General features: G+C 49.4%; 179 protein-coding genes, 9 tRNA genes, 7 pseudogenes, 1 riboswitch and 1 other annotated feature (1 of these 197 running past the window's edge). Of the genes and pseudogenes, 95 read left to right on the plus strand and 100 right to left on the minus strand.

All coding sequences use genetic code 11. The annotated features are described in order from the left end of the window. The 4 genes from ptrB to yebG all read right to left on the minus strand — a co-directional run. Positions 1-1,890 carry the 5' portion of an oligopeptidase B gene (ptrB, locus tag FEM44_RS24130; protein WP_135522182.1) on the minus strand. 171 nt of this gene lie to the left of the window's left edge, so the window shows 1,890 of its 2,061 coding nt (coding positions 1-1,890); its start codon is at positions 1,888-1,890; its stop codon lies off the left edge, out of view. 208 nt (positions 1,891-2,098) lie between these two features. Next, the gene (locus FEM44_RS24135) at positions 2,099-2,755 is read right to left on the minus strand and encodes a tellurite resistance TerB family protein (RefSeq protein WP_135522181.1); all 657 of its coding nucleotides are present in this window, start codon (positions 2,753-2,755) and stop codon (positions 2,099-2,101) included. A 294-nt stretch (positions 2,756-3,049) separates the two neighbouring features. After that, positions 3,050-3,406: a protein YebF gene (yebF, locus tag FEM44_RS24140; RefSeq protein ID WP_130223535.1), complete on the minus strand. Its 357-nt coding sequence runs from the start codon at positions 3,404-3,406 to the stop codon at positions 3,050-3,052. A gap of 66 nt (positions 3,407-3,472) precedes the next feature. Further along, positions 3,473-3,763 carry a DNA damage-inducible protein YebG gene (yebG, locus tag FEM44_RS24145; protein ID WP_130208483.1) on the minus strand — a complete coding sequence of 97 codons (291 nt, stop codon included), beginning with the start codon at positions 3,761-3,763 and terminating at the stop codon, positions 3,473-3,475. Positions 3,764-3,904: 141 nt separating this feature from the next. Here yebG and purT point away from each other — a divergent pair, with 141 nt between their 5' ends. After that, on the plus strand, positions 3,905-5,083 hold the full coding sequence (gene purT, locus FEM44_RS24150; RefSeq protein ID WP_135522180.1) for a formate-dependent phosphoribosylglycinamide formyltransferase: 1,179 nt from the start codon (positions 3,905-3,907) through the stop codon (positions 5,081-5,083). Between the two features lie 53 nt (positions 5,084-5,136). Here the strand turns inward: purT and kdgA are convergent, their stop codons facing one another. The 3 genes from kdgA to zwf form a co-directional block, all read right to left on the minus strand. After that, positions 5,137-5,778: a bifunctional 4-hydroxy-2-oxoglutarate aldolase/2-dehydro-3-deoxy-phosphogluconate aldolase gene (gene kdgA / locus FEM44_RS24155; protein ID WP_064529269.1), complete on the minus strand. Its 642-nt coding sequence runs from the start codon at positions 5,776-5,778 to the stop codon at positions 5,137-5,139. Between the two features lie 37 nt (positions 5,779-5,815). Continuing rightward, positions 5,816-7,627, minus strand: a complete 1,812-nt coding sequence (gene edd, locus FEM44_RS24160) for a phosphogluconate dehydratase (protein ID WP_130208487.1) — start codon at positions 7,625-7,627, stop codon at positions 5,816-5,818. Positions 7,628-7,861: 234 nt separating this feature from the next. Continuing rightward, positions 7,862-9,337 carry a glucose-6-phosphate dehydrogenase gene (zwf, locus tag FEM44_RS24165; RefSeq protein WP_130208489.1) on the minus strand — a complete coding sequence of 492 codons (1,476 nt, stop codon included), beginning with the start codon at positions 9,335-9,337 and terminating at the stop codon, positions 7,862-7,864. A 336-nt stretch (positions 9,338-9,673) separates the two neighbouring features. Between zwf and hexR the strand changes: the two genes are divergently transcribed. Together hexR and pyk are read left to right on the plus strand one after the other, a co-directional pair. After that, the gene (gene hexR / locus FEM44_RS24170; RefSeq protein WP_105289041.1) at positions 9,674-10,543 is read left to right on the plus strand and encodes a DNA-binding transcriptional regulator HexR; all 870 of its coding nucleotides are present in this window, start codon (positions 9,674-9,676) and stop codon (positions 10,541-10,543) included. A 125-nt stretch (positions 10,544-10,668) separates the two neighbouring features. Continuing rightward, positions 10,669-12,111, plus strand: coding sequence for a pyruvate kinase (pyk, locus tag FEM44_RS24175; RefSeq protein WP_135522178.1), 1,443 nt, complete (start codon positions 10,669-10,671; stop codon positions 12,109-12,111). 131 nt (positions 12,112-12,242) lie between these two features. Here the strand turns inward: pyk and lpxM are convergent, their stop codons facing one another. The 3 genes from lpxM to znuA form a co-directional block, all read right to left on the minus strand. Further along, positions 12,243-13,214 carry a lauroyl-Kdo(2)-lipid IV(A) myristoyltransferase gene (lpxM, locus tag FEM44_RS24180; protein WP_130208491.1) on the minus strand — a complete coding sequence of 324 codons (972 nt, stop codon included), beginning with the start codon at positions 13,212-13,214 and terminating at the stop codon, positions 12,243-12,245. 118 nt (positions 13,215-13,332) lie between these two features. Next, on the minus strand, positions 13,333-14,655 hold the full coding sequence (gene mepM, locus FEM44_RS24185; RefSeq protein WP_135522177.1) for a murein DD-endopeptidase MepM: 1,323 nt from the start codon (positions 14,653-14,655) through the stop codon (positions 13,333-13,335). Between the two features lie 15 nt (positions 14,656-14,670). After that, positions 14,671-15,603, minus strand: coding sequence for a zinc ABC transporter substrate-binding protein ZnuA (gene znuA / locus FEM44_RS24190; protein ID WP_074399578.1), 933 nt, complete (start codon positions 15,601-15,603; stop codon positions 14,671-14,673). A gap of 78 nt (positions 15,604-15,681) precedes the next feature. On the opposite strand from znuA, the gene znuC reads away from it, so the two are divergent. Together znuC and znuB are read left to right on the plus strand one after the other, a co-directional pair. Then, positions 15,682-16,437 (plus strand): zinc ABC transporter ATP-binding protein ZnuC, encoded by a 756-nt coding sequence (gene znuC, locus FEM44_RS24195; protein ID WP_130208493.1) that lies wholly within the window; start codon positions 15,682-15,684, stop codon positions 16,435-16,437. Further along, positions 16,434-17,219, plus strand: a complete 786-nt coding sequence (gene znuB, locus FEM44_RS24200; protein WP_130208494.1) for a zinc ABC transporter permease subunit ZnuB — start codon at positions 16,434-16,436, stop codon at positions 17,217-17,219. Before znuC ends, znuB begins: the two co-directional genes overlap by 4 nt. Before the next feature lie 340 nt (positions 17,220-17,559). Here the strand turns inward: znuB and ruvB are convergent, their stop codons facing one another. Further along, positions 17,560-18,570, minus strand: coding sequence for a Holliday junction branch migration DNA helicase RuvB (gene ruvB / locus FEM44_RS24205; protein WP_000568522.1), 1,011 nt, complete (start codon positions 18,568-18,570; stop codon positions 17,560-17,562). Positions 18,571-18,578: 8 nt separating this feature from the next. Next, on the minus strand, positions 18,579-19,190 hold the full coding sequence (gene ruvA / locus FEM44_RS24210) for a Holliday junction branch migration protein RuvA (protein WP_000580323.1): 612 nt from the start codon (positions 19,188-19,190) through the stop codon (positions 18,579-18,581). Positions 19,191-19,463: 273 nt separating this feature from the next. Here ruvA and FEM44_RS24215 point away from each other — a divergent pair, with 273 nt between their 5' ends. Then, positions 19,464-20,066: a YebB family permuted papain-like enzyme gene (locus tag FEM44_RS24215; protein ID WP_135522176.1), complete on the plus strand. Its 603-nt coding sequence runs from the start codon at positions 19,464-19,466 to the stop codon at positions 20,064-20,066. Between the two features lies 1 nt (position 20,067). Here the strand turns inward: FEM44_RS24215 and ruvC are convergent, their stop codons facing one another. The 4 genes from ruvC to aspS form a co-directional block, all read right to left on the minus strand. Next, positions 20,068-20,589: a crossover junction endodeoxyribonuclease RuvC gene (gene ruvC / locus FEM44_RS24220; RefSeq protein WP_010350951.1), complete on the minus strand. Its 522-nt coding sequence runs from the start codon at positions 20,587-20,589 to the stop codon at positions 20,068-20,070. A 34-nt stretch (positions 20,590-20,623) separates the two neighbouring features. Further along, entirely contained in the window at positions 20,624-21,364 is a 741-nt protein-coding gene (locus FEM44_RS24225; RefSeq protein WP_000907234.1) for a YebC/PmpR family DNA-binding transcriptional regulator, read from the minus strand. Positions 21,365-21,392: 28 nt separating this feature from the next. Beyond that, entirely contained in the window at positions 21,393-21,845 is a 453-nt protein-coding gene (gene nudB, locus FEM44_RS24230; protein WP_135522201.1) for a dihydroneopterin triphosphate diphosphatase, read from the minus strand. Positions 21,846-21,962: 117 nt separating this feature from the next. Beyond that, positions 21,963-23,735, minus strand: coding sequence for an aspartate--tRNA ligase (gene aspS / locus FEM44_RS24235; RefSeq protein ID WP_130208496.1), 1,773 nt, complete (start codon positions 23,733-23,735; stop codon positions 21,963-21,965). A gap of 310 nt (positions 23,736-24,045) precedes the next feature. Here aspS and FEM44_RS24245 point away from each other — a divergent pair, with 310 nt between their 5' ends. From FEM44_RS24245 to cmoB, 5 genes are read left to right on the plus strand one after another with little or no spacing between them, the layout of a single operon-like run. Next, complete coding sequence (locus tag FEM44_RS24245; protein ID WP_135522175.1) at positions 24,046-24,612, plus strand: hydrolase; 567 nt, start codon at positions 24,046-24,048, stop codon at positions 24,610-24,612. Beyond that, positions 24,609-25,427, plus strand: coding sequence for a DUF72 domain-containing protein (locus FEM44_RS24250; RefSeq protein WP_135522174.1), 819 nt, complete (start codon positions 24,609-24,611; stop codon positions 25,425-25,427). Before FEM44_RS24245 ends, FEM44_RS24250 begins: the two co-directional genes overlap by 4 nt. A 52-nt stretch (positions 25,428-25,479) precedes the next feature. Continuing rightward, positions 25,480-25,875 carry an MAPEG family protein gene (locus FEM44_RS24255; protein ID WP_130218694.1) on the plus strand — a complete coding sequence of 132 codons (396 nt, stop codon included), beginning with the start codon at positions 25,480-25,482 and terminating at the stop codon, positions 25,873-25,875. A 40-nt stretch (positions 25,876-25,915) separates the two neighbouring features. Continuing rightward, a complete protein-coding gene (gene cmoA, locus FEM44_RS24260) occupies positions 25,916-26,659 on the plus strand; it encodes a carboxy-S-adenosyl-L-methionine synthase CmoA (protein ID WP_135522173.1) in 744 nt (247 codons plus the stop codon). Further along, entirely contained in the window at positions 26,656-27,627 is a 972-nt protein-coding gene (gene cmoB, locus FEM44_RS24265) for a tRNA 5-methoxyuridine(34)/uridine 5-oxyacetic acid(34) synthase CmoB (protein WP_000564725.1), read from the plus strand. The genes cmoA and cmoB overlap by 4 nt, the downstream gene beginning before the upstream one ends. 207 nt (positions 27,628-27,834) lie before the next feature. On the opposite strand, the gene torZ is transcribed toward cmoB, so the two are convergent. The 4 genes from torZ to FEM44_RS24285 form a co-directional block, all read right to left on the minus strand. Then, entirely contained in the window at positions 27,835-30,264 is a 2,430-nt protein-coding gene (torZ, locus tag FEM44_RS24270; protein WP_135522172.1) for a trimethylamine N-oxide reductase TorZ, read from the minus strand. A gap of 24 nt (positions 30,265-30,288) precedes the next feature. Next, a complete protein-coding gene (locus FEM44_RS24275) occupies positions 30,289-31,389 on the minus strand; it encodes a NapC/NirT family cytochrome c (RefSeq protein WP_138159225.1) in 1,101 nt (366 codons plus the stop codon). A gap of 387 nt (positions 31,390-31,776) precedes the next feature. Next, positions 31,777-32,523: a copper homeostasis protein CutC gene (cutC, locus tag FEM44_RS24280; RefSeq protein WP_135522170.1), complete on the minus strand. Its 747-nt coding sequence runs from the start codon at positions 32,521-32,523 to the stop codon at positions 31,777-31,779. Positions 32,524-32,536: 13 nt separating this feature from the next. Next, positions 32,537-33,103, minus strand: a complete 567-nt coding sequence (locus FEM44_RS24285) for a VOC family protein (protein WP_135522169.1) — start codon at positions 33,101-33,103, stop codon at positions 32,537-32,539. A gap of 215 nt (positions 33,104-33,318) precedes the next feature. On the opposite strand from FEM44_RS24285, the gene argS reads away from it, so the two are divergent. Continuing rightward, positions 33,319-35,052, plus strand: coding sequence for an arginine--tRNA ligase (argS, locus tag FEM44_RS24290; RefSeq protein WP_135522168.1), 1,734 nt, complete (start codon positions 33,319-33,321; stop codon positions 35,050-35,052). A 41-nt stretch (positions 35,053-35,093) separates the two neighbouring features. Here argS and FEM44_RS25350 read toward each other — a convergent pair whose 3' ends face one another. After that, on the minus strand, positions 35,094-35,138 hold the full coding sequence (locus FEM44_RS25350; protein WP_214676922.1) for a hypothetical protein: 45 nt from the start codon (positions 35,136-35,138) through the stop codon (positions 35,094-35,096). Positions 35,139-35,228: 90 nt separating this feature from the next. Between FEM44_RS25350 and FEM44_RS24295 the strand changes: the two genes are divergently transcribed. After that, positions 35,229-35,717, plus strand: a complete 489-nt coding sequence (locus tag FEM44_RS24295; RefSeq protein ID WP_135522167.1) for a lysozyme inhibitor LprI family protein — start codon at positions 35,229-35,231, stop codon at positions 35,715-35,717. 106 nt (positions 35,718-35,823) lie between these two features. Here FEM44_RS24295 and flhE read toward each other — a convergent pair whose 3' ends face one another. The 14 genes from flhE to flhD form a co-directional block, all read right to left on the minus strand. After that, the gene (gene flhE, locus FEM44_RS24300; protein ID WP_135522200.1) at positions 35,824-36,216 is read right to left on the minus strand and encodes a flagellar protein FlhE; all 393 of its coding nucleotides are present in this window, start codon (positions 36,214-36,216) and stop codon (positions 35,824-35,826) included. Beyond that, on the minus strand, positions 36,216-38,294 hold the full coding sequence (gene flhA / locus FEM44_RS24305) for a flagellar biosynthesis protein FlhA (protein ID WP_135522166.1): 2,079 nt from the start codon (positions 38,292-38,294) through the stop codon (positions 36,216-36,218). Before flhA ends, flhE begins: the two co-directional genes overlap by 1 nt. Then, positions 38,287-39,435, minus strand: coding sequence for a flagellar biosynthesis protein FlhB (gene flhB / locus FEM44_RS24310; RefSeq protein ID WP_135522165.1), 1,149 nt, complete (start codon positions 39,433-39,435; stop codon positions 38,287-38,289). The genes flhA and flhB overlap by 8 nt, the downstream gene beginning before the upstream one ends. 201 nt (positions 39,436-39,636) lie before the next feature. Beyond that, complete coding sequence (gene cheZ, locus FEM44_RS24315; RefSeq protein WP_064529292.1) at positions 39,637-40,281, minus strand: protein phosphatase CheZ; 645 nt, start codon at positions 40,279-40,281, stop codon at positions 39,637-39,639. A 10-nt stretch (positions 40,282-40,291) separates the two neighbouring features. Next, on the minus strand, positions 40,292-40,681 hold the full coding sequence (cheY, locus tag FEM44_RS24320) for a chemotaxis response regulator CheY (RefSeq protein WP_000763855.1): 390 nt from the start codon (positions 40,679-40,681) through the stop codon (positions 40,292-40,294). 14 nt (positions 40,682-40,695) lie between these two features. Continuing rightward, entirely contained in the window at positions 40,696-41,745 is a 1,050-nt protein-coding gene (gene cheB / locus FEM44_RS24325; protein ID WP_064529294.1) for a protein-glutamate methylesterase/protein glutamine deamidase, read from the minus strand. Positions 41,746-41,747: 2 nt separating this feature from the next. Then, positions 41,748-42,608 (minus strand): protein-glutamate O-methyltransferase CheR, encoded by an 861-nt coding sequence (cheR, locus tag FEM44_RS24330; RefSeq protein ID WP_135522164.1) that lies wholly within the window; start codon positions 42,606-42,608, stop codon positions 41,748-41,750. 147 nt (positions 42,609-42,755) lie between these two features. Continuing rightward, on the minus strand, positions 42,756-44,417 hold the full coding sequence (tar, locus tag FEM44_RS24335; protein WP_135522163.1) for a methyl-accepting chemotaxis protein II: 1,662 nt from the start codon (positions 44,415-44,417) through the stop codon (positions 42,756-42,758). A 145-nt stretch (positions 44,418-44,562) separates the two neighbouring features. Continuing rightward, a complete protein-coding gene (cheW, locus tag FEM44_RS24340) occupies positions 44,563-45,066 on the minus strand; it encodes a chemotaxis protein CheW (RefSeq protein ID WP_135522162.1) in 504 nt (167 codons plus the stop codon). Positions 45,067-45,087: 21 nt separating this feature from the next. Continuing rightward, positions 45,088-47,052, minus strand: coding sequence for a chemotaxis protein CheA (gene cheA / locus FEM44_RS24345; RefSeq protein WP_135522161.1), 1,965 nt, complete (start codon positions 47,050-47,052; stop codon positions 45,088-45,090). 4 nt (positions 47,053-47,056) lie between these two features. Continuing rightward, positions 47,057-47,983 (minus strand): flagellar motor protein MotB, encoded by a 927-nt coding sequence (gene motB, locus FEM44_RS24350; protein WP_135522160.1) that lies wholly within the window; start codon positions 47,981-47,983, stop codon positions 47,057-47,059. Beyond that, a complete protein-coding gene (gene motA, locus FEM44_RS24355) occupies positions 47,980-48,867 on the minus strand; it encodes a flagellar motor stator protein MotA (RefSeq protein ID WP_130208527.1) in 888 nt (295 codons plus the stop codon). Before motA ends, motB begins: the two co-directional genes overlap by 4 nt. A 125-nt stretch (positions 48,868-48,992) precedes the next feature. Beyond that, positions 48,993-49,571, minus strand: coding sequence for a flagellar transcriptional regulator FlhC (gene flhC / locus FEM44_RS24360; protein WP_064529301.1), 579 nt, complete (start codon positions 49,569-49,571; stop codon positions 48,993-48,995). A gap of 2 nt (positions 49,572-49,573) precedes the next feature. Further along, a complete protein-coding gene (gene flhD, locus FEM44_RS24365) occupies positions 49,574-49,924 on the minus strand; it encodes a flagellar transcriptional regulator FlhD (protein ID WP_130218670.1) in 351 nt (116 codons plus the stop codon). Between the two features lie 780 nt (positions 49,925-50,704). Between flhD and uspC the strand changes: the two genes are divergently transcribed. Then, positions 50,705-51,133 carry a universal stress protein UspC gene (gene uspC / locus FEM44_RS24370; RefSeq protein WP_130208531.1) on the plus strand — a complete coding sequence of 143 codons (429 nt, stop codon included), beginning with the start codon at positions 50,705-50,707 and terminating at the stop codon, positions 51,131-51,133. Positions 51,134-51,139: 6 nt separating this feature from the next. Here uspC and otsA read toward each other — a convergent pair whose 3' ends face one another. The 5 genes from otsA to araF all read right to left on the minus strand — a co-directional run bounded on the left by otsA (position 51,140) and on the right by araF (position 57,080). Beyond that, positions 51,140-52,564, minus strand: a complete 1,425-nt coding sequence (gene otsA / locus FEM44_RS24375) for an alpha,alpha-trehalose-phosphate synthase (RefSeq protein WP_135522159.1) — start codon at positions 52,562-52,564, stop codon at positions 51,140-51,142. Beyond that, the gene (gene otsB, locus FEM44_RS24380; protein ID WP_135522158.1) at positions 52,539-53,342 is read right to left on the minus strand and encodes a trehalose-phosphatase; all 804 of its coding nucleotides are present in this window, start codon (positions 53,340-53,342) and stop codon (positions 52,539-52,541) included. Before otsB ends, otsA begins: the two co-directional genes overlap by 26 nt. A 162-nt stretch (positions 53,343-53,504) precedes the next feature. Further along, positions 53,505-54,491, minus strand: a complete 987-nt coding sequence (gene araH, locus FEM44_RS24385) for an arabinose ABC transporter permease AraH (protein WP_135522157.1) — start codon at positions 54,489-54,491, stop codon at positions 53,505-53,507. A gap of 14 nt (positions 54,492-54,505) precedes the next feature. Beyond that, positions 54,506-56,020, minus strand: coding sequence for an arabinose ABC transporter ATP-binding protein AraG (gene araG, locus FEM44_RS24390; protein WP_135522156.1), 1,515 nt, complete (start codon positions 56,018-56,020; stop codon positions 54,506-54,508). Between the two features lie 70 nt (positions 56,021-56,090). Further along, entirely contained in the window at positions 56,091-57,080 is a 990-nt protein-coding gene (gene araF, locus FEM44_RS24395) for an arabinose ABC transporter substrate-binding protein AraF (protein ID WP_130208541.1), read from the minus strand. 792 nt (positions 57,081-57,872) lie between these two features. Between araF and FEM44_RS24400 the strand changes: the two genes are divergently transcribed. Further along, positions 57,873-58,376, plus strand: a complete 504-nt coding sequence (locus FEM44_RS24400; protein WP_130208543.1) for a non-heme ferritin-like protein — start codon at positions 57,873-57,875, stop codon at positions 58,374-58,376. Positions 58,377-58,458: 82 nt separating this feature from the next. Here FEM44_RS24400 and yecJ read toward each other — a convergent pair whose 3' ends face one another. Continuing rightward, positions 58,459-58,710 carry a DUF2766 family protein YecJ gene (gene yecJ, locus FEM44_RS24405; RefSeq protein WP_064529310.1) on the minus strand — a complete coding sequence of 84 codons (252 nt, stop codon included), beginning with the start codon at positions 58,708-58,710 and terminating at the stop codon, positions 58,459-58,461. A gap of 114 nt (positions 58,711-58,824) precedes the next feature. Further along, on the minus strand, positions 58,825-58,911 hold the full coding sequence (gene azuC, locus FEM44_RS24410) for a stress response protein AzuC (protein WP_010723106.1): 87 nt from the start codon (positions 58,909-58,911) through the stop codon (positions 58,825-58,827). Between the two features lie 252 nt (positions 58,912-59,163). On the opposite strand from azuC, the gene yecR reads away from it, so the two are divergent. Both yecR and ftnA read left to right on the plus strand, forming a co-directional pair. After that, positions 59,164-59,487: a YecR family lipoprotein gene (gene yecR, locus FEM44_RS24415; RefSeq protein WP_135522155.1), complete on the plus strand. Its 324-nt coding sequence runs from the start codon at positions 59,164-59,166 to the stop codon at positions 59,485-59,487. A 178-nt stretch (positions 59,488-59,665) separates the two neighbouring features. Continuing rightward, positions 59,666-60,163 carry a non-heme ferritin gene (gene ftnA, locus FEM44_RS24420; protein ID WP_000917207.1) on the plus strand — a complete coding sequence of 166 codons (498 nt, stop codon included), beginning with the start codon at positions 59,666-59,668 and terminating at the stop codon, positions 60,161-60,163. Positions 60,164-60,200: 37 nt separating this feature from the next. Here the strand turns inward: ftnA and FEM44_RS24425 are convergent, their stop codons facing one another. Continuing rightward, complete coding sequence (locus tag FEM44_RS24425) at positions 60,201-60,440, minus strand: YecH family metal-binding protein (protein ID WP_130208547.1); 240 nt, start codon at positions 60,438-60,440, stop codon at positions 60,201-60,203. 189 nt (positions 60,441-60,629) lie between these two features. Between FEM44_RS24425 and tyrP the strand changes: the two genes are divergently transcribed. Beyond that, entirely contained in the window at positions 60,630-61,841 is a 1,212-nt protein-coding gene (gene tyrP / locus FEM44_RS24430; RefSeq protein ID WP_135522154.1) for a tyrosine transporter TyrP, read from the plus strand. A gap of 104 nt (positions 61,842-61,945) precedes the next feature. Here tyrP and yecA read toward each other — a convergent pair whose 3' ends face one another. The 5 genes from yecA to FEM44_RS25360 all read right to left on the minus strand — a co-directional run bounded on the left by yecA (position 61,946) and on the right by FEM44_RS25360 (position 65,834). Continuing rightward, positions 61,946-62,611, minus strand: a complete 666-nt coding sequence (gene yecA, locus FEM44_RS24435; RefSeq protein WP_135522153.1) for a UPF0149 family protein YecA — start codon at positions 62,609-62,611, stop codon at positions 61,946-61,948. 195 nt (positions 62,612-62,806) lie between these two features. Then, positions 62,807-62,911 (minus strand) — tRNA-OTHER (locus tag FEM44_RS25240). A 352-nt stretch (positions 62,912-63,263) separates the two neighbouring features. Then, positions 63,264-64,358 carry an alginate O-acetyltransferase AlgX-related protein gene (locus tag FEM44_RS24440; RefSeq protein ID WP_167850653.1) on the minus strand — a complete coding sequence of 365 codons (1,095 nt, stop codon included), beginning with the start codon at positions 64,356-64,358 and terminating at the stop codon, positions 63,264-63,266. Positions 64,359-64,369: 11 nt separating this feature from the next. Then, positions 64,370-65,245 (minus strand): MBOAT family O-acyltransferase, encoded by an 876-nt coding sequence (locus FEM44_RS25355; protein WP_205713474.1) that lies wholly within the window; start codon positions 65,243-65,245, stop codon positions 64,370-64,372. Further along, the gene (locus FEM44_RS25360) at positions 65,163-65,834 is read right to left on the minus strand and encodes an MBOAT family O-acyltransferase (protein WP_205714100.1); all 672 of its coding nucleotides are present in this window, start codon (positions 65,832-65,834) and stop codon (positions 65,163-65,165) included. Before FEM44_RS25360 ends, FEM44_RS25355 begins: the two co-directional genes overlap by 83 nt. 529 nt (positions 65,835-66,363) lie before the next feature. Between FEM44_RS25360 and FEM44_RS24450 the strand changes: the two genes are divergently transcribed. Further along, positions 66,364-67,535 (plus strand): IS3 family transposase gene (locus FEM44_RS24450; RefSeq protein ID WP_138159227.1). Its coding sequence is split into 2 segments (ribosomal slippage): positions 66,364-66,619 and positions 66,619-67,535, totalling 1,173 coding nucleotides; the frame shifts between segments, so codons are not numbered across the junction. 5 nt (positions 67,536-67,540) lie between these two features. Further along, positions 67,541-68,074: pseudogene (locus FEM44_RS24455) on the plus strand (tyrosine-type recombinase/integrase); the annotation flags it as partial. A gap of 130 nt (positions 68,075-68,204) precedes the next feature. On the opposite strand, the gene FEM44_RS24460 reads toward FEM44_RS24455, so the two are convergent. From FEM44_RS24460 to uvrY, 6 genes are all read right to left on the minus strand, one after another. Next, positions 68,205-68,291 (minus strand) — tRNA-Leu (locus tag FEM44_RS24460). Positions 68,292-68,302: 11 nt separating this feature from the next. After that, positions 68,303-68,376, minus strand: a tRNA-Cys gene (locus FEM44_RS24465). A gap of 54 nt (positions 68,377-68,430) precedes the next feature. Next, positions 68,431-68,506: transfer RNA gene (locus FEM44_RS24470), tRNA-Gly, on the minus strand. A gap of 151 nt (positions 68,507-68,657) precedes the next feature. Continuing rightward, on the minus strand, positions 68,658-69,206 hold the full coding sequence (pgsA, locus tag FEM44_RS24475) for a CDP-diacylglycerol--glycerol-3-phosphate 3-phosphatidyltransferase (RefSeq protein WP_001160187.1): 549 nt from the start codon (positions 69,204-69,206) through the stop codon (positions 68,658-68,660). Between the two features lie 56 nt (positions 69,207-69,262). Then, entirely contained in the window at positions 69,263-71,095 is a 1,833-nt protein-coding gene (uvrC, locus tag FEM44_RS24480; RefSeq protein WP_135522149.1) for an excinuclease ABC subunit UvrC, read from the minus strand. After that, complete coding sequence (uvrY, locus tag FEM44_RS24485) at positions 71,092-71,748, minus strand: UvrY/SirA/GacA family response regulator transcription factor (protein ID WP_135522146.1); 657 nt, start codon at positions 71,746-71,748, stop codon at positions 71,092-71,094. Before uvrY ends, uvrC begins: the two co-directional genes overlap by 4 nt. Before the next feature lie 305 nt (positions 71,749-72,053). Between uvrY and FEM44_RS24490 the strand changes: the two genes are divergently transcribed. Continuing rightward, a complete protein-coding gene (locus tag FEM44_RS24490; protein ID WP_225567257.1) occupies positions 72,054-72,221 on the plus strand; it encodes a hypothetical protein in 168 nt (55 codons plus the stop codon). Further along, positions 72,208-72,432 (plus strand): DUF2594 family protein YecF, encoded by a 225-nt coding sequence (gene yecF / locus FEM44_RS24495; RefSeq protein ID WP_000106474.1) that lies wholly within the window; start codon positions 72,208-72,210, stop codon positions 72,430-72,432. The genes FEM44_RS24490 and yecF overlap by 14 nt, the downstream gene beginning before the upstream one ends. Positions 72,433-72,498: 66 nt before the next feature. Here yecF and sdiA read toward each other — a convergent pair whose 3' ends face one another. The 4 genes from sdiA to dcyD all read right to left on the minus strand — a co-directional run bounded on the left by sdiA (position 72,499) and on the right by dcyD (position 75,869). Next, on the minus strand, positions 72,499-73,221 hold the full coding sequence (gene sdiA, locus FEM44_RS24500; RefSeq protein WP_130208555.1) for a transcriptional regulator SdiA: 723 nt from the start codon (positions 73,219-73,221) through the stop codon (positions 72,499-72,501). Between the two features lie 229 nt (positions 73,222-73,450). Then, positions 73,451-74,203, minus strand: coding sequence for an L-cystine ABC transporter ATP-binding protein TcyN (gene tcyN / locus FEM44_RS24505; protein WP_130218658.1), 753 nt, complete (start codon positions 74,201-74,203; stop codon positions 73,451-73,453). Further along, a complete protein-coding gene (gene tcyL, locus FEM44_RS24510; RefSeq protein WP_130223595.1) occupies positions 74,200-74,868 on the minus strand; it encodes a cystine ABC transporter permease in 669 nt (222 codons plus the stop codon). Before tcyL ends, tcyN begins: the two co-directional genes overlap by 4 nt. Positions 74,869-74,882: 14 nt before the next feature. After that, on the minus strand, positions 74,883-75,869 hold the full coding sequence (gene dcyD / locus FEM44_RS24515) for a D-cysteine desulfhydrase (protein ID WP_135522144.1): 987 nt from the start codon (positions 75,867-75,869) through the stop codon (positions 74,883-74,885). A gap of 244 nt (positions 75,870-76,113) precedes the next feature. On the opposite strand from dcyD, the pseudogene FEM44_RS25690 reads away from it, so the two are divergent. Continuing rightward, positions 76,114-76,245 (plus strand): annotated as a pseudogene (locus FEM44_RS25690) (tyrosine-type recombinase/integrase); the annotation flags it as partial. A 438-nt stretch (positions 76,246-76,683) separates the two neighbouring features. Then, positions 76,684-77,310, plus strand: coding sequence for a hypothetical protein (locus FEM44_RS25695; protein WP_240731799.1), 627 nt, complete (start codon positions 76,684-76,686; stop codon positions 77,308-77,310). A gap of 422 nt (positions 77,311-77,732) precedes the next feature. On the opposite strand, the gene FEM44_RS25700 is transcribed toward FEM44_RS25695, so the two are convergent. Continuing rightward, positions 77,733-77,975, minus strand: a complete 243-nt coding sequence (locus FEM44_RS25700) for a hypothetical protein (protein ID WP_240731800.1) — start codon at positions 77,973-77,975, stop codon at positions 77,733-77,735. A gap of 423 nt (positions 77,976-78,398) precedes the next feature. Here FEM44_RS25700 and FEM44_RS25705 point away from each other — a divergent pair, with 423 nt between their 5' ends. Beyond that, positions 78,399-80,654, plus strand: coding sequence for an autotransporter outer membrane beta-barrel domain-containing protein (locus tag FEM44_RS25705; RefSeq protein ID WP_441316624.1), 2,256 nt, complete (start codon positions 78,399-78,401; stop codon positions 80,652-80,654). 23 nt (positions 80,655-80,677) lie between these two features. After that, a pseudogene (locus FEM44_RS24530) lies at positions 80,678-80,923 on the plus strand (integrase core domain-containing protein); the annotation flags it as partial. A 21-nt stretch (positions 80,924-80,944) separates the two neighbouring features. Here FEM44_RS24530 and tcyJ read toward each other — a convergent pair. The 4 genes from tcyJ to FEM44_RS24550 form a co-directional block, all read right to left on the minus strand. Then, a complete protein-coding gene (gene tcyJ / locus FEM44_RS24535) occupies positions 80,945-81,745 on the minus strand; it encodes a cystine ABC transporter substrate-binding protein (RefSeq protein ID WP_130218652.1) in 801 nt (266 codons plus the stop codon). An 87-nt stretch (positions 81,746-81,832) separates the two neighbouring features. After that, a complete protein-coding gene (fliZ, locus tag FEM44_RS24540; protein ID WP_135522198.1) occupies positions 81,833-82,384 on the minus strand; it encodes a flagella biosynthesis regulatory protein FliZ in 552 nt (183 codons plus the stop codon). Between the two features lie 45 nt (positions 82,385-82,429). After that, entirely contained in the window at positions 82,430-83,149 is a 720-nt protein-coding gene (fliA, locus tag FEM44_RS24545) for an RNA polymerase sigma factor FliA (protein WP_064529323.1), read from the minus strand. A gap of 317 nt (positions 83,150-83,466) precedes the next feature. Next, positions 83,467-84,777, minus strand: a complete 1,311-nt coding sequence (locus FEM44_RS24550) for a FliC/FljB family flagellin (RefSeq protein ID WP_135487637.1) — start codon at positions 84,775-84,777, stop codon at positions 83,467-83,469. Positions 84,778-85,023: 246 nt separating this feature from the next. Here FEM44_RS24550 and fliD point away from each other — a divergent pair, with 246 nt between their 5' ends. From fliD to amyA, 4 genes are all read left to right on the plus strand, one after another. After that, positions 85,024-86,439: a flagellar filament capping protein FliD gene (gene fliD / locus FEM44_RS24555; RefSeq protein WP_135522140.1), complete on the plus strand. Its 1,416-nt coding sequence runs from the start codon at positions 85,024-85,026 to the stop codon at positions 86,437-86,439. Between the two features lie 15 nt (positions 86,440-86,454). Continuing rightward, positions 86,455-86,865 carry a flagellar export chaperone FliS gene (fliS, locus tag FEM44_RS24560; RefSeq protein WP_135522138.1) on the plus strand — a complete coding sequence of 137 codons (411 nt, stop codon included), beginning with the start codon at positions 86,455-86,457 and terminating at the stop codon, positions 86,863-86,865. Further along, complete coding sequence (gene fliT, locus FEM44_RS24565; protein ID WP_135522136.1) at positions 86,865-87,263, plus strand: flagella biosynthesis regulatory protein FliT; 399 nt, start codon at positions 86,865-86,867, stop codon at positions 87,261-87,263. Before fliS ends, fliT begins: the two co-directional genes overlap by 1 nt. Before the next feature lie 70 nt (positions 87,264-87,333). Further along, positions 87,334-88,821 (plus strand): alpha-amylase, encoded by a 1,488-nt coding sequence (amyA, locus tag FEM44_RS24570; protein WP_135522134.1) that lies wholly within the window; start codon positions 87,334-87,336, stop codon positions 88,819-88,821. A gap of 119 nt (positions 88,822-88,940) precedes the next feature. On the opposite strand, the gene yedD is transcribed toward amyA, so the two are convergent. Next, positions 88,941-89,354 (minus strand): lipoprotein YedD, encoded by a 414-nt coding sequence (gene yedD / locus FEM44_RS24575; protein WP_135522197.1) that lies wholly within the window; start codon positions 89,352-89,354, stop codon positions 88,941-88,943. Between the two features lie 185 nt (positions 89,355-89,539). Between yedD and yedE the strand changes: the two genes are divergently transcribed. The 5 genes from yedE to FEM44_RS24600 all read left to right on the plus strand — a co-directional run bounded on the left by yedE (position 89,540) and on the right by FEM44_RS24600 (position 93,762). Further along, positions 89,540-90,745 carry a selenium metabolism membrane protein YedE/FdhT gene (gene yedE / locus FEM44_RS24580; RefSeq protein WP_130208577.1) on the plus strand — a complete coding sequence of 402 codons (1,206 nt, stop codon included), beginning with the start codon at positions 89,540-89,542 and terminating at the stop codon, positions 90,743-90,745. Further along, positions 90,742-90,975, plus strand: coding sequence for a sulfurtransferase-like selenium metabolism protein YedF (gene yedF / locus FEM44_RS24585; protein ID WP_000790504.1), 234 nt, complete (start codon positions 90,742-90,744; stop codon positions 90,973-90,975). Before yedE ends, yedF begins: the two co-directional genes overlap by 4 nt. A gap of 189 nt (positions 90,976-91,164) precedes the next feature. Further along, the gene (locus tag FEM44_RS24590) at positions 91,165-91,569 is read left to right on the plus strand and encodes a DUF1398 domain-containing protein (RefSeq protein WP_135522132.1); all 405 of its coding nucleotides are present in this window, start codon (positions 91,165-91,167) and stop codon (positions 91,567-91,569) included. Between the two features lie 403 nt (positions 91,570-91,972). Continuing rightward, positions 91,973-92,452 (plus strand): GNAT family N-acetyltransferase, encoded by a 480-nt coding sequence (locus FEM44_RS24595; RefSeq protein WP_135522130.1) that lies wholly within the window; start codon positions 91,973-91,975, stop codon positions 92,450-92,452. Positions 92,453-92,988: 536 nt separating this feature from the next. After that, a complete protein-coding gene (locus FEM44_RS24600) occupies positions 92,989-93,762 on the plus strand; it encodes an LEM-3-like GIY-YIG domain-containing protein (RefSeq protein WP_135522128.1) in 774 nt (257 codons plus the stop codon). 209 nt (positions 93,763-93,971) lie between these two features. On the opposite strand, the gene FEM44_RS24605 is transcribed toward FEM44_RS24600, so the two are convergent. Beyond that, the gene (locus tag FEM44_RS24605) at positions 93,972-94,265 is read right to left on the minus strand and encodes a hypothetical protein (RefSeq protein ID WP_135522126.1); all 294 of its coding nucleotides are present in this window, start codon (positions 94,263-94,265) and stop codon (positions 93,972-93,974) included. A gap of 10 nt (positions 94,266-94,275) precedes the next feature. Beyond that, positions 94,276-94,629: pseudogene (locus FEM44_RS24610) on the minus strand (tail fiber domain-containing protein); the annotation flags it as partial. Positions 94,630-94,642: 13 nt separating this feature from the next. Between FEM44_RS24610 and FEM44_RS24615 the strand changes: the two are divergent. Further along, entirely contained in the window at positions 94,643-94,777 is a 135-nt protein-coding gene (locus FEM44_RS24615; RefSeq protein ID WP_071990834.1) for a DNA polymerase III subunit theta, read from the plus strand. A gap of 191 nt (positions 94,778-94,968) precedes the next feature. On the opposite strand, the gene FEM44_RS24620 is transcribed toward FEM44_RS24615, so the two are convergent. Then, the gene (locus FEM44_RS24620; protein WP_135522124.1) at positions 94,969-95,670 is read right to left on the minus strand and encodes a hypothetical protein; all 702 of its coding nucleotides are present in this window, start codon (positions 95,668-95,670) and stop codon (positions 94,969-94,971) included. 220 nt (positions 95,671-95,890) lie between these two features. Here FEM44_RS24620 and FEM44_RS25710 point away from each other — a divergent pair. From FEM44_RS25710 to FEM44_RS24645, 5 genes and pseudogenes are all read left to right on the plus strand, one after another. Next, positions 95,891-96,034 (plus strand): annotated as a pseudogene (locus FEM44_RS25710) (DNA repair protein); the annotation flags it as partial. A gap of 32 nt (positions 96,035-96,066) precedes the next feature. After that, complete coding sequence (locus tag FEM44_RS24630; RefSeq protein ID WP_016248830.1) at positions 96,067-96,381, plus strand: hypothetical protein; 315 nt, start codon at positions 96,067-96,069, stop codon at positions 96,379-96,381. Between the two features lie 64 nt (positions 96,382-96,445). Then, positions 96,446-96,790 carry a hypothetical protein gene (locus FEM44_RS24635; RefSeq protein ID WP_105224399.1) on the plus strand — a complete coding sequence of 115 codons (345 nt, stop codon included), beginning with the start codon at positions 96,446-96,448 and terminating at the stop codon, positions 96,788-96,790. A gap of 75 nt (positions 96,791-96,865) precedes the next feature. Next, positions 96,866-97,111 carry an excisionase family protein gene (locus tag FEM44_RS24640; RefSeq protein ID WP_000005726.1) on the plus strand — a complete coding sequence of 82 codons (246 nt, stop codon included), beginning with the start codon at positions 96,866-96,868 and terminating at the stop codon, positions 97,109-97,111. 45 nt (positions 97,112-97,156) lie between these two features. After that, entirely contained in the window at positions 97,157-98,461 is a 1,305-nt protein-coding gene (locus tag FEM44_RS24645; RefSeq protein ID WP_135522122.1) for a tyrosine-type recombinase/integrase, read from the plus strand. Between the two features lie 17 nt (positions 98,462-98,478). Here the strand turns inward: FEM44_RS24645 and fliE are convergent, their stop codons facing one another. Beyond that, complete coding sequence (gene fliE / locus FEM44_RS24650; protein ID WP_135494097.1) at positions 98,479-98,793, minus strand: flagellar hook-basal body complex protein FliE; 315 nt, start codon at positions 98,791-98,793, stop codon at positions 98,479-98,481. Between the two features lie 214 nt (positions 98,794-99,007). Here fliE and fliF point away from each other — a divergent pair, with 214 nt between their 5' ends. The 14 genes from fliF to rcsA all read left to right on the plus strand — a co-directional run bounded on the left by fliF (position 99,008) and on the right by rcsA (position 110,371). Further along, a complete protein-coding gene (gene fliF / locus FEM44_RS24655) occupies positions 99,008-100,666 on the plus strand; it encodes a flagellar basal-body MS-ring/collar protein FliF (RefSeq protein WP_135522120.1) in 1,659 nt (552 codons plus the stop codon). After that, entirely contained in the window at positions 100,659-101,654 is a 996-nt protein-coding gene (gene fliG / locus FEM44_RS24660; RefSeq protein WP_032184453.1) for a flagellar motor switch protein FliG, read from the plus strand. The genes fliF and fliG overlap by 8 nt, the downstream gene beginning before the upstream one ends. Next, entirely contained in the window at positions 101,647-102,333 is a 687-nt protein-coding gene (gene fliH / locus FEM44_RS24665) for a flagellar assembly protein FliH (RefSeq protein WP_135522118.1), read from the plus strand. Before fliG ends, fliH begins: the two co-directional genes overlap by 8 nt. After that, positions 102,333-103,703 (plus strand): flagellar protein export ATPase FliI, encoded by a 1,371-nt coding sequence (gene fliI, locus FEM44_RS24670; protein ID WP_135522116.1) that lies wholly within the window; start codon positions 102,333-102,335, stop codon positions 103,701-103,703. Before fliH ends, fliI begins: the two co-directional genes overlap by 1 nt. A 21-nt stretch (positions 103,704-103,724) precedes the next feature. Beyond that, on the plus strand, positions 103,725-104,168 hold the full coding sequence (gene fliJ, locus FEM44_RS24675) for a flagellar export protein FliJ (RefSeq protein WP_135522114.1): 444 nt from the start codon (positions 103,725-103,727) through the stop codon (positions 104,166-104,168). Further along, positions 104,165-105,292, plus strand: coding sequence for a flagellar hook-length control protein FliK (locus FEM44_RS24680; RefSeq protein WP_135522112.1), 1,128 nt, complete (start codon positions 104,165-104,167; stop codon positions 105,290-105,292). The genes fliJ and FEM44_RS24680 overlap by 4 nt, the downstream gene beginning before the upstream one ends. Positions 105,293-105,396: 104 nt before the next feature. Then, positions 105,397-105,861: a flagellar basal body-associated protein FliL gene (gene fliL, locus FEM44_RS24685; protein WP_135522110.1), complete on the plus strand. Its 465-nt coding sequence runs from the start codon at positions 105,397-105,399 to the stop codon at positions 105,859-105,861. A gap of 4 nt (positions 105,862-105,865) precedes the next feature. Further along, the gene (gene fliM / locus FEM44_RS24690) at positions 105,866-106,870 is read left to right on the plus strand and encodes a flagellar motor switch protein FliM (protein WP_010346990.1); all 1,005 of its coding nucleotides are present in this window, start codon (positions 105,866-105,868) and stop codon (positions 106,868-106,870) included. Then, the gene (fliN, locus tag FEM44_RS24695; protein WP_135522108.1) at positions 106,867-107,280 is read left to right on the plus strand and encodes a flagellar motor switch protein FliN; all 414 of its coding nucleotides are present in this window, start codon (positions 106,867-106,869) and stop codon (positions 107,278-107,280) included. The genes fliM and fliN overlap by 4 nt, the downstream gene beginning before the upstream one ends. Positions 107,281-107,282: 2 nt before the next feature. Next, entirely contained in the window at positions 107,283-107,648 is a 366-nt protein-coding gene (gene fliO / locus FEM44_RS24700; RefSeq protein ID WP_135522106.1) for a flagellar biosynthetic protein FliO, read from the plus strand. Then, entirely contained in the window at positions 107,648-108,385 is a 738-nt protein-coding gene (fliP, locus tag FEM44_RS24705) for a flagellar type III secretion system pore protein FliP (protein WP_130208599.1), read from the plus strand. The genes fliO and fliP overlap by 1 nt, the downstream gene beginning before the upstream one ends. Before the next feature lie 9 nt (positions 108,386-108,394). Further along, positions 108,395-108,664: a flagellar biosynthesis protein FliQ gene (fliQ, locus tag FEM44_RS24710; RefSeq protein ID WP_000187358.1), complete on the plus strand. Its 270-nt coding sequence runs from the start codon at positions 108,395-108,397 to the stop codon at positions 108,662-108,664. Positions 108,665-108,672: 8 nt separating this feature from the next. Next, positions 108,673-109,458 carry a flagellar biosynthetic protein FliR gene (gene fliR / locus FEM44_RS24715; RefSeq protein WP_135522104.1) on the plus strand — a complete coding sequence of 262 codons (786 nt, stop codon included), beginning with the start codon at positions 108,673-108,675 and terminating at the stop codon, positions 109,456-109,458. 289 nt (positions 109,459-109,747) lie between these two features. Then, positions 109,748-110,371 (plus strand): transcriptional regulator RcsA, encoded by a 624-nt coding sequence (rcsA, locus tag FEM44_RS24720; protein WP_130216461.1) that lies wholly within the window; start codon positions 109,748-109,750, stop codon positions 110,369-110,371. A gap of 43 nt (positions 110,372-110,414) precedes the next feature. Here rcsA and dsrB read toward each other — a convergent pair whose 3' ends face one another. Continuing rightward, on the minus strand, positions 110,415-110,603 hold the full coding sequence (gene dsrB, locus FEM44_RS24725) for a protein DsrB (RefSeq protein ID WP_000867217.1): 189 nt from the start codon (positions 110,601-110,603) through the stop codon (positions 110,415-110,417). A gap of 163 nt (positions 110,604-110,766) precedes the next feature. Between dsrB and yodD the strand changes: the two genes are divergently transcribed. Then, positions 110,767-110,994 (plus strand): peroxide/acid resistance protein YodD, encoded by a 228-nt coding sequence (gene yodD / locus FEM44_RS24730; RefSeq protein ID WP_000844800.1) that lies wholly within the window; start codon positions 110,767-110,769, stop codon positions 110,992-110,994. A 297-nt stretch (positions 110,995-111,291) separates the two neighbouring features. After that, the gene (locus FEM44_RS24735; protein WP_135522102.1) at positions 111,292-112,107 is read left to right on the plus strand and encodes a mannosyl-3-phosphoglycerate phosphatase-related protein; all 816 of its coding nucleotides are present in this window, start codon (positions 111,292-111,294) and stop codon (positions 112,105-112,107) included. Here the strand turns inward: FEM44_RS24735 and dgcQ are convergent. From dgcQ to FEM44_RS24750, 3 genes are all read right to left on the minus strand, one after another. Beyond that, positions 112,104-113,798 carry a cellulose biosynthesis regulator diguanylate cyclase DgcQ gene (dgcQ, locus tag FEM44_RS24740; protein ID WP_135522100.1) on the minus strand — a complete coding sequence of 565 codons (1,695 nt, stop codon included), beginning with the start codon at positions 113,796-113,798 and terminating at the stop codon, positions 112,104-112,106. The genes FEM44_RS24735 and dgcQ overlap by 4 nt on opposite strands. A gap of 182 nt (positions 113,799-113,980) precedes the next feature. After that, a complete protein-coding gene (locus FEM44_RS24745) occupies positions 113,981-114,163 on the minus strand; it encodes a YodC family protein (protein WP_130208609.1) in 183 nt (60 codons plus the stop codon). A 78-nt stretch (positions 114,164-114,241) separates the two neighbouring features. Continuing rightward, the gene (locus FEM44_RS24750) at positions 114,242-115,159 is read right to left on the minus strand and encodes a DUF808 domain-containing protein (RefSeq protein WP_135522098.1); all 918 of its coding nucleotides are present in this window, start codon (positions 115,157-115,159) and stop codon (positions 114,242-114,244) included. A 171-nt stretch (positions 115,160-115,330) separates the two neighbouring features. Here FEM44_RS24750 and yedA point away from each other — a divergent pair, with 171 nt between their 5' ends. Then, on the plus strand, positions 115,331-116,251 hold the full coding sequence (gene yedA, locus FEM44_RS24755; protein WP_130216451.1) for a drug/metabolite exporter YedA: 921 nt from the start codon (positions 115,331-115,333) through the stop codon (positions 116,249-116,251). Here yedA and FEM44_RS24760 read toward each other — a convergent pair. The 4 genes and pseudogenes from FEM44_RS24760 to drpB all read right to left on the minus strand — a co-directional run bounded on the left by FEM44_RS24760 (position 116,240) and on the right by drpB (position 119,193). After that, on the minus strand, positions 116,240-116,710 hold the full coding sequence (locus FEM44_RS24760; RefSeq protein WP_138159229.1) for a very short patch repair endonuclease: 471 nt from the start codon (positions 116,708-116,710) through the stop codon (positions 116,240-116,242). The two genes, yedA and FEM44_RS24760, sit on opposite strands and share 12 nt — an antisense overlap. Continuing rightward, entirely contained in the window at positions 116,691-118,109 is a 1,419-nt protein-coding gene (gene dcm, locus FEM44_RS24765; RefSeq protein WP_135522096.1) for a DNA-cytosine methyltransferase, read from the minus strand. Before dcm ends, FEM44_RS24760 begins: the two co-directional genes overlap by 20 nt. Before the next feature lie 42 nt (positions 118,110-118,151). Then, on the minus strand, positions 118,152-118,871 hold the full coding sequence (locus FEM44_RS24770; protein WP_135522094.1) for a phosphohydrolase: 720 nt from the start codon (positions 118,869-118,871) through the stop codon (positions 118,152-118,154). Between the two features lie 39 nt (positions 118,872-118,910). Beyond that, positions 118,911-119,193, minus strand: a pseudogene (gene drpB, locus FEM44_RS24775) (cell division protein DrpB). 647 nt (positions 119,194-119,840) lie between these two features. Between drpB and FEM44_RS24780 the strand changes: the two are divergent. Then, positions 119,841-120,914, plus strand: a complete 1,074-nt coding sequence (locus tag FEM44_RS24780) for a porin (RefSeq protein WP_135522092.1) — start codon at positions 119,841-119,843, stop codon at positions 120,912-120,914. A gap of 89 nt (positions 120,915-121,003) precedes the next feature. Here FEM44_RS24780 and FEM44_RS24785 read toward each other — a convergent pair whose 3' ends face one another. After that, on the minus strand, positions 121,004-121,408 hold the full coding sequence (locus FEM44_RS24785) for a universal stress protein (protein ID WP_135522090.1): 405 nt from the start codon (positions 121,406-121,408) through the stop codon (positions 121,004-121,006). 694 nt (positions 121,409-122,102) lie between these two features. On the opposite strand from FEM44_RS24785, the gene hchA reads away from it, so the two are divergent. Continuing rightward, positions 122,103-122,954 carry a glyoxalase III HchA gene (hchA, locus tag FEM44_RS24790; protein ID WP_130216437.1) on the plus strand — a complete coding sequence of 284 codons (852 nt, stop codon included), beginning with the start codon at positions 122,103-122,105 and terminating at the stop codon, positions 122,952-122,954. Between the two features lie 291 nt (positions 122,955-123,245). Beyond that, positions 123,246-124,310: a glycosyltransferase family 9 protein gene (locus FEM44_RS24795; RefSeq protein WP_135522196.1), complete on the plus strand. Its 1,065-nt coding sequence runs from the start codon at positions 123,246-123,248 to the stop codon at positions 124,308-124,310. Between the two features lie 83 nt (positions 124,311-124,393). Here the strand turns inward: FEM44_RS24795 and FEM44_RS24800 are convergent. Both FEM44_RS24800 and mtfA read right to left on the minus strand, forming a co-directional pair. Next, positions 124,394-124,469, minus strand: a tRNA-Asn gene (locus FEM44_RS24800). Positions 124,470-124,569: 100 nt separating this feature from the next. Further along, a complete protein-coding gene (gene mtfA, locus FEM44_RS24805; protein WP_135522088.1) occupies positions 124,570-125,367 on the minus strand; it encodes a DgsA anti-repressor MtfA in 798 nt (265 codons plus the stop codon). Between the two features lie 93 nt (positions 125,368-125,460). Here mtfA and FEM44_RS24810 point away from each other — a divergent pair. The 3 genes from FEM44_RS24810 to amn all read left to right on the plus strand — a co-directional run bounded on the left by FEM44_RS24810 (position 125,461) and on the right by amn (position 128,771). Then, positions 125,461-125,550: transfer RNA gene (locus FEM44_RS24810), tRNA-Ser, on the plus strand. Positions 125,551-125,898: 348 nt separating this feature from the next. After that, a complete protein-coding gene (gene shiA / locus FEM44_RS24815; RefSeq protein WP_135487617.1) occupies positions 125,899-127,215 on the plus strand; it encodes a shikimate transporter in 1,317 nt (438 codons plus the stop codon). A 101-nt stretch (positions 127,216-127,316) separates the two neighbouring features. Continuing rightward, positions 127,317-128,771 (plus strand): AMP nucleosidase, encoded by a 1,455-nt coding sequence (gene amn, locus FEM44_RS24820; protein WP_130208633.1) that lies wholly within the window; start codon positions 127,317-127,319, stop codon positions 128,769-128,771. Positions 128,772-128,865: 94 nt separating this feature from the next. Here the strand turns inward: amn and FEM44_RS24825 are convergent. Both FEM44_RS24825 and yeeO read right to left on the minus strand, forming a co-directional pair. After that, positions 128,866-128,941, minus strand: a tRNA-Asn gene (locus FEM44_RS24825). A 100-nt stretch (positions 128,942-129,041) separates the two neighbouring features. Beyond that, positions 129,042-130,530, minus strand: a pseudogene (yeeO, locus tag FEM44_RS24830) (toxic metabolite efflux MATE transporter YeeO). A 160-nt stretch (positions 130,531-130,690) separates the two neighbouring features. Between yeeO and FEM44_RS24835 the strand changes: the two are divergent. After that, positions 130,691-130,766 (plus strand) — tRNA-Asn (locus FEM44_RS24835). Between the two features lie 36 nt (positions 130,767-130,802). Here FEM44_RS24835 and cbl read toward each other — a convergent pair. Continuing rightward, the gene (gene cbl / locus FEM44_RS24840) at positions 130,803-131,753 is read right to left on the minus strand and encodes an HTH-type transcriptional regulator Cbl (protein ID WP_135522084.1); all 951 of its coding nucleotides are present in this window, start codon (positions 131,751-131,753) and stop codon (positions 130,803-130,805) included. Between the two features lie 101 nt (positions 131,754-131,854). Next, entirely contained in the window at positions 131,855-132,772 is a 918-nt protein-coding gene (gene nac / locus FEM44_RS24845; protein WP_135494115.1) for a nitrogen assimilation transcriptional regulator NAC, read from the minus strand. A gap of 324 nt (positions 132,773-133,096) precedes the next feature. Here nac and FEM44_RS24850 point away from each other — a divergent pair. Continuing rightward, positions 133,097-133,172: transfer RNA gene (locus tag FEM44_RS24850), tRNA-Asn, on the plus strand. 56 nt (positions 133,173-133,228) lie between these two features. Here FEM44_RS24850 and ldtA read toward each other — a convergent pair. The 8 genes from ldtA to pduF form a co-directional block, all read right to left on the minus strand. After that, positions 133,229-134,164, minus strand: a complete 936-nt coding sequence (ldtA, locus tag FEM44_RS24855) for a L,D-transpeptidase (RefSeq protein ID WP_135522082.1) — start codon at positions 134,162-134,164, stop codon at positions 133,229-133,231. A gap of 61 nt (positions 134,165-134,225) precedes the next feature. Continuing rightward, positions 134,226-135,305, minus strand: a complete 1,080-nt coding sequence (gene cobT / locus FEM44_RS24860; protein WP_135522079.1) for a nicotinate-nucleotide--dimethylbenzimidazole phosphoribosyltransferase — start codon at positions 135,303-135,305, stop codon at positions 134,226-134,228. Between the two features lie 24 nt (positions 135,306-135,329). Further along, complete coding sequence (gene cobS, locus FEM44_RS24865; RefSeq protein WP_130208645.1) at positions 135,330-136,073, minus strand: adenosylcobinamide-GDP ribazoletransferase; 744 nt, start codon at positions 136,071-136,073, stop codon at positions 135,330-135,332. After that, complete coding sequence (cobU, locus tag FEM44_RS24870; protein WP_135522077.1) at positions 136,070-136,615, minus strand: bifunctional adenosylcobinamide kinase/adenosylcobinamide-phosphate guanylyltransferase; 546 nt, start codon at positions 136,613-136,615, stop codon at positions 136,070-136,072. Before cobU ends, cobS begins: the two co-directional genes overlap by 4 nt. A 134-nt stretch (positions 136,616-136,749) precedes the next feature. Next, positions 136,750-137,184: a cobalamin biosynthesis protein gene (locus FEM44_RS24875; RefSeq protein ID WP_135522075.1), complete on the minus strand. Its 435-nt coding sequence runs from the start codon at positions 137,182-137,184 to the stop codon at positions 136,750-136,752. Between the two features lie 36 nt (positions 137,185-137,220). Then, positions 137,221-137,445 (minus strand): hypothetical protein, encoded by a 225-nt coding sequence (locus tag FEM44_RS25245; RefSeq protein ID WP_167850652.1) that lies wholly within the window; start codon positions 137,443-137,445, stop codon positions 137,221-137,223. Beyond that, positions 137,404-137,578, minus strand: a riboswitch (cobalamin riboswitch). (Overlaps the previous gene by 42 nt.) Positions 137,579-137,661: 83 nt before the next feature. After that, positions 137,662-138,576 carry a transcriptional regulator PocR gene (gene pocR / locus FEM44_RS24880; protein WP_135522073.1) on the minus strand — a complete coding sequence of 305 codons (915 nt, stop codon included), beginning with the start codon at positions 138,574-138,576 and terminating at the stop codon, positions 137,662-137,664. 205 nt (positions 138,577-138,781) lie between these two features. Then, complete coding sequence (gene pduF, locus FEM44_RS24885; protein WP_135487609.1) at positions 138,782-139,591, minus strand: propanediol diffusion facilitator PduF; 810 nt, start codon at positions 139,589-139,591, stop codon at positions 138,782-138,784. A 513-nt stretch (positions 139,592-140,104) separates the two neighbouring features. On the opposite strand from pduF, the gene pduA reads away from it, so the two are divergent. The 19 genes from pduA to FEM44_RS24980 are packed head-to-tail and all read left to right on the plus strand — an operon-like array spanning position 140,105 to position 154,636. Then, a complete protein-coding gene (gene pduA / locus FEM44_RS24890; RefSeq protein ID WP_001183614.1) occupies positions 140,105-140,389 on the plus strand; it encodes a propanediol utilization microcompartment protein PduA in 285 nt (94 codons plus the stop codon). Next, positions 140,386-141,198, plus strand: coding sequence for a propanediol utilization microcompartment protein PduB (pduB, locus tag FEM44_RS24895; protein ID WP_064529394.1), 813 nt, complete (start codon positions 140,386-140,388; stop codon positions 141,196-141,198). The genes pduA and pduB overlap by 4 nt, the downstream gene beginning before the upstream one ends. Positions 141,199-141,216: 18 nt before the next feature. Beyond that, a complete protein-coding gene (gene pduC, locus FEM44_RS24900) occupies positions 141,217-142,881 on the plus strand; it encodes a propanediol dehydratase large subunit PduC (protein ID WP_135522071.1) in 1,665 nt (554 codons plus the stop codon). A gap of 9 nt (positions 142,882-142,890) precedes the next feature. After that, complete coding sequence (locus FEM44_RS24905; RefSeq protein ID WP_135522069.1) at positions 142,891-143,559, plus strand: propanediol/glycerol family dehydratase medium subunit; 669 nt, start codon at positions 142,891-142,893, stop codon at positions 143,557-143,559. Positions 143,560-143,573: 14 nt separating this feature from the next. Beyond that, the gene (gene pduE / locus FEM44_RS24910; RefSeq protein ID WP_135385803.1) at positions 143,574-144,092 is read left to right on the plus strand and encodes a propanediol dehydratase small subunit PduE; all 519 of its coding nucleotides are present in this window, start codon (positions 143,574-143,576) and stop codon (positions 144,090-144,092) included. Positions 144,093-144,101: 9 nt separating this feature from the next. Then, positions 144,102-145,934, plus strand: a complete 1,833-nt coding sequence (locus FEM44_RS24915) for a diol dehydratase reactivase subunit alpha (RefSeq protein ID WP_135522067.1) — start codon at positions 144,102-144,104, stop codon at positions 145,932-145,934. Next, entirely contained in the window at positions 145,924-146,274 is a 351-nt protein-coding gene (locus FEM44_RS24920) for a glycerol dehydratase reactivase beta/small subunit family protein (protein WP_000444000.1), read from the plus strand. The genes FEM44_RS24915 and FEM44_RS24920 overlap by 11 nt, the downstream gene beginning before the upstream one ends. Positions 146,275-146,293: 19 nt before the next feature. Continuing rightward, positions 146,294-146,569, plus strand: coding sequence for a propanediol utilization microcompartment protein PduJ (gene pduJ, locus FEM44_RS24925; protein ID WP_001057752.1), 276 nt, complete (start codon positions 146,294-146,296; stop codon positions 146,567-146,569). Beyond that, positions 146,566-147,015 (plus strand): BMC domain-containing protein, encoded by a 450-nt coding sequence (locus FEM44_RS24930; protein WP_135522065.1) that lies wholly within the window; start codon positions 146,566-146,568, stop codon positions 147,013-147,015. The genes pduJ and FEM44_RS24930 overlap by 4 nt, the downstream gene beginning before the upstream one ends. 2 nt (positions 147,016-147,017) lie before the next feature. Continuing rightward, positions 147,018-147,650, plus strand: a complete 633-nt coding sequence (locus FEM44_RS24935; RefSeq protein ID WP_135522063.1) for a phosphate propanoyltransferase — start codon at positions 147,018-147,020, stop codon at positions 147,648-147,650. Next, complete coding sequence (pduM, locus tag FEM44_RS24940; RefSeq protein ID WP_138159231.1) at positions 147,647-148,138, plus strand: microcompartment protein PduM; 492 nt, start codon at positions 147,647-147,649, stop codon at positions 148,136-148,138. The genes FEM44_RS24935 and pduM overlap by 4 nt, the downstream gene beginning before the upstream one ends. A 3-nt stretch (positions 148,139-148,141) precedes the next feature. Beyond that, positions 148,142-148,417, plus strand: coding sequence for a EutN/CcmL family microcompartment protein (locus tag FEM44_RS24945; RefSeq protein WP_130208669.1), 276 nt, complete (start codon positions 148,142-148,144; stop codon positions 148,415-148,417). 11 nt (positions 148,418-148,428) lie between these two features. Then, the gene (gene pduO, locus FEM44_RS24950; protein WP_135522061.1) at positions 148,429-149,436 is read left to right on the plus strand and encodes a two-domain cob(I)yrinic acid a,c-diamide adenosyltransferase PduO; all 1,008 of its coding nucleotides are present in this window, start codon (positions 148,429-148,431) and stop codon (positions 149,434-149,436) included. After that, positions 149,433-150,818: a CoA-acylating propionaldehyde dehydrogenase PduP gene (gene pduP, locus FEM44_RS24955; RefSeq protein ID WP_135522059.1), complete on the plus strand. Its 1,386-nt coding sequence runs from the start codon at positions 149,433-149,435 to the stop codon at positions 150,816-150,818. The genes pduO and pduP overlap by 4 nt, the downstream gene beginning before the upstream one ends. A 10-nt stretch (positions 150,819-150,828) precedes the next feature. Continuing rightward, a complete protein-coding gene (locus FEM44_RS24960) occupies positions 150,829-151,941 on the plus strand; it encodes a 1-propanol dehydrogenase PduQ (protein WP_135522057.1) in 1,113 nt (370 codons plus the stop codon). Next, entirely contained in the window at positions 151,938-153,281 is a 1,344-nt protein-coding gene (locus FEM44_RS24965; protein ID WP_135522055.1) for a 4Fe-4S dicluster domain-containing protein, read from the plus strand. Before FEM44_RS24960 ends, FEM44_RS24965 begins: the two co-directional genes overlap by 4 nt. Before the next feature lie 2 nt (positions 153,282-153,283). Next, a complete protein-coding gene (gene pduT, locus FEM44_RS24970) occupies positions 153,284-153,838 on the plus strand; it encodes a propanediol utilization microcompartment protein PduT (RefSeq protein ID WP_135522053.1) in 555 nt (184 codons plus the stop codon). Continuing rightward, positions 153,838-154,188: a propanediol utilization microcompartment protein PduU gene (gene pduU, locus FEM44_RS24975; RefSeq protein WP_130208681.1), complete on the plus strand. Its 351-nt coding sequence runs from the start codon at positions 153,838-153,840 to the stop codon at positions 154,186-154,188. The genes pduT and pduU overlap by 1 nt, the downstream gene beginning before the upstream one ends. A gap of 4 nt (positions 154,189-154,192) precedes the next feature. Next, on the plus strand, positions 154,193-154,636 hold the full coding sequence (locus FEM44_RS24980; protein WP_135522051.1) for a EutP/PduV family microcompartment system protein: 444 nt from the start codon (positions 154,193-154,195) through the stop codon (positions 154,634-154,636). A 109-nt stretch (positions 154,637-154,745) separates the two neighbouring features. Here FEM44_RS24980 and FEM44_RS24985 read toward each other — a convergent pair whose 3' ends face one another. The 4 genes from FEM44_RS24985 to dacD all read right to left on the minus strand — a co-directional run bounded on the left by FEM44_RS24985 (position 154,746) and on the right by dacD (position 158,266). Further along, complete coding sequence (locus FEM44_RS24985; protein ID WP_000450409.1) at positions 154,746-155,075, minus strand: DUF496 family protein; 330 nt, start codon at positions 155,073-155,075, stop codon at positions 154,746-154,748. 171 nt (positions 155,076-155,246) lie between these two features. After that, positions 155,247-156,305 (minus strand): FUSC family protein, encoded by a 1,059-nt coding sequence (locus FEM44_RS24990; protein ID WP_135522049.1) that lies wholly within the window; start codon positions 156,303-156,305, stop codon positions 155,247-155,249. A gap of 202 nt (positions 156,306-156,507) precedes the next feature. Then, the gene (sbmC, locus tag FEM44_RS24995) at positions 156,508-156,981 is read right to left on the minus strand and encodes a DNA gyrase inhibitor SbmC (RefSeq protein WP_130216383.1); all 474 of its coding nucleotides are present in this window, start codon (positions 156,979-156,981) and stop codon (positions 156,508-156,510) included. A 118-nt stretch (positions 156,982-157,099) separates the two neighbouring features. Continuing rightward, positions 157,100-158,266, minus strand: a complete 1,167-nt coding sequence (gene dacD / locus FEM44_RS25000) for a serine-type D-Ala-D-Ala carboxypeptidase DacD (protein ID WP_135522047.1) — start codon at positions 158,264-158,266, stop codon at positions 157,100-157,102. A 211-nt stretch (positions 158,267-158,477) separates the two neighbouring features. Here dacD and sbcB point away from each other — a divergent pair, with 211 nt between their 5' ends. Continuing rightward, complete coding sequence (gene sbcB / locus FEM44_RS25005) at positions 158,478-159,902, plus strand: exodeoxyribonuclease I (RefSeq protein ID WP_135522045.1); 1,425 nt, start codon at positions 158,478-158,480, stop codon at positions 159,900-159,902. 75 nt (positions 159,903-159,977) lie between these two features. Here the strand turns inward: sbcB and plaP are convergent, their stop codons facing one another. From plaP to FEM44_RS25025, 4 genes are all read right to left on the minus strand, one after another. Further along, positions 159,978-161,336, minus strand: a complete 1,359-nt coding sequence (gene plaP / locus FEM44_RS25010) for a putrescine/proton symporter PlaP (protein ID WP_000019197.1) — start codon at positions 161,334-161,336, stop codon at positions 159,978-159,980. Then, on the minus strand, positions 161,326-161,388 hold the full coding sequence (gene yoeI, locus FEM44_RS25015) for a membrane protein YoeI (protein ID WP_010723108.1): 63 nt from the start codon (positions 161,386-161,388) through the stop codon (positions 161,326-161,328). The genes plaP and yoeI overlap by 11 nt, the downstream gene beginning before the upstream one ends. 214 nt (positions 161,389-161,602) lie before the next feature. Then, positions 161,603-162,532, minus strand: a complete 930-nt coding sequence (locus tag FEM44_RS25020) for a LysR substrate-binding domain-containing protein (protein WP_130222301.1) — start codon at positions 162,530-162,532, stop codon at positions 161,603-161,605. Positions 162,533-162,577: 45 nt separating this feature from the next. Then, positions 162,578-163,402: an SDR family oxidoreductase gene (locus FEM44_RS25025; protein ID WP_130216375.1), complete on the minus strand. Its 825-nt coding sequence runs from the start codon at positions 163,400-163,402 to the stop codon at positions 162,578-162,580. A 426-nt stretch (positions 163,403-163,828) separates the two neighbouring features. On the opposite strand from FEM44_RS25025, the gene hisL reads away from it, so the two are divergent. The 9 genes from hisL to hisIE all read left to right on the plus strand — a co-directional run bounded on the left by hisL (position 163,829) and on the right by hisIE (position 171,067). Continuing rightward, on the plus strand, positions 163,829-163,879 hold the full coding sequence (hisL, locus tag FEM44_RS25030; protein ID WP_001364200.1) for a his operon leader peptide: 51 nt from the start codon (positions 163,829-163,831) through the stop codon (positions 163,877-163,879). Next, positions 163,855-163,978 (plus strand) — a sequence feature (His leader region). It overlaps the preceding gene by 25 nt. Positions 163,979-164,024: 46 nt before the next feature. Next, positions 164,025-164,924: an ATP phosphoribosyltransferase gene (gene hisG / locus FEM44_RS25035; protein ID WP_000131782.1), complete on the plus strand. Its 900-nt coding sequence runs from the start codon at positions 164,025-164,027 to the stop codon at positions 164,922-164,924. Positions 164,925-164,929: 5 nt separating this feature from the next. Beyond that, entirely contained in the window at positions 164,930-166,234 is a 1,305-nt protein-coding gene (gene hisD, locus FEM44_RS25040; protein ID WP_135522044.1) for a histidinol dehydrogenase, read from the plus strand. Beyond that, on the plus strand, positions 166,231-167,301 hold the full coding sequence (hisC, locus tag FEM44_RS25045) for a histidinol-phosphate transaminase (protein WP_000108941.1): 1,071 nt from the start codon (positions 166,231-166,233) through the stop codon (positions 167,299-167,301). The genes hisD and hisC overlap by 4 nt, the downstream gene beginning before the upstream one ends. Further along, positions 167,301-168,368 carry a bifunctional histidinol-phosphatase/imidazoleglycerol-phosphate dehydratase HisB gene (gene hisB, locus FEM44_RS25050; protein ID WP_135522042.1) on the plus strand — a complete coding sequence of 356 codons (1,068 nt, stop codon included), beginning with the start codon at positions 167,301-167,303 and terminating at the stop codon, positions 168,366-168,368. Before hisC ends, hisB begins: the two co-directional genes overlap by 1 nt. Continuing rightward, the gene (hisH, locus tag FEM44_RS25055; RefSeq protein ID WP_001103560.1) at positions 168,368-168,958 is read left to right on the plus strand and encodes an imidazole glycerol phosphate synthase subunit HisH; all 591 of its coding nucleotides are present in this window, start codon (positions 168,368-168,370) and stop codon (positions 168,956-168,958) included. The genes hisB and hisH overlap by 1 nt, the downstream gene beginning before the upstream one ends. Next, the gene (hisA, locus tag FEM44_RS25060; protein ID WP_138159233.1) at positions 168,958-169,698 is read left to right on the plus strand and encodes a 1-(5-phosphoribosyl)-5-[(5-phosphoribosylamino)methylideneamino]imidazole-4-carboxamide isomerase; all 741 of its coding nucleotides are present in this window, start codon (positions 168,958-168,960) and stop codon (positions 169,696-169,698) included. Before hisH ends, hisA begins: the two co-directional genes overlap by 1 nt. Next, positions 169,680-170,456, plus strand: a complete 777-nt coding sequence (gene hisF, locus FEM44_RS25065; RefSeq protein ID WP_042093324.1) for an imidazole glycerol phosphate synthase subunit HisF — start codon at positions 169,680-169,682, stop codon at positions 170,454-170,456. The genes hisA and hisF overlap by 19 nt, the downstream gene beginning before the upstream one ends. After that, positions 170,450-171,067: a bifunctional phosphoribosyl-AMP cyclohydrolase/phosphoribosyl-ATP diphosphatase HisIE gene (gene hisIE, locus FEM44_RS25070; RefSeq protein ID WP_138159235.1), complete on the plus strand. Its 618-nt coding sequence runs from the start codon at positions 170,450-170,452 to the stop codon at positions 171,065-171,067. The genes hisF and hisIE overlap by 7 nt, the downstream gene beginning before the upstream one ends. Positions 171,068-171,164: 97 nt before the next feature. Here hisIE and wzzB read toward each other — a convergent pair whose 3' ends face one another. After that, positions 171,165-172,145 (minus strand): LPS O-antigen chain length determinant protein WzzB, encoded by a 981-nt coding sequence (gene wzzB / locus FEM44_RS25075; protein WP_135522195.1) that lies wholly within the window; start codon positions 172,143-172,145, stop codon positions 171,165-171,167. Between the last annotated feature and the right edge of the window lie 24 nt (positions 172,146-172,169).

Consider the following 172,169-nt stretch of genomic DNA (forward strand, 5'->3'; position numbering starts at 1 on the left):
AGCCACCCATTTTGCCGGTTCCCAGTATTGCACCTGTGAATCGTGTAATCCGGTCGTTACCAGCAGATGCGGATAAGCCTGAGCCGTGACATTGTCATACGGGCTGTAGCTTTTCATATACTCATAATATTGCGGATCCTGCGGATTTCCCCACTCTTCAAATTCGCCGGTCGTAAGAGGAATCGACTCATCAAGCATCGTTGTTACAACATCAACAAACGGTACCTGGGCGATAACGCCATGGAATAATTCAGGGCGTTGATTAATCGCAACGCCCATCAACATGCCCCCCGCACTCCCGCCCATCGCATAACAGAGTGAAGGTGAGCCGTAGCCCAGTTTTAACAATGCGTCGCAAGCATCGAGATAGTCATTAAAGGTATTTTTCTTTTTCAGGAATTTACCATCTTCGTACCATTGCTGCCCCAGCTCGCCGCCGCCACGAACATGGACAATGGCATAGACAAAACCACGATCCAACAAACTCAGGCGGCTAGAACTGAAATCAGCATCAATGCTTGCGCCGTAAGAACCATATCCGTATACCAGCAGCGGATTGTGGCCTTTCTGGAAATGCTTGCGATGATAGACCAGCGAAACAGGCACTTCGACGCCATCACGGGCGGTGATCCACAAATGTTCGCTGCGATAATTCGCCGCATCGAAACCAGGGACTTCCGTTTGTTTTAGTACCCGACGCTCGCCAGTATCCATATCCAGCTCAAACAAAGTATCTGGCGTAGTCATGGAGGAATAGCCATAACGCAATCGTGAAGTTTCAGGTTCCGGGTTATAGGCAATCCAGGTAACGTAAGCAGGATCATCAAAGGCAATGCCGATAACCTCCCGCGTTTTGCGGTTGATTTGCCGCAGACTGGTTAATCCACGCTGACGCTCTTCAACCACCAACCAGTCAGTAAACAGCGTAAAGCCTTCGAGCATGATGTTATCGCGCGGGGGGATTAACTCTTCCCACTGTTGCTCATCACGCATACGGGTACGGTATAAGCCAAAATTTTTGCCGTTGCGGTTGGAGCGCAGATAAAACCGATGCTGGTAGTGATCAAGACTGTATTCGTGATCTTTGCGACGCGGTAAAAAGACAAACGGCTCGGCATCGGCCAGCTCTGCATCCAGCAAACGAACTTCACTGGTAGTGGCACTGGCAAGATGAATAACCACATAGTGTTTCGATGTCGTTTTATGCAGGCTGACGTAAAACGTATCGTCTATTTCTTCGTAAATCAGTTTGTCTTCAGATGCTGAAGTGCCAATGGCATGCCGCCAGACCTGATACGGCAACAACGTCACCGGATGCTTGCGAACATAATAAAAAGTCCAGGAGTCATTCGCCCAGACAAAGCTGGGTTCCACGTTATCCAGCAGTTCAGGATACCAGTTGCCCGTTTCCAGATTGCGAAAACGGATACCGTACTGGCGTCGGGAAAGAAAATCTTCTGCAAGTGCCATAATCGTGTTATCGGGCGTAATCGCCATTCCGCCCATTGAATAAAATTCACTGTGCGCCGCCCGTTTGTTCGCATCGAGCAGAGTCTCCCATTCGTCCCACTCTTCACTGAACGCCGACTGACGCTGGTAGATTGCATATTCACAACCAGGTTCATAAATTTGCCGGTAGCGATAGCCATTTTTGACATAAGGTGCAGAGACTTCTCTTTGCGGTATGCGGTCAATGATTTCTTTTAATATCCGATCCTGCAAAGCTTGTTGCGACGCCATGACCTGATGACCGTAGCTATTTTCTTGTTGCAGGTAATCCAGCACTTCCGGCTGCGAGCGTGTGTCGTCCCGCAGCCAGTAGTAATTATCGATGCGCGTGTCGCCATGAAGCGTCATGGCATGGGGGATGCGGGCGGCTTTTGGTAGCATGTTATTGTTCTTTCTGGTTGAAACATCTTATAAGGGTGGCAAAACTCACCCGGGATGCAAGCGAAACAGGGCGGTCATTGTATAGATGATGACAGGTAATGGCGTGAAAATCGAAGGGATGTAGCCAGCGAAAATTAATTCGCTCAAATAGCTGTGCGGTTTTGTATAGCCCGATAAACAGGCATATCAGGCTATACGGAGTGAGATATTATTCAGACAAAGTGCGTTTTTGCTGTTCGAGATCGCGTTCAATTCCTTCACGGACTTCCTGGGGAATTTTCAGCGCATCCCCCAGTGCATTCAGGTAACTGCGCTCCATAAAATGGTCAATATCAATAGCCGCACAGCTCAGGAAATAGATCTCCAGTGCCTCTTCTTCGTTGCGAATCCCCTGGGCCAGGCGCTGCGGATCCAATGGTTGCTCGATTGCCTGTTCGATAAATACACGCCCCTGCTCTTCAACACCAGCTTCACGCAATTGCTGGTCGATAGCCGCGCGTTCTTTACTGTCGATATGACCATCGCTTTTGGCAGCAAAAACCAGGGCGAGGATTAAACGTTCTGTACGTTCATCCAGCGGCGTACTTTGGGTGCCGAATTGCGGTTCGTTCTGATGCGCCGCACGAATTTTATCTTTGTATTTGTTCCACAGTACTGTACCGGCGACCGCTCCGCCGCCAACCAGCAACGCGTTTGTACCGTATTTCGTTAATAGTTTACGTGCTGACTTATTCGCAACCAGCAGTCCTGCCAACCCGCCTAATGCGCCAGGTACTAAAAGTTTGCCCAATCCCTGATCTGTAGACGAAGAGGAAGAACTGCTTTGCCCAAGAAGGGATTGCAGTTGATTTAACCAGTTAGCCATTTTTGCTCCTCAATTCACCATTTTAATGGCAATAGCATAGCGAATGAGGATGTCAGAAAGTGTATATAGAGACAAAAGATGCGCAAATAAGCGGGACGGGAGGCAGTTCTCACAGGAAATTCACGTCAGGTAAGGTGCTGGATGATGTGATTAATTTGAGGCTTGTAGATTTGATTGTAATTGCCTGATGCGAACCTGGCGATTCTTATCAGGCCTGTGGGGGCTGGTACGTTGTTGGGTGGACAAGGCGCTCGCGCCGCATCCGCCAACGGTCAATCGAATTACCAGAAGCCATTAGCGCCGCTGATATTCCGCCATTCCCGCTTTACAATCCACATTAACCAGATAATGAATATCGGCACTTTTACCACGCACGGTCAGCGGTACCGACCATTTATCATCTTTCCCCTGAATGTCCTGCAAACTAACCCACGCCACCGGATCGGCCTGACCGACGATTTTTTGATCGTCGGCCCAACGCGCCACGCGGTTTTGCTGATAATCACGTTTTACACTCGCAGCAATTCCTGCTGCATCCAAACCTTCACATTTAGGGAAAGTTACCGACTTGCTGGTTTCGTTATTGGCAGCGAAAACTGATGCACAGGCGGAAACCAACAACAGCCCCAACAACGCTCCTCTTTTTTTCATGTTTTTCTCCATAGCACAATGATTCAGGAGAAAGCATGGTACAAATTATCAGGAGCGCAAGTTGCTTCAGGCGGCGTGGGTTTCACCTTCCCCATCCGTGTCAGTATCGACCACCTGAGGAGAAGGTAATTTACCGGTTTTCAGAATGGTACTAAGCACATCTTTCTGTTCCGCCAACCACAAAGAAAGCGCCTCACGCTGCTCGTCTTCCATTGTCACCGGAGAATTCGCCAACCATGTGTCGAGTAGATCCGCTGTATCGAGCATTTTGTCATAAGCATCGGCTTCCTTTTTGCTGGTAAACGACATCTTCTCTTCGCCCTCACGAATGACCACGTATTTAATTTCAACCGCCATTTGCAGCCTCTCACCATAACTGTAATTTTATACAGTGTATTTCTTTTCAGTCGAGAAATCAACGCAAGCAATCAAGCAATAAAGACACGCGCAAACGTTTTCGTTTATACTTCACGCGGAATTAATCAGGGGATATTCGTTATGACGTTATTAGGCACTGCGCTGCGTCCGGCAGCAACTCGCGTGATGTTATTGGGCTCCGGTGAACTGGGTAAAGAAGTGGCTATCGAATGCCAACGCCTCGGCGTAGAGGTGATTGCGGTCGATCGCTATGCCGACGCGCCAGCCATGCATGTCGCTCATCGCGCCCATGTCATTAATATGCTGGATGGCGACGCATTGCGCCGTGTTGTTGAACTGGAAAAACCACATTATATCGTGCCGGAGATCGAAGCTATTGCTACCGATATGCTGATCCAGCTTGAAGAGGAAGGGCTAAATGTTGTCCCCTGCGCGCGTGCAACACAATTGACGATGAACCGCGAAGGTATTCGTCGTCTGGCTGCGGAAGAGCTTCAGCTTCCCACTTCAACTTATCGTTTTGCTGATAGCGAAGACCTTTTCCGCGAGGCGGTCGCCGCCATTGGCTACCCCTGCATTGTTAAACCGGTGATGAGCTCTTCCGGCAAGGGGCAGACGTTTATTCGCTCTGCCGAACAACTGACTCAGGCATGGGAGTACGCCCAGCAAGGTGGTCGCGCCGGAGCGGGTCGCGTGATTGTTGAAGGCGTCGTTAAGTTTGATTTCGAAATTACCCTGCTGACCGTCAGCGCGGTAGATGGTGTTCATTTCTGTGCGCCTGTAGGTCATCGCCAGGAAGACGGTGACTATCGTGAATCCTGGCAACCGCAGCAAATGAGTCCACTGGCCCTCGAACGTGCGCAGGAGATTGCCCGCAAGGTGGTGCTTGCACTGGGTGGTTATGGGCTGTTTGGTGTCGAGTTGTTTGTCTGTGGAGATGAGGTGATTTTTAGTGAAGTCTCCCCTCGCCCGCATGACACCGGGATGGTGACGTTAATTTCTCAGGATCTTTCTGAGTTTGCCCTGCATGTGCGTGCTTTCCTGGGACTGCCGGTGGGCGGGATTCGCCAGTATGGTCCTGCCGCTTCAGCCGTTATCCTGCCGCAACTGACCAGCCAGAATGTCACGTTTGATAACGTGCAGAATGCCGTTGGCGCAGGTTTGCAGATTCGTTTATTTGGTAAGCCGGAAATTGATGGTAGCCGTCGTCTTGGGGTTGCGCTGGCTACAGCAGAAAGTGTTGATGAAGCGATTGAACGCGCGAAGCACGCCGCAGCACAGGTAAAAGTACAAGGTTAAATCTGGCAAAAACGCGACAAAAATGCCCGATCCACGATCGGGCATTTTGACTGTTACAGCTTCGCGCCTTCTACTGCTTCACGCGCCAGCTTAGTAATGCGGTCGTAATCGCCCGCTTCCAGCGCATCTGCCGGAACCAGCCAGGAACCACCAATGCACAGTACGCTTTTCAGCGCCAGGTAATCACGGTAGTTAGCCGGAGAAATACCGCCTGTCGGGCAGAAACGAACCTGGGAGAACGGACCCGCAATTGCCTGCAGTGCTTTCACGCCGCCATTAGCTTCTGCCGGGAAGAATTTGAACTCTTTCAGGCCGTAGTCCATACCCAGCATCAGTTCAGAAACAGTGCTGATACCTGGAATCAGAGGAATAGTTCCTTCTGTCGCCGCTTTCAGCAGTGGTTCAGTCAGACCTGGGCTGATTGCGAACTGTGCTCCCGCTTCAGTCACTTCTGCCAGTTGCTGCGGATTCAGCACCGTACCGGCACCCACAATCGCTTCCGGCACTTCTTTGGCGATAGCGCGGATAGCATCAACTGCACACGCCGTACGCAGAGTCACTTCCAGAACGCGCACCCCACCAGCAACCAACGCTTTTGCCATTGGCACCGCGTGTTCCAGTTTATTTACCACGATAACCGGTACAACCGGGCCGGTGGTCAGGATTGATTCTGCACTTGTTTTCCAGTTTTTCATCAGAGTTTTCTCTCGCCTGATTACAAATTTTGTCGTCTTAAAAAGTGATACAGGTTGCGCCCTGTTCGGCACCGGACAGTTTTTCGCGCAAGGCGCTGAATAATTCACGTCCTGTTCCCACGCGTGACGCGCTCAGGTCAGGAATGTGCGGTTCGCGAGCAGCCAGTTCAGCTTCGTCTACCAGCAGCGTCAGTTCGCCTGTCTGTCCATTCACACGAATGATGTCCCCATCGCGCACTTTTGCCAGCAGCCCACCATCATAGGCTTCTGGTGTTACGTGGATAGCTGACGGCACTTTACCTGAAGCACCAGAGAGTCGTCCATCGGTAACTAACGCAATTTTGAAACGCCGGTCCAATAATACACCAAGTGGCGGCATGAGTTTATGTAATTCTGGCATTCCGTTCGCTTTTGGCCCCTGATGGCGGACAACAACCACACAATCACGGTCCAGCATACCCGCTTCAAAAGCAGGCATAACGTCATGCTGGCTCTCAAAAACAACAGCAGGCGCTTCAATCACCTGGTTTTCAACCGGCACTGCAGAGGTTTTCATGACGGCACGGCCCAGGTTGCCGCTTAACACTTTTGTCCCGCCATGATGCGAGAAAGGTTGTTCAAAGGAAGCAATCACATTGCTGTCGAGCGATTTGTCTGCACCTTCGCGCCAGTCCAGCTCGCCGTTATTCAGCCATGGTTCGAGGGTATAGCGCGAAAGACCAAAGCCCGCCACCGTATTGACATCTTCATGCAACAGGCCCGCCTTGAGCAGCTCACGCACCAGAACCGGTACACCACCCGCCGCCTGGAAGTGGTTAATATCGGCCGGACCGTTTGGATACAAACGCGCCATCAGAGGTACGACATCAGAAAGGTCAGAGAAGTCATCCCAGTTGATCTGAATGCCGGCCGCACGCGCCATCGCCACCAGGTGCATCGTGTGGTTAGTGGAGCCACCGGTCGCCAGCAGCGCAACAATACCGTTCACCACCACTTTCTCGTCGATCATCTTACCGATCGGCATCCATTCATTACCGTTGCCAGTCATGCGTGTAACCTGGCGCGCAGCGGCTGCGGTTAATGCATCACGTAACGGGGAGTCTGGATGAACAAAAGAAGAGCCCGGCAACTGCATCCCCATAAACTCCACCACCATCTGGTTGGTGTTGGCAGTACCGTAGAAAGTACATGTACCAGGGGCATGATAAGACGCAGCCTCTGACTCCAGCAGTGCCATTCGATCCACCTTCCCTTCGGCATAAAGCTGGCGAATACGCACTTTTTCTTTATTTGGCAACCCGCTTGCCATCGGACCTGAAGGCACAAATACCGCAGGCAGATGACCGAACGACAGCGCTGCCATCGTCAGCCCTGGGACAATCTTGTCGCACACGCCGAGGAACAGCGCGCCATCAAACATGTTATGGGACAGCCCCACAGCCGCAGACATCGCAATGACTTCGCGGCTTAACAGCGACAGTTCCATACCATCCTGCCCCTGGGTGACACCATCACACATCGCCGGAACACCACCCGCAACCTGCCCAACCGCATTAGCTTCATGCAGTGCTTTACGAATTATCTCAGGATAATGTTCATAAGGCTGGTGGGCGGAGAGCATGTCGTTGTAGGAGGTGATGATAGCGATATTGTTACGCAACATGCTTTTCAGGGAGGCTTTGTCTTCTGGCTGGCAAGCGGCGAAACCGTGAGCCAGGTTACCGCATGCCAACTGCGAACGATGAACGGTCGAAGTTTTCGCTTGTTCGATCCGGGCGAGGTAAGCAGAGCGAGTCTCGCGCGAACGTTCAATGATTCGATTTGTTACGCGTAACAATTGTGGATTCATAAAGGCTCCTGAAATTGAGTTGTCAGAGCAGGATGATTCACAACGCGTTTCATACATGGAAGTTATGAATGAAACGCCTGTAACCGGAGCTCATAGGGCAAAAACGTTTCAGTCAGTGTAATAAAAAAAGCCTCGTGGGTGAATCCGCACGAGGCCTGAAAGTGTAAAAATTGTTCTACAATCTGTGCAAGATCATGTTACCGGTAAAATAACCATAAAGGATGAGTGCAGATATTACTCAAATTCATTCCAGGAACGGCCATCACGGGTAATCATCGCCACCGAAGCAACCGGTCCCCAGGTTCCGGCCTGATACGGTTTCGGTGCATCGTTGTCCATCGCCCATGCTTCAGTAATGGAGTCCACCCATTTCCAGGCTTCTTCCACTTCATCACGACGTACAAACAGCGCCTGAATACCGCGCATGGTCTCCAGCAGCAGACGTTCATAGGCATCTGCCAGATGCGTCTGATTAAAGGTTTCTGAATAGCTCAGATCCAGCTTGGTGATTTGCAGGTTATGTTTGTGATCAAGACCCGGGACCTTGTTCAACACTTGAATATCCACGCCTTCATCAGGTTGCAGACGGATAGTCAGTTTGTTCTGCGGCAGGTCCTGCCACGACTCTTTAAACAGATTGAGCTCTGGCGTTTTGAAATAGACCACCACTTCAGAGCATTTGGTCGGCAAACGTTTACCGGTACGCAGGTAGAACGGTACGCCAGCCCAGCGCCAGTTGTCGATATCGACACGGATAGCTACGAAGGTTTCCGTGTTACTGCTTTTGTTCGCGCCCTCTTCTTCCAGGTAGCCCGGAACTTTTTTGCCCTGGGCGAAGCCCGCAGTGTATTGCCCGCGTACGGTTTTTTCGCGTACGTTTGAGCGGTCAATGCGGCGCAGAGACTTCAGTACTTTCACTTTTTCATCGCGGATGCTGTCTGCGCTCAGATCAGACGGCGGAGACATCGCAATCATGCAGAGAATTTGTAGCAGGTGGTTCTGGATCATGTCGCGCATCTGACCGGCTTTATCAAAATAGCCCCAGCGCCCTTCGATCCCCACTTCTTCTGCCACGGTAATCTCAACATGATCAATAGTGCGGTTGTCCCAGTTGTTCACAAACAGGGAGTTAGCAAAACGCAGCGCCAACAGGTTCAGCACCGTTTCTTTACCAAGGTAATGGTCGATACGGTATACCTGGCACTCCTCGAAATATTCACCGACCTGATCGTTGATTTCCTGCGAGGTCGCCAGCGACGTACCCAGCGGTTTTTCCATCACCACGCGCGCCGGTTTGCCGTTCAGTTTCGCCTCACCAAGCCCTTTGCAGATTGCGCCAAAAGTGCCTGGCGGCATGGCAAAGTAGTTAATGGTGATACGATTTTTTTGATCCAACATCGCACCAAGACGGCTGAATGCAGCTGTGTCATTGACATCGAGATTACAAAAATCCAGACGTGCACTCAGGGTGTCCCATAAACCTTCATCAATAGTTTCTTTCATGAAGGTTTCCAGCGCTTCACGGACGACTTTGGTATATGCCGCTTTATCCCAGTCAGCACGCCCTACGCCGATGATACGGGTATCCGGGTTGAGCTGACCGGCTTTTTCCAGTTGATACAGGGAAGGCAGCAATTTACGACGCGCAAGGTCGCCTTTCGCGCCGAAAATGACCAGGTCACAAGCCTGGGCTGTTTGCGTTACCGCCATGTCATTCTCCTTAAGTTAACTAACCCGGTACTTAAGCCTGGGTATACTTGTAATTTTCTTACGGTGCACTGTACTGCTTTTACGAGCTTGCGAAAACTGTAAACGCTTATCCACCCGTGCGATTACGGCAAAAGCGCGCAAAGTGCGGCAAAACTGATAAAAAAATCATCGTTTTCCATTGGGTAAAAATCTGACACTGATCATGTTATGAAAAAAAATGACAACTTTTTTATCCGCTTTTGTCATTAATACGACACACAGGCGTAATATCAGACCAAACTGCATTTCGATTTCTTTCAGTGTGGAAATCGGCATTACCGTGAGTCTCTTTACATCATGAATATGCTGGAAAAAATCCAGTCTCAACTGGAACATTTGAGCAAATCAGAACGAAAAGTCGCCGAGGTCATTCTTGCTTCGCCTGACAACGCGATCCATTCGAGTATTGCTGCTCTGGCGCTTGAGGCCAATGTTAGCGAACCAACGGTGAATCGTTTCTGTCGCAGCATGGACACCCGCGGTTTTCCTGATTTTAAACTCCATCTGGCACAAAGCCTGGCAAATGGCACGCCCTATGTTAATCGCAACGTTAATGAAGATGACAGCGTTGAATCATACACGGGGAAAATATTTGAGTCGGCAATGGCCACGCTCGATCACGTCCGTCACTCGCTGGACAAATCTGCCGTCAACCGTGCCGTCGATCTCCTGACTCAGGCCAAAAAAATCGCCTTTTTCGGTCTGGGCTCTTCTGCCGCCGTCGCCCACGATGCGATGAATAAGTTTTTTCGCTTTAATGTTCCAGTGGTTTACTCCGACGATATTGTGTTGCAACGCATGAGTTGTATGAATTGTAGCGACGGAGACGTGGTTGTGCTGATTTCTCACACCGGAAGAACCAAAAATCTGGTTGAACTGGCGCAGTTAGCACGGGAAAACGACGCGATGGTAATTGCCCTCACCTCCGCCGGTACGCCACTGGCCCGGGAAGCAACGCTGGCAATTACCCTCGACGTACCTGAAGATACTGACATTTATATGCCCATGGTGTCTCGACTTGCGCAGTTGACCGTGATAGATGTGCTGGCAACAGGATTTACTTTGCGACGCGGCACAAAATTCAGAGATAACTTGAAGCGGGTCAAGGAAGCGCTCAAGGAATCGCGCTTTGATAAGCAGTTACTTAAATTGAGTGACGATCGCTAAATCGATTATCACTGTTCTATCCTTATACGACATTCGCATGTGTTTAAATTACAACCATAATGGTTTTAGTTTATGCGAATTCATGTTCAAGCAACACCTGGTTGTTTCAGTCAACGGAGTATTACATGTCCAGAAGGCTTCGCAGAACCAAAATCGTTACCACGTTAGGCCCGGCTACCGATCGCGATAATAACCTTGAAAAGGTCATCGCAGCGGGTGCAAACGTCGTACGAATGAACTTTTCTCATGGCTCGCCTGAAGACCATAAAATGCGCGCGGATAAAGTTCGTGAAATTGCCGCAAAACTGGGGCGTCATGTGGCTATTCTCGGTGACCTTCAGGGGCCAAAGATTCGCGTATCAACTTTTAAAGAAGGTAAGGTTTTCCTCAATATTGGGGATAAATTCCTGCTGGATGCCAACCTGGGCAAAGGTGAAGGCGATAAAGAAAAAGTCGGTATCGACTATAAAGGTCTGCCTGCAGACGTCGTGCCTGGCGACATTCTGCTGCTGGACGACGGTCGCGTACAGTTAAAAGTACTGGAAGTTCAGGGCATGAAAGTGTTCACCGAAGTGACCGTCGGCGGCCCTCTTTCCAATAATAAAGGTATCAACAAACTCGGTGGTGGTCTGTCTGCTGAAGCGCTGACAGAGAAAGACAAAGCAGACATTAAAACTGCGGCATCGATTGGCGTAGATTATTTGGCTGTCTCTTTCCCACGCTGCGGCGAAGATCTGAATTATGCTCGTCGTCTGGCGCGCGATGCAGGTTGTGATGCGAAAATTGTCGCCAAAGTTGAACGTGCAGAAGCCGTTTGCAGCCAGGATGCAATGGACGACATTATCCTCGCTTCTGACGTGGTGATGGTCGCACGTGGCGACCTTGGCGTAGAGATTGGCGATCCGGAACTGGTTGGGATTCAGAAAGCGCTGATTCGTCGCGCGCGTCAGCTGAACCGCGCAGTCATTACTGCTACCCAGATGATGGAATCGATGATTACCAACCCAATGCCGACGCGTGCAGAAGTCATGGACGTGGCGAACGCCGTTCTGGATGGTACTGACGCCGTAATGTTGTCTGCGGAAACCGCCGCTGGTCAGTATCCATCTGAAACCGTTGCTGCAATGGCGCGTGTTTGCCTGGGTGCCGAAAAAATCCCGAGCATCAATGTGTCTAAACACCGCCTGGACGTTCAGTTCGACAATGTGGAAGAAGCTATCGCGATGTCCGCAATGTACGCAGCTAACCACCTGAAAGGCGTTACCGCGATCATCACCATGACCGAATCCGGTCGTACCGCGCTGATGACTTCTCGTATCAGCTCCGGCCTGCCGATTTTCGCCATGTCTCGTCATGAACGCACTCTGAACCTGACTGCGCTTTATCGTGGTGTTACGCCGGTCTATTTTGACAGTGCAAATGAAGGCGTGGTTGCTGCCAGCGAAGCAGTAAATCTGCTGCGCGATAAAGGCTACCTGATGTCTGGGGATCTGGTGATTGTCACCCAGGGCGACGTGATGAGTACCGTGGGTTCGACTAATACCACGCGTATTTTAACGGTAGAGTAAGTACGTTGCCGGATGTGGCGAAAACGCCTCATCCGGCCTACAGTTCAATGATAATTCAACAGATTTCTAATCTTCTGAAGCAAACTTGAACTTATCATCAGGCGAAAGCCTCTCCTCACGAGAGGCTTTTTTTATTTGATGGGATAAAGATCTTTACGCTTATATGGCTGGATTTCGCCCGGTTTGCGCGTTTTCAGCAATTTTAAAATCCAGGTGTACTGCTCTGGTCGCGGACCAACAAAAATCTCGACTTCTTCATTCATACGCCGCGCAATGGTAGCGTCATCCGCCTCTAACAGGTCATCCATCGGTGGACGAACCTGAATCGTCAGACGATGGGTCTTGCCATCATAGATTGGGAACAGCGGAACGACACGCGCGCGACATACTTTCATCAGGCGACCAATTGCTGGCAGCGTTGCTTTATACGTTGCGAAGAAATCAACAAATTCGCTGTGTTCAGGTCCATGATCCTGATCCGGTAAATAATAGCCCCAGTAGCCCTGACGAACCGACTGGATGAAAGGTTTAATACCATCATTTCTCGCGTGCAGACGACCGCCAAAACGACGACGCACCGTGTTCCAGACATAATCAAAAACCGGGTTGCCCTGATTATGGAACATCGCTGCCATTTTCTGTCCTTGTGAGGCCATCAGCATAGCGGGGATATCAACTGCCCAGCCGTGCGGTACCAGAAAGATCACTTTCTCGTTGTTACGCCGCATCTCTTCGATGATCTCCAGCCCCTGCCAGTCGACGCGAGGCTGGATTTTCTCCGGCCCACGTATCGCCAGTTCAGCCATCATTGCCATCGCTTGCGGCGCGGTGGCAAACATCTCATCCACAATCGCTTCGCGTTCGGCTTCGCTACGTTCTGGAAAACAGAGAGAAAGATTGATCAACGCCCGACGACGTGAGCTTTTACCCAGTCTTCCGGCAAAACGCCCCAACCGCGCAAGAATGGGATCACGGAATTTCGCTGGTGTTAAGGCAATACCGGCCATTGCCGCCACGCCCAACCAGGCTCCCCAGTAACGAGGGTGACGAAAGGATTTATCAAACTCAGGAATATATTCGCTATTATTTTTTTTCGTTTCCATGCTTTTCCAGTTTCGGATAAGGCAATAATCAATCTGGTGGTAGTGTAACGGCGCAACTTGCCCCGCACCAAATAAAAAAGCCGGCACTGACTGCGTACCGGCTGCCAATGGGTATTAATTAATCAAACTGTAGCTGCGGTACAATCTCCTTGGCCTTCGCCAGGAAATCGGTACGATCTGAACCGGTCAGCCCTTCAGTACGCGGCAGTTTCGCTGTCAACGGGTTCACCGCCTGCTGGTTAATCCATACCTCATAATGCAGATGTGGCCCAGTTGAACGCCCGGTATTACCGGAAAGCGCGATACGATCGCCACGCTTCACTTTCTGCCCCGGTTTAACCAGAATCTTACGCAGGTGCATATAACGCGTGGTGTAGCTGCGACCATGACGAATCGCGACATAATAACCCGCTGCGCCACTGCGTTTAGCAACTACCACTTCACCGTCTCCCACCGAAAGCACCGGCGTACCCTGCGGCATCGCAAAATCAACGCCTCTGTGCGGCGCAACGCGAGCGGTTACCGGGTTCAGACGACGCGGGTTAAAGTTAGACGAAATGCGGAACTGTTTTGCCGTCGGGAATCGTAAGAACCCTTTCGCCAGGCCCGTGCCGTTGCGGTCGTAGAATTTGCCATCTTCAGCGCGAATAGCATAGTAATCTTTGCCTTCTGAACGCAAACGCACGCCCAGCAGTTGGCTTTGTTCACGTTTGCCATCAAGCATCTCACGTGACATTAATACCGCAAATTCGTCACCTTTTTTCACTTTACGGAAGTCCATCTGCCACTGCATCGCTTTAATCACCGCGCTCACTTCAGCACTGGTTAAACCTGCATTTTTGGCGCTGGCAACAAAACTTGTCCCAACGGTTCCTTTCAACAGATTGTTAACCCACTCCCCTTGCTGCATTTCGCTGGTCATTTTAAAACCATTAGCGGCGGTGCGGTCATAGGTACGGGTTTCGCGGCGAGACACTTCCCAGGTCAGACGCTGTAACTCGCCATCAGCGGTTAATGTCCAGGAGAGTTGTTGACCAATTTTCAGGTTACGCAGATCTTTATCAGCAGCAGCAAGTTGGGTGATATCACCCATCTCAATACCATATTGATTAAGGATGCTACTTAACGTGTCGCCCGTAGAAACGACATATTCATGAACGCCGGCTTCACCAGCGATTTTGTCGTCGAGTTCGTCCTGGGGAATGGCTTCATCTTCTTGCGCGGCTTGATCAATCGGCTCACTGGCCTCAGGTAAGAGAGAACGAATTTCGTTCTGTTCAAGCTCAATGGTTTTGACAATAGGCGAGGCGTCTCGGTGGTAAACATAAGGCCGCCAGACAGCGACGGCCAGAGTAAGAACGGTAAGCGACCCCAACATAACGCGGTGTGGTCGCGGTAAATTATTAAACGCCAGGGCGACAGAGCGGGCTATCTGTTGCACGTAATCACTTCCTCATTAATCTCCTTTCAGGCAGCTCGCGTACTGGTTAGCTAATTGATTCAGGAATTCTGAATAGCTTGTTTTGCCCAGTTTGATATTCGTCCCAAGGGGATCCAACGTTCCCATACGAACGGATGTCCCTCGTGCGACGCTTTCAACGACCGCAGGCCTGAACTGTGGCTCAGCAAAAACGCAGGTTGCTTTTTGCTCAACCAACTGTGTTCTTATTTGATGTAAACGCTGCGCGCCAGGTTGAATCTCAGGGTTTACGGTAAAGTGACCAAGCGGTGTCAGTCCGAATTGTTTTTCGAAGTAGCCGTAAGCATCATGAAAAACGAAATAACCTTTTCCCTTGAGCGGCGCGAGCTCGTTACCAACCTGTTTCCTACTTGAAGCTAATTGTGCCTCAAATTCCATCAGGTTGGCGTCAAGTTTGGCTCGACTTTGCGGCATAAGTTCCACTAATTTTCCATGGATTGCAACCGCTGTAGCCCGCGCTATCTCTGGGGAAAGCCAAACGTGCATGTTGAAATCGCCGTGATGGTGATCTTCGTCACTTTTTTCCGCGTGGTCATGATCATCATCAGCGTCGTGAATGCTTTTCATCAGCAGCGGTTTTACACTCTCAAGCTGCGCAATGGTTACCTGCTTCGCCTCGGGTAATTTACTCACGGGCTTTTGCATAAACGCTTCCATTTCCGGTCCAACCCAGACAACTAAGTCCGCGTTCTGTAAGCGTTTTACATCAGATGGACGCAGTGAATAATCATGTTCAGAGGCCCCATCAGGAAGTAACACCTCCGTCTCTGTTACTCCATCAGCAATAGCGGAAGCAATGAATCCAACAGGTTTAAGCGAAGCGACAACGGCAGCTTCTGCTACCTGAGTTGCACTGCCCCAGAGAGCAGCAGATAATGCTGCGAAAAGAAGCGTTTTTTTATGTAACATAATGCGACCAATCATCGTAATGAATATAAGAAGTGTGATATTATAACATTTCATGACTACTGCAAGACTAAAATTAACATGACAAGTCTGGTTTCCCTGGAAAATGTCTCGGTTTCATTTGGCCAACGCCGCGTCCTCTCTGATGTGTCGCTGGAACTCAAGCCTGGTAAAATTTTGACCTTACTTGGGCCGAACGGCGCAGGTAAGTCGACATTGGTTCGGGTTGTACTCGGGCTGGTAACACCAGATGAAGGAGTTATCAAGCGCCACGGAAAACTGCGCATTGGTTATGTGCCGCAGAAGCTTTATCTCGACACCACGTTGCCACTGACCGTAAACCGTTTTTTACGCTTACGCCCCAGAACACATAAGGAAGATATTCTGCCTGCACTAAAACGCGTTCAAGCTGGGCATCTTATTGACGCGCCAATGCAAAAGCTCTCTGGCGGTGAAACGCAGCGTGTACTACTAGCGCGCGCATTGTTAAATCAACCCCAGTTATTAGTTCTGGACGAACCCACCCAGGGCGTGGATGTGAATGGTCAAGTGGCGTTATATGACCTTATTGACCAGTTACGTCGCGAACTGGACTGTGGCGTTTTAATGGTGTCTCACGATCTGCATCTGGTAATGGCAAAAACCGATGAAGTACTTTGCCTTAACCATCACATCTGTTGTTCTGGCACACCAGAAGTCGTTTCCCTGCATCCGGAATTTATTTCGATGTTCGGGCCTCGCGGAGCTGAACAGCTGGGTATTTATCGCCATCATCATAATCACCGCCACGATTTACAGGGGCGAATTGTTCTGCGTCGGGGAAGTGATCGCTCATGATTGAATTATTATTTCCCGGTTGGTTAGCCGGGATTATGCTGGCCTGTGCCGCAGGTCCTTTGGGTTCTTTTGTTGTCTGGCGTCGTATGTCTTATTTCGGCGATACGCTGGCCCATGCGTCTTTACTTGGAGTGGCGTTTGGTCTGTTGCTGGACGTGAATCCCTTCTATGCAGTGATTGCCGTTACGCTGCTGCTGGCGGGCGGTCTGGTATGGCTGGAGAAGCGTCCACAGCTGGCGATCGACACGTTATTGGGAATTATGGCGCACAGTGCCTTGTCGCTGGGCCTGGTCGTTGTCAGTCTGATGTCTAACATTCGCGTTGACTTGATGGCATACCTGTTCGGTGATTTGCTGGCAGTGACGCCGGAAGATCTCATCTCCATCGCCATTGGCGTGGTCATTGTGGTGGCAATTCTGTTCTGGCAATGGCGTAATTTACTGTCGATGACCATTAGCCCGGATCTGGCATTTGTCGATGGTGTGAAATTACAGCGAGTGAAATTGCTGTTGATGCTGGTAACAGCATTGACGATTGGTGTGGCAATGAAATTTGTCGGGGCGTTGATTATTACCTCGCTGCTGATCATTCCGGCTGCTACCGCACGTCGTTTCGCCCGTACGCCGGAACAGATGGCAGGTGTCGCCGTTTTGGTGGGGATGATTGCTGTAACCGGTGGTTTAACTTTTTCAGCGTTTTACGATACGCCTGCGGGTCCGTCAGTGGTGCTGTGCGCTGCGCTGTTGTTTATTTTGAGTATGATGAAAAAACAGGCCAGCTAATTTGTACCTAAACACAATTGTCGGATGCGGTGCGAGCGCCTTATCCGACCTACGGTTCGCTATACCGGATAGGCCTGATAAGACGCGAACAACGTCGCATCAGGCACACTGCCAGTGTCGGATGCGGCGCGAGCGCCTTATCTGAACTACGGTTCACTATACCGGGTAGGCCTGATAAGACGCGAACGACGTCGCATCAGGCACATTGCCAGTGTCGGATGCGACGCGAGCACCTTATCCGACCTACGGTTCGCTATACCGGGTAGGCCTGATAAGACGCGAACAACGTCGCATCAGGCACACTACCAATGTCGGATGCGGCACGAGCGACCGAACCGACCTACGGCATTTCTGGCGGTGTGATGCCGAAGTGGTTCCACGCCCGCACTGTCGCCATACGCCCGCGCGGTGTACGCTGCAAAAAGCCTTGCTGAATCAAATAAGGCTCCAGCACATCCTCAATGGTTTCACGTTCTTCGCCAATAGCCGCCGCCAGGTTATCCAGACCTACCGGCCCACCAAAGAATTTATCGATTACCGCCAGCAACAATTTGCGGTCCATATAATCAAAACCTTCAGCATCGACATTCAGCATATCCAGCGCCTGAGCAGCAATATCTGCTGAGATGGTGCCATCGTGCTTCACTTCGGCGAAATCACGCACTCGACGCAGCAGACGGTTGGCAATGCGTGGCGTACCGCGAGCACGACGAGCAACTTCCAGCGCGCCATCGTCACTCATTTCGAGGCCCATAAAGCGCGCGCTACGACTGACAATATATTGCAGATCAGGCACTTGATAAAACTCCAGACGCTGCACAATACCGAAACGATCACGCAGTGGTGACGTCAGTGAGCCAGCACGCGTGGTCGCGCCAATAAGGGTGAACGGCGGCAGATCGATTTTAATTGAACGCGCCGCCGGACCTTCACCGATCATAATATCCAGCTGGTAGTCTTCCATTGCCGGATACAACACCTCTTCCACCACTGGTGAAAGACGGTGAATTTCATCGATAAACAGCACGTCATGTGGTTCAAGGTTAGTGAGCATTGCTGCCAGATCGCCGGCCTTTTCCAGCACCGGACCGGAAGTCGTGCGTAAATTAACGCCCATTTCATTGGCGACAATATTAGCAAGCGTGGTTTTACCTAAACCCGGAGGGCCAAAAATCAACAGATGATCGAGGGCGTCGCCGCGCAGTTTCGCTGCTTTGATGAAAATCTCCATCTGTGAACGAACCTGCGGCTGACCAACATACTCTTCCAGTAATTTGGGGCGAATGGCGCGATCTGCTACATCTTCCGGCAAAGTCGTACCGGCAGAAATCAGACGGTCTGCTTCAATCATCCTTTACCTCATAACGCGGCGCGTAGGGCTTCGCGAATTAATGTTTCACTGCTGGCGTCAGGGCGAGCGATTTTGCTCACCATGCGGCTGGCTTCTTGTGGTTTATAGCCCAGCGCCACCAGCGCAGCAACCGCTTCCTGTTCAGCATCATCGGTTGCCGGGCTGGCAGGCGACGTGAGCACCAGATCGGCGGCTGGCGTAAAGAGATCGCCGTGCAAACCTTTAAATCGGTCTTTCATTTCGACAATTAAACGCTCGGCGGTTTTTTTACCAATGCCCGGCAGTTTCACCAGTGCTCCCACTTCTTCACGTTCAACGGCATTAACGAACTGCTGCGCTGACATTCCGGAGAGGATCGCCAGCGCCAACTTCGGGCCGACTCCGTTGGTTTTGATTAACTCTTTAAACAACGTGCGCTCTTGCTTATTGTTAAAGCCGTACAGCAGCTGCGCGTCTTCACGCACCACAAAGTGGGTGAAAACGATCGCTTCCTGTCCCGCTTCAGGGAGTTCATAAAAACAGGTCATCGGCATATGCACTTCATAGCCTACGCCGCCCACTTCGATTAACACCAGCGGGGGTTGTTTTTCAATGATGATGCCTCTGAGTCTGCCTATCACATGACGCTCCTGCGTAACGAATCAAAGATAATGCTGTATGATAAAAAAATGCTGGATAGATATCCAGCGAAGGATGAAGAAAACTTGCGAGGCGTCCCGATGTTCTGAAAAATGGCACAGTATAATTTATTCTACAAGTTATATTGGAAGCAAATATTTGAATATTACATATTCAGTGAGTTAATGCGTAAAAAAATATACATTTCGACTCCTGAAAAATAAACTTTTTTATGTTATTACGTGTATTCATATTTATTTCAATGGAATGACAACGTGAATATTAATTACCCTGCTGAATATGAAATTGGTGATATCGTCTTTACATGTATAGGTGCTGCCTTATTTGGTCAAATATCAGCAGCATCAAATTGCTGGAGTAATCACGTCGGGATCATTATCGGTCATAACGGTGAAGACTTCCTGGTTGCAGAAAGCCGTGTTCCCCTCTCAACCATCACTACTCTATCCCGTTTTATTAAACGTTCTTCTAATCAACGCTATGCTATAAAGCGATTAGACGCAGGGCTAACAGAACAACAAAAACAACGAATTGTTGAACAGGTTCCCTCCCGGCTACGTAAGCTCTACCACACCGGTTTTAAATACGAATCTTCACGCCAGTTCTGTTCAAAATTTGTCTTTGATATTTATAAAGAGGCGCTATGTATTCCGGTGGGCGAAATAGAGACGTTTGGAGAACTGTTAAATAGCAATCCGAATGCAAAACTCACTTTCTGGAAATTCTGGTTCTTAGGTGCAATTCCGTGGGATCGTAAAACGGTTACGCCAGCGAGTTTGTGGCATCATCCGAGTCTAATGTTGATTCATGCGGAGGGAGTAGAAACGCCTCAGCCTGAACTGACCGAGGCGGTATAACTTAACGCAGTCGCCCTCTCGCCAGGTTCAGCCGCGATTCGCTCATCTGCATCGCATTCTGGCTGACATGGCAGTGGGTGATGGCAATCGCCAGCGCATCGGCGGCATCCGCCTGTGGATTAGCAGGTAATTTCAGCAAGGTACGCACCATATGCTGCACCTGGCTTTTTTCGGCGCTACCAATGCCCACCACTGTTTGCTTCACCTGACGCGCAGCATATTCAAACACCGGCAATTCCTGATTCACCGCTGCCACAATCGCCACGCCTCGTGCCTGCCCCAGTTTCAGGGCAGAGTCAGCGTTCTTCGCCATAAAGACTTGTTCGATTGCGAAATAATCGGGCTGGAACTGGGTGATGATTTCCGTCACGCCCGCATAGATCAGTTTCAGACGAGACGGTAAATCATCCACTTTGGTGCGTATGCATCCGCTACCCAGGTAGGACAGTTGCCTGCCCACCTGACGGATAACACCGTAGCCGGTAACGCGCGAACCCGGGTCAATACCGAGAATAATAGACATCACGCGTCTCCGTTTTGTTGTTTAGCCGGCCTCATCAGAGGGTCGCTGCAACCTCATCAGAGATCTCACCGTTATGGTAAACTTCCTGCACGTCGTCACAGTCTTCCAGCATATCGATCAGACGCATCAGTTTCGGTGCAGTTTCTGCATCCATATCGGCTTTGGTTGACGGGATCATGGAAACTTCTGCGCTGTCTGCTTTCAGACCTGCCGCTTCCAGAGCATCGCGTACTTTACCCATCTCTTCCCATGCAGTGTAGACGTCGATTGCGCCGTCATCATAGGTCACAACGTCTTCAGCACCTGCTTCCAGTGCTGCTTCCATGATGGTGTCTTCGTCGCCTTTCTCGAAGGAGATCACGCCTTTTTTGCTGAACAGATAGGCTACAGAACCGTCAGTACCGAGGTTACCGCCACATTTGCTAAATGCGTGACGCACTTCAGCAACGGTACGGTTGCGGTTGTCAGACAGACATTCAATCATGATAGCCGTGCCGCCAGGACCGTAACCTTCGTAGATGATGGTTTCCATGTTCGCATCATCATCACCGCCCACACCACGTGCAATTGCGCGGTTCAGGGTGTCACGGGTCATGTTGTTAGACAGTGCTTTATCAATGGCTGCACGCAGACGCGGGTTAGCATCCGGATCTCCACCGCCCAGCTTAGCCGCGGTTACCAGTTCACGAATGATTTTAGTGAAGATTTTACCGCGCTTAGCATCCTGCGCAGCTTTACGATGTCTGGTGTTGGCCCATTTACTATGACCTGCCATAAAAATATCTCCAGATAGCCCTGCCTGTTCAGGCAGCGTTAATAACAAACTGTTCAATCGCCTGCCGGTTGCTCCATGACTTAGTGAGCGCCGCCGCAGCAGACGCATCAAGCCACTTGTAAGCCAGATGTTCAGTGAAAACAATCTGGCGCTCGTGCGGGAGCGCAAGACAGAACCATGATTCCGTATTGCGCGTCACGCCTGGCGCATAGCGATGACGTAAATGTGAAAAAATTTCAAACTCTACCGTGCGCTGACAGTCAATTAAGGTCAGTTGTTCAGCGACAACATCGATGGTGACCTCTTCCTTTACTTCGCGCATAGCAGCTTGCGACGCGGTTTCACCCTCTTCCACGCTGCCGGTTACCGACTGCCAGAAATCGGGATCGTCACGCCGCTGCAACATCAGCACCCGTTTCGTATCTAGTGCATAGATGACCACTAAGATCGAAACGGGACGCTTATACACTTTATCCTTCACGCTACCTCTTCGTTGGTTGCCTTCGCTCATCCCATTCACATAGTTATCTATGCTCATGGGAGTTCACTCAGTTGCCGCCTCGATGCAACGCGAATGATTTCGTGTATTTGAGCCATATCAGTTATTCTCAGCCTTCTTCACGACCTGTATGCTCAGCTCAGCCAGTGCAGTCGGGTTAGCAAAGCTCGGTGCTTCAGTCATCAGACACGCTGCCGCCGTGGTTTTCGGGAAGGCGATAACGTCACGGATGTTGTCGGTGCCGGTCAGCAGCATGGTCAGACGGTCAAGACCGAATGCCAGACCTGCGTGCGGCGGAGTACCGTATTTCAGGGCATCGAGCAGGAAGCCGAATTTCTCGCGCTGTTCCTCTTCGGTGATCCCCAGAATGCCAAACACCGTCTGCTGCATATCACCATTATGGATACGCACTGAACCACCGCCCACTTCGTAACCATTGATGACCATATCGTAAGCATTCGCCACCGCATTTTCCGGTGCAGCTTTCAGCTCTGCCGCCGTCATGTCTTTCGGCGCGGTGAACGGATGGTGCATTGCCGTCAGGCCGCCTTCACCGTCGTCTTCAAACATCGGGAAGTCGATAACCCACAGCGGCGCCCATTTGCTTTCGTCGGTCAGACCAAGGTCTTTACCCACTTTCAGACGCAGTGCGCCCATCGCGTCGGCAACAATTTTCTTGTTGTCGGCACCAAAGAAAATCATATCGCCATCTTGCGCGGCAGTACGATCCAGGATGGCTTCGATGATTTCCGCATTAAGGAACTTCGCTACCGGGCTGTTGATACCTTCCAGACCTTTCGCGCGTTCGTTAACTTTGATGTAAGCCAGACCTTTCGCACCGTAGATTTTAACGAAGTTACCGTATTCGTCGATCTGCTTACGGGTCAGCGACGCACCGCCCGGAACTCGCAGAGCGGCAACACGGCCTTTCGGATCGTTCGCCGGACCCGCAAATACCGCGAACTCAACGGATTTCAGCAGATCGGCAACGTCGGTCAGTTCCATCGGGTTACGCAGGTCCGGTTTGTCGGAGCCGTAACGGCGTTCGGCTTCCGCAAAGGTCATTACCGGGAAATCGCCCAGATCAATGCCCTTCACTTCCAGCCACAGATGACGCACCAGCGCTTCCATCACTTCACGCACTTGCGGCGCGGTCATGAAAGAGGTTTCCACATCGATCTGAGTAAATTCAGGTTGACGATCAGCGCGCAGGTCTTCGTCACGGAAGCATTTGACTATCTGATAGTAGCGGTCAAAACCGGACATCATCAGCAGCTGTTTGAACAACTGCGGGGATTGCGGCAGCGCGTAGAATTTACCTTTGTGCACACGAGAAGGCACCAGGTAGTCACGCGCGCCTTCCGGCGTGGCTTTAGTCAGCATCGGAGTTTCGATGTCAAGGAAGCCATGGTCGTCCATAAAACGACGTACCAGGCTGGTGATTTTAGCGCGGGTTTTCAGGCGCTGAGCCATTTCCGGGCGACGCAGGTCAAGATAGCGGTACTTCAGACGCGCTTCTTCGGTGTTGACGTGGTTAGAGTCAAGCGGCAGAACGTCTGCGCGGTTGATGATGGTCAGCGAGGAAGCCAGCACTTCGATTTCGCCAGTCGCCATATCGCGGTTGATATTTTTTTCGTCACGCGCACGTACGGTGCCCGTGACCTGAATGCAGAACTCATTACGCAGTTCAGAGGCCAGCTTTAACGCGTCCGCACGATCCGGATCGAAAAATACCTGCACGATACCTTCGCGGTCGCGCATATCGATAAAGATCAAGCTACCAAGATCACGACGACGGTTGACCCAACCACACAGAGTCACCTGCTGCCCCACGTGGGACAAACGGAGCTGTCCACAATATTCTGTACGCATGAGATATCCCTTAACTTAGCTGCTGGCGGATGTCCCCTGCTGTGCAGGTGACCTGAGTCGCAGCGTTAGCTGTATGTCACAACTGAATGAAAAAAGGCGGCTATTATACTGGAAATTCTGCCGCACCGTAAGAGCCTGGCCCGCGCTGGAACGCCTCGTTACCACTTTATATCGGGCCTGGATTCAGACTCTACGCCAGTTTGCTATAAAGGTGTTGCCCGAACTCATAAAAATTAACAAAATTTGTCGTTCCGCCATCGGCTAATCGCATTAAGGTGAGAGGCACGATTTTGTTTTATCTGGAGTGATCATGCTTGAACTTAATGCCAAAACCACAGCGCTAGTGGTGATTGATTTACAGGAAGGCATCTTGCCTTTTGCCGGTGGTCCGCATACTGCCGAAGACGTGGTGAATCGCGCCGGGAAGTTGGCGGCGAAATTTCGCGCGAGCGGTCAGCCCGTGTTTCTGGTGCGTGTTGGCTGGTCTGCCGATTATGCTGAAGCATTAAAACAGCCGGTCGATGCGCCCTCACCGGCTAAAGTGTTGCCCGAAAATTGGTGGCAACATCCCGCGGCGTTAGGTGCAACTGACAGTGATATTGAAATCATCAAACGTCAATGGGGTGCGTTTTACGGTACGGATCTGGAGTTGCAATTACGCCGCCGAGGTATCGATACAATAGTTTTATGTGGGATCTCGACCAATATCGGCGTTGAGTCCACCGCCCGCAATGCCTGGGAACTTGGCTTTAATCTGGTGATTGCCGAAGATGCCTGTAGCGCTGCCAGTGCCGAGCAGCACAATAACAGCATCAACCATATCTATCCACGCATCGCCCGTGTGCGCAGCGTGGAAGAGATCCTCCACGCGTTATGATTTACATTGGTCTGCCACAATGGTCGCATCCTAAATGGGTGCGTCTGGGGATAACCAGCCTGGAAGAGTATGCCCGCCACTTCAACTGCGTGGAGGGCAACACCACGTTATACGTCCTACCGAAGCCAGATGTTGTCCTGCGCTGGCGCGAGCAGACCACCGATGATTTTCGTTTTTGTTTTAAATTTCCGGCAACCATTTCGCATCAGGCCGCATTGCGACATTGCGATGATTTAGTGACTGAATTTTTGACCCGTATGTCACCGTTAGCGACGCGCATTGGGCAATACTGGCTGCAACTACCCGCCACGTTTGGTCCACGGGATCTGCCAGCTCTTTGGCACTTTCTCGATTCTCTTCCTGGCGAATTTACCTATGGTGTGGAAGTCCGCCATCCGCAATTTTTCACCAAAGGCGAGGAAGAACAAACGCTTAATCGCGGTTTGCATCAGCGCGGCGTTAATCGGGTAATTTTAGACAGCCGTCCGGTTCATGCAGCGCGTCCACATAGCGAAGCCATTCGCGACGCGCAACGGAAAAAGCCGAAAGTTCCGGTACATGCCGTGTTGACGGCGACCAATCCGCTGATCCGTTTTATCGGTAGCGATGATATGACACAAAACCGGGAATTATTTCAGGTCTGGTTACAAAAATTAGCGCAGTGGCAACAGACCACTACGCCTTATCTTTTCCTGCATACACCGGATATCGCCCAGGCACCGGAACTGGTACATACCCTGTGGGAAGACTTACGTAAAATGCTTCCAGAGATCGGAGCAGTCCCGGCTATTCCACAGCAATCTTCTCTTTTCTGAATTTGCCACCTATCATAGACAAGTGCCATCGGCCATTTTAAAGGGAGTTTGTATGGTAAGCGCGCTGTATGCCGTTTTAAGTGCGTTGTTATTAATGAAGTTCTCTTTTGATGTTGTTCGCCTGCGAATGCAGTATCGCGTTGCCTATGGCGACGGCGGTTTTAGCGAACTACAAAGTGCTATTCGTATTCATGGCAATGCGGTGGAATATATTCCTATCGCGATTGTATTGATGCTATTTATGGAAATGAATGGTGCTGAAACCTGGATGGTGCATATTTGCGGCCTCGTTTTGCTTGCAGGTCGCCTGATGCATTATTACGGTTTCCATCACCGTCTGTTTCGCTGGCGACGTTCTGGTATGAGCGCCACCTGGTGTGCGCTATTGCTGATGGTGCTGGCGAATCTTTGGTATATGCCCTGGGAGTTGGTTTTCTCCCTACGTTAGCGCACAATACGCCACTTTCTTTTTCCCGGATTTTTACGTTATGTCTCACCGCGACACGCTATTTTCTGCTCCTATCGCCAGACTGGGCGACTGGACCTTTGATGAACGGGTAGCTGAAGTCTTCCCGGATATGATCCAACGTTCCGTTCCCGGCTATTCCAATATTATTTCCATGATTGGTATGTTAGCTGAACGCTTCGTTCAACCGGGAACGCAGATTTACGATCTGGGTTGTTCTTTGGGCGCGGCGACGCTCTCGGTGCGTCGCAACATTCATCATGATAATTGTAAAATTATCGCCATCGACAATTCCCCGGCAATGATTGAACGCTGCCGCCGTCATATCGACGCCTATAAAGCGCCTACACCTGTTGACGTTATTGAAGGTGATATTCGTGATATTGCCATTGAAAACGCGTCGATGGTGGTACTGAATTTTACCCTGCAATTCCTGGAACCTTCCGAGCGCCAGGCGTTACTGGATAAAATTTATCAAGGGCTAAACCCGGGCGGCGCGCTGGTGCTTTCGGAAAAATTCAGTTTCGAAGATGCCAAAGTTGGTGAACTGCTGTTCAACATGCACCACGACTTTAAACGTGCCAACGGCTACAGCGAGCTAGAAATCAGCCAGAAGCGCAGCATGTTAGAAAACGTAATGCTGACCGATTCCGTGGAAACCCACAAGGCACGTCTGCATAAAGCCGGTTTTAAGCATAGCGAGCTGTGGTTCCAGTGCTTTAACTTTGGTTCACTGGTGGCATTAAAAGCAGAGGACGCTGCATGATCGACTTTGGTAACTTTTATTCTCTGATTGCCAAAAATCACCTTTCGCACTGGCTGGAAACGCTGCCTGCACAGATTGCTAACTGGCAGCGCGAGCAGCAGCACGGGCTGTTTAAGCAGTGGTCCAATGCGGTGGAATTTCTGCCTGAAATTAAACCGTATCGTCTTGATTTACTGCATAGCGTGACGGCAGAAAGCGAAGAGCCGCTGAGTGCCGGGCAGATTAAGCGCATTGAAACCCTGATGCGCAACCTGATGCCGTGGCGCAAAGGGCCGTTCTCGCTGTATGGCGTTAACATTGATACCGAATGGCGTTCCGACTGGAAATGGGATCGTGTTCTGCCCCATCTTTCTGATTTAACCGGGCGCACCATTCTTGATGTCGGCTGCGGCAGCGGCTATCACATGTGGCGCATGATTGGCGCAGGCGCACACCTCGCGGTGGGGATCGACCCTACACAACTGTTTCTGTGCCAGTTTGAAGCAGTGCGTAAACTGTTAGGTAACGACCAACGGGCGCATCTGCTGCCGTTAGGGATTGAACAACTTCCGGCACTGAAAGCCTTTGATACCGTCTTTTCGATGGGCGTGCTTTATCATCGTCGTTCACCGCTGGAGCATCTCTGGCAGTTGAAAGATCAACTGGTTAATGAAGGTGAACTGGTGCTTGAAACGCTGGTTATTGATGGTGATGAGAACACGGTGCTGGTGCCGGGCGATCGTTACGCGCAAATGCGTAATGTCTATTTCATCCCTTCCGCGTTGGCGTTGAAAAACTGGCTGAAGAAGTGTGGTTTTGTTGATATTCGCATTGCGGATGTGAGCGTCACCACTACAGAAGAGCAGCGACGCACTGAATGGATGGTCACCGAGTCTCTGGCCGATTTTCTCGACCCGCATGATCCGGGTAAGACGGTAGAAGGTTATCCTGCGCCTAAACGCGCGGTGCTGATTGCGCGTAAGCCGTAAAAATTTAGCGCCTATTTCCGGGCGCTGAGATAGATGACAAACGCTAAAACTGCCTGATGCGCTACGCTTATCAGGCCTACCCATCTCCTGCAATATATTGAATTTGCACGATTTTGCAGGCCGGATAAGACGTTCACGCCGGATCCGGCATGAACAAAGCACACTTTGTCAGCAATTTAGCGCCCGTTTCCGGGCGCTTTTCACGTCTTATGCCTGAATAGCTGGCTGATCAAACGCCGTTAACTTCGGCGCATTGCCCGTATATTTTTCGATATACACCAGCGCAGAGTTACCGGCACAGGCATTCGCCAGCTGCGAGCTGGGAATATCAGCCGTTAACACGTTTGCGCAGCCGTTTTTACACAAGCCATTTTCCAGATCCGGCCATGCGCCTTCATGCACGCATACCACGCCTTTTTTGATCCCATCAGTCACCACAGCGCCTGTCAGGATCTGACCGCGTTTGTTCCAGACGCGCACCAGATCGCCGTTCGCAATACCAAAGCGAGCAGCATCTTCGGTGTGAATGGTGATCGGCTCACGATCGGCAATCGCATATTTTTTACGCAACTCCGCATAGTTAAGCTGGCTGTGTAAGCGGTGTGCCGGATGCGCGGTCAGAAGCTGCAACTGCTTCTCGTCGGCGGTGCCTTTCCACTCATCAGGTGCAAGCCAGGTTGGGTGTGCCGGGCAATCCTTATAAGCAAATTTTTCCAGCGTTTTGGAATAGATCTCAATTTTTCCGCTTGGTGTACCCAGAGCATTCTTCACCGGATCGGCGCGGAAATCGCCATAGCGAACATATTGCTCGTTCTTCTCGCTGCGGCGCATTTCAAGCAGTTTATTTTGCTGCCAGAAGGCATTAAACATCGGCATAGTGACGCGTTGCGCACGCGCACCTTTCTGGGCGGCATCATAGAAAAATTTCAGCCACGCCATTTCATCTTTACCTTCGGTATAGATCTCTTTTCCGCCAGGTTTCAGTAATTCCGCAAGATCGGCAAACACGTCAAAATCGTTACGCGCTTCAAATTGCGGAGCGACAGCCTGCTTCATCGGCACAGTATGCTGGTTGCTATAATCACCGGTCATCGTCAGGTCATTGCGCTCAAACGATGTGGTGATCGGTAATACGATATCTGCGTGTTTGGCTGCTGCGGTCCAGTAGCATTCAGAAACGACAATCATCTCCGGTTTCTGCCAGGCTTTAATCAGACGATTAGTATCCTGGTGATGGGTGAAATTACCGCCACCCGCCCACCAGATCATTTTGATATTTGGGTACGTTTGCTCTTTACCGTTATGCTGATATTTGCCGCCAGGATTCTCCAGCGCATCGACAATACGGGCGACCGGAATCGCGGTCATTCCGCCATCATCAGCTTCCTCACTTGCCTGTCCGGCAATCGCCGCAGACATTTCCGGCAGCACGCCGCCAACTCGCGTCGGGTTGCCACCGTTGGAGTAATGATAAGAGAATCCAAAACCGCCGCCCGGAGTACCAATTTGCCCTAACATCGCCGCCAGCGTCACCAGCATCCAGTGTTTCTGTTCACCGTATTGCTGGCGTTGGATCCCCCAGCCTGCCATCAGCATCGTGCGATTCGCCGCCATCAGTTCTGCAAGTTTGACAATCTGCGCTTCCGGTACACCAGTAATTTCTGCCGCCCAGGCCGCACTCTTCGGCGTATTATCGTTCTTGCCGGTCAGATACTCTTCAAACTGCGGATAACCGGTGGTGTATTTCTCAAGGAAGGCTTTATCGTGCTTACCTTGTGTCATCAGGGTATGCGCGATGCCTAACATCAGCGCCACGTCGGTCCCCATATTCGGCGCTATCCAGGTCGCGTTATCGCCAAAGAATTCGATTGTTTCGGAACGGATAGGGTCGATGGCAATCACCGGTTTGCCCGATTTTTTCAGCTGATGGAAGTATTCCAGCCCTTGTTCATCGGTACTGCTCCAGGCAATTTTTAAGGTATTCAGCGGGTTCATGCCCCACAACACCACCACCTGACTGTTTTCCAGAATCAGTGGCCAGGAAGTCTGCTGTTCATAGACCTCCACAGAACCGACAACGTGCGGCATGATCACCTGCGCAGCCCCGGTAGAGTAATCGCCACTATGCCCGGAATATCCCCCCGCCAGATTCATATAACGTTGCATCAGCGTTTGCGCTTTATGCAGCACCCCTGATGAACGCCAGCCGTAAGACCCTGCAAAAATGGCCGAAGGACCGTTGGCCTTGCGGATGCGATCGTGTTGCTCATGAATCAGTTTTAATGCCTGTTCCCAACTCACCTGAACGTAACTGTCTTCGCCACGACCTTTTGCCGGTTGCAGTGGATTGTCGAGATAACTTTTTCTCACCATCGGATGCTGAATACGCGCCGTAGTGTGTACCTGATCCGCCGCCGTAGACTGTAAGGAGTTCGGGATGGTCTTCGCCAGCGCGCCTGTAGAAGAAACAATCTTACCGTCCTTCACTTCTACGTTCATCGCTCCCCAACGACCCGCGGTGAGGATTTTTCCGCCCTTCTCTTCTGCCCATGCGGGTAACGGCGTAGCCGATGTCACCACCAGCGCGCCGGCAGCAATACCGCTATGTTTAATAAACTCACGTCTTGTTAATGTCATAACTTCCTCCCTGATCTACGAGGATCACTGTTTTTCGGTAATGTCTTTGGCGTTGTACTGGAAGTACCGCGTCAAAATGTCCAGTTCGTTTTCGCTCATGCTGGTTCGCGCCCCCATTCCTTTGGCGATGGAGGGCCAGGCATTGACGGTGTAATGGTCAGCGGCAATAGGCGCATGGCAGCCAGCACAATAGGTGTCATCGAGTTTTTCAGCGTATTGCCATAACGGTTTACGATCCGCTAATACGGGATCGATTAGCGCCCCTTGTAATGAAGCCTGACGCCATTGATTACCGTATTCGTCAGCCTGCCATTCCCCGTTTACCGTTAGCGCCTTGATACCTTCATCACTTAATGTGGCTAGCGCCAGACGTTGACCTGCCGCCAGGTAGAGCGTGTTTTCACTGCCCTGCATTTGATACCCCTGCAACAGAACGATCGGCTGTTTACCACTGGCATCAACGACGGTGAGATCGGTACCAGGATTCACAGCGGCCAGTTCGCCTATGCGGGAAGCTTTGAAAGGATAAATATGTGCGCCATTGGTCACAGAAGTGGCAGCCTGACTTTCCAGTTCATGCGCCGCGTTGTCATCCATTTTTATTTCTGGCGGGAAATGGGCAATTCCTTTATGACAATCAATACACGTTTCACCGTCCTTTTGCGCTTTGGTATGCATTTTCTGCGCAGATTCACTTTGCGAGGCAATATCCATCGCATCAAAAGAATGGCAACTACGGCACGTTGCAGAATCCGATGATTTTAATTCTTTCCATACTGTTTCGGCCATTTCCTGACGATGCGCTTCGAACTTATCGTCGCTGTCTATTTTGCCGCTAACAAATTCATGATAAATATCTTTAGATGCTTTTAATTTAGCAAATAAATAATCCATCCCTGACTTTGGAATATGGCAATCGGCACATTCCGCACGTATACCTTTCTGGTTCGAAAAGTGGGCAGTTCCCTGATATTCCTCAAAAGGTTTACTCATCGAGTGGCAGGAAAGACAAAATGCTGTATCCGACGTTTTATGTAAGGCTTTTTGCGCAAGCAATAACCCACCGCCACCAACCACAACCGCTATCAGCAGAAAAAATAACCCAATGCGTTTTTTCCCTCGCATAGATTCCTCTAATTAAATTCCAGGATACCGAAATCATTGTATAAATAAATATACAGCGAATTGACTACTTGCTTAATTCGGCACAACACTGCCTGAAATAATCGATAAAGAATATGATTTATTACAATGTAATCATTAATTGCGAAAGAATAACCCAGTCATTATTTATAATATATATTTGTCAGTTTTAGTAATTTAAATCACATAATTAATGTGAATATATAAAACATTTTAAGCACAACGCTATGCGCACTGTCATCCGTTCTACACATCACGGCAATCGTTCGTTTTTTATACTATCCGGAAATAAAAAAAGGCCCCTGTTGAAATTGCAGGGGCCTGGTACGAGCAAGCATCATATTGGGCGACATGATGCAACGGTAAAAATCATTTGGCCTGATGGCGTTCAATGATTCCTTTCATTTCAGCAACCGCCGCCCCGTCTACGACATAACGCGAATACTCGTCCGCGCGTGCATCTGATGACATGGACAATCCTTGATTACGATAACGCATCGGTGAGGCTTGCCACGCTCCCGCGGAGCTATGGACTTCCAGCACTCCGGCATCGAGGAAGTGGTGCAGGTTTTCTGCACGAACTCCTGCTCCGGCCATGATGATTGGAGTATCACCATAGGCAATAAGTTCCATAATTTTTGATAAACCTTGCAGAGCGTCTGATTTTTGCCCGGAAGTCAGTACCCGGGCAATGCCCAATTGTGCAAGATTATTAAGTGTATTTAATGGGTTAGCACACATATCGAAGGCACGATGAAAAGTAACGGCCAACGGACCGGCAGCAGACATTATTTTTTCCATTCGTGGCATATCGACATTACCGTCAACATCGAGAACGCCCGTCACCAGTCCCGGCAAGCCTAATTCGCGGACAGTACGAACATCCTCAAGAATGGCGGCAAACTCGCCGTCGCTGTAGCAAAAATCACCACCGCGCGGGCGGATGATCGGATATACGGGAATCGTTATCTGCTGACGCACGGATTTAAGCACGCCCAGCGACGGCGTTAAGCCCCCTTCTTTCGGAGCCGCACACAATTCAATTCTGTCAGCGCCATTTTGCTGCGCCGTTAGTGCGCATTCCATGCTGTAACAGCAAATTTCCAGTAATGCCATTTTTGCTCCTTAATTACGCCGACTGCTCGCTGGCCACGATCTCTTCAATGGACCATGGATGAAATTTAATCGTCGTTTTGCCATCGGTGACCGCCAGCGTCGGATTCGGTAATCGCTCATGTTCACCTTTTGGCGAACTGGTTTTAACTGAGATCCCTGGCAGGCTGAGTCCTTCATCAGAAAGCAACGCCAGCGCACGGGCATTCAGCGTTTCTGGCTCGCCCGGCAGAACGATTTCAATATGTTCCCAACCTTCGTGCGGGTAACGTTTTTCCCCGGGCCACGGTAGCTCCACAATGGAAAACTGCCAGTGAGCAACCTGTACCGGTTCATGCAATTTAAACAGACAAATCGGCCTGCCATTGATCATATTTTCTGACAGGAGTTCGCCGCACTGTTCAAACCCTCGACGCCAGCGTTCAGCGGTGGCGTTTTGATGGCAACGCAAAGAAATGTGATCGGCAGTCAGCGGAGTGATATCCAGCCCCAGACGGCGGGAAAGCTCATCTAATGCGTGGGTAAATCGCGGTAAATCCGATGCAATATCCTGCAACTCGTCGACAGATTGCCAGTTCGCCATAATCACTCTTCGTCTTTCAGTAAAAGCGTTAATTTACCCTGTTGCCCTTCCCCAACCAACCGCTGATTTCGTGCAGTACCCGATGCAATAGTGAAAACGGCAATGCACCGCGCGCACGTTGCTGACGAAAACAGCCATTTGCAGTATACTCCCGCCCTAATTTCTTTAACTGGTGCGGGCAATTTTTGCTCGCTTCATCAATGTAAGGTATTCCGGTGAATATTCAGGCTCTTCTCTCAGAAAAAGTCCGTCAGGCCATGATTGCGGCAGGCGCGCCTGCGGATTGCGAACCGCAGGTTCGTCAGTCAGCAAAAGTTCAGTTCGGCGACTATCAGGCTAACGGCATGATGGCAGTTGCTAAAAAACTGGGTATGGCACCGCGACAATTAGCAGAGCAGGTGCTGACTCATCTGGATCTTAACGGTATCGCCAGCAAAGTTGAGATCGCCGGTCCAGGCTTTATCAACATTTTCCTTGATCCGGCATTCCTGGCTGAACATGTTCAGCAGGCGCTGGCGTCAGATCGTCTCGGTGTTGCTACGCCAGAAAAACAGACCATTGTGGTTGACTACTCCGCACCGAACGTGGCGAAAGAGATGCACGTCGGTCACCTGCGCTCTACCATTATTGGTGACGCGGCAGTGCGTACTCTGGAGTTCCTCGGTCACAAAGTGATTCGCGCGAACCACGTCGGCGACTGGGGTACTCAGTTCGGTATGCTAATTGCGTGGCTGGAAAAACAGCAGCAGGAAAACGCCGGTGAAATGGAACTGGCTGACCTTGAAGGTTTCTACCGCGATGCGAAAAAGCATTACGATGAAGATGAAGAGTTCGCCGAGCGCGCACGTAACTACGTGGTAAAACTGCAAAGCGGTGATGAATACTTCCGCGAGATGTGGCGCAAACTGGTCGACATCACCATGACGCAGAACCAGATCACCTACGATCGTCTGAACGTGACGCTGACCCGCGATGACGTGATGGGCGAAAGCCTCTACAACCCGATGCTGCCGGGTATCGTAGCGGACCTGAAAGCCAAAGGGCTGGCAGTAGAAAGCGAAGGCGCAACCGTCGTATTCCTTGATGAGTTCAAAAACAAGGAAGGCGAACCGATGGGCGTGATCATTCAGAAGAAAGATGGCGGCTATCTCTACACCACTACTGATATCGCCTGTGCGAAATATCGTTATGAAACACTGCATGCCGATCGCGTGCTGTATTACATCGACTCCCGCCAGCATCAACACCTGATGCAGGCATGGGCGATCGTCCGTAAAGCAGGCTATGTGCCGGAATCCGTACCGCTGGAACACCACATGTTCGGCATGATGCTGGGCAAAGACGGCAAACCGTTCAAAACCCGCGCGGGCGGTACGGTGAAACTGGCCGATCTGCTGGATGAAGCACTGGAACGTGCACGTCGTCTGGTGGCAGAGAAGAACCCGGACATGCCAGCCGACGAGCTGGAAAAACTGGCTAATGCAGTGGGTATAGGCGCGGTGAAATATGCGGATCTATCCAAAAACCGCACCACCGACTACATCTTCGACTGGGACAACATGCTGGCGTTTGAGGGTAATACCGCGCCGTACATGCAGTATGCCTACACCCGTGTGTTATCCGTGTTCCGTAAAGCGGACATTAACGAAGATCAACTGGCTGCAGCGCCGGTAATCATCCGTGAAGATCGTGAAGCGCAACTGGCTGCTCGTCTGCTGCAGTTTGAAGAAACCCTCACCGTGGTTGCCCGTGAAGGCACGCCGCACGTGATGTGTGCTTACCTGTACGATCTGGCTGGTCTGTTCTCTGGGTTCTACGAGCACTGCCCGATCCTCAGCGCAGAAAACGAAGAAGTGCGTAACAGCCGTCTGAAACTGGCACAACTGACGGCGAAGACGCTGAAGCTGGGTCTGGATACGCTGGGTATTGAGACTGTAGAGCGTATGTAATCGATTTATCGTGAGAGTGAAGCCTGATCAGGAGCACCTGATCAGGCTTTTTTATTGCCATCTAAATGTATTCTGAAAATGAACATGCCATTGTTTTCTCGCTGTTGAGTAAGAGGTCAGAAGCGTAATATCCAGCCCCAGGAAAACGATAACGGTTGAATTTAAGGAATACGGCAGTGTTTAAATTTCTTGTATTAACATTGGGCATTATCTCTTGCCAGGCTTACGCAGAAGATACAGTTATAGTAAACGACCATGACATTTCACCCATAAAAGATTGTTGGCAAAAAAATTCAGATGATGATACTGCCATTAACGTGGTCAAATCATGCCTGCGACAAGAATACAATCTCGTCGATGCGCAATTAAATAAAGCCTATGGTGAAGTTTATCGTTATATAGAACAAGTGCCACGCACAGGTGCAAAAAAACCTGATACCGAACAACTTAACTTGCTTAAAAAATCACAGCGAGCGTGGCTGGACTTTCGGGACAAAGAATGTGAATTAATTCTTTCCAATGAGGACGTTCAGGATTTAAGCAACCCTTATTCTGAATCAGAATGGCTATCATGTATGATCATTCAGACCAACACGCGAACTCGTCAGTTGCAGCTATACCGTAATTCTGAAGATTTTTATCCAAGCCCTTTAACAAGAGGATAATTCACATATTGCTGGCATGTTTTGTTGCAAGCTATTCCTGATAAATCATTGCAACAAAACATGAAGCCGTTTAACCGTATTATTAAGTATGTACCTTATTTATACGTCAGCGATAATTCACAATCACTTCATTACGTTGTACTTTCAGCGGCGGAATTAACCGCCCACCGCCAGGCACTTCCCAGATAAATCGCAACGGTTCTGCCGCCGGTATACCGGAAAAGGCCACTGTGGTTCCGCTCTGCCCCTCTAATTCGGCACAATGAGATTGTGAGCATAAACGTACCCGTAGTCCCGCGGGGGTCGGACCGATAAGCTGATAACGCCACGCCACCAGCGTCATCAATCCTGAAGCAGGTTGTCGCGAAGAAAGAGGTGCTGACGACATCGATTCACCACGGTGATTCAGCGTCACGCCCGCGCTGCTTGCCTGCCACATCCCCTCCCCGGCGGCTTGCGCCAGCAGCGGAAACAATAATATTGCTAATAAGGTTCTCATCATTTACCGCCAATTGTCGCCGTCATGCGGATATGTCGGTTATCAGATAGTTCCAGATTCGACAGCACCACTAACTGCGGCAAGCTGCGGCGCAGGAAGCGAGACAATAATGGTCGCAGCGCGTGGTTCACCAACAAAACTGGCGGCGCCCCCAACATCTCCTGACGGGAAAGCGCTTCCTGAGTTTGCGCCAGTAAACGATCCGCCAGCCCTGGCTCCAGTCCGCCCCCGCCCTGCAACGCCTGTAGTAACAAACGTTCCAGCGGTGTATCGAGGCCAATAACATGGACTTCATCTTTGCCAGGAAACCACTGCTGGGTAATCGCCCGTCCCAACGCCACGCGCATGACGGCGGTTAATTCATGTGGATCGCTTTGGATGGGCGCATGCTCCGCCAGCGTTTCGAGAATGGTGCGCATATCGCGAATCGGCACTTTTTCATCGAGCAGACTTTGCAGCACTTTATGTAGCGTGGTGAGCGTGACGACGCCAGGAACGAGATCTTCCGTCAGCTTTGGCATCTCCTGGGCGACGCGATCCAGCAGTTGTTGCGCCTCCTGGCGACCAAACAACTCTGCGGCATGCTGGCTAATGAGATGGTTAAGATGCGTTGCCACCACTGTGCTGGCCTCAACCACGGTGTACCCCTGAATCTGCGCCTGTTCTTTTAGCGCACTTTCGATCCAGATAGCGTTCAGACCAAAAGCCGGATCGACGGTCGCTTCACCAGGTAACGTCCCGGCAGCGGTACCAGGGTTAATTGCCAGCCAGCGCCCCGGATAAGCATCGCCACTACCAATCTCTACGCCTTTCATCAAAATACGATAACGTGCCGGTTGCAGATCCATATTGTCGCGAATGTGCACCACCGGCGGCAGGAAGCCCATTTCCTGAGCAAATTTCTTACGAATACTACGAATACGGCCCAACAACTCGCCATCTTGTTGGAAATCAACCATCGGGATCAGTCGATAGCCCACTTCCATTCCCAAAGAATCTTCCAGTTGCACATCGTTCCACGTCGCTTCGACAACGGCATTATTCTCTGCCATTTTTACCGGTTTGGGTTCGGCAGGCGCTTTTTGTTCGCGTCCGCGTATCCACCAGGCCAGCCCGAGCAATCCGGCAGTGAACAGCAAAAATACCAGGTTCGGCATTCCAGGCACCAGGCCGAGTAAACCGAGCACGGCGGCGCTTAACAACATAACGCTTGGGTTACTGAAAAGCTGATTCACCATCTGCTCGCCAACATCCTGATCGGTGCTGACACGCGTAACGATGACCCCGGCGGCAGTAGAAATCACCAGCGCCGGGATTTGTGCCACCAGACCGTCGCCAATGGTCAATAGCGTATAACTTTCCGCCGCGTGTCCCATGCTCATGCCATGTTGCAGCACACCGACCAGCAATCCGCCGACAACGTTAATGACCATGATGAGGATCCCGGCGATGGCATCACCACGAACAAATTTACTTGCCCCGTCCATTGAGCCGTAAAAGTCGGCTTCCTGAGTCACTTCGGAGCGGCGTTTTTTCGCCTCATCTTCACCAATCAATCCGGCGTTCAGGTCAGCGTCAATCGCCATCTGCTTACCCGGCATACCATCGAGAACAAAGCGCGCGCCCACTTCCGCGATACGCCCGGCACCTTTGGTAATGACCATAAAGTTGATGATCACAAGAATGACGAATACCACGATACCGATAGCGAAATTGCCACCAACGAGGAAGTGACCGAACGCTTCGACCACCTTCCCTGCCGCCGCCGCGCCCGTATGGCCTTCCATCAAAATGATACGGGTTGAAGCCACGTTAAGTGCCAGACGCAACAGCGTGGTGAACAGTAAGATTGTCGGAAAGGCGGCAAACTCGAGCGTACGCTGGGTAAACATCGCCACCAGCAACACCATAATCGACAACGCGATATTAAAGGTAAACAGCAGGTCGAGAATGAATGCAGGCAATGGCAGCACCATCATCGACAAAATCAGCAAGATCAAAATCGGTCCTGCAAGGATCTGCCATTGTGTCGATTTCAGGTTTGCAGGCAGGCGCAGCATCGCGGCCAGATTACTCATGGGTCGGTTTCTCGTTAATAAAATCCAGGGCTTCCGGCACCGGAAGATGAGTTGGTTGTACAGGGCGCTGTCCACCAGCCAGACGCCAACGTTTCAGTTGCCAGACCCAGGCCAGCACTTCCGCCACGGCGGCATACAGTTGACCAGGTATTTGTTGACCGATTTCAGCATGTCGATACAGCGCTCGCGCCAGCGGCGGCGCTTCAAGCGTCGGGACGTTATTTTCAGCGCCAATTTCACGAATGCGCAGCGCGACCAGCCCTGCACCTTTAGCGACCACTTTAGGCGCACTCATTTTGTTTTCGTCGTACTGCAAAGCCACTGAGTAGTGAGTTGGGTTATTGACGATAACGTCCGCTTTCGGCACATCGGCCATCATCCGCCGCCGCGCCGCAGCTCGCTGCATCTGACGGATTCGGCCTTTGACATGAGGGTCGCCTTCGCTTTGTTTGAACTCATCACGAATATCCTGCCGTGACATACGCAGCTTTTTCAGGTGGCTGAAGATTTGGAAAAAGACGTCAAATCCCACCATCGGAATGACACCAAGCACCACCAGCAGTGCGCATAGCCCTACCAGATCCATCGCATTACCCATGGCGGTAATCGGAGACTCGGCCATTAAGCGCATCATCTGCGGCCAGTGGTGCCAGAGATAAAACCCCGTCACACTGCCGACCAGGATGGATTTCAGTATCGCTTTCAGCAACTCCGCACCGGTCTGTGCCGAAAACATCCGTTTAATGCCCGGTAACGGGTTGAGTTTGGAAAACTTCGGCTGCAAGGATTTGCCGCTAAATACCAGGCCACCCAGCATCACCGGCGAAACGAGCGCCACCAGCACCACGCCGCTAATCAGCGGCAGCAGCGCCAGCATGGCTTCTCTGATCAGCAGAATAATCTGCCCGAGGATCAGATTCGGATCATTGATGATGCTGTGATCAAAATGCAATCCCGCGGAGAGCATGCCAGACAATCGACGAGCCAGCGACACACCGCCAAACCAGATAACACACACGCCCACTAACAAAATCAGCAGCGACGTTAATTCACGGGAACGCGGGATTTGCCCCTCTTCCCGCGCTTTTTCAAGTCGGTGAGGTGTGGGGGCTTCTGTTTTGTCGTCGCTCTCGTCAGACACGTCGCCAATCCTGGAAAGAGTAATAAGCGTGAATGATGCCAGAGCGCAAAGCGTTCAATGGTTTGAGTAAGGGGTAAAAAAGGCGGGATTTAGGGCTTTTGCTGCCACACATCATGCATAGTGTGCGTTTGTCGGATGCGGCGTCATCGCGTTATCCGACCGCCTGATATGACGTGGTCACGCCACATCAGGCAATACAAATCAGAATCCAAGGCTGTCCAACAAATCGTCCACCTGGTCCTGACTGGCTACCACACCGGCTTTGCTGGTATCAACCTGTGGTCCATTCAGCAAACTCTGGCTTTCACGTTTCGGACGTGCATCCTGTTCCGGGATATTTTCCAGCAGCACCATTAGCAACTGGCGTTCAATCTCCTGAATGACATCCATCATTCGTTTAATGACCTGCCCGGTGAGGTCCTGAAAATCCTGCGCCATCATGATTTCCAGCAACTGCGCATTGGTAAAACCGGTATGCGTCGGCACATCCGCCAAAAATTGCCGTGTATCGGTCACCAGTTCGCGAGCGTCGGCAAGGTCAATGGGATCGGCAAACCAGTCATCCCAGCGTTGGGTTAACGCTTTTGCTGACTTCTCCATGTGATCCTGATGCGGTTGTGAGGCCTCAACACTATTCAGAGCCCTCTCCGCAGCCTGGGCAGTCATCTGCACAACGTAGTACAAACGATCGCGGGCATCGGGGATGGCTTCCGCCGCTTCTGCAATGGCCTGGTCCAGCCCCAGCTCCCGCAGACTATCGCGCAGCATACGCGTCAGGCTGCCGATGCGCGCAATGATATCGCCAGCAGAATTTTCATCAGCAGGTTTAATTGATGGTTGCATCATAGTCGCATCCTCACATGCCCAGTTTCTCAAAGATTTTGTTGAGTTTTTCCTCCAGCGTCGCGGCGGTAAATGGCTTAACTACGTAGCCACTGGCCCCCGCTTGTGCTGCGGCAATAATATTTTCTTTCTTCGCTTCCGCAGTCACCATTAACACCGGCAATGCTGACATCGCGCCATCAGCACGAATCGTTTTCAGCAATTCCAGGCCGTCCATGTTAGGCATGTTCCAGTCGGAGATAACAAAACCATATCCTCCCGCCTGCAACTTATTGAGAGCATCGGCGCCATCCTCCGCTTCCTCAACATTATTAAATCCAAGCTCTTTCAGCAGGTTACGCACGATGCGTCGCATGGTGGAAAAGTCATCCACAACCAAAAATTTAAGCTCTTTATCCGCCATCTCACACTCCTGATTTAAATACGTATCGCCTGTCCGGCACTGATTTTTGCCAGCATTTGCTGGCTTACCTGGCTAAGATCGACCACTTCGCAGACGCCACCCATATTGATGGCCTCGCGCGGCATGCCGAACACCACGCTGCTTGCTTCATTTTGCGCAAGAGTCCATGCCCCCGCCTGACGCATTGCTAACATTCCCGCCGCGCCGTCGTTGCCCATGCCGGTGAGGATCACCCCAACCGCATTACGCCCCGCCTGTTTGGCCACAGAATGGAACAACACATCTACCGATGGCCGATGGCGATTAACCGCCGGACCATCGTGAATTTTGATTTGATAATTCGCGCCGCTACGCGCCAGTTCCATATGCCGATCGCCCGGGGCGATATAGGCATGCCCCGGCAAGACGCGTTCTCCGTCCTCGGCTTCTTTCACGCCGATTTGGCACAGCTTATTAAGTCTGTCGGCAAAAGAGCGGGTAAAACCGGGCGGCATATGCTGGGTAATTAACAGTGCCGGGCTGGAAAGCGGCAACGGTTGCAATACGTGACGAATCGCCTCAGTTCCCCCCGTTGAGGCGCCAATCGCAATCAGCTTTTCTGAACTCAAGAGCGGTCCGGCCTTCAGCGTTGTCGGTGCCGATAACGGTTTATGCGCAGTAAGGCTTGCCCTTGCTGCCGTACGCACCTTTTCGGCAATCATTTCGCTATACGCCAGCATTCCTTCGCGGATCCCCAGTTGCGGTTTGGTGACAAAATCTATCGCCCCCAACTCCAGAGCACGCAGCGTGACTTCGGAGCCTTTGCCAGTCAGAGAAGAAACCATCACTACTGGCATCGGTCGCAAACGCATTAATTTTTCGAGGAAATCCAGTCCGTCCATACGCGGCATTTCGACGTCCAGCGTCAGCACATCAGGATTGAATTTCTTAATCAAATCACGCGCGACCAGAGGATCGGGAGCCGTCGCTACCATTTCCATGTCACTATGACTATTGATGATTTCTGTCATTATCTGGCGCATCAGTGCCGAGTCATCGACCGACAACACCCTGATTTTGCTCATCGTTAATCCTTACTTAGCGCATACACCGTCTGTCCACGCAATGTGAAGCTGCGCTCAAGGTGGCTAAAGTTTTCAGAGTGACCCGCAAACAATAATCCGTCGGGCTTAAGCAGCGGTACAAAGCGGCGCAAAATCTCCTGCTGGGTCGTTTGATCGAAGTAGATCATGACGTTACGACAGAAGATCGCATCGAACGGCCCCGGCGCAGCGTACTGTTTCGCCAGCAAATTCAGCGGGGAAAAATCGATAGAGTTCGCCAGTGCCTGACGCACACGCACCAGCCCTTGATGCGGCCCCGTGCCGCGCATGAAGTAGCGCTGGAGTTGTTGCGGCGTCAGGTTTTTCAGCTCTTCATGGCGATAAATGCCGCTTCTGGCTTTCTCCAGCACTTCGGTGTCGATATCGCTAGCGAACACTTTCCAGCGTCCGGGCGCGGTGCCCAGCGTGTCCGCCAGCGTCATCGCAATGCTGTACGGTTCTTCACCTGTCGATGCCGCCGCACTCCATACGCGATATTCACCAGAGGCGTGGCGGGCGTGCTCCGCGAGCAATGGGAAATGATGCCCCTCGCGGAAAAATGCCGTCAGGTTTGTAGTCAGCGAATTAATAAACGCCTGCCACTCGCCGCTGTGCTGATTAGATTCCAGTAAATTCAGATAATGGCCGAAGTCTGCAAGCCCCAGCGAGCGCAAACGGCGCACCAGGCGGTTGTAAACCATGTCGCGTTTGTGGTCCGCCAGGACTATCCCCGCACGTTGATAGATCAATTGACTTATCCGCCGAAAATGCGCGTCGGAAAGCGCCAGGCGCTCGGTCATCTGTAACAATAAAGACGTTTGCCCGCAGGGCAGAGATGATGTCATAGCGCCTTCTCAGTCACTTCAGGATACCCCTGGCGCAGCCTGTAACTGCGCCGGTTGTGTTGTAATAGCGCACCAGAAACGATAAGCGCGACGTTCTGTTGCATCATCAGCCTCATCTGACGGCAATGGCGCTTGAGTAAATACCCATCAAAATGTTTCCCAGTTTGGATCTTGTTCAGTAATACGCAGTCGCGGCTGTGCGGGGGGTTGTTCAGTACCAGGGCGGGATTGTGATTGTTGTTTATTCGTATGCGAGCGGGCAGTCAGACGGAATGTGGAAACTGCTTGCGTTAAACGGCTGGCCTGCTCTTCAAGGGCCGCCGCCGCCGCGGCAGACTCCTGCACCAGCGATGCGTTTTGTTGGGTGACGCGATCCATTTCCGACACTGCCAACGCCACTTGATCGATACCGCGACTCTGTTCGTCCGATGCCGAGGCAATCTCGCCCATAATGTCGGTAACACGGGTGACGGCATTGACAATATTAGTCATGGTTTCCCCGGCACTTTCTACCAGCACCGAACCGGTATCAACGCGGGAAGCGGAATCTTCAATCAGCGCTTTGATCTCTTTTGCCGCCTGGGCGCTGCGACTGGCGAGATTACGCACTTCGCCCGCCACCACGGCAAAACCACGCCCCTGTTCCCCTGCTCGGGCGGCTTCAACAGCCGCGTTCAGTGCCAGGATATTGGTCTGGAAAGCAATGCCATCAATAACGCTAATAATGTCGGCAATTTTCTGCGAACTGTCGGCAATTTCGTGCATGGTTTTCACCACACCGTCCACTACTTTGCCACCATGCTGAGCAGTGTCGGAGGCACTTTGCGCCAACTGTGAGGCTTGACGGGCGTTATCGGCGTTCTGTTTCACCGTTGCAGTGAGCTGTTCCATGCTGGCGGCCGTTTCTTCCAGCGCCGAAGCCTGCTGTTCAGTACGGGAGGAAAGATCGGTATTACCCGCAGCAATTTCACGTGTACCAGCATAGATAGCGTCTGAACCTTCTCGCACATGGTTGACCGTGTCAGTCAGAGAACCTTGCATATGTGAAATGCTCTGTGCCAGGTCGCCCATTTCACTGCGCCCGGCAATGCTGAGGGTATTCGCCAGATTGCCACCAGCAATTTCTCGGATGTGAGAAATGATCTTCGCTAACGGGTTAAGTAGCATGCGGCGGATGCCGTACCACGCCACCAGCAGAATCAATACCACCACCAGCGCGATAACCGCCAGTTGCCACTGGGCAAATCGGTAATCATCCGCGTTGTCAGTGACGATATCTTGATACCGTTTTTCACTACTGAGGGCGTACTGGGCAAAGGCTTCGCCCATCGCATTTTGCATTCCCTGGGTTGGCTGAGCGAAATAGGCTCCAGTATTGCCATAATCAAGATAATCAATCAGTTCTGTTAATGCTGTGTGATAGTTTTTATATTTTTCATCGATATTACGACTGGTAGCGACCATTTCCGGTAACGGTGCCATGCTTTTGAATTTTTTATAATGCGTCGCTGCCTGGGCCAATGTTTTCCTGGCGCTATCAAGCAATTCAACTTTGGCGTTACTTTGCTGATTGGATGAATCCATCATCATCCGCACGGCTGAACGACTCAGATTAATGCGCGTTTGCAGCATTAAATCCCAGGTTGAGGTCAGCTCGCTCTGTTGTTCCCGTAATTGATTGGAAACGACAAAACTTTTCTGGCTATGGTGAAGAGAAGAAAAAAACAGACTTCCGGAAATAAGCTGTAACAGTGCGAATACCCCCAGCACCATTACCAACAGCGTGACTACGCGGATACGGTTAATCATAAGGCACCTTCCTGAAAACAAGTTGATTTCGTTATCGGCAGGAAGGAGGGAAACTTTATTTCTGATGCCAGTCATGGCGAAATTAAAATGAAAAACCCGATCCGCAGGGTATCGGGCTCATTTCATTTGAGTACAGCGGGATAAATTATGCGACTTCTGATGCCGTGCTATCCAACAGCGCCATCTCTTCGCTATTCAGCAGTTTTTCGATATTAACCAGAATTAGCATGCGATCGCCCAGCGCGCCCAGGCCGGTGAGGTATTCTGTGGAAAGCGTCACAGTAAATTCCGGTGCCGGGCGAATTTGTTCCGTCGTCAACGAAAGAACATCTGAAACGCCATCTACCACAATGCCGACCACCCGCTGCCCAAGATTCAGAACGATAACCACCGTGTTATCGTTGTACTCCACATCCACCTGGCTGAACTTAATACGCAAATCGATAATTGGCACAATCACGCCGCGCAGATTAGTGACGCCTTTGATAAACGCGGGTGTATTGGCAATCCGCGTAACCTGATCGTAGCCACGGATCTCCTGCACTTTCAGAATATCGATACCGTACTCTTCGTCACCGAGGGTAAATACCAGAAACTCCTGGCCTGACGGTTCGCTGGCCAGCTTTGTTACATTTGTCATACCGGTCATATTTATTACCTTTTTACTCAATCAGGCGGCAGTATTCGCCATACGTTGTTCGCGGTTTATCGCCTGCAAGGCGGAGACATCAACAATCAGTGCCACGCTGCCGTCGCCAAGAATGGTTGCAGCAGAAATGCCAGGGACTTTGCGATAGTTACTTTCAAGGTTTTTAACCACCACCTGATGTTGACCAATTAACTGATCCACCAGCAAGGCGTAGCGGCGACCGCCACTTTGCAGGATGACAACAATCCCCTCTGTAGCTTCGGTTTTCGCGCCTGCGACGTTGAACACTTTCCACAGTTCGACGATGGGCAGATATTCACCACGCACTTCCAGTACTCGCTCGCCGCCTGCCAGTGGATGGAGATCGGCTTCACGAGGTTGTAGTGATTCCATGACGGCGTTCAGCGGCAGAATGAAAACTTCGTCAGCAACGCGTACCGACATGCCATCAAGGATCGCCAGCGTTAGCGGCAGTAAAATGCGGATTGTGGTGCCAACGCCCTGCTTCGACTGGATTTCAACGTGGCCACCCATCTCCTGGATATTACGTTTAACGACATCCATGCCGACGCCGCGCCCGGAGACATCGGTGACCTGCTCCGCCGTGGAAAAACCAGGGGCGAATATCAACATCGCCACTTCGTCGTCAGTCATGTTGTCGCTAACGCTCAGACCTTGCGAGGCGGCTTTTTCCAGAATCCGCTCTCGATTAAGCCCCGCGCCATCGTCGGTCACTTCGATGCAGATGTTGCCCCCCTGGTGTTCCGCAGACAGGATTAAATTTCCAACGCTATCTTTGCCCGTAGCAAGTCGTTTTTCCGGCAATTCAATACCATGGTCGAGGCTATTGCGTACCAGGTGGGTCAGAGGATCGATAATGCGTTCTATCAGACTCTTGTCGAGTTCGGTGGAACTGCCCACCAGCGTCAGCTCCACCTGTTTGCCAAGTTTACCCGCCAGGTCACGCACCAACCGGGGATAGCGGCTAAAGACATATTCCATCGGCATCATGCGAATCGACATCACTGATTCCTGCAAATCGCGGGCGTTACGTTGTAACTGCCCCATGCTGGTAATCAAATCCCCATGATTCACCGGGTCCAGTTCACTGGAGCGCTGGGCCAGCATTGACTGAGTAATCACCAGTTCGCCAACGAGGTTAATCAGCTGATCAACCTTCTCAACCGCCACGCGGATACTGGTAGATTCGCTACCGCGCGTCGGTTTTTCCCGTTCCACACGTCCTGCTGGCGCTTGTTCGGCTGCCAGTTTAAGTACCGGTGGCGGGGATATTTTTGGCGCGGATTCTACTGTTTCAAAGGCAATCTGATCGGCCTCAATCACAAAACAGAGCACCGCTTTAATATCATCTTCCGCGATGTCGCCCGGTAATATTGCCGAAAGAGAATCAGCGGCTTTCACCACATCAGTCAACGTTGTCAGATGCTCCAGCTCTTCTTCCAGCAGATCGGCTTCTCCCGCTTTCAGACGCGAAAGTAGAATTCGTCGCGGCGACTCACTGTTACCCTGTTCATCTTGCGGTTCACTTTTGGCAACCACACTTAACCGGGCCATAGCGGGTGTCGATTCGCCTTTCGATTCAATTGCCAGTTGACGCAAGGCCTTGCAGATATAGTCAAAACTGGCGGCATCCGGCTCTTGCGACTGTTTATAAGCGTCGAGCTGTTCCTGCATGATGTCCTTCGTTTCCAAAAACAGATTGATAATGTCGGTGTTAAGCAGCATTTCACCGCGTCTGGCTTCGTCGAGCAGGTTTTCCATCAGATGCGTGGTTTCCTGCAATACGCTAAAGCCAAAGGTTCCCGCCCCTCCTTTGATGGAGTGGGCCGCACGAAAGATGGCATTCAATTGTTCGGCATCTGGCGCTTCTGGCTGTAAATTCAGCAGATGCTGCTCCATATCGGCCAACAGTTCGTCCGCTTCATCAAAAAATGTCTGATAAAAATCGCTTATATCCATGCTCACGCTGTCACCTCGGTTCGGCTGATGGCATTGTGGAAACACTGACCTGCGGTGTTACCCCAGGTTTTTCCAGGACGCTTACTGGCTCATTCTGGCTTTCGGCGTTTTCATGCAAAATGGCCTGTTCGGCTTGTTTATTCAGTACCAACAGACTGATTCGACGATTAATGGCATCATCCGGGCCGCGATCGCTTAAGCGCATGGTCGCCGCCATGCCGACAACACGTAAAATTTTGCCATCAGCCAGACTTCCCACCATTAGCTCACGGCGCGACGCATTGGCGCGCTCAGTGGAAAGCTCCCAGTTGCTGTAACCTTTCTCACCATTGGCGTAAGGGAAATCATCGGTATGGCCTGAAAGGCTGATACGGTTAGGAATACCGTTCAGCACCGGCGCAATGGCGCGCAGAATGTCGCGCATATAGGGCTCGACATCAGCACTACCAGTTTTAAACATCGGGCGATTCTGGCTATCAATTATCTGGATGCGTAAACCTTCCTGTACCAGATCGATTTTAAGGTGTGGACGCATCGCCCGTAGTTTCGGGTCTGATTCAATAAGCTGGTCGAGATCGCCACGCAATTTCCGCAGCCGACTTTGCTCCATGCGTTTTTTAAGTTCTTCAATGTTCGGCTGCTTATTCACTTCGCCCTGGCTTTGGGTGAAATCATCACCGCCGCCGGGAATTGGGCTTTCGCTATTAGAAATTCGATCGCCGCCCGTTACCGCTGTCGCCAGCGGCGTACGGAAGTATTCCGCAATCTGAATCAGCTCTTTTGGGCTGGAGATGGAGATAAGCCACATCACCAGAAAAAAAGCCATCATCGCGGTCATAAAGTCAGCATAAGCAATCTTCCACGAACCATGTGCTGCGCCGTGGGATTTCGCTTTGCGTCGTTTGACGACAATAATCGGATGCGCTTGATTCTTCATGCTTCCTCGGTTGTCGTCTGCTGTTGCGGATTTTTCACCGCACGCACATGCTCTTCCAGTTCAACAAACGACGGACGTTCACTGGAATAGAGCGTTTTGCGACCAAATTCAACGGCGATAGGCGGTGCGTAACCGTTCAGATTAGAAAGCAGTGTGACTTTGACGCACTGCATCATTTTGCTGGTTTCGGCGCTTTTCTGGCGCAAAACACTCGCCAACGGGGAAATAAATCCGTAAGCCAATAAGATACCGAGGAAAGTCCCCACCATCGCATGTGCGATGAGCGCCCCCAATTCGGCGGCAGGACGATCGGCTGATCCTAGTGCGTGCACCACCCCCATTACAGCCGCAACAATACCAAACGCAGGAAGAGAGTCTCCGACCAACGCCAGGCTGTTCGCCGGGACTTCAGCCTCGTTTTCGTGCGTTTCTATCTCTTCGTCCATCAGGGCTTCAATTTCGAAGGTATTCATGTGGCCGCTGATAATCAGGCGCAGATAATCGACGATAAAATCCAGCATAACGGCATCCGCGAGGATGCGCGGATAACTGGCGAAGATCTCGCTCTCTCGTGGATTTTCAATATCGCGTTCCAGTGAGAACATGCCCATTTGTCGCGATTTCGCCATCAGGCGGTAAAGCAGCGCCAGCAAATCCATATACATTGCTTTGGTATATTTAGAGCGACGAAACAATAATGGCAGCGCCTTCAGCGTACCTTTGATTGCTTTGCCATTATTGCCGACGATAAACGACCCAATGCCTGCACCGGCAATAATCACCAGTTCAGCGGGTTGATAGAGTGCTCCAAGGCTTCCACCGGTCATCAAATAACCGCCGAAAACTGTACCGAGAACAACCAGGTAACCTAATAAGATAAGCACGACATCATCCTTCCACTGTTGACCATGACAGGATGTTCAGTCGGCAGACGTTACCTTACGGCAGGAGAAAAAAAAGCAGCGGCAATTGCTTACCGCTGCTGGAGTGTTTCGCCACACCGTATGAGTTAAACAGCCTGTATTCTCTGTTCATCCAGCAGTTGAGGGATAATATCGGCAGGGTTCTGAGAAAGTTTACGTCTTTTTACGGCGCGCGATGGCGGTTGACATAAGCTGCAGGCAAAACTGCCGACAGGTTGATGAGCATGGGTGATAAAATTACCACCGCAGCAGTTGCAGCTGGAAAGTTGTAGTAAATCACTTTCGACAAATCGCACCAGAGTCCAGGCGCGGGTTAGCGCCAGCAGTGGTCCGTTTTCGGCTTGTGGGCACTGTTCAAGGTATAAACGATAGGCTTTGATTACCGCATCAACACCATTACATAACCCGGTTTTCAGTAAAAACTGCCATGCATTACAGAACATCGACGCATGGACATTTTGTTCCCAGGTCATAAACCAGTCGGTGGAAAACGGCAACATACCTTTCGGCGGCGGGCTTCCGCGCAGCTCTTTATAGAGTTTGATCAGGCGTCCGCGACTTAATTGTGTTTCGCTTTCCAGCATCTGCAAACGAGCACCGAGGGTTATCAACTCCATGGCGAGTTGAATATCACGGGCTTCCTGAACAATGCTTTTTTCACTCATGATCAGGCCCTTTTCTTACGTTGTACTTCTTCGGGCTGATTAACATCATTCAACAAACGCGTGGAGAGCATAATGCCGGTATGAATTTGCTGGAGATCGTCAACACGGGAATCCTGCGTCAGTTGGTTAACAGTCTGGTGGCTGTCAAAGCGGAATTGACAAATCAGTTGATTGGTTTCGGCCAGTTTAACCATTTGTGGAAGAGTCAGCGTCGCCAGCGTTGTTGCCATTTCTTCATTAATACCGAGACGAAACATGGCGGACGCTTTGTCCTGAACGATCAGACGCTGTGCAAGAAGTAAATATGACAAATTGATGTCATAAATATGTTTCAGCAACTCGGAGGTATGCATTATTCCCACCCAGAATAACTAACTTTATTTTTTATGCGGTATCACCGCACCCCGTGATGTCGCCGGGAAATCCCGGTAAAAAGTAAATAAAAATGGAATAGTAACGATCAACGAAAAAACACACAGACATCATAAGAGGTGAAACACGTCTTACACAGAGTGATGCTTTTTACACTTATCTAAGATTTTTCCTAATTCGACGCAACTGTACTCGTCACCACTCATACATACAACGGAGCAGAGCTGCGATTTTCGACAATGTGTGACACGGATCACACAAAACACTCAATTACTTAACATTGATGTATAAGTCATACTTTTGTTTTGCGTATATTTCATTCTGTTAAAAAGTTTTTCAGCTTATCTGTCAGCAAAAATGATGTGGAGGGATAAAATTGAGATGTTGCGCACTGTTAATATAAATCACCGTGAATAACCATATTCCGGATATGGGATAAATATCTATGATCTCTGTAAATCATTAAAAAAACAGCCAATTAAATAATAATATTCCATTTAAGAAAAACTAAGGCTGCCAGCAACACCAATGTTAGCAATATGTTTTATTAGTATTAACCATTTGTTTAGTGAGAGAAATCAATTTCTCCACTTCCTCATCATCCCCCGCATGACTACATAGTAACACTACGATATTAATTAATTATCTTTATTAATGATCATGCTAATATTTGCATTTTTGACCAAGCTGTTATTGCATCTATAGCTCATTCAGGGTAAAGCTGTGATCTCACCTGAAGTTCATAGAATAAGGAGCAGGTTATGAGTTACGCCAATATTCTTGTTGCCGTTGCTGTCTCACCGGAAAGCCAGCAACTGTTAGCAAAAGCGGTATCTATCGCCCGTCCCGTTAATGGGCGTATCAGTTTAATCACCCTCGCGTCCGATCCAGAAATGTACAATCAATTAGCCGCGCCGATGCTTGAGGATTTACGCAGTGTGATGCATGAAGAAACACAAAACTTTCTGGACAAATTAATTCAGGATGCTGGATATCCCGTTGAAGAAAAGTTTATAGCTTATGGAGAGTTGAGCGAACATATTCTGGCGGTATGCCGTAAACATAAATTCGATTTGGTGATTTGCGGTAATCATAATCACAGTTTCTTTTCGCGAGCATCCTGCTCTGCGAAAAGTGTGATTGCCTCAAGTGAGGTTGATGTGCTGTTGGTTCCGCTTAAGGGAGATTAAGCGCAATTACGCCAGCTTTGGAAAGGTCGCAACTTTATCGCGCTGCTGGCTTTCCGCGCTGCGCGGAACTATCAGCTTTAGGTCGCTAATAAAGCACTCCTGCCAGTGGTTAATATCGTTTTTCACGATAATTTCCAACATTTCTGCATGACGGGAAATACGTTCTGCCAGCGACATAGTCAATGCCCGATTCAACGCCGCCGCGACTTCATCACGATCGTATGGGTTAACGATTAATGCTGACGTCAGTTCATTCGCCGCCCCCGCAAATTGTGAAAGTACCAGTACGCCGGGATTGGCAGGATCCTGGGCGGCGACATATTCTTTCGCCACCAGATTCATCCCGTCACGCAGCGGCGTCACTAATCCGACATCGGAATAGCGGAAGATTTTCATCAGTAATTTACGGTCGAAATGCTGGTTCAGATAATAAAGCGGTGTCCAGCCTAATTGCCCATATTTTCCGTTAATTCTCCCGGCTTCATTTTCCAGCTGATGACGAATATCCTGATACGCCTGCACATCACCACGCGAGGTTGGCGCTATCTGGGTATAACGTATTTTGCCATGATGTTGCGGATATTTTTCCAGCAAGGCTTCATAGGCAAGAAAACGCTCAGGCAGACCTTTGGAATAATCCAGTCGTTCGACAGAAAAGATATTTTGTACGCTTTTCAGCTCCGCTTTTAATTGCGCCAGTTTGGGCGGCAGCGGTCCGGCAGCCTGTTTGGCTATTTCATCCGGTTCAATACCAATAGGGTAAACTTCGGTGCGAAATGCCTTGCCCCAGGCCGTATGATTGCGCGAACTACGCGTCGTGACGCGCGTCAGGTTGGAAAGGCAATCCAGAAACGCCAGGCGATCGTTTTCCGTCTGGAAACCCAGCAAATCATAATCACAAAGCTGTTCAAGCAAGGTGTCATATGTCGGCAGCGCGTTGAAAATTTCCGGCGTCGGGAAAGGAATATGCAGGAAGAAACCAATACGATTATTCACGCCACGTTTACGGAGTTCATGCGCAAATGGCAACAGATGATAATCGTGGATCCAAATAATGTCATCGTCTTCCAGCAACGGCAGTAATTTATCAGCCAGCAATGCATTCACGCGTAAATAGCCTTCCCAGGCGGAACGCTGAAATTGCACCAGATCGAGTCGATAGTGAAATGCGGGCCAGAGAACAGCATTGGAGAATTGGTTGTAGTATTCGTCGAGATCCTTTTCACTGAGGTTAAAAGAGGCCCAGGTGATATTTCCTTTTTTCACCTTTTTTAGCGGCTGATCCTCATTCCCTGTTTCGCCACTCCAGCCAAACCACAGTCCACCTGCGGCTTTCAGCGCCCCCAGTATACCGACAGCAAGGCCACCGGCACTGGCGGCGTGCTCGTCTGGTGGTGCAATCCGGTTAGATACTACGACTAAACGGCTCATAGTCATCACTCCTGTTATTGTCTCTTTTTAGTTGTTGTAATGCGTTGGTTATCATTTCAAGCCAGCTCCAGACATCCGGCACGCCCGCCAGCCGCCATGATGCCTGAGTTGCGCCTGTGCCAATTTTCACTGACATTCCGCCCAGCCTGTTAACGACCGAGAAACCAGACTCATCGGTTAAGTCATCGCCTAAAAAAATAGGCTTGCGGCCAATAAAGGGAACTTCCTGCATAAATGCGGCAATCGCGTCCCCTTTGCTGGTACCTCTCGGTTTTATCTCAACGACACACTTTCCCTGTTGTAACGCCATTTGAGGCCAAATCTGGGTAATGCGTTGCGCTAATGTCAATAAGGCGTCCTCATGCTGCGGTGCCTGACGATAATGCAGCGCAAACGCCATCCCTTTAGCTTCAACCTCCACACCGGGAAGCCTGGCGATAGCCGTATGCAGTTGAACGCTAATATCCCGGGCAATCGCCTCCGGCAAATGAACAATATGCGTTTTACCATTGATGTCACGGCGCTCCGCCCCATGCACGCCCGCTAACGGGAAGCGATAGGGTTTTGCCAGTGCGTCAAGCTCTACCATTGAGCGCCCTGATATCAATGCCAATGCACCATCACTTGCGGTTGCCAGCAGCTGGAGTCCTTGCAGAATATTTTCAGGTACAACGACCTGATCGGGATGCGGTTTGATTTCCGCCAGCGTTCCATCGAGATCAAAAAACCAGGCATAATTCGCGGATAGTTCAGGGGGTTCGGTTAACGGTTCTGTCACCCGGTACTCCTCCTTATCTTTTTATTGTTCGCGCAGAACGCGCTTTACAGACATGTAAGTATAGACAGTGTGACGAGGCTCGCCATTGGCAAAAAGAACAGCCAACCGTTGTGGCGGTTGGCTGTGGAGGATTTTTGAACTAAATAATGGTCGGATAAAGCATTAAACAGTGCGTTTCCCTTTTTGCTTATAACGGTCGAAGATCACCGCAGCCAGCAGGATTAAGCCACGGACAACATACTGTGCAAACGGAGAAATATTAAGCAGGTTCATGGCGTTTTCCACGGTGCCTAAAATTAAGATACCCGCCACTACATATGAGATTTTTCCGATGCCGCCTTTCAGAGAAACGCCACCTAAAACGCAGGCAGAGATAACAATCAGCTCATAACCAATAGACGTCATTGGCTGGCCGCTGGTCATACGAGAAGCAAGAATGATCCCGGCAATCGCCGATACCAGACCAGAGAGAACGAAGATAATAATTTTGGTACGGACTACCGGTACACCCGCGAGACGTGCCGCCTCTTCGTTACCGCCAATTGCCAATGTATTACGACCAAAAGTAGTTTTGTTCAGCAGCAAACCAAAGACGACCAGGCAAACCACAGTGAGCCAGATTGGCGCAGGCAGGCCGAACCAGTTGGCATAACCGAGTGCAAAGAAGCTTTCATCTTCGATGCCCACCGCTTTACCGTCAGAGATAATATACGCCAGACCACGGACAATCTGCATCGTCGCCAGCGTGGTAATCAGGGCGTTGATTTTCAATTTAGCGATAACAAAGCCATTCACCAGGCCGCACAGAACGCCCAGCAGTAAACCTGCCGCCACGCCAATCCACAAACTTTCGGTGAGGTTAATAACCACCGCAGTGGTTACGCCTGCGCAGGCAATCACCGAGGCGACAGAAAGGTCAAAGTCACCTGAGGCCAGGCAAAACAACATACCGCAAGCCACCATCCCCGACATGGAGATTGCCAGTCCCAGCCCTTTCATATTAATAAAGGTGGCAAAGTTCGGCACGAAGATGGCACAGGCGATAAAAAGCACTGCAAACACCACCAGCATACCGTACTGATCCCAGATACGCCCGAGGCTGAATGACGACTTAGGTGCGCCAGAACCCGATGTAGAAACAGAAGACATCTTATTCTCCTTACTCAGGCAACTGCCTGGCTGACTTTAGGCATAGCAAGGCTTAGTGCCTGACGCTCATCTGCCTGCTCGTGTAGCAATTCACCGGCGATTTCACCTTCCCGCATAACTACGATGCGGTCGGCGACACCAAGGACTTCGGGCAGGTCACTGGAGGCAAACAGTACCGCCACGCCCTGCGCGGCCAGCGCATAAATCACGTTATAAATTTCATGTTTAGCCCCCACATCGATGCCGCGCGTAGGTTCATCAAGCAAAATGACTTTCATCTCTTCGGATAACCAGCGCCCCAAAATGGCTTTTTGCTGATTACCGCCGGAAAGATTCATGATCAATTGCTCTGCACCTGGCGTTTTGATGTTGAGAGAACGAATGTGGTGATCGGCATTATTGGCTTCCCAGCCGTTGTTGATCACGCAACCACCGTGCACATGTTTGCGACGAGCGCTGATGTTGATATTGTCGCGCACCGAATGCACTGGAATAATGCCCTCCGCTTTGCGATCTTCCGGGCAGAGCATCATGCCAGCGGCAATGGCGTGGCCCGGTTTACGGATATCGATCGGCTGTTGGTCGATATAAACCTGACCAGCGGTAATTTGCGTACCGCCAAACATGCCTTTCATTAATTCGCTGCGCCCTGCCCCCACCAGACCAAACAGGCCGACGATTTCGCCACTGCGAACAGCCAGGCTTATTGGCGTACGCACGCCTGGTGCCTTTACCGCATCCAGACGCAAGCGCTCCTCGCCGTAGCTGCGCGGTTGCCAGCCGTAGATATCGCCGATGTCGCGACCAACCATTGCCTGCACCAGCGAGTCATGATCTACCTGCTGCATGTCGGTAAAGGTTTTGACGTAACGACCATCTTTAAAGACAGTGATGGCATCGCTGAGCGCAAAAATTTCTTCCATACGGTGAGAAACGTATAAGATCACCCGCCCCTCTTTTCGCAGTTCACGAATGACGCGAAACAGATTGTCTATTTCACGCGCGGATAAGGAGCTGGTTGGTTCATCAAAAGCGATAATTTTGGCGTTACGTGCCAGAGCTTTGGCAATTTCAACCATCTGCCATTGCCCAATGGAGAGATATTTCAGCGGCGTATCCGGGTCAATATCCATACCCAGATGTTTGAGCTGTATCCCAGCTTCATAATTCAGCAGTGAACGATTCACGATGCCGCCTTTATGAGGAAGCTGGCCGAGATAGATGTTTTCCGCGACGGTCATTTCCGGCACGAGATGCAGTTCCTGGTAAATAATCGCGACACCCGCATTCAGTGCAGCGGTGGTATCGGAAAAGGACATTTCCTGCCCATTAATCACTACAGAACCCGTGGTTGGCGCATAGTTTCCACTAAGGATTTTTAAAAGTGTTGATTTTCCGGCGCCATTTTCACCCATCAATGCATGAACCTGACCGGCATAACAGTCAAAACTGACATCCGTAAGCGCCTTGACGCCAGGAAAGGTTTTACCAATGCCGCGAAATGAGAGATACGGGGTAGACTGTTGCATAACGTCTCCGTGAATCACTGGTCGTTTTACACCCCCTCTGCATAACGCAGAGGGGAATTTTTCCGGCAGATTACTTACCGCCTAAACCTTTTTTCTCCAGTTCTTCTTTAAAGTTGTCACGCGTGATCAGCACCACGTCGGTAACTTCAGTGAATTTTGGCGGTTCAACGTCTTTTGCTACCCAGTTGTAAAGCATTTCGCTGGATTTATAGCCATGAACGTCCGGGCTTGGCAGCAGTGAACCATAGAAACCCGTAGCCTGTGCCTTTGACAGTTCGCTCACCGCATCCACACCATTAATACCGATACCGATAATATCAGCTGCTTTGAAGCCCTGACCTTCCGTCGCGCGTACGCCACCCAGCACGGTGCTGTCGTTCATACCGACGATCAACCAGTGTTTAACTTCAGGATGCTGAACCAACATTGAGTTGGCGGCGTCAAACGCCCCCGGAATGTCGTTAGATTTGGTAGGAACCTGATAAATTTGTTTTTCCGGGAATCCGGCGGCTTTCAGCGCGTCCATAGAACCGGTAGTACGACGGCGGGCGGTATCCAGTTCGTTGGCAGTAATCGCCATTACGGCGCTTTCTTTCACATCCCAACCACGTTTCTGCATCTCTTTATACAGTTCCTGGCCCTGACGTTCGCCAATTTTCGTCGCTGCCATCATCACCAACGGAACGGTATCAACCGGCTTACCTTTAGCATTAACAAACTGATCATCCACGGCAATAACTTTCATATCGTAGCCACGCGCTTTCGCCACGATGGCTGCACCCAGTTTCGGGTCCGGAGTACAGATAACAAAACCTTTCGCACCACTGGCTGCCAGGCTATCAATAGCGTTCAGTGTTTTTTCGCCATCAGGTACGGCTATCTTAATAACTTCAAAGCCTAAATCTTTTCCGGCTTTATCGGCAAACTTCCATTCAGTCTGAAACCACGGTTCTTCTGGTTGCTTCACCAGGAAACCGAGTTTCAAATTTTCCGCCATAGCGGATTGTGACATAACGGCAGCCAGACCGATGGCTGCAAGAGCTTTAGTAAATTTGTGCATGGTTATCTCCAGCTTTAGCATCATTTTGTGTAGGGCAAAACCTAAGAGCTTTCGTTAATTCAATCGGAAAACAAAGCATTACCTTTGGCGAAAAGGTAAGTGACTGTGTTGGCATAGTTTTAGCGAGAAATTAATTCTCCATAGGAGAGCAATATCACACCGCAGAATTACAGTGAGAACGTGCATAAATTTAGCAATAAAAGACATACAGAAGACGTTAATTGTATGACAAATGATAAGTGTCTTAGCAGATTAATCCATAAGATCAGCCTGGAAATCCTTGTAGCATCATTTGATAGCTCAGGCGTGTCTTCTTTTTAATCTAATTTTCTCGGGCAAGATACTGCGCATTACAGGTGAATGGTGAATCAGGGAAGAAGTATCAAAACTCCAGACAAAATTCCTTTCGCTGTAAATTATCACCAGCTTCATTAATTAATGGATAAATCCATAATGCGAGCATCATCCCAAAACTGAAAAAATACCTGAAAATATAAGAACGGCATCATGATATTGATAAAACAATTTAATATCAATGAGATACGAGAAATCACAACATTGAGAATTATTGCAAATCAATAACCCTAATCAATGAAATGTAAAAAAATATAAACTTGGTGATTTAAGGATTTTCTTATAATCCTTCAGACGTTATGCTTATTTCAGATCATCGTCAGAATTGACTCCAGGATCACATTTCGGACCCGCAGAAAGGAATTATTCTGCAAACAGTAATTACGGTGTTTTGATTTATCTTGCACCTCTCGTCTTCTGGATATAAGGATATTAGGTATGGCAACCACTGGAATGCTTCTCAAACTCAACACTCAAATGAACCGCGAGTTTTATGCATCCAATCTCTACCTTCACCTGAGCAACTGGTGTTCTGAACAAAGTCTGAATGGCACCGCGACTTTTCTTCGCTCCCAGGCACAAAGTAACGTGACTCAAATGATGCGCATGTTTAACTTCATGAAAAGTGTCGGGGCGACGCCTATCGTTAAAGCCATTGATGTACCTGGAGAAAAACTGAACTCTCTGGAAGAACTCTTCCAAAAAACGTTGGAAGAATATGAGCAGCGTTCAAGCACGCTGGCGCAATTAGCAAATGAAGCTAAAGAATTGAATGATGATTCTACTGTCGATTTTCTGCGCGATCTGGAAAAAGAACAGCAGCACGATGGCCTCTTACTGCAAACCATTCTTGATGAAGTGCGCAGTGCGAAACTGGCCGGTATGTGCCCTGTCCAGACCGACCAGCATGTTCTGAATGTCGTGTCGCATCAGATACATTAATAAAATCGGCGCATAAAATGATGCGCCGAATACAAAAAAGTGGTGAAAACCGCTGCCTCACATTACTGAGGCAGCGGTTTTTTTAATGGGATTCGTTTTGTGGGGTGAACTTTAGCTCAATCAACGCGATGGCTTTTTGAATAGCACGCATAGTGACTGGGTCAGCAGCAGCCGGATGGTGAGTAAAATCAATATTCTTCAGCTGGCTGGACATTTTTTCACGTACCTCAACAGGCGCGATCACATCGAGCACGTCGAGAATTTGTTTGATCACCAACTGGCAAGCAACAACATCAGAAACCAGTTCCTGATCGGCATTCAGCGGCTGGGACATCCTAAACTCCTGATAGCATTTTGAAAGCCGTTATAGTAGCGGCTTCCCTTCTTCAACGATAGTCACATCAGCCCGCATCAGGGTACAAAAAAACCTGCCGAAGCAGGTTTTTTGTTATCTGAACATATTGCCAGGCGGTACGTCTTTAAACGTCTTGCAATAATTATTGAACATGCTTTTCAGGATCTTACGCAGTTTCATCGCGCCACTCCGATTATTTGTTATGCAGGTGTTATCGTCTTTACGTTTATAATATGACATTCATCACAAAAATCAATCTTTATGTGATGCTCATCACATAAATACCTCTTTGATGTTATAAAAATGATAATCACAAAACCTCTGCGTTCTGCAGAAAGCAAGGAATAGCGCTAATCCGTCGTCTTTTCTGTCCATAGCCTGGCTGTGACCACAAGTACAATACCTGTTTCTTCTCCCTCTTCAGGCTGTGACATGAAACATCTGATAATTGTTTTTTCACTTTTAACAGTAGCGGGCTGTACCGTAACTCGTCAGGCTCACCTGAGCGATGTTAACGCCACGAGTGGTATTGTACGCCTCGTTTACAATCAGGCTTTTTTACAACACGCCCGCACTGACAACTATCTCGATCAGGGAATCGCGAACCGCGCATGTCAGCAGGTTGGATTTACCCGCGCCTTTGCGTTTGGGCAACCTGTAAGTAACTGTAGTTTGTTTGCGGGATCATTATGTCTGAATACGCAATTTACACTGTCGTATCAGTGCCGATACTTAACACCCTCGGCTTATCAATAAAGATTTTAATCAGCGAGGGAGGCTTCGCTGGTTAATTAACATCACAAATAGCGTTAATGCGTTTTATTCACATTCGCATTTTTAATAATTGAATTTAATATTTTACCTTTTGCAAATAATAAAATAACAAATTATAGTGGCGCCACAGCAACAAATATAACCTTTGTGGAGCACTATCATGCTGAAACCAGAAATGATTGAAAAACTTAATGAGCAGATGAACCTGGAACTCTACTCTTCACTGCTTTATCAGCAAATGAGCGCATGGTGCAGCTATCACACCTTCGAAGGTGCTGCCGCGTTTCTGCGTCGCCACGCCCAGGAAGAGATGACGCATATGCAGCGTCTGTTTGATTACCTGACCGATACTGGAAATTTACCGCGAATTAATACCGTTGAATCACCGTTTGCTGAATATTCTTCACTTGATGAATTATTCCAGGAAACCTATAAACACGAACAATTAATTACGCAAAAAATTAACGAACTCGCTCACGCTGCCATGACTAATCAGGACTACCCAACGTTCAATTTCCTGCAATGGTATGTATCTGAACAACACGAAGAAGAGAAATTGTTCAAATCTATTATTGATAAATTGAGCCTGGCGGGGAAAAGCGGCGAAGGACTTTATTTCATCGATAAAGAACTCTCTACGCTCGACGCACAAAACTAATCTTCTCTGGCGGCAGATTTTCTGCCGCCGTTTCAGATCAGTGACGACAAATCTTACTTTTATCGGTTGAGAATCCTTCTTCGCAAGGAATAAATTTGCCTTTTTCCGCCAGAAAAGCCACCAACTCTCCCGCCGTCATCCCTTCAGCCGAGCAAGTATGAAAACGTGTCTGATCACCAAAACGTGCTTTGATAGCCGCTTCCAGACTGGCGTGCGTATATTGCTCACCTGATTCAATCATCATATTTAACACTTCATGACCGTGAATAGATTCCATCGTTCCTCCTCAAAAAAGGCATAGCGTAACGATCCCAGCGTCTTAAGGCTTTGCGCCAGCGCAGTTCTGAATGCATTTATCGTACATTTTTGTTTACACTATATGTAACGTCGATTTGACGAAATATAGATAATGCCTTAACCTGCGCCGCAGATATCACTCATAAAGATCGTCAGGACAGAAGAAAGCGTGAAAAACAGAACTCTGGGAAGTGTTTTTATCGTGGCGGGAACCACAATTGGCGCAGGTATGCTGGCAATGCCGCTGGCAGCGGCTGGCGTCGGTTTTACCGTCACTCTGACATTGTTAATTGGCCTGTGGGCCTTGATGTGTTACACCGCTCTGTTACTGCTGGAAGTGTATCAGCATGTCCCTGCAGATACCGGCTTAGGCACGCTGGCAAAACGCTATCTGGGCCGCTACGGTCAGTGGCTGACCGGCTTCAGTATGATGTTTTTAATGTACGCCCTGACCGCAGCATATATCAGCGGTGCCGGTGAATTGCTGGCCTCCAGCATCAGCGACTGGACAGGCATTTCAATGACCACAACCGCTGGCGTGCTGTTGTTTACTTTTGTTGCCGGTGGTGTGGTTTGTGTTGGGACGTCGCTGGTCGATTTGTTTAACCGTTTTTTGTTCAGCGCCAAGATTATTTTCCTGGTGCTAATGCTGGTATTGCTGCTACCACATATTCATAAAATCAATCTGCTAACGCTGCCACTGCAACAGGGTCTGGCATTGTCTGCAATTCCGGTGATTTTTACCTCGTTTGGTTTTCACGGTAGCGTACCGAGCATCGTCAGCTATATGGATGGCAACATTCGTAAATTGCGCTGGGTGTTTATTACCGGTAGCGCGATCCCTCTGGTGGCATATATTTTCTGGCAACTGGCGACACTGGGCAGCATTGATTCAACAACCTTTATGGGACTGCTGGCGAATCATGCTGGATTAAATGGGCTGTTACAGGCATTACGCGAAGTGGTGGCCTCGCCGCATGTCGAGTTGGCAGTGCATTTATTCGCTGATTTAGCCCTCGCCACATCTTTCCTGGGCGTAGCGTTAGGCTTATTTGATTATCTGGCGGATTTGTTTCAGCGTTCCAATACCGTTGGTGGAAGACTGCAAACCGGTGTAATTACCTTTCTGCCGCCACTGGCGTTTGCGCTGTTTTATCCACGTGGTTTTGTAATGGCGCTCGGGTATGCTGGCGTAGCGCTGGCAGTACTGGCGTTGATAATTCCTTCACTGCTGACCTGGCAGAGCAGGAAGCATAATCCACAAGCAAGTTATCGGGTGAAAGGTGGACGTCCAGCTCTGGTGTTAGTGTTTATCTGTGGCATTAGCGTGATTGGCGTGCAATTTTTGATTGCGGCAGGGTTGTTGCCAGAAGTGGGATAAACGCTTTGCCGTGCATATGGACATAATCCAGTCTTCTGTCCACATCCTTATCAGGCCCATAAAACATGGGTGCCAGAGTTAATTCTGGCACCCAATATAGCCTCTTAATGCAGGCAGCACTGCTTATATTTCTTGCCACTACCACATGGGCAAGGGTCGTTACGACCCGGTTTTTCTTCAGCTTTAATCGGTTGCTGAACAGCTTTTTCCTGAGGATGCGTCATCCAGTAAGCATGCAAATCAAGCGCCGCCAGTCGAATGGCATCCACGCTTTCTTCAAACGCTTCTGGCGACATCTTCTCTACGCGCTCGAAGTTTTCCTCAGAACCGTGCAGCGCAATCGCTTCAAGCGCCGGTTTTAATGAGTCAGGCAATGCTGACCAGTCAGAAAGCGCCACGCCACGCATATAGCCAAAGCACCACTCTTCGACAATCGTCAGCTCCCTACCGTCAACTTCTCGCAGACCAAATAACAGTTCAAACTGTTCAGGAAACTCGTTGAGGCGCTCTGCTGTATCGGCCATATGTTGAAACGCCAGGTTCATAAAGCGCGTCATCTCTTTCTCTGACGCCCAGCGCGGCACATAATCCGCCCCACCCCACACAGCAACCAGCCACTGTTCTGGTTCAATTTCTTGCGGAGAACTCAACACCGCCGTCAACAAACCGTCCAGCTCTGCCACATCAAGGATGGCGTGGTCTGTGTTGTATTTGGTCAAGATATCATCCAGCCATTCCAACTCACTTTCGTTTAACGGTCCAGTTTTCATACGCTTTTCCTTGTGGATCTCGACTCGCCAGCGCCTATCTTACATGTCGGTCTGGCATAGAGATACTTTTCGAGTGGATTACCCGGAGATTAAAAATCAGAGAGGGTGTAACGACAAGTTGCAGATACAAAAAAACCACCCGAAGGTGGTTTCACGACACTGCTTATTGCTTTGATTTTATTCTTATCTTTCCCATGGTACCCGGAGCGGGACTTGAACCCGCACAGCGCGAACGCCGAGGGATTTTAAATTGTTCGTTTTGTGCAATAATTTCAAATGATTATGGTAAATTATCCGGACATAATGGTGTGTGTGAATATCAAATAATCATATAGTTATGACACGTCTTACTCATCATCTTCTGAAGGTTTTTGGCAAAAAATACGCCGCACTGTTCATAAACTCGAATATCACAAAGCTTTGCAACCCACTGCAAAACTTTGCGTGTCCCACTTTTTGTCGCAGATCACCGGACAGCATCAAACTCCTCGTTGTCTGATGCTGGCGACGGTCCCCCCTTCATGATGCACCTCTGATATTCACTGTGTATACATACAAAATTGTTGTTCGATGGAGGTGTTCAAGTAAGAATATGGCTAGTTCTGCTAATTATCAGCCTGTGAATGAAACCCGCCGAGGCGGGTTTCATTCGTTATCCCCACGAAGGGGGAGAGGTAAAGAAACTAGTTAAGGCATCCCTTTCAACAACAGTTATAATGACATAATCAGGTTTGAAAGATTGCACCATCTGCTTCATCAATTTTGGAGTTACCCTGCCATGGTGAACCTGTAGTATTTCTTTGAACTCTCTGGACATAAATGGAGACATTGCGTTACCAAATGAATCCCTTAACCATAGAACTTTCTTGTTGTTTAGTGCATTGTCTGAGATTATTAATGTAGGAGTTGTTGGTGCCTCGACAGACACCATCCGTTCATTAGAAATCTCCTCTCCAGTATCGAAATCAACTTTACGTATATTAATATTTTGTATGTCAGTTGATTTGATGTCTACTTTAATGTCATTAATTCTGTTAGTTCTAAGAAAAGCAGCCAAATCACCATCAGGACCTTTTTCCACTGAAAAATCCTTTTCTGTAAATAAAGGTGGCCATTTTACTTCATTGTCTGTTATTGAATCCCGTAAAAGATTGAATACTACTGATGCTCCAAAATGGTTCCAGTGAGTATCAGTATAGAAATACAATGGTAATGATGATTTATTTTTCGTAGCTTCAATGGCACTTAATGTGTCTATGTAAATATCACCATTATCATTTATTATCTTTTTTATAATGGATTTATCAGCATGTTCTGCCCAGGCAGGCAGGTGCTCAGAATAAACTGTGTCTTTATCTGGACCTATAGTCACAACGAATGATTTGACTCCTTGCCCCTCAAGATATTCTTTCCATGCGTGCATTGAATCATGGAGTGATGAAATTGCAGAGGAATTTGAGTCAGTTACACCGTCACGCTTTGCTATTAACGTGTTTGCATACCCGTTACCAAGAAACAACCACCCATTCTTGCCTATAAGAACTTTATTCGGTTCTAAAGACACACCTCCAATAAACCCTATATATCCAAACTCACCCTCAAGAGAGTCCATGTTATACATTGTTTTGATATTATCTAGTAATGAATTGTTTTTGAAAAGCTTTCCATTAACTGTTAAGTTATATATAGGCAAAACCATTAACATGGAGAATAAAACAACCATAAAAATACAAACTTTAATTTTCATGCTTGACTCCATTAAAAATTAAAATATAAAAAAACAGGACTTGTGGTATGCAACACCATATAAATAGACGTTGCCGTGATGAAGCTAAGAAAAAGTATCTTAGATATACTTTGCTCTTTTACATTTACAATTTCTACTGAGTTTTTTAATGTTGAAATGTAAAATGCACAAGCAATTGCCGTGAATTGAATTGAATATCCAACAATTCCCACAGGGAGAACAGAAAATAATCTATCAGCCTGCACTCCAATCGCAGTCAAATTTGTAATTGGTATATCTGAAACAGAAACAGACCTTGCGGACTTAATATTAATCATCGCATAAATAATGTTCATTGCATCCTGGACTGTATGAGCCCTAAAGAAAATCCATGCTATATGCACATACAGGAATGTCACAGCCCAGGCCAAAGGTTTATACATTGACAGACCTAGCCTTGACCATGCCCTATGCACCACTAGCGCGACCCCATGCATAGCCCCCCAAATAATGAACATCCAACTTGCACCGTGCCATAGTCCGCCGATGACGAAAGTCAAAAATAAATTAAAGTATGTTCTTGGTATGGAGCATCTGTTTCCACCCAAGGGTATATATAAGTAATCACGAAGATATCTTCCAAGCGTTATATGCCATCTGCGCCAGAAATCCTGTATATTTAGTGCCTTGTAGGGAGAATTAAAGTTTATCGGAAGCCATATATTAAATAAAAGAGCTGCGCCAACAGCCATGTCGCAGTAACCGCTAAAATCAAAATACAATTGAAATGTATAAGATAAACTCGTAACCCAGGCGCTATAGAAGTTATGTTGAGCACCAACGACATAACCAATCTCGGCCCATTGAGCAAATGTGTCTGCTATTATTGTTTTTTTTGAAAAGACCAATACCGAAAATCATCAACCCCATCAATATATTATTATAATTAATTGGAACTGTGCGGAGAGATTTAAACTGCGACATCATTTCTTTATGATGAAGTATTGGACCAGCAATTAAATGGGGGAAGAATGTCACAAAAAGAGAATAATTAACTAAATCATATTCTTTTGCATTTCCTTTATAGCTATCTACAAGAAACGCAATTTGAGTGAAGGTGTAAAAACTAATTCCAATAGGGAGTATTACCCCCTCAACATGAAAGCTTTGCCCTGTTATTGCATTTACATTCTCTAAAAAAAAATTCATGTACTTATAATAACATAGAATAGCCAAGTTGGCTAGAATACCAATAGATAACATCGTTTTTTTTCTCTTGGCTCCCTTCGCCAATTGCACGCCTAAGCTATAGTTGAAAATTATAGAACCGAGCATTAATGGCAAATAGTTTAAGCTCCAGTAACTATAAAAATACAAACTAGCCACCACAAGCCAAAGTTTGCCGAAATAAAGGAATTTAAATTTATTAAGTAAAAAGTAGACCAAAAATGTAATCGGCAAGAATGCAAATATAAATTCCGGAGAGCTGAAAATCATTTTTCAAAATCAAAAAAAATTAAAGTGTCCATTCTAGCACAGTGAAATCAAGTAATCACCTCCAGCTTACGAGACTTATTTCACATCTCGCAAGCTAGATTAGATATCAGCTCAATCTGTAATTAACATATGACCAGTTAAAGGTTGTCGCCCCCTGATTGCTAATGGCTATGTTTCTACCTGATGCCAACACAGTGACGAATGCTGCAGATTTGATAGCCTGTAGGTAAACACTACCACCACACATGGCGATATACGTTAAAACGTAATTGGTTCCACTACTGGATGCCCATACGCTGCTCAGGTAATTCCCCACTTCATTAGGCAAAGAGAACAGCGTGAAGAGAAGAAAGAGATCGAATCGAATACAAGTTAAAGCATTACTTCCCGCAGACCACGATTATCGACCCGAATGACTCTATCTGTAAAAAAGATAAGTGTAAAGCTATCGTGGATTGTAGTGGCATAGTGAATTTGGCCACCTGAATAGAGGTGATATCATCACCTCATAGTCAAAACAGGTGACATTATGACCGGACGTAACAGACGCAATTTTAGCCCCGAGTTTCGCCTCGAGGCTGCCCAGCTACTCGATCAGCATTACACCGTTGCCGCCGCTGCCACTGCGATGAATGTCGGCAAATCCACGATGGATAAATGGGTTCGACAACTGAAAGAAGAGCGAGCGGGAAAATCACCCATAGCTTCACCCATGACACCTGAGCAGATTGAAATACGTGAGTTGAAGAAAAGACTTCAACGCGTTGAAATGGAAAGGGATATATTAAAAAAGGCTACCGCGCTCTTGATGTCAGACTCCCTGAACAATTCTCATTAGTTGAGAAACTCAGGGCGCGGTTTCCTGTTGCCGTTGTGTGCAACGTGTTTGGGGTTCATCGCAGCAGTTATAAATACTGGCGGCAGCCCAGGAAGCCTGACGCCACGAAAGTGGCATTACTGAGCCTTGTGCGTGAAGTTTATCACGAAAGTAACGGTTCAGTAGGAGCGCGAAGCATTGCCGCAATGGTCACCACCAAAGGTATAAAACTGAGCCGCTGGCGGGCAACAAAGCTGATGAAAGCGCTCAATATTATCAGCTGTCAGCAACCTGGCCATCGTTATAAGAAGGCGTCTAAGGAACACATTGAGATCCCTAATTATCTGGATCGCCAGTTTGCTGTTACCGAGCCTAATCAGGCTTGGTGCGGTGATGTGACTTATATCTGGACGGGAAAACGCTGGGCTTATCTGGCTGTTGTACTCGATTTGTTTTCCCGCAAACCGGTTGGCTGGGCGATGTCATTTTTCCCTGATTCCGCACTGACAGGTAAAGCCCTGTCGATGGCCTGGGAAGCACGGGGGAAACCGGCTAATTTACTGTATCACTCGGATCAAGGCAGTCACTATACCAGCAGGAATTTCAGACAGTTACTGTGGAGATATCAGATAAAGCAAAGCCTGAGTCGCCGGGGAAATTGCTGGGATAACAGCCCAATGGAACGGTTCTTCAGAAGCCTGAAAACAGAGTGGGTACCGGATAATGGCTACGCGAATTTTAGCGAAGCCAGCACGGCAATAACGAATTACATCACAGGATATTACAGCCAGCTCAGACCTCATCAATATAATGGTGGTTTGACGCCGAATGAATCAGAACGATTGTTCTGGAAAAACTCTAAAGCTGTGGCCAGTTTTTGTTGACCACTTCAGAACGTTATATTACGGATGAAGAATATCAGGCCGTTTATGAAGTGTCTCCTGATGTTGTTCGCGTGGCAATGGAAATTGCCTACTTATGTGTGGCCAGACAGAGTGATGTACTTTCATTACAGAAAGACCAGCTGTTCGATTCCGGGATCTACATTCGTCTGGGAAAAACCGGCGTTAAGCAAATCAAAGCCTGGTCGCCTCGTCTGCAGAAAGCGATAGCTCTGGCTCGCTCTCTGCCATTAAAAACGGGAATCAGTAGTCTGTTTGTGATTCATCAAACTACCGGAGGCAAGTACACCCGTGATGGTTTTAATTCTCGTTGGCGTGATGTCAAAGCGGCAGCACAGGAAAAATATCCTCATCTGCAAATAGACTTCACATTTCATGATCTGAAAGCAAAAGGTATCTCTGATCTGGAAGGCAGCCTGGAAGAGAAGCAAGCAATTTCCGGGCATAAGAACCCACGACAGACAGCAGCATATGACCGAAAAGTTAAAGTAGTGCCCGTAGTTGGTGGCCAGAGAAAATGAATGATGATGCGTCCAGAGAAAAATCATCTTCGGACGCATCTTCGGAAATGAAAAAGAAAATACAAAAAAACCACCCGAAGGTGGTTTCACGACACTGCTTATTGCTTTGATTTTATTCTTATCTTTCCCATGGTACCCGGAGCGGGACTTGAACCCGCACAGCGCGAACGCCGAGGGATTTTAAATCCCTTGTGTCTACCGATTCCACCATCCGGGCTCGGGAAAAATTGGAGGCGCGTTCCGGAGTCGAACCGGACTAGACGGATTTGCAATCCGCTACATAACCGCTTTGTTAACGCGCCAAATTCTTCAGGCTTTTCAGCCAGACACCCGCTTAATGCCGATGCCTTTTAAACTGGAGCGGGAAACGAGACTCGAACTCGCGACCCCGACCTTGGCAAGGTCGTGCTCTACCAACTGAGCTATTCCCGCAATCATCAAGCAATCAGCTAATCACTTGATTTTACTATCGTCTGGCAATCAGTGCCGCCGTTCGATGCGTTGCATTCTACTTACCTGACGCGTTGAGTCAACGATATTTTTCACCACTTTTGATCGTTTGCTGAAATTTGCGTCGAAACGATCACTGATCAAGCAAATCTGCGCGGGCAGCGCTCAAATATTGCAACATTGACCAGAGTGTCAGCACCGCAGCCACAAAGAAAAGGGCAATACCGGCGTACTCAACCCAAATATTCGGGCGCCACAGCAACCAGGCCAGCGCGACCATCTGGGCAGTCGTTTTGACTTTACCAATCCAGGATACGGCCACACTGCTACGTTTACCGAGTTCAGCCATCCATTCACGCAGAGCAGAAATGATAATTTCACGGGCAATCATCGTTGCCGCCGGTAAGGTCACCCACCAGCTATGATAATGCTCAGTTACCAGCACCATGGCGATGGCGACAAGTACTTTGTCTGCTACTGGATCAAGGAAGGCACCAAAACGGGTACTCTGGTTCCAGCGACGCGCCAGAAAACCATCGAACCAGTCAGTCACCGCCGCGACGCAGAAAATGAGCGCGGCAGCAAACGGCGACCAGGTAACAGGTAGATAAAAAACCAATACAAAGAATGGGATAAGGATGACACGGAACAGTGTGAGCAACGTAGGGATATTAAATTGCATAATGACGGGTAACTATCTGTTGTCAGTAAGATTACCCCTATGTTGCTACAGAGACATCAATGTTTCAACGACCAGAAGATCTTTTCTGCCAGACCTTGCGAAATACCCGGCACTTTTGCAATTTCTTCGACGCTGGCGTTACGTAAACCTTGCAAACCGCCCATATATTTCAACAACATTTGCCGACGTTTTGGCCCGACGCCTTCAATGGTTTCCAGGGTGCTGGTATTTTTGACCTTCGCCCGTTTTTTGCGATGTCCGCCAATCGCATGATCGTGTGATTCATCGCGAATATGCTGGATGACGTGCAACGCAGGCGAATCTGGCGGTAAGCTAAAGCCCTCTCCTTCAGGCTCGAAGAACAATGTTTCCAGCCCAGCCTTACGGTCGGCCCCTTTGGCAACGCCAAGTAACAACGGATGGTTTTTATCCCAGGGGACGTCCAGCTCGGCGAAGACATTTTTCGCCTGCGCAAGTTGTCCTTTGCCACCATCAATCAGGATCACGTCCGGAATCTTACTGTCATCGATGGCTTTACCATAACGCCGACGCAACACCTGATTCATCGCCGCATAATCATCGCCCGGCGTAATGCCATTGATGTTATAGCGCCGATACTCCGCACGCAGTGGGCCATTAGCATCAAACACCACGCACGAGGCGACGGTTTGTTCGCCCATCGTATGGCTGATATCGAAACATTCCATCCGTTTCACTTCCGGCAATTTCAACACGCTGGCAAGCGCTGTCAGCCGCTGATGAACGGTTGATTGCTGCGAAAGTTTGGTGGTTAACGCTGTTGCTGCATTCGTCCGCGCAAGTTTCAGGTAACGCGCCCTGTCGCCACGCGGTTTGGTCTGAATGTTAATCTTGCGCCCCGCCAGTTCTGATAATGAATCGGCGAGCAGCGTTTTATCGCTAAGATTAAAATCGAGCAGGATCTCTCCCGGGAGAGTGCGCACCTGGCTGCCCTGTAAATAGAACTGACCAACAAAGGTTTCCACTACTTCGCCCAGTTCCGTACCGCCCGGCACCTTCGGGAAATAGCTACGGCTACCGAGCACTTTGCCTTGACGAATAAACAAAACATGGACACATGCCATGCCAGCATCGAACGCCACGCCAATAACATCAATGTCGTCGCCCGTATTAGAGACAAATTGTTTTTCGGTGACGCGTCGCACCGCCTGAATTTGGTCGCGAATACGTGCCGCCTCTTCAAACTCCAGATTCTGGCTGGCTGTTTCCATGCGGCTAATCAGTTGCTTAAGCACCTGATCGTCTTTACCCGATAAAAACAGGCGCACATATTCAACCTGCTGGGCATACTCTTCTTCGCTAACCAACCCGGCCACGCACGGCCCAAGACAGCGCCCTATCTGGTATTGCAGACATGGACGCGAGCGATTGCGATAAACGCTATTTTCGCACTGGCGAATGGGGAAAATTTTTTGCAACAACGCCAGAGTTTCACGCACCGCATAACCATTCGGGAACGGACCGAAATACTCTCCCTTAGCGTGCTTCGCACCGCGATGCATCGCCAGACGTGGATGCGTATCGCCACTGAGGAAGATAAAGGGGTAAGATTTATCGTCGCGTAACAAAACGTTGTAACGCGGCTGATAGAGTTTGATGTAGTTGTGTTCCAGCAATAATGCTTCGGTTTCAGTATGAGTCACCGTGACATCGATTTGCTGGATCTGGGCGACCAACGCTTCCGTTTTGCGCGAAGCGAGATTGCTACGGAAATAGCTTGAAAGCCGTTTTTTCAGGTCTTTCGCTTTACCGACATAAATAACCGTACCACCAGCATCATACATGCGATATACGCCCGGCTGGCTGGTGACGGTTTTTAAAAACGCTTTTGCGTCAAACTGAACACTCACTGACTTGTTAACGTCTCCGCATTACACAAACCATGGCGAATAGCCAGGTGAGTCAGCTCAACATCGCCATGAATGTTTAATTTACTGAACATACGGTAGCGATAGCTGTTCACCGTTTTCGGGCTGAGATTAAGCTGTTCTGAAATCTCATTGACCTTCTGGCCTTTGGTAATCATCAGCATAATCTGCAATTCGCGTTCAGACAAACTGGCAAATGGGCTTTCTGTTTTTTCTGGTTCGATCTGGCTTAACGCCATTTGTTGCGCAATGTCAGAAGCAATGTAACGCTGCCCAGAAAAGACAGAACGAATCGCGCTCACCACCTCCTGCGGGGCCGCACCTTTGCTTAGATAGCCCGCAGCGCCAGCCTGCATGACTTTTGCTGGTAAAGGGTTTTCGGTGTGAACCGTAAGCATGATGATTTTGACATCTGCGGTTGAACGGGCGATTTTACGCGTCGCCTCAAGGCCGCCAATGCCAGGCATACTCATGTCCATTAGCACCACGTCGACGGAATTTGCCCGGCACCACTTAACGGCATCTTCACCACAGGAAGCCTCACCAACGACTTTAATACCCTTTATATCTTCCAGAATGCGTCGTATCCCTGCGCGCACCAGTTCGTGGTCATCAACAAGTAGAACGTTGATCAAAGGAATATCTCCAGAAATAGGGATAACGCTACTGATAGTTAGTCGTCCGTATATTAGCGGGTTTTATTGCAACTTTGAAACGTTAAAAATGGTGGGTATTCGATTTTTCTCTCATTTTTGATAATTCGATTGTCCACAGTTATGGTCACGTCCGTCACAAAAAAGCTACCGCAGCGTTGTAAGCTGTCTGTTAGACTGAAATGTGACAAAAATTGACTTTATTCAGCATAAATGAAAAATCATCGGCATGAATATGTAACATTAATTAACTCAATAAATACGCACAAAAAACATTCATGATATAAATATTTATTAACCACTATATTAACTCATTTAATATCAATGAGGCGTCAGCGACCAAAAAACAACCACTGCTATTTTTAGCAAAGCTTATGGTATACTCCGCCGCCTTAACATTTTTTACTGCAAATTTTCATTGCAACATGACGAGGAAAATAAATGAGTACGCCTGATTTTTCTACTGCCGAGAATAATCAAGAACTGGCAAATGAAGTCTCCTGCCTGAAAGCGATGCTGACGCTGATGCTGCAGGCGATGGGACAAGCTGACGCGGGCCGCGTGATGTTAAAGATGGAAAAACAGCTTGCGCTGATCGAAGACGAAACCCAGGCTGCGGTATTTTCCAAAACGGTTAAGCAAATTAAACAGGCCTACCGTCAGTAATATAAAACCGGCTGAAAGCACACCTTTCAGCCGGTTTTATACCTGGCACGCAGAATGTAATAGCGGTCATATTAAGCCAGTTGCGGCGGCGTAACAGGCAACCTGGGTCTTATTCGGCGCGTTGATTTTTTTCTGCATGTTTTTCTGATGAAAATTAACCGTGTTCTCGGAGATTGACAAGATCATCGCAATCTCTGCCGATGTCTTACCTTCCGCGGTCCATTTCAAAATTTCCTTTTCCCGCTTACTGAAATTCATCTCCGGCGTCATCACTATTTGATCATTTAAACGCATCAGCGCCATCAGACTTTCGCGCACAAGTAGCTGCATTTTTAATTGCAGCTCATCACTAAGAACGGGTATTTCGCGCGTACTGCTACGAGAAAATGACAAAAATCCCAACGCCCGGTTCGGTAGCATTAAATACTGAGTGACTCCCCTGCGTAAACCATGTGCACGCGCAGCCTCCCATAATGGCTGGGCTTCACTGAATAAGTCATCATTCCACAATAAATGGCCCTGACTGAAGTTTTCAGGGTTGAGCACGGGATCAATAGCGAGAAAGTTTTTTGCCTGATAATAACTAACCCACGACTCAGGGTAATTGGTGTAGAAAGCCACTTTGGGTCGCGTGAATGGCACCGGGTGGCGAACACATAACGAATAGTAATCGTACTCAAGCTGCTGAGCCTGAAGCTCTATTTCATGGTAGACCTCTTCTGCGGCCTCCATCCTCTGAAAGCGCGACAGCATTGTGCGACGCCAGCTAAAAAAATCCGTATCCTGCATAGTAAACCGCAATGCCCCTGAGAGTGAGTATCATTTATACTGAAAACTCAAGCTATCACATAAATAAGATTTATATATAATTTATATTATTCAGATAATGAATTACTTTTGCAAGACATCGCATTCTCTTATGTTATTAATGAGTTATGCTGATTTATTGACCATTTATTGAGTCTTCAGAAGAGTGGTTCGCCCCGGTCACTAACTCACCGGGGCTGATTTTTTCTTATTATTGCAGTAGAAACTTCTCGAGAAACTGGCGGGTACGGGGCTGCTGTGGATTGGCAAATAACGCTTTCGCCGATCCCTGCTCTACTATCCGCCCCTGGTCCATAAAGATCGCGCGGTCAGCAACATCTCGGGCAAAGCTCATTTCGTGTGTCACAATCACCATTGTGCGCTTTTCCTGTGCCAGCTGGCGGATAGTATTCAGGACTTCGCCCACCAACTCAGGGTCCAGTGCCGACGTTGGCTCATCAAACAAAATCACCTCGGGACGCATCGCCAGCGCTCGGGCAATCGCCACACGCTGCTGTTGACCGCCAGATAAACGACGTGGATAGCTGGTTTCTTTACCTGCAAGGCCAACTTTCGCCAACAACTCACGTGCGCGCGCCGTGGCTTCCTCTTTAGGTTCACCTTTGACAATCACCGGCCCTTCAATAATGTTTTCCAGCACCGTACGATGCGGAAACAAATTAAAGTTCTGGAAAACAAAACCAACGTGCTGGCGCAACTGACGAATCAGGGATTTTTGCTGACTTAACGAACGCGCGGTATCAATGGTGATATCCCCGACGGTAATCGTCCCCGCTTCCGGTTGTTCCAGCAAATTTATGCTGCGTAGCAACGTGGTTTTCCCGGAGCCGCTTGGACCTATAATCGCCACCACTTCGCCGGTTTTAACCTCCAGATCTATGCCATGCAGCACCGTCTGACCGTGGAATTTTTTCACCAGGTTTTTAACGTCAATGGCACTCATTTTGGATCCCTCTCCTGGCGATTAAGTTGATTCTCAAAATGGTTCTGCAACGTCGATAACACCGTCGCCATAATCCAGTAGATGAGCGAAGCCGCCAGATACATGGTGAAAACTTCCAGTGTGCGCGAAGTAATCAACTGCGCCTGACGGAACAACTCTGGCACCTGAATCGTCGCAGCCAGCGAAGTATCTTTTACCAGGCTGATAAAACTGTTCGACAGCGGCGGCAGTGCTACCCGTGCGGCCTGTGGCAAAATAGCACGACGCATAGTTTGCCACGGCGTCATGCCGATACTGGCAGCCGCCTCCCACTGACCTTTATCAATGGACGAAATCGCTGCCCGCAGCGTTTCTGCTGCATAGGCGGCGGTGTTCAGTGACAGGCCAATCATCGCTGACGGAATCGGGTCTAATTCAATACCAAACTGCGGTAAACCGTAGTAGATCATAAACAGCTGTGCGATGAGTGGCGTACCACGGAAGATGGAGATATAAAAACGCGCCAGCCAGCGCACAGGCCAGACGGGTGACAAGCGCATCAGCGCGAGAATAAATCCCAGCAGTAAGCCAAAAAACATGCCGCCAATGCTGAGTTGCAGCGTATACCCTGCCCCTTTCAACAGGAACGGCAGAGAATCAATAACCAGTTGTATACTTTCTTGCATGAGCATTTCCGGCGCTAAACGTGGGGATGATAGGCGAACAGTGCAGGCGCGCCCCCGGTATGAATAAACAGAATCGGTCCTTCATCTTTGAAGCGTTTCTGACTAATACCATCAATCAGCCCCGCCATCGCTTTTCCGGTATACACGGGATCAAGCAGAATGCCTTCCAGACGCGCCAGCAGTTTCACCGCTTCCATGCCTTCGTCATTCGGCACGCCGTAGCCAGGCGCAAAATAGTCATCCCAGAGGAAAATTTCCGCTGATGCAGTCAGCTCCAGTTCTTTCGCAATCGCCTGTTGTAGGCTAACCACTTTCGGCAACTGGTCAGCAACAGAACGTGAAACAGTCACGCCAATCAGTTCTGTTTCAGGCATCAGTTGTTCCAGCCCTACTGCAAGCCCGGCGTGAGTTCCGGCACTGCCTGATGCCACCACCACCGACGATATGTTAACCGCCCCTTCACACTGCTGGGCGATTTCCAGCGCACTCTCCACATAGCCCAACGCGCCTAAAGCATTGGAACCGCCAACCGGAATGACGTATGGGCGAAAGCCTTGCGCTTCGACGCGAGTCGCTAACTCTTCCAGTTGGGCATCAGGATTGGTCAGCGCATCGCACATTTCAATCTGAGTATTGAACAGATCCAGCAACAAGCGGTTGCCGTTGGTTAAATAGTTTTCTGCGGTAGTGCCAATGGGATTTTCCAGCAGCGCCACGCAATGCAGACCAAGTTTTGCGGCCACTGCGGCAGTCTGGCGCACATGGTTAGACTGAATCGCTCCGGCTGTAATCAGTGTGTCAGCACCTTCGCGCAAGGCGTCTGCTGCGAGAAATTCCAGTTTGCGTAACTTATTTCCGCCCATTGCCAACGGGGTGACGTCATCCCGTTTGATGAAAATGTCCCGCCCGAGATAATCAGAAAAACGTGGCAGATATTCGAGCGGTGTCGGTGCGCCGATAAACTCCAGCCGTGGAAAACGAGTTAAATTATGCAGTGGCATAAAAACCTCCGATGTGTGTTGTTGTGATCTTGTTATTATGCACGCAGGAAACGTATAAATAAAAAATGCGCCGATTAAAGCGCCCTTTTTTGTCATTATGCCCCGCCCAGAGTAGCGTTGACACGTTCCTGGCTGTGAGTTCAACCGAGGGATGCAACACACTGGTTGAACCGATCTGCGGATGATTCATAGTTTAGCGTTTTTCTCAGTCTTTCGTTGAGCCTATGGCAACTGTAGTACTCTTGGATTCCGGGCGATAGCAGGTAGTGTGTTAATAGAATCAGATTTGTGGTCCCGTGATGCTGTTGAATGTCCGATGGGTCATCAGGAACGTAACGGTGTAAAGGCTGCTTATGTCCATAAAGCAGAAAATCTGATGTCCCCTGGTTACGGGGATAACTTCTCCTGGCATCTTAGGTTGATCAAGCATGGTTATCCATACCCGTTCATTAATATGGTAATCATTATCTCTGCATTAATTATTATTTATATCCAGGTCTGTTTTTAGGATAAAAATATTATATTCCATGACGATATCTTCAGGCACTTTTCTTATAAAAAAGCAGAGAAGCAGTCACTATCTAAAATTACGCCAATAAATAAACAAACTAACATCCAGAAAACATTACAATTTCAAATTACTCGTCAAAAAAAATCAACCTGATTGCTTGAGATGGATTTTTTCTGTTTATTTGCAATAATGCTCGCATCGATCATTTGTATGATGATTAGATAATACATATTATTTCCCAATGACATTTACACAGTCAAAACATTTAATCCACCATTCTTAAACAAAAAAATTGGAGCTTTTGTGAAAATCAAAATTAATAAAAAAGAAAGGTTTAATGTATATATAAACAACAGAAAAACATTCGGCGTAACGCAAGAGGGAATGAAGACTACATTACTTTGCAGTCTTATATCTGCCACTCTGACCATTCAGCCTGCTTTGGGAGCCAAAATGGAAGTCACTCTTTCTGAAGGAAACCCTGCAGAAATATCTGAAAATATCATTGGTGCTGATGGCGCGTATCGCATGCCAGGTAGTGATGATGGAGAAGCCGGTGAAGATGCTCTCATTGTTAATGTTGTACCCGGTTCGTTACAGGATGAAAATATCCTGACAATTAACAGCGGTACTAGCATTAGTGGCGGTGAAGGCGGATGGGCTGGTGATGATGATCATACTAAGATGGGATCTGCAGGAGGCCAGGGCGGTACAGCCATTACTGGAAATAATTTTACTCTTGTTAATTCTGGTGATATTTCCGGTGGTAAGGGGGGGGGGGGGGTTATGGTAATGGCGGGGGCGATGGAGGTGAAGCAGGTACCGCTATTTCCGGAGATGATCTTACCATTACGAACAACGGAAGCATTACAGGTGGCGATGGCGGTATGCCTGGAGCCAGTGGTTATGGCGATGAGAGCGGTGGTTTAACTGGGACTCCTGCTGTTGGTGGGACGGCCATATCTGGCAATAATCTTCAAATAAGCAATAACGGAAACATCACTGCCGGGCAAGGTAGTAGTGGTGCCTGGTGGGCGGTATGGGGGTCTTCTGCCGGCACCGGAGGGAATGGAGGCACGGCCATATCCGGAAATAATATGGAGATAACAAATAATCATAACATTACAGGTGGCCAGGGGGGGGATGGTGCTCGCGGTGGTGAAGGTAGTCTCGAATTTTCTACCGATCCGAATATTAATGGGAGTACCGGTGGTAGTGGTGGTATTGGAGGGTCTGCTATATATGGTAATAATATTAAGATAAATAATACGGGAGATATAACTGGCGGACAGGGGGGCACTGGTGGTGAAGGTGGTAGCGGTGATAGAGATGAATATGATCCCACTGATTCATTACCCCTTGGCACTGGTGGTACTGGTGGGATTGGTGGTACTGGTGGGATTGCCATATCTGGGAATAATATTGAAATAAATAATTATGGAAATATTATTGGCGGCACTGGTGGTGATGGTGGTGATGGTGGTGACCCCGGTGAAAATATGCATTCTGAAAATACTGGTAACGGTGGTAATGGTGGCAACGGAGGTAATGGTGGTACTGCTATATCCGGGAGTGATATTACGATAAATAATCATGGCAGGATATTGCCTGGTAGTGGCGGACGGGGAGGTAACGTTAACCTCTTCGAGTCCGGGGAGATATCTGGCAACAGAGGGCAAGATTGTGATACCGCAATATCTCTGAATGGTGGAACTAACTCGTTGAATCTCTTCGCTGGTTCTGTCATTCAAGGTGATATTGTTTTGAATAATGTTGAAAATAGTGCTGATGGTAATTCTCTGTCCATTACAAATAAAGACTCCGCCAGCTCTGAGATAAAAGGCAATCTGAGTGCGGGTACAGGTACACATGTTTCCGTTTCGGGAGCTGATGTCACCTTTAGCGGAAGTTCGGTATTTGACACAGATTCATCGCTGAATATGAGCACAGGTTCCAGTCATTTAACTGCCAAAAGTATTCAGTTCAATAACGGTGCAGTGCTTAATGTTGATACTGCCATGACAATATGGAAGCAAAATGAGTACGGCTTGTTGACGACCTCCAAGGGCATAACAGGGCTCTCTGAAAATAATATTTATCAGCATAATAATCTACTGAGTGATGGTGCTGAAGACTATGTTTTAACATCACTTAGTGGTAACGGGCAGACAGTAAAAGAGGTGAGTTCTTCCCTGAAGTGGAATGACCCTTCAGGAAATGGATATGGCACGTTTGACCTGAGATATGGCGCGGTGTTAGAGCTGAAGGTACGACTTGCAGATAACAATGCGGCTCAGTTATCTCATGATTGGGATGGAAAAACGCTGACCAAAGCCGGCGAAGGAACACTGATTCTGTCTTCCAAAAACACTTACACGGGTGTAACAGACATCCGCGGCGGCAATGTTCGCATGAACAGCAACAGTGCTCTGGGGCAGACCAGCGAGATTCGTCTGGCAGACGACACCATGCTGGACATGAACGGTCACAGCCAGACCGCAGGTAAACTGAACAGCGCAGCAGGTTCCATACTGAACATTAATGGCGGTAATCTGACCCTCACAGGTGGAGGCCTGTCTGCAGGTACCCTCATCGGCTCTGGCTCCCTGAACATCAGCGGTGGCGTGTTCGATATTACTGGTGCCAGCCGCGCCCTGAATGCCACCATTGCTATCGCAGATAAGGCAATGGTGAAGGTGCTTAATACTGACGGACTGGGAGCTGGCTCGGTTAACACTGCCGGCACACTGATTCTGGGCAAGGCTGATGCACCTGTCATGCTTGCTAACAGCCAGGTCACTATCGCTCAGCAGGGGACACTCTCCGGTTCTGGTGGTGTCGCCGGGAACGTAACCAACAGCGGTACTCTTGACCTGAGAGCCGATGCTCCGGGTAATGTACTGACGATCGGGGGTAACTATACCGGTAATAATGGCTTACTGCTCATGAACACCGCTCTGGGGAATGACAACTCCGCAACAGACAAACTGGTTATTAAAGGCAATGCTTCCAGTCAGACCCGTGTGGTTGTTATAAATGCAGGTGGTACCGGAGCACAGACACTGAACGGTATTGAGTTGATTCATGTCGACGGAAATGCTGACAGTGCTGAATTTATTCAGGCCGGGCGTATTGCTGCCGGGGCTTATGACTACACGCTGGGACGTGGTCGGGGAAGCAACAGTGATAACTGGTATCTGACCAGTGGTAAAAACACTCCGTTCCTGCTGCACGCTCTGAAAGCAATGCAACCCCCTGCCCCTGAACCTGCTCCCGGTGGTAATGACAACGACCTGCGTCCGGAAGCTGGCTCCTACACGGCGAACATGGCTGCCGCAAACACCATGTTCGTATCCCGTCTTCATGAACGCCTGGGGCCGATGCATTACACCGATGTGATTACCGGCGAGCAGAAAAAAACCAGCATGTGGATGCACCATGAAGGGGAACACAACCGCTGGCGTGACGGTACAGGTCAACTGAAAACACAGGGTAACCGTTACGTCCTGCAGTTGGGCGGTGACCTGGCTCAGTGGAGCCGGAACAGCGCTGACCGCTGGCATCTGGGAGTTATGGCTGGTTACGGTAATGACCATAACAATACGGATTCTGTACGTACCGGATACAGTTCAAAAGGCAGTGTGAAAGGATACAACGCAGGTCTGTATGCCACCTGGTATGCTAATGATGAGACACATAGCGGGGCTTATCTGGATAGCTGGGCACAGTACAGTTGGTTCGATAACGATGTGAAAGGTGACGGCCTGCCGGGGGAATCCTGGAAATCAAAAGGGCTGACAGCCTCACTGGAAACCGGTTATGCCTGGAAAGCCGGTGAGTTTACCAGCAGCCATGGCAGTCTGAACGAATGGTATGTCCAGCCTCAGGCTCAGGTTATCTGGATGGGCGTAAAAGCTGATGAGCACCATGAATGCAATGGTACCCGTGTTGAAAGCACCGGTGACGGTAACGTCGGTACTCGTCTGGGCGTGAAAACCTGGATTAAGGAACACAACAGAATGAATGACGGCAAATCCCATGAGTTCCGTCCGTTCGTTGAGGTGAACTGGCTGCACAACACCCGTGATTTTGGCACTCGCATGAACGGTGTGACGGTACATCAGGACGGCGCCAGCAATATCGGAGAAGTAAAAACCGGTGTTGAGGGACAGATTAATGACCATCTGAACCTGTGGGGCAATGTGGGTGTACAGCTCGGTGACGAGGGATACAGTGACGCCTCTGCCATGCTGGGGGCGAAGTATACATTCTGAACCGAGTAGTGGAGTAGCCAGCTCTTTATCAGTCAGTGCATGAGAGAAACGGGATAACCTGCTCAATGACCGTTGGTTATGACTGCGACCAGAATGCGCTGGCTGAACGAATAAACGGGCTCCTGAAAAACTCGCGTCCTGCAGATCCGGAAAATAGTAAAAAATCCGTGGCTATTTATAACCATGAGCGGCCGCACCTGGCACTGAAATACAAAACGCCCGATGACGTTCATCAGGCGTTTTACAGACAAAAAACTGTCAACTTATAGCAGGGCCAGTCAATACGTTGATTACTTGGTCACATCAGCACCAAACCATTTTTCGGAAAGGGCTTGCAAGGTTCCATCTTTTTGCATTTCTGCAATGGCATCGTTGACTGCTTTCAGCAAGTCTTCGTTACCTTTACGCAGCGCCACACCTGACTCCTGGCGGGAGAAGGCTTCGCCAGTTACTGCCAGCGTATCATTGGTTTTCTTCACCAAATCCAGCGCCGCCAGACGGTCAACCAGGATGGCATCAATACGGCCTACACGCAAATCCTGGTACTTGGTCGGGTCATCATCATAGGTGCGCACATCAACACCCTGAACATTCTGACGCAGCCACTCTTCATAGTTGGTGCCTAAACCAACGCCAACTTTTTTACCTTTCAGATCGTCTGCGGTTTTTATTGTGCCTTCATTACCTTTTTTCACCAGCGCCTGAATACCGGAAATGGTGTAAGGGGTAGAAAAATCGTATTTTTTCTTGCGTTCATCAGAAATGGTGACCTGGTTAATCACCACATCGATGCGTTTAGAATCCAGTGACGCCAGCATCCCGTCCCATTTGGTCGGTTTTAATGCGGCATCAACGCCCAGATGTTTTGCCAGTTGTTGGGCAAATTCCACTTCAAAACCAGTCAACTTGCCGTCATCGCCCTGAAAGCTGAACGGCGGGTAAGTCCCTTCCAGTCCCACCAGCAACGTGCCACGCTCTTTTACTTTATTGAGCAGGCCTTCGTTGGCAAAACTTTTCACGCTCATACCCGCAACCAACGCCACGGCCATAACGCCCATCAACGCCTGATGTCCCAGATGTGCTAGTTTCATATTCACCCCGAATGTTGTTTTGTTGGTTTGCAGTGTAGAGCCATTGTTTGTAAACACAAAAACAAGTCTGCTACATCTTATTCTTATTTAATATATATCAGAAGCTGACATGCAGGGGGAATTCTGCGCAAGATCACCGCTGGTTTGCGTCTGGTAACACTGATACTTACGTAATGCGATGCGGTAATTATTGGTGCTTGTGGTGGGTAGCCATGGCGCCAGGTTTTCATCAAGAAAACCATCCTGCAGCAGGTCGGTGGAAATATCTTGCTCGCTTAAATAATTACCCAAACGACGTAGACGTACCACATACTCGCGCACAGTACCGGGGCTCATTTCAGTATGGTCAAAGAGAAACTGCTTAAAGCCGATAATATCAAAAAAATCACTCTGCGTTTTGCAGTGTAAATCGCCGCAAAAACGACACAACGCGGACCATGATTTTTGTTCTTCCTGCCAGCCATTTTCATCAAGCAGTGTATCGAGACGGGAAATCTCGATTTTATTCACTATTTTGCCGTCGCGAACCAGCGTAATGCGATCAAGTAGTTTACGGCAAAATGCGCAATGGGTTTGACTGTGTTTAAAGTCTTTAAGATAGCGACTCAATGGCCGCCTTTTCTGGTGCTGCATCATTATTAAGAACTCCTGGTATTCAAAATTAATGTGCGGCATTTACTTAAGTTATAACTTACCCAGTTTGGTGCGTAACCGTTTAATGGCCTGACTGTGTAACTGACTGACCCGCGATTCACCGACTTCCAGCACCGCGCCAATCTCTTTGAGATTAAGCTCTTCCTGGTAATAGAGCGTTAATACTAACTGTTCACGCTCCGGCAACATTTCGATGGCTTCCATCACCCGTTGACGCAGATTACTTTCCAGTAATTTTTGTAACGGGTTTTCCCGCTGATGATCGTCACTTACCAGTTCAATACTATCGCCGTGCTCTTCACGCCACTCATCGTAGGAAAAGAGTTGGCTGTTATTAGTATCAAGCAACATTTGTCGATAATCGGCGATTTCGATCCCTAAACGTTCTGCCACTTCAGTTTCTGTGGCGTTACGGCCAAGTTCCTGCTCCAGTTGCCCCATTGCCTGCGCCACTTCACGCGCATTGCGTCGCACGCTACGTGGCACCCAGTCACGGCTGCGAAGTTCATCCAGCATAGCACCACGGATTCGCTGCACTGCGTAAGTTGTAAATGCCGTTCCTTGCAGGGCGTCATAACGTTCAACGGCATTAAGTAATCCAATGCCGCCCGCCTGTAGGAGATCATCAAGTTCTACACTCGCGGGCAGTCGGACCTGCAGGCGCAATGCTTCGTGACGCACCAGCGGGATATAACGCTGCCACAGCGAGTATTTATCCATTACACCTTCAGCGGTATAGAGTGATTTCACGATAAACAACCCTGCGTTATATAAGTAATCGGCATAATTATCCGTTTCTGCAGGTTTTTTAATCGGACGATTAATGGGTGAAATAAGCGGTTATTTAGGGTGATCGGTAAATAACGAGCAGAATAACCCCGCCGGAAGCGGGGTTAAGAGATCTGACAACGTACGCTTTATCTTGCCGAATGCGGCGTAAACGCCTTATCCGGCCTGGACGAATATGCAAATTTAATTAACTGCGATTCACCTTGTAGGCCTGATAAGCGCCGCGCATCAGGCAATTTGGCGTTTGCTGTCATTATCGGTTAGTCCGATTTTGGCGATTAACCTTGCAGCAGAGACAGAACTTGCTGCGGCACCTGGTTAGCTTTAGACAACACGGAGTTACCCGCCTGCTGGATGATCTGCGCTTTCGACATGTTGGACACTTCGGTCGCATAGTCGGCGTCCTGAATACGGGACTGCGCTTCAGACAGGTTGGTGGTGGTATTGTTCAGGTTAGTGACCGCAGAATCCAGACGGTTTTGTACAGCACCGAGGGAGGAGCGGAAAGTATCAACTTGCGAGATAGCTTTGTCTAAAAGTGCCAGTGGATCAGCAGAAGAAGCCCCTGAGAACTGTGCAGTCGGAGTTGCAGTAGATAATTCAACAACAACTTTGTTCCCTGTGGCTGTTGCTGCAGTGTCGTCATCAAGCGCTGTTGTAACCGTTGTAGCGTAGTTTTTACCCTGGAATGTTACATATCCCGCAGCCGCGCCTTTAGAGTCAGCGGCAACTTTAATCAGTTGATCTTTCTGAGTAGCAGCAGTCGTTAGTCCATTATCGGTGTCTTTATATTCGACATCGGCTTTATTCAACGTGACTTTACCGTTTGTATGATCAATCGATGCGGAGTAGAAATCACTGCCGGATTGAACGACGAACTGTGCAGTGGCAGCCCCTTTCGCATCCAGTGTATTGTGTAACGTCAGGCTAGAAACATCGACTGTTTTACCTGTCGCAGTAGTCAGATCTTTCGCAACAGCAGTGAAATCAACACCAAAGGGTTCCGTTCCTTTATCACCCGTAATTTGAGTAATGGAACTGCTAACATTCAGCGACTGACCCGAAACGGAGAAACCATTCAATCCCAGCGTTGAAGAATCAATTTTCTGCAAATCGATAGAGATGGTCTGCCCATCATTCGCGCCAACCTGAATCGCCATAGAACCGTTTTTAGCCAGCACATTCACGCCGTTGAACTGAGTCTGACCGGATACACGGTCAATTTCATCCAGACGGGATTTGATTTCGTCCTGAATAGAAGACAGGTCGGAATCAGAGTTGGTACCAGTGGTTGCCTGCACGGTCAACTCACGCACACGCTGCAAGTTGTTGTTGATTTCAGACAGTGCGCCTTCTGCGGTCTGCGCCAGAGAAATACCGTCATTGGCGTTACGCGCGGCCTGAGTCAGCCCTTTAATGTTAGAGGTGAAACGGTTAGCAATCGCCTGACCAGCGGCGTCGTCTTTCGCACTGTTGATACGCAGACCAGAAGACAGGCGTTCGATAGAAGTCGACAGCGCAGACTGGTTTTTGTTGATGTTGTTCTGAGTGATCAGCGAGAGGCTGTTGGTGTTAATGACTTGTGCCATAATTTTTATTCCTGTTTTTTAGCTCTACGGTTTAAGTATTGGGCTTCCACCCTTCGGCTTCGTCGCCGTCAACCCTGTTATCGTCTGGTCACTCACAACCTTTAGAATTTTTTTCTAGCCGTCGAAATACTCCCCTTCCTCGTTGCTGTTCGTGTCATTAAGCCAAAAAATAAATCGTAAACTTTGCCCCGCTTCCGCCGATAACCCCGGTATTCGTTCTACATGTCGCATGATTAAGGAATATATATGGCTAGTATTTCAACGCTCGGGGTTGGGTCGGGGCTGGATCTCAGCAGCATCCTCGACAGTCTTGAGGCGGCAGAAAAATCTACCCTGACGCCGATATCAAAACAGCAAAGCTCGTACACCGCGAAACTGAGCGCCTACGGGACGCTGAAAAGCGCGCTGGAGAGTTTTCAGACCGCCAACACGGCACTGAATAAAGCCGACTTATTTACCGCTACCTCAACCACCAGCAGTTCCTCGGCTTTTAGCGCCACCACCACGGGCAGCGCAATTGCCGGAAAATACACCATTAGTGTCAGCCAACTGGCACAAGCACAGACGCTCACGACCCAAAACAGCCAAAAAGACAACAAAGCCGCCATCGCCACCAGCGATAGCGTACTGACCATCCAGCAAGGCGGTGGAAAAGATCCCGTCACGATTGATATCAGCGCGGCTAACTCGTCACTCTCTGGCATCCGCGATGCAATTAACAACGCCAAAGCCGGCGTCAGCGCCAGTATCATCAATGTGGGTAACGGCGAGTATCGTTTGTCTATCACCGCCAATGATACCGGTAGCGATAACGCCATGAAACTGAGCGTCAGCGGCGACAGCGCCCTGCAAAGTTTTATGGGTTACAACGGAACATCGGGTGATAGCAGTAACGGCATGATTGAAAGCGTCACCGCGCAGAACGCCAAACTTACGGTTAATAACGTTGAGATTGAAAACAGCAGCAACACTATCAGTGACGCTCTGGAAGATATCACTCTCAACCTGAATGACGTCACCACTGGTAATCAGACCCTCACCATCAGCAAAGACACCTCCAAAGCTGAAAATGCGGTTAAAGCGTGGGTGGATGCCTATAACACGTTACAGGATACGTTCAGCAGCTTAACAAAATACACCGCAGTCGATGCCGGGGCAGAAAGTCAGGACTCCAGCAACGGCGCGTTACTCGGTGACTCCACGCTGCGCACCATCCAGACCCAGTTAAAAACGCTGCTTGCCAATACGCATAGCAGTTCGGCCTATAAAACATTGGCACAAATCGGTATTACCACCGACGCCAGTACCGGTAAGCTGGAAATAGCGACCGACAAGCTGCAAACAGCCCTGAAGAAAGATGCCGCTGGCGTAGGTGAAATGTTTATTGGTGACGGTAAAAGCACTGGCGTAACCACCAGCATTAGCAGCAACCTGACCAGTTGGCTCTCCTCCACCGGGATAATCCAGGCTGCAAAAGATGGTGTAAGCAAAACGCTGAACAATTTGACGGATCAGTACAACGCTGCCAGTGAACGTATCGATACATTAATGGCGCGCTACAAAGCCCAGTTCACCCAACTGGATGTGCTAATGAACTCACTTAACTCCACCAGTAGCTATCTGACACAGCAATTCGACACCTCAAATAGCAACTCGAAATAATCTTCAGGAGAGACTATGTACAGCGCAAAAGGCACGCTGGCCTATGCACAAATTGGCGTTGAGAGCGCCGTGATGAGCGCCAGTCCACAGCAACTGGTTACCATGCTATTTGACGGCGTGTTGAGTGCGCTGGTAAGAGCACGCCTGTTTATGCAGGACAACAACCTGGAAGGTAAAGGCGTTTCTTTATCGAAAGCTATCAACATCATTGAGAATGGGCTGAAGGTGAGCCTCGAAGAAGAAAGCCAGGATGAATTAACCCAGAATTTAATTGCGCTCTATAGCTATATGGTCAGGCGTTTGCTGCAAGCGAATTTGCGTAACGATGTCTCCGCAGTCGAAGAAGTGGAAACATTGATGCGCAATATTGCCGATGCCTGGAAAGAGACTTTACTCTCCCCTTCTTTGATTCAGGACCCTGTCTGATGAACCATGCACCGCACTTGTATTTTGCCTGGCAACAACTTGTCGAAAAAAGCCAGCTCATGTTACGCCTGGCGACAGAAGGACGATGGGATGAACTCATCGCCAGCGAAATGAATTATGTGAATGCGGTGCAACAAATCGCGCACCTGACGGAAGAGATGGAACCCTCTGCCATGATGCAGGAACAACTCAAACCGATGCTACGCCTCGTCCTGGACAACGAAAGCAACGTTAAGCAGTTATTACAGGTCCGGATGGATGAGCTGGCGAAGCTGGTTGGTCAGTCATCGATGCAAAAATCCGTATTAAGTGCTTACGGCGACCAGGGCGGCTACGTACTGGCGCCGCAGGAAAATATCGTCAATTTTTCTCCCCATCTGAATTTTGGCAAAGCATAAAAGTTGGATTACTCGCGAATAACCTGATTACGGCTACGCTTCTAATGTTCCCCTCATGTGGAGTCGAAGAATGCGTAATCCCACGCTGTTGCAATGCTTTCACTGGTATTACCCTGAAGGCGGCAAGCTCTGGCCCGAGCTTGCCGAGCGCGCCGACGGTTTAAATGATATTGGTATCAATATGGTCTGGCTGCCGCCTGCCTATAAAGGCGCATCGGGCGGATATTCTGTCGGCTACGATTCCTATGATTTATTTGATTTAGGCGAGTTTGATCAAAAAGGCACTGTCGCGACGAAATATGGTGATAAAGCGCAATTGCTGGCGGCCATCGACGCGCTTAAACGCAACGACATCGCCGTACTGCTGGATGTGGTGGTGAACCACAAAATGGGTGCCGACGAAAAAGAAGCGATTCGCGTTCAGCGAGTTAACGAAGAGTGTCGCACGCAAATTGATGATGAAATTATCGAATGCGAAGGCTGGACCCGTTACACCTTCCCTGTACGAGCCGGAAAATATTCACAATTTATATGGGACTTCAAATGTTTTAGCGGTATCGACCATATCGAAAACCCGCATGAAGATGGCATCTTTAAAATCGTCAACGATTACACTGGCGAAGGCTGGAATGATCAGGTCGATGATGAATTAGGCAATTTTGATTATCTGATGGGCGAAAATATCGATTTTCGTAACCATGCCGTCACCGAAGAGCTCAAATACTGGGCGCGCTGGGTAATGGAACAAACTCAGTGCGATGGTTTTCGTCTCGACGCGGTAAAACATATTCCGGCGTGGTTCTATAAAGAGTGGATCGAGCATGTGCAAGAAGTTGCGCCGAAACCACTATTTATTGTGGCGGAATACTGGTCGCGCGAGGTCGAGAAACTGCAAACGTATATTGACCAGGTGGAAGGTAAAACCATGCTGTTTGATGCACCGCTGCAGATGAAATTCCACGAAGCGTCTCGTATGGGGCGTGATTATGATATGACTGAGATTTTTAGCGGCACATTGGTTGAAGTCGATCCTTTCCACGCCGTGACGCTGGTCGCCAACCACGACACCCAACCGTTACAAGCCCTTGAGGCCCCGGTGGAGCCGTGGTTTAAGCCGCTGGCATATGCCCTTATTTTGCTACGGGAAAATGGCGTGCCTTCGGTGTTTTACCCTGATCTGTACGGGGCTCATTACGAAGATGTCGGCGGTGACGGTCAAACCTATCCAATCGATATGCCAATAATCGAACAACTTGATGAGCTAATCCTCGCCCGCCAGCGTTTTGCCCACGGTGTACAGACGCTATTTTTCGATCATCCGAACTGTATTGCCTTTAGTCGCAGTGGCACCGATGAATATCCTGGCTGCGTTGTGGTTATGTCGAACGGCGACGATGGCGAAAAGACGATTAATCTGGGGGAGAACTATGGCAATAAAACCTGGCGCGATTTCCTCGGTAATCGACAAGAGAGCATAGTTACCGATGAAAATGGCGAAGCGACTTTTTTTTGCAACGGCGGCAGCGTCAGCGTTTGGGTTATCGAAGAGGTGATTTAAAACCGAACGCTGACAATACACGCATCGTTATTGCGGCGCCGTTACAGTTCCAGGCCCGATAAGCTTGCGTATCGGGCACTTTTTTTGACGTAAAATCCCCCAGAGCCAGGGGGATTTTATTACGGCAGCGGCGTCGGTAACGGCGCTTTTTCCAGCGCGGCGGCACACTCTGCCGTCGGACGAGTCACGCGTTCCATCGTCATGCCATCATACTCAATGGTGTTACCGTCACGCTCAATCTCGTACAGCTCACGTTTCACAGTAACGTTAGTGAGAGAATCAGACATCAGCGTCAGCTTACCCGGTAACGCAATCACTCGCTGCCATTGACGGCAATCCAGGGTATCACCCTCTTTAGTGACAATCAGGCTACCAATCGCTTCCGGGCTGACCAGCGCACGTTGCGGCCCTTTGGTCTGCCAGTACCCTGCCAGCCAGTCTGGCGCGGGGGTTTTTACAACATTATTATAGTTTTCGACTTCGGCACAGCCCGCCAACAACATGAGTGCGCCTGCAATTGCGAGTTTTTTCATCATTCGTCCTGCATGAGAAGAAAAGTGGATTGTGGCATTAAAGCCCTGACGCTGCCAGCCTTTCCAGGCCCAAAGAGAAATTTGATCTAACTATTATTTTTGTGAATTATTGCCACGCAAATAAATTCTCCTGATGTATGATTCGCGACTCTTGTTTAAACCTTCTGAGTTCAGAGGCTACATACATGTCATGGCAGCAATTCAAACAAGCCTGGTTGATTAAATTCTGGGCGCCAATCCCTGCGGTCATCGCGGCGGGCATTCTCTCCACTTACTATTTTGGCATTACCGGCACCTTTTGGGCAGTTACGGGTGAATTTACCCGCTGGGGCGGCCAGCTCCTGCAACTGTTTGGCGTCCATGCTGAAGAGTGGGGCTATTTTAAAATTATCCATCTGGAAGGATCGCCATTAACCCGCATTGACGGGATGATGATTCTCGGTATGTTCGGCGGCTGTTTTGCCGCGGCATTATGGGCCAACAACGTCAAACTGCGCATGCCGCGTAGCCGTATCCGCATTATGCAGGCCATTATTGGCGGGATTATTGCTGGTTTTGGTGCACGTCTGGCGATGGGCTGTAACCTGGCGGCGTTCTTTACCGGCATTCCTCAGTTCTCGCTGCACGCCTGGTTCTTTGCCATCGCCACCGCCATCGGCTCATGGTTTGGCGCGCGCTTTACCCTGCTGCCTGTTTTTCGTATCCCCGTGAAAATGCAGAAAGTCTCTGCCGCCTCACCGTTGACGCAGAAACCAGATCAGGCGCGGCGCCGTTTTCGTCTCGGGATGCTGGTCTTTTTCGGCATGCTGGGCTGGGCGCTGCTGACGGCGATGAACCAACCAAAGCTGGGGCTGGCGATGCTGTTTGGCGTCGGCTTTGGCTTACTGATAGAACGTGCACAAATCTGCTTTACTTCGGCGTTCCGCGACATGTGGATCACCGGACGAACCCACATGGCGAAAGCGATCATTTTCGGTATGGCGGTAAGTGCCATCGGGATTTTCAGTTATGTACAGTTAGGCGTAGAACCTAAAATCATGTGGGCGGGTCCGAACGCGGTAATTGGTGGATTACTGTTTGGTTTTGGTATTGTGCTGGCGGGCGGCTGCGAAACGGGGTGGATGTACCGCGCGGTGGAAGGCCAGGTGCATTACTGGTGGGTCGGTCTGGGCAACGTTATTGGCTCCACGATTCTGGCATATTACTGGGATGATTTCGCCCCGGCACTGGCAACCGACTGGGACAAAATCAACCTGCTAAAAACCTTTGGTCCAATGGGCGGCCTGCTGGTGACATATTTACTATTGTTCGCTGCGCTGATGCTGATTATCGGCTGGGAAAAACGCTTCTTCCGCCGTGCGGCGCCGCAGACAGCTAAGGAGATCGCATGAAAAATATCGTTCCTGATTACCGTCTTGATATGGTGGGCGAGCCCTGCCCTTACCCTGCGGTTGCAACCCTTGAGGCGATGCCGCAGTTAAAAAAAGGCGAGATCCTCGAAGTGGTCAGCGATTGTCCACAGTCGATTAACAATATTCCGCTGGATGCGCGTAATCACGGCTATACGGTACTGGATATTCAGCAAGACGGGCCGACCATTCGTTATTTAATTCAGAAGTAATCTTTTCTCCCGCTGTTTCAGGCAGCGGGAGTCACTTGCTACGAATACTCCGTTGTCTATTTTTCGTACCACAGTTGGATTATCATTGATTCACACAGAGACAGCATTAAGTGATCGGACCAGATTGAAGGAATAATGCCGATCATGCAAACTACTCTCCCTCACAACTGACGAGAGATTATTTCCCTGATGGATCAGGTTGCTATTTTTCAAAAGATGTTTGAGCAAGTGAGAACGGAGCTAAATTTTTCCTGGTTTTATACTGAGTTAAAACGTCATCATATTGCACATTATATTTACTATCTTGCCACAGATAACATCAGGATCGTCACGCACGATGACAATGTTTTGTTAATAAGAGGAAGCAGAGGTCTATTAAAAGTCAGTGCCACCAAGGATCCTGAGCAAGTCAAAAAAGCAGCCCGAACTCACATTTCAAGACAGTCTACATTTCGGGAATATTGTAAAACGCTTGCACAGGCTGGTGTTTTCCGATGGGTTACTGACGTTGGTGATAATAAGCGGCGTTACTATTCTATCGATAATACACTCTTATATATTGAAGATATCGAGAACAACAAACCACTTATTTAGCTGTTCTCGCCAGTTCAGGTCTGACAGTGGTTGGTTATTAATAAAATTTTCAATGAACGGTTCCGAAATAGCGATTAACTAACGCCTTCATGTTCATGCCTGTGACCATGTATTTTTCGTTGATGACAAAGAAAGCCCTGGAGCACACCAGATAACAGGCGGGGTGAATCATCAAGCATCATCGTTCACCGTAGATCTCCCGGTGTGTCATACCCCATACACGCCCATCACTCGATGGGCATTCTGAAAGCAAGTTACTGCGAAGCTTTCTTCCAGCGATGGCTCCATACAATGGTGAGCGGTCATTTTTTACAAACAGAACTGTGTCATAAGAAACATCTATTAGACAAAGATGTTTTCGCCTGTTGGTATGTTGTAATTAGACAACCAACAAGAAACAATCATGTTCACTGTCAAAACAGATGATCTCTCCCATCCTGCAGTACAAGCATTAGTGAATTACCATATTTCCGGTATGCAGGAACAATCTCCACCAGAAAGCATCCATGCTTTGGACGTACAAAAACTACGTGATCCGGCAGTGACATTCTGGTCAGCATGGGAAGGAGCTCGACTCGCCGGAATTGGCGCGCTGAAGTTGCTGGATGATGAACATGGCGAGTTGAAATCAATGCGTACTGCGCCAGACTTTTTACGTCGTGGAGTTGCAAATCTGATTTTACGGCATATTTTGCAGGTTGCACATGACAGACGCCTTCATCGCCTGAGTTTAGAAACAGGAACACATGCTGGGTTTACGGCCTGCCATCAACTTTATCTCAAACATGGCTTCATTGCCTGCGAGCCCTTTGCTGATTATAAACCGGATCCAAATAGCCGTTTTATGACCTTGAACTTATATGAAAATCATCAATTGCCATGACTGGTAGCCCCACCAACTGCGGCAGGGAATGCTGATTATGGGTTTGCATTATCCAACCGCCCGCCCAGTTTCGTAGGCCATTTTTTGTTTTATCGCCTCAGGTACAAAACCTACACCTGCATGGACATCATATGACCATGTATTTTTCATAAATCACAAATATCGCCCAAGAGCACACCAGATAACAGGCGGTTAGAGTTGACTGAAACCTCAAGCATCGTAGTTCTCCGTAGATCTAACGGTGTGATTTGCCCCATATATGCCCCACGATATACCTTCATTACAATGTAACAACTCAGAATAACTGTTCGATTAGTAACAATGTGGGATTAATTCTATTGCATTAGTTCAGACTCTGTCTGATACAACTTACACACAGATATGAATGGGCGATGGTGCTCAACTTCGTGCCTACTAAAAATTGCTTATTTTGGGCCACCTCAAATGTAGGATGACGTTAGCCTATACTATTGGTTGTGAATCCTTAAAACACTCATTAACATATGACACGCAAATAATTCACAGATAATAAAAAAATGGATATTACTGAGTTTCCCTCTGGAGTAATTGAGCACCTTGGCTGGTATGTTTACCGATTGATTGATCCGAGGGACGGAAGCACCTTCTATGTTGGGAAAGGAAAAAATAATCGCGTATTTGCTCACATGCGCGGTGAAGTAGCAGCGGATGATAATGACGAGTTGCTTAGTAACAAGCTAAAGCAAATTAGAGAAATAAGGTTAGCCGGGCTTGAAGTTATCCATGTCATCCATCGACACGGTATGACTAATGAAAAGACAGCTTATGAGGTTGAAGCCGCGCTTATAGATGCCTACCCTGGTTTAACTAACATCATGAGTGGTGCTGGTAGCAACGAGTTTGGCGCAGCTCATGTCAAAGAATTAATAGCGACGTATCGCCCTGAAACTATCAAGTTCCATCATAAAGCATTGATGATTTCCGTAAACAGAAGCGCAAAAGACTCAGATCTCTATGATGCTGTTCGTTTTAGTTGGCGCGTGAATATTTCTCGGGCAAGCCAAGCGGAAATCATACTTGCGACTGTAAGGGGTATCGTTCGAGGAGTTTTCATTGCTGATAAATGGCTCAAATCAACGCGTGAAAATTTTCCTACGATGAAATATTGGGACGAAGACCCTGACTTTGAGGCAACACAAGGTTCTCGCTATGGCTTCCTCGGCAGACAAGCCCCACCGGAAATTGAGAATATTTATCTTGGAAAAAAAATACCAGATGAGTTAAGAAAAAAAGGAGCTATGTCTCCGGTTCGTTACTCGCCTAATTTTTGAGTCTTCATTTGATAAGCTTAAACCGCAGCACGTTATTGCAAACAACGTGTCTGCGGCATGCTACAATAATGATTACGCCATAACAGGAATTACAGCCTCTCAATATCTGGCACGATTGGTGTATCGGCATGATTTAACAATACCCGATACTTCTTCCTGGCTGAAAGCAACGATGCCTGTTCCTATGTTGCATTTACAGCTCACCTTTTTCACCCGCGATTTACCAACAGCCAGACCAGCAGACACGCCACCACCGGCACAGCAAAATCCATCAGGCTTGCTACATCCCACGCGCGCGGATCAAAACCGCCCCACCACGGCATGTTAATCCGCTTGCCATGCCCGAACATTTCAATCCAGCGATATTCTGCCTGGGTGTGTTCACGCGCAATGAAGAACGTACAACCAGCTATCGCACCGTAAGCCCAGTTTCCGGTAAAAAGACCAATCAGTAGCTGCGCAGCCACAGCACAAAGCGCATGAAGGAAAGGTGTTATATCCATTACTCCTCCTTTATCCGATATCGCTTCGGGAAGTTGATAACAACTTTAATTCTGACTCAAGTTCATCCACTCTTTCAGTCAGTTTCTGGATATGGTGAATCAGTGGAACAACCAGACGTTCGTACATCACACCTTCGGCAACAAGACCATTGCTGGAAATAGCTTCAGGAGCATCATTCTCGTTAGCTGGTCGCCAGTGTACAAACTGAGGGGCAATTTCTCCTACTTCCTCGGCAATCAATCCGTAGAATCCCCAATCGCGCCTGTCATTTTCGCATTGCGACCTGTACCACACAGGGCGCATCTTGAAAATGAGATCGGCGTGCTCTGAATCTATCGTCTCTACTGAATGTTTATAGCGTAGTGGTCAACAAAAACTGGCCGCCAGCGGCGTTGCCTACAAAGAGCGGATGAATATACCGGTAATTGCAGAACAGGTAGCCCGTGAGCAACCGGAGAACTTGCACACCTATTTCATGGAACGGCTACGATACTGGCCGGCGTTGAATTAATCCACATGATGCGCAAGAGGCAATATCAGCATCCTCAGGGTGATGGATTGTCACCCACGGAACAATTTTATCTGCTGACTTTCCACCGTTAACGCGACACAACCTTTGTTCCTGAGCTTCGCGTTGCAGAGCCGGTAATCTCCGTCTCTTTAAATTAAAAAGACGGAGACTATTAAAAACTCATTAAAACATCAGGAAACAACAGATTCCCCGTAAAACGCTACAGCCTGTGCAAGCGGGGAGTCCATATCATCCCGGATATCTCTGGAGTATGGGAGGGAGTTGACTGTCGATATAAATACCCTGTCATTTTCTAAAGTGAACATTTCTGATTCGAGACTACCAATATCACCACGTACAGGATTAGTCCACCCACTAAACAGTAAAAATCCCCATTCCTGAAAAAGCCCGGAATTCACTTCACGTTTTACATCATGAAACATTTCTCCCGTCAGTTCATCGAAAGGGACATTATTGATATCGCGTCGAGCCGGGACAGTCCCTTTTTTATCTTCAATCCACAACCATGCATTGTCAAAGTAGTCCCACGTTGCGACACGAGGTTTAAAGAAGCGATGAGGTTTAATTAAATAAGATGACACAAATTTCCCTGTGGCTTTATCCTTCGCAAAAATAACAAATGTTTTACCAATGCAACTTTCATCAATATCTTTTGAAAATGACACCACGCCGTCCTGATTTACAGTCAGCGAATTGTCTCCCGCATTGGTGACAACACTCCAGTCCAACGTATTATTATTGACAACATCATTGTCAACCACCATCTGAAATGTCGCACCTGGAAATAATGTTTTCGGGAATGAACCATTAGCCATGTCTTTTTTTATATCGAAAACATGGTGGCTCACTAGAACACCGGTAATTTTTGGCATAAAAAACTCCTTATTTGTTTAATTGAAATGCGATCAATAAATTCGATCGCCAGAGAGATATTATTACTTTTACAAGAATAAATGTTGTTATTTGTTTATTATAAAACAATCATCACCCAGAAAAGAAAAAGATGCAGCTCGTTAACAAAAACCTTTGTGCCATATTAAGGTTGTGTCGCGTTAACGGAGGAAAGTCAGCAGATAAAATTGTTCCGTGGGTGACAGCCATTACCGCGAAGGCATATTGCAAGGGGCGTTGCTTGTGGTCGATTCCTCACTCACTCCAGTTGATGGTTCGCTGCTTGTATGTGCTATAGAGGAGGAATATCGCATAAAGAGATATCGGAAGCATCCGCGCCGCCATGATTGTCTTTCTCCTGATGCAGGAAAAGCAGAATGGCTAAATCAGCAGCAGAGCGCAAAGCCGATCAGAGAGCCAAGCAAGCATCATCCGGTATGCGTAAGCTGGAGCTTGTACTTGATGCTCAGGAAATTGAAATGCTGGAGCGTAACTGTGCCACGCGTCGCTTCAGGCGTGCGCCTTACGAGTTTGGTGAGTACATCGCGTTACTGAGCCGCCAGGATGATGCACTTGTGCGCTGGCGTATAAAATCGATCAGCAGAAAACGTTGCGGTAAGTGCGGCGAGAGAGTTCCTGTTAATTCATGCCCGTGTAATGGTGACTCACAATGCTGGGTGACCAAAGGCTGATTCGAATTTAAGAACTGAAAGAACACCAAGCCGCCTGATGGCGGTTTTTTATTGGAGACAAGAAATGTCAGATTTGGCTATGAAGATTTTGAAATGGCAAACGACTGGCGATGTCGGCATCAGTAGCGCAACTCTTGCCTCAATCGCATGTGGACTGAAAAAGAATATCTATGGTCATCACTTCGGCGCTCCACATGACGCAGCCGACTTCCGGCGATGCGTTGCACTTGTCGAGCAGATTCCAGAAATCAGAAATTCATTCGACAAGGTTGCAAAGCGCGTTCCGGCATTCAAAGGCATCCTCAACGAATGGGATTCCCTCGTTACTCTGTTGAAGTCTGAAATGAAGATACACGGAAACAAAGCGCCAGAGACTTACAGAAGAATCAGCGAGCTACGCAAGGACTAACCATGGAATCACACAGCCTCAAACCCAATGAGGCCTGTTAACCCCCCCCCTTTCATTCCAGCACCGGAGAAAACAATGAGCGAAGTTAACTTAATTGTGCCCAACGACTGGGTGACAGAGCAAAAACTGATCGAAATTACAGGTTTACGCCCAGGAACCATAGAGAGAGCACGTAAACAATCCTGGCTTGTTGGTCGTGAATATCTCCATGTTGCACCGGACGGTATTCCAAAAGAAAACAGCGAATGCATGTATAACCGCAAGGCTATCGACCAGTGGGTTGAAAGTATGTCAAAAAAACAGCCTGGTGCGCGTCGATGAAGAACCGTTTATGCTTAATGCGCTCTTGGGCGTCAGGAGGGAACAATGGCTAAGACAGCATACCCAACAGGCGTTGAGAACCATGGCGGATCACTCCGCATATGGTTCATGTATAAAGGCACACGAGTACGGGAAAGTCTCGGTGTGCCGGATACACCAAAAAACAGGAAAATAGCTGGCGAGCTACGAGCGTCTGTTTGTTTTTCCATTAAGACGGGTAATTTCGACTACGCCGCACAGTTTCCGGACTCTTCCAACCTGAGAAAATTTGGTGCGGAAAGTAAGGAAATTACCGTCGCAGACCTGGCTGTGAAATGGCTGGATCTGAAAAAGCTGGAAATCAGTACCAATGCGATGGGGCGTTACAGCTCCATTGTAAGAAATATGGTTCCCCGAATCGGAGGCAACAGACTTGCATCTTCTGTGACTCAGGAAGAACTGCTGTTCATACGAAAGGATTTGCTGACCGGATATCATGTTCTGAAACGAGGGCAAAAAACACCCATTAAGGGACGTTCCGTGCCGACAGTTAATAACTACATGAACACCATGGCGGGGATGTTTCAGTTCGCAGCCGACAGCGGATACATCAAAGAAAATCCGTTTGCAGCCATTTCGCAACTGAAGAGATCACGAACGGAACCTGATCCGTTAACCCGTGATGAGTTTGTCAGGTTGATTAACGCATTTAAGCATCAGCAATTAAAAAATATGTGGTCACTGGCTGTTTATACGGGAGTTCGCCACGGAGAGTTGGTTTCTCTGGCATGGGAAGATATAGACCTGAAGGCTGGGACAATGACGATCAGAAGAAACCACACATTAACGAAAGAGTTCACTCTTCCAAAAACCGAAGCGGGAACAAACCGTGTTATCAACCTTATTCAACCAGCAATAGACGTGCTTAAGAATCAGGCTGAAATGACTCGGCTTGGTAAGCAGTATCAGGTTGAAGTGAAACTTCGTGAGTATGGTCGAACTGAAATGCATCCGTGCACTTTTGTTTTCAATCCACAAATCGTTACGCGTAATGGCCTTGCCGGGTATCATTATGCAGTTGGGTCGATTAATCAGTCATGGGAAACTGCAATGCGACGCGCCGGGATTCGCTACCGCAAAGCATATCAGTCCAGGCACACTTATGCATGTTGGTCTTTGACCGCTGGAGCTAACCCTAACTTCATCGCGAAGCAAATGGGACACTCTGATGCTCAGATGGTTTATCGCGTTTACGGATCGTGGATGGCAGAAAACAATCAGGATCAGGTATCCATTTTAAACCAGAAATTGAGTGAGTTTGCCCCATCCATGCCCCACGCTGTGGGATCGGATGTAATTAAACAAGCATAGTCAACAGGTTACAAAACCTACACCTGCATGGACATCATTTCCTGGTACGCCGCCACCAGCTTATTACGCACCTGAATCCCCATTTGCATCGAAACCGACGCTTTTTGCATATCGGTCATAACATCGTTTAGCGCCACGCCGGGTTCGCCGAGGGTGAATTTTTCTGCCTGGGTGCGGGCGGCGGTTTGCGTATCACTTATACGATCGAGCGCGGCATGAAGTTGTCCGGCAAAACTGATGCCAGGTTGTGGTAGTGATTCCTGCGCACGGGCACTCATCGCCGTAGCCTGTAACTGGCTGATAACCCCTTCAATCCCCTGTATGGCTGACATATTCATCTCCTGGATCATTTCTGGTAGCAGAGATTAACAGTAAGTCAATAAGATAAAGGCGTTAAATAACGATAAAAAACCGGGTTAATTGGCGCATAGAAAAAAATAAAACCACAAATAATGAGGCCGTCAATTTTTCGAGTTTGCTGACCCGGGAGTGCGTCTTGTTCCACTTTGCCAATAACGCCGTCTTTCATCTGCCGCGAGGTGCGCGATGAATACGACTGCAGCCCAGACAAAATCTCTTGAGTGGCTTAATCGCCTACGCGCGAATCCGAGAATCCCTTTGATTATTGCTGGTTCCGCTGCAGTGGCAGTGATAGTCGCGTTAGTTCTATGGGCAAAAGCCCCTGATTACCGCACGTTATTCAGCAACCTTTCCGATCAGGATGGTGGCGCGATCGTCAGCCAACTGACGCAGATGAACATCCCTTACCGCTTTAGTGAAGCCAGTGGTGCAATTGAAGTTCCGGCGGATAAGGTTCACGAATTGCGTCTGCGTCTGGCGCAGCAAGGCTTACCTAAAGGAGGAGCGGTCGGCTTTGAACTGCTCGATCAGGAAAAGTTTGGTATCAGCCAGTTCAGCGAACAGGTGAATTATCAGCGAGCGCTGGAAGGCGAACTTTCTCGTACCATCGAAACTATCGGCCCGGTCAAAGGGGCGCGCGTGCATCTGGCGATGCCGAAACCGTCTTTATTTGTCCGTGAACAAAAATCCCCTTCCGCATCGGTGACTGTGAATTTATTGCCAGGACGTGCGCTGGATGAAGGGCAAATTAGCGCCGTTGTGCATCTGGTTTCCAGTGCAGTAGCTGGGCTGCCACCGGGTAACGTTACGCTGGTGGATCAAGGTGGGCATCTGTTAACCCAGTCCAACACCAGCGGGCGCGATCTCAATGATGTTCAGTTGAAATATACCAGCGATGTCGAAGGCCGCATTCAGCGTCGTATCGAAGCAATTCTGTCGCCTATTGTCGGCAACGGCAATATTCATGCGCAAGTCACAGCGCAGCTGGATTTCGCCAGTAAAGAGCAAACAGAAGAGCAGTATCGCCCTAATGGCAATGAGTCACAGGCAGCACTTCGTTCCCGTCAACTGAATGAAAGCGAGCAAAGCGGTTCCGGTTATCCAGGCGGCGTGCCGGGGGCATTGTCTAATCAGCCCGCGCCTGCAAATAACGCGCCGATCAGTACGCCTCCGGCAAATCAAAACAATCGCCAACAACAGACGAGCACCACCAGCAATAGTGGGCCGCGCAGCACACAGCGTAATGAAACCAGCAACTACGAAGTCGATCGCACCATTCGTCATACCAAAATGAACGTCGGCGACGTGCAACGTCTGTCTGTCGCGGTAGTGGTGAATTACAAAACGCTGCCGGATGGCAAACCGTTGCCACTGAGCGCCGAACAGATGAAACAAATTGATGATCTGACCCGCGAGGCAATGGGCTTTTCGGAAAAACGCGGTGATTCGCTCAATGTCGTCAACTCGCCGTTTACCAGTAGTGATGAAAGTGGCGGTGAGTTGCCGTTCTGGCAACAACAAGCGTTTATCGATCAGTTACTGGCTGCCGGACGCTGGTTGCTGGTGATACTGGTGGCGTGGCTGCTGTGGCGTAAAGCGGTGCGTCCGCAATTAATCCGCCGCGCTGAGGTGGTGAAAGCCGTTCAGCAACAGACACAAACTCGCCAGGAGACGGAAGATGCAGTGGAAGTACGCCTGAGCAAAGACGAACAACTGCAACAACGCCGCGCTAACCAACGTCTGGGGGCTGAGGTAATGAGCCAGCGCATCCGCGACATGTCTGATAACGATCCGCGCGTAGTGGCGCTGGTCATTCGCCAGTGGATAAATAACGATCATGAGTAACCTGACAGGCACCGATAAAAGCGTCATTCTGCTGATGACCATTGGAGAAGACCGGGCGGCAGAGGTATTCAAGCACCTGTCCCAACGAGAAGTGCAAACCCTGAGCGCGGCAATGGCGAACGTCTCGCAGATCTCCAACAAACAATTAACTGAAGTACTGGCAGAGTTTGAACAAGAAGCCGAACAGTTTGCCGCACTGAATATTAACGCCAATGATTATCTGCGTTCAGTGCTGGTCAAAGCGCTGGGCGAAGAGCGTGCCGCCAGCCTGCTGGAAGATATTCTCGAAACCCGCGACACTGCCAGCGGTATTGAAACGCTCAACTTTATGGAGCCGCAGAGCGCCGCCGATCTGATTCGCGATGAACATCCGCAGATTATCGCCACCATTCTGGTGCATCTGAAACGCGCTCAAGCCGCCGATATTCTGGCGTTGTTCGATGAACGTCTGCGCCACGACGTGATGCTACGTATCGCTACCTTTGGCGGCGTACAACCTGCCGCGCTGGCTGAGCTGACAGAAGTGCTGAATGGCCTGCTCGATGGCCAGAATCTCAAACGCAGCAAAATGGGCGGCGTGAGAACAGCAGCCGAAATTATCAACCTGATGAAAACTCAGCAGGAAGAAGCGGTTATTACCGCCGTGCGTGAATTTGACGGCGAACTGGCGCAGAAAATCATCGACGAGATGTTCCTGTTCGAAAATCTGGTGGATGTCGACGATCGCAGCATCCAGCGTCTGTTGCAGGAAGTGGATTCCGAATCGTTACTGATCGCGCTGAAAGGGGCCGAGCAGCCGCTACGCGAAAAATTCCTGCGCAATATGTCGCAACGTGCCGCCGATATTCTGCGCGACGATCTCGCCAACCGTGGTCCGGTGCGTCTGTCGCAGGTGGAAAACGAACAGAAAGCGATTCTGCTGATTGTGCGCCGCCTTGCCGAAACCGGCGAGATGGTGATTGGCAGCGGCGAGGATACCTATGTCTGATACTCTGCCGTGGAAAACCTGGACACCGGACGATCTCGCGCCACCACAGGCAGAGTTTGTGCCACTGATGGAGCCAGAAGAAACCGTCACTGAAGAGGCCGAACCCAGCCTTGAGCAACAACTGGCGCAACTGCAAATGCAGGCCCATGAGCAAGGTTATCAGGCGGGAATTGCCGAAGGTCGCCAGCAAGGCCACGACCAGGGCTATCAGGAAGGGATCGCCCAGGGGCTGGAACAAGGACTGGCGCAAGCGAAATCCCAGCAAGCGCCGATTCATGCCCGGATGCAGCAATTGGTCAGCGAGTTTCAGACCACCCTTGACGCGCTGGACAGTGTGATTGCTTCACGCCTGATGCAGATGGCGCTGGAGGCAGCGCGTCAGGTGATCGGCCAGACGCCAACGGTGGACAACTCGGCGCTGATTAAACAGATCCAACAGTTGTTACAGCAAGAACCGTTATTCAGCGGCAAACCGCAGCTACGCGTGCATCCGGATGATCTACAACGTGTTGATGAGATGCTTGGCGCAACGTTAAGTTTGCATGGCTGGCGCTTGCGCGGCGATCCGACACTCCATCCTGGCGGCTGTAAAGTCTCCGCCGATGAAGGCGATCTCGACGCCAGTGTCGCCACTCGCTGGCAAGAACTCTGCCGTCTGGCAGCGCCAGGAGTGGTGTAATGACCACGCGGCTGACTCGCTGGCTAACCACGCTGGATAACTTCGAAGCCAAAATGGCGCAGTTGCCTGCGGTGCGTCGCTACGGGCGATTAACCCGCGCCACCGGGCTGGTGCTGGAAGCCACCGGATTGCAACTGCCGCTCGGCGCTACCTGTGTCATTGAACGTCAGAACGGCACTGAAACGCACGAAGTAGAAAGCGAAGTGGTTGGCTTTAACGGTCAACGGCTGTTTTTAATGCCGCTGGAGGAAGTGGAAGGCGTACTACCCGGCGCGCGCGTTTATGCCAAAAATATCTCCGGCGACGGCCTGCAAAGCGGCAAGCAGCTTCCACTTGGTCCGGCGTTATTAGGTCGCGTTCTGGACGGCAGCGGTAAACCGCTCGATGGTCTGCCCTCCCCCGATACGACTGAAACTGGCGCCCTGATTACCCCGCCGTTTAACCCGTTGCAACGTACACCGATTGAGCATGTGCTGGATACGGGCGTGCGCCCAATTAATGCCCTGCTTACCGTTGGGCGCGGGCAGCGTATGGGGCTGTTTGCCGGTTCCGGCGTCGGTAAAAGTGTGCTGCTGGGAATGATGGCGCGCTACACCCGTGCCGATGTGATCGTCGTTGGTTTGATTGGTGAACGTGGGCGAGAAGTAAAAGATTTTATTGAAAATATTCTCGGTGCCGAAGGGCGTGCGCGCTCCGTGGTGATTGCCGCTCCGGCGGATGTTTCTCCGCTCCTGCGAATGCAGGGTGCCGCCTATGCCACGCGCATTGCCGAAGATTTTCGCGATCGTGGCCAGCATGTGTTGCTGATTATGGACTCTCTCACCCGCTACGCGATGGCCCAGCGTGAGATTGCACTAGCCATTGGCGAACCGCCTGCCACCAAAGGCTATCCGCCGTCGGTATTCGCCAAATTACCGGCGCTGGTCGAACGTGCCGGAAACGGCATCAGCGGCGGCGGCTCGATTACCGCGTTTTATACCGTGCTCACCGAAGGCGATGACCAGCAGGATCCGATTGCCGACTCCGCGCGGGCGATCCTCGACGGTCACATCGTGCTGTCTCGCCGTCTGGCAGAAGCCGGGCACTATCCGGCGATTGATATTGAAGCCTCAATCAGCCGTGCAATGACGGCGTTGATCAGCAAACAACATTACGCGCGGGTACGCACATTCAAGCAGCTGTTGTCGAGTTTTCAACGTAACCGCGATCTGGTCAGCGTCGGCGCGTATGCCAAAGGCAGCGATCCAATGCTCGATAAAGCTATCGCCTTGTGGCCGCAGCTGGAGGGCTATTTGCAACAAGGCATTTTTGAACGCGCGGACTGGGAAGACTCTCTCCAGGGACTGGAACGTATTTTTCCGACTGTGTGACTAAGCAGGAGATAACAGTAGATGGCAGAACATGGCGCCCTGGCGACCCTGAAAGATCTGGCAGAAAAAGAGGTGGATAATGCGGCCCGCCTGCTGGGTGAAATGCGTCGCGGATGTCAGCAGGCGGAAGAACAACTCAAAATGCTGATCGATTATCAAAACGAATATCGCAGCAACCTGAACAGCGATATGAGTACAGGCATGACTAGTAATCGCTGGATCAACTATCAGCAGTTCATTCAGACGCTGGAAAAAGCCATTACCCAGCACCGCCAGCAGCTTAATCAGTGGACGCAGAAAGTTGACATTGCCCTCAACAGCTGGCGAGAAAAGAAACAACGTTTGCAAGCCTGGCAGACCCTCCAGGAACGGCAATCCACGGCGGCACTGCTTGCAGAAAACCGCCTCGATCAGAAAAAGATGGATGAGTTCGCACAGCGCGCCGCCATGAGGAAAACTGAATGATTCGTTTAGCGCCCTTGATTACCGCTGACGTTGACACATCCACGTTGCCCGGTGCTAGCGCCACTGACACGGCACATAATTTTCTTGCGTTATTGAGCGGGGCATTAGCAGGAGATGCAGCACCAGGCAAAGCTTCGCCATTGCTTCAGGTTGCAGTGGATACCCCACACACGCAAGGTAAAGAACGCGTCAGCGAAATTCTGGCCGGGGTACTGCCGTCTGATTTACACATCGCTATTGACGAAACGCTGGCTGAAATAACCGCAGCACTACCCGATACAACGCCGCTGACGACGGCTCTGGTTAATACGCTGGCAGCCATGCCAGAAAAGGAGACGGTCGCCGACGATAAAACAGATGACCTTAATGAAGATGCTGTCGCCAGCCTGAGCGCCCTTTTTGCTATGCTGCCCGGTTTTGACAATACTCCCAAAGTGACTGATGCGCCTGTAACAGTGTTACCGACGCAGAAGCAAGCACTCTCAACAAAACTGACTACCGCGCAACTCGCAACAGCACAACCTGACGACGCCCCTGGTGCGCCAGATCAGCCATTAACTCCGCTGGTCGCTGAAGCCCAGAGTAAAGCGGAGGTCATCAGCACGCCTTCACCTGTTACTACTGTCGCCAGTCCGCTAATTACTCCGCACCAGACGCAACCGCTGCCCACCGTCGCCGCGCCTGTTTTGAGCGCACCGCTGGGTTCCCACGAATGGCAACAATCCTTAAGCCAGCATATTTCGCTGTTTACCCGCCAGGGGCAACAAAGTGCCGAACTGCGTTTGCATCCGCAAGATTTAGGCGAAGTGCAAATCTCCCTTAAGGTGGATGACAACCAGGCGCAAATTCAGATGGTTTCACCGCATCAGCACGTGCGCGCCGCTCTGGAAGCGGCTTTGCCGGTACTGCGCACACAACTGGCAGAAAGCGGAATTCAGTTGGGGCAGAGCAATATCAGCGGTGAGAGTTTTAGCGGTCAGCAGCAGGCAGCTTCCGAGCAACAGCAAAGCCAACGCACAGCAAACCATGAACCTCTGGCGGGGGAAGACGACGATACACTGCCGGTTCCCACAACTCTCCAGAGAGTTTCATCTGGTAATAGCGGCGTCGATATTTTCGCCTAACGTCAGAGGTAGCACCTTAATCCGCGTCTTTTCCCCGCTTTGCCACACTTAAGACGCAGGATAATTAGCCGATAAGCAGTAGCGACACAGGAAGACCGCAACACATGACTGATTACGCGATAAGCAAGAAAAGCAGGCGATCGCTTTGGCTCCCGATCCTGGTATTCATCACTCTCGCGGCCTGTGCCAGCGCGGGTTACAGCTACTGGCATTCGCAACAAGTGACCGCTGGCGACAAAGCACAGCAACGCGTCGTGCTCTCACCTGTCTTCTATGCGCTGGACACTTTTACGGTCAATCTTGGCGATGCAGATCGCGTGCTTTATATCGGTATAACGCTGCGGCTGAAAGATGAAGCCACCCGTTCGCGGTTGAGCGAGTATTTGCCGGAAGTCCGCAGTCGCTTGCTGTTACTGTTTTCGCGCCAGGATGCCGCCGCGCTGGCAACGGAAGAAGGCAAGCAAAAACTGATTGCCGCAATTAAAGCCACACTCTCCCCCCCGCTTGTTGCCGGGCAACCGAAACAGGATGTCACCGACGTGCTGTATACCGCTTTTATTCTGCGATAACGACATGGGCGATAGTATTCTTTCTCAAGCTGAAATTGATGCGCTGTTGAATGGTGACAGCGAGGTCAAAGACGAACCGACAACCAGTGCTGGCGGCGAAAGTGACATTCGTCCGTACGATCCCAATACCCAACGCCGGGTTGTGCGCGAACGTTTGCAGGCGCTGGAAATCATTAATGAGCGTTTTGCCCGCCATTTTCGCATGGGGCTGTTCAACCTGCTGCGCCGTAGCCCGGACATTACCGTCGGGGCGATCCGCATACAGCCGTACCATGAATTTGCCCGCAACCTGCCGGTGCCAACCAACCTGAACCTTATCCACCTGAAACCGCTGCGCGGAACAGGGCTGGTGGTGTTCTCGCCAAGTCTGGTGTTTATCGCCGTGGATAACCTGTTTGGCGGCGATGGACGCTTCCCTACCAAAGTAGAAGGTCGCGAGTTTACGCATACCGAACAGCGCGTCATCAATCGTATGTTAAAGCTGGCACTTGAAGGCTATAGCGACGCGTGGAAGGCTATTAATCCACTGGAAGTGGAGTACGTGCGTTCGGAAATGCAGGTGAAATTTACCAATATCACCACCTCGCCGAACGACATTGTGGTTAACACGCCTTTTCATGTCGAAATTGGCAACCTGACTGGCGAATTTAATATCTGCCTGCCATTCAGCATGATCGAACCGCTAAGGGAATTGTTGGTTAACCCGCCGCTGGAAAACTCGCGCAATGAAGATCAGAACTGGCGCGATAACCTGGTGCGCCAGGTTCAGCATTCACAGCTGGAGCTGGTTGCCAACTTTGCCGATATTTCTCTGCGCCTGTCGCAGATTTTAAAGCTGAAACCCGGCGATGTCCTGCCGATAGAAAAACCCGATCGCATCATCGCCCATGTTGACGGCGTTCCGGTACTGACCAGCCAGTACGGCACCATCAACGGTCAGTATGCGTTACGGATAGAACATTTGATTAACCCGATTTTGAATTCTCTGAACGAGGAACAGCCCAAATGAGTGACTTGAATAATCCGGCCGATGACAACAACGGCGCAATGGACGATCTGTGGGCTGAAGCGTTGAGCGAACAAAAATCAACAAGCAGCAAAAGCGCGGCTGAAGCGGTGTTCCAGCAGCTTGGCGGCGGCGACGTCAGTGGAACATTGCAGGATATCGACCTGATTATGGATATTCCGGTTAAGCTGACCGTCGAACTGGGCCGCACACGAATGACCATCAAAGAGTTGTTGCGTCTGACGCAAGGGTCAGTCGTGGCGCTGGACGGTCTGGCGGGCGAACCACTGGATATTCTGATCAACGGTTATTTAATTGCTCAGGGCGAAGTTGTCGTAGTCGCTGATAAATATGGCGTGCGGATCACCGATATCATTACCCCATCCGAGCGGATGCGCCGCCTGAGTCGTTAGTGATGAATAACCACGCTACTGTACAACCTTCCGCACCGGTTTCTGCTGCGCCGCTCCTTCAGGTGAGCGGCGCGCTAATTGCCATTATTGTCTTAATCCTCGCTGCGGCCTGGCTGGTAAAAAGGCTGGGATTTGCTCCCAAACGTAATGGCACGAACGGGCTGAAAGTCAGCGCTAGTGCCTCGTTGGGTGCGCGTGAACGGGTCGTGGTGGTCGATGTGGAAGATGCGCGACTGGTGCTCGGCGTTACTGCCGGGCAAATCAATCTGCTGCATAAACTTCCCCCTTCTGCGCTAACGGAAGATTTACCTCAAGCCGATTTTCAGTCGGTCATGAAAAATTTGCTCAAGCGTAGCGGGAGATCCTGATGCGTCGCCTGTTGTCTGTCGCACCGGCCCTTCTCTGGCTGCTTACTCCCCTCGCCTTTGCTCAACTGCCTGGCATCACCAGCCAGCCGCTGCCTGGCGGTGGACAAAGCTGGTCACTCCCGGTGCAGACGCTGGTGTTCATCACCTCGCTGACTTTTATTCCGGCAATTTTACTGATGATGACCAGCTTCACCCGCATCATCATTGTTTTTGGTTTATTGCGTAACGCACTGGGAACGCCCTCCGCGCCGCCCAACCAGGTATTGCTGGGGCTGGCGCTGTTTTTGACCTTTTTTATTATGTCTCCGGTAATCGATAAAATTTATGTCGATGCGTATCAGCCGTTCAGCGAAGAGAAAATATCAATGCAGGAGGCGTTGGAAAAAGGGGCGCAGCCCCTGCGTGAGTTTATGCTGCGTCAGACCCGCGAGGCGGATTTAGGGTTGTTTGCCAGACTGGCGAATACCGGCCCGTTGCAGGGACCTGAAGCAGTACCGATGCGCATTTTGCTCCCGGCCTACGTGACCAGCGAGTTGAAAACCGCCTTCCAGATAGGCTTCACGATTTTCATTCCGTTTTTGATTATCGACCTGGTTATTGCAAGCGTGTTGATGGCATTGGGGATGATGATGGTTCCCCCCGCGACCATTGCCCTGCCGTTTAAACTGATGCTGTTTGTACTGGTGGATGGCTGGCAATTGCTGGTCGGCTCGCTGGCACAAAGCTTTTACAGCTAGAGAGGCCAAATGACACCCGAATCGGTCATGATGATGGGGACAGAAGCGATGAAAGTCGCGCTGGCACTGGCTGCCCCGCTGTTGCTGGTGGCGCTGGTCACCGGTCTTATCATCAGCATTTTGCAGGCCGCCACGCAGATTAACGAAATGACGCTGTCGTTTATTCCGAAAATCATCGCCGTATTTATCGCCATTATTATTGCCGGACCGTGGATGCTCAACCTGTTGCTGGATTACGTTCGTACCTTATTCACTAACCTGCCGTATATCATCGGGTAATCGATGTAATGTTGCAGGTAACAAGCGATCAATGGCTTTCCTGGTTAAGCCTGTATTTCTGGCCATTACTGCGCGTGCTGGCGCTGATCTCCACCGCGCCCATTTTGAGCGAACGCAGTGTGCCGAAACGAGTAAAACTGGGCCTCGCAATGATGATCACGTTCGCCATTGCTCCGGCAATACCCGCCAACGATGTTGCCGTTTTTTCGTTTTATGCCCTGTGGCTGGCAATGCAGCAGATCCTGATTGGCATTGCGCTTGGCTTTACCATGCAATTTGCCTTTGCCGCTGTACGAACCGCTGGCGAAATTATCGGTCTGCAAATGGGGCTGTCATTTGCGACGTTTGTTGATCCTGCTAGCCATCTCAATATGCCCGTCTTAGCGCGCATCATGGATATGCTGGCGTTACTGTTGTTCCTGACATTTAACGGTCATTTATGGTTGATTTCGCTGCTGGTCGATACGTTTCACACTCTACCCATTGGTGGCGAACCGCTGAACAGCAATGCGTTTCTGGCACTCACCAAAGCAGGGAGTCTGATTTTCCTTAACGGGTTGATGCTGGCGTTACCGCTCATTACCCTGTTGCTGACGCTGAATCTCGCATTAGGTTTACTGAATCGTATGGCCCCGCAATTATCAATTTTTGTTATTGGTTTTCCATTAACATTGACTGTCGGCATCTCATTAATGGCGGCATTAATGCCGTTAATTGCCCCTTTTTGCGAACATTTATTTAGTGAAATTTTTAATTTACTGGCGGATATTATCAGCGAATTGCCTGTAATATGATTCCCTAATGTTTCTCTTGTTATCCTAAGGATTATCTGAAAAATAATACCAGCGAACATCTTCCAGGATACTCCTGTGGCGAAATATTTGTTTTAACCTCACTCACATATCGCAACATTTACTTTACTTTAAGACAATTCCAGGCAAATTATACAACGCTTTACGGGATAGTAAGTCCGCCTGAAAAATCGCGAGAGTGGCGCATTAGGTGACCCATGTTGTTCCGTTTAGTCATGATGAAATATTCAGGTAAGGGGAATTATCGTTACGCATTGAGTGAGGGTATGCCATGTCAACGATTATTATGGATTTATGTAGTTACACCCGGCTGGGTTTGACCGGGTATCTGTTGAGTAGAGGGGTGAAAAAAAGAGAAATCAACGACATTGAAACCGTTGATGACCTTGCCATCGCTTGTGATTCACAGCACCCTTCAGTGGTGTTTATTAATGAGGACTGTTTTATCCACGATGCTTCTAACAGTCAACGTATCAAGTACATCATTAATCAACATCCCAATACGTTATTTATCGTTTTTATGGCAATTGCTAATGTTCATTTTGATGAATATCTATTGGTCAGAAAAAATTTATTGATCAGTTCCAAATCGATTAAGCCGGAATCTCTTGATGATATCCTTGGCGATATTCTGAAAAAAGAGACAACGATGGCCAGCATTTTAAATATGCCAACGCTATCATTAAGCCGGACCGAATCGAGTATGTTGCGAATGTGGATGGCTGGCCAGGGAACGATTCAAATATCCGACCAAATGAATATTAAAGCCAAGACCGTTTCATCGCATAAAGGCAATATTAAACGTAAGATCAAAACGCATAATAAACAGGTTATCTACCATGTCGTCCGACTGACGGATAATGTGACAAATGGTATTTTTGTCAACATGCGCTAGGGCATACTGACTGGTGGTATTCCACCAGTCAGGCTGACAGAAATTACTCTGCTTTCTCCACAAAGATACCATCCTGATGCCCTGCTTCATTAAAGAACCAGATGCCGAGCGGGTAGTCTTCCAGCGAAACCAGGTACATTGTGCCTTCACTAAACTCCTCAACCGCCAGTACCACGCCAGGACGACGCGGACCGCCATCCGTTTTGACTGTTACCCGATCATTCACCTTCATCGTTTTCCTCCTGTGGCTTTGTGCCAGTTTAGAACAATTTCGTTTTTCTGACAGCGCCAGGCGCGTGCGAGTGCTGATTTTCTCAACGGTCTATACTTAAGAAATGCCTGGCTGACATGACGTGTCGGCAGCAACATATAAGCAACGGTTGCGAGGATAGATGATGAAAACCGCAAAAGAGTACAGCGATACCGCAAAACGTGAGGTCAGCGTCGACGTCGATGCCCTGCTGGCGGCGATCAATGAAATTAGCGAAAGCGAAGTTCATCGCAGCCAGAACGATTCAGAACACGTCAGCGTCGATGGCCGTGAATATCATACATGGCGTGAATTAGCCGATGCCTTTGAACTTGATATTCATGACTTTAGCGTCTCTGAAGTGAATCGCTAAATGCGTCATAAAAAAATCCCGGCCCTTGTTGGGGTCGGGATCAAACTTGCTTAAGCAAGAAGCACTTAAAAAATTCGTTACACCAGGAAATCTGATGCGTTCATCACCTTATCCGCAATTTTTTATGCTGACAAGAAAATATTCTTGATATGAATGATTAACGTCACTTATGAATGGAAGTGTGATCCACGTCACCCCTTGGAGGCTCTGGCGTTCACGTGATCGCTCCCGAAAAACGATTTTTTATTATTCGTGCTGTTTTAAGAAACATCCAGGCAAGGGGAGTACTGCGCGATCATGCTTTCAATTCATCAACCGCTGCTGATTTTTACCGATCTTGATGGCACCCTGTTGGACAGTCATAGCTATGACTGGCAACCTGCCGCCTCCTGGTTAATCCGCCTGCGGGAAGCGGATATCCCCGTGATCCTGTGTAGTAGTAAAACCTCGGCTGAGATGCTGTACCTGCAAAAGATGTTAGGTCTGCAAGGGTTGTCATTCATTGCAGAGAACGGCGCGATGATCCAACTGGATCAACACTGGCAGGATTTGGACGGCTTTCCGCGCATCATTTCGGGGATTGCTCATAGTGAAATCAGCCTGGTATTAAATACGCTGCGTGAGAAAGAACACTTCAAATTCACCACCTTTGATGACGTCGATGATACAACCATCGCTGAATGGACTGGCTTAAGCCGCAGCCAGGCAGCACTGACGCAGTTGCATGAGGCTTCGGTCACGCTTATCTGGCGCGACAGTGACGAGCGGATGGCGCAATTTACCGCTCGCCTGAATGAACTGGGCTTGCAGTTTGTGCAAGGTGCGCGTTTCTGGCATGTGCTGGATGTCTCTGCCGGGAAAGATCAGGCGGCCAACTGGATCATTGCGGCATATCAGAAATCGAGTGGAAAACGTCCGACCACGCTTGGCTTAGGCGATGGACCAAATGACGCACCATTACTGGAAGTGATGGATTATGCGGTGATCGTAAAAGGGCTAAACCGGGAAGGCGTACATTTGCAAAATGAGGATCCGGCCCGTGTCTGGCGGACACAGCGAGAAGGACCGGAAGGCTGGCGCGAAGGGCTGGATCACTTTTTCACGACCAGTTAAGGGCTATCGCTCGCGCAAACCTGATTGCGCCCCGCTTGTTTTGCAAGATACAACCGTCGGTCGGCCAGAGACTGTAATTGTTCAAAATCATAATCGCCGGTTTCCTCACTGCTACTCACCCCCAGCGAAGCACTGATGCGTAGGGTCGTGCTCTTGGCGATCAACATCTCTTTTTCATTCAGCTTCAGGCGAATACGTTCGGCCACTTCCGTTGCCTGCGCCAGGTTAGCGCCAGGCAGAATCACACAAAACTCCTCGCCGCCCACGCGGCCTGCAACGTCCTGTGAGCGCAATGAACGACTGATTAATCCGGCAGCATGCGACAGTACACGATCGCCTGCCTGATGACCAAAGCGGTCATTAATCGCTTTAAAATGGTCAAGGTCGACCTGGATGACAGAAAACGGATGTTTGTGTATCTGACACAATTCGGCAAGCGGACGCGCTTTTTCGAACAATGCGCCACGGTTATACAAGCGCGTTAAGGTGTCATGCCACGCCTGCCACTGCAACGAGCTTTGCAGGACAAACATATTGCTGACCATCTGGCGAATCACATACCAGGAGATAAGTAACATCGTCGTAAAGAGCGCCCACAGAAGGGTTAACGCAATGCTGATGCTGCCGAAATCACCACGCACACCTTCACTGAGCGAATGAATGCGCACCAATGCGCCGTCAAAATGGTCCAGTCGCTCCCAGCTAACATAGCGACTGTTCATCCTAATGCCACCGCGCGTATCGTGTTCCATAGCCTGCGCCAGAGATGCCAGCTCCCGAGGATCAAAGAGATCCTCCGCCGAGTGTTCCGGGTTAGAGGAGGTTAATAATTTCAGTTTACTGTCGTAGAGCTGATATTCGCCATCCAGGTTTTTATCAATAGCGTTTTTTAGAAATTGCTGCATTGAGCGCACAGGGATACTCATCCCCAACACGCCATACCAGTAATTATTACTGTCGACTGGCACGCTTACGGTGACCTGCGGTTCAGTAACATTGTTATGGTCATGCTGAGAGGTAAACCAACGTACGCCACGTTGACGATTTTCTCGTTCTGATTGGCCGATAAACCAGGGTTGTGTGACAAATTCGTAGTAACGCGTAGGGATATTTCGGGTAAACAACGTCGGCTGCGTCGAAACGTAGAATCCGGCGCGCGAGACATACATCGCCTGTTCAACCATCGAAGAAGAGTTGTGCGCCAGTCGCAGTAAGTAGCCGACTTCCAGTGCGGCGGTAATTTCATTGTCGAGTAATTCATTTTCGCGAGAAAGCTGATTTCCCTCGCTCACTAACGCATCCGAGACACCGTTTACTGACAGAGTGCGTCGTCTGTTGAGTTCGATTTGCCAGGCGTGCTCGTCGCGATGTTGTTCAAACTCGATAACAGCGTTTCGCATAGAGGTGAAATCCAACGGCGCAACAAGAGCTTCACGCATTCCATTACGCAAAAAAATCAGTTTATCGACGTTATATTGCAATTGTTTGTCGAGCGCGTTGGCAACGTTTTCCAGATGATTACGCTGGCTGGAGATATAGGCGTCTTCCAGCACCACAACTTCACGCCAGGTGAGCAAAGTGGAAAAGATCAACACCACGATAAAGCACAGATTAACGACATGACCTGGCCCCAGGCGGCGCGCGAGTTTTTTTAGCCAGCTCTGGTTTTCCATTTTTGTCTCGTGCTGCACCCTGACGACTCCCAACCTGCTTTTTAATGATTCTGGCATAACCTGGCGATAGCGTACCGCCAAACAACGATAATTTTATAATGTAGGCATGATACGAGACATCAGGCCTTCGATACTGACACTGGCACAACTGCCGGATGCGGCGTGAACGCCACATCCGGCCCGGTGTTAATTGCACACTTTCAAACTTCTTCCGACGAACAACTCCCCTCCCCCGGAACAAGCTCGGTTTCATGAAAAGCTTCCCGCTTGACCCCATAACCGTCATACCACCGGCACTCAACCATACCGCTGGAATACCCGGTGACAATCATCCGCGGGCCGCCCTCTTTTACCGTGACTTCCTCACTAACCATAAAGCTCATACTCGCCTCCTTTTTTCGAGTGAAACTTGTTCACCTTAGTCGAGGATGGCGAATTTTGCATAACAGCCAATGTGAATTTTAATGTGCCTGGCCGCGCATTTTCGCTACCACTTTCACTCCCAGCACCACGATGCCACCGATGATAAATCCAAGAATCAGATTTAAAACAGTCGGTAATATCATCGCCACCAGCGCGTTCTGCTGTCCGGCAAAATGTTCAATGGCATGATGCAGCGGCGCGATGCCATGCACCACAATGCCGCCACCAACCAGGAACATCGCCAGCGTGCCGACAACCGATAATGCTTTCATCAGCCAGGGGGCGATAATCAACAGCCCCTTACCCAACGCCTGCATCAACGTACTGGACTTTTCTGCCAGCCAGTAGCCCAGGTCATCAATCTTAACGATAATCCCCACCAGGCCATACACGCCAATCGTTACCACCAGAGCTATCCCTGAGAGCACCAGCACCTGATTAATCAGCGGCGCTTCCGCCACAATGCCCAGCGTTATGGCGACAATTTCCGCAGACAAAATAAAATCGGTGCGAATGGCCCCTTTTATTTTGTCCTTTTCAAACTTGAGCGGGTCTTGCTCCGCCAGTTTTTCCAGACGCTGCTGACTCTGCGCCGGATCCTCTTTGTGTTTACGCGCCTCCATCATATGTAGCACTTTCTCTACCCCTTCAAAGCAGAGAAACGCACCACCAATCATCAACAGTGGCGTAATTGCCCACGGGATAAATGCACTGATGATCAGCGCCAGCGGCACCAGAATCACTTTGTTGATTAGCGATCCCTTCGCCACGCCCCAGACCACAGGAAGTTCCCGGTTGGCACGCACGCCTGAAACTTGTTGCGCATTAAGCGACAAGTCATCCCCTAATACACCGGCGGTTTTCTTCGCCGCCAGCTTGCCCATCACGGAGATATCGTCCAGCAAAGTGGCGATATCATCGAGCAACGTCAATAAACTACTCCCGGCCAAAAGCATTCCCTCTCATTTTTATCGTTGACGCGCTAAGTATGAAGCAAAATCGGCTTGCCTGATACTTGCTTCACAGGTCAACATTTTTTTAACAATCAAGCACAATTATATCTCTCGCCAGCAGAATGATTTTCACGTTTACTATGAACCACCTTTTTATTTCCACCGTGAGGGATTATGCGTTTCCGCCAGTTGTTACCGCTTTTTGGCGCGCTGTTTGCGTTGTATATCATTTGGGGCTCGACCTATTTTGTCATTCGGATTGGCGTTGAAAGCTGGCCACCGTTAATGATGGCGGGGGTGCGATTTTTGGCAGCAGGTATTTTATTGATGGCATTTTTACTGCTGCGTGGGCACAAATTGCCGCCGCTACGTCCCCTGCTCAACGCCGCGCTTATTGGCCTGTTACTGCTGGCTGTTGGTAACGGTATGGTGACGGTTGCCGAACATCAAAACGTCCCTTCCGGCATTGCCGCCGTGGTGGTGGCAACGGTGCCACTCTTTACTCTTTGCTTCAGCCGCCTGTTTGGCATTAAAACGCGCAAACTGGAATGGGTGGGTATCGCCATTGGGCTTGCCGGGATCATCATGCTCAATAGTGGCGGTAATTTAAGCGGTAACCCGTGGGGTGCAATGCTGATTTTAATCGGCTCAATTAGCTGGGCGTTTGGGTCGGTTTATGGCTCACGCATTACCTTACCGGTAGGGATGATGGCAGGTGCCATTGAGATGCTGGCGGCTGGCGTAGTGTTAATGATTGCGTCGATGATTGCGGGTGAAAAACTGACAGCAGTCCCTTCGCTTTCTGGTTTCCTTGCAGTCGGCTATCTGACGCTGTTTGGCTCGATTATCGCCATCAACGCTTATATGTATTTAATCCGCAATGTCAGTCCGGCTCTGGCCACCAGCTACGCCTATGTTAATCCCGTGGTCGCGGTATTGCTGGGTACGGGTCTGGGCGGCGAAACACTGTCGAAGATTGAATGGCTGGCGCTAGGAGTGATTGTTTTCGCCGTGGTGCTGGTCACGTTGGGGAAATATCTCTTCCCGGCAAAACCCGTTGTCGCTCCTGTCATTCAGGATGCATCAAGCGAGTAAATGAATCCCCAGAGTGTCGATCTGCGCGCTGGCGCCCTCGCCGCAGATCCACTCTTCCAGACGCTCGGTAAGTGCCGCGTCCGTTAATTTCTCCCGCCCGCGTAACGCACATTCCCAGACAATCAACACACGCCAGCCGAGTTCCTGCAAACGACTGACATCGCGCCGATCGCGCTCGACATTTTTACCAATCTTCTCCAGCCAAAAATCTGTTCGCGTGGCGGGGACTTTAAACAGGTAGCAATGGTGATGATGCCAGAAGCAACCGTGGGCAAATATCACACAGCGAAATTCATCAAGGACAAAATCCGGACGTCCGGGAAGATTGGCCTCCTGAACACGAAACGCCAGCCCCTGCTCAGTTAACAGGCTGGCGAGACGTTTCTCGATTGCCGTATCGCGCGTGGCAATCGCGCGCATATTTTTGCTACGCGTGGCCTTATCGTGAACATCGGCCATGTTGTGTTTCTCGCTGACGCAACGCCACCGCTTGTCTGATTTTTGGCTCTAGCAGTTTTGCCACCGCGGCAAAGACCGGTACTACCACCGAATTACCGAACTGACGATAGGCTTGCGTATCGGAAACCGGTATACGGAATTTCGCTTCTCCCGGCGCTTCAAAGCCCATCAGACGCGCGCATTCGCGAGGCGTTAATCTTCGTGGGCGATGTTGCTGATTCTGCGGATCGTCAAAGTCTTTCTCACCTGTCGCCATATCCCAGCCGCGATCGATTAAGATTTCCGCGCCGTCTTTATAATAACGGGCAGAAAGCGTGCGCGTGACACTTTGCGGATTGTTCGGATAAACCATCCCATAACCGAAGCCGTTACCGCGCGCCTGATGCTTTTTCGCATAGCGATAGAGATACTTCCATAACACTGGCGTCAGGATATATTTCGCTTCGACCATCGGGTCCAGCAACTGCGCCAGCGTCACTCGCTGCGCTGGGAAACAATCGCTAATGTCACGCAGGGTGAAATCTTCTTTCAGATTAAGATCGCGACGGAAGCCCACCAGCACGATGCGCTCACGGTGCTGCGGTAGAAAATGTTTGCCATCGATGATTTTCGGATCGTCCGGGCCGTTATCTTCTGCGTCGGCAACGTCATAGCCCAGTTCGTCCAGCGTCTGCATGATGATGCGGAACGTTTTACCCTGGTCGTGACTTTTCAGGTTCTTAACGTTTTCGAGCACAAAAATCGCCGGACGACGAGCGTCGATAATGCGCACCACATCAAAGAACAGCGTACCCTGGGTATCGCAGGCAAAACCGTGCGCCCGCCCAAGCGAGTTCTTTTTCGATACACCAGCCAGTGAAAACGGCTGGCAAGGAAAACCGGCCAGTAAAACATCATGTTCAGGAATGTGCTGACGGATATGTTCCGCCGCCGCGTCATCACTCGTGCCCTCTTTATGACTCAGGGTGATGTCACGGATATCTTCATTAAAATGATGAGTTGCCGGATCGCAATAATGGTTGGCTTTATAGGTGCGCACCGCATGTTTATTCCATTCACTGGTAAATACGCACTGACCGCCAATTGACTCAAAACCGCGACGGATACCACCAATCCCGGCAAAGAGATCGATAAAGCGAAACGCATAATGCGGATGATGTGCTGGCGGTTTGGGTAGCAACGTTTGCAGGTGGGCGAACTCATTTTCGCTTAAACGGTGCCACACCGAATCATTCGCCAGCGCACGTTTTAAAATCGCCGCGCTCCAGTGGTTCTCACCCACACCATTAAGTTGCGCCACCAGCGTTTTAACATCATAAATTTGCAGCAGTTTCTCCAGCATTGCCTGTGCGGCATTCCCGGTGCTGTATGAATCGGTTACTGAAATATTTTCCTGCATAGATTTAACCGGCCATATGAGATGGCCGACAGGTTAACATAATTACATCGGTTTAGGGCCACGCGCGCAGTCAGCTGGCGAAAACGCATCAATCACGTTGTGATCGATACCTTCATTCTCCCCCACCAGTTCAGCACTGAGTTTGGCCATAAATTCCACCAGAAAACGGGCGTTGTGTTGCGCCAGTTGTTTACCTTTTGCGGTTTGCATCGTTTGGGGTAGTTTTAGCAGCTTGGTCTGGAAATGGTCCAGCGCGTAACGTTTATCATCAAGCGGGCGATGCTGCGCGAACGGATCTTCGCCATCAAACAGCGCCACACCTAACGCGCCTGAAACCGCAAACACACGCGCCAGGCCAATCGCGCCTAAGGCTTCCATCCGGTCCGCATCCTGCACGATTTTAGCTTCCGCCGTTAAGGGCGTAATTTGCGCACTGAAACTGTGTGCGGCAATGGCATGACAAACGGGCTCTATTTTCTCCGCTGGAAATTGCGCAAACTCTTCACATAGCAGGCGACGCGTTTCTTCTGCTGCCAGCATTGAAGATTGCTGCCGTTGCGGATGATTTTTCGCCAGACTCACGATATCGTGAAAATAACAGGCGGTTAAAATCACCAGCATGTCCACGTCTTCATCTACCGCCAGTTTTTGTGCCGTCGCCCAGACGCGGCGAAAATGACACAGGTCATGGGCCGCGTCCTGATACTGATGATGGCTCTTCAACCAGTTCTCGAATTGTGCCTGCCAGTGTTGTAAGTCCATATGCGCTCCGCTGCCAAAGAGTCGCAACCTTAGCAGTTTTTACTCATAGCGTCTGTTACGTACGGGTCGAGGTCGCGTGTACCAGGCAATGCCGCCTAACAACGCACCGACCATGGCCATAAACCAAAAATCCCACTAACGCACCTAACCACTTACCCGCAGTTGAACCTAAATCACTTTCAAATCCAGACACGGGGGCATCGGGGATGCGGCTCATTACCCAGATGTAACGCGCCATTACCCAGACAAAATAACCACACCAGGTATAGAAAGCCCATAAAGCCAGTTTGCCGCCAGGGCTGCGAGAGAGTCTTTCTTCCATTGCTGTCGAACCATACTCCATTTTGAGATAACCCGGAAAATTCAGACTTATACTGTTATGTGATAAAAGTCACATTTTTCCACATCGGTCGAGCCAGTCAAGTCTCACTCATTTTTTAAACAAATATATGAATCTTAACCAGTGACATTATGTGCAGAAAAAACAAGTCAGAAGGCATTTGTATTTTGTTTGGGCATAATTGATTAATTCATATTTTGAATATATTGACCTTGAATACAATTATACCTTTTTTGTTTTCTGTGTCATGATGACTACGTTATTAGCCTTTTATCGTCTTGTTTATATTTTTGGGCCGGCATGATGCCGGCTTTTTTTATGCATTTATTTATGTGCAGTAGATCACACTAAGTCTCTAGCTCAACAACCATTGATGCAAGCTATCCTTCCAAAAGAACAATAACCAATTGATATGAAGACATAAATACAATGAATGCTTATGTCTGCAATTCATAATTTTGAATTATATTAAATAAAATAGAAACATTTTGAAATCTTTTAAATATATTTGTTACATGTAATCTTTAAAATAAAATGAACTTCATAGAATAGTATCCAAATGTGCTTTTTTTTGGATAACGGCACTTATTGATATATTCATGAAGATTATAATCACAAGGGAATACATAATGAAAAGAAAAGTTCTGGCAATGCTGGTCCCGGCGTTATTAGTTGCTGGCGCAGCAAATGCGGCTGAAATTTATAATAAAAATGGCAATAAAGTTGATTTCTACGGCAAGATGGTTGGTGAGCGCATCTGGTCGAACACTGATGATAATAACAGCGAAAACGAAGATACCTCCTATGCTCGTTTCGGCGTTAAAGGTGAAACCCAAATCAACAGTGAACTGACTGGTTTTGGTCAGTTTGAATACAACCTTGACGCCAGCAAGCCTGAAGGTTCTAACCAAGAAAAAACTCGTTTAACCTTCGCTGGTTTGAAATATAACGGACTTGGATCTTTCGATTACGGTCGTAACTACGGTGTTGCCTATGATGCCGCAGCTTATACCGATATGTTAGTTGAATGGGGTGGCGATTCCTGGGCTTCCGCTGACAACTTCATGAACGGTCGTACCAACGGTGTTGCAACCTACCGTAACTCTGATTTCTTTGGTCTGGTTGACGGTCTGAATTTTGCTGTTCAATATCAAGGTAAGAACAGCAATCGTGGCGTTACTAAACAAAACGGTGATGGCTATGCGTTGTCTGTAGACTACAACATCGAAGGTTTTGGTTTTGTAGGTGCATATAGCAAGTCTGATCGTACTAATGAACAAGCTGGTGACGGCTACGGTGATAACGCTGAAGTATGGTCATTAGCAGCCAAGTATGATGCAAATAATATCTATGCAGCAATGATGTACGGTGAAACACGCAACATGACCGTTTTGGCGAATAATGCATTCGCAAATAAAACCCAAAACTTTGAAGCTGTTGTACAGTATCAGTTCGACTTCGGTTTACGTCCGTCTTTAGGCTACGTATATTCCAAAGGTAAAGATCTTTATGCTCGTGATGGACATAAAGGTGTTGATGCTGACCGCGTAAATTACATCGAAGTTGGTACCTGGTACTACTTCAATAAGAACATGAACGTTTACACAGCTTACAAATTTAATCTGCTGGATAAAGATGATGCAGCGATTACCGATGCCGCAACTGATGACCAGTTTGCAGTTGGTATTGTCTACCAGTTCTAATCAGCCAACGCGCCGCGGCACGTAACTGTAAAACATAATATCGGCCTGAGTTCGTCCCTCATCGAATTCAGGCTTTTTTATATCCCACATCAAATCACCAACAGCGGCACACTAAGCTGCCGTAGCATGTCGATAAACCCTAATTCCTGCGTAGCTCCCAGCACAATAACATCAGCCAGTTGTTGTTCAGCAAGTTCCTTTATCCCTTCAGGAAGAGTGCCGAAATGAACATATGTATGAATAAATCCTTCAGGCAAAACCAGTTGTTCTGCTATATGAGCTAAACGGCACACAGCCTGCCCACGTAGACCTTCTTTAAAACGTTGCATATCAGAAATATACCCACGCTCGAGAACTCTTAAATATTCCGGTATAAAGCCAAGTAAGTGAACATGTCCAGAAGAAACATTGGCGAAAAATTGCGCATGAAAAAACGCTTGCTCTCTATCATCCCGAGAAAAAACATTCACCGGAATAACAATATTTCGGTACATAGGTATTCCCTGAAAAAATTCAATATTAATCAACTGCGCTTGAATGATTAGTGCATATTTTTAATGCTATATTTATTTCATTATCTTTAGAAAAGTTATCGTTGCTGCCCCACTTTAGTCTCCAGCCCATTCCCTCTGGCAAATTGCGCAAAGAGTACATCTGATGACAAGTAATTAATCATATCTGTCATCAGTTAAACCTTAATCTGGATCATCATTCTTTCGCGATAATCTTTCGTGCAAGACGGTTTTAAGATTATTTTTTTGCCAATAATCTCATTTTCGTAACTTACACTCTCATCGCATGGTCTGGGGAGATTCTTTGCTCCAGCATTTACCTATCTTAAGCAGGCCTCATGCAAATCATTCTGTTGTCAGCCCCCCCGGCGCCGCTCTAAGCATCACGTGAGCACAAAAAATCTCCACAATTAAAAATTGTGCTACCAGTGAGTCAACATCCTGATTTCTGAAAAATAGACTAAAATAAATTAACACCAATTCCAACCACTTTACGCAATAAGGAGAAAATTGGCATGAATAATATCCTACACAAGTGCAGCATAGTCATCGCACACTCCCCCTTGCATACCGCTTTCGATATATTGACTCCAATTCCCTATCTGGTTAAAAATAGAAACCAGCTCAGTCGCGAATATAGTGACTAACCTACATAAGTAACAACAAGGAATACACTATGACTGTTCAACAAAGTAAGAATCCGCAAATCGATATGGCTGAAGATAATGCTTTCTTCCCGTCAGAATATTCGTTAGGCCAATATACCAGCCCGATCTCTGATCTTGATGGGGTAGACTATCCAAAACCGTATAGCGGAAAGCAAAAAATCCTGGTAATCGCCGCCGATGAACGCTATTTGCCAACCGATAATGGTAAGCTCTTCTCAACAGGAAACCATCCGATTGAAACGTTGCTGCCGTTATATCATCTGCATGCTGCTGGTTTCGAGTTCGAGGTTGCGACGCTTTCTGGCCTGATGACAAAATTTGAATATTGGGCTATGCCGCGGAAAGATGAAAAAATTATGCCATTCTTTGAGCAGCACAAATCTCTGTTCCGCAATCCGAAAAAATTGGCAGATGTTGTCGCCAGCCTCAACGCAGACAGCGAATATGCAGCAATCTTTGTTCCTGGCGGTCACGGTGCACTCATTGGTTTACCAGAAAGCAAAGACGTGGCTGCCGCTCTGCAGTGGGCAATCGAAAATGACCGTTTTGTTATCTCCCTTTGCCACGGTCCAGCAGCCTTTCTGGCGCTTCGACACGGCGATAACCCATTAAATGGTTATTCAATTTGCGCATTCCCTGACGCTGCAGACAAACAAACGCCAGAGATTGGCTACATGCCGGGTCATCTGACCTGGTACTTTGGTGAAGAACTGAAGAAAATGGGCATGAACATCGTCAATGATGATATTACCGGCCGGGTACACAAAGATCGTAAACTTTTAACCGGTGACAGTCCTTTCGCAGCAAATGCGTTAGGCAAACTGGCAGCACAGGAGATGCTGGCCGCATACGTAGGTTAATCGGCTGACACTTACTGTGGAGTAAAAGTGGGGGTAACTCTCCCCCACTTAACAAACATGAAAACGACCACCTCCAATTGCTGACGTTTTAACGCTTCCCTTCACTTTACGCCCCCCAGACTGAAGAATGCGACACAAGCTATTTTTAAACAGAATGATAATTATCGAAAATGTTTAACACATAAACAATAAATATATAGTATATTCCACGTTATTATTTATCGATTTTAGAAATCAATCATTTCTGATAAACTTCACCACGTTTTAACCAGAATGGAAGCGAGGTTGGAAATGTCATTTATATCATTTTTCAGACGTATTGCATTTGCGTATTATGATTATCGCTGCAAAGATACTGATATTGCAAAAAGTGAATTCGTAGTTATTCACATTCCCGATCAAATTGGGGATGCAATGGCTATTTACCCAATAATCCGATCGCTTGAAATGCATAAAATAAAACACTTATTGATTGTCACATCAACAATTAATAAATCTGTTTTTGATGCACTTCATCTGGAACAAATAAAATTAACATTGGTCAGTATGACAATGCAGGATCATGCCAGTATTAAAGAAATAAAAAAATTAGCAAAAAGCATCAATGAACAATATGGAACTCCTGATCTTTGTATTGAAGCAATGCGCAAGAAAAACCTGAAGACGATGCTATTTATTAGTCATTTACGAGCCAATACAAATTTACAGGTTGTGGGTTTAACGATGAAATGTTATTCACCGATATGTAAGTCAGCGTCGAAAATGGATCAGTCACTACGCGCCCCAGTACCGCTGACATGGGCCTTCATGATGCGAGAAGTAGGATTTCCGGCGCCCCCGCCCATATTTGAATTGCCCCTCAGCGAAATAGTGCTAAAAGAAGTGCGTTGTGAGATGCATTCATTAGGTTCATATATTGCTCTTAATTTAGAAGGTAGCGTGCAAGAGAGAACATTTTCACTAACAATGGCACAAAAAATCATTGAAATGATTAAAATACAATCAGACATGCCAATTGTCATTGTTCATGGTCCGAAAGGTTCGGAAACAGCCCTGGAACTCACCCGGCATTTTGATAACGTTTATCATTTGTCGTTATCACCTTCAATAATGCGGTCTGCAGCAATCATAAGAGATGCCTTCCTTGCAATAACGCCAGACACATCTATTTTACACATGGCAAGTGCTTATAATGTTCCTGTCATCGCCGTGTATGCTGATTATAAGACTCGCTGGCCTGCCATGGCCGACATTTCAGAGACGATTGTGGTAGGAAAGGCTATTGATCATCTAAATTTGGATGAATTCAGCAATACGCTGAAAAGGATTATCGCGAAAATTTCAGTCACAGCGTAATGAAAGCTCTAACAAAAATTCAAACACTAAAGCACGTTTGCAGAAAAGCAAAAAGCCCGCTCGATAGCAGGCTTTTTTGAATTTGGCTCCTCTGACTGGACTCGAACCAGTGACATACGGATTAACAGTCCGCCGTTCTACCGACTGAACTACAGAGGAATCGTGAGAACGAGGCGAATATTACTTAGCAGCGCAGCGAGTGTCAACACTAAAATTCGCAAGTCATTTCAATCGGTTAATTAAGCAACAAAATTTATATTTAATGAACATTTGGTACTGAATCGGTGCCTCGCCCATTGGCATTTCGTAGCCGTTGTAATGGATCCTGCTTGTAAAATTGGCAGAAACGTTGCCACAGCGAGGGGAAGCGTGGCGCAAAAAGCTCCGGTGCACTAAAAAAGTATTCGGAAAGCACGGCAAAACATTCTGCAGGGTCACTGGCAGCATAAGCATCGATGCTGGAGGCATTTTCGCCCACTAACTCAATTTCTTCCTGAATGTTATCCATCGCCGCATGAAGATCGTGTTCCCATCCAGCGACTTCACGTAAAGAAATAAAGGGAACACCACTGGCGCGATCGCCATTTCGTGTATCCAGTTTATGTGCAACTTCGTGGATAATCAGATTAAAGCCCGAGGCATCGAAAGAATCTTGTATATCGAGCCAGTTCAGCACGATTGGACCTTGCTGCCAGCTTTGTCCTGATTGAACGATACGTTGATTATGTACCAGTCCTATATCGTCTTCCCATTCATCGTCCACCACAAATGGCGCAGGGTAAATTAGCACTTCATGAAAACCATCCAGCCATTCCAGTCCAAGCTCCAGAACAGGCAAGCAGAAAAGTAAGGCGATGCGACAACTTTTCAATGCATCAAGTTCAAATCCTTGTAGCGGGACCAGTCTTTTTTGCTGTAAAAAACGTTCGGCAAGAGTGACTAGTTTGCTTTGCTCCTGCTCTGTCAGACATGTCAAAAGAGGTATCGCCAGAGCTTCCTTCCATGGCAGCGTATCTTCATGATCTGTTTCTTGTACTTTCCAGGGCCACTTAATCATCGTTTTGCTCGCAAACTCGTCACTTGAACAAAATTGCACGGACAGGGACTGTTAAAATGCCAAATTTCCTGGCATCATGGCAACCATCTGAACGGAGAGATGCCGGAGCGGCTGAACGGACCGGTCTCGAAAACCGGAGTAGGGGCAACTCTACCGGGGGTTCAAATCCCCCTCTCTCCGCCAATCATTCAAGCAATTAGCTCGCCTGGTGTCAGTGACACAAATCCCATTAGGAAAATTCAAAAAAAAACCATCAGAGAAAAATAGCATCAGCCGAGCATGCGTTGCGGCTTTAGCATTCACATTTTTCTGTTCAACGCGGTTGTGACATGCAACTGAACCTATAATTATGTTTCGTTTCCAGCATATTACTGTTACCCCCTCCCGGCCCTTCATCCTCAGTTCCTGACATAAAAACATTTGCAGATACTTTCTGTCGCGGTAGTCTCATAAGGTTCGTTTATAGATCGACGGCAATGTGAGTTACCTTTTCCATACTAATTATAAAAAGACAGTACAAACAGGATCACTATGGACTCCACGCTCATCTCCACGCGTCCCGATGAAGGAACGCTTTCGTTAAGTCGCGCCCGACGCGCTGCGTTAGGCAGTTTCGCGGGTGCCGTCGTCGACTGGTATGATTTTTTACTCTATGGCATTACCGCCGCATTGGTGTTTAATCGCGAGTTTTTCCCGCAGGTAAGCCCGGCAATGGGAACGCTCGCTGCATTTGCTACCTTTGGTGTCGGTTTCCTTTTTCGTCCGCTCGGAGGTGTCATTTTCGGCCATTTCGGCGATCGGCTGGGGCGTAAGCGCATGTTGATGCTTACCGTCTGGATGATGGGCATCGCCACAGCATTGATCGGCATTCTCCCTTCGTTTTCAACTATTGGCTGGTGGGCACCAATTTTACTGGTGATGCTGCGAGCTATTCAGGGATTTGCTGTTGGCGGCGAATGGGGAGGCGCTGCGTTGCTGTCCGTTGAGAGCGCGCCCAAAAACAAAAAAGCCTTTTACAGTAGCGGCGTACAAGTTGGTTACGGTGTAGGGTTACTCCTTTCAACCGGACTGGTGTCACTGATCAGTATGATGACAACGGACGAGCAATTTTTGAGCTGGGGTTGGCGCATTCCTTTCCTGTTTAGCATCGTATTGGTGCTGGGTGCATTGTGGGTACGCAACGGCATGGAAGAGTCCGCTGAATTTGAACAACAGCAGCATAATCAAGCGGTAGTGCAAAAACGCATCCCGGTTATCGAAGCTCTGTTACGACATCCCGGTGCTTTCCTTAAGATTATTGCGCTGCGGCTGTGCGAGTTGCTGACGATGTATATCGTTACCGCCTTTGCACTTAACTATTCGACCCAGAATATGGGGCTGCCGCGCGAATTGTTCCTCAATATTGGTTTGCTGGTGGGTGGATTAAGCTGCCTGACAATTCCCTGTTTTGCCTGGCTTGCCGATCGTTTTGGTCGCCGTAGGGTTTATATCACCGGCGCAATAATCGGAACGTTAAGCGCATTTCCTTTTTTTATAGCGCTTGAGGCACAGTCCATTTTCTGGATCGTTTTCTTCTCCATTATGCTGGCGAACATTGCGCATGACATGGTGGTTTGCGTGCAACAGCCGATGTTCACCGAGATGTTTGGTGCCAGTTATCGCTACAGCGGCGCTGGCGTCGGATATCAGGTTGCCAGCGTGGTAGGCGGTGGATTTACACCTTTTATTGCTGCTGCTCTGATTACTTATTTTGCTGGAGACTGGCATAGCGTCGCCATTTACTTGCTGGCTGGCTGCCTGATTTCCGCAATAACCGCTTTGTTGATGAAAGACAATCAACACGCTTGATAGCCTGGCGAAGATCGTCCGATCTTCGCCTTACACTTTTGTTTCACATTCCTGTGACATACTATCGGAAATGCGGTAATTGCATGGAACAGGAGACACACATGAATAATAAGGGCTCCGGTCTGACCCCAGCTCAGGCACTGGATAAACTTGACGCACTGTATGAAAAATCTGTAGTCGCTTTACGCAACGCCATTGGCAAATATATTAAAAGTGGCGAGCTGCCTGACGAAAACGCCCGAAAACACGGTCTTTTTGTCTATCCATCGCTGACCGTGACCTGGGACGGTAGCGCAACAAACCCTCCCAAAACACGCGCGTTTGGTCGTTTTACTCACGCTGGCAGCTACACGACCACCATCACCCGCCCTGCTCTCTTTCGTTCATATCTTAATGAACAATTAACTCTGCTGTACCAGGATTATGGTGCACATATTTCCGTGCAACCGTCAGAGCATGAAATTCCTTATCCCTATGTCATCGACGGCTCAGAGCTGACGCTTGATCGCTCAATGAGCGCCGGATTAACTCGTTATTTCCCGACAACCGAACTGGCACAAATTGGCGATGAAACGGCAGACGGCATTTATCATCCAACGGAATTCTCCCCGCTATCGCATTTTGATGCACGCCGGGTAGATTTTTCCCTCGCACGGTTACGCCATTATACGGGTACGCCAGTCGAACATTTTCAGCCGTTCGTCTTGTTTACCAACTACACACGTTATGTGGATGAATTCGTACGTTGGGGGTGCAGCCAGATCCTTGATCCTCATAGCCCCTACATTGCCCTTTCTTGTGCTGGCGGGAACTGGATCACCGCTGAAACCGAAGCACCTGAAGAAGCAATTTCCGACCTCGCATGGAAAAAACACCAGATGCCCGCATGGCATTTAATCACTACCGATGGTCAGGGTATTACTCTGGTGAATATTGGCGTGGGGCCGTCAAATGCCAAAACTATCTGCGATCATCTGGCGGTGCTGCGCCCGGATGTCTGGTTGATGATTGGTCACTGCGGAGGATTACGTGAAAGCCAGGCTATTGGAGATTACGTACTTGCACATGCTTATTTACGCGATGACCACGTTCTTGATGCGGTTCTGCCCCCCGATATTCCTATTCCGAGCATTGCTGAAGTGCAACGTGCGCTTTATGACGCCACCAAACTCGTCAGCGGCAGGCCGGGTGAGGAAGTTAAACAGCGGCTACGCACTGGAACTGTAGTAACCACTGATGACAGGAACTGGGAGCTACGCTACTCGGCTTCTGCACTTCGTTTTAATTTAAGTCGGGCCGTGGCGATTGATATGGAAAGTGCCACCATTGCAGCACAAGGATATCGTTTCCGCGTACCATACGGGACGCTACTGTGTGTTTCAGATAAACCGTTGCATGGTGAGATTAAACTTCCCGGCCAGGCTAACCGTTTTTATGAAGGCGCAATTTCCGAGCACCTGCAAATTGGCATTCGGGCGATAGACTTGCTACGCGCAGAAGGAGACCGACTGCATTCGCGTAAACTGCGGACCTTTAATGAACCACCGTTCCGATAATGAGTTCAGATCCTTTGCGTCAGAAGAAGATGTGAAGGGTTTGATTAAGTAACAAAGCAAAAAGCCCGCTATAAAAGCGGGCTTTTCAGAAATTTGGCTCCTCTGACTGGACTCGAACCAGTGACATACGGATTAACAGTCCGCCGTTCTACCGACTGAACTACAGAGGAATCGCGAGAACGGGGCGAATATTAACGATGCCCATCCACAATGTCAAAGCCTGTTTTTTAATTTTGAATTCGTTTGCTGAAATAATCTGCGCTTTGTCGTTTATTCCGACACATCTGGCTTTTTTTTCATACTATTTATGCTCAGAACGAGGGTATTTCCATAGCCATCGCCCTGTAACCATTCGCCAGTAAAACAGCCCAGCCCGCACGGCCCAGTCGGCAAACATCCCCATCCAGACGCCAACCACACCCCAGCCAAGCATGATTCCCAACATATAGCCGACTACTACCCGGCATCCCCACATGCTCAGCATAGAAACCCACATGGCGTAGCGAGCATCTCGAGCACCTTTAAAACCAGCTGGTAGTACCCAGGAGGCGGACCAAATCGGCATAAATAAAGCATTCAACCAAATCAGAATCACAACGACATGTTTAACCTGCGGATCCTGGGTATAAAACGACGCCATAATCCCGGCAAAGGGTGCTGTTAACCAGGCTATTGCCGTTAACCCAATAGTGGACAGCCAAAACACATGCCTCAATTGAATTTCTGCTTGCGCTCTCTGCCCTACCCCCAACCTTCGACCCGTAATGATTGTAGAAGCAGAACCAAGTGCACTTCCTGGTAAATTGATAAGAGCCGCAATCGAAAAAGCGATAAAATTCCCGGCGATAACACTCGTCCCCATCCCGGCAACGAACATTTGTGTTAATAACCGGCCACTGGTAAATAATACGGATTCCACACTTGCTGGAATACCAATCCCCATTACTTCCCAGATAATGTTGAAATTCAATGGTTTAAAATAGCTCTTTAACGAGATCCGTAAAGCAGGATTAAAACCAATCGCCAGAACCCACAAAATGGCGACTGCGCCAATATAACGGGAAATAGTTAATCCCAGCCCTGCCCCGACAAACCCTAACCCCTGCCAGGAGAAAAGACCGTAAATCAATATGCCGCTAATGATGATATTAAGGATATTCAAACTACCATTTATAAGAAGCGGTATTTTCGTATTCCCTGCGCCGCGAAGTGCTCCGCTGCCAATCAAGGTGATTGCCGCCGCAGGATAACTGATGACGGTCAGTTCCAGATAAGTCAGCGCCAGTGCTTTTACCTCCGGCGTGGCCTCACCTGCAACAAAATCGATAATTTGCTCACCAAAATGATGAATAAGCGCTGCCAACAGTACGGCAAACAATGTCATGATCACTAATGACTGCCGTGTCGCTACCCTCGCTCGCCGTCGATCACGCTTACCGAGACTAAATGCCACAACGACTGTAGTACCAAGGTCGATAGCTGCAAAAAAAGCCATAATGACCATATTGAAACTGTCCGCCAGCCCAACGCCTGCCATTGCATCTTTTCCCAGCCAACTGACCAGAAACGTGCTCAGTACGCCCATCAACAGGACACAGGCATTCTCCATAAAGATAGGAACAGCAAGCGGGGTTATCTCACGCCAGAACAACACCTTGTAGCTCTTACGTTTTGCGTGCCAGCGAGTGCCATGAACAATCTGGCGTAAAGCTGAGGAGATATTCAAAACTGACCTTAATTGCAGAAAGTGAAACCACATTTCAAATAATGAGGGAGAATCAGCAAAGCTGCAAAGATTTTCGCCAGCAAATTGTCTGCAAATGCAACAAACTGTTGATAGAAACGGCAAACGGTTGAGAAATTTAAAAATCAGGTTTGACAAAAGATTTTTCGCCGTTAAGATGTGCCTCAACAGCGATTCCTCTGTAGTTCAGTCGGTAGAACGGCGGACTGTTAATCCGTATGTCACTGGTTCGAGTCCAGTCAGAGGAGCCAAATTTCTGAAAAGCCCGCTTTATAGCGGGCTTTTTGCTATATCTGATAATCAATTCCCTCTTCACTATTTTCCATCACCTGTCGCTTAATATCCTCAACCGACAGTCCTGCATTGCACAGTTCCAGAAAACGCCAGACATAGTTACGCTGTAATTGTCCTCGTTTTAGTCCCAACCAGACGGTATTAGCATCGAAAAGATGGCGCGTTTCCAGACGGATTAAATTCTCTTCCTCTCGTTCGCCACTGGATTGTTCTGCTACTAATCCAATCCCCAGGCCAAGGGCTACGTAGGTTTTGATAACATCAGAATCCTGCGCACTCAATACAATATCTGCCAGCAAACCTTTGCGGACAAATGCGTCATCAATCCGCGAGCGACCAGTAATCCCCTGTCGGTAAGTGATCAACGGCCACTTCGCTATTGATTCTAGCGTCAATGGCGTAATTTTTGTTAAGGGATGATTATCTGGAACGAGCAAACTATGATGCCAACGAAACCATGGGAAGGCGACGAGTTGCGGATCATTGCTCAGACGCTCACTGGCGATGCCAATATCGGCCCCGCCATTTTGCAGCAACGTCGCAATTTCCTGTGGTGTTCCCTGGATAAGCTCAAGCCGCACTTCCGGGAAAAGTTCGCGAAAGGCTTTAATGACTTTTGGCAAGCTGTAGCGTGCCTGAGTATGCGTCGTTGCGATAGTGAGAACGCCAGATGTATTGTTGGTAAAGAGATCGGCAAGTCGACGAACATTACTGGCTTCATTCAGAATGCGTTCTGCAATTACCAGCAATGCTTTGCCCGGTTCAGTCATACCAAGCAGTCGTTTGCCCCGACGAACGAATATTTCTATACCAAGCTCATCCTCCAGCTCTCGAATATGTCGGCTGACACCTGACTGTGAGGTAAAAAGCATATTCGCAACCTCTGTCAGGTTGTAATCCTGACGTGCAGCCTCGCGGATTATCTTTAGTTGTTGGAAATTCACGGTAAACTCCGGGCAGATCAGACATTCTGCTATTGTTAAAGTCTAACGCCCGGCATAACAAATAATAAAAACCTGCATCTTATTCCATCCAGATATAACGTTTAGCTAACCAATTGCCATTGTCTTTTTTCCATGACTGGAGGACTGATCACTGACAATAACAGCTCTTTCACTGCTTGTGCCTGTGGCGACAGTTTTGCTCTGGCAGGTAAATTTAATGACAAGGAGAGACTCATTGACGGTGTGGTAATACGTGACATCCATCCGTTAACTGCGTCACATAACGAGCGCGCGGCTGATTCGGGTAACACTGCAACCCCCATGCCGCTGGCAATCGCTGCGGTAAGTGTGGCGATAGACTCAATTTCACCGATGACTTTTGCCGTGAGTCGCCGTAAAGAAAAAGCCTCATCAACGCGGAGTCTTACGGCACTGTAATCGCTGGGGAGAAAGAGATTCATTTGCGCTATAGCATTAACATCAACGCTTTGCCCTGGAAAATCCTGAGTTCCGACAAGAAAAAGATCTTCTTTTAACAAAGCCTGGCTGGATACGCCAGCCACAGGGGAATGCTCGTAAATTACCGCCATATCAAGCTGGCTATTTATAAGTTTATCGTTAAGAACAGCGCCGCTGTTTTCATGTAGATAGATAATCACTTCCGGAAATTCGGCACGTACCGCCTGTAATAATGGCATGGTGATAGACGACGCGGCGGTTCCTGGCGCAAAGCCAATTGAGACTTGACCCGATAATGTCTGACCTACGTTATGAACTGCCAGTTGGGCCTGTTCACACTGACGTAAAATTGCCCGCGCATGGGTATAGAGAATTTTTCCGGCGTCTGTTGGAGTAACGCCACGTTTAGTGCGAATCAAAAGTTGTTGATCCAGCTCGCCTTCCAGTGTGGCGACCTGCTGACTGAGCGCAGGCTGCGCGATATGCAACACTTCAGCAGCCTGGGTCAGGCTACCAATGTCTACAATTTTTACGAAGTATTTCAGGCGTCTGAAGTTCATGTTGCCTCCGGTTTTTAAGAATCGGCCCAAGTGCCGGTATTACTCACAACCAGATTGCAAGATGCTTGCCAGTTTAAGTTTGGCGCTAACGCGAAAGCTAATCACCGGTCAAATAAGAGATTATGATTGTTTTGTCCTTTCGTCCGGGTTACAGAACGAGCGTTCATTGCCCCATAAAAGGGTGGCATGCACTACAATGGAACATTACAAAAAAGATTGAATGTTCATCGCTTTGTCGAAATTGCCAGCAAACGAATAAAAAAATGCATTTCCCCCTTTGACATCGCGGAACGCTGCCATTAATATGCGCCCCGTTCACACGATTCCTCTGTAGTTCAGTCGGTAGAACGGCGGACTGTTAATCCGTATGTCACTGGTTCGAGTCCAGTCAGAGGAGCCAAATTCAAAAAAAACCTGCTTTCGAGCAGGTTTTTTGCTTTCTACGTAACAACTATTTTAAAACATCTGCCTGGAACCAGAATTAACTTGCACAGGCATTCCCGATCGACGTTGCAACGCAGCATTTGCGCGATTTACATCAACTTCTTGTCCATTGATAAACGCCTGCAATGAAGGAGTTACCGGCAATGGCACTTTTCTGTCGGACTCATATTCCGCCCGATTGCGAGATAACGGTTCATGAACTTCCAGCCACTTTGAGCCATCCAGTTCCGTTGTGTATTTCACCGGCTGATCGATAATTTGCACGCGCGTCCCGACTGGAACATTATCGAACAAATACTTTATGTCATCATTGCGCAGACGAATACAGCCCTGACTCACCCGTAAGCCAATGCCAAAATTGGCATTAGTTCCGTGGATGGCATAAAGCCGACCAATATAGATGGCATAAAGCCCCATAGGATTATCGGGACCCGCAGGGACAAATGCGGGCAAACTCTCCCCTCGTTTCGCATATTCGCGCCGAGTGTTCGGCGTTGGCGTCCAGGTTGGAGCTTCTTGTTTACGTTCAACGGCAGTCACCCAATTGCGCGGCGTTTCACGCCCGGCCTGACCAATGCCGATAGGAAACACTTCCACAGTATTTGCGTCCGGCGGATAGTAATAAAGACGCATCTCAGCGACGTTAACCACAATCCCTTTACGAACAGTGGCGGGCAAAATCAGTTGCTGCGGAATGGTGAGTTGCGAGCCAGACTTCGGCAAGAAAACATCAGCGCCCGGATTCGCTTCCAGAATATTACTCAGACCTTGCCCGTACTGTGCAGCAAAGGTTTCCAGCGGCTGGGTATTGTGATCAGGAACCGTTATTGTCAGTGGTTGCCCTACTAAACGGCTACCTTCCGGAGGGAGTGGGTAAGTTACCGCCAGACTATTATGGCTGGCAAAAAGCAGAACAAATGAACAAAGAATATTTACACGACGCATCATGTCCCTTTCCTAAGTCGCGAAAGCTATCCGATAAGTATAGCTTTTATCTGACTTTTCGTTTTTAACTGTTCAATTCAGAAGTCGTCTTCCCCGGTAGAACAATATTACTGGCGGCAAGTTCACCCATGTTGCTGTATATCGCGCAGGCGGCTTCGATGATGGGCATCGCCAGCGCTGCGCCACTCCCCTCACCTAAACGCATTTCCATATTGAGATAAGGCTCCAGCCCCAAATGTGACAGCGCTATACGCGCCCCTTTTTCTGCCGACAGGTGAGAAGGAATGAGATACGGTTTGATTGCAGGACACATCCGGCATGCGGCAAGTGCAGCGGCGTAAGAAAGAAATCCATCCAGCAACACGGGTAAACCGCAGGAAGCGGCACCTAACATTACGCCAGCCATTCCGACCAAATCAAACCCACCGACTTTGGCCAGCACATCAATACCATCCAGTGGATTCGGTTGATTCAATGTTATTGCCCGACGAACAACATCAACTTTATGAGCCAGTTTATCTGTCGGCAGGTTTGCGCCAATACCGACCACTTCTTCAGGATCGCGTCCAGTAATCGCACTGACTATCGCCGCTGCCGGTGTGGTATTTGCCATCCCCAGTTCACCCACACCAAACAGCGTGACGCCATTTCTCGCTAGCTGGCGCGTATATTGTATGATGTCCAGAAGTAACGCTTCAGCCTGACAGGGGCTCATTGCCGGACCCGAGGCAATATTACCGCTACCTCGTGCGACACGCATGTTAATAAGCCCAGGGATAGGCTCAACGGTATCAATCCCAACATCAATCACGTGAACTTTAGCGCCCGCTTGTGCTGCCAGCACACACACACCAGTTGTTCCACGTGTCATGTTTTCAGCCTGGATGGCTGTCACTGCTTTCGGAGAAATAGCGACACCTTCATCCCAGACACCATGATCGGCACACATAACCAGCACTGCTTTTTGGCCCACATGAGGCACACCATTCAGTCCCGGCATTCCTGCCAGTTGTACGGCAAGCGCCTCCAGTCTTCCCAGACTACCGACAGGTTTGAGTAACCCATCAATATACCGTTGGGTACGCGACATAGCGGCAGGATCGATGGCAGGGATCGTATTCAATAATTCGGCGAGTGTTTGCATGTAACGTCTCCTCGGTAATCAGTCTTATAGCAGTGCCAGCAGGAAGACCAGTTCACCAAGTTCTATGGCTGCTCCCAGCGTATCGCCGGTTTGCCCGCCCAGAGTCCGTTTGAGAAGCTGACCGAGGACGAAAATCGCCACCATCGTCACCACCATAGCAGCCACACCATGCATACCCGGCAATAACACGGCAGCAAAAATAGCGGCTAAACCGAGGGTGACACAGGTTTGTCGCCCGTCAATTTTGCCAATGAACACATTACCAAGCCCTTCTTCCCGGGCATAACAATGACGATACATCAACAATGCGGCAGTCCCACGGCTAACCGCACATGCTGCCGCCAGCGATGCAAGGATCGGTTCGCCACGCAGTGCCAACTCGCTTAGCACCAGAATCTTTGCCAGAACCACAAAAATCAGCGCCAGACCACCGTGAGTACCCAAACGGCTATCACGCATGATTTCCAACATGCGATCGCGGCTACGTGCAGAAAATACGCCATCACAGGTATCTGCGAGGCCGTCCAGGTGGAATCCCCCTGTCATCAGCGCCAGCACCAGCACGCTAAACAGTGCCGCCAGTGGTATACCACACCATGCCTGCAACGCCATGAAGACCAGTCCACTAATGGCGCCAAGCAATAAACCAATTAAGGGAAAAGTAATGATACCGCGAGAATAATGCTCGAAATCCAGCCCCTGGGACCAACGACGCGGTACAGGCAGACGCGTAATAAAAGAGAGCATCGCCCAAAATAATTTACTCATTTGATTTTTACTCCAATACCCGAAACCACCAGCCATACTTCATCTGCCGCAGCGGCCAGCTGCTGATTTACCCGCCCGGCAATATCACGAAAATGTCGCGCCAGACGATTCTCCGGCACAATCCCCATGCCCACTTCATTGGTCACTAATACGACCTTTGCAGTACAACGTTGACAGGCGGCAATCAACGACTGAATCTCACCGTTAATCGCCTGCTCCATCACGTCATAATCCCATTTTTCAGGATCTTTATCGCCGCCATATTCAAACAAAAGATTAGTCACCATTGTTGTAATGCATTCCAACAACACGGCAGTCTGCGGATTAATGTCTGCGTTAATTAACTCATCAAGATTTTGCCAGCGTTCCACCGTGTTCCAGTGCGCCGGGCGGCCTTGCCGATGGTGTTCAATCCGTGCGGCCATCTCATCATCAAAAATTTGCGAAGTAGCGATATACAGGACCTGTGGAGTGTCCCCAATAAGCGCCTCGGCGTGCCGGCTCTTCCCGCTCCGTGCGCCCCCCGTCACCAAAATCATCATACGGACTCCCGGTTCAATTGTATGATGGTATTCATTGACCAGAGCAATGGATGTTCCACTGTTACTGACCGTAATAACATTTCTTCGATTAATACTGCGCGTATTAAAAATAAAAATCCAGCATTCTCAATCCATTACGAATGAGGAAGGCATTGTGAAATAGCCCGATTTCCCTGCGTTAACGACCGACAAAATGTGTCATTAGCAACGGCTTCTCTGAATTGACACATTTCATTCAGATAATGGATTAACGCTACAGCCCCACCAGCCGTACCATTCAGCAAACGAGCATTGTGCTCTGCTATTAAGATTACCGTCACGCCATCAGGCAGAGGGAGCCTTTCTGGTATGAGTGTCCCGCTTTCAGCAATCAATAACAGCACTGAATAATCGCTATACGCATCTGATAATGATTGTTCTGGCCCTCCGTTAAAAGGCAGGAAACCTTGCTGCCAATCCTCACCGACAAAACAGGTAATAGGCAACATTTCAGCCAGATGTTTAGCGAGTTCGATATTGCCAGATGAGAGGCAAAAAAGAGCTATCGATTCAGGTTTTATCGTTTTCATGACCACCACCCTCCGCTTAGTTTCCTGTAATAACGGTCAGGTTGATATGCCACAAAAAAAGATTGCCACACCATAAGTGCAGCCCTGGTGCCTGTCGACACGACGATGAATGAAATAAATGTTGCCGCCATCCCCTGATCCTTTCAGGGTGGTAGGGGTAATAAAGACGCGCCAGTGCTCAACCGGGCGCTTCCAGACAACCCACTTCCCACCGAAGTTGTTGGTATTAACTGACAGGCTGGTCTTCTGGCTTAGCGTCATCCTCCCCCGACCTTCCCGATCTCACGATCAGTGGCATTTTCGAGGTTGTCAGCATTACAGCAGCGGGGGCTGCGAGGGATTTCCACCCTCTTCCCAGGCACAAATGTGCCAAACATGTCAGCGTATGTTATGAGCCGATTTCAATTTTCCCATAACACCTAAATGAATTATTACTGCCAGAGTATATTTAATCATCCCTCATTTTTTACATTGAATTTATGCCGTTTCCGCAGCCGTATTTTCGCTAATTTGCTGACGGTAAACCTGCGGCGTTACCTGATAGGCCTGTCGAAAAACTTTGCAAAAATAACTGGTTTGAGAGAAGCCTAAATTACGCGCAATGCTGGCGATGCTCCAGTCACTATGGCACAGCAACTCACGGGCGCTGGCCATACGTTGTTGGTTTACCCATGCATTAAAACCAATCCCATGATACTTCTTAAACAATTTACTGAAATAATAAGGGCTTAGATAAACATGCGAGGCAACATCCTCCAGGCGTAAATCGTCTGATAAATGCGCATCAATATAGCGTAATGCTTTTTTCATTTTATTATCGTGAGGATTAGACGCGCGGGTCTGACGAACTGAATCCGAATGAGGTTTATTCTCTTTAATAACGACAAAATTGAGTTGCTTTTTGAGGCAATTTTCCACAATCAGCTTCAACAAATCAGCAGAGGCCATAACTCGCGAGTAGTCCATCTCCGGGACTTTGCGAAATTCATTAAGTAATTCGGGATCTGCTTGCCAACGATCATCGACATTCAGAATATCGATCAAATCGACATCACCATTACGCAGGCGGACTTGTCCACACAGCACAAAGCCGACTAAATGCCCGGCAATCACCAAAGGAATAGAGAAATCGGTTAATCCTGCATGGCAACGGTAAATACAAGGTTGATCGGATTTAGAAGCTTCCAGGCCTCCGCAACGATCGCTCATGCGGCAGCGAGTGCTAAGCTGTGGATGTTGCCGCATCATCTGACAAAACGGGGTGAAGTTAAAAAGTTCGGAAATTTCATCACCGTGGATATTGACCACGACAACCGCAAGGCTGGTCGCCTGCGCAAAATCCTGCGCGATTTTATTAATGAGTTCTGAATTAAGTGTCGCCGCAGAAATCATGATAAAACCTCCCAGTTAATTTATTGTTATTGTAAAAAACAATTGTTTTACATTTAATCTTCACATCATCCCTGATGATTTACTGACGAGAAGCACAAAGGACAATAACAAAAGCCTCCATGAAGCGGGAGACTTTTTAATAAGTTCGGAAAGCAGATCACAAACAGTAAAAAAAATAAACGTTTATAACCGCCAGGCTATTTCGCTATTCGCGGATATCTTTAGGCGTAACACTATTGACAGGTAAATTTTGTGCAATGAGAAAGCGATAAATCGCCGCACCAACGCAGGCACCAATGACCGGGGCAATAATGGGTACAATGAAATAAGGAATATTGCGTCCGCCAGTCATCGCTATTTCTCCCCAACCCGCAAGCCAGGTGAAAATTTTTGGCCCAAAATCACGCGCTGGATTCATGGCAAAACCGGTTAATGGTCCAGTAGAAGCACCAATAACAGCAACCAGAATACCAATCAGTAAAGGTGCGAGAGGCCCCTTCGGTACACCGTTGCCGTCATCGGTCAACGCCATAATCAATCCCATCAACATAGACGTGATGACTATTTCAACCAGCGCCGCCTGCCATACATTTATTGCCGCTGCCGGGTAAGTACTGAAGATACTGGCGAGTTGTAAACTTTCTGCACTTCCACGAACCATATTGTGGGCAGATTCAAAATCGGTAAACAAATTGCTGTATAAAAAATACGCCAGAACCGCACCACCAAAGGCACCCGCTAATTGTGCCATACAAAATGGCAGTACTTTACGGCCAGGAAAAGCGGCGAACAACCATAGAGCAATCGTAACCGCCGGGTTGAGATGAGCGCCGGAAATTCCTGCCGTAAGATAAACAGCAAGTGAAATACCTAACCCCCAAATAATACAAATTTCCCACAGCCCCAGACTTGCCCCAGCAAGTTTGAGGGCACACAAACAACCAATGCCAAAAAAGAGGAACAGTCCGGTGCCCAAAAACTCGGCAACGCATTGCGCCTTGAGTGAATCATTCATAGTGACACCTTCTTTGCGGAGTTTGTTTCTTCATCAGCCAACAGAATTGCTGATTGTTGTGTATATCGAGGGCAACTATAAAAATTGCTCTGCAAAAAATATTGCCAACATGCATGACAGACTCGTGGAAAAATCGTGCTGACATAGCAAATTATTGTCATTACAGAAGCATCCAACACAGTGTTAATCAGTGTTGAAGGTAATAATTACTGCCAAACTTTCACAATAAAAAATTGTCATCATGACATAATAAAATTTAAACAAATATCACAATTCCCTTCCGCTAACCAAACCCAACTAAATTTTATCCGCGATTAACCCCCTCAGCCAACGCAATTAATTCACATTGAAACATCCACAAAATAACCAATAAATTAATAACATATAGTTTATAAAAGCAATTTTATAATATTTGTCCTCTATTTATTTTTCTCATTGGCCGATTAAGTCAGCCATTCTTTTTCCTCGCTTTTTTTTATAGTCATATCGTCAAAAAATCCATGCGAGGTCTTTATGCAACAAGAAGCGTTAGGAATGGTAGAAACCAAAGGCTTAACTGCCGCCATAGAGGCCGCAGACGCCATGGTGAAGTCGGCAAATGTATTGCTGGTTGGCTACGAAAAAATAGGTTCCGGGCTGGTGACCGTCATCGTTCGTGGTGATGTCGGGGCTGTAAAAGCGGCAACAGACGCAGGTGCTGCCGCCGCGCGTAACGTCGGTGAAGTAAAAGCCGTACACGTTATTCCCCGCCCACATACCGATGTCGAAAAAATCTTACCAAAGGGAATTAACCCATGAGCAGCAATGAACTGGTCGAACAGATCATGGCGCAGGTCATCGCTCGCGTAGCGACGCCAGAGCATGAGGTTCTCCCGGAAACCACTCATCAAACACGAGAGACGGCTATGGCAGAAAAAAGCTGCACGTTAACGGAATTTGTTGGCACCGCTATTGGCGACACTGTAGGTCTGGTCATTGCGAACGTTGATAGCGCCCTGTTGGACGCGATGAAACTTGAAAAACGCTATCGCTCCATTGGCATTCTGGGTGCACGTATTGGCGCAGGTCCACACATTATGGCCGCTGATGAAGCGGTAAAAGCTACGAACACTGAAGTTATTAGCATTGAACTTCCTCGCGATACCAAAGGCGGTGCCGGACACGGCTCATTAATCCTCTTAGGTGGCAACGATGTTTCCGACGTGAAACGCGGTATTGAAGTTGCCCTGAAAGAACTCGACCGGACCTTTGGTGATGTCTATGCCAACGAAGCCGGGCATCTTGAACTGCAATACACCGCCCGCGCCAGCTATGCACTGGAAAAAGCGTTTGGCGCACCTCTGGGTCGCGCTTGCGGCGTTATTGTCGGCGCTCCGGCCGCTGTTGGTGTTCTGATGGCCGATACCGCGCTGAAGTCCGCCAATGTGGACGTGGTGGCATACAGCTCGCCTGCTCATGGCACCAGCTACAGCAATGAAGTCATTCTGATTATCTCAGGTGACTCCGGCGCTGTCCGTCAGGCGGTCATCTCCGCACGCGAAATCGGTAAAACCGTACTTTCGACTCTCGGCGATACACCGAAAAACGATCGCCCTTCCTACATCTGAATTCCCTGAGGCAGATTCATGAGATCGAAAAGATTTGAAGCACTCGCCAAACGCCCGGTCAACCAGGACGGTTTCGTTAAAGAGTGGATTGAAGAAGGCTTCATTGCGATGGAAAGCCCGAACGATCCAAAACCGTCAATCAAAATTGTTAACGGCGTCGTCACCGAGCTGGATGGAAAACCCGCCAGCCAGTTTGACCTGATCGACCACTTTATCGCCCGTTACGGCATCAATCTCGCGCGCGCCGAAGAAGTCATCGCGATGGATTCGGTCAAACTTGCCAATATGCTGTGCGATCCAAATGTCAAACGTAGCGATATCGTTCCCCTTACCACAGCAATGACGCCCGCCAAAATCGTCGAAGTGGTTTCGCAGATGAACGTGGTAGAGATGATGATGGCGATGCAGAAAATGCGCGCCCGTCGAACACCATCACAACAGGCTCACGTCACCAACGTCAAAGATAACCCGGTACAAATTGCCGCCGACGCAGCTGAAGGCGCATGGCGCGGGTTTGATGAACAGGAAACCACCGTTGCCGTTGCTCGCTATGCGCCGTTCAACGCCATCGCTCTGCTGATAGGTTCACAGGTAGGACGCCCGGGTGTTTTGACCCAGTGTTCACTGGAAGAAGCCACCGAACTGAAACTCGGTATGTTAGGCCACACCTGCTACGCCGAAACTATTTCTGTCTACGGCACAGAACCTGTTTTCACCGATGGCGATGATACCCCGTGGTCAAAAGGGTTTCTCGCGTCGTCTTATGCTTCTCGCGGCTTAAAAATGCGCTTTACTTCCGGCTCCGGCTCTGAAGTACAGATGGGCTACGCGGAAGGCAAATCAATGCTTTATCTCGAGGCTCGTTGCATTTACATCACCAAAGCCGCAGGCGTACAGGGGCTGCAGAATGGTTCCGTAAGCTGCATCGGTGTTCCATCAGCTGTGCCGTCAGGCATCCGCGCAGTGCTGGCGGAAAACTTAATTTGCTCATCGCTGGATCTGGAATGTGCCTCCAGTAATGACCAGACCTTTACCCACTCAGATATGCGCCGTACCGCGCGTTTCCTGATGCAGTTTCTGCCGGGCACTGACTTTATCTCTTCCGGTTTTTCCGCTGTGCCGAACTACGACAACATGTTTGCCGGTTCAAACGAAGACGCCGAAGACTTCGATGATTACAACGTCATTCAGCGTGACCTGAAGGTTGATGGCGGTCTGCGACCGGTGCGCGAAGAAGATGTTGTCGCTATCCGCAATAAAGCCGCACGCGCTTTACAGGCTGTCTTTGCCGGTATGGGATTACCCCTTATTACCGATGAAGAGGTCGAAGCGGCGACCTATGCCCACGGTTCGAAAGATATGCCAGAGCGCAACATCGTAGAAGACATTAAGTTCGCCCAGGAAATTATCAATAAAAACCGTAACAGCCTGGAAGTGGTGAAAGCCCTGGCGCAAGGCGGTTTTACCGATGTCGCTCAGGACATGCTCAACATGCAAAAAGCGAAACTGACCGGCGATTATCTCCATACCTCAGCCATTATCGTCGATGACGGACAAGTGCTGTCTGCGGTCAATGATGTCAATGATTACGCCGGACCGGCTACAGGTTACCGCCTGCAAGGGGAACGCTGGGAAGAGATCAAAAATATTCCCGGTGCACTTGATCCCAACGAAATTGACTAAGGGTGAGAAATGGAAATTAACGAAAAATTACTACGTCAGATTATCGAAGACGTGCTGGCAGAAATGCAAAACAGCGACAAGTCCGTTTCATTTCGCGCACCTGTTGCCGCAACAGTCTCTTCCGCGCCGGATACCGGGAATTTTTTAACTGAAATTGGCGAAGCCCAACAAGGCACTCAGCAGGATGAAGTCATTATTGCTGTAGGCCCAGCATTTGGCCTGGCGCAGACCGTCAATATTATTGGCATTCCGCATAAAAACATCTTGCGCGAAGTCATCGCCGGTATCGAAGAAGAAGGTATTAAAGCCCGTGTGATTCGCTGCTTTAAATCGTCTGATGTCGCATTCGTGGCGGTCGAAGGCGATCGCCTTAGTGGTTCCGGCATTGCTATTGGTATTCAGTCAAAAGGCACCACGGTTATCCACCAGCAGGGGCTTCCCCCTTTGTCTAACCTGGAACTTTTCCCGCAAGCGCCTTTGTTGACGCTGGAAACTTATCGTCAGATTGGTAAAAACGCCGCGCGTTATGCGAAGCGTGAGTCTCCACAACCAGTTCCGACCCTCAACGATCAAATGGCGCGGCCTAAATACCAGGCCAAATCAGCCATTTTGCATATCAAAGAGACGAAGTACGTGGTCACTGGCAAAAAACCGCAAGAACTGCGCGTGATGTTTTAACAAAGGAAACCTTCATGAATACCGATGCAATTGAGTCGATGGTCAGGGACGTGTTGAACCGCATGAACAGTCTACAGGATGCAGCGCCTGTTTCTGCGGCACCCAACGCGTCAATACAGAGCGCCAAAGTGACGGATTATCCACTGGCAAATAAACATCCAGAATGGGTTAAAACGGCGACCAATAAAACGCTCGACGATTTCACTCTGGAGAATGTCCTTAGCGATAAAGTCACCGCCCAGGATATGCGTATAACCCCTGAAACATTGCGTATTCAGGCCGCGATTGCCAGAGATGCGGGGCGTGATCGCCTGGCGATGAATTTTGAACGCGCTGCCGAGCTTACCTCAGTGCCGGACGATCGCATCCTCGAAATCTACAATGCGTTACGCCCTTATCGTTCGACAAAGCAAGAACTCATTGCCATTGCTGACGATCTTGAACAGCGTTATCAGGCCAGGATTTGCGCTGCATTTGTCCGTGAAGCTGCGGAACTCTATGTCGAGCGTAAAAAACTGAAAGGCGACGATTAAGGACGAACTATGCGATATATAGCAGGCATTGATATCGGCAACTCATCGACAGAGGTTGCGCTGGCAACGCTCAGTGCATCTGGAGAATTGTCATTCGTGAGTAGCGCCCTGGCGGAAACCACCGGAATTAAAGGTACGTTGCGTAACGTATATGGCATTCAGGAGGCGCTCGCACAGGCAACGAAAAAAGTCGGCATCAATGTCAGCGATATTTCGCTTATTCGTATCAACGAAGCAACTCCTGTCATTGGCGATGTGGCGATGGAAACCATTACGGAAACCATCATCACCGAGTCAACCATGATTGGTCACAACCCGAAAACTCCAGGCGGAGTGGGACTGGGCGTGGGGCTCACCATCACTCCACAAGAGTTGTTAACACGCCCGGCGGATACACCGTACATTCTGGTCGTGTCATCGGCATTTGATTTTGCCGATATCGCGACCATGATAAATGCCTCCGTGCGTGCCGGATATCAACTGACTGGCGTTATTCTGCAACGTGATGATGGCGTGCTGGTCAGTAACCGCCTGGAAATCCCTTTACCCATTGTTGACGAAGTCCTCTACATCGATCGTATTCCGCTCGGCATGCTGGCCGCGATTGAAGTCGCCGTTCCCGGGAAGGTTATCGAAACCCTGTCTAATCCGTATGGGATTGCCACTGTTTTCGCCCTCAATGCTGAAGAGACTAAAAGTATCGTTCCTGTTGCACGAGCACTCATAGGCAACCGTTCTGCAGTAGTGGTGAAAACACCTTCTGGCGACGTTAAAGCCCGTTCGATACCCGCCGGAAACATCGAGCTGCTTTCTGCCGGACGTACAATACGAGTTGATGTTGCTGCTGGTGCCGATGTCATTATGAAAGCGGTCGGCGAGTGCTCAAAACTGGAAAACGTAACGGGAGAACCGGGCACCAACATCGGCGGTATGCTGGAACATGTTCGCCAGACTATGGCGGAACTGACCAATAAACCCAGCCACGAAATTTTTATTCAGGATTTACTGGCGATAGATACCTCTGTTCCCGTCAGCGTAACCGGTGGGCTGGCTGGTGAATTTTCACTGGAACAGGCAGTGGGTATCGCTTCAATGGTGAAATCCGACCGACTGCAAATGGCGATGATCGCCAGTGAAATTAAGCAAAAACTGCATGTTGATGTTCAGGTCGGAGGCGCTGAAGCAGAAGCTGCAATTCAGGGAGCCTTGACTACCCCAGGAACCACACGCCCTCTGGCAATTCTGGACTTAGGCGCAGGTTCTACCGATGCCTCCATCATCAATCAGAAAGGGGAAATGATAGCTACTCACCTTGCGGGAGCGGGCGACATGGTGACGATGATTATTGCCAGGGAACTGGGCTTAAATGATCGTTATCTGGCAGAAGAAATCAAAAAATACCCGTTGGCAAAAGTAGAAAGCCTGTTCCATTTACGCCATGAAGACGGCAGCGTTCAGTTCTTCCCTACTCCGCTGCCCCCTCATGTATTTGCCCGCGTTTGTGCGGTGAAACCTGACGAACTGGTGCCTATTCCCGGCGATTTAACACTGGAAAAAGTACGTGCTGTTCGCCGCAGTGCGAAAAAGCGCGTCTTCGTAACCAATGCCCTGCGCGCGCTACGTCAGGTAAGTCCTGGCGGAAATATTCGCGATATCCCGTTCGTCGTTCTGGTGGGCGGTTCTTCCCTGGATTTCGAAGTACCGCAGTTAGTCACCGATGCATTGGCGCATTATCGATTGGTCGCCGGACGGGGGAATATCCGTGGTAGTGAAGGCCCGCGCAATGCGGTAGCTACCGGGCTACTGATTTCCTGGCACAGGGAGTTGGCTCATGGAAAGTAAAGAACATACGCCCGCTATTGTCGTTACGGAAATAGGTGACTGTATCAGTACATGGAATGAGGTGCTTCTTGGCATTGAAGAGGAAGGTATCCCCTTTCGCATTCAACATATTCCGTCAGGTGAAGTCATCGATAGCGCCTGGCAGGCTGCTCGTCAGTCCCCCCTGTTGGTTGGCATAGCCTGCGACCGGGAAAAGCTGATTGTGCATTACAAAAACTTACCGGCATCAGCGCCACTGTTTACGCTGATGTATCAACAAGATAACCATGCCCGGCGCAGCATCGGCAATAACGCTGCCCGCCTGGTAAAAGGCATTCCCTTCAGGGAATGCCACTCATAATCCACAGGAGAAACGCTGTATGAACAACGCACTAGGACTGGTTGAAACAAAAGGGTTAGTTGGCGCAATTGAAGCCGCAGATGCCATGGTTAAATCCGCCAACGTGCAACTGGTTGGCTATGAAAAGATTGGTTCGGGTCTGATTACGGTGATGGTCCGTGGCGATGTTGGCGCAGTAAAAGCCGCCGTTGATGCAGGAAGCGCCGCCGCAAGCGCCGTTGGCGAAGTGAAATCCTGCCATGTCATCCCGCGGCCACACAGCGATGTTGAGGCCATTTTACCTAAATCTGCATAACCCCATTCGCTAAGGAGCACAGCGTGAAGCAATCACTGGGATTACTTGAAATCAGTGGTCTGGCACTCGCCATCAGTTGCGCAGATGCTATGGCAAAAGCCGCGTCCATCACGCTGGTTGGCCTTGAGAAGACCAATGGCTCAGGCTGGACGCTCATTAAAATCACCGGTGACGTCGCCTCGGTTAATGCGGCGATCGCGACGGGTGCCAGTTTCGCCGAACAGCGAAATGGCCTCGTCGCACACAAAGTGATTGCCCGCCCGGGTGAGGGAATACTGCCCCGCCCAACAGAAGCAATGAATATGACGGTGGCAGTAAGCGAAATGCCAGCAACAGTCGCCCTCTCAGAGATTATCAGCTGTAATTTGTGTCTTGATCCCGCGTGTCAACGGCAAAAAGGTGAACCACGTTCACTTTGTCTGCACTCTGATAAGCGAGGGGAGTAGCAATGGATAAACAAACCTTGCAGGAGACTGTCAGCCAGGTTCTGGATGAAATGCGCGAGCGCCCTATCCCACTGGGCGTTTCCAGTCGCCATATTCATCTTTCAACGGCGGATTATGTGCGCCTTTTTCCTGAACAACCGATCAGCGAGAAAAAGTCATTACTGCAACCTGGTCAATTCGCTGCTGAACAGGTTGTTACGCTGGTGGGACCAAAAGGCAAATTACACAACGTTCGCTTGTTAGGGCCACTACGTAACTCAAGCCAGGTGGAAATTTCCCGGACTGACGCCAGAACATTAGGGATCACCGCCCCGCTACGTATGTCTGGCGATCTCAGCGGCACACCAGGGATTCGTCTGATAAGCCCGTTTGCAGAGCTGGAAATCGCTTCTGGCGTTATTATCGCACAACGGCACATTCATATGTCTTCGCTTGATGCCCTGATTTATGGCGTTACACATGGCGATAAAGTGGCGGTCGCCATTGAAGGTAATGAACGACGACTGATATTCGATAACGTTGCTGTTCGCGTCTCACCAGATATGCGCCTTGAAATGCATATTGATACCGACGAGGCCAACGCCGCAGGCGCTGATAATCCTGACGTTTTTGCCACGCTGGTGTCAGTGCCATGAATAACAAACTGATGCAACACATTGTTGAAGAAGTGATTTTTCGCCTGAAAAAACGTGCGGGGAAAACACTCGCGCTGACGGTTTCGCAACTGCGAGAAGCCAGCGTTCACGAGATAGTTCATCAGTATGCTTCGTTACAAATTCGATTCGTCGATTTACCGTTGCTGCGACAACTTGCGGAGAACGAAACGTCAGATCGAGCGGTAATCCACATTCACGAGGCGTTAGCCTGGGGAATACACATTCAATTGTCGTTGCAGAGTCATTTACTGAACACCATCAGGTTGAAAACTCTCGCCCGTCTACCGCTAAGCTGGTGCGACGAACAAGGAAAACCAATCTACCTTCATCGTGGTCGACTTTTAAGTTATGCCCACGTAGCACCATTATGCGCGGGGATACTGGTACTACAGCGGAAATGTTGTGTAACCGCACTTGCCCGTGACGCGGCAATGACCCGAAACATTCAGCTAATCAGGCAGGAGTAACCCATGCATCTCGCTCGAGTCACTGGCGCGGTGGTATCCACACAAAAATCACCTTCCCTGGTCGGGAAAAAACTGCTGCTGGTTCGCCGGGTCAGTGCTGACGGCGAACTGCCTCTCACGCCATTAACCGGTGACGAAGTTGCCGTTGATTCAGTCGGTGCAGGCGTCGGTGAGCTGGTACTCCTCAGCAGTGGATCCAGCGCCAGACATGTTTTTAGCGGCCCCAACGAAGCCATCGACCTGGCAGTGGTCGGCATTGTAGATACGATTTCGCGCTAAGGAGTTGAAAGATGGCGATTTATACCCGCACAGGTGATTCAGGAAGTACGTCTCTATTTACCGGACAACGCGTGAGTAAAACTCATCTACGCGTCGAAGCCTACGGCACACTGGATGAACTGAACGCGACACTCAGTCTGTGTTATTGCGCCACCGCCATCGAAAGCCATCGCATATTACTGGAAGCCATTCAGCAACAGATATTTTGGTTTAGCGCCGAACTCGCCAGTGAAAGCGAACAGCCATCAGCGCAGCAGCGTTACATCAGTACGGAAGAAATTGCCGCACTTGAAAAAGCGATCGATAGCGCAATGAGCGCTGTTCCTCCAGTTCACTGTTTCATTCTGCCAGGACGTTGTGAAGCCGCGAGCCGCATGCATTTCGCGCGCACGGTAGCCCGGCGGGCTGAAAGATGCCTGGTTGAACTGACAACGGAATCCAGCGTCCGCAATGTTTTACTGCACTATATCAACCGGCTTTCCGATTGCCTGTATGCCCTCGCCCGCGTGGAAGACAACGTTGCTCATCAGAACCTGATGATTCAGGAAATCACAAAACGTTATCACGAAGCCAACCACACTTCAGCATTAAAGGAACGCACGATGTCGCTCACTTTTCAGGATCTTCATCAGCTCATTCGTAGCGCGGCAATGCGTGCGGATGAACTGCATATTCCCGTTGTTATCAGCATTGTCGATGCCAACGGAACAGAAAGTGTTACCTGGCGAATGCCTGATGCACTGCTGGTTAGCAGTGAACTGGCACCGAAAAAAGCCTGGACCGCCGTGGCGATGAAAACGGCAACACACAAGCTTACGGATACCGTGCAACCGGGGGCGCCACTTTACGGGCTAGAAAGCCATATGCAAGGCAAAGTCGTCACTTTTGGTGGCGGCTTCCCCCTCTGGCGTGACGGAATATTGCTTGGAGGGCTTGGGATTAGTGGTGGTAGCGTTGAACAAGACATGGATATTGCCCAATGCGCAATGACGGCAATTAACGTGGGAGAAAACCAATGAATAACTCTGAATTAGAAACACTGATCCGCAATATTCTGCGCGAGCAGCTAGCCCCCACGAAATCACAAACGCAAAAAAACGGTATTTTCCAGACTGTCGATGAAGCTATCGGCGCTGCACACCAGGCCTTTTTGCGCTTTCAACAGTGTCCGCTTAAGACTCGCAGCGCCATTATTAGTGCCATTCGCGAAGAGTTAACGCCCCGTCTTACAGAACTGGCGGAAGAGAGCGCTAACGAAACGGGAATGGGAAATAAAGAAGATAAGTACTTAAAAAACAAAGCGGCACTCGATAACACACCAGGAATTGAAGATTTAACCACCACCGCACTGACCGGTGATGGTGGCATGGTTTTGTTTGAATACTCCCCGTTTGGAGTTATTGGCTCGGTCACACCAAGTACCAATCCCACGGAAACCATCATTAACAACAGCATCAGCATGCTGGCAGCTGGTAATAGCGTCTACTTCAGTCCACACCCGGGAGCCCAAAACGTCTCGCTGAAATTGATCGCCATAATCGAAGACATCGCGTTTCGCTGTAGTGGCATTCATAACCTGATCGTTACTGTATCTGAACCGACCTTTGCCGCAACCGAACAGATGATGGTGCACCCTAAAATCAGCGTTCTGGCGATTACCGGCGGTCCGGGCATCGTCGCCATGGGAATGAAAAGTGGCAAGAAAGTGATTGGTGCCGGTGCGGGTAATCCCCCCTGCATCGTCGATGAAACGGCAGATATTGTGAAAGCTGCGGAAGACATCATCAATGGAGCCTCGTTTGATTACAACCTGCCGTGTATCGCAGAAAAAAGCCTGATTGTCGTGGCGTCAGTGGCAGATTATTTAATTCAGCAGATGCAAAGTTTTGGCGCCCTTCTTCTTAACCATGAACAAACTGAAAAATTGCGTGCTGTTTGCCTGCCAGACGGCGTCGCCAACAAAAAACTGGTCGGCAAAAGTCCATCAGCCTTGCTGGAAGCCGCAGGCCTCCCTTTGCCGGCAAAAGCGCCCCGCTTGCTGATTGCCGTTGTTGACGCCGATGATAGCTGGGTTACCAGCGAACAACTCATGCCAATGCTACCCATTGTGAAGGTTAACGATTTTGATAGCGCCCTCACACTTGCGCTGAATGTAGAAGACAGTTTGCATCACACCGCAATTATGCACTCGCAGAACATCTCACGGCTCAACCTTGCCGCGCGCGTTATGCAAACTTCAATCTTTGTCAAAAACGGTCCTTCCTGGGCTGGTATTGGCGTCGGCGGCGAAGGTTTTACGACCTTCACCATTGCTACACCGACCGGAGAAGGGACAACGTCAGCCCGGACTTTTGCCCGCTCACGACGCTGTGTGTTAACCAGCGGCTTTTCCATTCGCTAGAGAAACGGAAATGAATACTTTTTCACTACAGACGCGTTTATACAGCGGACCGGGAAGTCTCAAAGTACTTAGCCGTTTCACGCATAAGCACATCTGGATTATTTGCGACGCCTTTCTGGCGCGATCGCCGTTGATTGATACCTTACGCCTGGCGCTACCCGACAGCAATCGCCCCAGTATTTTTAGCGAAATAACGCCCGACCCAACCATCCAGACAGTGGTAAATGGCATCACTCAGATGCAAACTTTACGCCCGGATGTGGTTATCGGTTTTGGCGGCGGCTCTGCGCTGGACGCCGCAAAAGCGATTGTCTGGTTTAGTCGCCAGTGTGCTATCGAAATTGAAACCTGCGTAGCCATCCCCACCACCAGCGGCACTGGTTCAGAAGTGACCAGCGCCTGTGTCATCAGCGATCCTGAGAAGGGGATTAAATATCCCCTTTTCGATAATGCACTTTATCCGGATATCGCGATCCTCGATCCCTCGCTGGTCGTGAGTGTGCCACCGGCGATAACGGCCAATACCGGAATGGATGTTTTAACCCATGCGCTTGAAGCCTATGTTTCTCCCCGCGCCAGCGACTTCACGGATGCACTGATCGAAAAAGCCGTGCAAATTGTTTTTCACTACCTGCCCACAGCAGTGAATAAAGGCGATTGTCTTGCTACTCGCGGCAAAATGCATAATGCCTCTACGCTTGCAGGAATGGCCTTTAGCCAGGCTGGGCTTGGGTTAAATCATGCGATTGCCCATCAACTCGGTGGGCAGTTTCATTTGCCCCACGGTCTGGCGAATGCGCTCCTGCTGACGACAGTTATTCGTTTTAATGCTAGCGATCCTCGCGCCGCCAAACGCTACGCCCGGCTGGCTAAAACGTGTCATTTATGCCCGGACAATGCCAATGACACCGCAAGCCTGAATGCACTCATTCAACATATTGAACAGCTCAAAAAAACATGTTCAATACCGACTCTCGCCAATGCTCTGAAAGAAAAAAAAGCAGAATGGTCATCACGTATTCCCGATATGGTTCAGGCGGCGCTGGCGGATGCAACATTGCGTACCAACCCACGTGTGGCTGATGCCAATGCTATTGCAGAACTGCTTGAGGAGTTGTTATGAACGATGAGTTCACGTCCTGCGACGGTCAGACGATCCGCGAGCGAGTACAAGCAGCAGGCGTTGTTGGTGCTGGTGGGGCTGGCTTTCCGACACATATCAAGCTACAAGCACGTGTTGATACGTTCCTGGTGAATGCGGCGGAATGCGAACCCATGTTGAAAGTGGACCAGCAGTTAATGGCGCAGCAAGCCAGTCGCCTGCTTCGCGGCGTTCACTACGCGATGAAAGCCACCGGGGCCAGTAGCGGAATCATCGCGCTGAAAGAGAAATATCAACTGGCAATAAACGCCCTCACACCATTACTGCCGCCTGATATCCGCCTGCATATTTTGCCCGACGTTTACCCCGCAGGAGACGAAGTGCTGACCATCTGGATGGCAACAGGTCGCCGCGTTCCACCCGCTGCGTTACCCGTTAGCGTCGGCGTAGTCGTCAATAACGTCCAGACCGTACTCAATATTGCCAGAGCCGTTGAGCAACAGTATCCAGTGACGCGCCGCACGCTAACCATTAATGGTGCGGTTGCGAAACCAATAACGGTGACCGTCCCCATTGGAATGTCTTTACGCGAGGTATTGGCGCTGGCGGGAGGCGCAACGGTAGATAATCCTGGTTTTATCAATGGCGGTCCAATGATGGGGAGTTTGATCACATCGCTCGATACGCCAGTCAGCAAAACCACTGGCGGCTTGCTGGTTTTACCCAACTCTCATTCACTGATCCAGCGTCGAATGCAGGATGACCGCAGCGTACTTGCCGTCGCAAAAACCGTTTGTGAGCAATGCCGCTTATGTACCGATCTCTGCCCACGCCATTTAATTGGTCACGAACTATCACCACATTTGTTAGTACGTGCAGTTAACTACCAACAGCTCGCTACGCCGCAACTGTTACTGACAGCACTCACCTGTTCGGAGTGCAACGTCTGCGCCAGCGTTGCCTGCCCGGTAGGTATATCACCCATGCGCATAAACCGCCTGCTTAAGCAGGAATTACGCGCCAAAAATCTCCGCTACGAAGGTGCCTTAAATCCTGAGGATGCCATGGCAAATTATCGGCTGATTCCAGTAAAACGGCTGGTGGCAAGATTGGGATTAGCCACGTGGTATCAGGACGCGCCATTGTCTGAACACGTACCACAACCCGAAAAAGTGACACTATTGTTACGCCAGCACATCGGTGCCAGCGCAATTCCATGTGTACAAAAAGGCGATTGCGTCGTTCGTGGGCAATGCGTGGGGCAAATTCCACACGGCACATTAGGTGCGCCTATTCATGCCAGTATTGATGGCATGGTCAGCGATGTGACAGAAAACGCGATTACGATAGTGAGAGGTTAATCATGTCGAAAGCGGTAGGTATTTTAGAACTTAGTAGTATCGCGAAAGGAATGGAAACCGGCGATGCCATGCTGAAAAGCGCCAACGTTGAATTACTGGTCAGCAAAACGCTTTGCCCCGGTAAATTTCTGCTGATGCTCGGAGGCGATATCGGTGCAGTACAGCAGGCCATCAACAGCGGCGCTTCCCTTGCAGGTGAAATGCTGGTCGACAGTCTGCTCCTTCCTAATATTCATCCCACTATCCTGCCCGCAATCAGCGGTCTGAACCATGTTGACCAGCGACGGGCTGTCGGTGTTGTCGAAACCTGGAGTGTAGCGGCCTGCATTGACGCTGCCGATTGTGCAGTGAAAGCGGCAAACGTCACGCTCGTACGGGTACATATGGCCTTTGGTATTGGCGGTAAATGCTACATGGTAGTGGCAGGCGATATTTCTGATGTTAATAACGCGGTATCTGTCGCCAGCGAGCGAGCGGGGGAAAAAGGCTTGTTGGTCTATCGCTCGGTAATTGCCCGTCCCCATGAAGCCATGTGGCGTCAGATGGTGGAGGGATAATGTCAACTCAGCACACGACTGAACGAATGATTCAGGAATACGTCCCCGGTAAACAGGTCACGTTGGCACATGTTATTGCAAATCCTGGAAAGGATCTGTTTAAAAAATTAGGCTTACCGGACACCGTTTCCGCTATTGGCATTCTGACGATTACCCCCAGCGAAGCATCTATCATCGCGTGCGATATCGCCACAAAGTCAGGAGCTGTAGAGATTGGTTTTCTTGATCGTTTTACCGGCGCGGTAGTTCTGACTGGCGATGTTTCTGCTATCGAATATGCACTTAGCCAGGTTACCCGCACGCTGGGCGAAATGATGCGCTTTACCGCCTGCCCCATTACCCGGACCTGACTCGATGCAACGTATGATGCTCATCGGCCCCAGCCAGTGCGGAAAAACGTCACTCACGCAATGCCTGCGTGGGGAAGACATTCAGTATCTGAAAACGCAGGCCATCGTCTGGTCACCGGCCACCATTGACACTCCCGGGGAATACCTCGAAAACCGCAGTCTTTACAGTGCGCTGCTGGTCAGCGCCTGTGAAGCAGACATTATCGCGCTGGTGCTTAATGCGGACGCACCGTGGTCACCATTTTCACCTGGTTTTACCACGTCAATGAATCGTCCAGTTATTGGAATAGTCACCAAAGTGGATTTAGCCAGTGAAGAACAGATATCTTTGGTGAAATGCTGGCTACGGGAAGCTGGAGCACGAAAGGTGTTAGTGACCAGTGCGGTAAATAACATCGGGGTTGCAGAACTTCTTGCCTTATTACATACAGAAGAAGGCTGTCGTTAAGCCAGAAATTTCAATATGTTATGAGATGGGAATGATGACTTACAACAGTGAGAAAAGAATCAGTGAACAATGAGGATTGCCCGGCAATCCTCATTGAATAAAGTAGAAATTACTTCGCTTCGCCGTTTTTCATTTCGCCCATAGCTTTCAGCTTTTTGGAGATATCGCGGCGTTCTTTGGAGAGCTCAGCATTTTTGATGATGTAATCATCAACACGATCTTCATAGTCGCCTTTCATGCTGGCGATGATGCCCTGAATTGCTTCAACGCTCATACCAGGTTTGATGTAGTCGCTCAGGTTGTCGAGCAGCAGGACGCGTTTCTGGTTGTCACGGATCTTTTTCTCAACGTCCTGGATTTCACGTTGCAGCTTGTTCTTACGGCGGAACAGACGAACAAATTCCAGCACGTCCTGGAATGAAGGCTTGGTAGTTTCCATTTTTATACCCCTGATAATGTGAGAGTCGGATTCGTTTAAGCAACCGCTATTCGTTAGGGCCAACATTACTCATAGCTGCCGCAGATGACAATGCTTTTATCCCTGTTCACTATCATACCCTTTATCCTTGCTGAATCGAAGCAGCAGCAATTTGATTCTGAAGGTCGGAATTTATTTGCGCAAAGCCCGACAAATCAGATTTGACAGCAACTCCAGTTGATGCGCCGTTTCCATGTTTAGCCATACATAGCCATAAATCGGCGTCTCAACGACTTTCAGATCATGATGATTAGCGAGCAACTGGCGCAACTCTTCCACAGCATCGTTCAGTTTTTCTGTATTGGCAAAAACCGGCTGTGGATTACCTTCGTACAGGGCATGAACAAGAGTCAGCACTATTTGCTGCATCATTTGCTGTGTGTCGCGCAGTTTTTGCGCATTCAGTAGCACGAAATGACTGGGCCTCGTGGCCCAATAAGCATTGATTTGCAGCTCCAGCATACAAACCAGATTACGGTTAATCGTCTGGATACCTTCATATATCGATTTTGGAATACGGGTTTCTTTGCTGGCGGGCGCAATCAGCCCACGCATTTTCACGGCATCAGCCAGGAGTTTTTGCAGATGGCTTTCCAGGTGCGGGCGTTCCAGTAGGTTCGGTGAAAATGCAGATTGGTAGACCCGGTTATATTCGGTAAGGCTTTTCGCCAGTTGAATACGCCAGTGGATGAAGGCCCGCTGCGGCCAGATGCCAGTAAAGACCATGGCCAGTAGGGAGCCGAGGATCACATCGCCGCTTCGCCATAATGCCGTATCAATTTCACCTGTCGGGGAACCAACAACAATCGCCAGCGTCACACCAATCAATAAGCCTTGATAAGGTTTCTTGCCCAGCGCCAGCCAGCCACAAAGAAACATGGCAGCCGCGCACCAGACTAACATTAGCGGTAAAGAGATTAACTCCAGTCGCAGAGCAATAAGACCTAAAATCGAGCCAAACACCGTACCGCCAATACGTTCAAACGCACGAGGGACGACATTCCCCCAGAACGAAATTGGTCCCATGATCACCACCATAGTGACCAGTGGCCAGGTGCTTTCCGGGATAGTAAACAGACGAATGATGAGAAAAGTCAGCAAGAACGCCAGCGCAACCCGAGTACCATGTACAATGCGGTAATGACGGTACACTCGAATTTCGAACGGGCTTAAGGACTTATCGGCACGCACGCGGGCACTCCGTTAAATAAGGATAAAGTTAGCTCAGAACGATTACCGCGGCCAGACACTAAACCAGGTGTCCAGCCGACTTACAAACAGTAATCAGAAACATTCCCGAAGGGATTATCAGAAGTCTGAAGGTCAATTTTACCCTTTTACATGACGAAAAACAGCGAAGCAATCAGGTTAACATCCTGTTGTTGCACCAGCATTAACCCATTTTCGGCTGCACTGCGACATACATTTCAATATCCCAATAGCCGTCTTCCGCTCCGTTATTAAGATAAACTTCGAAACAGGGCTTAGGTGACATCTGATAAGCACTGTCTTGCAAGAGAGTATTAAAAAACTGATACCATGGCGTAGAAAAATCATCGCCTTCTACGCGAGCAACGGCAACCGCATATTGCCCACCGGAGATTTCCGTCAGGATCACGCCTTCACTGTTTTCCGGTAGAGTGAAGTTGTTCTCCAGGGAAACCACCGTGTCGCAGCGTAACTTTTCGGCAGGTGTTTCATCTGGGTTATCGTAATAGACGGCGATCCATTCCTTAGGCACAACTTTTTTGTTGTCTACCCACATCATCAACTGCTCAAAACCTTTCTTTACCGTTTGTTCCCACGGGCCAACGAGATGGAAACCTGCAACGGTACGTTTATCTTCCTGCTTAATCTCGTAGTTCATGACGCCTCCACATACACTGTTTTTTTGTACAGTGTATTTCTCAATGTAAATACCACAAGGAATGAGTGTTGATTATGCGAGCAGACTCGCACTCCTGCCAGTCGGCGCTAAATAAAGGTCAGGAATTATGGTGGAAATAATCGCTCAACCTGGAAAACATACCGCCTTTACCGACAGACTCCAGGGTAACCAATGGCCAATGCGCAACCAATTTATCGCGGTCGTACAGCTCAATTTCCCCTACTCGCTTGTGAGCAGCAATTGGCGCAGTGAGTTCTTTACCATCAAGGGTATATTTTGCTTTGATATTAGGGATCTCCGCTTTCGGCAGCACCATCCAGAACTCTTGTTCCGTTCCCAGTGCGATGTTTTCTTTATCACCATACCAGATGCGTTCCGTACCGACCTTTTTCCCACGGTGCAAAATTTGCACCGTAGTAAAGTTTTGCTGCCCCCAACGCAGTAATTTTCTAGCCTCTTCTTCGCGAGCTTTTGCGCTGTCGGCCCCCATTACCACTGCAATGAGACGGCGTTGCCCATCCACCGCCGAAGCAATGAGATTAAACCCGGCCCCGGATGTATGCCCGGTTTTCAGGCCGTCAACGTTCATGGTTTTATCCCACAATAGCCCGTTTCGGTTTTGCTGGGTGATGCCGTTCCAGGTAAGGCTTTTTTCGCTGTACATATGGTAAAACTCAGGTTCGCCGTGGATGATGGCGCGAGAGAGCACAGCTAAATCATAGGCTGAGCTATGCTGGCCCGGCGCATCCAGACCGTGAACCGTTTCAAAATGGGTATCCTGTAAATGCAACTTTTCAGCGTAATTGTTCATCATTGTGACGAACTGCCGTTGCCCCCCGGCAATATAATCCGCAAGCGCCACACAGGCGTCATTGCCGGAATCCACAATTAATCCACGGCTTAAATCACGTACCGATACGCGATCGCCCTCTTTCAAAAACATCAGTGAAGAACCGACAAAAACCGGATTATCTTTCGCCCACGCATCGCGTCCCACAGTGACAATATCGTCTGGTGTTATGCGATGGCTATCGATAGCGCGATCGACGACATAGCCCGTCATTAGCTTAGTCAGGCTGGCAGGGTTACGTTGTTGGTGCTCATTACCCGCCGTGAGGATCTGTCCGGTTGTGTAATCCATCAAAACCCATGATCCCGCATGAATCTCCGGAGGTTGGGGTGAAAAGGGAATATTTTCCGTCGCAAAACCAGACGATAAATTAAAAACGAACAAAGAAGCAGCAATAATAAGACGGCGTTTCAACAGCAAATCCTCAGGTGTTTCCAATAGCTGTTCTTTTTACGGAAATCCTGATGAACTGGCTGGAATAAAGTGCAAGAAAATGTGACATTTATCTCATTTTAATCTGACATTATCTGTTTCCACACGCAACCAAAATATCGCTCTAAAGCTGATTAGCACGATGATATTTGATACTCTGGCATACAACAGAAATAACGGATTTAACCTAACGATGAATGACGGTAAGCAACAATCTACCTTTTTGTTTCATGATTACGAAACCTTTGGCACGCACCCCGCGTTAGATCGCCCTGCGCAGTTTGCCGCCATTCGCACTGATAGCGAATTCAATATTATCTGCGAACCTGAAGTCTTTTACTGCAAGCCTGCGGACGATTATTTACCCCAGCCAGGGGCGGTGTTAATTACCGGCATCACTCCACAGGAGGCGCGTGCAAAAGGGGAAAACGAAGCTGCCTTTGCCGCCCGTATTCACTCGCTTTTTACCGTACCGAAGACCTGTATTCTTGGTTACAACAATGTGCGTTTTGACGACGAAGTTACGCGCAATATCTTTTATCGTAATTTTTACGATCCCTATGCCTGGAGTTGGCAGCATGATAACTCTCGCTGGGATCTGCTTGACGTGATGCGTGCCTGTTATGCCCTGCGTCCGGAGGGGATCAACTGGCCTGAAAATGATGACGGTCTACCGAGTTTTCGCCTTGAACATTTAACCAAAGCTAATGGTATTGAACATAGCAACGCCCACGATGCGATGGCCGATGTGTACGCCACTATTGCGATGGCGAAGTTGGTGAAAACACGTCAACCACGCCTGTTTGATTATCTCTTTACCCATCGTAATAAGCACAAACTGACGGCGTTGATTGATGTGCCGCAGATGAAACCGCTGGTACATGTTTCCGGTATGTTTGGCGCATGGCGCGGCAATACCAGCTGGGTGGCACCACTGGCGTGGCATCCTGAAAATCGCAATGCCGTGATTATGGTGGATTTGGCGGGAGATATCTCGCCACTCCTGGAGCTGGACAGCGACACGCTGCGCGAGCGCCTGTATACCGCGAAAGCCGATCTGGGCGATAACGCCGCCGTTCCGGTTAAGCTGGTGCATATTAATAAATGTCCGGTGCTGGCGCAGGCGAATACGCTGCGCCCGGAAGATGCCGACAGGTTGGGAATTAATCGTCAGCATTGTCTCGATAACCTGAAAATTCTGCGTGAAAACCCGCAAGTCCGCGAAAAAGTGGTTGCGATATTTGCTGAAGCCGAACCATTTACACCTTCAGATAACGTCGATGCACAGCTCTATAATGGCTTTTTCAGTGACGCCGATCGCGCAGCAATGAAAATTGTACTGGAAACCGAGCCGCGTAATTTACCGGCACTGGATATCACCTTTGTCGATAAACGTATTGAGAAACTGTTGTTCAATTATCGGGCGCGTAACTTCCCGGGGACGCTGGATTACGCCGAGCAGCAACGCTGGCTGGAGCACCGCCGTCAGGTCTTCACAGCAGAATTTTTGCAAAGTTATGCTGATGAATTGCAGATGCTGGCACAACAATATGCCGATGACAAAGAGAAAGTAGCGCTGTTAAAAGCGCTTTGGCAGTACGCGGAAGAGATCGTCTGAAACAAAAAAGCCGGAGTTTATATCTCTCCGGCTTTTTTAGATTTACCGGATGATTATGTCATCCGGCTTGTAAGATTATGCAACGTCTTCGTACTGCGGAACCGGGTTGCGGAAGCTCTTAGTCACGCAAGCCAGGTAAATCAGACCGATAGCTGCCCAGATCAGACCCAGAACCATCGAGCTTTCTTCCAGGTTAACCCACAGCGCACCTACAGTCAGCGCACCACACATCGGCAGGAACAGATACTGGAAGTGATCTTTCAGCGTCTTGTTACGCTTCTCACGGATCCAGAACTGCGAGATAACCGACAGGTTAACGAAGGTGAACGCCACCAGCGCACCAAAGTTAATCAGCGCCGTTGCCATTACCAGGTCAAAGTTGATTGCCAGCAGAGCAATCGCGCCAACCAGGATAATGTTCATCGCCGGAGTACGCCATTTCGGGTGTACATAACCGAAGAAGCTTTTCGGGAACACGCCGTCACGACCCATTACGTACATCAGACGCGCTACGCCTGCGTGCGCCGCCATACCGGACGCCAGTACGGTAATGGTGGAGAAGATCAGCGCGCCAACCTGGAACGCTTTGCCCGCAACGTACAGCATGATTTCAGGCTGTGACGCATCCGGATCTTTAAAGCGAGAGATATCCGGGAAGTACAGTTGCAGGAAGTAAGTTGCAAAGATGAAGATCATGCCGCCAATCAGCGCGGTCAGGAAAATCGCACGCGGGATCACGCGCTCTGCATCTTTGGTTTCTTCCGACAAGTTGCTGATGCCGTCAAAGCCGGTAAAGGAGAAGCACAGAATCGTCGCACCGGTAATCATCGGGATGACATGTGCATCACCGGACCAGAACGGACGCGTGCTCGCCAGCGTACCAGCGCCTTCACCTTCAAATACGCCATACACAACCATGCCCAGAATCACCGCGATCAGCACTACCTGCAACACCACGATTACGGTGTTGAAGTTCGCTACGGATTTCAGACTACGCAGGTTAAAGGCGGTCATAAAGGCCACCAGCGCCACCACAAACATCCACGATGGAATGGAAGGCACCAGAGCTTCAAAATAGATTTTCGCCAGCAGAATGTTGATCATCGGCGCGAACAGATAGTCGAGCAGAGAAGACCAACCCACCATAAAGCCAACCGTCGGGCTAATGGATTTCTGGGCGTAAGTGTATGCAGAGCCAGCAGAAGGATAGCGGCGAACCAGCTTCCCGTAGCTCAGAGCCGTAAACAGGATCGCAATCAATGCGAACGCATAGGCTGTCGGCACATGACCATCCGTGAGGCCTGAAACGATACCAAAAGTATCAAACAGCGTCATCGGCTGCATATAGGCAAGACCCATCATTACAACCGGAACTAACGTAAGCGTTTTACGCAATTCCACGCGAGAGGTGTTTGGAGTAACGTTATGCGACATGGTCATTCTCCTTTACGGTGATAACCGTCGCGTAAGCAAAAAATTGCCCCATTTTTTTGGATTCCTCAGCGACAACAACTGTCGATTTTTAGTAAATATCTATCCGGTACGAAGCCCGGCCTCTTGGTATGAATGATTGGTTTGAAGCAAAAAATAACCGACGTGGATGAAACGTCGGTTTTTAGTCATTTTTTGACAGCGGCGCATTGTGCCTAAATGGGGGGTAAATGACAAGAGAATGAGAGGCTTGTCATATAATTTTTTATTTAAATGGCTGATTTTCCGTCATCATATTTTGCATAAACACCAGCAATAGCACTATTTGCTAAAATCTCATCCCGCCACCACGCACTGGCAAGCCCTGCGGTTTGTTCATTCCATCCAATCCATACGGGTTCAAAGAGGGATTGCGCAACCACTTTCTTCTCAATTAACGCGCCACTATCGAGAAAGCGTTGCGCCAGATAGCGTGGTAAATAACCGCAACCAAGACCGCTGATTTGTAATTCCAGTTTGGTTTTAAAATCAAATACGGTAATGGCCTCTTGTTCGTCGAGAAGTTGTGATGCCGTAGATGCGCCAGCCTGCGCGGTATCACCCACGATAATCGCCCGATAGCGTTTAATGATTCGGCGATTTAACGGTTCCTCTTCCAGAGCTAACGGATGATGAGGTGCAATCGCGAAAACTTGCTCCAGATCGCCCAACCGAGAGAAACCATATTCGCTGGAAGAGGGTGGCTCATGCATCGCGCCAACAATAATATCCGCTCGCCCCTGAGTCAGGGCATCCCAGGAACCGCCCAGAACGCCATTGACAAACTTCAGACGCGTGACGTTGTGATGTTGATAAAAGGCTTCAATAAGTGGCGCAAGCAGTGAAAAGGGAAAGGTATCATCAACACCAATCACCAGTTCATTTTCCCAGCCTTCATGGAGTTTGATCGCTTGTTTTTCCAGCTCATGGACAGTGTGGAGAACTTCCCGCCCTTTCTCTAATAACATTTTTCCGGTGCGGGTGAATTTAGCGCGGTGACCGCTACGATCAAGCAATTGAATATTAAGGTCGCTTTCCAGCTTGTGAACGGTGTAACTCAGAGCGGACGGCGTCTTATAGAGTTTGGCCGACGCCGCCGCAAAACTGCCCTCTTTTTCTAAGGCATCGAGGATCATCAACACATCCAGCAGTGGTTTCATACACGCCCCCTTGCAGTGTATGCGGCGTCCTGCTGGCGTGATGGTTTACTCCAGCGGCATTACCAGCGGATCGGGATACTGGTATTCAAATCCCAGTTCATTACAGATCCGACTCCCATCAATAATTTTACCTTTGCCGCTGTCCAGACTATTTCTGAACTGCGGAGGTTCCAGCCCCAGTAAACGGGCCATCTGCGGATAGAAAACATTGCGCGCAGGGTGAGCTGGCGCACATATATTATAGATGTGTCCGCCTTTAGGTGCCTGTAACAACAGAGTGATAGCGCCAATAACATCTTCCAGGTGAACTAAATTCACACCATGTTCACCATCAGGCGCGGTTTTTCCGGCAAAGAAGCGTCCGGGATGACGCCCAGGCCCGACCAGACCAGCAAGACGCAAAATATCAACCGAAGTACCGGGTAAATTGTGCAGCCAGTCTTCCAGCTCTTTTAACACTCGTCCACTATGGGTCAGCGGATTACGCGGAGTGTTTTCTTTCACCGTGCCTTGTGCGTCGCCATAGACAGACGTTGAGCTGGTAAAAATAATGCGGGGAATACGATGAGCCAGCGCGCTATCCACCAGCTCCTGTACTGCTTGTAAATAGAACTCATCGCCGGGGCCGCTGCGGCGTGCCGGAAGCGTAATCACCAGCGCATCGGCATCCATCAGGGCATCCAAATCGTCAGAATCGCAAACTAAATCGGGCTCCATGCGAAGCAGATAGCTATCAATCCCACTCATTTGGGCCGCTTCTACGCCATCTTGTGTAGTTTTACTCCCGGTGACTTGCCAGCCTCGCGCTGAAAGTGACATCGCCAGCGGCATGCCTAACCACCCTAACCCGACAATTGCGACCTTTTTCATCCGTTTTCTCCTGATACACCTTAGATCTATAAGGCTACGCCAGCGTATCAAAACTGACAATTCATTCTATGAATGAAATCGAAACTGTTAGCAAATATACAATTGCCTGATGCGCTCCGCTTATCAGTCCTACAAAAACATCAATATATTGAATTTAGGCAACATTTGTAGACCAGATAAGGCATTCACACCGCATCCGGCAGGAACAAAGCCCACTTTAGTTACAGAACACAATGTTCTTGAGGGTTTTAAAGACATATTTTCACATTACTTTTTTTAACGTACTCAGTCCTGGCCCCCTCCTTTCCCCGCTCATTCATTAAACAAATCCATCGCCATAAAATATATAAAAAAGCCCTTGCTTTCTAACGTGAAAGTGGTTTAGGTTAAAAGACATCAGTTGAATAAACATTCACAGAGACTTTTATGACACGCGTTCAATTTAAACACCACCATCATCACCATCACCCTGACTAGTCTTTCAGGCGATGTGTGCTGGAAGACATTCAGATCTTCCAGTGGTGCATGAACGCATGAGAAAGCCCCCGGAAGATCACCTTCCGGGGGCTTTTTTATTGCGCGGTTGATAACGATTCAGACAGGTATAAAGAGGAAAAAGAAAATGACAGACAACACTCGTTTACGCATAGCTATGCAGAAATCAGGACGTTTAAGTGATGACTCACGCGAATTGCTGGCGCGCTGTGGCATAAAAATTAATCTTCACACTCAGCGCCTGATCGCAATGGCTGAAAACATGCCGATTGATATTCTGCGCGTGCGTGACGACGACATTCCCGGTCTGGTAATGGACGGCGTGGTAGACCTTGGGATTATCGGCGAAAACGTGCTGGAAGAAGAGTTGCTTAACCGCCGCGCCCAGGGTGAAGATCCACGCTACTTTACCCTGCGTCGTCTGGATTTCGGCGGCTGCCGCCTTTCGCTGGCAACGCCGGTTGATGAAGCCTGGGACGGCCCGCTCTCTTTAAACGGTAAACGTATCGCCACCTCTTATCCTCACCTGCTCAAGCGTTATCTCGACCAGAAAGGCATCTCTTTTAAATCCTGCTTACTGAACGGTTCTGTCGAAGTCGCCCCGCGTGCCGGACTGGCGGATGCGATTTGCGATCTGGTTTCCACTGGCGCCACGCTGGAAGCCAACGGCCTGCGCGAAGTGGAAGTTATCTACCGCTCGAAAGCCTGCCTGATCCAGCGCGATGGCGAAATGGAAGAATCCAAACAGCAACTGATCGACAAACTGCTGACCCGTATTCAGGGCGTTATCCAGGCGCGCGAATCAAAATACATCATGATGCACGCACCGACCGAACGTCTGGATGAAGTCATCGCCCTGCTGCCAGGCGCCGAACGCCCAACTATTCTGCCGCTGGCGGGGGATCAACAGCGCGTAGCGATGCACATGGTCAGTAGCGAAACCCTGTTCTGGGAAACCATGGAAAAACTGAAAGCGCTGGGTGCCAGTTCAATCCTGGTCCTGCCGATTGAGAAGATGATGGAGTGATCGCCATGAGCTTTAACACAATCATTGACTGGAATAGCTGTACTGCGGAGCAACAACGCCAGCTGTTAATGCGCCCGGCGATCTCCGCTTCTGAAAGCATTACCCGCACTGTTAACGATATTCTCGATAACGTGAAAGCACGCGGCGATGACGCCCTGCGGGAATACAGCGCGAAGTTTGATAAAACCACGGTTACCGCGCTGAAGGTGTCTGCTGAGGAAATCGCCGACGCCTGCGAACGCCTGAGCGATGACCTAAAACAGGCGATGGCGGTGGCAGTAAAGAATATTGAAACCTTCCACACTGCGCAAAAACTGCCGCCGGTAGATGTCGAAACTCAGCCAGGCGTACGTTGCCAGCAGGTAACGCGTCCGGTGGCTTCGGTGGGTTTATATATTCCTGGCGGCTCCGCCCCGCTCTTCTCAACGGTATTAATGCTGGCGACTCCGGCGCGTATTGCTGGCTGTAATAAAGTGGTGTTGTGCTCACCGCCGCCGATTGCCGATGAGATCCTTTACGCGGCGCAGCTGTGCGGCGTGCAGGATGTGTTTAACGTCGGCGGCGCACAGGCCATTGCCGCACTGGCGTTTGGTACTGAATCTGTGCAGAAAGTGGACAAAATCTTCGGGCCTGGCAACGCCTTTGTCACCGAGGCAAAACGCCAGGTAAGCCAGCGTCTGGATGGTGCGGCGATCGATATGCCCGCAGGCCCGTCGGAAGTGTTGGTCATTGCCGACAGCGGCGCAACGCCGGATTTTGTCGCCTCTGATTTGCTCTCCCAGGCAGAACACGGCCCGGACTCACAGGTGATTTTACTGACGCCCGATGCTGATATGGCGCGTCAAGTTGCCGAAGCCGTCGAACGCCAGCTGGCAGAACTGCCGAGAGCTGAAACCGCCCGCCAGGCACTGAGCGCCAGCCGCCTGATCGTGACCAACGATTTAGCGCAGTGCGTAGAGATCTCCAACCAGTACGGCCCGGAGCACCTGATCATTCAGACCCGCAACGCCCGCGATCTGGTCGATGGCATCACCAGCGCCGGTTCGGTATTTCTTGGTGACTGGTCACCGGAATCGGCAGGTGATTACGCCTCCGGCACCAACCACGTTCTGCCGACTTACGGTTACACCGCCACATGTTCCAGCCTCGGGCTGGCGGATTTCCAGAAGCGCATGACCGTGCAGGAACTGTCAAAAGAAGGGTTTTCCGCCCTGGCAGCAACCATTGAAACACTGGCTGCTGCCGAGCGCCTGACCGCCCACAAAAATGCCGTTACTTTGCGTGTTAACGCCCTGAAGGAGCAAGCATGAGCACCGTGACTATTACCGATTTAGCGCGTGAAAACGTCCGCAACCTGACGCCGTATCAGTCGGCGCGTCGTCTGGGCGGTAACGGCGATGTCTGGCTGAACGCCAACGAATATCCCACAGCCGTCGAGTTTCAGCTTACCCAGCAAACGCTCAACCGCTACCCGGAATGCCAGCCGAAAGCGGTGATTGAAAATTACGCGCAATATGCAGGCGTAAAACCGGAGCAGGTGCTGGTCAGCCGTGGCGCGGACGAAGGTATTGAACTGCTGATCCGCGCTTTTTGCGAACCGGGCAAAGACGCCATCCTCTACTGCCCGCCAACGTACGGCATGTACAGCGTCAGCGCCGAAACCATTGGTGTCGAGTGCCGTACAGTGCCGACGCTGGACAACTGGCAACTGGACTTGCAGGGTATTTCCGACAAGCTGGACGGCGTAAAAGTGGTTTATGTTTGCAGCCCCAACAACCCGACCGGGCAACTGATCAATCCGCAAGATTTTCGCACCCTGCTGGAGTTAACGCGCGGTAAAGCCATTGTGGTTGCCGATGAAGCCTATATCGAGTTTTGCCCGCAGGCATCGCTGGCTGGCTGGCTGGCGGAATATCCGCACCTGGCTATTTTGCGCACACTGTCGAAAGCCTTCGCGTTGGCGGGGCTTCGTTGCGGATTTACGCTGGCAAACGAAGAGGTCATCAACCTGCTGATGAAAGTGATCGCCCCCTACCCGCTCTCGACGCCAGTTGCCGACATTGCGGCACAGGCGTTAAGCCCGCAGGGAATCGTCGCCATGCGCGAACGAGTGGCGCAAATTATTGCTGAACGTGAATACCTGATTGCCGCACTGAAAGAGATCCCCTGTGTGGAGCAGGTTTTCGACTCCGAAACCAACTACATTCTGGCGCGCTTTAAAGCCTCCAGCGCAGTGTTTAAATCTTTGTGGGATCAGGGCATTATCTTACGTGATCAGAATAAACAACCCTCTTTAAGCGGCTGCCTGCGAATTACCGTCGGAACCCGTGAAGAAAGCCAGCGCGTCATTGACGCCTTACGTGCGGAGCAAGTTTGATGAGTCAGAAGTATCTTTTTATCGATCGCGATGGAACCCTGATTAGCGAACCGCCGAGTGATTTTCAGGTGGACCGTTTTGACAAACTCGCCTTTGAACCGGGCGTGATCCCGGAGCTGCTGAAGCTGCAAAAAGCGGGCTATAAGCTGGTGATGATCACTAATCAGGATGGTCTGGGAACACAAAGTTTCCCGCAGGCGGATTTTGATGGCCCGCACAACCTGATGATGCAGATCTTCACCTCGCAAGGCGTGCAGTTTGATGAAGTGCTGATTTGCCCACACCTGCCCGCCGATGAATGCGACTGCCGTAAGCCGAAAGTAAAACTAGTGGAACATTATCTCGCTGAGCAAGCGATGGATCGTGCCAACAGTTATGTAATTGGCGATCGCGCGACCGATATTCAACTGGCTGAAAACATGGGCATTAATGGTTTACGCTACGACCGCGAAACCCTTAACTGGCCGATGATTGGCGAGCAGCTCACTAAACGAGACCGTTACGCCCATGTAGTGCGCAACACCAAAGAGACGCAAATTGACGTTCAGGTGTGGCTGGATCGCGAAGGCGGCAGCAAGATTAACACCGGCGTGGGATTCTTTGATCACATGCTGGATCAGATCGCCACCCACGGCGGTTTCCGCATGGAAATCAACGTCAAAGGAGACCTCTATATCGACGATCACCACACCGTCGAAGATACCGGCCTGGCGCTGGGGGAAGCATTAAAAATTGCTCTCGGTGACAAACGCGGTATTTGCCGCTTTGGTTTTGTGCTGCCGATGGACGAATGCCTTGCGCGCTGCGCGCTGGATATCTCTGGTCGCCCGCACCTGGAATATAAAGCCGAGTTTACCTACCAGCGCGTGGGCGATCTCAGCACCGAAATGATCGAGCACTTCTTCCGTTCGCTCTCTTACACCATGGGCGTGACGCTGCACCTGAAAACTAAAGGTAAAAACGATCACCACCGTGTAGAGAGCCTGTTCAAAGCCTTTGGTCGCACCCTGCGCCAGGCCATTCACGTGGAAGGCGACACCCTGCCCTCGTCGAAAGGAGTGCTGTAATGAACGTGGTGATCCTTGATACCGGCTGCGCCAACCTGAACTCGGTGAAATCTGCCATTGCGCGTCACGGTTATGAACCAAAAGTCAGCCGTGACCCTGACGTAGTGTTGTTGGCCGATAAACTGTTTTTGCCTGGCGTCGGCACCGCACAAGCAGCGATGGATCAGGTGCGTGAGCGCGAGCTGTTTGATCTCATCAAAGCCTGTACCCAACCGGTGCTGGGCATCTGCTTAGGGATGCAACTGCTGGGACGACGCAGTGAAGAGAGCAATGGCGTCGATTTGTTGGGTATCATCGACGAAGACGTGCCGAAAATGACCGACTTTGGCCTGCCGCTCCCGCATATGGGCTGGAACCGCGTATACCCGCAGGCGGGCAACCGTCTGTTTCAGGGAATTGAAGACGGCGCGTACTTTTACTTTGTTCACAGCTACGCGATGCCAGTAAATCCGTGGACCATCGCCCAGTGTAATTACGGCGAACCATTCACCGCTGCGGTGCAAAAAGATAACTTCTACGGCGTTCAGTTCCACCCGGAACGTTCTGGTGCCGCTGGCGCTAAGTTGCTGAAAAACTTCCTGGAGATGTGATGATTATACCGGCATTAGATTTAATCGACGGCACCGTGGTGCGTCTCCATCAGGGCGATTACGGCAAACAGCGCGATTACGGCAACGACCCACTGCCGCGCTTACAGGATTACGCGGCACAAGGTGCCGAAGTATTACACCTGGTGGATCTGACCGGGGCAAAAGATCCGGCAAAACGTCAAATCCCGCTGATTAAAACCCTGGTGGCGGGCGTTAACGTTCCGGTGCAGGTTGGCGGCGGCGTGCGTAGCGAAGAAGACGTAGCGGCGTTACTGGAAGCAGGCGTTGCGCGCGTGGTGGTAGGCTCCACCGCGGTGAATGAAATCACAGAAATGGTGAAAGGTTGGTTTGAACGCTTCGGTGCCGATGCCTTAGTGCTGGCGCTGGATGTCCGTATTGACGAGCAAGGCAACAAGCAGGTGGCGGTCAGCGGCTGGCAAGAGAACTCGGGCGTTTCGCTGGAACAACTGGTGGAAACCTATCTACCCACAGGCCTGAAACATGTGCTGTGTACCGATATCTCGCGCGACGGCACGCTGGCAGGTTCTAACGTCTCTTTATATGAAGAAGTGTGCGCCAGATATCCGCAAGTGGCATTTCAGTCCTCTGGCGGCATTGGCGACATTGATGATGTCGCTGCCCTGCGTGGCACTGGCGTACGCGGCGTAATAGTTGGTCGTGCATTGCTGGAAGGTAAATTCACCGTGAAGGAGGCTATCGCATGCTGGCAAAACGCATAATTCCGTGTCTCGACGTTCGTGATGGTCAGGTGGTGAAAGGCGTACAGTTTCGCAACCATGAAATCATTGGCGATATTGTGCCGCTGGCAAAACGCTACGCCGAAGAAGGCGCTGACGAACTGGTGTTCTACGATATCACCGCTTCCAGCGATGGGCGTGTGGTAGATAAAAGCTGGGTATCTCGCGTGGCGGAAGTGATCGACATTCCCTTCTGCGTAGCTGGCGGGATTAAGTCACTGGATGACGCTGCCAAAATTCTTTCCTTTGGCGCGGATAAAATCTCCATAAACTCCCCTGCGCTGGCAGATCCGACATTGATTACCCGTCTGGCAGATCGTTTTGGCGTGCAGTGTATTGTGGTGGGCATAGATACCTGGTACGACGCCGAAACCGGCAAATATCATGTGAATCAATATACCGGCGATGAAAGCCGCACCCGCGTCACTCAGTGGGAAACGCTCGACTGGGTAGAGGAAGTGCAAAAACGCGGTGCCGGAGAAATCGTTCTTAATATGATGAATCAGGACGGCGTGCGTAACGGTTACGATCTTGAGCAACTGAAAAAAGTACGTGAAGTCTGCCACGTACCGCTGATTGCCTCCGGTGGCGCAGGCACTATGGAACACTTCCTCGAAGCCTTCCGCGATGCCGACGTCGATGGCGCGCTGGCGGCTTCCGTATTCCACAAACAAATAATCAATATTGGTGAATTAAAAGCGTACCTGGCAACACAGGGCGTGGAGATCAGGATATGTTAACAGAACAACAACGTCGCAAACTGGACTGGGAAAAAACCGACGGGATGATGCCAGTGATTGTACAACACGCGGTATCCGGCGAAGTCGAAGTGTTAATGCTGGGCTACATGAACCCGGAAGCTCTGGACAAAACCATCGAAAGCGGCAAAGTCACCTTCTTCTCGCGTACTAAACAGCGACTGTGGACAAAAGGCGAAACGTCGGGAAATTTCCTCAATGTGGTGAGTATTGCCCCGGACTGCGACAACGACACGCTACTGGTACTGGCGAATCCCATCGGCCCGACCTGCCACAAAGGCACCAGCAGCTGCTTTGGCGACACCGCTCACCAGTGGCTGTTCCTGTATCAACTGGAACAACTGCTCGCCGAACGTAAATCTGCCGATCCGGAAACCTCCTACACTGCCAAACTGTATGCCAGCGGCACCAAGCGCATTGCGCAGAAAGTGGGTGAAGAAGGCGTGGAAACCGCACTGGCCGCGACGGTACATGACCGCTTTGAACTGACCAACGAGGCGTCTGACTTGATGTATCACCTGCTGGTGCTGTTGCAGGATCAGGCGCTGGACTTAACGACGGTAATTGAGAACCTACGTAAACGGCATCAGTGAGTTGCGGGCTGACCGGATGTGATGTAGCTGTCGCATCCGGCAAAAAAAAACGGGCAAGGTGTCACCACCCTGCCCTTTTTATTTAAAGCTGAAAAGATTATTTCGCGTTGTAATTACGCAGCGCATTACGCCCCAGCACAATCCCCGCGCCAACCATACCGCCCAACAGCACAGCCAGAATCAAGGTAATTGCTTTCTTCGGGCTATCGCGACGAATTGGCAGTGTGGGTTTCATAACGTAACGGTAGGCATGAATATCAAGATCATCAACCTTCAGACTTTCGATATCCAGCAGGTTTTGACGAGTCTGATAGTAACCAGGCGAGAAAACCAGCGGACGGGTCGCTTCATGCTTTATCATCGACTCCAGTGCTTCGCTACCTAACAAAAGCAACGTGTCCTGAGTAATATTTTCACCAGTCTGCTGAATCTGCGGCTTTGTTACCTGCGCCTGATTCGCATACTGCAACGCTTCCTGAATCTGGCGGATACGCAGAGTTTTTTGCTCTTGAGCCACCACTTCCTGAGTTTTCAGGGAGTCCTGCAAGGTTTTCATACCCAAAGCGATATTATCCTTCAGGTCTTTCTCCAGCTCTTCATTCACTCGGTCATCAACTTGTTGAATGTATTCAGCCAGCTTTTTCTGTGCATCCGCCGCAGTGTGCCCGACATAAGAAACAGCTAACGGTAACGGCTGGTTTTTAACAGCAGGCTCGATAGTCAGTTTTTCGCGTTCTTCCTGATTATCCAGCGTTTCCGCTAATGCAGAGAAAGCAGAACTGAAGCGCCCAATCAACGCCTCCTGTAAATCAGCTACTTTTGGCGCAGCCTGGCCATAAATTACATTCATGGCGTTGTTATAGCCGGCAATTTGCCCCACATCAGGTTGAGTGACAATGGCTGTTGATGTCCATTGCTCTTTCGCTACTGCCAGGTATCCAATAGCCAACACGATAGCCACAATGACTGTGGCGATAATGGTCATCTTCCCGCGCCACAGTTGCATCAGTAAATCAATTAAATCAATTTGTTCCGGGTCATTGTGGTGCCCAGAAATATTATTATTTTCAACTTTCATCATTACCCTAACAGACGGAAAATT

This window comes from Escherichia sp. E4742 (assembly GCF_005843885.1).
In the GTDB taxonomy this organism is placed as follows: Bacteria; Pseudomonadota; Gammaproteobacteria; order Enterobacterales; family Enterobacteriaceae; genus Escherichia.

Bases quoted from the DNA above. Each gene is read 5' to 3' on its own strand.
- FEM44_RS24135 (WP_135522181.1), bottom strand. From the start codon at position 2,755: ATGGCTAACTGGTTAAATCAACTGCAATCCCTTCTTGGGCAAAGCAGT.
- yebF (WP_130223535.1), bottom strand. From the start codon at position 3,406: ATGAAAAAAAGAGGAGCGTTGTTGGGGCTGTTGTTGGTTTCCGCCTGT.
- yebG (WP_130208483.1), bottom strand. From the start codon at position 3,763: ATGGCGGTTGAAATTAAATACGTGGTCATTCGTGAGGGCGAAGAGAAG.
- purT (WP_135522180.1), top strand. From the start codon at position 3,905: ATGACGTTATTAGGCACTGCGCTGCGTCCGGCAGCAACTCGCGTGATG.
- kdgA (WP_064529269.1), bottom strand. From the start codon at position 5,778: ATGAAAAACTGGAAAACAAGTGCAGAATCAATCCTGACCACCGGCCCG.
- edd (WP_130208487.1), bottom strand. From the start codon at position 7,627: ATGAATCCACAATTGTTACGCGTAACAAATCGAATCATTGAACGTTCG.
- zwf (WP_130208489.1), bottom strand. From the start codon at position 9,337: ATGGCGGTAACGCAAACAGCCCAGGCTTGTGACCTGGTCATTTTCGGC.
- hexR (WP_105289041.1), top strand. From the start codon at position 9,674: ATGAATATGCTGGAAAAAATCCAGTCTCAACTGGAACATTTGAGCAAA.
- pyk (WP_135522178.1), top strand. From the start codon at position 10,669: ATGTCCAGAAGGCTTCGCAGAACCAAAATCGTTACCACGTTAGGCCCG.
- lpxM (WP_130208491.1), bottom strand. From the start codon at position 13,214: ATGGAAACGAAAAAAAATAATAGCGAATATATTCCTGAGTTTGATAAA.
- znuA (WP_074399578.1), bottom strand. From the start codon at position 15,603: ATGTTACATAAAAAAACGCTTCTTTTCGCAGCATTATCTGCTGCTCTC.
- znuC (WP_130208493.1), top strand. From the start codon at position 15,682: ATGACAAGTCTGGTTTCCCTGGAAAATGTCTCGGTTTCATTTGGCCAA.
- znuB (WP_130208494.1), top strand. From the start codon at position 16,434: ATGATTGAATTATTATTTCCCGGTTGGTTAGCCGGGATTATGCTGGCC.
- ruvB (WP_000568522.1), bottom strand. From the start codon at position 18,570: ATGATTGAAGCAGACCGTCTGATTTCTGCCGGTACGACTTTGCCGGAA.
- ruvC (WP_010350951.1), bottom strand. From the start codon at position 20,589: ATGTCTATTATTCTCGGTATTGACCCGGGTTCGCGCGTTACCGGCTAC.
- FEM44_RS24225 (WP_000907234.1), bottom strand. From the start codon at position 21,364: ATGGCAGGTCATAGTAAATGGGCCAACACCAGACATCGTAAAGCTGCG.
- aspS (WP_130208496.1), bottom strand. From the start codon at position 23,735: ATGCGTACAGAATATTGTGGACAGCTCCGTTTGTCCCACGTGGGGCAG.
- FEM44_RS24245 (WP_135522175.1), top strand. From the start codon at position 24,046: ATGCTTGAACTTAATGCCAAAACCACAGCGCTAGTGGTGATTGATTTA.
- FEM44_RS24250 (WP_135522174.1), top strand. From the start codon at position 24,609: ATGATTTACATTGGTCTGCCACAATGGTCGCATCCTAAATGGGTGCGT.
- FEM44_RS24255 (WP_130218694.1), top strand. From the start codon at position 25,480: ATGGTAAGCGCGCTGTATGCCGTTTTAAGTGCGTTGTTATTAATGAAG.
- cmoA (WP_135522173.1), top strand. From the start codon at position 25,916: ATGTCTCACCGCGACACGCTATTTTCTGCTCCTATCGCCAGACTGGGC.
- cmoB (WP_000564725.1), top strand. From the start codon at position 26,656: ATGATCGACTTTGGTAACTTTTATTCTCTGATTGCCAAAAATCACCTT.
- torZ (WP_135522172.1), bottom strand. From the start codon at position 30,264: ATGACATTAACAAGACGTGAGTTTATTAAACATAGCGGTATTGCTGCC.
- FEM44_RS24275 (WP_138159225.1), bottom strand. From the start codon at position 31,389: ATGCGAGGGAAAAAACGCATTGGGTTATTTTTTCTGCTGATAGCGGTT.
- cutC (WP_135522170.1), bottom strand. From the start codon at position 32,523: ATGGCATTACTGGAAATTTGCTGTTACAGCATGGAATGCGCACTAACG.
- FEM44_RS24285 (WP_135522169.1), bottom strand. From the start codon at position 33,103: ATGGCGAACTGGCAATCTGTCGACGAGTTGCAGGATATTGCATCGGAT.
- flhE (WP_135522200.1), bottom strand. From the start codon at position 36,216: ATGAGAACCTTATTAGCAATATTATTGTTTCCGCTGCTGGCGCAAGCC.
- flhA (WP_135522166.1), bottom strand. From the start codon at position 38,294: ATGAGTAATCTGGCCGCGATGCTGCGCCTGCCTGCAAACCTGAAATCG.
- cheZ (WP_064529292.1), bottom strand. From the start codon at position 40,281: ATGATGCAACCATCAATTAAACCTGCTGATGAAAATTCTGCTGGCGAT.
- cheY (WP_000763855.1), bottom strand. From the start codon at position 40,681: ATGGCGGATAAAGAGCTTAAATTTTTGGTTGTGGATGACTTTTCCACC.
- cheB (WP_064529294.1), bottom strand. From the start codon at position 41,745: ATGAGCAAAATCAGGGTGTTGTCGGTCGATGACTCGGCACTGATGCGC.
- cheR (WP_135522164.1), bottom strand. From the start codon at position 42,608: ATGACATCATCTCTGCCCTGCGGGCAAACGTCTTTATTGTTACAGATG.
- tar (WP_135522163.1), bottom strand. From the start codon at position 44,417: ATGATTAACCGTATCCGCGTAGTCACGCTGTTGGTAATGGTGCTGGGG.
- cheW (WP_135522162.1), bottom strand. From the start codon at position 45,066: ATGACCGGTATGACAAATGTAACAAAGCTGGCCAGCGAACCGTCAGGC.
- motB (WP_135522160.1), bottom strand. From the start codon at position 47,983: ATGAAGAATCAAGCGCATCCGATTATTGTCGTCAAACGACGCAAAGCG.
- flhC (WP_064529301.1), bottom strand. From the start codon at position 49,571: ATGAGTGAAAAAAGCATTGTTCAGGAAGCCCGTGATATTCAACTCGCC.
- flhD (WP_130218670.1), bottom strand. From the start codon at position 49,924: ATGCATACCTCCGAGTTGCTGAAACATATTTATGACATCAATTTGTCA.
- uspC (WP_130208531.1), top strand. From the start codon at position 50,705: ATGAGTTACGCCAATATTCTTGTTGCCGTTGCTGTCTCACCGGAAAGC.
- otsA (WP_135522159.1), bottom strand. From the start codon at position 52,564: ATGAGCCGTTTAGTCGTAGTATCTAACCGGATTGCACCACCAGACGAG.
- araH (WP_135522157.1), bottom strand. From the start codon at position 54,491: ATGTCTTCTGTTTCTACATCGGGTTCTGGCGCACCTAAGTCGTCATTC.
- araG (WP_135522156.1), bottom strand. From the start codon at position 56,020: ATGCAACAGTCTACCCCGTATCTCTCATTTCGCGGCATTGGTAAAACC.
- araF (WP_130208541.1), bottom strand. From the start codon at position 57,080: ATGCACAAATTTACTAAAGCTCTTGCAGCCATCGGTCTGGCTGCCGTT.
- FEM44_RS24400 (WP_130208543.1), top strand. From the start codon at position 57,873: ATGGCAACCACTGGAATGCTTCTCAAACTCAACACTCAAATGAACCGC.
- yecJ (WP_064529310.1), bottom strand. From the start codon at position 58,710: ATGTCCCAGCCGCTGAATGCCGATCAGGAACTGGTTTCTGATGTTGTT.
- azuC (WP_010723106.1), bottom strand. From the start codon at position 58,911: ATGAAACTGCGTAAGATCCTGAAAAGCATGTTCAATAATTATTGCAAG.
- yecR (WP_135522155.1), top strand. From the start codon at position 59,164: ATGAAACATCTGATAATTGTTTTTTCACTTTTAACAGTAGCGGGCTGT.
- ftnA (WP_000917207.1), top strand. From the start codon at position 59,666: ATGCTGAAACCAGAAATGATTGAAAAACTTAATGAGCAGATGAACCTG.
- FEM44_RS24425 (WP_130208547.1), bottom strand. From the start codon at position 60,440: ATGGAATCTATTCACGGTCATGAAGTGTTAAATATGATGATTGAATCA.
- yecA (WP_135522153.1), bottom strand. From the start codon at position 62,611: ATGAAAACTGGACCGTTAAACGAAAGTGAGTTGGAATGGCTGGATGAT.
- FEM44_RS24440 (WP_167850653.1), bottom strand. From the start codon at position 64,358: ATGAAAATTAAAGTTTGTATTTTTATGGTTGTTTTATTCTCCATGTTA.
- FEM44_RS25360 (WP_205714100.1), bottom strand. From the start codon at position 65,834: ATGATTTTCAGCTCTCCGGAATTTATATTTGCATTCTTGCCGATTACA.
- pgsA (WP_001160187.1), bottom strand. From the start codon at position 69,206: ATGCAATTTAATATCCCTACGTTGCTCACACTGTTCCGTGTCATCCTT.
- yecF (WP_000106474.1), top strand. From the start codon at position 72,208: ATGAGTACGCCTGATTTTTCTACTGCCGAGAATAATCAAGAACTGGCA.
- sdiA (WP_130208555.1), bottom strand. From the start codon at position 73,221: ATGCAGGATACGGATTTTTTTAGCTGGCGTCGCACAATGCTGTCGCGC.
- tcyN (WP_130218658.1), bottom strand. From the start codon at position 74,203: ATGAGTGCCATTGACGTTAAAAACCTGGTGAAAAAATTCCACGGTCAG.
- tcyL (WP_130223595.1), bottom strand. From the start codon at position 74,868: ATGCAAGAAAGTATACAACTGGTTATTGATTCTCTGCCGTTCCTGTTG.
- dcyD (WP_135522144.1), bottom strand. From the start codon at position 75,869: ATGCCACTGCATAATTTAACTCGTTTTCCACGGCTGGAGTTTATCGGC.
- FEM44_RS25700 (WP_240731800.1), bottom strand. From the start codon at position 77,975: ATGATTATTTATCGTAATATCACTCCCGGATATAGCAGTACCACCATT.
- FEM44_RS25705 (WP_441316624.1), top strand. From the start codon at position 78,399: ATGACAATATGGAAGCAAAATGAGTACGGCTTGTTGACGACCTCCAAG.
- tcyJ (WP_130218652.1), bottom strand. From the start codon at position 81,745: ATGAAACTAGCACATCTGGGACATCAGGCGTTGATGGGCGTTATGGCC.
- FEM44_RS24550 (WP_135487637.1), bottom strand. From the start codon at position 84,777: ATGGCACAAGTCATTAACACCAACAGCCTCTCGCTGATCACTCAGAAC.
- fliD (WP_135522140.1), top strand. From the start codon at position 85,024: ATGGCTAGTATTTCAACGCTCGGGGTTGGGTCGGGGCTGGATCTCAGC.
- fliS (WP_135522138.1), top strand. From the start codon at position 86,455: ATGTACAGCGCAAAAGGCACGCTGGCCTATGCACAAATTGGCGTTGAG.
- fliT (WP_135522136.1), top strand. From the start codon at position 86,865: ATGAACCATGCACCGCACTTGTATTTTGCCTGGCAACAACTTGTCGAA.
- amyA (WP_135522134.1), top strand. From the start codon at position 87,334: ATGCGTAATCCCACGCTGTTGCAATGCTTTCACTGGTATTACCCTGAA.
- yedD (WP_135522197.1), bottom strand. From the start codon at position 89,354: ATGAAAAAACTCGCAATTGCAGGCGCACTCATGTTGTTGGCGGGCTGT.
- yedE (WP_130208577.1), top strand. From the start codon at position 89,540: ATGTCATGGCAGCAATTCAAACAAGCCTGGTTGATTAAATTCTGGGCG.
- yedF (WP_000790504.1), top strand. From the start codon at position 90,742: ATGAAAAATATCGTTCCTGATTACCGTCTTGATATGGTGGGCGAGCCC.
- FEM44_RS24590 (WP_135522132.1), top strand. From the start codon at position 91,165: ATGGATCAGGTTGCTATTTTTCAAAAGATGTTTGAGCAAGTGAGAACG.
- FEM44_RS24595 (WP_135522130.1), top strand. From the start codon at position 91,973: ATGTTCACTGTCAAAACAGATGATCTCTCCCATCCTGCAGTACAAGCA.
- FEM44_RS24600 (WP_135522128.1), top strand. From the start codon at position 92,989: ATGGATATTACTGAGTTTCCCTCTGGAGTAATTGAGCACCTTGGCTGG.
- FEM44_RS24605 (WP_135522126.1), bottom strand. From the start codon at position 94,265: ATGGATATAACACCTTTCCTTCATGCGCTTTGTGCTGTGGCTGCGCAG.
- FEM44_RS24620 (WP_135522124.1), bottom strand. From the start codon at position 95,670: ATGCCAAAAATTACCGGTGTTCTAGTGAGCCACCATGTTTTCGATATA.
- FEM44_RS24630 (WP_016248830.1), top strand. From the start codon at position 96,067: ATGGCTAAATCAGCAGCAGAGCGCAAAGCCGATCAGAGAGCCAAGCAA.
- FEM44_RS24635 (WP_105224399.1), top strand. From the start codon at position 96,446: ATGTCAGATTTGGCTATGAAGATTTTGAAATGGCAAACGACTGGCGAT.
- FEM44_RS24640 (WP_000005726.1), top strand. From the start codon at position 96,866: ATGAGCGAAGTTAACTTAATTGTGCCCAACGACTGGGTGACAGAGCAA.
- FEM44_RS24645 (WP_135522122.1), top strand. From the start codon at position 97,157: ATGGCTAAGACAGCATACCCAACAGGCGTTGAGAACCATGGCGGATCA.
- fliE (WP_135494097.1), bottom strand. From the start codon at position 98,793: ATGTCAGCCATACAGGGGATTGAAGGGGTTATCAGCCAGTTACAGGCT.
- fliF (WP_135522120.1), top strand. From the start codon at position 99,008: ATGAATACGACTGCAGCCCAGACAAAATCTCTTGAGTGGCTTAATCGC.
- fliG (WP_032184453.1), top strand. From the start codon at position 100,659: ATGAGTAACCTGACAGGCACCGATAAAAGCGTCATTCTGCTGATGACC.
- fliH (WP_135522118.1), top strand. From the start codon at position 101,647: ATGTCTGATACTCTGCCGTGGAAAACCTGGACACCGGACGATCTCGCG.
- fliI (WP_135522116.1), top strand. From the start codon at position 102,333: ATGACCACGCGGCTGACTCGCTGGCTAACCACGCTGGATAACTTCGAA.
- fliJ (WP_135522114.1), top strand. From the start codon at position 103,725: ATGGCAGAACATGGCGCCCTGGCGACCCTGAAAGATCTGGCAGAAAAA.
- FEM44_RS24680 (WP_135522112.1), top strand. From the start codon at position 104,165: ATGATTCGTTTAGCGCCCTTGATTACCGCTGACGTTGACACATCCACG.
- fliL (WP_135522110.1), top strand. From the start codon at position 105,397: ATGACTGATTACGCGATAAGCAAGAAAAGCAGGCGATCGCTTTGGCTC.
- fliM (WP_010346990.1), top strand. From the start codon at position 105,866: ATGGGCGATAGTATTCTTTCTCAAGCTGAAATTGATGCGCTGTTGAAT.
- fliN (WP_135522108.1), top strand. From the start codon at position 106,867: ATGAGTGACTTGAATAATCCGGCCGATGACAACAACGGCGCAATGGAC.
- fliO (WP_135522106.1), top strand. From the start codon at position 107,283: ATGAATAACCACGCTACTGTACAACCTTCCGCACCGGTTTCTGCTGCG.
- fliP (WP_130208599.1), top strand. From the start codon at position 107,648: ATGCGTCGCCTGTTGTCTGTCGCACCGGCCCTTCTCTGGCTGCTTACT.
- fliQ (WP_000187358.1), top strand. From the start codon at position 108,395: ATGACACCCGAATCGGTCATGATGATGGGGACAGAAGCGATGAAAGTC.
- fliR (WP_135522104.1), top strand. From the start codon at position 108,673: ATGTTGCAGGTAACAAGCGATCAATGGCTTTCCTGGTTAAGCCTGTAT.
- rcsA (WP_130216461.1), top strand. From the start codon at position 109,748: ATGTCAACGATTATTATGGATTTATGTAGTTACACCCGGCTGGGTTTG.
- dsrB (WP_000867217.1), bottom strand. From the start codon at position 110,603: ATGAAGGTGAATGATCGGGTAACAGTCAAAACGGATGGCGGTCCGCGT.
- yodD (WP_000844800.1), top strand. From the start codon at position 110,767: ATGAAAACCGCAAAAGAGTACAGCGATACCGCAAAACGTGAGGTCAGC.
- FEM44_RS24735 (WP_135522102.1), top strand. From the start codon at position 111,292: ATGCTTTCAATTCATCAACCGCTGCTGATTTTTACCGATCTTGATGGC.
- FEM44_RS24745 (WP_130208609.1), bottom strand. From the start codon at position 114,163: ATGAGCTTTATGGTTAGTGAGGAAGTCACGGTAAAAGAGGGCGGCCCG.
- FEM44_RS24750 (WP_135522098.1), bottom strand. From the start codon at position 115,159: ATGCTTTTGGCCGGGAGTAGTTTATTGACGTTGCTCGATGATATCGCC.
- yedA (WP_130216451.1), top strand. From the start codon at position 115,331: ATGCGTTTCCGCCAGTTGTTACCGCTTTTTGGCGCGCTGTTTGCGTTG.
- FEM44_RS24760 (WP_138159229.1), bottom strand. From the start codon at position 116,710: ATGGCCGATGTTCACGATAAGGCCACGCGTAGCAAAAATATGCGCGCG.
- dcm (WP_135522096.1), bottom strand. From the start codon at position 118,109: ATGCAGGAAAATATTTCAGTAACCGATTCATACAGCACCGGGAATGCC.
- FEM44_RS24770 (WP_135522094.1), bottom strand. From the start codon at position 118,871: ATGGACTTACAACACTGGCAGGCACAATTCGAGAACTGGTTGAAGAGC.
- FEM44_RS24780 (WP_135522092.1), top strand. From the start codon at position 119,841: ATGAAAAGAAAAGTTCTGGCAATGCTGGTCCCGGCGTTATTAGTTGCT.
- FEM44_RS24785 (WP_135522090.1), bottom strand. From the start codon at position 121,408: ATGTACCGAAATATTGTTATTCCGGTGAATGTTTTTTCTCGGGATGAT.
- hchA (WP_130216437.1), top strand. From the start codon at position 122,103: ATGACTGTTCAACAAAGTAAGAATCCGCAAATCGATATGGCTGAAGAT.
- FEM44_RS24795 (WP_135522196.1), top strand. From the start codon at position 123,246: ATGTCATTTATATCATTTTTCAGACGTATTGCATTTGCGTATTATGAT.
- mtfA (WP_135522088.1), bottom strand. From the start codon at position 125,367: ATGATTAAGTGGCCCTGGAAAGTACAAGAAACAGATCATGAAGATACG.
- shiA (WP_135487617.1), top strand. From the start codon at position 125,899: ATGGACTCCACGCTCATCTCCACGCGTCCCGATGAAGGAACGCTTTCG.
- amn (WP_130208633.1), top strand. From the start codon at position 127,317: ATGAATAATAAGGGCTCCGGTCTGACCCCAGCTCAGGCACTGGATAAA.
- nac (WP_135494115.1), bottom strand. From the start codon at position 132,772: ATGAACTTCAGACGCCTGAAATACTTCGTAAAAATTGTAGACATTGGT.
- ldtA (WP_135522082.1), bottom strand. From the start codon at position 134,164: ATGATGCGTCGTGTAAATATTCTTTGTTCATTTGTTCTGCTTTTTGCC.
- cobT (WP_135522079.1), bottom strand. From the start codon at position 135,305: ATGCAAACACTCGCCGAATTATTGAATACGATCCCTGCCATCGATCCT.
- cobS (WP_130208645.1), bottom strand. From the start codon at position 136,073: ATGAGTAAATTATTTTGGGCGATGCTCTCTTTTATTACGCGTCTGCCT.
- cobU (WP_135522077.1), bottom strand. From the start codon at position 136,615: ATGATGATTTTGGTGACGGGGGGCGCACGGAGCGGGAAGAGCCGGCAC.
- FEM44_RS24875 (WP_135522075.1), bottom strand. From the start codon at position 137,184: ATGAAAACGATAAAACCTGAATCGATAGCTCTTTTTTGCCTCTCATCT.
- FEM44_RS25245 (WP_167850652.1), bottom strand. From the start codon at position 137,445: ATGACGCTAAGCCAGAAGACCAGCCTGTCAGTTAATACCAACAACTTC.
- pocR (WP_135522073.1), bottom strand. From the start codon at position 138,576: ATGATTTCTGCGGCGACACTTAATTCAGAACTCATTAATAAAATCGCG.
- pduF (WP_135487609.1), bottom strand. From the start codon at position 139,591: ATGAATGATTCACTCAAGGCGCAATGCGTTGCCGAGTTTTTGGGCACC.
- pduA (WP_001183614.1), top strand. From the start codon at position 140,105: ATGCAACAAGAAGCGTTAGGAATGGTAGAAACCAAAGGCTTAACTGCC.
- pduB (WP_064529394.1), top strand. From the start codon at position 140,386: ATGAGCAGCAATGAACTGGTCGAACAGATCATGGCGCAGGTCATCGCT.
- pduC (WP_135522071.1), top strand. From the start codon at position 141,217: ATGAGATCGAAAAGATTTGAAGCACTCGCCAAACGCCCGGTCAACCAG.
- FEM44_RS24905 (WP_135522069.1), top strand. From the start codon at position 142,891: ATGGAAATTAACGAAAAATTACTACGTCAGATTATCGAAGACGTGCTG.
- pduE (WP_135385803.1), top strand. From the start codon at position 143,574: ATGAATACCGATGCAATTGAGTCGATGGTCAGGGACGTGTTGAACCGC.
- FEM44_RS24915 (WP_135522067.1), top strand. From the start codon at position 144,102: ATGCGATATATAGCAGGCATTGATATCGGCAACTCATCGACAGAGGTT.
- FEM44_RS24920 (WP_000444000.1), top strand. From the start codon at position 145,924: ATGGAAAGTAAAGAACATACGCCCGCTATTGTCGTTACGGAAATAGGT.
- pduJ (WP_001057752.1), top strand. From the start codon at position 146,294: ATGAACAACGCACTAGGACTGGTTGAAACAAAAGGGTTAGTTGGCGCA.
- FEM44_RS24935 (WP_135522063.1), top strand. From the start codon at position 147,018: ATGGATAAACAAACCTTGCAGGAGACTGTCAGCCAGGTTCTGGATGAA.
- pduM (WP_138159231.1), top strand. From the start codon at position 147,647: ATGAATAACAAACTGATGCAACACATTGTTGAAGAAGTGATTTTTCGC.
- FEM44_RS24945 (WP_130208669.1), top strand. From the start codon at position 148,142: ATGCATCTCGCTCGAGTCACTGGCGCGGTGGTATCCACACAAAAATCA.
- pduO (WP_135522061.1), top strand. From the start codon at position 148,429: ATGGCGATTTATACCCGCACAGGTGATTCAGGAAGTACGTCTCTATTT.
- pduP (WP_135522059.1), top strand. From the start codon at position 149,433: ATGAATAACTCTGAATTAGAAACACTGATCCGCAATATTCTGCGCGAG.
- FEM44_RS24960 (WP_135522057.1), top strand. From the start codon at position 150,829: ATGAATACTTTTTCACTACAGACGCGTTTATACAGCGGACCGGGAAGT.
- FEM44_RS24965 (WP_135522055.1), top strand. From the start codon at position 151,938: ATGAACGATGAGTTCACGTCCTGCGACGGTCAGACGATCCGCGAGCGA.
- pduT (WP_135522053.1), top strand. From the start codon at position 153,284: ATGTCGAAAGCGGTAGGTATTTTAGAACTTAGTAGTATCGCGAAAGGA.
- pduU (WP_130208681.1), top strand. From the start codon at position 153,838: ATGTCAACTCAGCACACGACTGAACGAATGATTCAGGAATACGTCCCC.
- FEM44_RS24980 (WP_135522051.1), top strand. From the start codon at position 154,193: ATGCAACGTATGATGCTCATCGGCCCCAGCCAGTGCGGAAAAACGTCA.
- FEM44_RS24985 (WP_000450409.1), bottom strand. From the start codon at position 155,075: ATGGAAACTACCAAGCCTTCATTCCAGGACGTGCTGGAATTTGTTCGT.
- sbmC (WP_130216383.1), bottom strand. From the start codon at position 156,981: ATGAACTACGAGATTAAGCAGGAAGATAAACGTACCGTTGCAGGTTTC.
- sbcB (WP_135522045.1), top strand. From the start codon at position 158,478: ATGAATGACGGTAAGCAACAATCTACCTTTTTGTTTCATGATTACGAA.
- plaP (WP_000019197.1), bottom strand. From the start codon at position 161,336: ATGTCGCATAACGTTACTCCAAACACCTCTCGCGTGGAATTGCGTAAA.
- FEM44_RS25020 (WP_130222301.1), bottom strand. From the start codon at position 162,532: ATGAAACCACTGCTGGATGTGTTGATGATCCTCGATGCCTTAGAAAAA.
- FEM44_RS25025 (WP_130216375.1), bottom strand. From the start codon at position 163,402: ATGAAAAAGGTCGCAATTGTCGGGTTAGGGTGGTTAGGCATGCCGCTG.
- hisG (WP_000131782.1), top strand. From the start codon at position 164,025: ATGACAGACAACACTCGTTTACGCATAGCTATGCAGAAATCAGGACGT.
- hisD (WP_135522044.1), top strand. From the start codon at position 164,930: ATGAGCTTTAACACAATCATTGACTGGAATAGCTGTACTGCGGAGCAA.
- hisC (WP_000108941.1), top strand. From the start codon at position 166,231: ATGAGCACCGTGACTATTACCGATTTAGCGCGTGAAAACGTCCGCAAC.
- hisB (WP_135522042.1), top strand. From the start codon at position 167,301: ATGAGTCAGAAGTATCTTTTTATCGATCGCGATGGAACCCTGATTAGC.
- hisH (WP_001103560.1), top strand. From the start codon at position 168,368: ATGAACGTGGTGATCCTTGATACCGGCTGCGCCAACCTGAACTCGGTG.
- hisA (WP_138159233.1), top strand. From the start codon at position 168,958: ATGATTATACCGGCATTAGATTTAATCGACGGCACCGTGGTGCGTCTC.
- hisF (WP_042093324.1), top strand. From the start codon at position 169,680: ATGCTGGCAAAACGCATAATTCCGTGTCTCGACGTTCGTGATGGTCAG.
- hisIE (WP_138159235.1), top strand. From the start codon at position 170,450: ATGTTAACAGAACAACAACGTCGCAAACTGGACTGGGAAAAAACCGAC.
- wzzB (WP_135522195.1), bottom strand. From the start codon at position 172,145: ATGAAAGTTGAAAATAATAATATTTCTGGGCACCACAATGACCCGGAA.